The sequence below is a fragment of the Streptomyces sp. NBC_00669 genome (assembly GCF_036226785.1).
GTDB lineage: Bacteria > Actinomycetota > Actinomycetes > Streptomycetales > Streptomycetaceae > Actinacidiphila.
The window spans coordinates 114,291-344,976 of sequence record NZ_CP109018.1 but is presented as its reverse complement, the minus strand read 5'-3'; the positions used below and the strand labels follow the sequence as shown (position 1 = coordinate 344,976).

The window sequence follows — 230,686 nt, the reverse complement described above, 5'->3', positions numbered from 1 at the left end:
CGGGTCGGTGGCCGATCCCGACACCGGCGCCCTGTGGGGCGCCCTCCCGCGGTGGGCCGACGAGTTCGGACTCGACGGCTCGCCGCTGCCCGCGGCCGTCCACGACCGGGCCCGGCAGCGGTTGGCCGCCTTGGCACGGCGGCCGCCGCTGAACACCACGCTCGCCGTGGTCGCCACCGACGCCGTACTGACCCGCGCGCAGGCGCAGAAGCTCGCCGGCGCCGCCCACGACGGGCTGGCCCGCGCGGTCCGCCCGGTGCACCTGCTCTCCGACGGCGACACGGTCTTCGCGCTGGCCACCGGACGGCGGCCGCTGCTGACACCGGACGCCCTCGCGACCACGGACCCGGCCTTCGGCGTCCATCTGGCGGCGGGCGCCCTCGACGCGGTCCTCGCGGCGGGCGCCGACGTCCTCACCCGCGCCGTGCTGCACGCGGTGCTGTCCGCGGAGGGCGTGCGCGGGCCGGGCGGCGACTTCCCCGCCTACCGCGAGCTGTACGAGATCCCTCGGGCGGACGGCGGCTGACACCGGTCGCCGGCACCGGTCGGTGGCCCTGTCCGCCGGCACCGTTCGCGGCCCTGCCGCCCGATCGGCGCCCATCGGTTCCGCCGACCAGGGGGCACCGGGCGGCAGCGGGTGACGCGGCGGCGCCGGCGCCGTTGGTACGGGTGGACGCGCGGGCGGCGCCACCGCACCACCCGCGCGCACCGGTCCGTGCGGTCCACCGTCGCGAGGGAGCCCCCTGCCATGACCGACCTGCCCGCCGACACCGCGCTGCCGCCGGCGCCGGCCGCTCCCGCGATCGGCGCCTCCTCCACGTCGGACACTTCCTCCACGGCGTCGGCTTCCTCCGCCTCCTCCCGCCGGCCGCGTGTGGGCGCGGTCCTCCCGGCGGTCCGCCGCTCCTGGTTCGGCGTCGGCTTCGGCACCGGTCTCGGCGCGGTGCTCGCCTGGATGCTGGTGCGGACCGTGCTGCGGATGAGCGAGCTGCTGACGCTGCTGCTGCTCGCGGTCTTCATCGCGGTCAGCCTGGAACCGGTCGTGGCGTGGCTGTGCCGGCGCGGGATGCGCCGGGGGCTGTCGGTGGCGGCGGTGGCGGCCGGGCTCGCCGGGGTCCTGGCGGGCTTCGTGGCACTGGTGATCCCGCCGGTCAGCGCCGCGATCACCGCGCTCACCGACGACGTGCCGCGCTGGCGCAGCCAACTGCACGACCACCACACCACCTTGGGCCGCCTGGAGGAGCACTACCACGTCATCGAGAAGGTCCGGCAGCGACTCGGCTCCGGCGGGGGCGCGTCCGAGATCGCCGGGGGAGTGCTCGGCGCCGGGCAGCTCGTGGTCAGCGCGGTGGCCTCCACCGCGATCGTCATCACCGTCACCCTCTACGTGATGGTGGCCCTGCCGACGATCAAACGGTTCTGCTACCGCTTCGTGCCCGGCACCCGCCGGACCAGGGCCGAGTCGGTGAGCGAGGAGATCCTCAGCCGGGTCGGCCGCTTCATGCTGGGCAACGTCGCCACCTCGGCGATCGCCGGCGCTGCCACCTTCATCTGGTGCGAGACCACCGGCGTGCCCTACCCCGCCGCCCTCGGCTTCTTCGTCGCCCTCATGGACATGGTGCCGGTGATCGGCTCGACCGTCGGCGGGGTCGCGGTCAGCCTGGTCGCCCTGTCGGTGTCCCTGCCCGTGGCCCTGGCCACCGCCGCGTTCTCGATCGCCTTCCGCGTCGCCGAGGACTACCTGATCATGCCGCGGGCGATGAAGTTCGCGGTGGACGTCCACCCGGTCGTCACCGTCGTCGCGGTCCTGATCGGGGGGAGCCTGCTCGGCATCGTCGGCGGGCTGGTGGCGATCCCCGCGGCGGTGGCGCTGGGCATCGTCCTCGACGAGTACGTCTTCCCGCGCACCGACCGGGCGTGAGCGTACCGGGCGTGTGCGTACGGGGCGTGTGCGTACGGGGCGTGTGCGTACGGGGCGTGAGCGCACCGGGCGGCGCCCTCAAGGTGCCCTCCGCCCGGCACCGCCTCAGACCTCGTCCCGCCGGGCGAGGTCGTCGAGCATCCGCCGCTGGTGGCGGTGGCCGACCGTCTCGTACCCGACGACCGTCACGAACGGCGCGAGCATCACCACCAGCAGGCACACCGACAGCGCGGCACCGGCCGCGGCCAGGGCCGCCGCCACGACGAGGACGACCAGCGTGAGGGAGATCAGCAGCAGGTGGAAGCGGTCCCGGGCGGATAGCAGCAGCGCGTGCAGCAGGTAGATCGTCAGCACGTACACGCCGACCGGCAGCGCCAGCGCCAGCACCACCGCGGTCGAGCTCAGCTCCGAGTGGCGCTCCAGGTACAGCCCGGCGACGTGCAGCCCGGCGCCCGCCCCGGCGATCCCGAGGAAGACGGGGATGTGCCCGTACCCGAAGAGGTAGCCGCGGCTGCGGCGGTGCACCAGGATGTCGCCGAACGGGGTGGCGAAGTACACCCACCACATCCCGAAGGTCAGCCCGACGCCGGCGACCACGACGGCCACCGCGGTGCCGGTCCAGTGCGTGCCGTCCGCGCCGCCGAGCAGACCGCCGGACGACGCGACGGTGCCGACCACGCCCTCGCCCAGCGTGATGATCGCGAACAGGCTGTACCGCTCCGCGACATGGTGCGGGTGCCAGGGCGTGCTGCCGGCGCCGCCCTGGCCGAGCACCGGCAGCATCAGCTCCAGCGCCGCCAGCACGGCGAAGACCGCGAAGACGGCGGCGCGCGGCAGATGCGTGAACGCGATCACCGTCCAGGCGGCCTGGACGGTCACCGTCCAGCGGATCATGGCCATGCCGATGTCGTGGAAGGGCGGCGAGTCGCGGGCCGCACGCCACCACTGGAGCACCATCGCGACGCGCATCACCACGTATCCGGCGACCATCGCGCGCAGTTCGAGGCGGCCGCCGTCCTCGACGGAGTGGAACATCGCCGGCAGGCCGAGCGCGAACACCACGACACCGATCATCTGCACCATGGTCAGCGCCCGGTAGAGCCAGTCGTCGGTGCCGAACGCGGACGCGAACCAGCTGAAGCTGATCCACGCGATGCAGATCGCGACCATCGCCAGCACGAACGCGGCGACCGCCTGCGCGGCGTGCCCCCCGGCGAGCATCTCGGCGAACTGCTCGGCCGCGGTGCCGACGGCGACCACGAACGTCAGGTCGAGCAGGAGTTCCAGCGGGGTGGAGACCCGGCCGTGCTGCTCGGGGTCGCGGCCGGTCATCGGCACCCGCTGATGCGCCACCCTGCCGGTTCCTGGGGTGCTGCCGGGTTCGGAGTCGGTCATGCCCAGCATGATGCCGGACGCGACCGCCGTTCCCGCGTCAGCCCGCGGTCCCTCGCGGCGCCGGGGGAGCGGTCGCCCGAACGTCCGCGCGCCCGCGTGCCCGAAAGTCCGCGTGCCCGAACGTCCCCGTGCCCGAACGTCCGCGTGCCGGACCGGTGTTGCGGCACGGACCGGTGTCACGCCACGGGCGGGTGGAACGGGTAGTCGGTGTAGCCGGTCGCCCCGCCCACGTACATCAGGTACCGGTCCCGTACCGGATTGACGGGGGCGCCGGTGCGGAGGCGCGCGACCAGGTCGGGGTTGGCGAGGAAGGGGCGGCCGAGGGCGATGAGGTCGGCGCCGGCGGCGAGCAGGAGTTCGGCCGCGTGCCGGCCGCCGTCCGCGGGGAGCCGGTCGGCGGGCAGGAGCGGGTTGGCGATCAGCGCGCCCGGCCACTGCTCGCGGATGTCCCGGTAGACCGCGGAGCCGGGTTCGGCGAAGCCGACATGGAGGTAGGCCAGGCCGTGGCCGGCCAGGGCGGAGACGAGCGCCGGGTACAGCGCGCCGGTGTCGTCGCCCTCGTCGATGCCGTTGACGGCGCGCCCGGGGGAGATCCGCAGCCCGGTGCGCCGCGGGCCGATCGCGGCGGCGACGGCCTCGGTCACCGCGACGGTGAAGCGGATACGGTTCGCCACGCCGCCGCCCCACGCGTCGGTGCGGTGGTTGGTGTTGGGGGACAGGAACTGGTGCAGCAGGTAGCCGTTGGCGCTGTGCACCTCGACGCCGTCGAAGCCCGCGGCCACGGCGTTGCGGGCGGCGGCGGCGAAGTCGGCCACGGTGGCGCCGATGTCGTGCGGCGTCATCTCGCGGGGGACCGGCGCGGGTCGCTTCCCGGCGGGGGTGTGCAGGAGCTCGGGCAGCGCGATCGGCGACGGCGCGAGCGGGGTGTGGCCGCTGGTGTCGGGGTGGCCGACCCGGCCGCCGTGCTGGATCTGCAGGAACATCGGTCCGCCGCCGGCCGCGCGCACCGCCTGGGTGACCCGGCGCCACCCGGCCACCTGCGCACTGTCGTGGACGCCGGTGGTGTTCGGGTACGTCCGGCCGACGGCGTTCGGGGTGGTGGCCTCGGCGACGATCAGGCCCGCGGTCGCGCGCTGGGCGTAGTAGGTCGCCATGAGGGCGGTCGGGACGCCCTCGGCGGTGGCCCGGTTGCGGGTCATCGGCGCCATCACCAGGCGGTTGGCGAGCCGGAGGCCGCCGACGGTGGCGGGCGCGAGGAGGTTCGGCGTCGTTCGGGTGTCGGTCATGGCGGCCACGCTAGGAGTTAGCATCAATGTCAGATTCAACCGGGAAGAGTGTGAGGTACGTCATGCGGATCGGTGAGCTGGCCAGGTGCACGGGGGTCAGTGAGCGGTCCCTGCGGTACTACGAGCAGCAGGGGTTGCTCAGCGCGGACCGCACTCCCGGCGGGCACCGCGAGTACGCCGAGAGCGCGGTGGACCGGGTCGTCCGCATCCAGCAGCTCTACTCGGCCGGACTGTGCAGCGCCAAGATCGTGCAGCTGCTCCCGTGCATGCGGGACGCGGACGGCGGCCCCTGCGAGTCCGCCGGAACCCAACTGGTCGCCGACCTCACGGTGGAGCGCGACCGCATCGACCGGATGATCGACGACCTGCGCCGCTCCCGCGCCGTACTCGACGACGTGATCGCCGCGGCAGCCTCCCCCACGCCCCCCGCGAACCCGGAAACCCGGCGGGGGAGTTGACGTTTCGGCGGGGCGCGAACGGTACGCCGGGCCGGCTCGTGCCGCAGCGAGGTGGTGGGTCGTCCCGTGGCCCGGGTTCGGCCGGGTCACTTCTCGGGGGTGGCTTGCCCGCTCTGGGTCGCGTCGGCTGCGAGGAGGCGGGCGAGGAGTTCGGTGAGCTGCCGTAGGTCGTCGGCGGGGAGGGTGCCCACGGCTGCGGGTGGGCGCAGCAGGATGGCGTCGGCGGTGGCCAGCGCGTCGTGCCCGGCGGCCGTGAGCGTGACGAGTTTGCGGCGCCGGTCGCCGGGGTGCGGGCGGCGCTCGACGAGGCCGTGGGCCTCCAACTTGTCGACGATGAGCGTCGCGTAGGGGGCGTCGACGCCGTTGGCCGCGGCGAGCTGGCTGAGGGTGCGCGGTCCCTCGCGGAGCTGGAAGAGGATCTTGCCGCGACCGCCGCCGAGCCGGAAGCCGAGCGCTTCTGCGAGCTCGCCGTGGCGGTTGTGGGCCTCGACGAAGCGCTGCATCAGGGCCCAGGCCTGCCGGCCGGGGTCGGTGGATCGTATCGAGGAGCCTGCCATCGGTCGTGTCTCCCGCGTCCTTCAGTGCCGTGGCGGCCCGAGCCGCCGCGCGGTGTGCCCGGCCTGCTGTGGTGCCGGGTTCACCACGCCACCGTACGGCCGAGGTAGTCGACGTAGTGCAGGCCGGGCGTGCCCTGGAGGGAGTCGAGCGTCCTGACGACGTTCGGGATGCTCTCGTCGACGCTGAGCCGGCCGTCCGGGCCGCCGACCCCGATCCGCACCCAGCCGGGGGCCATCAGCACCAGGGTCCGCCGCTCGCCGGCGTGCCGTGCCGCGTAGCTGCGCATGAACGTGTTGAGCGCGGCCTTGCTGCCGCGGTACACCTCGTGGCCGCCGCGCTCGTTGTTGGCCACGCTGCCCTGGCCCGACGACATCACCCCGATCGTGCCGTCGGGCTCGACGTGGTCCTGGAGCGCCTCGATGACGCGCATCGGGCCCAGCGCGTTGGTGACCATGACCCGGTTGAACTCGTCGGTCTCGGTCTGCGCCACCGTCCCCTCCGGCTGGTTGGTGACCCCCGCGTTCACGAAGAGCAGGTCGAACCGCCGGTCCGCCAGCCGCTCGTGCAGCGCCGCGATCCGCGCCGGCTCGGTGACGTCGACCGTCTCGATCTCGATCCGCCCCCCGGAACCCTCGGCGAGGTCGTGCAACTCGGTCCGGTCCGGCCCCCGTACGGTCGCCACGACCTGCCGCCCGCCGCGAGCCCACTCCCGGGCCAGCTCGAGCCCCAGCCCCCGGGACGCGCCGATCAACAGCACCCGCCCGCCCGACTCGTCCGGCTCGCCGGAGTGCGGCTCCACATTAGTTGTAGTCATAGCAATAATTGTGTGCCTTATAAGCAATCCGGTCAACCACCTTCCGCGCAACCGCACCTCGCCCATGCGCTGCCCCGCCCCGAGTACGTCCTCGCTACCGATCACCCGGACGGCTCCTGGCCGGTGGGCCGGTCGGCACCGGCGCGTCCCGGCGTCGAACACCTGGGCGGGGCTGGCATGCTGGGCCGCTGACGTCAGACAGTCGACATGGGAGTGATCGTGGTACACCGTCACGACAGCAGCGAAGCGCTGATCGACCCGGCCTACACCACGCGCCTGGGGTGCATACAGGTGCCGAAGAACAGGCTGCCCGATCAGGAGACGGCGCCCCAGGCGGCGTACCGCATGATCCACGACGAGCTCCTGCTGGACGGAAGTTCACGGCTGAACATGGCCACGTTCGTGACGACGTGGATGGACCCCGAGGCCGAGAAGCTCATGGCCGAGACGTTCGACAAGAACATGATCGACAAGGACGAGTACCCGCAGACCGCGGAGATCGAGCGCCGCTGCGTCAACATCGTCGCGAACCTCTTCCACGCGCCCTCCTCGGGCGACGCGATCGGCGTGTCGACCATAGGCTCCTCCGAGGCGGTCATGCTCGGCGGTCTCGCCATGAAGTGGAAGTGGCGCCAGCGCCGCCAGGCGGCCGGGCTCCCCGCGGACCGCCCGAACCTGGTGATGGGCTCCAACGTCCAGGTGGTGTGGGAGAAGTTCTGCCGCTACTGGGACGTCGAGCCCCGCTACGTGCCCATGGCCGCCGACCGGTTCACCGTCGACGCCGACGAGACCATGACGTACGTGGACGAGAACACCATCGGCGTCGTGCCGATCCTGGGCACCACCCACACCGGCGAGTTCGAGCCGATCAAGGACATCCACGACCGGGTCGTGGCCTACAACGCCGAGCACGACACGGACATCGCGATCCACGTCGACGCCGCGTCGGGCGGCTTCGTCGCCCCCTTCCTCCACCCCGACCTGGAATGGGACTTCCGGCTCCCGCAGGTGAAGTCGATCAACGTCTCCGGCCACAAGTACGGCCTCACCTACCCGGGCATAGGGTTCGTCGTCTGGCGCTCCGCCGAGGACCTGCCCGAGGACCTCGTCTTCCACGTGAACTACCTGGGCGGCGACATGCCGACCTTCACCCTCAACTTCTCCCGCCCCGGCAACCAGGTCGTCGGCCAGTACTACAACTTTGTACGCCTCGGCCGGGAGGGCTACACCAAGGTCATGGAAGGGCTGCGGGACACCGCGCACTTCCTCGCCGACGGCATCGCGAAGCTCGACGCCTTCGACGTGATCAGCGACGGCACCGACATCCCCGTCGTCTCCTTCAAACTCGGCGACCCGAGCAAGTTCACCGTCTTCCACGTCTCCGACGAACTGCGCCGCGACGGCTGGCAGGTGCCCGCGTACACCATGCCGCCCAACGCCGAGGAGATCGCCGTCCTGCGCATCGTGGTCCGCGAGGGCTTCAGCCGCGACCTGGCCGAATCCCTCTTGGCCACCCTCGCCAAGGCCGTCGACCGCCTCACCACCACCCCGCCCGCCCACGAGGCCGGTTCCGGCTTCGCCCACATCTGACCGGCCACGGGTTCCCGCGGGGCACCCGGCCCGGTCCGCTCCCCACCGGCCTGCCCGGCAGCCTTGCGACCAAGGGCTGAGCGGCGTCGGTCGTCCGGCGGATGCGCCGACCGCCGTGGATTCGACAGTGTGGTGCGCCGGGTCGGCTCTCCGGCTCGCCGGCTCGGCGCTCGGCTCGGCTCGCCGGGCGCTCCGCCCTCCGGAAAGGCGTGATCGGTGTCCCCCATGGTGTTCGACGACGACGATGTCCGCGACCGGCTCGACGCGGCGACGACCGTCCGGGTCATGCGGTCGGCGCTGGTGGCCCACCATGACGGCGCCCTCCGCGCGCCGCCGCGGGTGCGCGCCGACCTCGGCGCGGGGGACCTGGTCTTCACCGCCGGGTGCCTGCCCGCCCAGGGGCTGTTCGGCTTCCGCGCGTACGACACGTTCGCCGGGGCCGAGCAGTTGGTCGCCGTGTGGGATGCCGCGGACGGCACGCTGCGCGCCCTCGTGCACGGCGCGGAACTCGGCGCGCGGCGGACCGGGGCGATCGGCGCCCTCGCGGTGGACGCGGCGGCCGGGCCCGGACCTGTTCGGGTCGGACTGGTCGGCACGGGCACGCAGGCGTGGGCGCAACTGTGGGCGGTCCGCGCGGTCCGCCCGCTCGAAGCCGTCACCGTGGCGGCCCGCGACCTGCGACGCGCCGAGGAGTTCGCCCGCCGCGCCACCGCTGAACTCGGCGTCGCCGTCCGCGCGGTGGCCCGGGTCGAGGACGCGGTACGCGAGCACGAGGTGGTGATCGTGGCGACCTCCAGCGCGGTGCCCGTGCTGGAGGCCGACTGGATCGCGCCGGGCACGCATGTGACCACGGTCGGCCCCAAGACCGTCTCCCGGCACGAACTGCCCGCGTCGCTGGTGGACCGCGCCGAGGTGGTCCTCACGGACTCCCTTGCCCAGGCGGGCGGTTACGCCGAGGCGCACCTGTTTCCCACCGACCGGATGGTGGAGCTCGGCGCGGTGCTGGCCCGCGCGGCGACCGGCCGTACCGGCCCGGACCAGATCACGGTCTTCTGCTCGGTCGGTCTGGCCGGCACGGAGGTCGCGCTCGCCGCGGCGCTGTGCGAGGCCCCCGTGCGGTAGGCGCCGCACAAGGGCAATGGAGCCGCACCCGGGCAATGGAAGCCGCGCGACCCCCGGCGATGGGCGCCGACGGCCCGCCCCGGGGGTATGGGGGCCCGGGGCGGGCCTGAGGTGGTGCAGGTGGTGCGGGCAGTGCAACCGGTGCGGGCGGTGCCGCAGTCAGCTGGTCTGGAGGGTCAGACCGTACGCGGACAGGATCGGGTTGACCGGCTGGAACCAGGTCTCACCCCCGGAGGTGCAGTCGCCGTAGCCGCCGGAGGTCACCCCCTGGGCCTGGTCGCCGCTGATGAACGAGCCGCCGGAGTCGCCCGGTTCGGCGCAGACGTTGGTCTCGGTGAGCCCGTAGACGCTGCCCTCGCTGTAGTTGACCGTCTCGTTCGTGCCGAGGATCGTCCCGCAGTGCCAGTGCGTGGTGGAGCCCGAACGGCACACCGAGGAGCCGACCGGGGCCACGTTGGAGCCGTGCACCAGCACGTCGGAGACCGTGCCCCAGCCGAGCACGACGTTCACCGTCCACCAGCCGCTGCCGACGTTGACCCAGGAGTAGTCGTTGCCCGGGAAGGTGCCGGCCTGGAAGTTGCCGACGTAGGAGCCGTCCCAGCCGTAGACCGCCGCGCCCTGCTGGGAGCAGTGGCCCGCGGTGACGAACCCGCCGATCACCGAGAAGCCGATCGAGCAGCGGATGCCGTGGCTGGTGAAGGGGTCGCCGCCGACCGTGCCCGCTGACAGCGTTGTCGGAGCCGCGGCGGCCGTGGTCCGTACCGTGACGGCCCGCGCGCTGTCGCCCCGCTCGGCCTTGGCGACGAACGCGCGCACCGCCGCGTCCTGCGCCTGGTCGGCGCGCACGTCGATCACGACCTGGTTGGACCGCAGGTCCACGCCCCAACTGCTCACCCCCGCCGGGGCCTTGTGCTGCCTGGCCAGCGTGTCGATCGCGGACTTCGCCGCGTCGAGCTGCTTGGCGGTGCGGGTGACGACCTTGGTGGTGGCGCCGGTCTTCGCGACGGCCGACGCCGCGTGCGCGTCGGTGACGGCGACCACGAGCTTCCCGTCGGCCTGGTCGAACCACGAACCGCCGTACGAACTCCCCGCGGCCTTCCGTGCCTTGGGGCTGAGGGTGGTCGCGGCGGCCTGCTGCCGCAGCCGCTGGTGGGCCTGGGCCGGGGTGAGGCCCAGGTCGTGGACCATCGCCGTCAGTACGGCGTCGGAGGCGTCCGCGCGGGCGCCGGCGGCCGGGGCGGCGTCGGCCGTCATGGCACCGGCGCCGGTGAGGGCGGTCGCGACGAGCAGGGCGGACAGGCCCACTATCGTGCCGATTCTGCGTCTCATGACACTTCTTCTTCCGTCCGGGGGGAGTGAGACCGAAGCGAGCGAGAGAGCGCTCTCGCGTGATGCGGGGTCATCGTAGGACCAAAAGAATGCCATGTACAGGTCAAGTCGATACCGGGCGGGAGCGGGCGCCCGGTTCGGGCCGAGGCTCCCGCGCCCGGTCGTCGGCGGTGCCTCTGACCTGTACGAACGGGGCGCCCCCGCCGGTGTGGTGGGGGCGCCCCGTGCCCGTTGCGACGCGACGTGCGACGCGACGTGAAGCGCGTGGTGTGGGGCGCGTGGTGCGAACGGGTCGTCGCTCAGAGGCTGTTGAGGTCGATGGCGTCCGCCATGGCCTGGTAGCCCGCTCCGTTGGGGTGCAGATGGTCGCCGGAGTCGTACTGCGGGAGCATCGTCTCCGGGTCGGCCGGGTTGCGGACGGCGGCGTCGAAGTCGACCCACGCGTCGAAGGCGCCGTCGTTGTGGCGGATGAAGTCGTTGATGCCGTCGCGCGCCGCCGCCCGGCTCGGGGTGGTGCAGCCGCAGCCCCCGGTCGGCGTGAGGGTGCCGACCACGACCCGCAGCCCGTACGCGTGCAGCGTCGCGGCGACCTGCTTCAGGCCGGCGATCACGTCGGCGGCCGAGGCGTCGGAGTCGACGTCGTTGATGCCCTCCAGGACGACGACGGTGCGCACACCGGCCTGGCTGAGGACGTCGCGGTCGAGCCGGGCGGTCGCCTTGACGCCCCCGGTGCCGGTGTTCGGCAGGCCGTTGAACAGGTCGGTGAGCACCTTGTTGCCGCTGATCCCCTCGTCGGCGACGGCCGGTGCCTTCGGGCCGTCCTTGGCGAGCAGGCGCCGCGCGAGGTAGTTCGGCCAGCGCTGGTTGCCGTTGACCGTGGACGTGTAGCCGTCGGTGATCGAGTCGCCGAGGGCGACGACGGTGCGGTGCGAGGGGCCGGTGACCTCGATGCCGGACAGCACCGTCCAGAAGTCGAAGAGGTTGTGCACGGGGAAGTCGGCGCCGTCGGCCGCGTCGTCGGTGCCGCCGTCGTCGGTCGAGTACATGTCCTGCAGGCCCAGGCTGTGCGTCGGGGCGAACTGGACGGTGCCCGGCAGGTAGAGGCTGACCAGCAGGTCGCTGTCGGCGGGCACGGCGAAGGGCAGCGGGTCGCTGTACGCCTGCCCGCCGGCCGGCATCGTGACCGTCTGCCTGCCGCCGAAGGTGAGCGTGACGGGGGTGGCGGCCGGCACCGCGCCGGACGCGCGCACCGCGATCGTGGCGTGGCCCACCGTCAGCGGTTTGGGCCCGAAGGCGTTGTCGAGCCTGATCCGCACCCGGTTGCCGCCCACGCTGGTGTGCTCCACCATCCGCAGGGTGCGGTCGGTCCACACGTACGGCGCCAGGCCGTCGTCGACGGCCGCGGACCAGGTGGCGGTCCACCCGGCCGGCACCGGCCGCAACCCGAGCGCGAACACGTGCAGTTCGGGCGCCGCGGCGCCGCCCGCCCCCGCGACCGTAGGCAGCGTCACCGCGGCCGGCCGCCTGCGGGCGTCGAGCGGCACCGACACCGCGTAGAGCTTCACGTCCAACGCGGTCGGGCCCGCCGGGGTGTTGCGGCGCGAGGTGCGCACCGCCATGGCGTCGCTCGGCCCGCTGTACCAGTCCGGCGCGTTCAACCGGTAGCTCTGCCTGCTGCCGTCGGCGTAGCTGATCGTGCCGGCGCCGGCCGCGTCCGCGGCCGTGCCGGTGACCAGGAACGTCAGCGCCGATCCGGCGCCGTGCAGGGCGATGCGCTGACCGTCGGCGATGACGTTGTCGGGCCGGCCGGGGGCGGTGTCCGGCATGGTGAGCCGGGTCCCGCCGACGGTGACGGCGGCGCCGGGACCCCAGCCGGCCGCCGCCAGGTCCTCGGCGACGAAGCTGTTGCCCAGGCCGTCGAGATCCGCCGAGGCGGGCGCGGCGGCCGCGCTGATACCGGTGTTGTCGAACGCGGCGGCGAGACTCGCGTAGTGCGGGGCGCCGGCCGGACCGGCCGCCGCTGCCGGTGGTGCCATGACGGCGACCAGCGCGGCGACCGGGAGGACGACCGCTGACATGATCCTTTTCAACTCACGCTCCTGACGGGTGATCCGGTGGGGGGCGAGGTGCGAGGAGGTGCGGGTGCGGATATCGGTACGGGTACGGGTACGGGTACGGGTACGGGTACGGGCGAGGTGGGGCTGCGGGTGCGGCGGTGGCGCGGGCTACTCGACGGCGATGTCGAAGACGTGCAGCCGGGTGCCGGCCTGGTCGCCGGTGACGGTGGCGGGCAAGGTGACGTAGGCGAGGGTCTTGCCGGCGGCCAGCGGGACCTTCGTCGCGTAGACGCTCACCGCCGTGGCGGCCGGGTAGCCGCTGCCGGCCGGGCGGTTCCAGGTCGGCGCGGTGGCGACCAGGTCGTCACCGGGCAGCGGGGTGCTCGGCGTCCAGTTGGTCAGGCCCAGGGTGAAGGGCGCGGTGCTGCCGTCGGTGTAGGTGAGCGTGCCGGTGCCCGAGCCGCTGCCGTTGTTCGCCGCGCCGAGGAACCACAGCTGCGTACCGCTCCCGCTCACCGCGATGTTCTGCCCGGCGGCGACCACGTTGTCGGGGTGGCCGGCCGCGGCGGACGGCCAGGTGAGGGCCGCCGTGCCGTGCGGGACCGGTTGCCCGGGGGTCAGGCCGGCACCGGCGAGCGACTGGGCGGAGTAGCTGTAGCCGGAGCCGTCGAAGTTCGCGGACTGCGGCGCGGCGTCGTCGCTGACCGCGGTGTTGTCGTAGGCGGCGGCGAGCGAGTCGAACAGCAGCGGCAGGTCGAGGGAGCCGCCCTGGAGCGGGTGGTCCTGCCCGGCCGCGGTGACCGTGCCGGTGAGGTCGATCGAGGCGGACGCCGCGTCGTTCCCCACGCTGACGGTCAGCTGCTTCGTCACCGACGCCCGGGGCGCGAGCACCACCGACGTCGTCGCCGGATCGACGCTCACCTCGGCCGGCGCATCGGTCCCCACGCTCACCGACACGCGCTGGTCGGCGGTGTTGCGCAGCGTCAGCGTGGCCGGGTAACTGCCGCCGGTCCGGGCGAGTTTCGTCGTCGAGGAGAGCGTCGCCGCCACCAGCGGGCCGACCGTGACCTGCAGCCCGCCGCGCGCGCGGTAGCCGCCGTCCGCGGACGCCTCGGCGGTCAGCCGCCACAGCCGGTCCTGCGCGCCCGCCGCGGGGGTCACCAGCCACGAGGTGGTGAGCCGGGTGCCGGGCTTCACGCTGCGGAACTCCGCGGTGGTGCGCGCCTTCGCGGTCCAGCCGGCCGGCACGTCGAGGCCGAGCCTGACGTGGCCGAGGGTCTGGGTGCCGCCGGCGGTGAGCGTGGTGGTCACCACGCCGCCGTGCGCCGGGTCGAGGGTCGCCGGAGCCTGCGCGGTCACCGCGCGGGCGCCGGTGGAGCGGCGCAGCGTGTAACTGCCGCTCAGCGGCAGGTCGCGGGAGGAGTCGCCCACGTACATCCGGTAGGTGCCGTCGTTCGTCTTCCACGCGTGCGTGGCGTCGTCCCAGGTGCGCAGGTCGGACGGGTCGATCGTGAAGGTGACCCGCTGGGACCGGCCGGGCCGCAGCGTCACCCGCTGGAAGCCCTTGAGCTGCTTGGGCGGTTCGCCGGCGCCGGCCGGGTCGCTGACGTAGAGCTGCGCCACCTCCGAGGCCGTACGGCTGCCGGTGTTCCGGACCGTCGCCGAGACCCTCACCGGCCCCGCCGCGTCGGCCGCGCCCGGCGAGACGCTGAGCCCGCCGAAGGAGAACGACGAGTACGTCAGGCCGTAGCCGAACGGGAAGAGCGGCGTCAGGTGGTGGGCGTCGTACCAGCGGTAGCCGACGTCCAGGCCCTCGCTGTAGTGGTAGTCGGTGGTGTTGGTCGCCACGTCGACGGTGCCCGGGTAGCGGGACGGGTCGGCGGTCGGCAGCTGGGACATGCTCGCCGGCCAGGTCTGCGGCAGCTTGCCTGACGGGTCGACGTCGCCGAACAGCACGGACGCCAGCGCCGCGCCGTTCTGCTGCCCGCCGTACCAGGACTCCAGCACGCCGTCGACCGAGCCGAGCCACGGCATCAGCACCGGGGCACCGGTGTTCAGCACCACGACGGTGTGCGGGTTGGCGGCGGCGACCGCCGCGACCAGGTCGTCCTGCGCGCCGGGCAGCGTCAGGTTCTGCCGGTCGCCGTCCTCGCTCTCGTCGTCGCTCACGACCACCACCGCGACGCTGTCCTGCTTGGCGGCGGCCGCCGCGGCCGCGATCGCGGAGGTGTCGGGCACCTGCCAGCCGAGCGTGACGGAGCCGTTGCCGGGCGGTGTGGTCGGGGTGCCGGCCACCGGCCCGCTCGGGCCGTTCACCGGCTGGTAGTTCTCCACCGTGATCGGCGTCCGCACCCCGCCCTTGAGGTGGATCGCGGAGACCCCGGGACCGTACTGCGCCCAGTCCTGGAAGACCGGCTGGCCGCCGACGGTCATCCTGACCCCGCCGGTGTCGGCCATCGAGAAGGTGTACGTGCCGGTGACCGGCGCGGTCAGGAAGCCGGTCCAACGCACCGAGAAACCGGCCGGGTTGACGCCCGGCCCCGGTGCGGCCGTGTAGTGGTCGTCGATGTCCGGCTCGACCCGGGTGAGCGCGGGGGCGCCGGACAGGTCGAGGTTGTTGTAGTAGCTGGCGGTCAGGCCCTGCTGGCCGCCGGCGGTGCTGAAGCGCGCCGAGGGGACGGTCGGCAGCTTGTCGGTCACCCCCGGCACGCGGACGCCCGAGCGCCCCACGGCGGTCTGCCCGCCGCTGCCGTCGGAGGTGTACGCGGTCAGCTCGGCGATCGACCACCAGCTGCTCGCCGACCCGGTCTGCACGATCCTGACGTACCGCGCCTGCCGGGCGGCGAACGTCGCGGTGACCCGCCGGCCGGTGCCGGTCCCCTCGGCGACCGGGGCGCCCCAGTCCTTGCCGTCGGCGGAGAGGTAGACCTGGTAACCGCGGGCGTAGTCCGTGCCGTTGCCGGCGTCCATGGTGATCCGGTCGATCGGGTGCGAGCCGCCCATGTCGGCGCTGACCCACTGGCCGCCGGCCATCGGTGTGCCGCTGGACCAGCGGGTGCCGAGGTCGCCGTCGAACATGTTGGCCGGCTGGTCGGAGCCGCTGGCGGAGGAGGAGGCCGCCCCCGTCCAGGAGCCGACCGTGTCCACCCGGACCGAGGAGCCCGCCCGCGCCGCGATGCCGTCCGCGACGGTGACCACCGACGACGGGTCGACCGGCACGTGCGAGCTGCCGCCGCCCCCGGTGATCGCGGAGTCCTTGGCGGCCGCTCCGATCACCGCGATCGACGGGGTGGCGGAGGTCTTCAGCGGCAGCAGCCCGCCCTTGTTCTTCATCAGTACGGTGCCCTCCGCCGCGATGTCCCGCGCGGTGGCGACGTGTGCGGGTGTCGTGGCGGTGGCACCGGGGGAGCCCGCGGTGGAGTCGAACAGGCCGTAGGCGAACTCCTCGGTGAGCAGCCGGGCCACCTTGTCGTTGAGCACGGCCATGCTGACCTGGCCGGAGCGGACGGCGTCCGACAGCGGCTGCCCGAAGTTGCCGGGGGCGGGCATGTTGAGGTCCAGCTCGGCGTTGGCGGCCTGCACGGTGCTGCGCGCGCCGTCCCAGTCGGTGACCACGAAACCGTCGAAGCCCCAGTCCTGCTTGGCGGTGTCCTTCAGCAAGGTGGCGTTCTCGTTGGCGTGCACGCCGTTGACCAGGCTGGTCGCGGCCATGATCGAGGCCGCGCCGCCCTCCTGCACGGCCTGCTCGAACGCCGGGTAGTAGATCTCGTGGAGCGTGCGCTCGTCGACGATCGCGTTGCCGTTGTTGCGGTTCTGCTCGGTGTCGTTGGCGACGAGGTGCTTGATGTCGGCCATCACGCCCTTGGACTGCACGCCCTTCACGTACTGCGTGGTCATCGCCCCGGACAGGTAGGGGTCCTCGCCCGCCATCTCGAAGACCCGCCCGCCGCGCGGATCGCGCTCCAGGTTGGTGTCGGGACCGAGGTCGACGCTGATGCCCTTGGTCTTCGCCTCGGCCCCGACCACCTGCCCGTACGACCGCTCCGCCGCCGGGTCCCAGCTGGCCGCGGCGGCCACCGGTGCCGGCAGCGCGGTGGTGCCGCCCATCACCACGCCGGCGCCGCCGTCGTTGAGGTTCAGGGCCGGCACGCACAGCCGCGGAACGGGGGCCACCACCCCCGCGTAGCCGGGCAGCCCGCTGCCGTGGGTCATCGACAGCTTCTCGTCGACCGTCATCCGCGCGAGCACCTGCGCGGCGCGCTGCGCGGGCGAGGCGCTCGAACCCACCCAGGGACAGCCGGCGCCGGCGCCGGCCGCCCCGCCCGCGGCGGCGGGGACCTGCCCCGCGGTCACGGTGAGCAGCAGCGCGGCCGCCACGCCCGCGACCCCGAGGGGCAGCCGTCGGCGGATCGGCGTCCGGCCCGGCCGGTGGTCGTGGGAACGGGGCATGCCTGGTCCTCCCGGGTGCTCCTCGCACGACGTCAGCCACTGCCGGACTGTAACGTTTCAATGCGAACGCGCCACAACCTAGGGCCGTATACAGCGGCAGTCAAGACACGTGCGAGGGCCGGTGAACCCCGGCTGGTTGAAACGTCTTTGAAATCCGGACGGTCCGGCTCAACCCCGGCGGCCGCGGGCGGTGACGTGATCGGGGCCCGCGGCCGGCGACTCGGCGGTGCGGACGGTCAGCCCTGCCCGCCCGCGCCCTGGGTGTCCTCCGCGTCGCTCGCGGGCGCGGGGCCGACCGGGGTCAGGGCGATCACGGGGATCGTGCGGGTGGTGCGGTTCTGGTACTCGGTGAAGACCGGGTTGCGATCGGCCTGGCGGCGGTACTGCTCGTCGCGCTCGGCCCCGGCCAGTTCCTTCACCTCCACGTCGAGCACCTGGTCGCCGACCTCGATCCGGGCGTGCGGCCGGGCGCGGAGATTCCAGTACCAGTCGGGATGGCGGTCCGCGCCGGCCTTGGAGGCGAAGACCAGGTAGCGCTCGCCGTCGGCCAGGTACGTCATCGGGTTGACCCTGGGCCGGCCGCTGCGCGCGCCGACGGTGTGCAGAAGCAGCAGGGGCACGCCGGCGAAGTTCCCGCCGACCTGGCCGTCGTTGGCGCGGAACTCGGCGATGGTGTGGGCGTTGAAGTCGTCGGTGCCGGACATGGTCTCCCTGTCGGTCGGAGCGGACGCGCTCGTACGGGACGAACGTAGTGGGCGGCATCCGCCCGGCGCATGTCGCGAGCGGCGCACGGGCCGGGGCCATGGCCGGGGGCCGGGCCGGGGCCGCTCCCGGTGGCGGCCGGGCGGGAGGGCTGTTTGGCTGGAGGTATCGGCTCTCGGCGCACGGAGCGAGGCGCGACATGAACGAGAACGGCCCGGCCAACGAGCGGCACGTCAGGGAAATGCGCGAGGAGGCGTTCGCGCTGGAGACGGACGCGGAGCGCAGCGGCGACCCGAAGGAGCGCAGGCGGCTCCAACAGCGGGTCAAGCAGATGGAGTTCGACTGCGAGCAGGAGAGCATGATGGCCGCGGGGGACATCTACCCGGCGCCGTGACGGGCCGTGGCCGACGGTGACCGCAGTGCCACCGCCGCCTACCCGCGTTCGCCAGACCCGCGCTCGCCGGACCCGGACCCGCGCTGGCCGGACCCGCGTTTGCCGGACCCGCGTTCGCCCGAGCCGGACCCGCCGGACCCGGACCCGCGTTCGCCGGCCCCGCGCTCGCCCGAGCCGGACCCGCCGGACCCGCGTTCGCCGGACCCGGGCCCGCCGGGCCCGTGGCCGCGCCTGACCCGAGGCCCGTCCGCGGCCGGACCCTTCGCCTGACCCGCCGGGAGGCCCTACGCCGGCTTCCTGGCCGCCTCGCGCCGCTGCCGCTTGCCCAGGGGCGCCTGGGAGAGGTCCTCGGCCTGGGCGCGCAGCTTCGCGTAGCCGTAGCCGCGCTCGTCGAGCCAGGCGCGCGCGGCGGCCTCCGCACGGGCGGTCGCCGCCACGATGTCCTCCTCGGCCTCCCCGGAATCCGTGAACCGGAAGGTGAACGCGGAGCGCGCCGCGAGGTCGTAGCTGAGGTGCCCTTCGGGGGTGAAGGCCGCGCGCAGGACGTCGTGCTCGGGTGCGTGCGCCAGCAACTCCGCGCGCTGCTCGGCGCTGAGCCCGTCGAAGACGCCGCGGACGGTGATACGGAACGTACGAGTGGTCACCGCGTGACCGTAGCCGCAGCCGTCCCCGGTCCGCCACGGGGTTTCCCGGCCGGGAGTACCGCACGTTTCCCGGCCGGGGGTACGGTGCTCATGGCCGCGCCGTACCGAGCGGTGCCGCCCGCAGGGAAGGCACAGGCACCGATGACGCTCACACTCGACCTGCATCCGCTCTTCCGGAGCGACCGCGACATCGACCGGGCGGTACGGGAGATCATCTTCCGGGCCGCGGCCACGAAGGCGGACCGGGTGGAGATCATCGCGGGCAAGGGCTCGGGAAAGCTCAGGTCCCGGGTGCTGGCGACACTGCGGCAGCCCCATCTGAAGCGGCTGTACCGGAGTTTCGAGACCGACCCGTCCAACCAGGGCCGGATCGTGGTCCACTTCGGGTGAGCGGGACGCCGTTGCCGGAACTTCCGGGCAGAAGCGCGGCCGGTCAGGCGGGCGGGCGGTCCAGTTCCTCGTAGGTCGGCGGGGCGGCCCCGGGCCGGGAGCAGGTGATACCGGCGGCCCGTACCGCGTACCGCAGCGCCCCGGCCACCTCGGGCGTCAGGGTGCCGGTGCCGGTGGCGTCGTGCAGCCGGGCGCGGGTCGCGGCGGTCGCGGACGGGCCGCCGGCGCCGAGCAGGTCCCGCCGCAGCAGGCCGCTGACCAGCGCGGACATGAACGAGTCACCCGCGCCGACGGTGTCCATCACGCGGATCGGCGGCGCCGGGACGTCGAGGTGCCCGTGCCGCCACCAGGCGCGGGCGCCGCGGGCGCCGCGGGTGAGCACCACCAGGGCGGGGCCGCGCCGGGCCCAGCCGGCGGCCGCGGTGTCGGGGTCCTGGTCCGGGTAGAGCCAGCCGAGGTCCTCGTCGCTGGCCTTCACCACGTCGCTCACCTCGACCAGGTGCTCCACCCGGGCGCGCTCGCGGGCGCGGTCGCCCAGCAGGGCCGGGCGGATGTTGGGGTCGTAGGAGACGGTGGCCCGCGCCCGGGACTGCTCGGCCGCGGCCAGCACCAGGTCGGCGCCCGGCGGCAGCGCGGCCGCGATCGAGCCGATGTGCAGGTGGGAGGGCGGACCGGCGCGCAAGGCCGCGACCGTCGCCGGCGCGAGGTCCCAGACCAGGTCGAACGCGTAGCCGACGCTGCCGTCCGCGCGCAGCCGGGCGGTGGCCGTCGACGTCGGGGCGTCGCCGACGGACCCGGGCAGCAGCTCGATGCCCCCGCGCTCCAGCCACTCCCGCAGCACCGTCCCGGTGCGGTCGCGCCCGATCCGGGTGGCGAGCCGCACCGGGTGGCCGAGCCGGCCCAGCCCGAGCGCGACGTTCGCCGGACTGCCGCCGGGATGTTCCCGCCGCTCCCCGCCCGCACCGGTCAGGACGTCGGTCAGCGCCTCACCGATCACCAGCGCCGGCACCGGGGGAGGCGGCAGCGGCGGTGGCGGCGGTACGGGCGGCGGCCCGGGCAGGGGCACGGTCATGGGCGTTCCTCTTCCGGCGGCGGCCTGGCGACGCGGGCGTACGGGGGTGCGGGCATACGGCGACACGGCGACACGGGGATGCGGGGACACGGACGGCGACGGCGCTGCGGACACGCCCTACGCGGACATGCCCTACGCCGGCACGCCCTACGGCAGGACCTGGATCTTGCGGCCCACGCCCGCCTGGAAGCGTTGCAGGGCCGCCGCGTAGTCCACCAGCGGCAGCCGGTCGCTGATGAACACCTCGGGGTCGAGCACCCCGCCGGCGAACAGTTCCGCGGCCCGCTCGTAGCTGTGCAGCACCGCCATGGAGCCGGTGATGGTGATCTCCTGGTTGTAGATCTTGTACGGCTCGATGGTGGCGCGGGCGGCGTAGTCGGCGACACCGAACTGGAGGAAGGTGCCGCCCTTGCCGACCCGGCCGAGGGCGTCCTGGATGGCGCCCGCGTTGCCGGTGGCGTCGATGACCACGTCCCAGCCGCGCGGCTGGTCGAGCTCGTCGGCGCTGGTCGCGGTCGCGGAGCAGCCGAGCCGCCGGGCGGTGCCCAGCCGCTCCTCGTTGACGTCGACCATGTCCACGCTCGCCGCGCCGGTGCGCTTGGCCAGCTCCATCATCATCAGGCCCATCGTGCCCGAGCCGTAGATCAGGACGTGGGTGGCGAGCTGGGAGCGCAGGATGTCGTAGCCGCGCACCGCGCAGGACAGTGGTTCGATCAGCGCGGCGTCGCGGGTGGCTATGTGCTCGGGGAGCTTGACGCAGTTCGCGGCCGGGGCGACCGCGAACTCCGCGGCGCCGCCGGGCTTGGTGACGCCGATCGCGTTCCACCGCTCGCACAGGTTGTTGCGGCCGATCCGGCAGTAGTGGCACTCGTGGCAGTACAGCGACGGGTCCACCGCGACCCGGTCGCCGGTGCGCAGGTCGCGCACCCCGGCGCCGACCGCGACGACCTCGCCGGCGAACTCGTGGCCCGGCACGATCGGCAGCGTCGGCGCGAACTCCCCCTGGAGGATGTGCAGATCGGTTCCGCACAGGCCGCAGGCCGCGACCTGGACGACGACCTCGGACGGCCCGGGCGCCGGGTCCTCCACGGTCTCGATGCCGACCTGGCCGGGAGAGCTGATGACGGCTGCTTTCACTTGACGGCTCCAAGAGAGAGGCCCTGGACGAGCTTGTCCTGGGCGGCGAACCCGGCGGCGAGTACCGGCAGGGAGATGCAGACGGCGGCGGCGCACACCTTCGCCAGGAACAGGCCCTGGCTGGTGACGAAGCTGGTCAGGAAGACGGGCGCGGTGCCCGCGGTGACGCCGGTGAGGACCCGCGCGAAGAGCAGCTCGTTCCAGCTGAAGATGAACGAGATCAGCGCGGTCGCCGCGATGCCGGGCGCCACGATCGGCGCGACGATCCTGGTCAGGATGGTGGGCAGCCCGGCGCCGTCGATGGACGCGGCCTCGATGATCGCGCCGGGCACGTCGGCGAGGAAGGACCGCATCATCCACACCGCGATCGGCAGGTTCATCGAGGTGTAGAGGATGACCAGCAGCCAGATGTTGTCGAGCATGCCGATGTTCTTCGCGATCAGGTAGACCGGCAGCAGGCCGGCGACCACGGGGAGCATCTTGGTGGACAGGAAGAAGAACATCGCGTCGGTCCACTTGCGTACCGGCTTGATGGACAGCGCGTACGCCGCCGGGGTGGCCAGCACCAGCACCAGCAGGGTCGAGACGACGCTGGCGGTGAGGGAGTTGATCAGCGGCGGCCACGGGCTGACCCCGGTGCCGGAGCCGAAGAACTCGCGGTAGCCGTGCAGGGTGAGCGGGGCGTCGATCTTCGGCGGGTTGGTGCCGGCGTCCTGCTCGCTGTGGAAGGAGGTCAGCACCATCCACGCGAACGGCAGGAAGAAGACGATCCCGCAGATCCAGGCGCCCAGTGCCAGCAGCCGGCGGGAGCGCCGTTCCTTCCGCTCGCGCGGCGCGATGCCGGCGACGGGCGCGGCGGCCCGGGCGTCGAGGGTGGTGGCGGCCATCAGTGGGTCTCCTCCCTGAGCAGCGACGAGACCGAGCGCAGCGCGAAGGTCGCCACGATGATCGACAGGATCACCACGATCACGCCCTCGGCCGACGCCTGCCCGTAGTCATGGGCCTCGTAGAAGGTGCTGTAGACGGCGTAGGGGAGGTTGGCGGTGCCCAGGCCGCCGGAGGTGAGGGTGAAGACGGCGTCGAAGTTCTGCACCACGTAGACGGTGCCGAGCAGCGCGGCCAGCTCCAGGTAGCGGCGCAGGTGCGGGAAGGTCAGGTAGCGGAAGATGTCCCAGCTGCCGGCGCCGTCCACCCGGGCCGCCTCGACCACGTCGGTGGGGCGGGACTGCAGGCCGGCCAGCAGGATCAGCATCATGAACGGGGTCCACTGCCAGATCAACGACGCCTCGACGGCGAGCTTCGGCGACGTCGACAGCCAGTCGGGCTGCGGCGCGGAGTCGCTGCCGAACAGGCTCCACAGCCAGGTGAGCGAACCGTTGATGAAGCCGTAGGTGGCGTTGTACAGCGCGTGCTTCCACAGCAGTGCGGAGGCGACCGGCACCACCAGGAACGGCGTGATCAGCAGGGTGCGCACCGCGCCCCGGCCGGGGAACTTCCGGTCCATCAGCAGCGCGAGGCCCAGCCCCAGCACCAGGCTGACCAGCACCACCGTGACGGTCAGCACGACCGTGGTGGTCAGCGCCGAGCGCAGTTGCGGGTCGGTGAACTCCTCCTTGTAGTTGTCGAGGCCGGTGAAGCCCTTGTCGCTCGGGTCCAGGGCGTTCCAGCGCATGAACGAGATCACCAGGGTGCCGACGAAGGGCAGTTGGGTGACCACGATCATGAAGACCAGCGCGGGCAGCAGCGGCGCCCGCCGGGCCCAGGCACCGCGCGGCCGGCGCGGTGCCCGGCCCGCGGCGGACCGGGAGACGACCGGCGGCGCGTGGCGGTGGCGGATGATCGACGGAGTACTCATCGTGTCGGATTCCCGCTCACTTGCCGGCGTACTTGCCGGCGACCTTCTCGGCGAGCTTCTGACTGGCCTTCAGCGCGCTGTCCACGCTGGTGCGGCCGGCGATGGCCGAGGAGAGCTGCTGGGAGACCTGGGTGCCCAGGTCGGTGAACTCCGGAATCCCGACGAACTGGATGCCGGGCGCGGGCCGCGGCTGCACCCCCGGGTTGGCCGGGTCGACGGCCTTCAGCGCGTTCAGCGTCGGCGTGGCGAAGGCGCTGGACGCCTTGACGTAGTCGGGGTTGGTGTACGTCGAGGCGCGCTTGCCGGCCGGCACCCGGGACCAGCCCAACTGCTTGCCGACCAGGTCCTCGTAGCCCTTGCCGGACGCCCAGGAGATGAACTTCCACGCGTCGGACTGGTGCTTGCTCGCCTTCTGCACGCCCCACGCCCAGGTGTACAGCCAGCCGGAGTTCTTGGTCTGCTCCACCGGCGCGGGCACGTAGCCGATCTTCCCGGCGACGGGCGAGCCGGAGCCCTCCAGCGAGCCGGCCGCGGAGGTGGCGTCGTACCACATGGCGACCTTGCTCTGCTCCAGGTCGTTGAGGCACTCGGTGAACCCGGACTGCGCGGCGCCGGCCTCGCCGTGCTTGCGCACCAGGTCCACGTAGAACTGCGTCGCCTTGGTGAAGGCCGGGCTGTCCACCTGCGCCTTCCAGTCCTTGTCGAACCAGGTGCCGCCCATGGTGTTCACCACGGTGGTCAGCGGCGCGATCATCTCGCCCCAACCGGGCTGGCCGCGCAGGCAGATGCCCTTCATGCCCTTCTGCGCGCCGTCGGCCTTCGCCGCGAGGTCGGCGACCTGGGTCCAGGTCGGGTTGGCCGGCATGGTCAGGTGCTTCGCGGCGAAGACGTCCTTGCGGTACATCAGGAACGACGACTCGCCGTAGAACGGCTCGGCGTACAACTGGCCCTGGTAGGTGAGGGACTGCTGCATCGCGGGCAGGATGTCGCTCTGGTCGAAGGCGGTGTCGGCCTTCGCCTCGGACGTCAGCGGGGAGAGCCAGTTGTTCTTGGCGAAGATCGGCGCTTCGTAGTTGCTGATGGTGCCGACGTCGTACTGCCCGGCCTGGCTGGAGAAGTCCTGGGTGATCTTGTCGCGGACGTCGTCCTCGGGCAGCACCGTGAAGTTCACCTTGATCCCGGTGGACTTGGTGAAGTTCGCGGCGGTCAGCTTCTGCAGGTCGACCATCTGCGGGTTGTTGACCATCAGGACGTTGATGGAGTGCGAGCCGGAGCCGCCGCCGGCCCCGCCCGCCCCCGAACAGGCGGCCGCGAGCAGCATGCCCGACACCGCCAGAGCCAGCGGGGGCAGGGTACGGCGGCGCAGTCTGCGGGAGGCGCCGGTCGAGCCGGTGGAGGATGTCATGATTCGTCCCTTTCATGACTGGAGTCGGGGTGTGCGGGAGTATCCGGCGGGCCGATGGCGGCATGCCGGAACGGGCTGGTGGAACAGGGGGGTTGGGCCGAAGTCGAATCGGTGGGGGCGGGGTGGGGGGAGCGGTGGGGAAGGCGGCGCGGGGAGGCGGCGCGGGGGAGGACGGGTGGTGGGGGACGGGGGAACGGCGAGCGGAACGGGGACGGGCGGTGGAACGGGGGCGGCCGGCGGAACGGCGGGGTCGGTGGCGGCTGTTCGGGTCAGGGGCAGCGGGCGGACGGCGCCGCGGGTCAGGCCCGGAAGACGCGCGGGCCGAGCAGGGTGTAGCGGTGCGCCTCGGTGCTGGACAGGCCGGTGTCGGTCACGATCGCCTCGAAGTCGGCGACTTCGGCGAAGCGGCAGAAGCTGCTCGCGCCGAACTTGCTGTGGTGGCCCACGAACACCCGCCGGCGCGAGACCTCCAGCGCCTTGGCCTTGACGTCGGCGACGACCGGATCGGGTGTGGTCAGGCCCAGTTCACGGGAGATGCCGTTGGAGCCGACGAACGCCAGGTCGATGACGAAACCGGAGAGCATGGCGCAGGCCCACGAGCCGACGGTCGCCAGGGTCCTGGCCCGGACCCGGCCGCCGAGCAGCAGCACCGTGGTGTCCGCGGACTCCGCGACCGCCGCCGCGGTGGACAGCGACGCGGTGACCACCGTCAACGGACGGTCGCGCGGCAGCAGCGAGGCGAGCAACTGCGGTGTGTAGCCCTCGTCCACGAACACCGTCTCCGCCTCGCCGAGCAGCTTGACCCCCTCGGCGGCGATCCTGCGCTTGTCGGCGACGTGCAGGTTGACCCGCTCGGCGAGCGCGGTCTCGAATCCCGCGCCCTCGACCGGATACGCGCCACCGTAGGTGCGGCGCACCAGGCCGCGGCGCTCCAGCACTCCCAGGTCACGCCGGATCGTCTCCGGGGCGACCGCGAGGTCGGAGGCGACCGCGGTGACCTCGACCTGGCCGTGGTGGCGGGCCAGGGTCAGGATGCGGTGCTGACGCTCCTCGGCTCTCATGCCCACCTCGCTTCTCGCTCCGGTCCGGGCACGGCCTGCCCGGTATCGCCCGTAGAAGATTTATACCGCTGGGCCTTTGCCCGTCCATGGCCCACAACGGACAACAAACGGTCCGGTTCGACCTGTTCGAATGAACAGTCGGCGCAGGTCGCGGAGGGGCAGTGCCCGAAGTCGCGGCGAAAAGCACCCAAAGTCGCGGCTCCGGCGCCCGGTTCGGGCGCTGCCCGGTACCGGGCGGATACATCTTCCCGGGTGTGCCCGGCGGCTCCTCCGGCCCGTTCGCGGCAGTGACGACGGCGGCAGTGACGGCGGCGGCAGTGACGGCGGCGGCGGGGGAGACCGCGGCCGTTTGCCGGTGGCGGTCGGGGCAAGGCGACCGGGAGAAGCGGTGGACGGCGGTTGGAGGACCGTATGCGGACCGGGTTCGGTGTGCTGCTCGCCCTGTGGGGCGTCTTCTTCGTGGTCTTCAGCCGGCGGTTCGCCCGCGGGCAGTACCCGCACAGCCGGGTCGCCGCCCGGGAGGCCGCCGCGGGCGGCGTCGGCCCGCGGCGCGGCACCACCGCGCTCAACGTGCTGGCCGGCGCCGCCCTGGCCGTCTGCGGAGTGCTGCTGGCGGTCGGGGCGTTCTGAGCCCCGGGGCCGCCCGCGGGCGCGAGGCCGACCCGGGGCCGCCACGGGCGGCGGTCACCCAGCGGTACGGGCGCGGAACCGTAAGCCGGTTCCGCGCCCGCAGCGCGTCATCGCGCCCGTACTCCGTCATCGTGCCGGTAGCGCGTCATCCGCGCCCGGACCGGACCGGATGAGACGCGCCCGGACCGGACCGGACCAGACCCGACCGGGCCGAGCCGGTCAGCCGGTCCCGTCCGGCACCCGCATCAGCACGACCGCCGCCCGCGCCTCGACCTTGAGGGTGTCCCCGGCCGCGAACCGCACCGCGGGGTCGGCGTCGCCCGCGGAGCGCTCCGCGGTGTCCACCACCACGCTCCAGCCGTGCCCGAACTCGCCCGGCGGCAGCCGGAACGCCACGTGCTCCCAGTGCGCGTTGAACAGCAGCAGGAACGAGTCGTCGGTGATCGCCTGCCCGTGCGCGTCCGGTTCGGAGATCGCGTCGCCGTTGAGGTGCACCGCGATCGCGTGCGCGTCCCGCCGCGCCCAGTCGCGCTCCGCCATCTCCCGGCCGTCCGGGCGCAGCCAGGTCAGGTCCCCGGGGCCGCCGTCGCTGCCGACGCCGCCACGGAAGAACCGGCGCCGGCGGAAGATCGGGTGACCGCGGCGCAGCGCGATCAACCGCCGGGTGAAGTCCAGCAGGTCGCGCTGCTCGGCATCCAACTCCCAGTCGGTCCAGGACAGTTCGTTGTCCTGGCAGTAGGCGTTGTTGTTGCCGCGCTGGGTGCGGCCCATCTCGTCGCCGTGCAGCAGCATCGGCACGCCCTGCGAGACCAGCAGCGTGGTCAGCAGGTTGCGCTGCTGCCGGGCCCGCAGCGTCAGCACGCCGCGGTCGTCGGTGTCGCCCTCGGCGCCGCAGTTCCAGGACCGGTTGTGGCTCTCGCCGTCCTGGTTGCCCTCGCCGTTGGCGTCGTTGTGCTTGTCGTTGTACGACACCAGGTCGCGCAGCGTGAAGCCGTCGTGCGCCGTCACGAAGTCCACCCCGGCGCGCGGCCTGCGGTGCTCGCCCGCGTACAGGTCGGAGGAGCCGGTCAGCCGGGAGGCGAACTCCGGCAGCACGCCGTCGCGGGCCCGCCAGAAGTCCCGCACCGTGTCCCGGTAGCGGCCGTTCCACTCGCTCCACAGCGGCGGGAAGTTGCCGACCTGGTAGCCGCCGTCGCCGACGTCCCACGGCTCGGCGATCAGCTTGACCCGCGACACCACCGGGTCCTGCTGCACCAGGTCGAAGAACGCGGAGAGCCGGTCCACCTCGTGGAACTGCCGGGCCAGCGTGGCCGCCAGGTCGAACCGGAACCCGTCGACGTGCATCTCGGTCACCCAGTAGCGCAGGCTGTCCATGATCAGCTGGAGCACGTGCGGGCTGCGCATCAGCAGGCTGTTGCCGGTGCCGGTGGTGTCGAAGTACGACGCCGGCTCGTCGTCCACCAGCCGGTAGTACGACGCGTTGTCGATCCCGCGGAAGGAGAGCGTCGGGCCCAGGTGGTTGCCCTCGGCGGTGTGGTTGTAGACCACGTCGAGGATCACCTCGATCCCGGCCGCGTGCAGCGCCTTGACCATCGACTTGAACTCGGTGACCTGCCCGCCGCAACCGCCCGCGGAGGAGTAGCCGTTGTGCGGGGCGAAGAAGCCGATGGTGTTGTAGCCCCAGTAGTTGGTCAGGCCGCGGCCGAGCAGATGGCCGTCCTGCACGTACTGGTGCACCGGCATCAGCTCCACCGCGGTGACGCCCAGCTTCGTCAGGTGCTCGATCACCGCCGGGTGGCCCAGGCCCGCGTAGGTGCCGCGGATCTCCGCGGGCAGGCCCGGGTGGGTCATGGTCAGCCCGCGCACGTGCGCCTCGTACATCACCGTCTCGTGGTACGGCCGCTTCGGCAGCCGGTCGTCGCCCCAGTCGAAGTACGGGTCGGCGACCACCGAGAGCATCGCGTGCGGCAGGCTGTCGGCGGTGTCGGGCGTGTCCGGGTCGCCGTCGCGGTATCCGAGCAGCGAGGGGTGGCCGTCGGCCTGGCCCTCGACCGCCTTGGCGTACGGGTCGAGCAGCAGCTTGGCGGGGTTGCAGCGGTGCCCGCGCGCCGGGTCGTACGGGCCGTGCACCCGGAAGCCGTAGCGCTGCCCGGGGCCGACGCCGGGCAGGTAGGCGTGCCGGATGACACCGTCGACCTCGGTCAGGGTCACCCGCGTCTCCTTGCGCGAGTCGTCGAGCAGACACAGCTCGACCTTCTCGGCGACCTCGGAGAAAAGCGCGAAATTGGTGCCGGTGCCGTCGAAGGTGGCGCCGAGCGGAAAGGGGTGGCCACTCCATTTGTGCATTTCCGAAACCTTACTGTCGGTACTGCCTCTCCCACTCGACATAGCGGCCCGACTCGCGGACGAGGCCCGTGACGAACCAAAGAACCACCGCCGAGTCATCCGTCCAGCCCAGCACCGGAATCACGTCCGGAATCGCGTCGATCGGTGAGAGCACGTACAGCGCGGCGAGCAGCGAGAACGCCGCCAGCCGGCGCCGGGACAGCCCCGGGTAGCGGCGGCCGAGCACCGCGGCGACCATCCGCGGCGTCGCGACCAGCCGCCGGGCCAGCCCCGGGGCCCCCGGGCGACGGGTCTCGCGGTACAGCCCCCAGGCCGAGCGGCCTGCGCTCAGGCGGGTGGGCGTCGTCGTGCGTGCGGACTTCGCCGTGCGGTCGGGCGTCGTCGTACCCGCCGGCGTGCGCACCGTCCTGGCCATGGCCGTCCTCCGTGTCCGTCATCCTTGGATTCCCCTCCGTCGTGGTGTGCCGTACCGGTCGTACGGGTCCTTCAGAGCGTTCCTGTCCGACTTCCGTGCATCCATCTACGCCGATCCGCGCAGATACCCGGGCGTCCCGGGTAGGAGAGCGTTGCAGCCGCTCATGCGGGGCAGTGGACGAGTGGTCATGGGGTGAAGGCCGTGGAGGACGTGCAAGCCCGCGGAACGGGTACCGACCGGGTGGACCTGGTGTGCCGGCCGGAAGCCGCCGCCGAGGCCAGAAGTGCGGCGAGAGCGTTCCTCGACGGACTGTCCCCCCGGGTGGGGGCCGCCGTCGCCGAGAACCTGCTGCTCATGGTCTCCGAACTCGTGACGAACGCGATCCGACACGCGGGAGGGGCACTCGAAGTCCGGTTCAGCAGCACCCCGGAGCGCCTGCACGTCGCCGTCGACGACGCCAGCCCGTCGATGCCCCGGCTGCGCCGTCCGGACTGGACCGGGCGCACCGGCGGCTTCGGCTGGTCCATGGTGCACAAGCTCGCCGACGGCCTGGCGATCCACCCGCGCGACGGCGGGGGGAAGACGGTGGCGGCGTTCCTGGCGCGGTAGCGGGGTGACCCGGTTCGGCGGCGCCGTTGCGGCGCCGCCGGCCGTACCGCTGCTCGCCGTACCGCCGCCCGCCGTACCGCTGCCCGTCGCCCGAACCCGTACCCGTACCGGACGGCCGCACGCCTCCGCACACGGCGACACGCCGCTCCGCGCGAGGGCGGGGCGGCGCGTGCTGCGCCGGCACCGGCCGTTACCGGTGGCTGTAGCCGCGCCGGTCCAGGGCGGAGATGCCCACGGCCGCCAGCCCGATCTGGATCAGCCACTCGATCCAGTCCACGCCGTGGGTATGGGCCACGCCCACCCAACTGGCGATCGCGGCGCCGACGAACGCGGCCACGATGCCGATCAGGATCGTCCACACCACCCCGATGTGCTGGCGGCCCGGCACGACCAGCCGCCCCAGCACGCCGATGATGATGCCGATCACGATGGCACTGATGATCCCCGAGATCTCCACGACAACCTCCGCATGTCACGTTCCGCCACGTTCTGTCATGTGCACTCTCAGGAGTCGCTTGCCCCCGCATCGGCCCCGCACACGGCCCGCCCCGCCGCGACGGCGAGTGCGCCGGCGCGTGCCCCGGGAGTATGCGGAAGGAGAGTGCCGCGGGATGTATTGACCCGTGCGGGACGGGGTATACGGCTCGCGTCGCGTACGACGAACGTACGGGGAACGGACAAGGGGCGCGGGGATGAACGACAGCACGACGGCCGAGCACGGCCGGGCCCCGGCGGCGACGCCCGACCTGTGGGTCGGCGCGGCGTACGACGGCGACACCGGCTCGATCGCGGTCGCCCGCGCCATGGCCGCGGCCTTCCTCGACCGCGCCCGCGACCGGCACGGCCTGCCCGTACCGGCCCAGGCGCACGCCGACGCCCAGCTCGTGGTGAGCGAGCTGGTCACCAACGCGGTGAAGTACGCCCCCGGGCCCTGCGTGCTCAACCTGGAGATCCGCGGCCCGGTGCTGGAGATCACCACCTGGGACACCGACGCCACGCTGCCGCTCGCCCGCGCCGCCGAGCCCGGCCGGATCGGCCAGCACGGCCTGGAGATCGTCTTCGCGCTCTGCGACGGCTTCGAGGTCCGCCGCGAACCGGTCGGCAAGCGGATCACGGTCCGCCTGGCGCTCGGCCCGATCGGCCCGTTCGACGTATAGGCCCGTTACGCCGCCGGACCGGCCCGTGACCGGCCCGGCCCGGACTGGCCTGGTCCGGGCCCGGGCGAGCCCCCTCGGCGTGCGGTGCGAACGGCGTTCAGCCGTCGCTCGTCCTGACCAGCGCTCCGTGCGCGTTGCGCTCGTACGTGCGCCGCTTGTTCTTCTCGATCTTCCGGGCGACCTCGGCGTCGAGGTCCAGCCCGTTCATCTGCGCCAGGGCGGTCAGATAGAGGAAGACGTCGGCCAACTCCTCCCCGAAGTCGGCATGCCCCTTGCGCCACGCGGTGAACGCCTCGCCCACCTCGGCGGTGAGCAGCCCGAACTCCAGGGCCACATCGTCGATGTTGAAGCCCTTGGCGAGCTTGTTCTCCCAGGCGAGCTGCTGGGCGGATGCGATGTCCACGGCTCCTCCGAAGCGGTGCGGCGCGTGCGGCCGCAGCCTAGCGGGCGCCCAGGTCCCGCCGTCTCGACCTACGGCTGTCGCCGCCCGGCCGACGGGAGTTCGGCGTATCGGCGTACGCCCCGCCGCTATGATGCGGGCCATGGAGTGTTTTGCCACGTGGCGTACGCGCCGCTGAGGGACCGGCCCGACGCCGATGTCGTGGCCGGGAGCGGGCCGATGCCGTTGTTCGCTCGGTCACCACGCCTCACCGCGTCTCAGCACGCCCTCAGTCCGAAAGGCACACTCCCATGCGTATCCGTGCGTTCACCCCGCACGACCTGGCACCACTCACCGAACTGACCATCGCGACGTTCCGGCCGTTCTACGAGGACTCCTTCCGCCCGCTGGTGGGCGAGGCCGTCTTCGCCGTCCAACACGGGAACTGGCGTGAGGACTACCGCGAACAGGTGGCCGAACTCCACGCGCCCGAACGGCACCGGTACGTCGCCCTCGCCGAAGACGAGGACGCCCTCGCGGGCTACGTGGCGTGGAGCGTCGACCCGACCCGCAAGAAGGGCGACGTCACGATCCTCGCCGTCTCGGCCCGGCACCGGCGGCACCGCGTGGGCACCGCCCTGTGCGAACACGCCTTTGCGCAGATGCGGGCCCTCGGCGCCGAGGTCGTCGAGATCGGCACCGGGGGAGACGGGTTCCACGCACCGGCCCGGGCGCTCTACGAGGCGCTCGGGTGCACACCGGTTCCGCTCACCGTCTATTTCCGCCGGCTCTGACGCCTCCCGGACGGGCGCCTCCCGCGCCCGTCCGGGTGCGGTACTGGCGGTGCCGGGTACGGCTCGCATCACGTCCCGGGACGCCCAGGCCGGTGTCCAGGCGGGGCGCGAGGAGGCGCGGGCCGCGTACCGGCCGTTCCGCCGCCGGATACCGGGACAGCGTCTCAGTCGGCGTGCAGGACGAAGAACAGGAAGCACAGGAAGCGGGAGCGGGCGGCGGCTTCGTCGGGGAACAGGTCGCGGGCGGCCGGATCGGGCGCCGGCTCGCTGATGGCCGTGATCCGGAAGCCGGCCGCCGTGAACGCGTCGGTCATCGCGTGCAGCGGCCGGTGCCAGCGGCTCACCGGGGCGCTCTGGTCGCCGAAGGTCCACTCCTCGACCCAGTTCGTGGTGTCGAAGTACCCGTACTCGTCCTGGCGGCCGGCCTCGCGGTGCATCAGGTTGATGGCGAAAGGGTGCTCCACGGCCGTGATCAGCCGGCCGCCGGGCTTGAGTACGCGCCGCAGCTCGGCCAGCGCCGGACCCCAGTCCTTCAGATAGTGCAGCACCAGGGCCGCTGTGACGTCGTCGAACGTGTCGTCGGCGTAGGGAAGGGGGCTGCCCAGGTCGGCCAACTGAAGGTCCGCGTCGTCGCCGAGACGCTTCCGGGCCAGCTCCAGCATCCGGGTGCTCGCGTCGAAACCGCTCACGACGGCGCCGCGGTCGCGCAGTTCGGCGATCAGGGGGCCGGAACCGCAGCCCGCGTCGAGAATCCGGCGCCCGGACACCTCTCCGGCGAGGGCCAGCATCGCGGGCCGCTGGTAGTAGGCATTGATGAGGCCGGCTTCGTTCGCGGCCGTGTACCCCTCGGCGAAGACGTCGTAGGGGTTCACTTCCGGCGTATCCACAGGCGCGGCGGAGGGCGAGGCAAGCCCGGCGGAGGGTGCGTTCACCTGTTGGTGGTCCGAAGTCATGGTGCGAGAGACGTGTGCCGGCGTCCCTTCGGTTCCTGGCCGCACACCGTCTCCTCCCTCGGGTAGGACCGACTCGCCCTACGCCACCGCGAAGTTCTCGGCGCGCTGGGCCCTCACACGCTGGGAGGCCAGACGGGCGGCCACTGGTCGCCGTCCTCCTGGCAGAACCGTCGCCCGGACACGTGCATGGCCAGTTCCGGCCGCCACTCCTCGCGATAGTCCGGGTCATCGTGGAACGCCAGCGCCAGGCGCCGGACACGCAGGCAGGGCCACTGCTCCACATCGATCTCGACGTAACTGGAGAACTCCGAGCCCGGCTCGATCCGCGAGCACGTGACGCAGCCCGTGAACATCACCATCCTCGACTCGAACCGCCCTCCGCCCCGCTCCACGTACCAGGCGGGCATGCGCTTCGGCTCGTGGTCGAGGAGCGACGCGAACCCGTCCTCGTCGATCCGCGACAGCAGGAAGCCGAGCAGCGCCTCCGCGTACGGCTCGAAGCTGGGCACAGCGGAGTCCTTCGGGGGAATGGTGGCCTCAAGCAGCCCTGACGGCGTGGTGCGAGGGTGGGGGCGGCTGGACCGCGAGGCGGGGAGAACGGTTCGGGTCGGTCCTGTTGGTGTGACGCCGTCCCTGGCTCGTGCGGTTCCCTCGCGTCGTATCCGCAGGGGGCATCTCGCGGCTGCCGACTCAGCGCGCCCAGAGCGGAGTCGGCGCCCGGGTGGACTGCCCACTGAGGTGTTCTCGGCAACCTGACGGTTGCGTTGCGTGACGATCGTCGGCCGTTGGCCACGCGGGTTCCGTACGGCCCCAGTTCGCGTGCCGAGGACGACGCGATGTCGAGCCGCGCCGCCTTGCTCGCCCCGTACTGCGCCTGCGGTCCGGGCTTCCACCCGGAGATCGTCGAGACGACCACGATCGACGCGCCGCCCGAAGCCTGCGGGTGAGGCGTGGCACAGGCGGCGAGCCAGCAAGGTGGCCGACGTTGTGGACCAGTCCCCGGGCGTAGTTCCGCCGAGATCCTGGCCCCGGGCGCCCCCGCGCTGGCGACGACGCCGTCAAGGCCGCCGGGCGAGGCAGCGACAGAGGGCACGGGTTGCTCCCATGCTCCGGCACAGCGACATCCAGAGGCGGGTGAAGAACTCGTCGTCGGCAGCCGGCGAACGGTCGTTCGTGGGGGGCCGGGCGTACCGTGGGATCAGCATCCTCTGGCGGGGGTTCACATGGCACATGACACGACCATCGGCGACCGCATCCGAGCGTTGCGGGACTTCCGCGATGTGACGCAGGAACAGCTCGCGGTGCGGGCGGGCTGCTCGGTGGACACGATTCGCAAACTGGAGCAGGGCGTACGGAGCACGGCGAGCCTGGCCACGCTGCGTGCGCTGGCCCGCGCACTGGACGTCGAGCTGGAGCGGCTGCTCGGCCAGCCCACCGTGACCAGCACCAGCCCGGACGACGGCGGTCTGCTCGACCTGCGCGACGCCATCCAGGACATCGGGTCCTTGCCCGGCCTCGCTGACGATCTCGCCGACGACGCACCGGACGCCGAGGCGTGGATGGCCGCGGTCGGCAGCGCGACCGCGCTCTACTGGCAGGGCGGCTACTCGGAGTTGTCCGGGGTGCTGCCGCTGCTGTTGCGGGACGGTCGGGCGGTCACCCGGGACGCCACCGGGCCCGGCGCCGAGCGAGTGTGGGCGCGGCTCGCGCTGGCCTACCAAATCGCCGCGTCGCTGGCCACGCAGTCAGGTCACCCGGACTGGGCGTTTCAGGCGGTTGAGCGGCAACTCGTCGCGGCCGAGCGCGCGTCCGACCCGCTGATGTCCGGCATGGGCGTGTCCACGCTGTCGTGGGTGCTGCTCCGGCAAGGGCGGTGGGAGCAGGCGCAGGCCGTGGCCGAGCGGAAGGCGGACGAGATCGAGCCGGGGTTTCGCCACGCGAGCCCGCGGCATCTCGCGGTGTACGGGAACCTGCTGATTGCGGCGGCGACTCCGGCGGCCCGCCGGGACCAGCATGACGACGCGGCCGAGATGCTGCGGGTGGCCGAGGCGGCGGCGGTGCGGTCCGGGCCGACACGGGCGTACGGCAGCGCGTTCAGTGTGACGGACGTGCAGACGCAGGCGGTGAACGTGGCGCTCGCCGGTGCGAGCCCGCGACCGGGCGACGCGTTGACGTTGGCCCAGCGCGTGGATCTCGGTGCGATCTCCCGGCCGGTGCACGCCGCGAGCCACCGCGTGGACGTGGCGCAGGCGCAGCACCAGGCCGGCGACTGCGACGGGTCGCTGGCGACGCTGTTGGAGGTCGAGCGGCAGCAACCGGAGTGGATCAGGTACCAGACCGCCGTGGCCGCCACGGTGCGGGACATGCTGGAGGCCGAGCGGCGCCGGAACTCCCCGTTGCGCGGGCTCGCGTCCCGGATCGGCGTCGACCCGACCTTATGAGGTAGGGCGTGCTGTCCTACCTTGCGGCTGAACCGGCCGTGGACTGGTGATGTCCGTCCCTGTGACGCGATGGGCACGCTGCGTAGCGTGGTTGTTACGAGCGCTGCCGTCACACTCCCATCAGGACGACGGCGCCCCGTACACCGCAGGGAGCCGTTATGCCGATGCCCAACACGTTGAAAGCAGGCCTGACCGACGTTCAGCACGTCGCCATGGACCTGCGGCGACTTCTGCGCGACCTCGGCACGGACGAGCAGGTGCTCCGGCGCGTGATGCCGCTCACCGACCTTGACGGTGCTGAGTTCGTGCACACGCCGCCACTGCCGGTGGAGGTCGTGCAGCACCTTGTGCGCCTGCTGCCGGCGCCCCCTGCGCCCAGACGGGTGGACCTTCGGTGAGCGCCCGCCCGGCCCGTATGGCGGCAACTCGCTTCCGCACCCGGCACGTTCCCACCTCCCCCATCACGACAAGGAAGCCCGCGCGATGAGTCCCGCTGTCCCGTCCCCGCACGCACACACCCTCCTGCCCGCCGGCTTATCGGCTCCCGGACCCGCCCGGCGCTGGGCGATCACCACAACCGACGGTCAGAGCCGCAGTGGCTACCTGCCCCCGTGGGCGACTGACGACCCGAGCGAACAGGGTGTGGCGCCGGGGGAGTTGGGTGAGCGGCTGGACGACGTCAACCACTACGTGGAGTTCGCGGGGCGGACCGTCTCGGTCTACGCGCCCGGCGGCGGGGAGCCGTTGGTGCGGGACGAGGAGATCCTGCACGGCAGCATCGACTGCAACCCCTACGCGCCCGGGGACGAGCCGCGCATTCCCGTGGTCAACATCCGTCTGTCCGACCAGAGCTGGCTCACCGACCTCGGACCCGAGGATCTGGCCGGGCTCGCCGCCCAACTGCGGGAGCAGGCCCGCCGCTTGGACTACAAGGTCCGCCCCGCGCTCATCGCCGCCCGCGACGACTGGGCGGCCCACCACCCGCCGGTACCCGACGCATAGAGCCGGCCGCGTGCCGAGGCACGTACACCCACCACCAATGCCGACACCTCAGCGAAGGAATCCGTGATGGCCAGCAGTGACAGCGAAGTCGGCGGGAGCAGGGGCACCCGGAAGGGCGTCATCGACTGGGAGTGGTTATCGGCGCGGGAGTTGTACGCCAGTGAACTCGCCTGTCGGCGGCAGCAGGCGGGGCTGACGCTGATGGAGCTGGCGGGGTTGTGCATGTACGAGCAGTCGTACCTGCACCGGCTGGAGCGGGGGCAGCGCCTCGGGACCATGGAGGCGGCTGCCGCGCTGGACAAGGTGTACGGCACCGGCGACCTCCTGGTGAAGCTGTGGCACCTGGCCAAACGCGAGGCGAAGGACCGCCCGTTCCTGGGACTTGCCCCGTTGGAGGCGGACGCGGTGAGCGTCCAGGAATACGCCGTCAGCGCCATCCCCTACCTCCTCCAGACCCGCGCCTACGCCGAGGAGCAACTGAGCACCGTCCGCCCGCACCGGGTCAAGGAGTTGGGCGCCCAGGTCGCCGTACGGCTGAAGCGGCAAGACCGTCTCACCGGACCGAACCCCGTCCATTACCGCGCGTTGATCGACGAAGCCGTACTACGGCGCAAAGCCCGCGACCCCCACACCTGGACCGCCCAACTGGAACACCTGATCACGACAGCCCAGCAACCGGATGTCTCCCTGCACGTCGTCCCGTTCGGTACCGGCCCGCACCACATCCGCAGCTGCCTGGAACTCATCTTCTTCCAGGACGGCCACACCGTCGCCTACACCCAAAGCAGTTGGAGCGGCCACCTCGTCGAAGAACCCGAAGACGTCGAACCCCTGCGCCTCGCCTACGACCTGCTCCGCGACACCGCCCTCACGCCGGCGGACTCCCTGACCTTCCTCCGCACCACGCTGGACGAGCACACCGCGCCCGGGGCAGGCGGCAGCGGGGACCAGGCGCCGTGAGCACGGCACGCCTCGTCCCCGCCGCCAAACGCAGGCGACCTACTCCGCGCCGGTCACCGAAAGGGACACCAGGCGGGCGGCGCCGTTCGGGGAACCGTGCGGAGCACCGTCCGGCACCGCGAGCGCGACGTAGCGCGCGGAACCCTTCAGCCGCAGGGACGAGGTCGCGCGGGCGGGCAGCGTACCGGCCTGCTGGTAGGTCAGCCCGTCCCCGCTGGTCTCGACCCGCGCCGCGGGCACGCGCCCACCGGTCCAGCGAGCCGTGACCGTGCCGAGCGGGACGACCGCGCCGAGGTCGACGACCATGCGCCCGCCCGCCCCCGGCGTCCACGAGGTGTGCGGGTCGCCGTCCACCGCGGCGGCCGGGGAGGACATGCCCGGCGGCAGCGGCGACGTCGGGAAGGTGACGCGGCCGAGCGCGAGGTCGTCCAGCGGATACGGTGCGGCCCCCGGCAGAGCGACGGTGCGGGCGCGCCCCGAGCGGAGCGTGACGCGGACCGTACGGCCACCGGGAGCGGCGACCTCCACCCGGCAGGACGGGCCGCGCAGGACCACGGTCGCGGCGTCGCGCACCTCGGCGGTCAGCCCCGCGGGAAGCCGCCCGGAGGCGGCCCGCAACACGGCCCTCGCGGGCGCCAACTCCGCACCCGCAGAGCCGAGTTCGGCCCGGAAGGAGGTGCCGTGCGCGGTCACCGTCTGGCTGCCCGCGTACAAGGTGACCGCGCGGGTGTCCTGCGCCAGCGCCACCTGCGCGGTCACCGCCGAGCCGGAGAGGTTGAACAGGCTCAGGTGGCCGCCGGCCGTGGAGGCGCGCACCGCGTCGTGGTCGGTGCTCGGGGCCGGTCGCGCGGCCGCGGCCCGTACCGCCGCCGGGCTGCCGTCCGGGACGCCCTCGACCAGCAGCGGCTCGGCCGGCCCGTCCGAGAGGATCAGCGTGTCGCCGTACACGGACAGCGGGTTGGCCGCGCCGCGGACCACGAACCCGGCCCGGCCGTCGACGCTGATCCAGCCGCCCCGGCCGGTGAGGTCGGCGGGCGGGTAGGCGACCAGGTCCGTCCAGGTCGAGCCGTCCGTCGAGCCCTGCACGGTGTACGCCTGCCCGGCCGCGGCCTCCCAGCTCAGCGTGGCGCGGTCCACCGTGGCCGCCGCGCCGAGGTCCACCTCCAGCCAGCTGTCGCCGCGCGCGCGGTCCGCGACCGACACCGCCCAGCGGGTCGCCGGGTCGCCGTCCACCGCCAGCGCAGCGCCCTTGCCGTTGTCCGAGGAGGACGCGGTGGCGGTGCCGCCCCGCGCCAGGTCGGGACCGGAGGCACCGTCGCGGACCTCGAACGCGTAGACGGAGTAGCCGTATTGGGGGTTGCCGCGCCGCCCCTGCATCCGCAGGTAGCGGTAACTGCCCGCGGTGAACGTCAGGTTGTCGGTACGCGGCCCGGACGTCGGGTGCCCGGACTTGCCGCTGTCGGCCGCCGGCACGGTGACCGAACCGTCGGCAGTGGTGTACGTGCGGCTGCCGTCCAGGCCCGCGACGCCGGGCATGGTCAGGTTGAAGACCTCGACGTGGCCCTCGCCCGCGCCGGTACCCGCGGTGGCGTAGACGACCTCGCCGCCGGGCAGCGTGGTGAAGCCCGCGTACCCGCTGTCCAGGGCGAGCAGCACCGCGGACGCGTCGAGGCCGTCCCGCAGTTCGGTGTACGTGGCGACGTTGCGGCCGGTGACCTTGCCCGCCGTGCTCGGCAGGAACATCGGCGTGCTGCCGCTGAGCGAGAACAGCCAGTCGTCGTGGGCGGGTTGCCAGCAGAACTTCACGAAGCCCGGCTTGGTGACGGATGCGGCCCACGCGTTCGGCGTCTGGTGGGCGACCAGCCCCGGCCCGGTGCCGAAGTCGGTGACGCCGGAGGCCAGTCGGAAGAGTTCCTCCGCGGTGAGCGCGGTGACCGTCTCGCGCTGCGCGGCCCGCCACTCGTGCAGCAGATAGCTGATCGCGACTTCGGCGCGCGCCTCGGGCTCGTACTTCGGTTCCCCGGAGAACTTGGTGATCCGGTCGGCCGGGGCGTACGCCTGATACGCCGTCAGCCGCTCGGCGAGCGCGGTCTCGGCGCGCGCGGCGGCCCGGTCGCCCAGCACCTGGGCGAGGAACGCGACGGGGATGACGTCCCGCCCGTACAGGTGCTCGCGGTCGTTGACCATCGGCATCAGCGGCTCGCCGGCGTCGCTCATCACCGTGAGCAGGGAGGCCCACAGCCGGTCGGCGTTCGGCTGGGCGGCGAGGACCTCGGGCATGGGGCGGCCGGCGGTCAGGAAGTGGGCGGTGTTGCGGCCGGAGGTGCGCCACAACTCGCACTGGTAGTGCGGGCCGAACGAGCCGTGGTTCTCGACGATGAAGGTGTCGTACAGGTTCTGCGCGGTGTTGGCGCTGATCGGGACGCCGTCCACGACCGTCGGGTTGGCGAGGTCCGCGGCCGGCAGGCCGGTCTCGTTGCGGCTCCACTTGCCGTACCACGACGCCCAGTCGGGGTAGCTCGCGTCGTCCGAAGCCCACGCCAGCGCGGGCGCCAGGGACTGCGCGTAGACGCCCATCTCCTCCAGCTTGGTGTCGCCGACGTGGTTGCCGAGCAGCCCGTCGGGCGTCCAGGACCCGGACAGCGGGTCGTTGCCGGTGCCCAACGACGTGGTGTAGGCGGCCTGTTCGCGCACGATCGTGTCGACGTGCCCTTGCGTCACCGCGTCCAGCTGGTCCCACAGCAGGCGCGCGGCGAGCACGAAGTACAGCTGGAAGGTGGTGTCGAAGAAGAGCGTCTTGCCCCATTCGGTGCCGCCGGTCAGGCGGTTGGAGCCGGCGAAGTGCGAGATGGTGGCGAGGGTGCGCGAGCGCAGGGTGTCCTCGTCGATGCCGGTGACGGCGGCGTCGTAGCCGCCGCGGGTCAGCAGCAGCGCGTGGCCCAGCACCACGGCGAAGCCGAAGTCGGTGACCGTGTAGTGGCCGGCCTTGTCGTCCCACTGCGTTTCGGTCCACCGCGTGTGGCGCAGCAGCACCTGGTGGTACGTCGCCGCGATCGCGTCCGGCGGGGTGCTCGACGGCTTGATCCCGCCGGTCGCCGGTTTCGCGTCCCCGGCCGCGGCCGACGAGGCCGACGCGGGCGCCGCCGCCACCGCCGTCGGTACGGCCGCCAACGCGGCGGTGATTCCTGCCAGTTGGGTGAACCTGCGCCGGCTCATGGGGGATGTGTGGTGCTGCACGGGTGGCTCCATCCTCGGTGCGGGACGCCGTCGCGCGACTCGACAACGTTGTCAGGCGTGGGCCATTCTTCGCATCGCCGCGCGACGGCGTCAACCCCTGTGCGGGGGTGGGTGCCTGTACGGAGGTGGGTGGATGGGGGTGCCCGGCGAGGCGGGCGGCGGGTGGGACGGGGGACGCGGTGGGGTGTGGTGAGGTGCGGCGCGGCCCGGTCCGGGAGACCGGCGAGAAGTTTTCCGGAAGGTGCGCATGAGGGCCGGAAGGCGGGGCAGGCGGAGGTCAGCCCTTGCAGGGGACTCGCAAGGGAGGGTCCGATCGGTGGTGCGTCAGCCGACCCGGCGGACCCACGACCGGCGGCGCAACCCCCCCGCGGCGCCGGTCCGCGCCCGGCCGCCGACTTGCCCCCCAGGATGGCGGCCGGGTGCCCCACCCGGCTACGGGCCGATGACCGTTCGGCTGCCGCACCGACGAGACGACACAGGGCAGAACGCCTCCTCGCCTTCACCGCGATCGCCATCGGATCACCGAGCGCACCAACTCACGGTTCGACCCCTTCCCGAGCGCCTTTCCTTCCCCCCCACCGTGCCCTCGCGGCCGGTGGTGAGCCGGTGGTGAGCCGGCGGCGAACCGGCGGCGAACCGGCGGCGGAAAGGGGGTCGGCGGGGGCTTGGGACTGGCTTGTTTCCGGGGGTGCGGGGAGCGGTCGGCGTCGTAGCGTGCGTGCCGGGCGCCCTGGAGCCGGGCTCGTGCCGCCGGTTCCGGGGTATCGCGTGCATCGGGCATGGAGGGGGAGAAGTGCGCGGATCATGGGGGATGACGGAGAGCGGCATGTGGCGGCTGGTGAGGGGAGCGCCGAGCCCTCGCCTGGGGGAGGGGGTGTCGGACTACCGGGGGTTCCATCTCGCCCTCGACCGCCCGCAGCGGCGGATCGAGTTTCCCAGCGGGATGATCACGATGGTGATCAACTTCGGTGACCGCATCCGTATCGGACCGGTGGCCACCGAGGAGACGTCAGGGAGCGGGCCCCGCCCCGAGCCGTACCGTTCGCTCGTCAACGGGCCGCGCAGTGACGCGACGATGGGGGAGCACGACGGCCGTCTCGAAGGCGTCGAAGTCCATCTCGCGCCGTGGATGGCGTACACGGTCCTGCGGGTCGACATGCACGAGTTGCGAGGTCGGATGGTGCCACTGGCCGACCTGCTCGGGCCGGAGGGCGACGAGTGGGAGGGCCGCCTCGCCCAGGCGGTGAGCTGGGCGGATCGTTTCGCCCTGCTGGACACGATGCTGCTGCGCAGGTGCGCACGCGGCCGGGCCGCCGCCCCGCAGGTGGTGTGGACCTGGAACCGGCTGGTCAGGTCGGAAGGAGCGGTTCCGGTCGGCCCGTTGGCGACCGCGGCCGGCTGGAGCGCGCGCCATCTCGAACTCCGGTTCCGCGAGCAGATCGGCATGTCGCCCAAGACGGTCGCCCGGGTGCTCCGGATGCAGCGCGCGCTGCGCATGCTGACCGCCGGCACCGCCCCGGCCCGGACGGCGGCGGCCTGCGGTTTCTACGACCAGGCGCACCTGCACCGCGACTTCAAGGTGATGACCGGCGTCACCCCCGGGACGTTCCTCCTGCACCGCGGCGGCGCCGGGCGCCCGGTGGACCGCATGCCGGGAAAGGTCACCAGCACCCTCCTGCGGTGAACCGGTCATCTCGCGGGGATTGCGGTTTTTTCCAATACCCCGCCACCGGCCGGCTGTGAGCATGGCGTCCCTCGATCGGAACTTCCCTTCGGAAACGGAGATTCCCATGCGGATCAGGAAGAACGCCGTGACCCTGCTGGCGGCGACCGCGCTGCTGACCGGTCTCGGGGCCGTGGTCGGCACCACGAGCGCCTCCGCCGCGTCACCGTGCGACTCCTACGGCTACACCAACAACTCCAGCGGCTACGGGCACATGCTCGGCACGTACCACCTCAAGTCCGAGCCCGCGGCGGCCTGTTCCAACACCGGCACGGCCACCAACGGCAGCGGCTTCTACATGTGGTGCTACGTGTACAACTACTACGGCAACGTGTGGGTCTACGGCCGGGTCCAGGGCACGGAGACCAAGGGCTGGATGTCGGGCGACAACGTCACCTGGGAGAGCGGCAGCCTCAACTACTGCTGAGGTCGAGGCCGAAGCCACGGGTCCGACCGCGCCGCGCGGGTCCGGCCGCTTGCGGGTCGAGTTCGGGATCGGGTTCGGGAACGGGGGCGGGCGCGGGTTCGGGGGCGGGCTGGTGGCCTGATCGGTCCGTGCGTCTTGATCACCGCCGAGGGCGCTGATTGGCTGCGGGTATGACCGAACTCGGACCAGTCCCCTGGCCACCCGCTCCGATCAGGACCGAGCGGCTCGTGCTCCGTGCGCCCGAGGCCCGGGACCGTACGGCCTTCATCGAGCTGCTCGCCTCGCCCGAGGTGCACACCTACCTGGGAGGCCCCCGGCCGCGTGACGAGCTGGAGCGGGAGATGCCCGAGGTGCCCGAGCGGTGGCGGGGGAGTTTCGTCGTCGAGCGCGACGGGGCGATGATCGGGCAGATCCTGCTCAGGAGAGCATCGGAGCAGCATCGTCCGGCTGCCGCGGGGAAGGCCGATCTCGGCTATCTGTTCCTGCCGCGCGCGTGGGGGTTCGGGTACGCCGCCGAGGCGTGCGCGGCGGCACTCGACTGGTTCGACGGCGTCCTTCCGGGCGAGCCGGTGGTGCTCGCCACCCAGACCGCCAACGCCGGGTCGCTGCGCCTCGCGGCGAAGCTGGGGTTCACCGAGGTGGAGCGGTTCCGGGCCTGGGACGCCGAGCAGTGGCTCGGCATGCGCTCCCCGGTCACGCCGCGCGATTGAGCTCGTACGCGTCACCGCGTCACCGCGCCACCGTGGACCATCGAATCGGGGGAGCCCACGGCGGCGGCGCCGACCGGCCCCGCTGAGGTGCGCGCCAACCCGCCTCGTCACCCACCGCGAAGGCCGGGGACCGGAAGCTCCTGGTCCCCGGCCTACGCCGGTCGCGGGTCAGCACATCACGCGGCGCACCCGACAGTGCGGCTCGCGCCGTCGCACCGGTCGCGCGGCTCCGGTCCCAGCCGACCGGGTCGGTCAGCTCGGCCCGCCGCGCGTCCCAGCCGACCGGGTCGGTCAGCTCGCGCCGTCGCGCCGCTCAGCCGACCGCGTCGGTCAGCTCCGCGAACTCCGCGTCGGTCAGCTCCAGTCCGGCCGCCGCGATGTTGTCGTCCAGGTGCGCCACCGAGGACGTGCCCGGGATCGGCAGCATCACGGGGGAGCGGCGCAGCAGCCAGGCGAGGGCGAGCTGGGAGGGGCTCGCGCCGTGCCGCTCGGCCAGTTCGGCGAGCGGCCCGCCGGGCTTGGCCAGCTCGCCGGTGGCCAGCGGGAACCACGGGATGAAGGCGATGCCCTGCGCCTCGGCGTGGTCGAGCAGCTTCTCCGCGGAGCGGTTGGCCAGGTTGTACAGGTTCTGCACCGACGCGATCTCGGCGACCGCCCGGGCCGCCTCCAGCTGGTCCACATCGACCTCGGAGAGCCCGATGTGCGCGATCTTGCCCTCCTCCTGGAGCAGCTTCAGCTCGCCCACCTGCTCCTCCAGCGGCACCTTCGGGTCGATCCGGTGCAACTGGAAGAGGGGTATACGGTCCAGGCCCAGGTGCCGCAGGCTCATCTCGGCCTGCTGCCGCAGGTATTCCGGCCGCCCCACCGGCCGCCAGTCGTTCGGCCCGGAACGGGTCAGCCCGGCCTTCGTGGCGATCACCAAGTCCGCCGGATACGGGTGCAGCGCCTTGCGGATCAGCGGCTCGGCCACCACCGGCCCGTACGAGTCGGCCGTGTCGATGAAGTCGACGCCGGACTCGACGGCCCGCCGCAGCACGCGCACCGCCTCGTCGGGGTCCTTCGGGTCACCCCACACCCCGGGTCCGGTCAACTGCATCGAACCGAACCCCAGGCGGGTGACCGGCAGCTCCCCGCAGAGGGAGAAGGTCCCGGACGCCTTGGCGGGCTGGGTCTGGGTGCTCACGATGACATGCTCCTTCCGCGGTTGCCCGGCCTGGCCCGGTGCGCACCGCTGGGATGGTCCGTGCGACCGGGTCCGCCCGGTCACGCCTGCCGAACAACCGCGTACCGGGTGCCCGCTATTCCAGACGCCGACATTCCGCAAGACGGGATTCCGCATGCCGGACCAGGCGGTTCCGCGACCCTGACCTCCGTCTGGTTGCATGGGCAGCGGTATCCACGAAACCGATGGCACACACACGTACGGACAGCACGTACGGATACACCGAGGAGGCGGCCTCATGCGCTTTACGCGACTGGGCGCGACCGGTCTTGAAGTGTCGGCGATCAGCCTGGGCTGCATGAGCTTCGGCGAGCCGGACCGCGGCAACCACGAGTGGACCCTCGGGGAGGACCCGAGCCGGGACCTCATCAAGCGGGCCCTCGACGCCGGGGTGAACTTCTTCGACACCGCGAACGTCTACTCCGCCGGCAGCAGCGAGGAGATCACCGGCCGCGCGCTGCGCGACCTCACCGACCGCGACGAGGTGGTGATCGCCACCAAGGTGCACGGCCGGACCCGGCCGGGACCCAACGGCGGCGGGCTCTCCCGCAAGGCGATCATGACCGAGATCGACCACAGCCTGCGCCGGCTCGGCACGGACTACGTGGACCTCTACCAGATCCACCGCTGGGACTACGACACGCCGATCGAGGAGACCATGGAGGCGCTGCACGACGTGGTGAAGGCCGGCAAGGCCCGCTACATCGGCGCCTCCTCGATGCACGCCTGGCAGTTCTCGAAGGCGCAGTACACCGCGGACCTGCACGGCTGGACCCGGTTCTGCTCGATGCAGAACCACTACAACCTGCTCTACCGCGAGGAGGAGCGCGAGATGCTGCCGCTCTGCGCGGACCAGGGCGTCGGCGTCATCCCGTGGAGCCCGCTGGCCCGCGGCCGGCTCACCCGCCCGTGGGACGAGACCACCGCCCGCGCCGAGACCGACGAGTTCGGCCGCACCCTCTACCACTCCGCCGACCGCGTCGTGGTGGAGCGGGTCGCCGAGGTCGCCGCGGCGCGCGGCATCCCCGCCGCGCAGGTCGCGCTCGCCTGGATGCACCGCAACCCGGTGGTCACCGCCCCCATCGTCGGCGTCACCAAGGCGCACCACCTGGACGACGCGGTGGCGTCGCTGGAGGTCGAGCTGACCGACGAGGAGGTGGCCCGGCTGGAGGAGCCGTACGCGCCGCACGCGGTGGCCGGCTTCCACTGACCGGTCGGCGGTTGTCGGTCTGACCGGTTCGCCCCGGCCGAGGTCGACCGGCCGCGCCCGGAAGCGGCGCGGCCGGTCAACTCCGGCCGGACCGGCGGCTGCCAGGGGTGAACGCGGCCGTCGCGGGCAGACGGCCACGGGAGACCGAGGAGGCCATCATGCCCGTGACGTTCCGCAAGTCCTTCCACATCTTCCCCGGAGTGCGGCTCAACGTGAACCGCAAGTCGCTCTCCCTGACGCTGGGCCGCAAGGGCGCGCACCGCACCTGGTCCACCACCGGCCGCCGCACCACCTCCGCCGACCTGCCCGGCCCCTTCGGCTACCGCCACACCGAACGCTGAGGCGCGACGCGGCCGGAACGGCGGGCGGCTACTCCTTGCCGCCGTGCCAGGACGACCAGAGCGCGGCGTAGGCGCCCCGGGCCGCGACCAGCTCCTCGTGGGTGCCGAGTTCGGTAAGCCGGCCGCCCTCCATCACGGCCACCCGGTCCGCGTCGTGGGCCGTGTGCAACCGGTGCGCGATGGCGATCACGGTACGGCCGCGCAGCACGCTCGCCAGCGCGCGCTCGGTGTGGCGTGCGGTGCTCGGGTCGAGCAGGGCGGTCGCCTCGTCGAGGATCAGCGTGTGCGGATCGGCCAGCACGACCCGAGCCAGGGCGAGTTGCTGGGCCTGCGAACCGTCGGTGCGGTGGCCGCCGTCACCCACGGCGGTGTCCAGGCCGTCCGGCAGGTCGCCGACCCAGTCCGCCCCCACGGCCGCCAGCGCCGCGAGCAGTTCGTCGTCCCGCGCGGCGGGCGCGGCGATCAGCAGGTTGTCCCGGATCGTGCCGAGGAACACGTGGTGCTCCTGGGTGACCAGCACGACATGGCGGCGCAACTGCTCGGGGTCCAGGTCGGCGACCGGGACCCGGCCCACGGTCACCGACCCCGCGTGCGGGGCGTCGATCCCCGCCAGCAGCCGGCTCAGCGTGGTCTTGCCGGCACCCGAGGGGCCGACGAGCGCCAGCCGCTCGCCGGGACGCACGGTCAGATCGACACCGCGCACCACCTCGGCCCCGCCGGCGTAGGAGTAGCGGGCGCCGACGACGTCGATCCGGTCGTCGACGGGGGAGGGGGCCGCCTGCGGCGCGACCTGCGCGGCCCCGCCCAGGCCCTCGACGCGGGCGAAGGACGCGCTGCTGCTCTGCAACTGCTCGACCCACATCATGATCGAGTCCAGCGGCTCGGACAGCTGCCGCAGATACAGCGCCGCGCTGACCACCGCGCCCAGGCTCATCACGCCGTGCGCGTGCAGCAGCCCGCCGACCATCAGCACCGCGACGACCGGGACGATGTACGAGATGTCCACCGCGGGGAAGAACACCGTGCGCAGGTTGAGCGTACGGGTCCGGGCCCGGCGGGAGACCTCGATCGCGTCCCGGCTCGCCGCGACGCGCCGCTCCTCCAGCCCGAACGCCTCGACCGTCCGCGCGCCGGTGACCGTGGCGGCGAGGATCTCGGTGACCGCCGAGTTGGCCGCGCCCTCCGCGAGGTAGGCGGCACGCGCCCGGCGCAGGTACCAGCGCAGCGCGAACCAGATCCCGCCCAGGCCGAGCAGGCCGCAGCAGCCGAGCAGCGGATCGAGCACGAAGACCGCGCCGAGGATGAACAGCGCCTGGACCAGGGCGATCAGCACCTCGGGCGCCGCGTCGCGAAGCGTGGTGCCGACCATGGCCACGTCCGTGGTGCCGCGCGCGGTCAGGTCGCCGCTGCCGGCGCGTTCCACCACCGAGGCCGGCAGGGTCAGCGCGCGGTCGACGAACTGCTCGCGGACCCGGGCGAGGGTGCGCTCGCCGAAGCGGTGGCCGAGGTAGCGGGCGTAGCGCGCGAGCAGGAACTGCGCCACCGCGAAGAGCAGGATGACCAGCGCCAGCCGGTCCACGGCACGCACCTCGCCGCCCTTCTGCACCTCGTCCACGATCCGGCCGACCAGCCACGGCCCGACGAGCCCGGCCGCGGCGGCCAGCGCGTTGAGGGCGAGTACGGCGGCGAAGGCCCGGCCGTCGGACCGGATCAGCCGCCCCGCCGCCCGCCCCACGGCCGACGGCTCGGCGACCGGCAGGTGCCCGCTCATCAGACCACCTCCCCGGACCCGGACCGGTGCGCGTCGCCCGCGTCGCCGGTGCCGTGCTCGTCCCGGCTATCCCGGCTATCCCGGCCGTCCCGGTTGCCGTCGTTCCCGCGCGCACCGGGCCGGCCGGCCGCCGCGGGTGGCCCGTCGCCTGGCGGTTGCCCGCCGGTCGCGGGGTCCGCGCCGGGCCGGTGGTCGCCGACCGCCTCGCGTGCTGGGGACCTGTTGTCCTTGCCCGGACCTCGTGCGCCGGTCCGGTCCATGCCCACGCGGGGCCCGTCGCCTGGCGGTTGCCCGCCGGTCGCGGGGCCTGCGTCGGGCCGGTGGTCGCCGGCCGCCTCGCGTGCCGGGGACCTGTTGTCCCCGCCCGGACCTCGTCCGCCGGTCCGGTCCGCGCCCACGCGCTCGCCCGTCCCGCCGCCGTCGGCAACCCCGGCTGCGGCCGGCACGGACGCGGTACCGCCCGGGTCCTGGTCCGTACGGCCCGGATCGTCCCCGTCCGTGGGTGAGAGCTGCGCCGGGACCTGCGGGGCGTCGGCCTCGGCCGCGCTGCGGTCGACCAGCGACCGGTAGCCGGGCTCGCGGCGCAGCAGGTCGCGGTGGCTGCCGGAGGCGACGACCTTGCCGTCGACGAGGTAGTGCACGGTGTCGGCCTGGTCGAGCAGGACCGGCGAGGTGCCGGTGACCACGGTGGTGCGGCCGGTGCGCGCCGTGCGCAGCCGGGCCGCGACGGCCGCTTCGGTGTGCGCGTCGAGCGCGGAGGTCGGCTCGACCGCCATCAGCACCTCGGGTTCGGCCAGCAGCGCCCGGACCAGGCGGATGCGCTGGCGCTGGCCGCCGGAGAGGTTGCGGGCCTGCGCGTCCATGGCGGTGCCGAGCCCGTCGGGCAGCCCCTCGATGATGTCCTGTGCGACGGCGGCATGCACCGCGCGGGCGACCGCCTCGTCGTCGTGGTGGCGGCGGCCGGAGACCATGTCGCGCAGCGGACCGGCGAACAGGTCCGCCTCGTTGTCGGCGACGAGGATACGGTCGCGGACCTGCGCCGCCGCGACCTCGTCGAGCCGGACCGGCCCCCAGGTCACGGCCCCGGGCGCGAACCCGCAGAGCCGGTCCACCACCTCGGCGGACTCGGCGGGCCGTCCGCTGACCAGCGCGGTGAGCGTGCCCGGCGCCACCTCGACGCCCGAGCCCGGGTCGCGCAGCGCGGACGGCGCGGCGGGCGGGTCCGTACGGGCCTGGCGCAGGGCGGAGTCGGGCACCAGGGACAGGAAGCCCACCACCCGTTTGGCGGCCACCAGCCCGCGCGTGACGTCGTACCCGCACTCGATGAAGAACGCGACCGGCACCACGAGCACCGCGACGTATCCGTAGACCCCGACGAACTCGCCCACCGAGATGGACCCTTCGACGGCGAGGCGGGCCGCGAGCCAGGTGACGAGTGCGAGGAAGACCATCGGCAGCCCGACGCCGAGCGCCTGCACCCAGCTCGTCACCGCCCCGACCCGGTAGCCCTGGCCGGTCAGCTCGCCGGAGTCCCGGCGGAAGGAGTCGGCGAACAGCTGCTTCCCGCCGAGGCCGTTGAGGACCCGCAGCCCACCGGACAGGTCGCCGATCCGGGCGGTCAGACCGCCCTGCTGCTCGCGGTAGACCGCCTCCGCCCCGCGCAGCCGCCCCAGCAGCGGGCCGACCAGCACCGCGATGACCGGCACCCCGAGCAGCACCACCAGTGCCAGCGACACGGAGACCGACAGCAGCAGGCCGGCCACCACGAGGTAGGCGATCACCGAACCGAAGCCCGGGCCGGTCATCGTGAGGGACTGGCTGATCTGCTGGACGTCGGTGACGCCGATCGTGACGACCTCGCCGGCCCTCGCCTGCCGCGGCAGCGCCGCACCCAGCCGGGTGGCCTGGCCCACCACCGACTTGACGGTGCGGAAGGTCGCGTCCATCCGCAGCCGGGTCATCGTGCGGTGCCGCATGATGCTCACCCAGGCGTTGACCACGCCCAGGCCGAGCAGGACCCCGCTCCACGCGGTGAGCGCGCCCATCCGGCCCGGTTCCAGGCCGTCGTCGATCGCGCGGGACAGGACGTAGGGCGTCAGGGTGATGAGGACCATCCAGACGGTGCCGAGCAGGGCGCCCCCGGCCGTACGGCCGCGCTGGCTCATGAGCAGCCACCACAGGTAGCGGCCCGCGCTGCGGTGGTCGGGGGTTCCGGGGTCCGCGTACGAGTCGATCACCGGCGGCATCCGCGGGTCTCGCGGTACGACCGGGGCGGGGGCGGCTGCTGGGGTGGGTGCATGGCCGCCACCTTCGCAGAGCACCCCGCCGGCGGGCCAACGTATATCTCGCCTTCTCGGGCGCGGCGGGGGCTCCGTCCGGGGGCTGGTCGGCGCTTCGGCCGGGGGTTGCCGCCGCTCCTTTCGGGTGCCGCCGCCCCGGCCGCGTGGCGCGTACGTCCCGGCCGCGTGGCGCGTAAGTCCCGGCAGGGTCGCGGGTACGCCTCGGCGGCGTCGCGCGTTCGTCCCGTCCGCGTCGCGGGTACGTCCCGGCGCCGTAACAACCCTCCATCCGGCGGGTCTTGCGGTGTGTCCGGCGAATCGCGGGGCATATGGCCAGCATGGGACTCATCGGTTGGATCATTCTGGGACTGCTCGCCGGGGCGATCGCCAAGCTCCTGCTGCCCGGGCGTGACCCGGGTGGGGTGCTGGGCACCATCGTCATCGGCATCGTCGGGGCCTTCCTCGGCGGCTGGCTGTCGGCCAAGCTGCTGGACAAGCCCGTGCCGCACCACTTCTTCGACGGCCATACCTGGCTCGCCGCGATCGGCGGCTCGCTGGTGTTGCTGATCGCCTACCGCCTGCTGTTCGGGGACTCCCGAGATCGCCGAAGCCGACGCTGAGCGGCCCGGCCGGGCCCGACCCGGCCGCCCCGCTCCTCACGGCCCGGCCAGGCCCGCCCAGCAGCCTCGGCCGGGCCGCGCCGTACCCCCGAACGGCCCCGGTGCGCGGGCCGGCCGGCCGCCGGACGAGCACAATGACCGGAGCGGCATCCACGGCCCCCGCAGCGGCACCAGGAGCGGAACATGAGCGCAACCGCCGACATCGGCGTGACCGGACTCGCCGTCATGGGCAGCAATCTCGCCCGGAACTTCGCCCGCCACGGGTTCACCGTGGCACTGCACAACCGCACCACCGCCAAGACCACCGCCCTCGTCGACGAGCACGGCGACGAGGGCGCCTTCGTGGCCACCCGCACCCCCGAGGAGTTCGTGGCCGCCCTCGAACGCCCCCGCCGGCTGATCATCATGGTCAAGGCGGGCGACCCCACCGACGCGGTGATCCGCGAGTTCGCCCCGCTGCTCGAAGAGGGCGACGTGATCATCGACGGCGGCAACGCGCACTTCGAGGACACCCGGCGCCGCGAGCGGGAACTGCGCGCGCAGGGCATCCACTTCGTCGGCACCGGCATCTCCGGCGGCGAGGAGGGCGCGCTGAACGGCCCGTCCATCATGCCCGGCGGCTCCGCGCAGTCCTACGAGTCGCTCGGCCCGCTGCTGGAGCGGATCGCCGCGAAGGCCAAGGACGGCACGCCCTGCACCACCCACATCGGCCCGGACGGCGCCGGCCACTTCGTGAAGATGGTGCACAACGGCATCGAGTACGCCGACATGCAACTCATCGCCGAGGCGTACGACCTGCTGCGCGCCATCGGCGGCTACACGCCGGCCCAGATCGCCGACATCTTCCGCACCTGGAACACCGGGCGGCTCGACTCGTACCTGATCGAGATCACCGCCGAGGTGCTGGCCCACACCGACGCCGCGACCGGCCGCCCCTTCGTGGACATCGTCGCCGACCAGGCCGAGCAGAAGGGCACCGGCCGCTGGACCGTGCAGACCGCGCTCGACCTCGGCGTGCCCGTCTCCGGGATCGCCGAGGCGGTCTTCGCCCGTTCGCTCTCCGGCCACGCCGACCTGCGCGCCGCCTCCCGCGGCCTGCCGGGCCCGCAGGCGAAGGCGCTGTCCGGCCAGGCCGCGGCCGACTTCGCCGACCAGGTCGAACAGGCCCTGTACGCGTCGAAGATCGTCTCCTACACCCAGGGCTTCCACCAGATCCAGGCCGGCAGCGACGCCTACGACTGGGACATCGACCTGGGCCGGATCGCGGCCATCTGGCGCGGCGGCTGCATCATCAGGGCCGCGTTCCTGGACCGGATCACCGCGGCCTACGACGGCCGCCCCGACCTGCCCAGCCTGCTGTCCGACCAGCGGTTCGCCGACGAGATCGGCGCCGCGCAGGACGACTGGCGGGCCGTGGTGGCCGCGGCCGCGGCGGGCGGTGTGCCCGCCCCCGGCTTCTCGGCCGCGCTCGCCTACTACGACGCGCTGCGCGCCGAGCGGCTGCCCGCCGCCCTCACCCAGGGCCAGCGTGACTTCTTCGGCGCCCACACCTACCGGCGGATCGACCGCGAGGGCGTGTTCCACACGCTGTGGGGCGGCGACCGCGACGAGGTCGACGCCGGCTGAGCGTAATGCCCCGGAACGGGGGAATGCGACCACGCACAGGGCACCGGGCGTGCCCCGGCGAAAGGTAGGTTGGGGAATGATCGAGTCCGCTGATCTGCGCGAGTGGCGCGACCACGACGTGGTCGACGAGGACAGCCACAAGATCGGCGCCCTGGAGGCGGTCTACGTGGACACCACCACGGACCTGCCCGCGGTGGCAACGGTCCGGGTCGGACTGCCCACCCGGCACCGGCTGGTGTTCGTGCCCGTCGCGGAGGCTGTGATCGGCCCGGGCTACGTACGGGTCCCCTACGCCAAGGCGCTGGTGAAGTCGGCCCCCTCGATCGGGACGGACGACGTCCTTCCGGTCGAGGACGAGGAGGCGATCTACCAGCACTACGGGCTCCCGTACGAGCCGGGGGCGAAGGGCACCCGGCTGCTCGCCCGTCGCTGACCGCGCCCCCGTACCGGCGACGGGAGCCACCGGTACGGCCGGCATCCGGCGGCGTTCCGGCCGCGACCGGAACGGGGACCGCCGGCCCGGTCGCCCTCCGCCCCGAAAGGACATCGGACCATGAGCCTGTTCCTCTTCCTGATCATCGTGGCGATCGTCCTCGGCCTGATCGGCGCGGCCGCCGGGGGCCTCGGCTTCCTGCTCGCGATCGGCATCGTGGTGTTCGTCGCCGACCTGGCGTGGGGCTTGTGGCGGCTGCTGCGCCGCAAGCGGCCGCGGCCGGTCCGCTGAGGCGGCCGGCGGCCGTATGAACTCCATCACCGACTGGCTCTCGCGTTCCTCGGGCACCGCCGTCTACGCGATCGTCGGCGCCCTCGTCTTCTGCGAGGACGCCCTCTTCTTCGGCTTCGTGCTGCCCGGCGAGACCGCGGCAGTGCTCGGCGGGGTCGTCGCCAGCCAGGGCCGGGTGTCGGTGTTCTGGCTGTGCGTGGTGGTGGTGCTCGCCGCGGTGGCCGGCGACAGCGTGGGCTACGAGGTCGGCAAGCGGTTGGGGCCGCGCATCCTGGAGACCCGCGCGCTGCGCGGGCACCGCGAACGCATCGGCCACGCCGAGGAGTTGATCCGCCGGCGCGGACCGGCCGCGGTCTTCCTCGGCCGCTTCATCGCCTTCTTCCGCGCCCTGATGCCCGCGCTCGCGGGCATCTCCCGCATGCCCTACCGGGTCTTCCTCGCCTTCAACGCCGCCGGCGGCCTCATCTGGGGGGTCGGCTTCACACTGCTCGGCTACTACGCCGGCGACGCCTACAAGCGGGTCGAGCACACCGCGGGCACGGCCGTCGCGATCGTCGTCGCGGTGGTCGTGGTCGCGGCCCTCGTCTACTGGCACTTCAGGCGCAGGCGGCAGGAGGCGGGGGAGGAGCAGGCGGGGCAGGAGCGGGCGGAGGAGGCCGAGCGGTCGGACCCGGACAGCGGAACCGACGGGACCGACCGGACCGATCGGGCGGACGGCGGGACCGAGCGGGCGGACGGCGGCGGGTCCACCCGGGCCGACGACCCCGATGACGCCGACGACCCCGACGACGCCGACCGCTGACCCGTCCACGGCGGAACGCCCGCCCCGCGCCGTACGAGAGCGCCGCCTGGTGACGACCGCGCCGACCCGGACGGCGGGCGCCGTGGAAGCGGCGCCCGCCGAACCGCGGGCCGTCATTCGCTGTGCAGCACCTGCGAGATCGTCAGCCGAGCCGCCTGGCGGGCCGGTACGAGCGCGCCGAGCGCGGCGATCACCACCCCGGCCAGGGCCAGCCCCGCCAGTTGAGGCGCGTGCCACACGTCCCGCATCGACGCGGGGAAGGCGATCATCGGGACGTGGTCGAGCACCGTCCGGTGCGCGAGGATGCCCAGCGGGATGCCGAGCAGCCCGCCGACCAGGCCGAGCCCCGCCACCGACGTCACCGTCATCACCACCACCTGGCGCGGTGTCATCCCGATCGACTTGAGCATCCCCAGGTCCCGGCGCCGCTCCCGCGTGGTCAGCAGCACCGTGTTGAACACGCCCAGCGCGGTGACGGCGGACAGCAGCACCGTGAAGATCGTCGAGAAGCCGACGACGGTGATGACCGGCGCCCCCGCGCTCTGCCGGCTGAGCGTGGGGCGCAGCTGCGGGTCGATGCGCTTGGCCGCGGAGACGTACGCGGCACCGTCGGCGTCCGGCGCGAGGCCGACCGTGTACTGCATCGCGCGGGTGCCGGGTGCGAGGACCGCCATGGTGGCCCAGTCGGAGTCCACCGAATTGGAGTTGCCCTCCAACAGCTCGCCGACGATCCGCACCGGCACCGTACGGCCGTCGGCGTCCAGGCTGGTGCGGTCGCCGACGGAGAGCCCGTGCCGGTCGAGGAAGACCGGGCCTGCGGCGATCTCGCCGGGACCGCTCGGCCGGCGGCCCTTGACGATCTCGTCGGTGGAGCCGCCCACCGCGCCCCGGTAGAAGTTCACGAAGGAGGCGCTGGTGTCGCCGGCCACCCGCGCCCGGCCGAGCGCCCGCACGGCGACCCACTTCGCGCCGGGCAGCGACCCCAGCCGCTGTTCGACCTGGAGGTCGGCGAGTTTCGTGCCCGCGCCGCTGAGGCTGTGCTGTCCCGGCCCGCCGACCTCGATGTCGACCCGCCGGCCCCCGTAGTTGTCCGAGGGGTGCCCGAGCCGGGTCATGGTGCTGGTCAGGCCGGTCGCCAGCGTCACCGTGGTGACCCCGAGCAGGATCGCCGCCATCGTCATCAGCGAGCGGCCCGGCCGGGCGAAGGGCAGGCCGAGGCCGAGGCTGACCGAGCGCGGCAGCCGGGTGCCGCCGAGCGCCCGCTGCACGCGCAGCCCGCGCCCGGTCCGCGGCGCGCTGCCCGCGCTGATCGCCCGGGCCGCGGACAGCCGGTGCGCCCGCAGCGCCGGGACCAGGGCGGCCACCACCGCGATCAGCGGCACGCCGAGCAGCCCGAGCAGCACCGGCCACAGGTCGACCCGAAGGTTCGCGGTCCCGGTCAGCACCCCGCTGAACGCGACCCGCAGGATCGGTCGGGCCAGCGCCCGCCCGGCCAGGGTGCCGACGGCCGCACCGATCACGGCGGGCAGCGACACCATCACCAGGTACACCGCGACGACCTGGTTGGGGGTGAACCCGAGCGCCTTGAGCACGCCGATGTGCCGGTTGCCCGAGACCACCGCGCCGCTCACCACGTTGCCGACGATCAGCACCGACACCAGCAGGCCCAGCACACCGAAGAGCGTCATGAAGAAGGAGTAGCTGTCGGCCTGCGCGGAGAACGTGCGCCGCAGCGAGGCCGCGGACTGCGAGCCGGTCAGCGCGCCGGCGGGCAGCCCCGCCGTGGCCTGCGCCAGGTGCGCGCGCGACCGGGACTGCGAGAACGGCGACGACGTGAACCGGTAGAGCATCTGACGGGCGACCGGGTGCAGCGCGGCGATCTGGCTCGGCGCGACCCAGGAGTCCGCCGACCTGCTCATGCTCACCGCGAGGCCGACCACCGTGAGGGTCGGCCGGCCTGGCACCGTCAGGCGGGTGCCGAGCCAGTGCGGGCCGGGTGCACCGTTGCCCGAGTAGTTCACCACGATCTGGCCCGGCCCGGTGGCCCAGTGGCCGGACAGCAGCTTGATGTCGTCCACGGGCCCGCCCGGGTCGGCCCGGCCCACCACGGTGATCGCGCCCGGCGGCATCCACAGCCAGTCCTTCGGAATCCTCAGCACCGCCTGCTCGAACGGCCCGGCCGCCGCCCGCACCCCGGACCGGCCGGCCGTGGCCGCGAGTTGCGGGTCCGACACCTTCGCCGGGTCGAAGCTCGCCACCTCGTGCGCGCCGCGCTGCCGTGCGAACGCCCTGTCGAACGGCCCCGACGCGGCGTCGAGCACCACCAGCGCGAGCACCGTGGTCAGCGTGGAGCACATGACGACGAGCCCGATGATCACCGTCTGGAGCCTGCGCCGCCGTACCGCGGCGCGCGCCGCCCGCCACACCGCGCTCACGAGCGCGGCTCCATCGTGCGGTCTCCGGCCACCCGGCCGTCGGCGACCTCGACCAGGCGGCTGGCGCAGCGGGTGGCCAGGCGCGCGTCATGGGTGACGATCAGCAGGGTCTGGCCGATCTGGTTGAGGTCGATCAGCAGGTCCATGACCTGCTCGCCGGAGCGGCTGTCGAGGGCACCGGTCGGCTCGTCGGCCAGCAGCAGCGCCGGACGGTTCATCAACGCCCTCGCGACGGCGACCCGTTGGCGCTCGCCACCGCTGAGCGCGGCCGGGTAGTTGTTCCGCCGGTCGGCGACACCGAGTTCGTCCAGCAGTTCCAGCGCGCGGCGGCGGGCCTGCCGGGCCGGGCTGCCGGTGAGCTGCGCGGCCAGTGCCACGTTGTCGAGCGCGGGCAGGTCGTCGATGAGGTTGAAGAACTGGAAGATCATCCCGACCTGGTGGCGCCGGAAGAGCGCGAGCGCGGTCTCGCCGAGCCCGCGCAGGTCCTGGCCGTTCACCTCGACCAGCCCGGAGGTGGGGCGGTCGAGCCCGGCCACCATGTTGAGCAGCGTCGACTTTCCGCAGCCGGACGGCCCCATGACGGCGACCGCGTCGCCCTGGCGGACTTCGAGGTCGAGGCCGTCCAGGGCCTTGGCGTCGCCGTATTCCTTGTGCACGCGGTCCAGTCGTACGACGATCCGCCGCGTGCCGTCTTGGTCTGTGGTCACGGCCTCACGGTAGGAGCGGGCCGGGACCGGCCGCGTCCGTCCCCGGAGGTAACCGCGGCCGGGCGTCAACCCGGTGATGTACGTGGCCCGTCCTGGGGGATGATGCCGGGCGCGGGACCTGGTGGGAGGGTGTGACGGTGGCGGTTTCAGGGGTGGACGTGCTGGTCGGCGCGCTGGTGGCGGTGTGCGTCGCCGCGGCGTGGCTGGCGGCGGCGCTGGTGCGGGCCCGGCGGGCGCACCGCCGGGCGGTGGGGGAGCGCGGCTGGCTGCTGGAGCGCGAGCGGGAGAGCGCGGCGCGGGCCGCGGTGTCCGCCGAGCGCGCGCGGATCGCGGCCGAGTTGCACGACGTCGTGAGCCACACCGTCAGCGTCATGGTGATCCAGGCCGGCGCCGCCCGCGAGGTGCTCGCCACGATGCCGGACGAGGCGGCGGCCGCGATGGCGGCGGTGGAGACGGCCGGGCGCGGCGCGATGACCGAACTGCGGCACCTGCTCGGCCTGCTGGCACCTGACCAGGACGGCGCCGACGGGCCGTACGGCGCCGGGGAGCCGTACGGCGGCGGTACGCGCGGCGGCGCGGGCGGCGGGCCGGAGCACGGGGAGCGGTCGGAGCCGGAGGGCGACGGGCTCGCGCCGGCCCCGGGTCTGGACCGGCTCGGCTCGCTGGTCGACCGGATCGCCTTCGCCGGACTGCCGGTCGAGGTGCGGATCTCGGGCACGCCGCGCCCGCTGCCGGCGGGGATCGACGTCACCGCGTACCGCATCATCCAGGAGGCGTTGACGAACGCGCTGCGGCACGGCGGCGGGGCGAAGACGGAGGTGACAGTGCGATACGCCGACCACTGGCTGCGGGTGGAGGTGCTCAACGGCGGGCCGAGCGTGCTCACCGGGGTGCCGGGGGTGCCGGGGATGTCGGGGGTGCCGGAGGACGCAGGGCCGGGGACGGGCGCGGTCGGTCAGGCCGGTGCGCTCGCGAAGCGGCGGCGGCCGGGCGGCACCGGACGGGGGCTGCTCGGTCTGCGCGAGCGCGTCGCGGTCTACGGCGGCGACTTCGACGCCCGGCGCAGGCTCGGCGGCGGTTTCCGGGTCCGGGCCCGCATCCCCTTGGACCGGCCGTGACCGGGACGGGGCTGCCCGGCGTACCGGACCCTGACGGGGCGGCCACGGACCGGGCGGGCGCGGACCGGGCGGACGCTGACGGCGCGGGCGCGGCCGGGGTCCCCGCGGGGGGCCCGGCGCCCCGGGTGGTGATCGCCGACGACCAGGAACTCGTGCGTACCGGCTTCCGGCTGATCCTGACCGCGCGCGGCATCGACGTGGTCGGCGAGGCCGGGGACGGCGCCGAGGCGGTCGACGCGGTGCGGCGGCTGCGGCCCGACGTGGCCCTGCTGGACGTCCGGATGCCCGTCATGGACGGCCTCGAAGCCGCCCGCCTGGTGCTCGCGCACGTCCCCGAGTGCCGGGTGATCATGCTGACCACCTTCGACCTCGACCGCTACGTCTACGCGGCCCTCGCCGCCGGCGCCGGCGGTTTCCTCCTCAAGGACGTCACCCCCGCGCACCTGGCCGCCGCCGTGCACCTGGTCCGTACCGGGGACGCCCTGCTCGCGCCCTCCATCACCCGCCGCCTGGTGGAGCGCTTCGCCGCGGGCGCCGCGCAACCCGCCGAGCCCGCGCCCGCCTCGGCCGCCGCCCGTGATCTCGCCGCCCTCACACCGCGCGAGCGGGAGGTCCTCGCCCTCGTCGGCCGCGGTCTGTCCAACGCGGAACTCGCCCGCCACCTCACGCTCAGCGAGGCCACCGTGAAGACCCACGTCACCCGTATCTTCACCAAGCTCGCCCTGCGCGACCGCGCCCAAGCCGTCGTCGTCGCCTACGAGACCGGGCTCGTCGCGCCGGGCGACCCGGCGCCGTGACGCGCTGACCCGTGACGCACTGACCCGCGCTCGGCGAAGGGACGCGGCGGGCGGGGGACTCACGCGGAGCCGGCGTCACCGGAGTGCGGCTTGGCCAGTTTGAGCCCCACGATGCAGCCGATGATGCCGGTGAGGAAGAGCAGCTTCAGGCCGCTGACGGTCTCGTGGCCGGTGGCCATGGACCAGAGGACGGTGCCGGCGGCGCCGGACCCGCTCCAGACCGCGTAGGTGACGCTGATCGGGATGTGCTTCACCACGTAGGACAGGGCGGTCAGGCTGATGGCCAGGGTGGCGAAGAAGACCAGGGTCGGCAGGGCCTCGGTGAGGCCGTCGCTGGCGCCCAGCGCCGTGGCCCAGACGGCCTCCAGCAGCGAGCTGCAGAACAGGACGAGCCAGGGCACTCAGCTCACCGCCTTCAGTCCGACGACGCAGCCGATCAGGCCGGCCAGCAGTGCCGCCCGCAGGGAGGTGAGCCGGTCCTGGCCGCGGGCGGCGGCCACCAGGGCGGTCAGCACGGCACCGATGCCGACCCAGACGGAATAGGCGGTGCCGACGGGCAGCGTCTTCATGGCGAAGGCCAGCCCGCCCATGCTGAGGGCCATCGCGGCCACGACCGCGACGGTCGGCCAAAGGCGCCGGAACCCTTGCGTCGCGCCGAGTGCGCTGGCCCAGACGGCCTCCATCACCCCCGACGCGATCAGGACGATCCACGTCACGTCGCTCCTCGCAATCGTTCGCGCAGTCGTTCTCGTACGACTGTACTGAAACCAGGTATAGCACGTTTCCCGTACGACTGTGCGACCATGGCGCCATGCCCCGCGTGCTCGACGCCGAAGAACGCAACCGCCTGGTCTCCGAGGCGGCCTGGCGCGTCCTGGTGCGCGACGGCATCCAGGCGCTGTCGGTGCGCAGGATCGCCGCGGAGGCGGGGCTGCCGCCCAGCTCGCTGCGCTACACCTTCCCGACCCAGGCGAGCGTGCGGATCGGCGCGTACGAGATGGTCGCGGAGCGCCTGATGGCCCGCGTCGCGGCGATCTCCCCCGACGACGACCGGTGGGCCAGGCTGGTGCTGCTGGAACTCCTGCCGCTGGACGCGCAGCGCCGGCTGGAGATGGAGGTCTGCCTCGCGTTCGGCACCGCGGCGATGACGGACCCGGAGTTGCGCCACACCTTCCGGAGCGTGCACCGGGACGAACGCGCGCTGTGCGAGCGGGTGGTGCGGTCCGTGCGGGTGGCCGCCGCCGACGTCCCCGTCGAGGCCGAGCGGCTGCACGCGCTGGTCGACGGTCTGGCGCTGCACCTCGTCCGGCAGGACCCGGAGGAGGACACCGGTTGGGCGGTGCGGGTCCTCGACGCTCACCTGGCGCGGCTCGGCTGACCGTCCGGCGTTCGGCGTCCGGGGGGCCGTTCACGCGGCCGCTCCCGTGACCGTTCTCCGGGGCGGGGCCGCGGGTCGGGCCGCGGGGCGGGCCGCGGGAGGGTCAGGACGTACTGCGGCTGATGCGCACCAGATCGGCGGTGCTGACGGGGGGCCTGTCGCTCGGCGGGCCGGCGGACCTCAGCCCGGCCAGGTGAATGTCCAGGTGGCGCTTCCAGGCGTGCGGAGCCACCGACCCGGTCGTCTCGATGATGCCCCGGAGCGCCCAGGCGGTCGCCAGGACGTCGCCGAGGCTGATGTCGGGGCCGATGTGCCCGTGATCCTGCGCCTGCCGGCGGAGTTCGTCGATCAGCCGGCGCAACCGGTCGGCGCCGCGCTCGATGCCGGCGCGGCCGACGAGTTCGCGGGCGTAGCCGCGGTGGTCGCTGTAGGACTGCCCGAGCACGCGCAGGAAGTGCTCCAGCCCGGTGCCGTCGCCGCGTGCCAGCGCCTTCGTGGCGGCCTCGTCGAGTTCGCCGAGGATGAGGTGCACCAACTCGTCGACGAGCGCTTCCTTGTTGGGGAAGCGGCGGTACACCGTGCCGACGCCGACTCCGGCACGCGACGCGATGAGTTCCATGGTCGCGTCCGTACCGAACTCGGAGAGGACCTCGCGGGCGGCCTCGACGATCAACTGGTGGTTGCGCGCGGCGTCCCGGCGCATCGGCCGGCCGGTGTCGTCCCGTACCGCCATGCTCACCACTTCCTTCACGGGTCCACGTGCCCGGGCCGAAGCCTACGGCGCCGGGCTGTGGGCCGGGCCCGGACGGGGACGACCGACGGCCGCCCCGATCCGGACCCGCCGGCGTCGCCGGGCCGCGCTCCATGAGGTCCGGTCACTCCGACTTGTCGCCGACGACCGTCCCGCCCGCCACCATGGCCAACTCGCCGTGCTCCGGCTCGTCGTTCGCGCCCGCGCGGCGCCGCGCGGAGGGGATGAGGGTCGCCGCGAGCGTCGCGATGACCAGGGCGCCGGCCAGCATGGCGAACCCGTGGGTGTAGCCGGCCTCCTTGGGCAGGCCGCCGGCACCGGTGTCGGCGGTGACGATGCTGGCCATCAAGGCGGCGCCGATCGAGCCGCCGATGGTGCGGATGTTGGCGTTCATGCCGCTGGCGACGCCGGTCTGCTCCGGCGGCACCGCGTTGACGATCAGGCTGGACATGGCCGCGAAGGCCAGGCCGAAGCCGATGCCCATGACGCCGGTGGCGACGAAGATCTCCCACCTGTCCTGGTGGGCGAAGGCGAGGATGGCCATCGAGGCGACGCCGACCAGGCAGCCGATCACGACGACGGCCTTGCCGCCGATCAGCCGGGCGAGCCGGCCGGACCACATGCCGACGAAGAACATCGTGACGGTCGAGGGGAGCAGCATCAGACCCGACGCGGTGATGCTCGCGCCGAAGCCGTAGCCGGCGCTCGACGGGGTCTGGACGAACTCCGGCAGGAACGCGAAGACCGCGTACATCCCGACGCCGATCAGCAGGGCGACCAGGTTGTTGGTCCACACCGCGGTACGCCGCATCATGCCCATGTCGATCAGCGGCGACGCCGAGCGCTGCTCCACCATGACCCAGGCGACCGCGAGCACGGCGGCGGCGACGATCAGCCCGATCACCTTGGCCGAGCCCCAGCCCCAGTCCGGTGCCTCGCTGAGCGCGACCAGCAGGGCCACCAGCCACGCCGACAGCAGGATGCCGGGCAGCCAGCTGATCCTGCCTTCCGTGCGCACCGGCGACTCCGGCACGAAGAAGTGGGCCGCCACCGCCGCGGCGACGGTGAGGATCATCGGCAGCCAGAACAGCCAGTGGTAGTCAAGGGCGTTGACGATCGGGCCGGCCAGCACGATGCCCAGGCCCGCGCCGACAGCGCTGAGCGAGGCGATCGCCCCGACCGCGCCGTTCAGCTTCTCCTTGGGGAACTCGTCGCGGATGATCCCGAACGCCAGCGGGAGCACGCCGCCGCCGATGCCCTGGATGACCCGGGCGATGATCATCACCGTCACGTTGGTGGCGAGCGCGGCCAGCAGCGATCCCACGGACAGGGCGACCAGGGTCGCCACGAACACGCGCTCCTTGCCGACCATGTCGCCGATGCGGCCCATGATCGGCGTGAATATCGACGCCGAGAGCAGATACGCCGTCAGCACCCAGGTGACGGTGTTCTGGCTCGTGTGCAGGTCCACCGCGATCACGCCCAGCACCGGTGTCACCAGCGACTGGAGCAGCGCGTACGCGGCGACGGCCGCCGCCAGCACCGCGAACGTGACCTGATGATGTGTACGCCGCTCCGTCGTGGCCATAAAGCTCCCTCGGTTCCCGTTCCGTAAGCGGAATACTCATTCCGATCCTAGGAGGGTAGCGGATGAGGAATGGAGATTCCGCTTCGGGGTGGGGGTGTGGAGGCGCAACGCGATGAGAGGTGCGTCACAACGGAGCGGACTCGGGCGCAGCAGACGAAGAGCGCCTGGAGGTTGCCCTCCAGACGCTGCGTCGGCACGACCGGGCGCGGAGCACGCGCCCGCGGCTTTCAGCCCTCGGTGGTCCACCCCGGGATGGTGGGCAGCACCTTCTGCGCGACGCTCAGCAGCGCCGCGTCGTCCGCCGCCCCGCCGTCCGTGCGCCACAGGGTGAACTCGAACGAGCCGCCGCTGTCCTTCGCGTCCAGGGCGACGGCGAGGGAACGCGCCGGGACGCCCGGGCGGCTGTCGGAGTCGCTCCCGTCGAGCCGGAAGCTGATGCTGAGGGTGCGGTCCGCGTACAGGACCGCGGTGCGGCCCAGCACCGTCTGCCGCCGCGCGTCGTCGCCGGCCCCGAGCAGGGACGCGTACTCGGTCACCGGCATACGGTCGTAACTGGCCGCCAGGTTCACGGTGTAGGTGCCGAACTCCACGCGGGCCGAGGGCGTGGCGGTCTTGTGGCCGCCGGGGGACGTGAAGGCGCCGTCGCTGCCGCTCGCGGACTTCGCCGTCTCGCCCGGAGTGCCCAGGATGTCGGCGAGGTCGGGACGGTTCAGCGCCTCGCACAGTTGCAGCCCGGATGCCTGCCGGGGCGCCTTCGCCGCCTTCTTCGCGCCACCGTTCGCGCTGCCCTTCGCGCCGTCCTTGGCGCGGTCCGTGGCACGGTCCGTGGCGCCCTCCTCCGCGGCCCCCGTCGACGTCGTCGCGGACCGCCCGCCCGAGCAGGTGGCCGGCGGCGAGGCGCTCTCGCCGTGCGACGACGACGTCCTCTGAACGGTCCACAGACCGACCGCGAGCACCCCCACCAGTACCACGGCCGTCACGGCCTGCCCCCACGCGCTCGCGCCCTTCGCGGGCGCGCCCTTCTCGTCCGTCATATCCCCCACCTGCGATGATCTCCCCATACGTGCTCGGGGACCCTACTTCGTGATCATCGGGCGCACAAGGCGCGGTACTCGCTGGGCGACATTCCCGTGGCGGCGCGGAAGGCGCGGGTGAAGTCGGAGGGCCGCGGGTATCCCCAGCGTGCCCCGATCGCGCCGATGGGGACCGCGCGTTGGGCGGGGTCGGCCAGATCCCGGCGGCAGCGGGCGAGGCGCTGCTGACGGATGACGTCGCCGACGGTGCTGCCGTGCAGCTGGAAGATGCGGTGCAGATAGCGCGTGGAGATGAAGTGCGCCGCGGCGAGGGCGCCCGGCGTGAGCCCCGGATCGTGCAGGTGGGCGGTGATGAAGTCGCTGATCCGCTCGAACAGTTCGCGCTGCCGCGACTCGGCCGGAAGCAGCGCCGGCCGGTCCGCGTGGTGGGCCAGCAGGGCCGCCGTGAGATCGAGCGAGGTGCCGCCGAGTCGCGCGCCGTCCGGATACGTGAGATCGGCGTGCGCGTCGGCGAGCCCGGTCAGCATCTGGCAGAGCAGCCGCCCGACGCCCGTTCGCCCCTGAAGCGCGTGTCCGCACAGCGGCGCGACGGCCCGCTCCGGCAGCGGCAGAAGGCGCCGGGGGAACTGCAGCAGCAGCACCCTGGCCCCCGCCGGGTCCGGACCCGCGGTGGCGCTGAACGGACGTGAACTGTCGTACAGCAGCAGGTCGTCGGGGCCGAGCGCGGCGTACGCCCGGGCCTGTTCGATGCTCTGCTGTCCGGCGAGGGTCAGCGCGAGCTGGTACTGCTCGGGGTCGCACTGCCGGATGAGCCGCGGGGTGCGCCGGGAGTTCAGCGGCGAGTACGACATCACCGACAGTTGCACCGGTCCGAGGGCCATGGTCCGGATGCGGGCGCTGATCCGGTCGGGCGAGAGGAAGTCGATACGGGTGGCCATGAGGGCCTGCTGCGTGGTCTCCACCCAGGCCGCCGCCCGGTCGGAGGGTGGGAGGTGGGTGGTGTCCAGCACGGTGGTGAGCATGGCGTTCCCTGGGTGGTGCCGTCTGATCGCGCCGATGTGACGGAGGGTCGCCCGTCCACCGGCCACGTATCCGATCATCGCCGGTGGGTGGCGGCCCCGAACAGTGCGGAGTGCGCCAAGTCGCGTGCGCCGCACGCTCACGCGCTTCCCGGTCCGGCGGACCGTTAACCACTTGCCGGGGGCCGGGGGAGCGGTTAGGTTCGCCCGGCCGTCCATGTCGTTCCGGGGTCCTTCCGGGGCCCTTCCGGACCGGCACCGTCGTGACCAGGAGGTGTGGAGCCCATGCGCAGGAGTGACCAGCAGGTGAGTCCGCGTACCGACCGTTCCCACCTCCTCACACTCACGACGGAGACACCTTGTCGTTTCACATCACCGCACTGACCGACCCCGCGCAGGGGTCGCACAGCCGACGTCTCGCCTGGCTGGCGTCCGACGCCGACTCCATCCCCCTCGGCACGGCCTTCCTGCGGCTGTTCACCGATCCCGGGCAGGAGCACCTGGCCGAACTGACCCTCGGCGTCCACCCCGTGGAGCGGCGCGCGGGCGTAGGTTCGCGGCTCCTGGAGACCGCCGTGGCCGCCGCCCGGGACGACGCCAGACGCTGCGTGATCGCGCAGGCCGAGGCCGGGTCACCCGGCGAGCGCTTCCTGCCGGCCCGCGGCTTCCGCAAGGTCCTGACCCTGCGCTTCGCCCGGCTGCCGCTGGCCGACGTGGACGACGCCGCCCTCGCCGCGGTCGTCGCGCACCCGCACCCCGGCTACCGGCTGGCGTCATGGCACGGCACCGTCCCCGACCACCTCGCCCCGACCTTCGCCGTCTCACGCCGGGCCATGGACGACATGCCCATGGACGACACCGACTACGGCACCATGACCTGGGACGTGGACCGGGTGCGGGCCGTGGCGAAGGCCGTCGCGGACCGCGGCGACCACCTGCACACCGTCGTCGCCCTCGACACCCGCGACGACTCGATCGCCGGCTTCACCGAACTCGTCGTCCCCGGCGGTGGATTGGGTGACGGGCAGCACTACGGCACCGCGGTGCTGCCCGAGCACCGCGGGCACGGCCTCGGCCGCTGGATGAAGGCCGAGTCGATCCGCCAGGCCCGCGCGGAACACCCCGGCCTCGGCGGCCTCCTGACCGACACCGCCGACAGCAACACCCCCATGAGACGCGTCAACGACAGCCTCGGCTACACGCCCACCCACACGACCCTCCAGTACCAGCTCGACCTGTAGGAAGCCCCCCAGCAACAACCGGCGGTCCGGACGAGCCCCCTCGTCCGGCCCGGCCGCCCGCCGCCGCGACGGCCCTCAACTCCGCTGCTCCGCAAGCGTGTCGGGCGTTCGCGCCGCCACCGGCTCCGCCGTACGACGGGCCCCGCGGGGCAAGGAAAACGGCTTGGCCCGGCGGCTGGGGCCGGGGAATGATCGGCCCCATGGGCGCAGATATCCACGGGTACGTCGAGTGCCGGCTGACCTACGGCACGCTCGACGAGGACGACGCGAGTTGGTACCCGGCGATCGACCTGAACATGCTGTACGGAGGGCGGGACTACGACACGTTCGGCTGCCTGTTCGGCGTGCGGAACCACGCCGGGTTTCGGCCGTTGGCTGCCGGGCGCGGACTGCCCCACGACGTGTCGGACCACGTCCGCCAGGACTTCGAGTCCTTCCCCGACCTCCACCACAGCCCGACATGGATCGGCTGGCCGGAGCTGGCCGCGGTCGACTGGGACGAAGCCGCGGACCGGGTGGACGGTCGGGTGCACGAGTACGTCCCCGGGCCTGGGGGCGGTTGGGAGCTCGCCGGCAAGTCGTTCCAGGACACGACGGGTCGGCCCGAGGGCGCACAGTGGGTCTCCGGCGGCCGCTGCTTCCGGGTCGCCCGGATGACCCGCCGCGAGGCCGTCCCGGCGGACGGCGAGTGGGCCCCGGTGTGGACGGTCATGCGCACCCTCGCGGCCGTCCACGGCGGCGGGAACGTACGGCTGGCCGTCTGGTTCGACAACTGACGTCGCACGGACGGGGGGCGGGGTTCGAACGGGGCGTACAGGATGTGCGGATACGGCAACAATTCGGGGCGGCGGTGATTCGAAGGGGCGCGGGGCGAGAACCGGGTAGGTATGCGTACCACGTCATCGCAGAGCCGAAGGAAGGCCGCCGGACGGCACCCCCTGGCGCGTACGGCCCCGTTCGCCGCGGCGGCCGTCGCGATGCTGGCGCTCGGCGCGGCCGGGTGCGGCAACAGCGGCAAGGTGTCGGACACGTCCGCGCGGTCGACGTCGCCGGCGGCGAGCCCGGCGGGCGGTTCCGGTGCCGCGGCCCCGAGCGGCAGCGCGGCGCCCGGATCGACCGCGACGGCGGGGACGGTCGCACCGCGGTCCGCCGTACCGGGGTCGTCCGCGCCGCAGTCCACGGCCGCGCGGCCCGAGGCGGCCGGCAGCCGATGCACCGTCACCGACCTGACGATGCGGCTCGGCCGCGGCGACCCGGGTGCGGGCCAGATGTACTATCCCCTGCGATTCACGAACACCTCCTCGCGCACCTGCGTCCTCGACGGCTTCCCGGGGGTGTCGCTGATCCGCGGCGACGGCAGCACGATAGGGAAGCCCGCCGGCCGGGAGGGGCCGCGGGGCGCCGCGGTCGGCCTCAAGCCGGGCGCGAGTGTCGAGGCGGACCTGCACACGCTCAACCAGGGGGTCAACGGTGACAGTTGCTGGCGCAGGCCGACCCTGCTCAAGGCGTACCCGCCCGGGTCGAAGGACGCCATGACCCTGGCCACGGGTGATCCCGTGGTCTGCGGCGGCACGTTCGACGTGGGGAGCGTCCACTGAGCCGGAGCACCGGGCGAACCGCCCGCACCCACCCGTACCCCCACCCACCCGTACCCGTGTCCCTACGAGAACCCACGGACGAACCACCGCACAGCACCACGTGAGTGAAAGGCCGCCCATGACCGTCAAGGGCATCGACGTCGCGTCCTACCAGTCCAGCACCTACAGCACCTCCGGCCTCGGCTTCGTCATGGTCAAGGCCACCGAGGGCACCAGCTACGTCAACCCCAAGCACGCCGCGCAGGTCGCCCACGCCCGGGCCGCGGGCGTGGCCGTCGGCCACTACCACTTCGCCCGGCCCGGCAGCATGGCCACGCAGGTCACCTACTTCCTCCAGCACGCCGGGGTGAAGGCCGGTGACATCCTCGCCATGGACTGGGAGGACACGGGCGTGTCGGGAGCGGACAAGGACGCCTTCATCAAGGCGCTGCAGAAGGCGTCGGCCGCCCACCGGGTGCTGCTCTACTGCAACCTCGACTTCTGGCTGCACCGCGACACCACCTCCTTCTGCGGCGACGGCCTGTGGATCGCCGACCCCGGCGCGGCAGCCGGCCACCCGCGGGTGGAGCACGCCTGGACCATCCACCAGTACAGCTCGACCGACGGCATGGACCGCAACGTCGCCCACTTCGCCGACGCCGCCGCGCTCACCACCTGGGCCGCGAAGAGCACGTCGGGCGGCGCCCCGAGCTACGAGGCGTTCCCGGGCGCGGCCTGGTTCACCGCCGGCCGCAAGTCCCCAATCGTGGCCGCGATGCACGCCCGCCTGGTCGCGGTCGGCTGCGACCACTACAAGAGCACCGCGAACAAGGACGTCATCGGCTCCGGCGACATCGCCTCCTACGAGGCATGGCAGCGCAAGTACAGCACCGACCACCACAAGGGCTGGACCGGAGCCGCCCTCAAGTGGCCTCCAGGCAAGGAGAGTTGGGACGCCCTGCACGTACCGAAGGCGTGACCCGCACCCCGGCGCTGCCCGCGCGCCCCCGGCAGAGGTACGGGCGCCCGGCAGAGGTACGGGCGCCGCGGCCGAGCGGGTGACGCCCACCCGCTCGGCCGTTAGCCGCGGCGCCGGACGGGAACAGCGCCACCATGGAGCCCATCGAGGCACTCGACCGGATCGCCTTCCTGCTGGAACGCGCCCTCGCACCCGCCTACCGGGTCCGGGCGTTCCGCAACGCCGCCGACGTCGTCGCCGCACTCCCGCCCGCCGAGGTCCACCAGCGCGCCCGCACCGGCCGGCTCACCGACCTCAAGGGCATCGGCAAGACCACCGCCACGGTCATCACCGAGGCATGCGCCGGCCGCACCCCCGCCTACCTCGCCGACCTCGAACGCGACCAGCCCGCGCCCCCCGCCGACGGCGCCGGCCGGTCACTGCGCGCCGCTCTGCGCGGCGACTGCCACGTGCACTCCGACTGGTCCGACGGCGGCAGCCCGATCGAGGCGATGGCCCGCACCGCCCGCGACCTCGGCCACTCCTGGATGGTGCTCACCGACCACAGCCCCCGCCTCAAGGTCGCCCGCGGCCTCACCGCCGACCGGCTGCTCCGGCAACTCGACGTCGTCGCCGAGATCAACGAACGCCTCGCGCCCTTCCGGCTGCTGACCGGCATCGAGTGCGACATCCTCTCCGACGGCGGCCTCGACCAGCGCGACGACCTCCTCGACCGCCTCGACCTGGTCGTCGCCTCCGCCCACTCCGAACTCCGCATGCCCGCACCCCTCTTCACCCGCCGCCTGATCGCCGCCGTGACCAACCCCCTCGTCGACGTCCTCGGCCACTGCACCAACCGGCTGATCGGCGAGGCCAAACAACGCCCCGAGTCCACCTTCGACGCCGAAGCCGTCTTCGCCGCCTGCGCCCAGTCCGGCACCGCCGTCGAGATCAACAGCAGCCCCCACCGCCTCGACCCACCCCCCCACCTCCTCACCCTCGCCCGCGACCTCGGCACCCTCTTCTCCATCGACAGCGACGCCCACGCCCCCGGCCAACTCGACTGGCAGATCAACGGCTGCGCCCGCGCCGAATCCGCCGCCATCCCCCCACCCCGCATCCTCACCACCTGGACCGCCCCCCAACTCCTCACCTGGACCACCACCCGCACACCCCCCACGGCCCCCTGACCCCAGGCCCCCCTCCGCACAAACCGCCCCCAGGCCACCCACCGCCCAGACCACCCCCCAAGCCGCCCACCGCCCAGACCACCCCGGCCCGGGGCCCCACCCTGCCGAACCCCCACCCCCCCACCCCCCCACCCCCACCCCCGGCCCCCTCACCTCGGTGCGCCACCCTGGAGCCGCGGGAGAGACGGAAGCCGGGGCGCAGGGGGCGGGGTTCGAGACGTTCGTATATTTGTGGCGCGAGGAAGAAGGATCAGGCAACGAAACCCCCCGCAGGCGCCGTAAATATGCAGTCTCGAACCCCGCCACCGGAGCCCCGGCGAACCTCACCGCCCACCGTCGCCGAACCTCACCGCGCCGCCCCCGCCACCTCCTCAAGCGCAGCCCGCACCAGCACCCCATTACCCTCCGCCACCCTCCCGTCCGGCAACACCAACGTGTCCTCCACCCCGATCCGCACATCCAGCCCCCTCCCCGCCGCCACCCTCAACACCGGCCACGCCCCACCCTCCTCCCCATGCAGCAGCAGCACCCCCCTCCCCACCCGATCCAGCCCACCCAACCCCGCCAACTCCCGCAGCAACTCCTCCGCCACCCCCACCGCCCGCTCCGGATCACGCTCGACCACCTCCCCCAGAACCCGCACCACCCGCCCCACCCCCGGCCACCCCCGCAACCTGACCGCCGCATCCGTCCCGGAGTACACCCCCGCCTCCACCCCGATCCCCACCGACAGCAACGCGTCAGCGACGACCTCCGCCCCCTCCTCGTGCCAGTTCACCGACGCGTGATCCGGCAGCACCGACCAGGACCGCACCAGCGCGGCCCGCCGCTCGGGGTCCGGCTCGGTCCACTCCCCGGTGGTGACGCCGATCGGAACGCCGGGCGCCGACGCCCGCACCGCCGCGACCGCGGCGTCCACACTCACCGCCGCCATCGTGTCCGCCCCCTTCTCGTCCTTGGGATGGATATGGATCGAGCGGGCGCCGAGGGAGACGGCCTCCGCGGCCGCGTCGCCGAGCTGCTGGGGCGTCACCGGCAGCCACTCGCACTCGGATCGGTCTCTGGCGCCGTTCAGGCATACCTGGAGCATGGCGTGATCATCCCAGACGCTCGGCCGCGCCGGCCGGATGCCGCACGGCACCACATGACGGCGGCTCAGGTGGTCGTGCAGACCGTGCCGTTCAAGGTGAAGACGGTCGGCGGCGGATACGCGCCGCTGTTCGCCCCGGTGAACCCGAAGTCCGCCGAGTTGCCGCCGTTCGCGGCGAGCGTGGCGTTCCAGTCCACCGGTGTGGCCACCACCGTACGCCCGGACTGGCTCAGCTCGGCGTTCCAGAACCCGGTGACCGACTCGTCCGCGCCACTCGGGAAGGTGAACGCCAGCGTCCACCCGGTGATCGGTACGGGTCCGGTGTTCGTGACGTTGACGTCCGCGTTGAAGCCGTTGCCCCAGCCGCCGGTGAGCCGGTACGACACCCGGCAGGTCGAGTCCGCCGGGGTCCCGGTGCGCACCGTCACCGGGTCCGAGGGCCGTGACAGCCGTCCGGCGGCGTCCCGGGCGAGCACGTTCCAGGTGGAGGTGGTGCCGGGCGTCAGGTTGGCCACGGTGGCGGAGGTGCCGGTGGAGGTGGCCAGGAGCTCGCTGGTGGTGCCGTCGGAGCGGTAGACCTCGTACCGGTCGGCGGTTCCGCCCGCCGAGGGGGTCCAGGAGACGGTGGCCGTGGTGGAGCCGGCCGCCGTCACCTTCGGGGCGCCCGGTGCGGACAGCGCCGACGCGCTGCCGGCGGCGGCGCGCAGCGTCAGCGTGGTGACCGAATACGGCGGCAGCGTCGCGGAGTTCGGGTCGCCGGTGGTCGAGGTGTCGATGGAGTCGGCCTCGTCGCGGTAGAGCGCGACGCTCGCGGACGCCGGGTCCGGGGTGAACCCGGCGTAGTGGAGGGCGACGTGCTGGGAGTTCGACGGGTCCTTGTTGATGAGCAGCACGCTCAGCGAGCCGTCCGCGCGGTGCACGGCGTGTGCGGACACCAGCGCGCTCGTGGTGCCCGCGCCCACCAACTGGTCGCCGGGCCGCCCGAGTTCGCTGAGCATCTTGATCGCGTAGTAGGTCGGGAACGGCGTGTTGAGCGCGGGCTCGCACACGTCCCCGACGCAGGTGCCGCTGGACAGGATGCCGTAGTCGTCGAAGTCCGTCGCGCCGTCGGGCGCGGTGCTGATCGCCTGCGGGCCGTTGTGGGTGTCCCACCAGTCCACCGTGAACACCCCGCTCTCCAGGGCGGTCAGATAGGTGTCGGCGCCGAACAGGGCGTCCGGCTGGGTGTCCTCGTCGACGTCGGAGTTCACCTCGGTCAGCGCGATCGGCAGTGCGCCCGCCCCGGCCTGGTCCAACTGGTCCTTCAGCTGGGCCAGTTCACCGGTCAGCTGGGTAGGTTCGCCGAGCATCGTGGCGGCGTCGGAACCGCCCGGGTACCAGTGCACGATCACGAAGTCGGCGTGGCCGGCGATGAGCGGGATCACCGTGTGGTTCCAGTCCGCGCTTTCCCCGGCGGCCATCACGCCGTCCGGCCAGTTGCCCGGCAGCGTCAGCACCGCGCCGACCTTCACCGACGGGTCCACCGCCTTCATCGCCGACGCGTACTGGGCCACGCTGTTCGCGTACGCCGTCGGGGAGGTGTCGGCGTGGTCGTCGATCTCCCAGCCGGAGCCGTAGTGCCCGTTGCCGTAGACCTCGTTGCCGACCTCCCAGTACTTGTCGCCGTACCCCTTGGTGACGTTGGCGTACTTCACCCAGTCCGCCGCCTCCTGCGGGGTGCCCGAGCCGTAGTTCGCGATCAGCATCGGCTGCGCGCCGATCTTCTTCACGGTGCCCATGAACGCGTCGAAGTCCGTGCCCGGCGCCACGTATCCGCCCGGCGCGGAGTTGTCCTGCCAGTGGTACATGTCGCCGTAGGAGCCGCCGGGATAGCGCAGCATCCCGACGTTCGCGGCCTGGAGCAGGTCCTGCACCTGGGGGACGTTCATCTGGTCGTCCCACACCGCGCTGTTGAGCCCGTACGCGGTGCCGGGGATGGTGCCGAACCCTTCGTCGGCGTTCACGGTCACGTCGACGGGGGAGGAGGCCGCGGGGTCGGGGGAGCCGGCCGTGCCTGTGGCGGCGGCGGTGGCGGCACCGGCCGTGGCGCCGCCGGCCAGGAGCGCGGCGCCGAGCGCGGTGGCCGACGCCATCGCGGCGAGCCGGCGCCGCCAGGGCGCGGTGGACAGGTGTCTGCGGACGAGGACGGGCACGGGGTTCTCACCTTCGGGAGGCGGGACGTGGGGGGCGTGCGGGTCTGCCGGTAGGGCGTGTGGGAGCGCTCCCATATTTGGCCCGGTGCGCCGCCCGTGTCAATGCTCACGACGTCCGCGCGGGTCGACTGCGTTGTGTGCAGGGTGGATTGGCGGAGGGCCGCGCGGGTGGTGGGGCGGCGCGGCTTCGCCTCAGGGGCAGTGGCTGCCGCTGTAGCAGGGCGGTACGCCGTTGCCGGTCGGCGGCCGGTACGGAGGGGTGGTGGGGACGGTCTCGGCGATGTAGGCGGAAGTGATCGAGAAGGCGACGACGTAGTGGTGGCTGACGTACGCGGACCGGGCCACCGCGTCGGTGGAGAGCGGATGCCAGGCCCGGTAGACGGTGCCTTCGCTCGCCAGCCGCGTCGGCGGTCCGTCCAGCGCCTGGTTGTCGCCGGTGCTGGCGAAGGGCGAGTACGGGCGTCCGGCGACGCCCACCTGGAGGCGCGGCTGGGCGCGTTGGGCGGCGGTGTCGAGCGTGCCGTTCGACCGGCGGTCGTACCGCACGAACAGAGCGATCTGCTTCGGCGCGGAGGCCGACGGGCTCGGCGTCGCGGTCCCCGACGGCGGGTCGCCGCCGACCTGTCCCATCCAGGTGGCCATCGCCGTCAGCGTGCCGGGCGGCCCTCCCGACGGGGTGCCGGCCCAGCCCTGCGTGTCGATCGCGGTGTCCAACTGGTGCAGGCGGGTGTGGAGTTCGCCGTCGAACGCGGCGTACAGCACGGTGGACCGGGTGCAGGAGATCGGCGACCAGCGGTCTCCGCCGAACGAACCCTGGTTGATCGACGTGCACGAGTCCGCCACCGACGTGCCGAGCGGGACCGCCCAGGGTACGGCCGAACTCAGCTTCTTCAGCAGCGCGTTGTCGGCCCGCGCCGCGCTCGCGCCCGCCGTCCGGGTGGCGTCGGCCCGGGCGAAGGCGGCGACGTCGGGCGGCGGCCGGTGGAAGCGGTGGTCGAAATCCCACCACATGTAGCCGAGCAGCGCGCACACCACTCCCAACGCGACCACGAAGGTGGTCGCACATCCGCGGCCCGGAGCACGTGCGCCCGGGACCGCCCCCGCCGGATGACCCATACGTGCATGGTCGTCCGCCCAGAGGGCGGCAGCGCAACGTTTCGGTCTCCATCGCGTCTCGCTCCCCGGGCGGTCCGCGGCACTCGCGGCCGATCTCCCGCCGACCTTCCGCCGAAGTCCGTTGCCCCGCCGCCCTGGTGCTACACCACGGGACCGTACGGGGTGAACCGCGCGTGGTCGTAGATCGCACGGAGTCCGGGCCGGCGGACCGCGGGCAGCCGGGCCAGCGTGTGGAGGAACACCCTCCGGTCCGGCTCGAAGCGGCGGTGCGGATGGAGCGGCGGCGGGTCGTCGCGGAGGACTCCGGCCGGCAGCCCACCGGTGACCGGGACGGCCAGCCGCTCGCGGGGGAAGGCCAGTTGGGCCCACACGTCGGCTTCCAGCGGCACGGCGGCCACCGGTTCCGGCGGCTGCCAGGTCCTGCCCGTGTGCGGGTGGCGCGGCACCAGCGCGAGGGAGTCGCCGCGCTCGGGTGGTGGCAGTTCCGGTCCTGCCACCACCACCCGCCGGGGCGCGGCCGGGCCCGGTGGCCGGGGCGGCGCCGCGGCGAGCAACCGGTCGAGGGTCGGGCCGAACAGGTCCGTGACCAGGCCGCGGGGGAGCACCAGCGGCGCGCCGGCCGACGCCGCGAGCAGGTGGGCGAGTGCCGCACCGGCCGCCAACTCCTTTTGCGTGCCGGGTGGTTCGTCCTCGTCGCGAGCTGTCCCGCACCCGGTTGCCGGGTCACCTGCCGGACAGGACGTCGTAGCCGACGAAGGTGAACATCCGCTCGCCCGTGGGGAGTTCGCGGGGCTCGCCGGTGAAGTGGTGCACGCCGACGCCCTGCCGGATCTCCGGCGCGGAGGTCCAGGTCCGTTCGAAGCCGCGCTGCTCCAGCCAGTCGCAGACGCGGGGGAAGAGGTCGGGCTCCCTGCGGTTGCGGGTCCAGATGACGGAGCCGCCGGGGGCGCAGAGGCCGTCGAGGAAGCCGGTGGTGCGCTCGATGTCGGCGGCGGTGATGTTGCCGAACACGCCGACGAGGAGGACGAGTCGGGCGGGCACGGCGCCGGCGTAGGAGTCGGTGAGGGAGGCGTCGCCGGTGACCACCTCGATGTCGTGCAGGCCGAGTGCGGCGGCGGCCTCCCGTGCGGCGGCGGTGTTGCGCGGGTCGAGTTCGACCAGCCGGGCCGAGACGTCGGCGCGGCGCGGGTGGTCCGCGAGGGCGCCGAGGAGGTCCAGGCCCTGCCCGGCGCACACGCTCACCACCCGGAACGGGCCCGGCGGAGCGGCGTCCAAGGCGGCCCTGATCCGCTCGGTGACGGTGCGCAGCCGCGCGGTCAGGGCGGAGTCGGGGGATGTGTAGGCGTCGTGCCAGGCGTGCCAGTCCATGCCCGCACCCTATGAAGCGGCCTGGCGCGGCCGCACCCGGTTATCCCGGGCGCAGCCGCCTTGCAAACGGCCGGCGGGCGGTGGGGCGGTCGGCGGCTCAGTCGCCCAGCCGGTCGATCTGCCGGATCTTGTTGGTGACGTCGAGCGCCGCGACCTTGTAACTCTCAGCAAGTGTCGGGTAGTTGAAGACAGCGTCCACCAGGTAGTCGACGGTGCCGCCGCAGCCCATCACCGCGCTGCCGATGTGGATGAGTTCGGTGGCGCCGGTGCCGAAGCAATGCACGCCCAGGAGCTTGCGGTCGGTGGGGGAGACCAGCAGCTTCAGCATGCCGTGCGCGTCGCCGATGATCTGGCCCCGGGCCAGCTCGCGGTAGCGGGACACCCCGACCTCGAACGGGACCGCCGCGTCGGTGAGTTGGTCCTCGGTACGGCCGATGAAGCTGATCTCGGGAATGGTGTAGATGCCGATCGGCTGGAGGTCGGGCATGCCGTGCACCGGCTCGTCGAAGGCGTGGTACGCGGCGGTGCGGCCCTGTTCCATCGAGGTCGCGGCGAGCGCCGGGAAGCCGATCACGTCGCCGACGGCGTAGATGTGCGGCACCGCGGTGCGGTAGTGCTCGTCCACCGAGATCCGGCCGCGCTTGTCCGCGCTCAACCCGGCCCGCTCCAGGCCGAGTCCGTCGGTCAGGCCCTGCCGGCCCGCGGAGTACATCACCGCGTCCGCGGCGATCTTCTTGCCGCTGGCGAGCACCGTGAGCGTGCCGTGCTCGTGCCGCTCCACGGCCGCGACGGTCTCGCCGAAACGGAAGGTCACCGCGAGGTCCCGCAGGTGGTACTTGAGCGCCTCGACCACCTCGGCGTCGCAGAAGTCCAGCATGCCGTCGCGCTGTTCGACCACCGTGACCTTGCTGCCGAGGGCGGCGAACATCGAGGCGTACTCCATGCCGATCACCCCGGCGCCCACGATCACCATCGAGCGCGGCACCCGCTCCATGCTCAGCACGCTGTCGGAGTCCAGCACGGTGCGGTCGTCGAACTCCACGCTCGCCGGGCGGGCCGGGCGGGTGCCGGTGGCGACCACCACGAAGTCCGCGGTCACCGCCCGCTCGCGGCCGGCGGCGTCGGTGACGGCGACGGTGTGCTCGTCGAGGAAGCGGCCGGTGCCGGGCAGCAGCGGCACCTGGTTGCGGCTGAGCTGGCTGCGGATCACGTCGACCTCGCGGCCGACCACGTGCTCGGTCCTGGAGGTCAGGTCGCCGATGGTGATGTCGTCCTTGAGCCGGTAGCTCTGCCCGTACATGTCCCGCTGGTTGAGGCCGGTGAGGTAGAGCACCGCCTCGCGGAGCGTCTTGGACGGGATGGTGCCGGTGTGCAGGGACACCCCGCCCAGCGTCTGCGGGCGGTCCACGATCGCCGCCCGTCTGCCGAGTTTGGCCGCGGCGATCGCCGCCTTCTGCCCGCCGGGACCGGAACCTATGACCAGTATGTCGTAGTCGCGCACCCGCAGAGTCTGTCATCGCCGCCACGGCACCGGAAGGCGTGGGAGACGGCGGTTCGGTGACGTTCCGACGCGCGCGGCCCGCGGGTGCGGCCCACCGGAGACGCGCACGGGCGCCCCTCACCGGCAAGGTCCGCCCGCGGGGCCCGCAGCCGCCCGCCGCCGCCCGCCATGAAAGCGCCGCCGCCGGGCACACGACCGGCACACGGAGCGTGGCGGAAGGAGCACTGTGGCGAGAAGCAGGGGCACGGCGGGCCGGGCCGGGCCGACCGAGCGGGCGGCCGAGCCGGAGACCGGGCGACCCGGGCGGGGCACGCGCGCCAAGCGGCCCAAGCCGTCCAAGCGGTCCAAGCGGTCCGCGCCGGCGGCACCCCGCGCCGGCCTGCGCCGCACCCGCGCCGTGTGGAGGTTCGGCCGCACCCTGGTCCGGGCGCTGGCCGCCTCATGGGACAAGGACGTCACCGAGCGCGCCGCGGCTCTGACCTACTACGCGGTACTCGCGCTCTTCCCCGCGCTGCTGATGACGGTGTCGCTGCTGGGCATGGCCGGCGGGCCCTCGGAGAGCAGCCTGGCCGCGGGCGTCACCACGCTGCTGCCCGCCGAGTCGCGGCCCGTGGTGGCGTCGGCGCTCCAGGACATGGCGCACGACCACCGCGCGACCCTGTCGCTGGCGATAGGAGGCGGCCTGGGCGCCATGTGGTCGGCGTCCAGCTACGCGGCGGTCTTCCGGCGCGCCCTGCACACCATGTACGGCTCCGACGAGCGGCGGCCGGCCTGGCGCACCGGCCCCCGGGTCGTGCTGACCTCCCTGACGCTGCTGGTGCTGCTGGTGGCGAGCGCGGTCTGCCTGGTGGTCACCGGCGCGATCGCGCACCGTACCGGCTCGGTGCTGCACATGAGCGGGCCCGCGCAGGCGGCGTGGCGCGGCATGCGCTGGCCGCTGCTGCTGGCGGTGGCCGCCGCGCTGGTCCTGGTGCTCTTCCGCACCGGCCCGCGCGGCACCCGGTCGCTGCGCGCGATGGCGCCCGGCGGCGCACTCGCGGTGGGACTGTGGCTGTCCGGCTCGGCCGGATTCGCCGCCTACACCGCGCACATGGGGACGTACAACCGCCTCTACGGGCCGCTGGCCGGCACGGTGATCTTCCTGGTCTGGCTGTGGTTCTCCAACCTGGCGCTGATGATCGGCGCCCACTTCAACGTCGAGCACGCGCGGGCCAGGGCGGCCCGGGCCGCCGCCGCGAAGACGTCCGCAGGCGGCGGTACGGACGGCACGGACGGTACGGGCACCGCGGACGGTACGGACGGCGAGGCCGCGGCGGACACCGGCCCAGGCTCGCGCGACGGGAGCGGCGCGGTCGCCCTTCCCGGGACGGTGGCCCGCCCGCACCCGCCCGGCGGCACCGCCGTCGCGGCCACCGACCGGTGAGCGTCCACGGCGACGGGCCCGGGCCGACCGCCCCCACGGCAGCGCGGCGCCCCACCCCCACGGCGGTCCGGCACTCGCCGACCGGCCCGTGGGTGATAGATCCGCGGGCCGCCGAGGAAGGAATGTGCACGTGATCGTCGACTGCGCCATCTACCAGGACGGCCGCCGCACCCACACCCCGGACGACCTGTCCGACGCGCTGGACCAGGCCCGCGCGCAGGGCGACTCCTTCGTGTGGGTCGGCGTGCACGACCCGACCGAGGCCGAGTTCGCCGGCATCGCCGCGGAGTTCGGGCTGCACCCGCTGGCGGTCGAGGACGTGCTCAAGGCCCATCAGCGGCCCAAGCTGGAGATCTATCCCGACGCGCTGTTCGCCGTGGTGCGGCCGCTGCGGTACCACGACGACAGCGGCACGGTCAGCGCCAGCGAGCTGATGGTCTTCATCGGCGACGCGTTCGTGGTGACCATCCGGCACGGCGAGGCCGCCACGGCCGCCGAGGTGCGCGCCGGGCTGGAGGACAGGCCGTCGGTGCTCAAGCACGGCCCGATCGCGGTGCTCTACGCGATCTGCGACAGCGTCGTGGACGACTACCTCGAGGTCGCCGTGGAGCTCCAGGTGGACCTGGAGGAGCTGGAGGAGAAGGTGTTCGCGCCGATCGGCGGCGACTCGGCGCGCATCGCCGCGACGATCTACGAGTTCAAGCGGCAGGTGATGGAGTTCCGGCGGGCCAGCGGCCCGCTCGCCGAGCCGATGGCGCGGATGGCCGCCGGCGGGATGCCGTACACCCCCCGGCGCACCCAGCCGTTCTTCCGCGACGTCGCCGACCACCTCACCCGGGTCGCCGACGCCGGGGAGTCCCTGGACCGGCTGCTGTCCGACATCCTCGCCGCGCACCTCACCCAGGTCGGCGTCCGGCAGAACGACGACATGCGCAAGATCTCCGCCTGGGCGGCCATGGCCGCGGTGCCCACGATGATCGCCGGGATCTACGGGATGAACTTCCACCACATGCCGGAACTGCGCCAGGTCTGGGGCTATCCGGCGGTGCTCGCGCTGATGGTCACGGTCGTCCTGGTGCTCTACCGGCTCTTCAAGCGGCGCGGCTGGCTGTGACAGCGGGGGGACCGGGTATGCCCGGCCCCCACCCTTGCCCGCCGAGGCCGCCACCTCAGCGGTCAGCGGCCCCGGTACCTGCTGGCGGCCCCTACTTCTGCGGCCCCGGCGCCTGCTTGCGGCGCCTCGGCGCGCGCCCCGGCGGCTGCCTCGGCGGCTCGCGGTGGGTGATCCCCGGCAGGTCCTGCACCACCGGCCGCTCGGTGGTGAGCGTGAACGGCTTCTCGTAGTGCAGGATCTCGATCGGCGCGCCGTCGGCGAGGCAGTACGTCGCCGAGGTCCGCTTCACCTCCACCCGCAGCCGCCGGCCGCGGAAGTCCAGCCGGAAGGCGATCCTGCTGAGCGCGTCCGGCAGCCGCGGCGCGAACCGGATCGAGTCCCCGTTGAAGAGCCGCATCCCGCCGAACCCGGCCACCAGCGCCGTCCAGGTGCCCGCCAGCGCCGCGATGTGCAGGCCGTCGCGGGCGTTGTTCTCCAGGTCCTCCAGGTCCATCATCGCCGACTCGCCCAGGTAGTCGTAGGCGAGCTGGAGGTGCCCGACCTCCGCCGCGATCACCGACTGGCAGTACGCCGACAGCGACGAGTCCCGCACCGTCAGCGGCTCGTAGTAGGCGAAGCCGCGCGCCTTCTCCTCGGCGGTGAAGGCGTCCCCGCGCAGGTACATCGCCAGCACCAGGTCGGCCTGCTTGACCACCTGCTTGCGGTACAGGTCGAAGTACGGGTAGTGCAGCAGCAGCGGGTAGCGATCGGGGTCGGCGCTCTCGAAGTCCCAGCGCTGGTGCCGGGTGAAGCCGGCGGACTGCTCGTGCACCCGCAGGTCCTCGTCGAAGGGCACCGTCATCGTCGAGGCCGCGTCCCGCCAGGCGGCGGTCTCCTCGTCGGTGATCTCCAGCGCGGCGGCGTGCCGCGGATGGCGCTCGGCGGCGTCGGCGGCGGCCACCAGGTTCGCCTGCGCCATCAGGTTGGTGTACACGTTGTCGTCGCAGACCGCGCTGTACTCGTCGGGCCCGGTCACGCCGTCGATGTGGAAGGCGCCCGAGTGGTCGTGGTGGCCGAGCGACCGCCACAGCCGGGCGGTCTCCGTGAGGATTTCCAGCCCGGTCTCGGCCTCGAACTCGTCGTCGCCGGTGGTGGCGACGTAGCGCACCACCGCGTCGGCGATGTCCGCGTTCACATGGAAGGCGGCGGTGCCGGCCGGCCAGTAGCTGGACGCCTCGTCGCCGTTGATGGTGCGCCAGGGGAACGTGGCGCCGGCCAGGCCGAGTTGGGCGGCCCGCTCGCGCGCGGCGGGCAGCGTGTTGTGCCGCCACCGCAGCACCTCGGAGGCGGCCTGCGGCGCGGTGAACGTCAGCAGCGGCAGCACGAACGTCTCCGCGTCCCAGAACGTGTGCCCGTCGTAGCCGGAGCCGGTCAGGCCCTTGGCGGGGATCGCCCGCTGCTCGGCGCGGGCGGCGGTCTGCAGCACGTGGAACAGCGCGAAGCGGACCGCCTGCTGGATCTCGGTGTCGCCGTCGACCTCGACGTCGGCCCGCTCCCAGAAGTCGTCCAGGTACTCGCGCTGCTGGTCCAGCAGGCCCTGCCAGCCGGTGTCGCGCGCGCCCACCAGCGCCGCGTCGGCCTGGTCGCGCAGCGCGGGCAGCGAACGCGTCGCCGACCAGCCGTAGGCGACGAACTTCTCCAGCCGCAGCCGCTCGCCCTTCTCCAGCACGGCGGTGACGGTCAGCCGGCTGATGTCGTCCCCGGACTCCGAGGAGATCTGGGTGGTGGCCCGCGGCCCGTCCACCCGGTGGTCGGCGGCCGCCGCGACCCGCAGCTCGCTGCGGGTGGTGGAGTGGATCAGCCCCAGCCGGGTGCCGCCGGCGAAGTGCTCCTCGGAGACCAGCGGCGACTCCAGCGCCGCCGCCACCCGCGGGTCGCCGGTGGCCCGCGGGATCTCCTCGTTGGCCGCCAGCTCCGACTGCACCACCACCCGCACCTGCTCGTCCAGCGGCTCCACCTCGTAGGAGATCGCCGCCACCGCGCGCTGCCGGAAGGAGATCATCCGCACCGAGCGCACCCGCACCGCGCGCCCGGCGGGCGACACCCACACGCACTCGCGGCGCAGCACCCCGGCCCGCATGTCCAGCTCGCGCACGTGCGCGCGGGTGGTGCCGTACCGCAGGTCGAACGGCTCGTCGTCCACCAGCAGCCGGATCAGCTTGCCGTTGGTGACGTTGATGACGGTCTGGCCGGACTCCGGGTAGCCGAAGCCGGCCTCCGCGTACGGCAGCGGGTGCAGCTCGTGCAGGCCGTTGAGGTACGACCCCGGCAGGCCGTTCGGCTCGCCCTCGTCGAGGTTGCCGCGCCAGCCGATGTGGCCGTTGGACAGGGCGAAGACCGACTCGCTCTGCGGCAGCAGTTCCAGGTTCAGTTCGCACTCGCGCAGCGACCACGGCGCGACCTCGTAGGCGGGATCGGTGATCACGCACTCCTCCCGATCAGGTCGGCCAGATCCTTCACCACGGTGTCGGCGCCGTGCTTGCGCAGCTCGTCGGCCTGTCCGACCCGGTCCACGCCGACCACGTACCCGAAGCGGCCCTCCCGCCCGGCGTCCATCCCGACCAGCGCGTCCTCGAAGACCGCCGCCTGACCCGGGTCGAAGCCGAGCTGCTTGGCCGCGGCCAGGTAGGTGTCGGGCTTCGGCTTGCCGCGCAGCCCCTGGTCCTTGGCGGTCACGCCGTCCACCCGCACGTCCATCAGGTGCTCGATGCCCGCGGAGACCAGCACGTCGCGGGTGTTCGCGCTGGAGGACACCACCGCGGTGCGCAGCCCCGCCGCGCGTACCGCCGTCACATAGCGCACCGAACCCTCGTACGCGGTCACGCCGTCGGTGCGGATCTTCTCCAGCACCAGGTCGTTCTTGCGGTTGCCGAGGCCGTGCACGGTGAGCGCCGACGGCGGGTCGTCGTCGTCGCCCTCGGGCAGCTCGATGTCGCGCGAGGCGAGGAAGGTCCGCACCCCGTCCGCGCGGGGCCGGCCGTCGACGTAGGTGTCGTAGTCCGTGGTGCTGTCGAACGGCCGGAAACCGTCGCCGTCCCGGTCGTGCAGGAAGGCGTCGAACATCTCCTTCCAGGCCGCGGCATGCACCAGCGCCGTCGGCGTCAGCACACCGTCGAGGTCGAAGAGGCAGGCACGTACTCTGCTCGGAAGGCCGATCTGCGTCATGCGCACCATGTGCCCCCATCCGGCGGTCGGCATGCCCGCTCCGGGCGAAGTCCCCCCGGCTCGCCGAACGGCCCGCGGCCCTGGGCCCGGGCGCGCCGAAACCGCCCGGAGCGGCAGGTCAGCCGCCGAGCCGGTTGATCTCCGGGCTGTGCAGTACGTGCGGCCCCTGCCCGTCGAGCCGCGCCACCGCCAGCATCGCCCGGCCGAGCGCCTGCGTGGTCGTCACGTGCTTCGGCGCCACCCGGCGCAGCACCGGGTACAGCCACGACGTCGCCTTGTACATCACCCGGTACCAGCCGGTGCGGGACCGCTCGCCGTGCAGCGGCTGAATCCAGCCGGGCCGGAACATGTACGCCCGCATGTCCATCGCCAGCAGCGCGTTCTCGGTGCGCCCCTTGACCAGCGCCCAGCCCGAGCGGCCTTGCTCGGTGCTGTCGGTGCCCTCGCCGGAGACGTAGGTGAAGGTCAGCTCCGGGCGGCCGGCCGCGACCGTACGGGCGGCGGCGAGCGTGCAGTCGTAGGTGATCCGGGTGTAGTCCTGCTGGCTGTGCCCGGCCGCCGACACGCCCAGGCAGTAGAAGCAGGCGTCCGCGCCCGACAGTTCCCCGGCGACCGCCGAGAAGTCGGTGAAGTCGTCGTGGAAGACCTGCCGCAGCTTCGGGTCGGCGCGCTTCAGCGGGCTGCGGGCCACCGCGACCACCTCCGTCACGTCCGGGTCGAGCAGGCACTCCCGCAGGACGCCCTGCCCGACCATCCCCGAGGCACCGAAGAGGATCACCTTCATCGCCGGCCGTCGCCGCCTTCCGTCCGTCCCGCACCCGCCGTCGGCGGCCGCGCGGATCGCGCGGCGCCACCGGACAGTGTGCCGCACTCCGCGACGCGCCGATCTTGCCGCTCCGTCAGGCGCCCTCCGTGGTCCGCCTTCGGGTTAACCCCCGGGCGAGGTACCGGCCTGCCGGATGGGGCGGCGGCGATCACCGCGCGAAGCTGGGGGAGGAGCCGCGCCGCGGGCAGGACCCGCGCCGACCCGTAGGACCCGAACCGATCTGTACGTGCCCGCACGCATCTGTACGACCCGCACCGATCTGTACGACCCGCACGCGCACAACAGCCGTACGACATCAGGGAGTCACCGTGCCCACTCGCCGCGCCACCGTTCTGTCGGCCGCCGCCGTCCTGCTCGCCGTCCCCGCGCGGGCGGTGGCGGCGCCGGGGCCCCGAACCGAGCCGCGCACCGCGGGTGCGGGCGGATCGGCCGACGAGAGCGCGACCGACGGCCGGCTGCGGCTGAAGCTGCCCGCGCCGAGCGGTCCCCACCCGGTCGGCACCCTGGCGCTGCGGCTGGTCGACACCTCGCGCCCGGACCCGTGGACCGGCGGCCCGCACCGCGAGCTGATGGTGAGCGTCCGTTACCCGGCGCGCGCGATCCGCGGGTTCGCCGCCGCCCCGCAGATGCTGCCCGGGGAGGCGGCCGGCTGGACCGAGCTGAACAGCCTCGCCGACATCCCCGCGGACCGGGTGGACTGGGCCGCCACCCGCACCCACGCGCACCAGGGCGCGCCGGCCGGGGCAGGGCCGTACCCGGTCGTGCTCTACTCGCCGGGCGCCGGCGACCCCCGCTCGCTGGGCAGCGTGCTGTGCGACGACCTCGCCTCGCGCGGCCACGTCGTCGTCATGGTCGACCACACCTACGACGCCTCCGCCGTCGAGTTCCCCGGCGGCCGGGTCGAACGCACGCTGCTGCCCGCGGAGTTTGCCAAGGCCGTACCCGACCCCGAACACCCCGACCCGGTGAAGATCGCGGCGCTGCTGGAGAAGGTCGTCATGGTGCGCGTCTCGGACGTCCGCTTCGTCCTCGACGCGCTGCCCGGCGCGCTGCCGGCGCCGCTGCGCGCGGTGGCGGACTTCGCCCGGGTCGGGGCCTTCGGCCAGTCCGCGGGCGGCTTCACCGCGCTCCAGGCCATGCACGACGACCGGCGTATCCACGCGGCCGCCGACTTCGACGGCGTCACCTCCTACGTCCAGGACGACGACCAGGACGGCTTCCCCTCCACCCTCACCACCGACGGGCTGGACCGGCCCTTCCTGCTGGTCGGCAAGGACGGCAACACCCCGGGCACGGTGCCCTGCTGGGGCGAGCTGGTCCGGCACAGCCACGGCTGGCACCGCGCGCTGACGCTGCACGGCGCCGCGCACGGCACGTACACCGACGCGGTCGTCCTGGTGCCGCAGATCACCCGCCGGCTCGACCTGCCACGCGCCACCCTCACCGAGAACGTCGGCACGATCGCCACCCGGCGCGCCGTCACCGCCGACCGGACGCTGCTCGCCGCGTTCTTCGGCCGCTTCCTGAGCGACCGTGCTGACCACGGCCTGCTCGACGGCCCCTCGCCGCGCCTGCCCGAGGTCCGCTTCGCCTCCTGACCGCGGGCCGAACGGACCGAACGGGCCTGAACGGGCCGGCCCGCCGCGCGGGTTGGTGTGCGCGGCGGGCCGGAACCCTGGCGTCCGCCGACCGGTTCCCGCCAGGATGGCGTCATGTTCTTCACGGTTCTCGCCACGGCGGGCCTCGTCGTCGGAATCGGCGCCGCCGTCAAGGCGGTCAAAGACGAGGCGGCCTTCCTCCGGGTCCGCCGCCGGGGCGTGGAAATCCAGGCCGACGTCGTGGACAACGACGCGAGCCCCGTCGGCAACCGGAACACGTACTTCCTCACCCCGGTCGTCCGCTACCGCCTCAACGGCCGCTCCTACACGGCCGCGTTGTGCAACCCCAACGGCACACCCGGCGGTGTCGGCGCGGGCATGACCATCCTGGTCCACCCCGACCATCCGTACGCGCCCTACGACCGCTACGGCGGGATGGGCACCCAGTCCCGCAACCTGCTGCTGCTCTTCGCCCTCACGGTCGCGGACTTCGCGATGATGCTCGCCCTCCGCTGAAGCCCGGGCGGGGCGGGTCCTTGGAGTGGAGGCAAGAGGCCGGGGCCTTCAGGGACGAGAGGGCGACTTGGACTCGATGCGGCCCAACGGGCTCGCGCCGTCGGCCAGTTCCTCGCGGACCGCGGTCCAGCCGGAGTCGTCGAGGCCGAGGGTGTGGCGGAGGTAGGCGGTGGTGGCGCGCTGGATCAGGGCGAGCCGACCGGGGTGCTCGTCCGTGGTCTCCCTGGCCTCGTAGCCGGGGATGCCGCCGAGCGAGTGCTCCGCGCCGAACAGGGTGAGCAGGCTCTTGTCGCCCGGGCTCAGGACGTACGGGTCGGCGAGCCAGTCCGGTCCGCGGACGGTCATCGGGGAGTCGTCCCGGTCCCCGGCGACGACGAGAGCCGGGGCCGCCATGTGCGTGAAGTCCGCGTTCATGAAGGGGTAGTTCTCGGCGGCGAACGCCGACAGGTCGGCGCCGCCCCGTCCGGCCGTGGCGAGCAGCACGCCCGCCCGCACCCGCGGGTCCGACAGGTCCTCGCCGGTGCCGCTGTCCGGATCGAGGACGCGCAGCCCCAGCAGGTTCCCCGCGGTCTGGCCGCCGAAGGAGTGCCCGGCTGCGGCGACACGGGTCCGGTCGACCCGCCCGCCGAGCCCGGGAACGGCGGCTTCCAGCAGGTCGAGCCGGTCGAGGACGCGCCTCACGTCGGCCACCCGGTGCCGCCATATCCGCGGGGTACGGGGATCGTCGGCGGGAAGGCCCACGGTCCGCGAGTCGAGGTGGGTGGGTTGCACCACCACGAAGCCGTGCGCGGCCCAGTAGTCGGTCAGCGGGCCGTAGCCGTCCGCCGACGAGCCGAAACCGTGCGAGAAGACGATGACCGGCAGGTCCCGCCCGGACACCGGCGCGGTCACCCGCACCCGCAGGTCCTCGCCGCGGTCCGGCGCGTCCAGCGCGATCGGCTTCACCGAGACGATCCGCGGGGTGCGCGCGCCGCCGACTGCCCCGATGGGCGTCGGGTGGGTGAGGTCGCTGCGTGTCGGGTCAGCGTGCGGCGGGTCAGCGTGCGTCGGGTCGGATTTCGTCCGGTCGGTCTTCGTCCGGTCGGGATGTGTCGGGTCGGGATCGGAGCGCGTCATGGCGGGGTTCCTCTCGGAATGCGGTGGACGCCGGCGGGGTCCGCTGGAGGCGGGGTGCCTCGGGCCGGCAGGTCGGCGGGGTCGGGTCGTACGGGCGAGCGGCGGCCGCGCGGTGTCGGGGCGCGCGGGTGCCGCCAGGTCCGGCGCGTACGCCGTACGTGGGGTCGGTGGCGCGCCCGGGTTGGTCGCCGGTGCCCGGATCTGCCATCATGAATAAACGGGACGCCGTCCCGATTGACGATACGGGACGCCGTCCCGGTTAGCAAACCCCGTAAGCGGAGAGAGGGTGAGCGCGATGGGCGAGGGCGACCAGGGCGAGGGCGCGGGGCGCGCGGCGGCCCGGCCCAAGCGGGCGGACGCGCGGCGCAACGAGGAGAACCTGCTCGACGCGGCCGCCGCGGTCTTCGTCACCTCGGGCGTCGAGGCGCCGCTGCGCGACATCGCGGCGAAGGCCGGCGTCGGCACGGCCACGATCTACCGCCACTTCCCGACCCGGGCGGACCTCATCGTCGCCGTGTACCGGCACCAGGTCGAGGCCCTCGCGGACGCGGGCCCGGCCCTGCTGGAGTCCGCCGCGACCCCGCACGCCGCGCTGGGCCGATGGATCGACCTCTTCGTCGACTTCCTGGTCACCAAGCTCGGACTCGCCGCCGTGCTCCAGTCCGACGACCCCTGCTTCGACCCGCTGCACGCCTACTTCCTCGACCGGCTCCTGCCGGTGTGCACCGAGATGCTCGACGCCGCGGCCGCCGCCGGCGAGATCCGCCCCGACGTGGACTCCTACGAGCTGCTGCGCGGCGTCGCGAGCCTGTGCGTGGGGGCCGGCGGTCCCCGCTACGACACCCGCCGGCTGGTCGAGTTCCTCATCGCGGGGCTGCGCCGGCCGAGCTGAACGCCGGGAGGGCGCGGCGCGGTTGGCGCGGTGCGGGGGCGTTCGCGGTTCCGGCGGTGCGCCGTCCGGCGGTTCGGCTTCCGGGGCTGCGCTCTACGCGGGCTGGGCCGTACGCGGGTCGGCCGTGTGCAAGCTGGCCCGTATGCTCTGCGCCGTACGCGAGCTGAGCCGTACCCGCTGCGCCTTACGCGGCGGGCGGCGCGACGGTCAGGGTCGGAACGCCGTCGGGCGGCGGATCTCCTCCACGGCGGTGACCAGCGGCGCGAGCTGCGGGTCGGCCGCGGCATGGTCGAGCGCTTCGCGCAGGGCCGCGTTGTTGGTGGGGCGGGCCGCCGCGAGCAGGTCGCGGCCGGCCGGGGTGACGTCGGTGTAGATGCCGCGCCGGTCGGTCGGGCACAGGTAGCGGGAGAGCAGCCCGCGCTCCTCCAGCCGCGTCACCAGGCGGGTGGTCGCGGACTGGCTGAGCACCACCGCGTCGGCGACCTGCTTCATCTGGAGGTGGCCGCCGTCGCCGTCGTGCTGCCGGCTGAGCACGTCGAGCAGCGAGAACTCGCGCACGCTCAGGCCGTGGCCGGACTGCAGGGCGCGCTCGATGTGCGCCTCGATACGGCCGTGCAGCAAGGACAGCGCGCACCAGCTGTCGGCCAGGGCGGTCAGTGCCGGGTCGGTGGCGGTCATGCCCACCATCATAGCGCGCTTGCAGATAACCAGCGTGTGCAAGTATTGTGGGCGCCTGATAACCGCGCATGCCTGCTAGTCGGCGGGGCGTGCCGCCCTGCCTCCCCTTCGAAAGGCCCTTCCATGCCCCTCGCGCTCCTGGCCCTCGCCATCGGGGCCTTCGGCATCGGCACCACCGAGTTCGTCGTCGTCGGCCTGCTCCCGCAGATCGCCGGCGACTACGGCGTCTCCGTGCCCACCGCGGGCCTGCTCGTCACCGGGTACGCGCTCGGTGTCGTCGCGGGCGCCCCGCTGATGACCGCGCTCGGCACGAAGGTCTCCCGCAAACGGATGCTGATCCTGCTGATGGGGCTGTTCGTGGTCGGCAACCTGGTCTCCGCGGTCGCGCCGGTGCTCGCGGTGATGCTCGTCGGCCGGGTGATCGCCTCCCTCGCGCACGGCGCGTTCTTCGGCATCGGCTCGGTGGTGGCCTCGGAACTGGTCGCCCCGCACAAGCGGGCCGGCGCGATCGCCATGATGTTCACCGGGCTGACGGTCGCCAACGTCGTCGGGGTGCCGCTCGGCACCTTCGTCGGGCAGAGCGCGGGCTGGCGGATCACGTTCGTGCTGGTCGCCGGGCTCGGCGTGCTCGGGCTGCTCGGGGTGGTGAGACTCGTCCCCGACCTGCCCAGGCCCGAGGGGGTGCGGCTGCGGCACGAGGTCGCGGTGCTGCGCAAGCCGCAGGTGCTGCTCGCCATGGCGATGACGGTGCTCGGCTTCGGCGGGGTGTTCGCCGCCATCACCTACCTCGCGCCGATGATGACCGACGTCACCGGGTACGCCGACGGCTCGGTGACCTGGCTGCTGGTGCTGTTCGGGCTCGGCATGGTCGCGGGCAACCTGGTCGGCGGCCGGTTCGCCGACCGGCACCTGATGCCGATGCTGTTCACGGCGCTCGGCGCGCTCGGCGTCGTACTGGCCGCGTTCACCGTCACCGCGCACGACAAGACCGCCGCCGCGGTGACCGTCTTCCTGATCGGCGCGCTCGGCTTCGCCACGGTGCCGCCGCTGCAGAAACGGGTGCTGGACCAGGCGTCCGGCGCGCCCACCCTCGCCTCGGCGCTCAACATCGGCGCCTTCAACCTCGGCAACGCGCTCGCCGCGTGGCTGGGCGGCCTGGTCATCTCGGCCGGCCACTCCTACACCGCCGCGAACTGGGTCGGCGCGGCGCTCACCGCCGGGGCGCTGGTCCTGGCGCTGATCTCCGCAGCACTGGAGCGCGGGCAGCGCACCACGGCCGGGCGGAGCCGTAGGGTGACCGGCCGCAGGGTGGCGGGGTCCGAGGCCGCGCCGGAGTCCGTGGCGGCGAAGGAATCCGTGGCGGTACGGCCGGGGGCGGACGCCGGTCAGGCCCCGGCACGGCCGGAGACGTCGAGCGACAGCGCCGTGGAGTGGGCCGCGAACCCCAACTCCCGGTAGAGGTGCTCGGCTTCGGGCGTGGCGTGCAGGTCCACCCGCGTCACGCCGTTCGCCGCGAACCAGTCGAGCAGCGCCTCGGTCACCGCCCGGGCGTAGCCGCGCCCGCGGTACTCCGGATCGGTGCACACGTTGAAGATGAAGCCGAACCGGCCGGCGGGCGACGACGGCGAGGGCAGCCGCTGCTCGACGGTGCCCACCGCGCACGCGGCCAGCCCGGCACCCTGGTCGGCGTCCACCACGAACACCCCGGTCGCCGGGTCCGGGACGGCCAGTTGCCCGGCCAGCAGCCGTCGCGCCTCGGCCTCCCACGGCCCGGGCGCGTCGGTCCCGGTCATCGCCGCGAACATCACCCGCCGCAGCCGCACCACCTCGGCCACGTCTCCGCGGCCCCCGTTCCGTACCGCCATAGGGACGGCCTCGCATGTCGTACGCGCCCCCGCGGCGGGGGCCGGCTCACCAGTCACACCGCGAATCTAGCGCCGTGGCCGGAAAGGTTCACCGGTTCGCGGCGCCCGGCACCGCACCGGACACCGCGAACCAGGCAGACCTTTCCGGCCACGGCACCAGCGATACAGCGATCCGGATGCGCTGGTGGGACGGCGCCCCTCGGGGGTGGAGGGGCGGCCCGCTCGCGGACGGGAGCCCCGGTCCGTGGAGGGGGCGCCGATGGTGCGGGCGCGAGCCCTCGTCCCCGGCAGGGGAACCCCGTTTCCGGAGGGGCGCCCTGATTCCGGGGGAGCGGCGGGGCGGGCGGGCCGCTCAGTCGCGGCGGTCCTCGGTCCCGTAGCCCAGGGCCTGCACGACGGCCTGGACGTTCGGGTAGATCTCGTCCGGGGGAAGGCCGGCCACCCGGTCGACGAGCGTGTCCGGTGCCTGGTGGCGGTGGAGCGCGCCGAGCAGGGCGCCGCGGCGGGCCGGGTAGACGCTGCGGTCGAGATGCCTGGCCAGGTCGCTGCGCACGTAGACGCCCTGCGGCGTCATCCCGGCCGGTGCGGCGCCAGCGCGGGCGGGCGCGGTGAGGGTCGGGTCCTGGTCGGAGGGCTGGGGCTCGGCGAGTTCCTCGCCGGCCTGCACTGCCCGGTTCGCCTTCAGCGCGACCTGCGTCTCCCTCTTCAGTTCGTCGTCACGGGCGAAGCCGGCCTTGTTGGTTCCCTGGTCCGTCATGCGGTGATGGCCTCCCTTGTCGATCGCCGGGCCGCGCGGCACGTCCACCGCGCCCCCGGCCGGGGCTTGGCTTCATCGGGTACCCGACCGTTACGTCCCGAAACCACCCCTGCCGCATCAGCCCCAGGGGCCACCCGCCCCCGCCGTCGCCCGCCCCTGCCCGTCGCCCGTCCCTGCCGTCGCCCGTCCCTGCCGCCACTCGGCTCGGGCGCCACTCGGCCCCGCCCGGGGCAGGTCCGGGCGGGGCCGAGGGGGTCAGCCGGCCGCCGTCCTCACGGATGCGGCCCTACGGCGTCGCGGTCAGCTGTGCTTCCAGGTCACCGTGAAGTTCTCGCTCGACGACAGCGCCGAGGTGGTCGCCTTCGTGGTGCTGCCCGAGGCCATGTTGATCTGGTCGGGCGAGAAGCTGCCTATCGGCTGGCCGTTGGCGGTGGCGTTGGTGAACGACGCCGTGCCGAAGTTCGCCAGCGGGAGCACGCCGGTGGAGCTGGACGGCGCCTCGGCGATGATCTCGGCGGACGCGTTGGACAGGCCGCTCTGCGACTTGGTGGTGGTCTTCGTCCACCCCTGGGTGGTGTCGGAGAGCGTGAGCGTGTACTTGGTCCCGCTGACGCTGACCGTCGAGGTGAAGTGGTCGCCCGCCTTCACGGTGTTGCTGTAGTTCACCGGGTACGCCGGGTACATCTCGTACCAGGCGTAGTACTGGGGGCTGCCGCCCGAGCAGTCGCCCTCGCTGCCGGTCTGCTCCACCGAGTTGCTGCCGTCGCCGTCCAGGCCGATCCAGAACGACGAGTAGGCCGTCGAGCCGGAGCAGCTGACCGCCGGCTGCACCCAGCTGGACGAGACACTGGTGAAGGTCCGTCCGGTGGCCGCGTAGCCGGCCCAGTTGGAGCTGGTGCTGTGCTCGATGCGGCCGTCGGGGCCGATGACACGGTGGCTGCCGACCGGCGCCTGGAATACCGTGGGGGCGGCGCTCGCCACGGCCGGGGCGGTGGCCAGGGCGGACAGGACCGCCGCGCTGACGGCTGTTGCGGCGGTGAAGCGCTTGGTTGCCGACATGCTGCTCCTTCTCGCGGATCTCGCGGTGCAGGCGTGTAACCGGCGGCGGTCAGTGGGGTTAGCGTGCCGCCAGTGATTGACAGTGTGCAGACAATCACTGACGCGGAGGCACCCGTTCGTGCCAACGATCGGCAAAGACCGCGCCAAGTGCGCCTCGGGAAAAGGGGCGTTCGGCTTCATGTCGGGGCAATTCGCCTCGTCCGGCGGGGAGATGGCGACCCGGAAACGGACGGCCTGCCTCCGCTCCGGCCGCCCCCTACGGGGACCCCGCCGCCGCAGCGCGCGAGTGTCCCTTGGAGGGGGTCTCGATCGGCTTGATCGGTAGGGTGGTTGCCGTGATGGCGAGGGTGGAACGGCCGGCCCTGGACGGGTGGCGGCCAGAGGAAGGGGCCTTCACGTTGTCCACCGAAGAGGACCCGGTCCTGGAGCAGGTGACGCCTCTGCTCGAACGCTTCAGGTCCGATGTCGAAGCAGTGGTGCCCCTGGTCGCCCTTTGGGCGCACGGATCGCTGGCCCTGGGGGACTACCAGGTGGGACGCAGCGATCTCGATCTGGTGGCGCTGGTCGGCGCGGCGCCCACCGACGCGCAGCAGGAGGAACTGCGGTCCGTCCATGGACGTTTGATCGCCGAGGTCCCCCTTGCCCGGACCCTGCACTGCACCTACGTGCCCAGGGGAGCGGAGTCCGATCCGGCGCGGGCGCATCCGACCTGGGCTCAGGGCGAGTGGTTCGAGCGTCCGGTCACCCCTGTGAGCCGACGCGAACTGGCCCTGGGAGCAGCGGTCTTGAGCGGACCGCCGCCGGGCGGCCTGCTGCCCGAGGTGAGCGACCAGGAGCTGGCCGGCTTCGTCCGTGCCGAGTTGGCGGACTACTGGCTGCGTGTGACGGGCGACGCCAAGGCCGCGCTGTGGCTCCAGGACATCTGGGTGGATCTGGGGATGCTGACCTTCGCGAGGGCATCGGTGACCCTGCGCGACGGCCGGTTGATCACCAAGCGCGAAGCCCTCGAAGAACTGCGCTCCCTGGGAGCGCCGGCGGAGGTCGTCGACGACATCCGTCGACGCCGGTACCGGACGGACCTCCTGGTGGACCCGTCCGGGTCCGCCGACTGGCCGGCCCGACGCGCGGAACTGGCCCGGGAGTTCGTCCGCACCGGGATCACCCGCCTCCTGGCGCACCAGGGAGGCTTGCCACCGGAAGCGTCCGCGGACACGGGTCCTGCGCGTTGATCCCGCCGGCCGGGCGAAGAGCGGGCGTGTCCGCTGGGAGCGTGAACGCGTCCGGCTGACGGAGGCGGGCCGGGCGCGTGCTGCCGGAGGATCGGGGCCATCCGACCCGCGGCCGTCGCCGCCTTGCCAAGGAGGTCCCCGTGTTCATCGCGATCCTCGACTTCAGGACCGCCGCCACCGACCGGCCCGCTGTCCTCGCCCGATTCGACGGGGAGGCTCATCGGGTACGCGCCATGCCGGGCAACATCGCCTTCCGGGTCTACGCCGCGCGTGAGGACGACGTCGCAGTCGCCGTGGTCCACGAGTGGGACGACGAGGCGTCGTTCGCCGACTACCTGAGGTCGGACTCCTTCGCTCGCCTGAGCGAGGCGATTCGGCCGATGATGACCGGAGCGCCGGTGAGCCGGCGCTTTCGTGCCGACTTGCTGGAGACGGTGGCGTGACCGGCGGCGCGACGGACTCCTGGGATCGGGCTGTGCGAGGCTGTCGATGACCCGGAGGGCGTACGCCTTCGTCCGCACGTTCGCGCCGGAGTTCGCTCGCGACCTGTGTGCGGACCGCCATTACCTGCTCTGCGCCTCCGCCGGAACCCTCCGGCTGGAGGCGCAGGGCCGGGCATGGCTGCTGCCGCCGGCGCGGGCCGCCCTGATCGAGGCGGGCCGGCGTATCCGGGTGAGCATCCCGCGGCCGGTCACGACCGCGTCGGTCCTGTTCGACACCCGATTCACTCCGGCCCCGCCGGCGCCCTTGACCGTGTTCGACCTCAACCCGCTGGCCCGCGCCCTGCTGACCGAGTGCCGCACGTGGGGCGAGTGCGACGAGCCCCTCACGGTGTACGCGGAGACGCTGTTCGCCGCGCTCGCCGCGGTGACCTGGCGGCTCGCCGAGCAGCCGAGCCCGGTCGCCGTTCCGGCGGGCCGATCACCGGAGCTTCGCCGGGCCCTCGAACTGACCGGGCGGCGGCTCGGCGGTGAGCTCCGTTTCGAGGACGTGGCAGACGAGGTCGGCCTCGCACCGCGGTCGCTGGCGCGGCGCTTCGAGGAGGAGACCGGCATGACCTGGCGGGCGGTCCTGCGCCGGATGCGGGTCCTGAGCGCGATCGAGGAACTCGCCGCGGGTGACACTCCGGTGACCGAGATCGCATTCATGGTCGGATACACCTCGCTGTCGGCGTTCAACGCCGCATTCAGGGAGCTGACCGGCCGCACGCCGACGGAGTACCGGGCCAGCTTTCGGCCCTGACCGGACGAGGGTCTGTCGATCGAGCGGGAGTGGGAGCGGGAGCCGGGGCACGCCGGGCTCCCGCTCTTCGCGTCCGGCGAGCCGATGCGGCCGGGCGCCGCTCGTACGGCGGCATCGACCTCGGTGGTATCGACCTCGGCGGTGTCGACCTCGGTGGTATCGACCTCGATGGGGGAGGCCCGGGTGGCCGCGCCGGGGGACGGGCGTCGCGGGGGTGGCTGCCGATGCGGCCGGGCGCCGCCCCTGCTCGGTCAACTCGCTTGTGTGCGGGCCGAGTCGTGGGTTGCCGGCGGGCCGGGTCGCTGACCTGGGGAAATCGCGTTACCCTAATCGAACGAACGTGCGAACAAGGGTTTCGGCCGGGTCGGCCGGAGCGCGCTGAGAGGGGTGGAGTGATGGAGGTGCGCGGTGGTGGGCTTCGCCCATCTGCACGTCGCGTCCGGTTACTCGCCCCGGTACGGCGCCTCGCACCCCGAGCAGCTGGTGGCGCGGGCGGCGGAGCGCGGGATGGACACCCTCGCGGTGACCGACCGGGACACCGTGACCGGCGTGGTGCGGTTCGCCCAGGCGTGCGCGGCGAGCGGGGTGCGCCCGGTGTTCGGCGTGGACGTGGCCGTGGAACCGCTGGTGCCGCCTGCCCCCGGGCGGCGCGGTCCGGCGCCGGCGCGTGGCGGCGCGCACGTGGTCGAGCCGGGGCTGCGGGTCGTGCTGCTGGCGCAGGACCGGGCCGGCTGGGCGCGGCTGTGCCGGCTGGTGTCGGCCGCGCACGCCGCCGTGCCGCGCGGCGGGAACCCGGTGGTGCCGTGGGAGGCGCTGCGTACGTACGGCGGGCCGGGGCTGGTCGTACTGCTGGGGCCGGTCTCGGAGCCGGTGCGGGCGCTGTCGGCGGGGCGGGAGGACGTGGCGGTGCGGTTGCTGGGGCCGTGGCGGGAGGTGTTCGGGCCGGGGGTGCGGATGGAGGCGGTCTGGCACGGGCGGGGCGGTACGGGCCCGGGGTCGTTGCGGCTGGCCGCCCGTACGGTGGCGCTCGCCGACCGCACCGGGACCACCGCCGTCCTGACCAATGCGGTCCGGTACGCCGACCCGGGACAGCACCGGCTGGCCGATGTCCTGGACGCGGCGCGGCTGCTGCGGCCGATCGACCGGCGGCGGCTGGATTCGGGGGAGCGGTGGCTGAAGGACCCGGCCGCGATGTCCCACGCCGCGCGCGAGATCGCCCGGTGCGCGGGCGGCGACGGGCGGCGTGCCGAGCTGCTGCTGGCGGACACGGCCGCGACCGCGGACTCCTGCCGGATCGACCCGGTGGCGGACCTGGGCCTGGGCGTGGCGCACTTCCCCGAGGCGCGGGTGGTGGGCGCCGGCGACGGGCCGGGGGGCGCGGCGGCCGCGCTGCGGGAGCGGTGCGAGGCCGGCCTGGCCGACCGCGGCCTGGACCGCGACCACACGGCCCGGGCGCGGCTGGAGCAGGAACTGGAGGTCATCGGCCGGCTCGGCTACGACGCGTACTTCCTCGCGGTCGGCCAGGCCGTCGCCGACATCCGGGCCCTGGGTATCCGGGTGGCGGCCCGCGGCTCGGGCGCCGGTTCGCTGGTCTGCCACGCGCTGCGGATCGCCACCGCCAACCCGCTCCAGCACCGGCTGCTGTTCGAGCGGTTCCTGTCGGTACGGCGGGCCGGGCTGCCGGACATCGACATCGACGTGGAGAGCGCGCGACGGCTGGAGGCGTACGACGCGATCATCGACCGGTTCGGGACCGAGCGGGTCGCGGTCACCGCGATGCCCGAGACGTACCGGGCCCGGCACGCGCTTCGGGACACCGGTCTCGCCCTGGGCATCGCACCCGGCGAGGTGGACCGGATCGCGAAGTCGTTCCCGCACCTGAGGGCGGGTGACGTCACCGGCGCGCTCGCCGAGCTGCCCGAGTTGCGGGCGCTGGCGGCGCAGGCGGCGACGGGACGGTTCGGGCCGCTGTTCGAGCTGGCCGAGGGGCTGGACGCGCTGGTGCGGGGCATGGCGATGCACCCGTGCGGGGTCATCATCAGCGACGGCACCCTGCTGGACCGGCTGCCGGTGCAGCCCACCCCGGCCGACCGGTACCCGATGGTGCAGGCCGCCAAGGAGGAGGTGGAGGCGCTCGGGCTGATCAAGCTGGACGTGCTGGGGGTGCGGATGCAGTCCGCGATGGCGCACGCCGTGCAGGAGGTGGCGCGCGTCACGGGCGAGCACATCGACCTCGACGACGGCGCGCAGGTCCCGCTGGACGACTTCTTCGCCTTCAAGCTCATCCAGAACAGCGACACCCTCGGCATGTTCCAGCTCGAATCACCGGGCCAGCAGGACCTGTTGTCGCGTCTGCAGCCGCGCGACCCGCAGGACGTCATCGCCGACATCTCGCTGTTCCGCCCCGGGCCGGTGGCCGGCGGGATGCCCGAGCGGTACATCGCCGCCCGCCACGGCGGCGATCCCGCCTACCCGCACCCGGACCTCGAACCGGTCCTGGCCGACACCTACGGCGTGACGATCTGGCACGAGCAGATCATCATGACGCTCGCGGTCATGACCGGCTGCGACTACGCGCTCGCCGAGATCGCCCGCCGCGCGCTGGCCGACCGGGCGCGGCTGCCGAAGCTCCGGACCTGGTTCCACCAGCGGGCCGCCGCCCGTGGCTACACCCAGCCCGTACGCGACACGGTCTGGCAGACCGTGGAGGCGTTCGGCGCGTACGGGTTCTGCCGCGCGCACGCCGTCGCCTTCGCCGTACCGGCCCTGCAGTCGGCGTGGCTGAAGGCCCACCATCCGGCCGCGCTGTACGCGGGGCTGCTGGAGCACGACCCGGGCATGTGGCCCAAACGCGTCATCGTGTCCGACGCCCGCCGGCATGACGTGCCGGTGCTGCCCGTCGACGTCAACCGCTCCCGGCTCCGGCACACCGTCGAGCCGGTCGAACCCGTCGAACCCGTCGAGCCGGTCGAACCCGTCGAGCAAGGTGTACGGACCGCGCCCGTCGCTCCGGCCGGGCCGGGCCGCTTCGGCGTGCGGCTCGCGCTGAGCGCGGTACGCGGCATCACCGAAGCGGAGACCGAGCGGATCACGGCGGGCCAGCCGTACACCTCCCTGTCCGACTTCTGGCAGCGCGCCCGCCCGTCCCGGCCGCTGGCCGAACACCTCGCCGAGATCGGCGCGTTGGACGCTCTGCACGACGGGCGGCTGACCCGCAGGGACCTGCTGCTGCAGATCACCGAACTGCACCGCCAGACCCGCAACCGCACCACCAGCGACGGCCAGGTCCCGCTCACCGCCGATCCGGTGGGCGGCGCCGAACCCAGCGGGCTGCGCGAGATGACCGGTCGGGAAGCCCTCGGCGCGGAGCTCCACGTCCTGGGCATCGACGTGTCCCAGCACCTCATGGAGTACCACCACCGGCTGCTGCGCGAGATCGGCGCCGTCGATGCCGCGCACCTCGCCCACGTACGGCCCGGCCGTCAGGTCCTGGTCGCCGGCGTCAAAGCCTCCACGCAGACCCCGCCCATCGCCTCGGGCAAGCGCATCATCTTCGCCACCCTCGAAGACGGCACCGGCCTGGTCGACCTCGCGTTCTTCGAGGACTCCCACGAAGCCTGCGCCCACACCGTCTTCCACTCCGCGCTGCTCCTGGTCCGCGGCACCGTCCAGGTCCGCGGCGGGCGCCGCACCATCGTCGGCACCATGGCCTGGGACCTGGACCACCTCGCCGCCACCCGTCGCGACCACGGCCCCAAGGCCGCCCTGGACCTCCTCGGCGCCGGTCCCCACCCCACACCGACCCCGCCCACCGGGCCCGCACCGGCCGGCGAACCCGCCGACGGCCGGACGCTGACCAACGGCACCGCGGGCGCGCGCCTGCACCCCTACGCCGACCTCCAACCCGCCGGCACCCGCTCCGCCGACCTGCGCCGCCTCGGCCACCGCAGCCCCGGCAGCGCCGGATGACCCCCGACAGCGCCCGACGGCGCCCGATGACGACACCGCCCCGCCCCACGTACATCGTCCACCTGCACCTGCACGCCACCCTCACCGACGACCAGTACGCCGAGATCCTCGACGCCCTGGCCGGCATCACCCCGCGCCTCCAGCCCTTCCCGCCCGACGCCGCCCAGCTCGACATCACCGGAGCCCTGCGCTACTTCGACAAGACCGCCGACGACATGGTCCACATGATCGCCATGCGGCTGGCGGGCCTCTTCGGCGTCCGGACCAGCGCCGGGCTCGCCCCCAACCGCATGCTCGCCGCCATGGCCGCGGCCGCCGGCCCACCCGGACACACCACCCGCGTCCCCCACGACCCCCAGGGCATCACCACCTGGCTGCACCCCCACCCGGTCACCGCCCTGCCCGGCATCGGCCGCGCCACCGCCGACACCCTGCACCGCTACGGCCTCACCACCATCGGTGACGTCGCCGACCTGCCCCCCGCCACCCTCCAACGCCTCCTCGGCGCCGCCCCCGCCCGCCTGCTCGCCGAACGCGCCCACGGCCATGACCCCCGCCCCGTCACCCCCCGACCCGCAGCCCTGCACCTGACCGCCCACCACCTCGCCGAACACGACACCCTCGACCCCGACCAGCACCGCCGCGCCGTCCTCCGCCTCACCGAAGAACTCGGCACCAGCCTGCGCGACGCCGCCCACACCACCGACCACCTCACCCTCACCCTCCGCTACGCCGACCGCTCCACCACCACCCGGACCCGCACCCTGCCCGAACCCACCGCCCACACCCCCGACCTCGCCACCGCCGCCCTGATCCTCCTGCACTCCCTCGGCCTGCAACGCGCCCGCGTCCGCGGCTACACCCTGCGCGCCGACCGGCTCCGCCCCGCCACCGACGCCCACCACCAGCTCTCCCTCGACGCCGCCGACCACCGCGCCCGAGCCGCCGAACAGGCCGCGGACCGCGCCCGCCACCGCTTCGGCCCGCACGCGGTCCGCCCCGCCGTCCTCGCCGACCCCGGACCCCGCCACCCCACGGGCGCCCCACCCCGGCCACGTCCCTGATGTCACAGGCGCGGGGGCTGTCTCGTCATGAGGGGTGAGAGTCGGCCGACGGAAGGAACGGGTGATCGTCATGCGGGTGTTCGTGGCGGGTGGGACCGGGGTGCTGGGGCGGCGGCTGGTGCCGCGACTGGTGGACCGCGGTCATGAGGTGACGGCCACGACCACGAGCGCGGCCAAGGTGGAGGCGCTGGAGCGGCTGGGCGCGACGGGTGTCGTCATGGACGGCCTGGACGCGGCCTCGGTCGGCCGGGCGGTGGCGGCCGCCCGGCCGGACGTGATCGTGCACCAGATGACCGGGATCTCCCTGGCGCACGCCGGCAAGGCCGACCTGAAGCACTTCGACCGGTGGGCGCTGCCCACCATCCGGCTGCGCACCGCGGGGACCGACCACCTGCTGGAGGCCGCCGAGGCGAACGGCGTCTCCCACGTGGTCGCCCAGGGCTACGCCAACTGGAACGGCCTTCGCGAGGGCGGCTGGGTCAAGACCGAGGCCGACCCGTTGGACCTGTACGAGGGGACCGCGGCGCACACGTCGATGGCGGCGCTGCGCCATGTCGAGACCGCGGTCGGCGCGGCCGGCGGCGCGGTCCTGCGGTACGGCGCGTTCTACGGGCCGGGGGCCACCGACGACCAGATCGAGCTGGTGCGCAAGCGGCAGTTCCCGCTGGTCGGCTCGGGCGGCGGCTACGCCTCGTGGGTGCACCTGGACGACGCGGCGAGCGCCACCGTGCTGGCCGTGGAGCAGAAGGCGGCGGGCGTGTTCAACATCGTCGACGACGAACCGGCCCCGGCCGCCGAGTGGTTGCCGCACCTGGCGGCGTGCGCGGGAGCGAAGAAGCCGCTGCGGATTCCCGTCTGGCTGGCCCGGTTGCTGGCCGGTGAGGTGGTGGTGGCGATGATGACCGAGGGGCGCGGCTTCTCCAACGCCAAGGCCAAGCGGGAGCTGGGCTGGCAGCCGGAGCATCCGTCGTGGCGGCAGGGCTTCGCGGAGTCGACGGCGTGACGCGGGCGGAGGACTTCGAGGAACTGCGGCCGCTGCTCTTCTCGATCGCCTACCGGATCACCGGCAGCGTGAGCGAGGCCGAGGACGCGGTGCAGGAGACCTGGCTGCGCTACGAACTCTCCCCGACCCGGCCCGCGTCGGTCCGGTCGTTCCTGTCGGCCGTGGTCACCCGGGTGGCGATCGACGTGCTGCGCTCGGCCCGCGTCCGGCGGGAGGAGTACGTCGGGCCGTGGTTCCCCGAGCCGCTGCTCGCCGACCCGTACCAGGACCCGGAGCGCTCGGCGGAGCTGGCCGACTCGGTGTCGATGGCGGCCCTGTTGCTGCTGGAGCGGCTCAGCCCGCTGGAGCGCGCGGTGTTCGTGCTGCGGGAGGTGTTCGCCTTCGACTTCCCGGAGATCGCCTCGGCCGTGGGCCGGTCGGAGGCGGCGTGCCGCCAGCTCGCGGTGCGGGCGCGCGGTCACATGGACGACGGTCGGCCCCGGTTCGAGGCCGACCGCAAGGAGCGCGAGGAACTCGCCGCCCGCTTCTTCGACGCGCTGCGCGAAGGCGACCTCGACGGCCTTCGGGAACTGCTGGCCGCCGACGTCCGGATGGTCGGCGACGGCGGCGGCAAGGCACCGCAGTGGGCGCCGGAGTTCTTCGGCGCGGAGAAGGTGGGCCGGCTGCTCGCCTCTCTCCTGCCGCCGTTCGCCCGGATCGGCGGTGCGATGCGGCGGCAGGAGGTGAACGGGCAGCCGGGCGCGGTCCTGCGCGACCGCGACGGCAAGGTGGTCAACATCCTCGTGCTGGAGATCGTCGAGCGGCGGGTCCGGACGATCCGTGCCGTGATCAACCCCGACAAGCTCGGGCACATGGGCCCGGTGGCCGACGCGTGGGAGGTGCTGCGCGAGACCCTGCGGGCGGGCCGGGACCCGGACTGACCGGCCTGCCGTCAGACGATGTCGTCCAGCGGGCGCAGCTCGTCCGCGTACGACACCGACGTGCGCCGCAGGATTCCGGTGCGGCTGACGGCGTACTGGCCCATCCGCCACAGCGGCGGCGAGTACGCGTGGATCGACACGCTTCCGGCGTCCCGGCCGGTGAGGCGGTGGATGTGGTCCGGGCCGAAGCAGTAGACCTGGCCGGCCGGGACGGGGGTGGCCAGGCTCGGCATGCCCACCGCGAGGTTGTGCTCGACCAGGGTGCCCTGGGTCACGGCGACCGCGCCGGAGGATATGTCGTGGTCGTGCCAGCCGGTGTCGTTGCTCGGCGTCCAGCACAGTACCCAGACGTCCACGTGGGCGTCGCGGTGCAGCGAGACGTAGTGGCGGCGGTCGTCGGCGAAGAGCACGTGGCGGCGCCAGAGCGAGGGGTCCGCGGCGACGGAGCAGGCGAGTTCGAGCAGTTCGCGCTTGTCGAGGTCGCGTCCGGGCAGCGCGTCGAGGCTGAGGGAGGACGGCACGCCGAGCCAGGGCTCGGCGCGCTGCACCGGAGCGGTGTCGTGGTCCTCGGGCGGCAGGGACGACGGCGGAGCGGTCACGGGCTGATCCCTTCGAGTAGGTGGAGCGGATTGCCGACGCGGACGGCGAACCGCGCCGCCGCGCCCAGATGGGGGTCGGTCGGGGTCGCGTACGGGCGGTCGCTGCCCAGCACGAGGGCGTCGACGCCCAGCACGCGCACCACGGCGTCCAGCGCCTGCCGGCCGTAGGAGGAGGTGTCCACGAACACGCCCGGGTCGAGCCGCAACGGGCCGCCGCCGCGCATGGCCGCCCGCTCGTGGTGGACCGGGGCGAGCCCGGCCGCCGCGGCGAAGCAGATCCGCAGCCGCGGCAGCAGGGCGCGCCCGGCGGTCTGCCAGGCCCACCACGCCGCCTGGAGCTGGCCGGTGTAGCCGACCACGGCCGGCCACCAGGCGGGCAACCGCTCGGCCGACGGCGGCTGCGGGCCCGGGTGGACCAGCACGGGTCTGCCCGCCGCCTCGGCCACCGCGAGCACCGGCGCCAGCCGTTCCAGCGCCTGCGGGGTGGCCATCGCGACCGCCGGGACCTGGAGGCCGACCAGACCGCGGGGCGCCGCACCGGAGTTCAGGAGCAGGGCCAGCGACTCCGGTTCCGGCGAGGTCAGTTGGGCCGACGCCCAGCCCTCGAACGGTGCCGGCAGCGCGAGCACGCCCGCGTGCCAGGCGTCCAGCAGCGGCGCCGCCTCGTCGGGCGGCAGCAGTTCGATGCCCAGCGGGCTGGACAGGGATACGGCGATGCGGCGCAGATCCGGGTCGAGGCGTGCGCGCAGCGCCGGGTCGTGGTCCTCGGGCCGCACCTCGTAGGGCGGCTCACCGGCCAGATGCAGGGTCCAGCCGTCGAGCCGCGGCGGCCGGGTGCGGGCGCGCAACCGCTCGATGAGAGCGGCGGGCCACAGGTGCTGGTGGACATCGGTGGGGACAGCGGGGGCGGTGGTGCCGTCGGCGATGTGACCGTAGTCGGACATACCCTCCTCACGTGTACTGATGCGCTTCAGTTAAGCGCTTCAGTGAAGCGCTTAAACCCGGCCGCCGTCAAGGGCGCCCCTACACTGTCCCCGTGCCGCAACGACCAGCGAGGGTCACCCAGCGCGATCTCGCCGAGGAGACCGGGCTCTCCACCGCCACGGTGTCCTACGCGCTGCGCGGGATGCAGGTGCCCCCGGAGACGCAGCAGCGGGTGCGCGAGGCGGCCGAACGGCTCGGCTACCAGGCCGACCCCATCGCCCGCGCCCTCGCCTCCGGCCGCACCGGCTATATCGGCGTGCTCTGCCGCTCCCTCACCGACGTGTGGCAGCAGGCCACGGCCGCCGCGCTCGGCCGGCGGCTGCTCGGCGACGGCCGGCACGCGCTGATCGTGGACGCCTCCAACGACCCGGTCCTGGAGGCCACCCTCGCCTCCCAACTCGCCGACCAGCGGGTGGACGCGCTCATCGTGCTGCCGGTGGACCCCGCCGCCGCGCACTGGGCCGCGGTCGCCGAGCGGACCGTGCTGATCTCCATCGGCGACGGGCTGCCGGGCGGCGCGGCCCACGCCGAGGTCGTCTTCGACAACGAGGCCGGGATCACCGACGCGCTGCACGGCCTGGCCGCCGCCGGCCACCGCAGGATCGCGGTCATGACGCCCGGCGGCATGACCACGCCGGACCGCCCCGCCGAGACGGTCGCCGAGCAGGTGGCCCGCCGGCTCGGCCTGCACGTCACGCTGCACCGCTCGCCGCACGACCTGGACGGCGCCGCCGCGATCGCCCGCGCGGTGCTCACCGGGCAGGACCCGCCGACCGCGTTCCTGTGCATGGCCGACTCGATGGCGTACGGCGTGTACGCGGGCGCCCGCGAGCTGGGCATGGAGGTGCCCGGCGACGTCTCCGTGGTCGGCTACGACGACCACCCGCTGTCCCGCCTGCTGACACCGCCGCTGTCCACCTACCGGTGGCCGGTGGAACTCCTGGTGGACCTCGTGGTGGAGCGCACGGTCAAGGCGATCACCTCGGGCCGGCGCAGCCGGCGCCGGGTGCTGCCGCCGGTCGCCCAGCCGCGCGGCTCGGTCGGCCCGCCCAACGCGCCCCGGCCCGAGCCGAAGTGACGGTGCCGCGGCGACCGCGCCGGTGTGGCGCTCCCGAATTCGCCGCGCCCTCGGACCCGCGCCGGCCCTGACGACGGCTCAGGGCCCGCCCCGCGCCCCCCGGGCGAGGGAGTGCGGGACGGGCCCTCGCGCTGCCTCGCGCTGCCCGCCCGGCTCGGCCGGACCGGCCGGCCGCCCGACCCGTCAGCTCACCCGGCCGGCACCGTGACCGTCGCCGTCCCGGTCACCCCGCCCGCCGTGACGCTGATCCGCGCCGTACCCGGAGCCCGTCCGGTCACCTCGCCGGTGGCCGCGTCGACGGTCGCGACGCGCGGGTCGGAGCTGGTCCAGCGGCGGGAGACCGGGTCCCGCACCGGTACCTGAAGTGCCGTCAGGTCGTCGCCCGCGATGGACGTGCCGGTCGCCGTCAACCGCTCCTTCCCGCCGCGCGCCAGCGACGGCGCGGGCGCGGTCACCGCGACCGAGGCGAGCAGCGGCTGCACCGCGAACTGCACGGTGCCGTCGGGCAGGATGTGGAACAGGCCGTAGTTGAAGAACCCGCCCTGGTCGGGGGTGGCGTACGGCGGCGTGCCCAGGTCGGCGACCACGAAGTTCGGGATGCCGCCGGGCGCGTCGGTGCCGTCCGGCTCGCGCAGGTCCTCGGCGAAGCCGCGCGCGTGCCCGAACATCATGAGCACGTGCACCCCGGGATGGGTGCGCTGGTACCGCTGCACCAGCGCCTCGTACATCCGCGCCTCCCACCGGTCGGTGAACTGGCTGTCCGCGCGCGGATGCGGGTCGTACGCGGGCGTGTGGGTGATCACGACCGCGACCTTCCTGGTGTTCGCGCTGAGCTGCCCGGCCAGCCACAGGTACTGCGACTCGCCCTCGTCCGGCACCTGGAAGGCGTCCGACGCGGTGATGCCGATGTGCCCGCTGTCGGTCACGATCATCCGCGCCGCGCCCGCGTCGTAGGCGTAGTGCGTCGGCCCGAAGACGCTGGTGAAGTCGCCGTTCTCCGGGGCGGCGCCCTGGGTGATCTCGTGGTTGCCGACCGCGTCCCGGTACGGCACGCCGAGGCCGTCCATCAGGGTGCGCAGGTTCGTCAGGTCACCGGTCGTCCCGTTGTCGGACATGTCGCCGAGCGCCTGCACCTGTTGCGGGCGGGCGGCGGGCGGCAGTGCGCCGAACACGCCGGGCAGCGACTTCAGGGCAACCGTGCCGGTCGCGCCCGGCGTGGCCGCCGTGGTGTGCGCGTCGTCGAACGCGGCGACGGTGGTGCCGCCGGGCCGGAAGGAGGACGCGTCGGTGAACCGGAGCCAGGACGGGTTCTTCGGGATCGCGGTGTACGTCGCGGGCTGGGGCGGGCGCGGCGAGTACAGCGCCTCCAGGTCCGCGAGGTGGATGTCGCCGGTGAGGTCGGGGCCCGGCTTGATGGTCACCAGGCCCAGGTAGTTGATCCGCAGCGGGTACTGCAGGCCCGCCGGCAGTTTCGCGACGACGTACTGCCAGCCGTCGAAGGTGATGCCGGTCGGGTAGAAGCTGGTCGGCTGGTTACCGGCCTGCCAGATGCCGACGTTGAGGGTCACGATGCCCGGCGCGAGCCCGTCGCCCGGCCGCGAGGCGAGGTCGGCGTTGCCCTTCACCCACACGCCGAGCCCGATCGGCGCCTGGTCGCCGCCCAGCAGCGGGATCTGCTCGCTGTCCGGGTCGTTGAGGTAGACGCTCAGGTCGTAGGTGCCGGTCTGGTTCGGGTAGGTGTAGTGCACGTCCATCGAGCCGGTGTCCCCGGATCTGGCCGTGGTCGACGGGTCCGGCGCGATGCTGCCGTTGGTGGTGGAGTGCGGGCCAGGACTGGGCACCTTGCGCGGGTAGACGTTCATGTAGTCGCTGGTCACCGACCACTTCGACAGGTCCGTCAGCGGGTCCACCGGGACCGTGGTGGAGCCGACGGCCAGCGACACGGTGGCCTTGGCGCCGCCCGCGGCGGCCGTCACCGTGACCATGCCGGTGCCGGTGGCCGCGGCGGTGAACGTGCCGTCGGCGGCGACCGTTCCCAACTCCGGCTTGTCCACGGACCACTTCACTGCGGACGGCGGCAGGCTGACCGTGGCGCCGCCGCTCGCGGTCGCGGTCACCGAAAGCGCCTGGGTCGCGCCGTTGCCGAGATCGGCCTGCGAGGGGGTGGCGGTGAGCGTGCGCACCCCGGTCACCACCCACAGCGGGACGGTGGCGGACGCGTGGCCGGACCGGACGTGCAGGGTGCCGTGGCCGGGCCGGCCGGCGAAGGTCAGCGTGGTGCCGTGCACCGCGGCGAGCCCCGGCGGGCTGACGCTCAGCGTGACCGGGTCCGCCGCCGGGTTGTCCGCCCGGTCCAGGGCGTAGGCCGGCACGTCGACCGAGGTGCCGGCCAGCGCGGTCAGCGGCTTGCCGTCGTTCGCCACCGCGCGGGTCGCGGCGCCGGGCGCCGCCTGCCGGCTGTAGAGGAACAGGCCGTTGGCGACCGGCCGTTCGTGCCCGTCCGACGGCGTGTTGAGCACCGACGCCTGGGTCTGCCCCGGCAGCCGGCCCACCATCTGGGTCGAGCCGCCGCCGTCGAACAGGATCGCGTCGTACGCGCCGTGCTCCAGCATCCAGCCCGCCAGCTGCGGCCGGGTCAGCCCCTGCGCGACGCCCTCGGCCTGGTGGCCGTCGAAGGCAGCGAAGACCGCGTGCCTGCCGTCCTTGGTCACGCCGACCGCGGTCACCGGGTTGTCGATGTTGTTGTCGCCGCCGCCCTGCAACGGCACCGCGCGCTGCCCGTCCTTGACCAGGATCGCGCCGCCGCTGAGCGCCTGGACGACGTCGCTGTCCGGCCCCAGGTGGTCGGTGGTGGAGACCTGGTCGCCGGCGTGCACGTGTGCGGCCAGCCAGTCGCCGTACCCGGCCGAGCCGACCAGGTCCTCCTGGCCGTCGGCCAGTTGCGGCAGGTCGGTGACGCCAGTGCGCACCGAGTCCACGGTCAGCGCGGCCCCGTCGGCGCCCACGTGCCCGGTGACCACCGTGGCCGCCGCGATGGAGGTCGGCCCCAGGTCGGCGGTGACCCGCAGCAGCGCGCCCGCGCCGAGGTCGTCCACCGCGTTGACGCCGGTCAGCGTGGTGCTCGCCGCGTTCGTCACGTCCGTCAGGGTGCCGGTGTACGTCTCGGTGCCGATGCCGATGGTCCCGTCGCGGTGCACCACGAAGTCCGCCGGCCGGCTCGGCTCGGGGCTCTTCAGCAGCCGCCCGTCGCGCACCACCATGCCCTCGGGCCGCCCGCTGGCGTTGATCTCGAAGAAGTCGCCGTTGATCCCCGCGACCGCGCCGGTGCGGTGCGCCATCGAGGAGGGCACCTCGTCGGCCGGGTCGGTGAGGCGGTCGTGCGACTCCACGACGCCGAGCTTCACGTTCCGGTCGGTCAGGGACACGTCGAGGACCTGCGCGCGCTGCGCCCCGCCCACGGTCTGCAGCGTGTCGGAGTAGTTGCTGACGCCGTGGGTCAGGGTGCGCGGCGTGGTCGTCTTCTCGTCGACCACCAGCGGCCACTGGTCGGGGGTGGTCGGCAACCAGGACGACCGGGAACCGGTCGCCGGGCGCTCGGGTGCGGCGCTCGCCGGTGTGCCGCCGGCCGCCAGCAGCGCGGCGCAGACGGCGGTCGCCACGAGTACGGCCGGCGCCCGGGCCGGGAGCCGCAGGCGGCTTGGGCGGCTTGGGCGGCTTGGGCGGCTTGGGTGACGTGGGTGAGGTGGGCGGGTGACGAACTGGGCCATGGGTCCTCCGGCCGGTCCTGCCGCCGGCGCGCCGGACCGGGGCGGCCCGGCCGTCCCGGCCGTCGCGGCCTGTCGTACGGGAACGGTGCGGTGGTGCGCCATGCGGGGTGTACGGCTCCGAACCGCCCTCGGCCGTCGCCGAGTTGACGAGCTGCCGCGCAGCAGGAGCCGGAGCCCGCCGCAGCCGGCGAACCCGGGCACATTATGGCCCGGCGAACGCAAAGATTGTCGGTCCACGGCCAATCGAGCGGAAGTCAGGGCGGCCGAACACCGGTAATGGGCGCAAATCTTCCTGTTTGACGAGCCGTCGGCGCCCGGCGCGTCGCCGCAGGGGTGTGCCGCCGGACCGGCGGGGGCGCGGGCTGCGGGCGGGGGCCTCCAGGGGGTTCGCCCGGAGAACCGGAGTGCGGCCGGGTGGCGCGGGCGGGCAACATGACGGGATGCCGGACCTGCTGTGGGACGACCCTGCTGTGGGACGACGTCAGGAACCTCTTCGACCCCGACCTGATGGGGGCTCTGCCGGATGTGAGCGTGGCGGGCGCCTCGGACGGGGACTGGCAGGCGGTGTTCGACCTGGTCCGGTCGAGCGGATGGGCGTGGGAGTACTCCGCGGGTGGCGTGGTCGGGCCGCTGCCGTCCGCCGCCGAAGTGCTGTCGCGGCCCGCCGACGCGGAGACCGTCGATCTGCGGGTCCGGCCGGTCCCCGAGGTGCTGGTGGTCTTCCGCCCGATGTCGGCCGAGGACGCCGACTTCGACGTCGACCTTCGCGAACTGCGGGGCCAGGAAGGCGTGGACGTCCTGTGCGCGTTCATCGCCGCCGTGGGCCGCAGGCTGGGCAAGCCGGTGGTCATGACGGCCGAGGGCGACCGCGCGAACCCGGTGCTCGGGTTCGATCCCGCGGCCGCGTGGTGCTGATGGCGGACCCGCGGCTCGGCTGACCGCCTCGGCCGGCCGGGACCCGTACCGATCCAGTGCCATTTGGCTGCCGGGCCCATCGCCGGCGCGGCTGCGCCGGCCGCGGTGGCGCGGTGAAGGTTTCGCCCCGGCCGCGGGCGTCGCCGCAGCTCCGGACCGGCGCCTGTGGCGTAGGCCATTGGCGGTGGACGGCGCCCCTTCCACCGCGTGGTGGGCGGGGCGTACGGTCCGAGGCATGTCATGGACGCGGCAATAACGTCCACGCGACAACGTCCACCCCTTCACGCACGGGAAGAGGCCCCCCATGGACGCACCACGCAGCCGGCCCGTCCGCCGCCGTACGGTCCTGACCGCCGCGGGCGCCGTCGCGGCCTCCGTCACCGCCGCGCGCGCCTCGGCCGCCGAGCGGCCCCGTACCGGACCCGCCGCGCTGACCGCCCGCCAGACCGCGGGCCAGCGGGTCATCTACTCCTACCCCGGGCTCACCGTGCCCTCCGCGCTGTTGACGACGATCAGCGCGGGCGAGGCGGCCGGTGTCATCTTCTTCGGCGAGAACATCTCCAGCGAGAGCCAGATCACCTCGGTGATCAAGCAGTTGGTGCAGGCCAACGCGTCCAGCCCGGTGCGAGCGCCGCTGCTGCTGATGACCGACCAGGAGGGCGGCGAGGTGCGCCGGCTGCCCGGCGCGCCCACGCTGTCGGAGAAGCAGGTCGGCGAGGCGTCGCAGCCGCAGACCGCTGCCGCCCAGGCCGGCACCGGCGCCGGCCAGAACCTCGGCGGCGTCGGGATGAACGTCAACCTCGCCCCCGTGCTCGACGTCTACTACACGGCGGGCAACTTCATCGACGAGTACCAGCGCTCCTTCAGCAACGCCCCGAGCACCGTCTCCAGCCTCGGCCAGGCGTTCATCACCGCCCAGCAGGGCACCGGGGTCGCCGCGACCGCCAAGCACTTCCCCGGCCTCGGTGCCGCCACCGCCTCGCAGGACACCGACGCGGGGCCGGTCACGCTCACCCAGAGCCTGTCGAAGCTGCGGAGCGTCGACGAAGCCCCGTACCAGGCGGCGATCGCCGCGGGCGTCCAACTGGTCATGGTCTCCTGGGCCGTCTACCCCGCGCTCGACGCGTCCGCGCCGGCCGGCCTGTCCGCCACCGTCGTGCAGCAGGAACTGCGCGGCCGGCTCGGCTACACCGGCGTGACGGTCACCGACGCCCTGGAGGCCGGCGCGATCAGCTCCTCCTACAGCACCGCGCAGCGCGCCGTCCTCGCGGCCGGCGCCGGCATGGACCTGCTGCTGTGCTCGGCCCGCGCCACCTCCCAGGGCGACGCCGCCGCGCAGGCCCTCGCCGCCGCCTACACCAGCGGCCAGCTCCCGGCCGCCGACTTCGACGCGGCGGTCCAGCGCGTCACCGCGCTGCGCACGTCCCTGTCCTGAACCCGGTCGCGTGGCGGCCCCTTCGGGGTCTGGCACGAGCGAGGCGGCGACCCGCCGTGGAACCGCTGCTGTCCCGGCTGCCGGCCGTCTTCTGGCGCGTCCCCTGCGTCGGCGCCCGCTTCCCGGGGCCGGCGGCCGCGGCCGACCGGCCCGGCTTCGCCGCGGGCGCCGACTGCCGGCTTTTCGCCTACGCGGTGCGCGGCCACGTCGGCCCCGCCCGCGCTGCGCTCCGCCGAGCTGTGGGACGGCGTACGGACCACCCGTGCGGGTCCCGGTCGCCCGCCCCCTCGACCTGCTCCTCTTCAACGCCGTGGCCGACGCGTACGGCGCCCGCCTCGGCGTCGGGACCGATGACGGCCGGGTCCTCCACCTCTGCGCCGAGGCCGGGCTGCCCGCCGTGTGGAGCCCGGCCGACTTCGCCGCGCGCGAGCGCTACCGATGCCCGGCCGGCGTCAAGCGGGTCCTCCCGGCCGGCGGGCGCGGAAGCGGACCCGGCTGCCGCGGGCGTCCTGCCGCACCTCCACGTCGGTGAACCCGGCGGCGGCGAGCCGGGCCGGCAGCCGGTCGGGGACCAGCGTGTTCATGGTGTCGCCGATGTGCAACAGCCGGAAGCGCAGGCCGAGTTGGCTGTCGCTGCCGGCGAACACCCCGCCGGGCCGCAGCACCCGGAGGGCCTCGGCGAAGATCCGGTCCTGGACCGCCGGGGTCGGCACGTGGTGCAGCATCGTGAAGCAGACCACCGCCGAGAACGCCCGGTCCGGCAGCGGCAACTCCGACGCGTCGGCGTGCACGATCCGCGCCCGCTCGCCGTAGTCCCGCTCCAGCAGCCGCGCGGTGGAGTCGTCGATCTCGACCGCCGTCAGGCGGGGCACGCGCTCCACCAGCACCCGCAGGTTGGCCCCGTAGCCGGGCCCCAGCTCCAGCACGTCGGTGCCCAACTCGACGTCCTCCAGGGCCCAGGGCAGGATGTGCTCCTCGGTGGTCCGGGCCCACTTCCGCGAACTGCACAGTCTCCGGTGCGCTGCGTTCATCGGCATACCCCGACGGTAGACCGGCCCCCCGCCGTCCTGCTGCCTGCGACCCGCCAATCCATGCCGCGAACAGGACAGTCCGACACCGCCCGCGATCCGCGGCCTCGGACATCCGGTACGCGGCGCGCGGCGCGCGGTACGCATGACGCGGCATCCGGCAGAGGGCATCCGGCGCGCCGTGTTCGCTGTTCGCGGACGAGTCCGGGTGCGCCGGCGGCGCGCGCCATCATGGTCCGATGAGCGACGACACGGCGGTCCGCCGCCTCGACCTCGGCTACATCGTCCGGCCCGCCGTCGAGACCGGCGGCACGCAGCCGCGGGTCGAACCCGTGCTCGCGTACCTGGTCCGGCACGAGGCGGGGCTGCTGCTGTTCGACACCGGTATCGGTGCCGCCGACCCCGAGACCGAGGCCCACTACCGGCCCCGGCGGCGGGAGTTGGCGGACGCGCTCGCGGACGCGGGGGTCCGCCTCGCGGACATCGCGCTGGTCGCCAACTGCCACCTGCACTTCGACCACTGCGGCGGCAACCGGCTGCTGGGCGGCACCCCGGTCCTCGTGCAGCGGACGGAGCTGGCCGCCGCCCGCCAGGAGGGCTACACCTTCGGCGAGCTGGTCGACTTCCCCGGCGCCCGCTACGAGGAGTTCACCGGCGAGGCCGAGATCTGGCCCGGGGTGCGGATCGTGCCGACCCCCGGCCACACCGAGGGGCACCAGTCCCTGGTGGTCCAGCGCCGCGACGGCACCGTGATCCTGGCCGGCCAGGCCCACGACTTCGCCACGGACTTCACCGCCGACCACCTGGCCCGGCAGGCCGGACTCGACGGTGTGGAAGCGCCGTTGCCCGGCTATCGCCCCTGGCTGGACCGGCTCGCCGACTTCGACCCGCGCCGGGTGCTGTTCGCGCACGACTGCGCGGTGTGGGAACCGGGGCGCACCCCGGGCGACATCACCCGCTGACCGCGGCAGGGCACCCGCCCGGCGGTTCCTCCGCTCACGGCGACCCCGGCCCGTCCTTCTCGGCACCCGGCTCGCGCGGCCCCCGCGCCGTACCGCCCGAGGAGCCGCCGCCCGAGGCGCTGCCGTCCGGGGCACCGCGGCCCGGTGTCGTACGGCCCGGAGCCGTATCGCCGTCCGAGCCCCCGCCGTCCGGGGGCGTGTCGGCGGCCTCGCCCTCGTCGACCTCCTGGACGCCGCGCTGGAGCCCCAGCCACGCCGCGAGCGCCGCCGCGGCCATGACCCCGGCCATCACGTAGAAGACCGTCCTGGTGGAGTACGCGAAGTCGAGGCGGACGAAGTGCGGGATGGTCGAGTTGCCCTGGGTGGAGCGGTGGGCCTGGGAGAGGTGGTGCGCCTCGGAGTTCGCCTGCGCGGCGGGCACCCCCTGGCCCACCAGCGAGGAACGCAGATGGGACTCGAAGCGGGCCACCGAGATCGTGCCGAGCACCGCCAGGCCCAGGCTCGCGGAGTAGTTCCGCACGGTCTGGGTGATGCCGGTGGCCTCGCCGTAGGACAGCCGGGAGGCCCGGTTCACCGCGTCGGTGCTCGCCGGGGTGAGCATGAGGCCCATCCCGGCGCCGGCGATCACGATATACCACTCCTGGTTGCCGAAATCGAGGTCGGTGACCTTGCCCGCGAGCAGGTAGAAGCCCACCGCGCACAGCGCGCAGCCCAGCACCACCGGGCGCTTGGCGCCGCCGCGGTCCAGCATCCGCCCGCCGAACTGCGAGGCGATCACGAAGCCGATGAAGAAGTAGAGCAGGTACAGCCCGGCGCCGGACGCGGACTTGCCGAGCGAGATCTGCGCGTACTCGCTGGCGAAGAAGAAGTACGGGATGAACACCAGCATCGCGATGCCGAGCACCAGGTTCTCCACCGCGAAGGCCCGGTTGGCGAAGATCCGTACCTGGATCAGCGGGGAGGAGGTGCGCAGCTCCAGCCGGTGGAAGACCACCAGCAGCGCCACTCCGACCACGATGCACACCCAGATGCCCGGGTTGGACCAGTGCCAGATCTGGGACTGCTGGAAACCGAAGACGCTCAGCCCGATACCGGTCACGATCAGCGCCAGCCCGCGGTAGTCCATCGGGGCGGGTCGGTGCTCGGTGACCGGCTTCGACAGCGAGATCAGCACCAGCGCGATCACCGCGACCGGGATGTTCACCCAGAAGATGGACCGCCAGGTCCACTCGGTCAGCCAGCCGCCGAGGATCGGGCCGACCGCCGTCAGCCCGCCCGCGATGCCGAAGAACAGCGCCAGCGCCTTCCCGCGCTCGCGCAGCGCGAACGTCTGCACCACGATGCCCAGCGCCGCCGGGAACATCAGCGCGCCGCCGAAGCCCTGCACCGCCCGGAACGCCACGATCCAGGTCTGCGCCACGGCGCCCTTCGGGGTGAGCCCGCACAGCAGCGACGAGGTGGCGAAGACCAGCACACCCATCACCACCACCCGCCGGTGCCCGAGGGTGTCGGCGAGCCGCCCGCCGTAGGCGAAGAACGCCGCCAGCGACAGCAGGTAGGCGTTGACCGCCCACTGCACACCGGTGCTGGACAGCTTCAGCTCGTTCTGGATCTCCGGGACGGCGATCGACACGATCGTCTGGTCGATGAAGGTCATCGCGACGGCGAAGATCATCGCGGCCAGCACGAGGTTCTTCGATCGCCCGCCGCTGTGGGCCGTGACCGCCATCAGCTCTCCTCACCCGCTCCTGGGAGGACCGTTCCGCTCCACCTTGTGGCACGGCGGCAGGTCCCGCCAGCGACGGGAGACCGGACGTGATCGTCCGAAAGGGGACGGAAAGCGGGCGCCCGGGCCGCCCCCTGTGCCGGGGCGCGCGGCGGAGATGTCAGGATGGAGCCCATGGACAACAAGGACAACGTCTACTTCGACATCTCCATCGACGGTGCGCCCGCCGGGCGGATCGTCTTCCGCCTGTTCGACGACGTCGTGCCGAAGACCGCCCGCAACTTCCGTGAGCTGGCCACCGGCGAGCAGGGCTTCGGATACGCGGGCTCCGCCTTCCACCGTGTCATCCCGGAGTTCATGCTCCAGGGCGGCGACTTCACCAGCGGTGACGGCCGCGGCGGCAAGAGCATCTACGGCAACAAGTTCGAGGACGAGAACTTCCAGCTCCGCCACGACCGCCCGTTTCTGCTGTCCATGGCCAACGCCGGCCCGAACAGCAACGGCTCGCAGTTCTTCGTCACCACCGTGGTGACGTCGTGGCTGGACGGCAAGCACGTCGTGTTCGGTGAGGTCGTCGAGGGCCAGGACCTGGTCAAGCAGATCGAGGGCAAGGGCTCGCGCAGCGGCACCCCCAGCGCGAAGGTCGTCATCACCGAGTCCGGCACCGTCAAGACCCTCCAGTGAGCCACCCGCGCTCATCTGTACGGCCTTCCGCCTGACCCATACAGGCGTACGGCGCCCCCGCAGCGGAACACCCGCGGCGGGGGCGCCTTACGTTCGGGGGCCGACCGCCGGTGACGTTCGGGGGCCGGCCGGCCGGCCGCCTGGCGCCCGCCCCGCCTACCGCCCGGGCTCGGCACGCAGGGACGTGACCAGGTCGCGGGGCAGCCCGTGCGTGTCGTGCAGGTAGGCGTAGTCGTCCTCGCCGAGCGGCCCGGCGAAGCGGCGCTGGGACAGCACCCGCCGGCCCCGCTCCAGCTGGGAGGCGAACCGCCGCTCCTCGGCGAGCAGCACCTCGCGCACCCTGGGGCCCTGCTGCGAGCCATGCTGCGGGCCCTGCGGGCGCAGGCCGAAGTGGCGCAGCGCGACCTCGACCGGCTCCGGCGGCAGGTCGCCGAGGGTACGCTCCGGGTCGTCGCGCCACAGCAGCGTCAGCACCCGGCGGACCAGCCGCCGCAGGACGTACCCGTGCCCGGTGGCGGCCGGCCGTACCCCGTCGGCCACCAGCACGGCGGCCGAGCGCAGGTGGTCGGCGACGACCCGGTGCGTGGCCAGGTCACCGGGCCACAGTCCGGGCAGCACCTCGCGCCAGGCGTCGAAGACGTCCGAGTGGTAGACCGACGGCTTGCCCTGAAGGATCGTCACCAGGCGTTCCAGGCCCATGCCGGTGTCCACGCTGCCGCGCGGCAGCGGACGCAGGGTGCCGTCGCCCTCGCGCTGCCAGCGCATCGAGACGTGGTTCCAGATCTCCACCCAGCGCGGATCGGTGCCGGGGGTGCCGGCCGGTTCGCCGTCGCCGGTCCAGACGAAGATCTCCGAGTCGGGACCGCACGGGCCGGTCGGGCCGTTGGTCCACCAGTTGTCCGGGCCGAGGCGCTCCACCGGCACCCCCAGCTCGCCCCAGGCGCGCTCAGCCCCGGTGTCCGGACCGAGCCCGTCGCCGAGGTGGCCGGTGTCGCCGCCGAAGACGGTGGCGTGCAGCCGGGCGGGCGGGATGCCGTAGCCGTCGACCAGCAGCTCGTGGGCCCAGGCGATGCTGCGGGCGCTGTCGTAGTCGCCCAGGGACCAGGAGCCGAGCATCTGGAAGGCGGTCAGGTGGGTGGCGTCGCCGACCTCGTCCAGGTCGGTGGTGCGCAGGCAGCGCTGCACGTCGGCGAGGCGCACCCCGGCCGGGTGCGGGCGGCCGGTGAGATACGGGGTGAGCGGGTGCATGCCCGAGGTGGTGAACAGCACCGGGTCGCCGGGCGGCCGCACCAGCGAGGCGCCGGGCAGCACATGGTGGCCGCGGTCACGGAAGAAGTCGAGGAAGGTACGGACGGTCTGCTCGCTGTCCATGGCGGGAGCCTTTCCGGGGCGGGCGAGCGGAAAGCGGCCGCCGGAGGGCTGCGAGCGGGAAAGAGCGCGAGCCACGCGCACCCGGCGGACCGTTTCCGGTCGCCGGGGGAGTGGGGTGAGGTCAGGCGGCGGCAACCGGCGAGCTGGTCGCTCGCGCGGTCGCGGAGGTGGTGCGTGGCGTGACCTTCATGCCTCGACCGTAACAGCACCGGCCCGGCCGGCGCCGCCGAATTTCACCGGCGTGCACAAACCTGGCATTTACCATCATTCGCCAACTATGGGACAGTGAAGTGCAGCGTGTGGTTTCGGCGTGTGCACCTCAGCGAGGGGAGCCGAGGACGATGACCGCTCACGGCGCCCTGGACGGCGGCGACCCCGAGCCGGACAGCCCGTTCGGCCGCTCCACCGCCGTGTTCGCACAGTTCGACGGCCCCGACCACACCCTGCGCGGCGCCAACCCCGCCTTCCACGACGTGCTCGGCACCGACGCCGCCGCCCTCGGCCGCCCGCTCGCCGACAGCGTGCCCGAGCTCGCCGACCAGGCCCTGACCGCACTCCTGGACGAGGTCTACCGCACCGGCCGCCCCTACTCCGGCCAGGACATCCTGCTCCGTCTCGACATCGGCGGCCACCGCCACGAGGCGTACTTCGACCTCACCGTCGAGCCCCGCCACGCGAGCTCCGGGCAGGTCCGCGGGGTGCGGCTGCTCGGCGTCGACATCACCCCGGTCAAGCACGCCCAGGCGCTCGCCGCCGAGCAGCGCGCGCTGCTGGAGCAGATCGCCCGGCACGCGCCGGTGAGCGAGGTCCTGGAGGGCATGACCCGGGTCATCGAGGAGCTGTCGCCCGGGGTGATCGCCTCCGTGCTGCTCGCCGACCCCGACGGCCTGCACCTGCGGCACGGCGCCGCGCCCAGCCTGCCGGACTTCTACAACGAGGCCATCGACGGCCTCGCCACCGGGGAGGGCATGGGCTCGTGCGGCACCGCCGCGCACCGGCGCCGGCCCGTCGTCGTCACCGAGATCGCCACCGACCCCTCGTGGGAGGGCTACCGCGACCTGGCCGCCCGCGCCGGGCTCGCCGCGTGCTGGTCCACCCCGATCTTCTCCGCCGGTGGCCGGCTGCTGGGCACCTTCGCGATGTACCACCGCGCCCCGCGCGCGCCGCGGGCATCCGACCGCGCGCTCAGCGCCGCCTTCGCCCGGATCGCCGCCCTCGCCGTCGAGCGACACCGCGCCGAGGAGGCCAGAGCCGTCGCCGAGGCCAAGGAGAAGGCCGCCCGGGAGGACCTGGCGTTCCTGCTGGAGGCCGGCACCGCGCTCGGCCACGACCTGGACTACGAACAGACCCTCCAGCACCTCGCCCGGCTGTGCGTGCCCGACCTCGCCCCGGTGTGCGTGATCGACGCGGTCTCCGACGGGCGGATGCGCAGGGTCGCCGCGCACGCCGAGGAGCCGCGCCAGCAGCAACTGCTCGCCGCGCACGTCGACGGCGCCGACCTGCCCGGCGCCCCCGACACCACCCGGATCGCCCGCGGCGCCCCCGACACCCCCGGCCCCTGGGACGCGCTCGACGTCACCGGCCACGTACGCATCCCGCTGCGCGAGCGCGGCAGCGGCTACGGCACCCTGACCCTGCTCACCACCGGCGACCACCCGCTCGACTGGCGCCGGGTCGCCCTCGCCGAGGAACTGGCCCACCGCGCCTCCACCGTCGCCCGCAACGCCCGCCAGTACCACGACCGGGCCCGGCTCGCGCACGACCTCCAGGCCGGCCTGCTGCTGGCCGACATGCCCGAACTGCCCGGCGGCGAACTGGCGGCGTACTACCGTCCGGCCGGCGAGGGCCTCGACATCGGCGGCGACTTCTACGACGTGTTCCCGCTGCCCGGCGACCGCTGGGCCTTCATGATCGGCGACGTGTGCGGGCGCGGCGCGCCGGCCGCCACCATCACCGCGCTCGTCCGGCACACCGCGCGCGCCGTCGCCCCGCTGCTCGCCGACCCCGTCGCCGTGGCCGGCGCGATCAACACCGCGCTGCTCGAACGGGTCCCCGGCACCGGCGGCGACTTCGTCACCCTCGTCTACGGCCATCTGCTGCCGCGCGGCGACCGGCTCGACATCGACCTGGTCAGGGCCGGGCACCTCATGCCGGTGCACCACCGGCCCGGGCGCCTGCCCGCGACCGTCAGCAGCGAGGGGATGCTGCTCGGCGCGTTCGCCGAGGCCGTGCCCGAGGCGGCCACGCTGCGGCTGCACACCGGCGAGTCCCTGGTGCTGAGCACCGACGGCATCACCGAGTCCCGCGACTCGACCGGGCGGCAGTTCGGCGAGGCCGGCATCACCCGCGCGCTGGCCCGCGGCCGGCCGGTCGCCGCGCACGAGGTCCTCGGCAGCGTGATCAGCGCCGTCACCCAGCACACCGCGGGCGTCCCCACGGACGACGACCAGGCCCTCCTGGTCCTCACCGCCCGGTGACATCGGGTGCCCCTGAACGGTCAGGGCGGCGCCCGGCAGGGGGCCGGGGCGGGCCCGAGCGGGGGCCGGAGGACGGCTCGAACCGTTTCCCGGAGGGAAGGGCCAGGCCGTATCGACGCTGTTCGGACGAGAAGTGCGCGGGCCCCGGAGTTAGGTTGGTGACATGGAATCGAGCGGCGCCGACGGGCAGCCGGTCGGTTGGCGGTCGCTCAAGTCGCCACCGATCCTGTTCGCCCTGGCGGTGGCAGCGCTGGTGCTCCTGCTCGCTGTCGACCTCGCGGGGGGTCGCGCCATCCGGCTGGCCGGCTTGATGGTCGCCGTGCCGGCGCTCTCCGCGGTGTTCCTCGGCCCGGTGGCGGTCCTGGTGATCGCCGTCCTGACGATCGGCGGGATCACCTGGGCCTCCGACGACAACGCGGCCATCACCACCGCCAACTTCCCCGTGGTGATGGCGACCGTCCTCCTCGTCGGCGTCGCCTCCGTGCTCGCCGCCCGGACCCGCCAGCGCCGCGAGCGCCAGCTGGCCCAGGCCAGAAAGGTCGCGGAGGTCAGCCAGCGGGCCGTGCTGCGCCCGTTGCCGGACCGGCTCGGCCCGGTGACGATCTCCTCGATGTACCTCGCCGCCGACGAGGAGGCGGCGATCGGCGGCGACCTGTACGCGGCGGGGGTGAGCGACCGCGGCGGCACCCGGGTGCTCGTCGGCGACGTGCAGGGCAAGGGCCTGGCCGCCGTCGAGGTCGCGGGCCTGCTGCTGAGCGCGTTCCGCCGGTCGGTACGCGCCCGCGTCTCGCTGCCGGCGCTGCCCGGTTTCCTCGACCGGGGGCTGCGCGCCGACCTGATCGACCTGGAGGACGACACCGACCTGTGCGCACCGGACACCCGGCCGCACCTGCCCGGCGAGTCCGACTACCTGGAGCGGTTCGTCACCGCGGTCGTCGTCGACATCGCCGCGGACGGCTCCGGCCTGCGGATCGCGAACTGCGGGCACCCGCCGCCGCTGCTCATCCGCGGCGGCACCGTGCACCAGCTCTTCCCCGAGTTGCCCGACCTGCCGCTCGGGCTGGGCGACCTGGCCCGGCCCGACCAGCACATCGACGCCCACGACCTGGCGCTCGGCGACATCCTGCTGCTCTACACCGACGGCGTCATCGAGGCCCGCGACGCCGACGGCGCCTTCTACCCCCTCGCGGACCGCCTGGCCGACTGGACCCGCGACACCCCCGAGGCGCTGCTGGAGGACATCCGCGCCGACCTGCTGCGGTACTCCGCGTCCGGGCTCGGCGACGACATCGCGATGGTCGCGCTCCAGCGGGTGACGTAGCGCCGCCGAGAGCCCGGCCGCTGTGCCCGGCGGCAGGGCTCGCGGCGGGAACGCCCTGCCAGGCGTCGACACCCCTGCCGGGCGGGCCCCTGTCGACGGTCCGGCCGACACCGGACCGCGTGCGGCGCGAGCCTTTTGGGCGGGTTACGCCCCCGCGCCTCCGCCGGCACTTCCGCCGGCACTTCCGCCCGCGCCGCCGGACCGTTCGGTCGGGTACGGCCAGGGCTCGTGCGGGGGCGCGGTGCCGAGCCGGCCGGGTTCGGGCTCCAGGTGCGGTTCGGGCTCGGGGCGCGGGGGCGGCGGGAGGAGTTCGCGGACCAGGAGCGTCGCCCCCGCCACCGCGCCGGGCATCAGGACCACCGCGACGAACGGCACCAGGAAGACCACCGCCAGCGGCACCCCGAAGCCGAGCACCAGCGGCAGACGGCGCCGCAGCAGGCGCGTGCGCGCGGTGAGATCGACATCGCGCCGCTCGCACGCCACCGTGCACAGCTCCAGGGCGAGGAAGAAGCCGGAGACGCAGAAGCCGACCGCCGGCACCGCCGTCTGCCCGGCCACCGGGATGAACCCGGCCGCGAACAGCACGACCCCGAAGCCCACCGCCCACAGCAGCACTCGGACACCGTCGCGCACGGCGACCCACACCTCGCGCCACAGCGGCCGCTCGGGAGCCTCGGGGCAGTCGCCCTCGCTGCGCTCCACGCGCGCCGACAGCGCCTCGTAGAAGGGGTCGCCGACCAGCAGCGTCACCGCGGTGAAGGAGATCACCGACAGCAGCAGGCCGCCCCCGAAGAGCATCGCGGTCAGCACCCCGCGGAACGCGCCGGACCACGGCGACGCCCAGTGGTCGGCGAACGGCGTCGCCCAGTCCACCAGGTCCCCGGCCCACAGCACGAGTGCGACCAGCGCGACGACGTACCCGACCAGCGTGATCAGCGCCGGGATCATGCCGAACCGCCAGTCACGGCGGTGCCGCAGCACCCACCGCTGGCCGTCGACGAGCAGCCGTACGCCCTTGATCACGTCACCCATGCGGGGGATCGTACGGTACCGGCACGCCGTGCGGGGCAAGGGAATCGGGCCCGCGGCGCCGGTCCCGGTTCAGCCGGTGGCGCCGTCGCCGGTTCCCCCGGGGAGGATCACCGTCATGCCCGTGGGCGAACCGTCGCTCATCGCCGCCAGCGCCCCGGGCGCCTCCGGCAGCCCGATCTCCGAGCGGACCAGCAGGTCGGGCCGCAGCACCCCCGCCGACACCTGCCGCAGCATCTCCGGGTAGGCGTGCGCGGCCATCCCGTGGCTGCCCAGCAACTCCAGCTCCAAGGCGAGCACCCGGCCCATCGGCACCTCCACGGCGCCCGCCGCCAGCAGCCCCACCTGCACATGGCGGCCGCGGGCCCGCAGCCCGGCCACCGAGGCGGCACACGTCACCGCGGAACCGAGCGCGTCCAGCGACACGTGCGCGCCGCCGCCGGTCACCTCCCGGACCGCGGCCGCGGTGGCGTCCGCGGTCGGCTCGGGCGCCAGGCACACCGCCGCACCGATCGACCCGGCCAGCCACAGCGCCTCCGGCGACGGGTCGACCGCCACCACCCGCGCCCCGCCCGCCACCGCCACCATCACCGCCGACAGCCCCAACCCGCCGCAGCCGTGCACGGCCACCCACTCGCCCGGCCGCACCCGGCCCTGCGCCACCACCGCCCGGTACGCGGTCGCGAACCGGCAGCCGAGCGCCGCCGCGGTGGTGTACGGCAACCCCTCCGGCAACTCCACGAGGTTCACCTCCGCGCGCCGCACCACCACCAGGTCCGCGTACGAGCCCCAGTAGGTGAAGCCGGGCTGCTCCTGCCGCTCGCACACCTGCTGGTCGCCGCGCGCGCAGGCCGCGCACCGGCCGCACGCGTGGACGAACGGCGCCGTCACCCGCGCCCCGGCGCGCACGCCCCGCACCCCGGCGCCGACCGCGACCACCTCGCCGGCGAACTCGTGGCCCGGCACGTGCGGCAGCGTCACCGAGTCGTCGTGGCCCTGCCACGCGTGCCAGTCGCTGCGGCACAGCCCGGTCGCCGCCACGCGCACCACCGCACCGCCCGGCGGCGGTTCGGGGTCGGCCACCTCCCGGACCTCGGCGAGCCGCCCGAACTCCTCGAACACCACAGCCCGCACGGGCCGCACCGCCTTCCTCTCCCGCCGCCCCGTCGCGGGCGGTCCGGCCGCCAGCATCCCAGCCGGCCGCGCCGGGACCGCGCCGACCCGGCGGTACGGCGCGGCAGGGCGCTGTGTGCCACGGGGCCGGGCGGCACCGACGACCGTCCGGCGCCGTACTACCGTAGGAAAGGACGAACATGGCGATACGCTCGCATACGTGACGATCCCTCACCGAAGCCGCCGCTCCCGGGCGCCCGGGAGCCGGCGGCGCGGCCTCGCCCAGTGGTCGCCGCTGCTGCTGACCGTCGTCATCGGGGTGCTCGCAGTGGCCACGCCGAAGGCTTTCGCGGTCAGCCGGCTGCTGCCCGCCGCGCCCGCGCTGGCCGCGTCGATGTGGACGGTCACCGCCACCGTGCTGCTCGGCGTGCTGACACTGGCCGCGATGCTCGCCATCCAACTCGCCTTCGACGAGCCCGCGACCACCTTCACCGCGGTCGCGATCGCCGGCGTCACCGCCGCTGCCGCGTACGCCGCCCATGTGCGGTTGCAGCGCGAGCGCACGCTGACCCAGGTCCGCTCGGTCGCCGACGCGGCCCAGGCCGTGGTGCTGCGGCCGGTGCCGCGCCTGCTCGGCGGCGTCGGCATCGAGACGCTGTACCTGGCCGCCGCCGAGGAGGCCCGGATCGGCGGGGACTTCTTCGCGGCCGTCGACAGCCCGCACGGCGTACGGGTCCTGCTCGGGGACGTGCGCGGCAAGGGCCTGTCGGCGGTCGGGGTGGCCAGCGCCATCGCCAACGGCTTCCGCGAGGCCGCCTACGACGAACCCGACCTGGCCCGGCTCGCCCGCCGGCTGGAGAGGAGCGTCAACCGCTACAGCGACACCATCACCGCACCCGACGCGGGCGAGGGGTTCGCCACCGCGATCTTCGCCGAGGTCCGGCCGGCCCGGCGCGAGGTCACGCTGCTCAACTGCGGCCATCCGGCACCGTTGTTGCTGAGCGGCGGCAGCGGCGCCGGCGGCTCCGGGGGCCCGGACGGCGGCTCCATCCGCGTGCTCGACCCGTCGGCGCCGTCCCCGCCGCTGAACATGGCCGCGCTGATCGGCGGGGAGTACACCCTCGACACCGTCCCGCTCGCTCCCGGCGACCGGCTGCTGTTCTACACCGACGGCGTCACCGAGACCCGTGACCGGGACGGCCGGTTCTTCCCGTTGACCGAGTGGATCGCCCAGCAGACCGCGGTGTCCCCGCCGCACCTGCTCGCCCTGCTGCACCGGCAGCTCCTGAGCTTCAGCGAGGGAGCGCTGGACGACGACATCGCCGCCCTGGTGGTGCGGTGCGACGGCGCCACCGACCACCGGGCCGCGGCGCCGTCCGGTGCGTCGCCGGCCTCCGACCGCTGAAATCCGGCGGCGGCGCCGCCCAACCCTGTGCGAGGATCGCCCCTTTGACGTGGCGACGGCGCAACGCACGGGCGGAGGGCGGACGATGACGGTGACGGGATCGGCGGCGCGGGCGGACGACGGGCGCGGAAGCGGGGACGAGCCGGAGCGGCAGGTGCAGCGCAGGCTGCGGGTGGCCGCGTACGGGGTGTGCGTGCGCGACGAGCAGCTTCTGCTGTCGCACGCGGTCGCGTTCGGACGGTACCCGGCGGGCTGGACGATGCCGGGCGGCGGCCTCGAACACGGCGAGGACCCGCTCGACGCGGTCGTCCGCGAGATCGAGGAGGAGACCGGCTACCAGGTCGCCGTCGACCGGCTGCTCGGCATCGACTCCTTCCGCGGCAGCCGCGTCCTCGACTCGGGCGTCGTCGACGACTTCCAGGGGATGCGGATCATCTACCGCGTCCATGTCATCGGCGGAGAGCTGCGGGACGAGGTGGGCGGGTCCACCGACCACGCGGCCTGGGTGCCGCTCGCGGATGTGCCCGCCCTCGACACGGTCGAGCTGGTCGGCGTGGCCCTGCGGCTGCACCGCGAGCAGCCCCCCGCCGGCCGGATCACCCCGCAGGACCTCTGACCGGCGCCGATGGGCTGCCGCGGGCGAGCGGCGCCCGTATGGGGTGGTGACGCGGGCCGCGCACCGGGCGATTCCGCGCTCGGGCCGGCAGGGGTGGGCCTGTTGGTGATGCCGGAGGGCGGCGGGTCTCGGAGCTGGGGCTGGAGCGGTTGCGGTCCTGCGGTTGGGCTGGGCGCCGCGAACTGCTTCCCGGCCAAGGAAGCGCCGGCCTTCGACGGGGACGACGAGTCGGAGCGCTCGCTGGTCGGGGCCGTGACCGGACGCGCGCCGGACCTGGCTGTTCCGGAGTCGTAGCGGCGTTGCACGCGGGCGCGGGTCGAGCTGGCGGTTGTGGGTCGGCACGCCCGACCGGTTCATCAACCTCTCGCCGGACACGCCCGCGCTGAGGGACCGCCGGCGCACGATCCGGCCGCGACACGTGCAGGCGCTCGCGGAGGCCGTCGCCGCGGAGCGCGGCCGGCCCGCCGACGACTTGGCCCGCACTGCCCCGGTCCACCTCGTCCCGGACGGCTTCTCCCTTGCGGTCCAGTCCGCCGACCCCGCACGGATGATCGGCGCGGCGTTCGCCGTCGTCGAGCCCGGTCGGCCCCCGGCCTCCCGCTCCCCGCCCGCCTCCCGGCCGCCTGCCCCCCGGCCGGGCGGCCACGGACCGAGCCCCGGCCGCGCGGCGGGGAAGGTGACCCGGTCCGGTGCCGCCGCTCAGGGCGCGTTCAGGCTGCCGTCCGGGTGGCGGACGCCGGTCGCCCAGCGCTCGTGCAGGAACTTCGTCGGCGGGAAGCGGACCGCGGCCTTCTCGTCGAGGTCGACGCCCCAGCCCGGCGCGTCGGAGGGCGCGAGGTGGCCCTCGCGCACCACCGGGGTGCCCGGGAAGACCTCGTGGGTGGCGTCGTTGTAGGTGTGCGACTCCTGGTAGCCGAAGGCCGGGGTGGAGATGTCGACCGCGAGGTTCGCCGCCACGCCGACCGGGGAGATGTCGCCGGGGGAGTGGAACGCGGTGCGCACGCCGAGCAGTTCGGCCAGTGCGACGAGTTTGCGGGTCGGGGTCAGGCCGCCGACCGCGGAGGTGTGCAGCCGCAGCAGGTCGATCCCGCCGTCCTTGATCAGCCGTGCCGCGTCCGTGACGTTGCCGATCTGCTCGCCGACCGCGATCGGCACCGGCGACGCGGCGCGCACCTCCGGCAGCCGGTCGTAGTACTCCGGCGCGATCACGTCCTCCAGGAACGACAGCCGGTACGGCTCCAGTTCGCGGGCGAGGACCACCGCCTGCTTCGGGGTCAGCCGGCTGTGCACGTCGTGCATCAGGCTCACCTCCGCGCCCAGCCGCTCCCGCGCCGCCGCGAAGAGCTCCGGCGTGGCCCGCAGGTACTGCGCGACGTCCCAGCCGTCCGGGTGCGGCGAGCGCGGATAGCCGCCGCGGGTGCCGGGCGCGCCGTACGTCCCCAGCCCCGGGCCGCCGACCTGGAGCCGCACATGGCGGTAGCCCCGCGCCAGCAGCTCCTCGGCCTCGGCGAGCGTCTCCTCGACGGTGCCGCCCGCCGCGTGCGAGTACACCTCGACGGCGGATCGGCTGCGCCCGCCGAGCAGTTCGTACACCGGCATCCCGGCGCGCTTGCCCGCGATGTCCCACAGCGCCTGGTCCACGCCGGACAGCGCGTTGCCCAGCACCGGGCCGCCGCGCCAGTACGACGAGTAGTGGATCATGCGGGTGATGTCCTCGATGTCGGCCGGGTGCCGCCCGACCACGAGCGGGCCGACGTGCTCCTCGACGGCGGCGACGACCGCGGCGTACCGCTGGGTGAAGGTCGCGCAGCCCAGCCCGTACAGGCCCGGCTCCGAGGTGTCGACGCGGACGACGACCAGCGGCATGCCCTCCGGCGCCGTGACGATCGCGCGGACCGCGGTGACCCGCAGCCGGTCCCGGCCCGGCCAGGGCGGCGCGGCCTGCGGGAGCGCGCCGGAGTCGTCGAGCAGGCGGTCGGGGCCTGAACCGGTCATGGGGATTCCCCTGTTCGCGGATAGAGCGAGCGGACGGGGTCATGTTACGTTTCCCGCACGGCAACGTCATATTGCTTTTGTCATCGCGCAAGAACGCAACATTCGTCCGGTCCACGGGCGATGTGACCGTCGGCGCCACCGAGAGGAAGAAGCCACCGTGAAGGTTCTGGTCACCGGCGCGGGCGGCCTGCTCGGCCGCGAAGTCGTCACGCACCTGCGGGAGTCGGGGCACACCGTACGGGCCCACGACCGCACCGCCCCGGACCCCGCGACCGCCGACGAGGTCGCCGGCGGGGACCTGCTCGACCCCACCCGGCTGACCGGACTCCTCGACGGCGTCGACGCCGTCGTGCACGCCGCCGCGCTGCCCTCACCGGAAGCCGCGCCCCACGACGAGGTCTTCGGCAACAACGTCCGGGCCGCCTACCTGGTCCTGGACGCCGCCGGCCGCGCGGGTGTCCGCCGCGCCGTCAACATCTCCAGCCTGTCCGCGCTGGGGCTGGCGTTCTCCGCGCACGACGCGTCACCCCGCTTCGTGCCCGTCACCGAGGACCACCCCTACGTCGGCGACGACGTGTACGGCCTGTCGAAGTACGTCAGCGAGACCATCGCCGCCACCACCGCCCGCCGCTACGGCGGCACCGTCGTCTCGCTGCGCTTCCCCTTCCTCGGCACCGGCGAGCGGCTGCGCGCCCACCTGGCCGCGGTGCACCGCGACCCCGGCTTCGACCGCGGCTCGCTGTGGGGGTGGCTGGACACCCGCGACGCCGCCCGCGCGATCGGTGCCGCGCTCACCGCACCGGTCGAGGGGCACCCGGTGATCAACGTCGCCGCGCCCGACACCACCGCCCTGGAACCGACCGCGGAACTGCTGCGCCGCTACCACCCCACCGCCCGCGTCGACACGCCCCTCGACGGTTTCGCCGTCCCCTTCGCCCTGGCCCGCAGCCGCGAACTGCTCGGGTTCACCCCGCGGTACACCTGGCGCCCGTAGCCGCCTCGGCTCTGCCCGTGGCTGCCCGGAGCCCGGTGCGCGGCCCGGTCGGGACGGCGGGCGGTCAGACGGGCGCGGGCACCGGCTCCTCGGGGACCGGCTGCTGGAGCGGGAAGTGGCAGGCCGCGGTGTGGCCGGGGCCGAAGGAGCGCAGCGCGGGCTCCTCGGCCGCGCACAGATCGGTGGCCAGCGGGCACCGGGTGCGGAAGCGGCAGCCGGACGGCGGGGCGGCGGGGCTGGGCAGTTCGCCGGTGATCGCGGCGCCGCGCTTGGCGCGCTCGGCCGCCGGGTCCGGTACCGGGACGGCCTCCAGCAGGCCCGCGGTGTAGGGGTGGGCGGCGCGCAGGTGGATGTCGTCGGCGCTGCCGACCTCCACCAGCCGGCCGAGGTACATCACGCCGATCCGGTCCGCGAGGTAGCGGACCACGGCGAGGTCGTGCGAGATGACCACGTACGACAGGCCGTGCGACGCCTGGAGCCGCTTCATCAGGTTGAGCACCTGGGCCCGCACCGAGACGTCCAGCGCGGAGACCGGCTCGTCGGCGACGATCAGTCGCGGGTTGAGCGCCAACGCCCGTGCCAGGCCGACCCGTTGGCGCTGGCCGCCGGAGAACTCGTGCGGGAAGAGGTCCAGGCCGCGCTCGGGCAGGCCCACTTCGGCGAGCAGTTCGGCGACCCGGGCCTTCTGCTCGCGCGCGGTGCCGATGCCCTGGATGCGGAGCGGCTCGCGCAGGATGCCGCCGACCCGCATGCGCGGGTCCAGCGAGGAGAACGGGTCCTGGAAGACCATCTGCAGGTCCCGGCGGCGCCGGCGCAGTTCACGGCCGCGCACCTTCGCGAAGTCGGTGCCGTCCAGGGTGACCGTGCCGGCGTCGGGCCGGTCCAGGCCGACCAGCAGGCGGCCGAGCGTGGTCTTGCCGCAGCCGGACTCGCCGACCAGGCCGAAGGTCTCGCCGTGTCCGAGCGTGAAGGAGACACCGGACACGGCGTGCACCACCCGCCGGCCGTGCCCGGGCAGCCGGGCCCCGCGCACCGGGAACTCCCTCACCAGGCCGTGCGCTTCGAGCAGCGGCCGGTCCGGGTCGGCCGGCTTCGTCTCGGGGGCGGCGGTCCTGGCCTCGGGCGCGGCGGGGCGCGGCACCACGGCGGTGGCGCCGGCCGGCCGGGGCCCGTCGGTGGGGTGCCAGCAGGCGTACCGGTGCTCGGCGGTGCCGATGAGCACCGGCTCGTCGGTGCGGCACTGATCGGTGGCATACGCGCAGCGGTCGGCGAAGCGGCAGCCGGCCGGCGGGTCGGTGAGGTCCGGCGGCAGGCCGGGAATGGTGGGCAGTTGCCGGGCCGGGTCCTGGTCCAGCCGCGGCACCGAGGCCAGCAGGCTCTGGGTGTAGGGGTGGCGCATGCCGCGGAAGAGCCGTTCGGTGCGGGTGCTCTCGGCGATCCGGCCGGCGTACATCACGTTGACCCGGTCGGCGTGCCCGGCCGTGACCCCCATGTCGTGGGTGATGAGGATCATCGCCATGCCGAGCCGGGAGCGCAGGTCGGCGAGCAGGGTGAGGATCTGCGCCTGGATGGTGACGTCGAGCGCGGTGGTGGGCTCGTCGGCGATGAGCACCCGGGGCTCGTTGGCCAGCGCCATGGCGATCAGCACGCGCTGGCGCAGGCCGCCGGAGAGCTGGTGCGGGTAGTCGTCGAGGCGTTCGCGCGGGTGCGGCAGCCCGACCAGGCCGAGGACCTCGGCGGCGCGGTCGGCGGCCTCGGCCCGGGTGCAGCCGCGGTGCAGCAGGACGGGTTCGGCGACCTGGTGGCCGATGGTCTTGGTGGGGTCCAGGGAGGTCATCGGGTCCTGGAAGACCATCGCGATGTCGTTGCCGCGCACCCGGCGCAGCTCGTGGTCGGGCAGCCCGACCAGCTCGCGGCCGTCCAGCCGTACCGACGAGCCGTCCAGCAGCCGGCCACCGGGTGGCAGCAGGCCCATCAGGGACAGGCCGGTCATGGACTTGCCGCAGCCGGACTCGCCGACCAGGCCCAGCGTCTCGCCGGCCTCCAGGTGGAAGGAGACGTCCTCCACCGCCCGTACGACACCGCGACTGGTGCGGATGTGGGTGGTGAGGTTCTGGACGTCGAGCAGGGGAGGCATGCCGTTCCTCGATTCGTCGCCGGCCCCGGCCGCCGGCCCGGGAGCGGGCGCGGCGGCGGAGCGGTCACGTGCGTTGCAGGCGGACGTCCAGCGCGTCGTGGAAGGCGTCGCCGATCAGGTTGAAGGCCACGACGGTGATGATGAGGACCACCGCGGGCGGGTACACCAGCCACCAGTACCCGTCGTACAGGTAGTCGAGGCCGCCGGTGAGCATCGTGCCCCAGTCGGCGTGCGGCGGCGGCAGTCCGAGCCCGAGGAAGCTCAGGGTCGACAGGGTGAGGATGGAGTCGGCGATGGTGAAGGTGGCGCTGACGATGATGACGCCGGCCGCGTTCGGCACCAGGTGGCGCAGCACGATCCGCCGGCCGGTGCCGCCCATCATCCGCGCCGCCTGGACGAACTCCCGGGTGCGCAGGGTCAGTACCTCGCCCCTGACCAGCCGGGCCGCGGCGAGCCAGGACAGCAGCGACATCACCACGATGATCAGCCACAGCGACGGCGTGAACATGCTGACCACGATCAGCAGCAGCACCAGGCCGGGGATGGCGAGGAAGGTGTCGACGGCCCGCATCATCACCGCGTCCACCACCCCGCCGAAGTACCCGGCGAAGGCGCCGTACAGGGTGCCGATGACGGTGGTGGCCAGCGCGACCGCGAAGCCGAGTTCCAGCGAGGAGCGGCCGCCGGCCATCAGCCGGCCGAGCACGTCGTAACCGGAGGCGTCGGTGCCGAGCGGGTGGCCGCCCCCGGGCGGCAGCTCGGCGAGGTCGAGGTGGACGGTGACCTGGTCGGTCCGGTACAGCAGGGGTCCGATGAAGCAGAAGGCGGCGACCACCGCGACGATGCACAGCCCGGTCAGGGCCCGGGGGTTGCGCAGGAACGCGGCGGCCGACAGCCGCCCGGAGCCGCGCCGGACGGTCAGGGCGCCGGCCTCGGGCGCGCCGGTCTCCTTCGCACCGGCTCGGGGCGCGCCTGCCCCCTTCGCACCGCCTCCCGGTGGGTCCGCCTCCGGTGAGCCGGCCGCGGCCGGCCCGGTGTCATGAGTGGTCATAGCGAATCCGAGGGTCGAGGAGGCTGTAGGCGATGTCCGCGAGCAGGCTGCCGACGACGGTGGCCACGCCGACCACCAGCGTCGAGCCGAGCAGCACCGGATAGTCCTTGCCGGTGGCGGCCTGGTAGAACAGCAGCCCCATGCCCGGGTAGTTGAAGACGGACTCGGCGATCACCGCGCCGGTGACGATGGCCGGCGCCGACAGGCCCAGCACGGTGATCACCGGCAGCAGGGAGTTGCGCAGCACGTGCCGGCTCAGCACCAGCCGGCCCGGCAGCCCCTTGGCGCGCGCCACCAGGATGTAGTCCTGGGCGAGCGTGCTGATGGCTGACGAGCGCATGTACCGGCTGAACCCGGCCACGGTGACCAGCGAGAGCGTCACCACCGGCAGCACCAGGCCGCGCGGGTCGGACAGGATGCCGGCGACCGACTCGGCCTGCGGCGCCTGGGAGGGCAGCACGTGCAGCTGCACCGAGAAGAGCGCGACCAGCAGCAGCGCGAAGAAGAAGTCCGGCATCGAGTACAGCACGAACGACACCACGGTGAGCACGTGGTCCACCGCGCGGTCCCGCCGTACGGCCTGGTAGATGCCCATCGGCAGCGCGACGGCCAGGGCGACCACGGTGGACAGCCCGAGCAGCACCGCGTCGCGCGGCAGCCGCTGCGCGATCAGCGTGGACACCGGCTGGTGCAGCGAGTACGACGTGCCGAAGTTCCCCTGGGCCGCCTGCTTGACGAAGTCCACGAACTGCACCGCCAACGGCCGGTCCAGGCCGTTGGCGGCGTTGAAGACCGCGATCCGCTCGGAGTTGGCCCGCATGCCGAGCGTGGCCCGCGCGGCGCTGCCCGGTTCGAGGTGGATCAGCGCGAAGGTCACCACCATCACGCCGATCACCACCACGACCGCCTGACCGGTCCGGCGCAGGAGGTAGGCCGTCACCGGGCGCCCGTCACGAGGTCCGCGCCCGTCACGAGGTCCCCGCCCGTTACGAGGTCCGCGCCCGTCACGAGGTGTACGCCCAGTCCTCGTAGGCGACCGTGCCGGAGAACGGGTTGAGCGGCACCACGCCCTGGAGCTTGCTCCGGTACACCAGCAGGCTGCTGCGCAACGGCACCCACAGCCACGGCAGTTGCTTGGCGGCGTAGTCCTCGTAGGTGGAGAACGCCTGCGAGGAAGCGCCGTACTCGGTGGCCTTGATCAGCTTGTCCATGGTCGGGTCGGAGTAGCCGCCGAGGTTGCCGGAGCCGCCGGTGTCGAAGAAGCCGGTGCCGTTGGGGTAGAGCGGGTACGGCTCGTAGCCGAAGTCCGACAGCTGCCAGCTGCAGCCGGACGCCGGGTGGGACTGCGCGGTGCAGGCGCCCATGGTGCCGAGCAGCGTGTTGAACGGCTCCGCCTTGAGGTTGAGGGTGATGCCCGCCTGCGCCTCGGAGGACTTGATGGCGGCTTCCTGCTCGTCGGTGGTGGCGCGGCCGGAGGAGTAGACCATCTGGAAGGTCAGCGGCTGGCCGGCCTTGATCCCCGCGCCGCACTGGGAGGCGCCGGTGCCGGGGCTCTGGCAGGTCGTGGTGCCGCCCGGCACCACCTTCCAACCGTGCGCCTGGAGCAGGGACTTCGCCTTGTCCGGCGAGTACGGGTACGGTCCGCCGGACTTCTCCAGCGGGGTCGCCCAGGTCTCGGTGGCCTTGACCGGCACCGGCCCGTTGCCCGGGTCCGCGTAGCCGTTGTAGACCTTGGAGACGATCTGCGGGCCGTTGATCAGGTACTGCATGGCCTGGCGGACGTAGAGCTGCCGCAGCACCGCGCCGACCTTGGCGTTGTACAGGTTCGGCAGGATGCCGGCGACGCCGGGGATGGGCACGCTGGCGATCGAGTAGCCGCTGGAGCGCAGCGCCTGCGCCTGCTTGACGTCGTTGAGCGGCAGCCCGGCCACGTCGAGGGAGCTGCCGGAGCGCAGCGCGTTGAGCTCCGGGGTGTCGGTGGTGAACGGCTGCATGACGAGCTTGTCGACCGACGGCTTCGCGGAACCGGAGTACGCCGGGTTGGGCACGTAGCTGTAGTAGCCGTTGCTGCGGAACTCCTTGAGCTTCCAGGGCCCGTCGACCACCTGCCACAGCGGGTTGGTGGCGAAGCTGCCGATCTTCGCCCCCTCCTTCTGCAGGTAGGAGTAGACCGCCTTCGCGCCCGCGGTGGTCGTGTCGTGGTCGCCGACCGCGCCGTCGGCGGAGGTCTTGTCCCAGGCGTGCTGGGGGAGCAGCGGGATCGTGCTGAGCACGTCGTCGGTGTAGAAGTCCGGGTTGTACGACCGGGTGAGGTCGAGCACCACCGTGTGGGCGTCGGGGGTGGCCACCTTCGCCACGTCGTCCGGGAAGAGCCCGGGCAGGTGCGCGGCCCAGTTCTTGGAGTTCGCCTTGAGGAGGTTGTAGACGAAGGTGAAGTCCCGGCTGGTGAGGGGCTTTCCGTCCGACCAGTTCCAGTCCTTGAGGTGGATGGTCAGCCGCTTGTCGCCGTTCGAGTAGTCGAGCGAGGTGAACAGGCTCTTCTCCTTGTTCACCTCCGCCTTGGCGCCGTCGCCGGGGTAGACGAGGTACGGCCACAGCGCCTCGGTGAGGTTGGCGTTCCAGCCGTTCTGGTTGGTCGCCGGGACCAGCGGGAAGATGAAGTCGGGTACCGCCGCCACCTCCGCGACCGTGAGGGTGCCGCCCTTCTTCACCGGGCGCTTCGTCGCGGTGGCGTGCTGGCCGTCGGAGATCGAGCCGTGGTCGCCCCCGCCCCCGCCGCCGGTGCACGCCACGGCGGCCATCGCCAAGGCCGCCGCCACCGCGACACCTCTGGTACGTCGGATCACGCGCATGCGTGTCATCGCCCTCCCCACTCGTGCGGCACCACATCGGGACCGATGACGACGTGGCATACGGCAGGTGCACGACAAGCATCGGCTTGAAAGATCTACCCGGGCCCGCGTGGGCTGAAGCGCCACGAACGTCGATGTCCCGAACTCCCGCCGCTGCGGGAGGGCGCTCGTTGATCAACGACCAGCATGGTGGGCGAATGTTGCGGGAGTACTGCGACAGTGTGTCACTGTCCCGTCCACCTCGACCTGCTCGTGCGGCACGCGGGTCCCGGCGCTCTCGGCATTCCCGGGGGTTCCCGACATTCCCGGGGTTCCCGGCGCCCCCGGGGCTCCCGTCGGGCACGGCACGGTGGGGAATCCGGTGCGGTGCCGAGCCGTTGGCCTGCTGACGACGTGTGACCTCCCGCCCGCTCGGCGGAAGTTGCGGGCGCGGGCGCGGGCGGAGGCGCCGACGGCGGGGTCGTAGGGCGGCTGCCGCCTCCAGCCGACGGAACGAGGGCGCGCGGAGAGGCCGTACGGCGCGCGGGCGGTGAGGAGTCAGGCGATCGGCGGCGCGAGGTATTCGAGCGCGTAGCCGGCGGCGCCGTCGCGGGTCACGCGTCCCACGCCGGGCGAGTCCAGGTGGGCGCCGGCCACGAACTGTGCCGGTGCGGCCAGTTGGTCGAGGAGAGCGTGTCGCGACGCGCGTGCCTGCGCCTGGTCCTTGTCGAACTCCCATGACACGTCCGGCCGGGCGAACTGCAAGGAGGGCACGTGAACGGTGTCGCCCCACACGAGCAGCCGACCGGTGTCGCTCCTTGCCTCGTAGACGGTGTGACCGGGTGTGTGCCCGGGAGCCGGAACGGCCGTGACGTGGTCGGTGACGGCGACCGGGTGGGTGACGGGGACGGCGCGGTCGCGGAACGGTTCGAGCCGTCCGGTGAAGACGGAGGTGTCGCCCGCGCCGATCCACACGCGCCGGAGCTCGGGGAACGCTTCCGCGCCGTCGGGGGCGACGAGGCCGCCCACGTGGTCTTCGTGGCGGTGGGTGATCGCCACGTCCGTGATGCCGTCCCGGTCGACTCCGGCTTCGTCCAGGGCGTCGAAGAGCGATCCCATGGTGGAGTGCCAGGTGTCGGACGCGCCGGTGTCGATGAGGACGGAGGTGGTGCCGTCACAGACGAGGAAGGCGTTGACCGACAGCCGCAGGTTGCCGTCGACCAGCGGGACCGTGTCCGGCAGCGTGTCGAACGGGCCCCCGCTCTCGTCGCGAAGCAGGGTCGGCGGCATGTCGAGGTGGCCGTCCCGCAGGGAGATGACCCGGAGGTCGCCGAACTCGAAGGTGGCGTGGAGGGGACCGCTCGAAGTGAGGCGCATGAGATCTCCGTCAGGTAGTCGTGGCCGCTCGGTACGCGGGGGGCAGCTCGCCCGGGCAGCAGGGTTGCGGCGAGGGGCGCGACAGCGGTCGTTCCCGCGCCGGTGAGGAGGGGAAGCCGCCGTGTGAGGTGCCGTTCGACGATCTTCCTCTCTCCCGGCCGCGTCGCGCGGCCGTACGGGTGAACCGAGGGCGGCGCGGGCCGCCGGTCGCCGCCGAAGGCGGTCGGGGCGCGGAGAGTTGGGGGAGTGCGACCGGGCAGCGCCGTAGCGGCGCGCGGCAGGCGCACGCACACCGCATCACTGTCGAGCGGGCGGAGAAACGCACGTGGCTGTCCGAGTTGCCGTCATCTACTACAGCGCCACCGGGAACGTCCATCAGCTGGCCCAGGCCGTCGCCAAGGGGGCCGAGAGCCGGGACGCCGAGGTGCGTCTGCGCAGGGTCCCCGAACTCGCGCCCGACTCGGCCATCGACGCCAACCCGGCCTGGCGCGCGCACGTGGACGCCACGAAGGACGCGGTGCCCGAGGCGACCCTCACCGATCTGGAGTGGGCCACCGCGTACGCCTTCGGCACGCCGACCCGCTTCGGCAACGTCACCGCCCAGCTCAAGCAGTTCATCGACCAGACCGGCGTGCAGTGGCAGGCGGGCGTCTTCCACAACAAGCCCGCCACGAGCTTCACTTCGGCGATGAACGCGCACGGCGGTCTGGAGTCCACGCTGCTGTCCCTGAACAACGTGTTCTACCACTGGGGTTGCATCATCGTGCCGCCCGGCTACACCGACCCGGTGCTCTTCGCGGCCGGCGGCAACCCGTACGGCACGAGCTGGGCGAGCGGGGGCGGCCAGGGGCCGGACCAGGCGACGTTGGACGCGGCGCACTACCAGGGCAGGCATCTGGCGGACATCGCGGGGCGGTTGGAGGGCTGAGGGTCCGTGCTTGCGAACTCCGGGCCGGGCGGTCCGGGAGTTCGGGCGGTTCGGCCGGTTCGCGCGGGGGATTGGCCGAGAGTTGATGTGGACATGGCGAATCACCGACGCTAGCGTGCGAGTTGGTCTAGACCTGACCTGGACCGTACCCCCACCTCTGGAGTCCACCATGCGCAAGAAGATCGCCACCGCGGTGGTCGGCGTCGGCGTCGCCTCCGCGTTCGCGCTGAGCACCGGCAGCGCCAGCAGCCACGGCTACATCAGCACCCCGCCCAGCCGCGCCGCGCTCTGCGCCGCCGGCACCGTGACGAACTGCGGCGACATCCAGTACGAACCGCAGAGCGTCGAAGGCCCCAAGGGCTTCCCGGCCGCCGGCCCCGCCGACGGCAGCATCTGCAGCGGCGGCAACGCGCGCTTCTCCCAGCTCGACGACCCCCGCGGCGGCGCGTGGCCCGCCACCCACGTGACCGGCGGCCAGAGCTACACCTTCACGTGGACGCTCACCGCCGAGCACTCCACCACGGACTTCTCCTACTACCTGACCAACAGCAGCTACGACCCCACCAAGCCGCTGACCCGCTCCGAGATCAACACCACCCCGTTCCTGACCGTGCCCTACAACGGCGCCCAGCCGCCCGCCACCGTGGTCCACCAGGGCACGATCCCCACCGGCCACACCGGCAAGCAGCTCATCATCGGCGTGTGGACCATCGCCGACACCGGCAACGCCTTCTACTCCTGCGCGGACGTCCAGTTCTGACCCGCCGGGCCGCCCGCGCGACGGCCTCGCCCGGGTCGCGGGCCTTCGCGGGGTCGGCCGGCCTGCCTGCGGGTGGGCCGCCCGACCCCGCTCGCCCACGGCTGCCTGCCCACCGCCCTCGGCAACCGGCCGCGCGCCACCGGGTACTACCCGCTGGAGCGCTACGGCATCGACGCCGTCGTGGTCTTCCCCCGGCCGCGCCCCTTCCTGCCGGCCGCCGCCGTCGCCGCGTCACCTCCGCCCGCACCGCCTTCGACGGGACGGTCGGCGGGCTCGGCCCGTCCGCCGCCTTCGGCACCGCCTGGCCGATCGCGCTGCTCGCCTTCGGCCGCCCCTGGCTCGCGGTCCGGGCGCTCGCGGCATGGCCGGTGGCCTGGGTCGCCCACCGCGCCGCCCGCCAGGCCGCGGTCGCCTACGGCCAGGAGGCGCGCGTCGTCGTCGACCTGCACCGGGGCGCCCTGCTGCACCACCTCGGGCTCGACGTGCCGGACGGGGCCGGCGCCGAACGCCGCGTGTGGGACGACCTGTCGCAGTTCCACCTGCGCAACCTGCCGCTCACCGCGTACGTTCCCGCGCCGGCCGCGCCGGTTGTTCCGGCGCCGCCGGCCGCGCACCCGCCGTCGTAGCCGAGGGGCGCGGCCGGCGTGCCCTCACCCCGCCGCGGCGTCCGCCTCCGCCCCCTCGTCCCACAGCCGCGCGCCGTGACCGCCGACCACCGCGGCGACCCGCGCCGCCAGCTCAGGACCGGGCAGCGGCGCGGGCCGCCGACCGTCCCGCAACCGCACCGCGACCAGCCCGGCCGCGGCCTCCCGGGCGCCGATCACCGCCTGGTACGGCACCAGGCGCGCCTGCCGCACCCGGGCGCCGAGGCTGCCCTGCTGCGGGTGGGACACCTCGGCCCGCAGCCCGAGTGCCGCACAGCGCGCGGCGAACGCCTCCGCGTCCGCCACCTGCTCCGCCCCGACCGGCAGCACCGCCACCTGCACCGGCGCCAGCCACGCCGGGAACGCGCCGCCGTGCACCTCGACCAGGTGCGCCACCGCGCGCTCCACGCTGCCGACGACGCTGCGGTGCACCATCACCGGCCGGTGCTTCGCCCCGTCCGCGCCGACGTAGCGCAGCCCGAACCGCTCCGGCTGGTGGAAGTCGACCTGCACGGTGGACAGGGTCGACTCCCGCCCGGCGTGGTCGGCGACCTGCACGTCGATCTTCGGGCCGTAGAACGCCGCCTCGCCCTGCTCCGCCTCGTACGGCAGGCCCAGCCGCTCCAGCACGCCGACCAGCGCCTCGGTGGCCCGCTGCCACGCCTCGGGCGCGGCCGCGTACTTGCCGCCGGGGCCCGGCAGCGACAGCCGGTAGCGGGCCGCGCGGATGCCCATCGCGGCGTAGGCGCGCCCGATCAGCTCCAGCGCGCCCGCGGCTTCCTGCTCGACCTGCCCGGGGGTGCAGAAGATGTGCGCGTCGTTGAGCTGGATGGCCCGCACCCGGGTCAACCCGCCCAGCACCCCCGACAGTTCGGCGCGGAACATGCCGCCCAACTCCGCCATGCGCAACGGTAGTTCGCGGTAGCTGCGGGACTGCGAGCGGTAGAGCACCGCGTGGTGCGGGCACAGGCTCGGGCGCAGCACCATCTGCTCGCCGCCGACCTCCATGGGCGGGAACATGTCCTCGCGGTAGTGCGCCCAGTGCCCGGAGATCTCGTACAGCTCGCGCTTGCCGAGCACCGGGGAGTACACGTGCCGGTAGCCGGCCGCGCGTTCCTCGCCGCGGATGTACTCCTCCAGCGCGTGCCGCACCGCCGCGCCGTCGGGCAGCCAGTACGGCAGGCCCGCGCCGATCAGCGGATCGGTGCCGAACAGGCCCAGCTCGCGGCCGAGTTCGCGGTGGTCGTGCACGGCGGCGGGTGCGGCCGCGTCGTGGTGGTCGTTCCTGGGGATGTCGTTCATGGTGTCGCCTCTCCGCGGTGGTGGGGCGGCCCGCGGCAGCACGAAGCCCCGGGGCGATCGCCCCGGGGCTTCGGACTCAAGACATCGGTCAGCGCGCCGGGACACTCTCCGGCGTCGTCGTCATCGCGATCATCGCGGCGCGCTTCATGCGGAGGACCGTAACAGGGGCCCGGTGCGGTACGCCAACGGTTTCCGCCACCGTTCCCACCACGGTCTCCGCGCCGATTCCGCGCCGGGGCCGTCCCGACACGGGCGGGGACGCCGTACCGTGGGAGCAGCACGGGAGCGGCGTACGGGGGTCGGGTGGGGACAGTGGCGGGTGAGGCGGAGCCGGGCCAACTGGTCGGCGGGCGTTACCGGTTGGTGCGGAGGCTGGGGGCCGGGGGGTTCGGGCGGGTCTGGCAGGCGCACGACGAGTCGCTGCGCGTCGAGGTCGCGGTCAAGGAGGTCTGGCTGCCGCCGGCGATGAACGGCGCGGAGCGGGCCGAGCGGGTCGTACGCGCCGAGCGGGAGTCCCGCAACGCCGCCAGGCTGCGCAACCATCCGAACATCGTCACGGTGCACGACGTGGTCGTCGAGAACGGGGTGCCCTGGACGGTCATGCAACTGGTCGACGGGACCTCGCTGGCCGATCACGGTACGGCGCGGGGGCCGCTGCCGGTGGCGGAGGCCGTGAACGTCGCGGCGGCGCTCCTGTCGGCGCTCGGCGCCGCCCACGACGCCGGGATCGTGCATCGGGACGTCAAACCGGACAACGTGATGCTGGCCGACGACGGCCAGGTGCTGCTCACCGACTTCGGTATCTCGGTCCACCAGGCCGACACCGCGCTGACCGCGGCCGGCGGGTTCATCGGCTCGATCGAGTACATCGCGCCCGAACGGGCCCGAGGCGCGGACGAGCAGGCGGCGAGCGACCTCTTCTCGCTGGGGGTGACGCTCTACCAGGCGCTGGAGGGCGTCTCGCCGTTCCGCCGGGGCACCCCGGCCGCGACGCTCGCCGCGGTGCTGCTGGACGAGCCGCCGGCGCCAGGCCGAGCCGGTGAACTGGCGCCGCTGATAACGCAGTTGATGGCGAAGGACCCGGAGCTGCGGCCCACCGTCGCGGCGGCGCAGGCCATGCTGGAGGGCATGCCGCGCGGTGTGCCGCGCGGCAGCGGCCCGACCGCCGTGGGCACGGTGCCTGATCTCGCGGTGCCTGCGCCTGCGGTGCCTGATCTCGCGGCGACGGATCTCGCGGTGGCGGCGCCGGACACCGGGTCGGCCACGGTCCGGGACCCTGCCGTGGCGGCTGATCCCGCGGGGGACCCTGCGGTCGCCACCGTGGTGGAGACCGCGTCTGAGACCACACCCGCACCCGCGTCTGGGACCACACCCGCGCCCGAGCCCGGAACCTCACCCGAGAGCGGGGACGCACCACGTCAGGAGTCCCGCCGGCCGAAACCGGGCCAGATCGCGGCCATCGCCGTGGGAGGCGTCGTGGTGGTCGCCGCCGTCGTGGTCCCACTCGTGCTGTGGGCACCGGGGCACCATGCCGCCGATCCGCTGAGCGGCCTGCGTGACCCTTGCGCGGCCGTGCCGCACTATTACTTCGAACAACTCGGGTTGCCGGAGCCTCCGACCCGCCACACGGACGACGTTCGTGGGCGCTCCCGGTGGTGCGAGTGGGGGGCGGGCCAGGACCGGGACCTCACGGTCGGCTACGACACCGAGAGCATGGCGGACACGCGGGCCGGCGACCCCGCGGCGAAACCGTACGCGGGCATCAAGGGCGCCTATGAGGTCTATCGCACCGACCAGGGCATGTGCGTGGTCACATGGCCGACGTCATTCGGGACAGCGGACCTGACCTACGTGCCCGATCAACAGCAATCCGACTGCTCGATCGCCGAGGGGTTGGCCCGCGTGGCCTATCCGAACCTCTCCCGCTGACCGTGCCGGCGTCGGCGTCAGCACGTTCGTCGCGGCGCGCTTCATACGGGGGACCCCGGTGGGGGCACATCGCGGAGGTGGCGCGCGACGAAGTCCCGCCAGTACGCGACGGCTTCGGGCTCGGTCTCCGCGTGGGCGCCCGCGTAGCCGAGCAGTTGCTTGTCGGGCGATCCGAGTTCCTCGAAGAGCGCCAACTGGCCCTCCCTGGGGAAGATCTCGTCGTACCACTGGAGGTGGAAGAGGGCCGGCGCGGTGATCCGCCGCGCGTCCGCCACGACGCGCCGGGGGACGTTCAGGCCGGCGGGCATGCCGGGAGCCTGCCGGAGGCCGAACTTGCCGAGGACGACGCAGCGCATGCGGTCGTCCAGCGCGGCCGCCAACGGAAGGCCGAAGCGTGTCCCCATCGACAGGCCCAGGTAGCCGAGGCGTGCGGTGTCCACGAGGCCCAGGGCCCCGAGGGCATCCACCACCGCCAGCCAGTCGCCCGTCATCCGGTCGAGAACGGCGTCGAGCCCCTCTTCGACGATGCGGGGCTGGTACTCCTCGGCCGGCAGCGGGCGGGGGACCCGGTCGCCGTGATAGGGCCCGTCGACGGCGAGCGCGGCGATTCCCACCTGCGACGCGAACCAGCAGGCCAGGCCGGTGACCCGCGCGCTCCTCTTGTGCCCGCTGCCGCCGTGTCCCAGCAGGACCAGAGCGGGAGGTGCGGAGGACGGGGTGGGCGGCAGCCAGAGCACACCCGGCACGGTGCTCCCGTTGCGGGGCAGACGGAACACCGCCTCCCGGACACCGCCCTCCAGCACGCGACGACCGGCCCACGCCACTGTGCCATCCACCTCGTCCACGCAGCCATTGAACCAGCGGCCCCGTAGCCGTCGCGTGGAAGTGACGCTCCGTCAGTTCGCTTCGCGTACCGGCACGTCGGCGCCGTGCGCGTCGAGTACGGCCAGGGGGTCGAGACGGTCGCGCCAGTGCGTGATCCCGCGGTCCCGGATGGTGATCACCGACACGAAGTGGTTGCTGTACCGCTTTCCGGTGCTGCCCTGAGCGGCGCCACCCTGAGGGGGCCGTACGGTTCGGGACGGGCGCTCGCACTGGGCGACCATCCGACCACGCACGGCGGTACCGTTGGGGCGGGGGCAGGAGTTAAGAGCGTTAAGCGGTCAGAGCTGGGCGAGGCGGTCGACCAGGAGGGCCACTCGCGGTTCGGCGTCCTGCGGGAGGAGGCGGCCTGACCGGGTCAGGGTCGCCAGGCCGTGCAGGGAGGCCCAGAAGACCTCGGTGAACAGCCCCGGGTGGACGCCGTCCCCGGCGACCTCGCCCAGGCTCTCCAGCAGTGCGGCGAAGGCGTCCTTGAGTGGCTCGGGGGTCTCCTCCTGGGCGAACGCCAGCCCGCCGTCGAGCTGGAAGATGGCGTCGTAGACCGCCGGGTTCTGCTCGGCGAAGTCGAGGTAGGCGCGGGCGAGGGCGGTGACCCGCTGGCGCGGGCCGTTCGCCCTGGCGGCCGCGGCCCGCACCGCCGCCGCCAGCTCGGCGGCGCCCTCCAGGGCGACGGCGCCGATGATCTCCCGTTTGCCGCGGAAGTGGCTGTAGAGGACGGGCTGGCTGTACTCGATGCGCTCGGCGAGCCGGCGGGTGGTGACGGCGTCCCAGCCCTGCTGCTCGGCGAGTTCGCGGGCCGTCGCCAAGATCAGGCGCTCGCGGGCCGCCCGTTCGCGCTCCTTGCGTTCCTTTACCGACATGATCCGATCCTAGCAGTGCTAGACAAGCAAGCTCTAGTAGTACTAGCGTTGACTCATCACCTAGCAACACTAGATTCTCAGGGGGTCGTCATGGTCAATGCGCTCGAGGTGCTCACCACCGTGGTCGTCGGCGTGATGGTGGGGGTGGAGTTCTCCGTCGCCTTCGTCATGAATCCGATCCTCAACGCGCTCCCCGAGGACAGCAGGCAGCAAGGCCACGCGCACGGGGGCCGGATGCTCGGCGCCGTGATGCCGGTCTGGTACATCACCTCGCTCGTCCTCACCGCCGTCTGGGCCGTCGCCAGGTGGCACCACCACCACACCGGGCTCGTCGTCACGGCCGGCGCGCTGCTGATCGTCAGCGTGGTCATGTCGATCCTGCTGCTCGTCCCGATCAACAACCGGAACAAGAACTGGACCCCCGACAACCGGCCCGCCGACTGGAAGGAGCAGATGGACCGCTGGCTCCTTCTCCACTACGTCCGCGTCGCCGTCATCATCGCCGCCTTCACCCTGCTGGTCGCGGCCCTCGTCTGAACCGCCGCCGCGACCTCGTGGGGGACGGACCGTGCTCACCGAGCGGCGGACGCCGCTCGGTACGCGCGCTCTGGAGGCTGGTTCGCGCGCACGTGGGCGTCGACCGCGGCGAGGTGGGCGGCGATGCGGTGGGGGTCGTCGAAGGAGGCGCGGAAGCTGTTGCGGGCCAGGTCCGCCAGCGCGGGCCGGTCCAGGCCGAGGTCGGTGTGCACGGCCTGGTAGTTGTCGTTGACGTAGCCGCCGAGGTAGGGCGGATCATCGGAGTTGACCGTGACCAGCAGGCCGGCCGCCATCATCGCGGGCAGCGGATGCGCCGCCATGGACGGCACGACGCGCAAGGCGACGTTCGACAGCGGGCAGACGGTCAGCGGGACCGCCTCGTCGCCGAGGCGGGCCATCAGGTCCGGGTCGGCCGAGGCGGCGACGCCGTGGTCGATCCGGTCGGCGCGGCAGATGTCCAGCGCCTCGCGGACGTACTCGGGCGGGCCGTCCTCGCCCGCGTGGATCGTGGTGCGGTAGCCGCGGGCGCGGGCGGTCGCGTAGTAGTCGGCGAACTTGGCGGGCGGGTTGCCGCGCTCGGCCGCGCCGAGCCCGATGCCGAGGAGCCGGTCGCGCCACGGCTCGATCAGCTCCAGCACCTCCAGCGCGGCGGCCTGGGTGCGGTGGCGCTGGCTGGTGACGATCAGCGCGCCGTCGATGCCGAGGTCGGTGCGCGCGTCGGAGATCGCGGCCAGGACCGCGTCGAGCTGGTCGCCGATCGGGGTGCCGGCGTCGAGGAACGTCTGCACCCCGAGGAACATCTCGGCCCGCCGGACCCCGTCGGCCGCCGCGCGGGTCAGGTAGGACCGGGCGAGGTCGTAGAAGTCCTGGCGGGTGCGCAGCACCGAGGCGGCCCGGAACAGCAACGGCAGGAAGTGTTCCAGCCCGGTGAACGTGTAGGCGGCGCGCGCCTGTTCGACGTCCGGCCAGGGCAGTTCCACGTGGTTGCGCGCGGCGAGCGCGAAGAGCATCTCCGGTTCGAGCGTGCCTTCCAGGTGGACGTGCAGCTCGGCCTTGGGCAGTGCCGCGACGAACGCGTCGGTCATGGTGGGACTCCGTACAGTTCCGTGCGAGGACCAGCTCCCGCGGCAGCGCAGGCAGGCGGGCCCGCTCGCCAGGGCCACCGGCCACCGGCCGAGCATAGTCGGGGGCGGCTGAAAGGCACCGTCGGGGACGGCACCGCGCTCAGCCGCGCTGCCGGGCCTCCATCGTCACCGCCAGGGCGAAGAGCAACTGCCGGTCGACGGAGTCCTCGTGCACGGTCAGGCGGTACCAGTCGTCGAACACCTTGGGCTTGTCGATGCTGAACACCGGCTCGCCGTCCCGCGTGAAGTCGAAGTGGTACTTCACCAGGGCGCCGGCGATCTCCCCGGCCGTGTCGAGCAGCGTCAGCAGCCGCCGGGCCCGCGCGGTGGTGGCGCTGCGCTCGGTGCCGGTGAGCCTGCCGAGGCCGGGCTGCTCGAACTCCCAGGTGGTGCGATCGACCGACTTCCTCGGCAGCACCCCGAACGAGCCGAGCAGCCGGTCCTCGGGGTCGAACGCCTCGTATCCGGTCAGGGCGGCGAGCCAGCCCTTCGAGCTCTCCCGGACGGCCACCAGCTTCTCGCCGCGCCGCTCGTCCGTGTAGATGTCCAGCGCGTCGGACATCTTCAGCTGCTTCTCGGCGTAACCGAGCTGCTTCCCCGGTTTCCCGCTCCCGTCGTCCGCGGAGATCCGGTACTTGCGCTTCAGCCCGAGGGAGGTCTTGCGTACGTGGTAGGTCGAGGTCGGCACGCTCCCCAGGGTAGGCAGGTCGGGGCGGAGATCGGGCCGAACCGCCCGGGGGCGGCGGCGCCGTGGCGGCGCCGCCCCCGAACCGGTCAGCCGCCTGCCCGCGGGCGCAGGCGGACCGCCGTGCTGCCCAGGCGCGGGATCTCCACGAGCACGTCGGCGCCGTCGCGGGTGGCCTCGCCCGCGTGGTCGCCGAGGTAGGTGGCGCGTTCGGCGTGCGCGACGGGGAAGCCGCAGCGCAGCCGGACGGTACGGGGCTCGTCGGCGTAGGACTGGAGGCGGACCAGGAGGTCGGCCGGCTCGGAGCCGCCCTCGTCCGCCTCGCGCCCCTGGCCCTGACCCTGGCCCTGGCCCTCGCCCCGCGCCGGGACCGGCGCCGCGTCGACGACCCGCACGTACGGATCGTCGAGGGCGAGCAGCGCGCGCTCGCCCGGGTCGTCCGAGGCGGGCTCGCCGTGCGCGGCGACGCCCACCAGAGGGTGGTCGATCTCCTGGGCGGTGCGCAGGCCCAGCGCCTCGGCGGCGATGGTCTCGCCGCGCCGGCGGACGCCGACCGCGTAGCGGAAGGTGGTGTCGAACGCCTGCTGGGCCGGGAAGTTGGTGTCCCAGAGGTTGTTGTGGACCCACGAGTAGAGGGTGCCCGGCTGCCGGGGCGCCGTGGAGTCGGGGAACGGCGCGTACGGCAGCGGGATGGTCTCCGGCTCGACCAGGGGCGCGTCGCGCGTCACCCACGCGACCGGCCCGCCGGCGTCCCCGAGCGCGACGAACGACCGTACGGCGCGCATGTGCTGGGGAGCGCCGGGGACGTGGGCGAGGCCGGTGCCGGTCAGGGCGCCGGTGATCTCGTAGCGGACGGCGGGGTCGGTGAGGGCGAACGGGAAGGCCAGGTAGGCGCTCTCCTTCGCCATGGTCGCGGGCTTGTCGAAGCGGTTGTCGAGGACCACGTGGGCGTCGTCGCGGCCCAGGCTGACCGTGGTGCGGGCGAGGTGGACCCCGTCGGCCGCGTACTCGTAGGTCAGACGCGCGCCGAGGGCGTCGTCGACACGTTCGAGCAGGACGGCGGGCCGGGCCAGCGAGCGCGAACCGAGGAGTTCCAGCTCGTCGGAGGTGGTCGTCTTGTTGGCCTGGTGGTTGTAGCCGGGCGCCGAGGTGTAGGTGTCGTAGACGTAGCCGTTGAAGCCCACGACGGCGTCCTGGTCGACGAGTTCGCGGCCGGTGGCCTTCTCGGTGATCGAGGCGACGCAGGCGCGGGCCAGGTCGACCCGCACCGTGAGGTGGTCGTTCTCCAGCACCAGGTCCTCCGCGGTCGGCAGCGGGACCCGGCGGTCGCCGTCCTCGGCGTGGCCGTCGGTGCGCGGGGCGACCGCGGTGCCCGGCTCGCCCGCCGTGAGGTCCAGCCGGACCAGCCCGAGCGGCGGGACATCGGGCACCTCGACGTGCACCCACCGGCCCGCGTCCCGGTGCACCGGGTTGACCTGCGGCGTCACGACGGTGGGCAGCGGCTTGCCGGTACGGCCGTCGGTCACCGCCAGCGCCCGGTCCAGTGGGACGCGGCTCTCGCGTACGAACAGCGCGACGACCGAAGTGCGCCGCGCCGACGTGGTGTTGACCGCCCAGAAGGTGGCGTCGGCGCCGGCCGCGGTCGGCAGCGCCGCGCCCAGCGCGGCCGAGGCGTGGTCGCGGAAGGTGTCGGCGTCGTTGTCGCCGTGCAGGGCGTAGCCGTACTTCCAGTGCCACTGCTGGTCGCCGGAGGACATCCCCTCGTCGCCGTGGGTCCAGGGGTCGGCCGCGCCCCACGTGTGCTCGTTGAACAGGGAGATCGACCGGTAGACGCCGGCGGCGCCGACCCGGGCGTCGGCGGCGTGCGCGGGGGCGGGGCCGGCGGGGTCGGCAGAGTCGACGGGTTCGGCAGAGTCGACGGGTTCGGCGGAGGGGGCGGTTCCGGCCCGTCCGGCGAGGTCGGTGAGCGCGGCCATGCCGTACAGCGTGGTCGCGTCGGCCACCTTCGCCTGCGCGCGGCGGACCATCGCCTGCGGCCGGGCGCCGGAGCCGACGCCCTCGACCCACCAGTCGCCCCAGTCGCCCTCGAAGACGGGAACGGCGTCGCCCAGCCGCTGTTCGGCGTCGGTGAAGAAGTCCGTGTTGGTGGACAGCCGCAGGGTCGGCGCGGCCCAGGTCTCGTTCCAGCGGCGCACCGTCTCCGCGAGGATCAGCCGCGGCGGCGCGTTGTCCCCGAAGTGGCCCTGGACCCGCAGGTGCAGCAGGTCCCACGGGTACGGGTCGCGGTGGCCCGCGGTCGGCCCCGGCGAGCCGAACAGCTCGGGCGGGATGGGGTAGGGGTTGGTGGCGAGCGCGGTCAGGTACGCGGGCAGCAGGTCGTCGACCATCTCGTAGGAGGTGTCGAAGCCGAGCACCGGGCCCTCCATGTAGGCCAGGCCGTGCGGGCTGTCGGTCATCCAGGTCAGCAGCTCGTTCCCGGACGGGGCGCGCCAGCGGAACAGCCGGGGGAGTTGCGCGCCGCCGTTCATGTTGGGCACCGAGCGGCCGGCCCAGTTGTGCGCCACCGACAGGTAGCGCACGCCGAGCGGGGTCAGGGCGTCGGGCAGCCCGGCGACGGTGCCGGGCACGTCGGTCTGCATGGCGCTGCGGAAGTCGATGCCGTGGGTCTGCTTGACGCCGCGGGCCAGCCGCAGCAGTTCGTGCAGCTCGTCCGTGGAGCAGGTGTCGGTGTGCAGGTTGTACGGCATGGCGGTCAGCTCGATCTGGCCGGCCTTCACCCGCTGGATGAACTCCGCGACCCGTGCCGCCGGCCGGGCGGCCGCCCACTGCTCGAACGACCACAGCGACTCCACCGCCCAGCGGAACTTGGCGTTGTCCGGCCAGTCGTCGGTGGCCCGGGTCAGGTCGAGGCAGGAGTCCAGGAACGCGACGTGCTCGCCGAGCACCGTGCCCTGCGGGTCGGTGTACCCGATGTCGAGGTGCGAGTGGTGCACCAGGTGGATCGTCCACTCGCGCGGCGGCTGGAGGACGAAGGCGAGCACCGCGGAGGCGCCGTGGCCGGTGGCGGTGATCCGCAGGTCGCGCGGGGCGCTCTCCAGGGGCAGCAGCAGCCGCTGCCCGCCCGGTGCGGGCACGGCCTGCACGGGTATCGACCCGCCGCCGGCGGCCTCGGCGGTGAAGGTCCACCCGCCGTGGTCGGACCGGTCGCCGTCGATCAGTATCCGTACGCAGCGCAGCGCGCCGGACGGGGTACGCCGGACCAGGTGTTCCGGCATGGCGCGGAGCCGGGTGCCGCCGGCCTGGGCGGTGGCGGCGACCGCGAGGCCGACCATGCTCGTCCGGGCCTTGTCGGTCGACCATCGGCGGTCGCGTACGAGGGCACGCGTCGTCATGAGCTGTCTCTCCCAAGGTGGTTCGGTCAGGACGTCGGTGGTGCGGTCCGCGGGTGCCGGCGTCGGGACGCCGGTGGTGCGGTCCGGAGGTGCTGACGTCAGGACGTCAGGCGCAGGCTGTTGACGAAGAAGCGCTGGAAGACGAAGAAGAGCACCACGGTGGGCACCGACGCGACCAGCGCGCCGGCCAGCACGACGGGCGGGCCCACCGTGGAGTAGTTGCCGCTCAGGTCCGCCAGGGTGGCCATCACCGGCCGCACGTTGGGGCTGAGCGAGAGCGTGATGCCGAACAGCAGGTCGTTCCAGATCCAGGTGAACTGGAAGATGAACGCGGCCAGCAGGGCGTTCCTGGCCAGCGGCAGGTGGATGGAGAGGAACATCCGCAGCCAGTTGACGCCGTCGAGCTGGGCGGCCTCGGAGATCTCCCGCGGCACGGTCATCATGAAGTTGCGGTTGACGAAGAACGCGAAGGGCACGGTGAGCGCCACGTAGATCAGCACCATCCCGTACTGGGTGTCGTACAGGCCGGTGCGGGCGTACCCGGTGAACAGCGGGGACAGGAAGGTCTGCAACGGCAGCACGGTGCCGATGAAGATGGCCCAGAACCAGATCGCCGGGCGGCGGACCGGCATGACCGTGACCGCGAAGGAGGCCAGCGCCGCGATCACCACCGCGATCGCCGCGCCCACGACGGCGTACAGGAAGGTGTTCAGCAGGCCCCGCCCGACGTCGGCGCTGGAGAACGCGGCGCGGATGTTCCGGGTCAGGCCCCAGGAGCCGAACCACCACCGCGGCGAGCCGGTGTACTGCTTCGACGGGGTGAACGCGTTGACGACCACCAGCCAGGTCGGCAGCAGCCACAGCACCGAGACCAGGGCGACCAGCACATGGCGTACGGCCCGGCCGGTCATGCCACGCCTCCCCGCTGCGGCTGGACCTGCCGGCGCAGGTAGAGCCAGGACGCCGCGACGACCACCGCGGTCAGCACGACGGACACGGCCGCGCCGTAGCCGTACCGGTTGAGGGTGAAGGTCTGCCGGTACATCGTCAGGGCCAGCGTCTCGGACGCGGTGCCGGGGCCGCCCTGCGTCAGCAGCCACACGATGTCGAAGGTCTTGAGGCTGTTGACGATGGACATCCCCACCACGACCACGGTCATGGGCCGCAGTTGGGGCACGATCACCTTCAGGAACAGCTGCAGGCCCTGCGCGCCGTCGATCTTCGCGGCCTCGATGGTCTCGGTCGGGATGGTCTGCAACCCGATCAGGAACAGCAGCAGGGCGGCGCCGGTGGACTGCCAGGTCGTCGCCACGATCATCACGATCGTGTTCAGCGGCCAGTGCAGCAGCCAGTCGTGCTGCCAGCCGCCGAGCCCGATGGCGTGCAGCGTCTGGTTGACGGCGCCGTCGGACTTCAGCAGGTACGTCCACAGCAGGGCCGTCGCGGAGCCGGACAGGGCGTAGGGGATGACCACGGCGGTGCGGGCCACCACGCCCCAGCGCACCGAGTGGGTCAGCACCGCGAGCACCAGGCCGAGCAGCACCGGCAGGACCAGCGTGCCGACCACCCACATGACCGTGTTGAGCAGCGACCGGCCGAAGTCGGGGTCGGTGAGCAGCGCACGGTAGTTGGCCAGGCCCACGAAGTGGGCGGTGATGCCGTTGTCGTCGAACAGGCTGCGGTAGGAGGTGACCGCGAACGGCACCACCAGCAGCGCCGCGACGAGCGCCACGGCGGGCGCGAGGAACGCACCCACCCATGCGGCGCGCCGGACGCCGCCGTGCCGGGGCACGCGGGCCGGGTTCCCGGATCGGCGGGCCGTCGTGCGGGGGACCGTCTTGGCTCCAGAGGTCAGGACTTCCACGCCTTCCACTCCTTTTCGGCTCGGCGCTGCATGCTCGCCAGGGTCCGCGCGGCCCGGGCGGCCGTGGGGTCGATCATGAAGGCGCTGAGATCCTGCACGTTTCCCTCGATCAGCACCGGTGGGGACGCCTCCCAGTAGCGGATGGCCTGCGCCGGCCGCTGCGTACGGACCTGCGCGGCGACCTCGCGCACCGCCCCCACGTCCGGCACCACCGACGGGTCCGCGGAGGTGTCGCGCAGGAAACCGGTCCACGCCCGCTGCACGGCCGGGTCGAACCAGGTGCGGGCGGTGTCGAGGGCGCCCTGGCGCTTGTGGGCCTTGGCCGACACCGCCAGCACGCCGCTCTCCACCACCACCGAACTCGTCCCGCCGGGCGGCGGGGGCAGCAGGAACGCGCCGAGGTCCGCGTTCTTGATGCCGGCGGTGAGGAACGCGCCGGTGTTCCAGGTGCCGTGCAGGCACATCGCGGTGGTGCCCTGCGCGAAGCGTCCCGGCAGGTCGGAGACGGACGCGTCGGGCGAGGAGAACGCGCCGCGCCGGTACAGGTCGCTCCACACCCCCATCGCCTGGCGGCACTCGGCGTCGGTGTACGACCGCTTGCCGGCGGCGAGGTCGAGGTAGAACTGGTGGTCCAGCCCGTTGACGAGCTGCTGGAACCAGATCGACGACTCCCAACTGGTCGCGCCGCCCGACGAGATGGGGGTGATGTGCCGCGCGTGCGCGGTGTCCACCACGTGCAGGAACTCCTGCCAGGTGGTGGGCACCCCGACGCCGAGCCGGGCGAAGACCGGTTTGCTGTAGAAGACGGCGTAGTACGACTTGTACAGGGGCACGCCGTACTGCCGGCCGTCGGCGGTGAACGTCTCGCGCAGCGCCGGGTCGTCGCACCAGCCGCGGCTCTTCGCCTCGTCCCACGCGCCGGTGACGTCGGCGAGGATGCCGGCGCGGGCGACGTCCCGCAGCCGGTAGCCGTTCCACCACTTGACGAGGTCGGCGGTGGAGTCCGTCTGCGCGGACATCCGCACGATCTGCTGGTAGTTGCTGACGTTGGGCACGGCCTGCGGTGCCAGCCGGTAGCCGCCGAGCCGGCGCAACTCGGTTCCGGCGGCGTGGTATCCGGGCGTCCAGCTCGGGTTGTCGTTGAAGAGCGAGAGCGTGTCGGCCGGTGCGGGCTTGGTGAGTGTGCCGCGCTCACAGGCACTGAGCGCGAGGGCGGCGGCCCCGGCGAACGACGCGGCCAGCGCCGTGCGCCGGCTTACCGTCCGGGTCGTGTCGATCATCCCCATGGGACCCCCTCGTCACGGGTTCAGCGGCCTGCTAAGTTATCGGTAACGTACAGGTGTGCTCAGGGTTTGAGAAGACTTAACGTTGACGTTATCTCGATAAGGTTGGTGACATGGTCGACCGTCCACAGGCCACAGTGCAGGCGTCGCAGTACGACCCCCGGCCGCGCTACCCCGTGAGCGACGGCACCGTCATGGTGGGATGGGCCGACGCGGCGGACGCCCTGGGCACAACCGTCCGGCTGCTCGCGGTCGATGGGCCCGCGGCCGTCGAATGGGAGTCCGTCGCACGCGAGTTGACGGCGGCCCTCGCCGCCACCCGCCCCCGCGTCACCGTCGCGGACGTCCGCGACGCGGCGCGCGACTGGGCCGACATCCGCCGCCTCACCGAGTCCGAAACGCTGCGCGACGACCCGGACTTCGCGAGACTCGCAGGTGGCAGCCTGTCCGACCTGTTGGACCCGGGCGCGCTGGCGGCGCTGGCGTCGCCGGCGTCCGGGTCGGAGGACGGCGGGCCGGCTGGCGGCACGGGCGGCGGGAGCGGCGGCGCGCTCCGCGTCGTGGTCGGTCCCGGCGCCGCGTCGGCGCCCGGCGTGGACGCGGTGTGGTGGGCCGACGTCCCCAAGCGGTACGCCGAAGCGGCCGTCGGGCGCGGCGCCGGCCGCAACCTCGGCGCACCGGCCGGCCAACTCCCGAGCCTGCGGCGGCTGTTCTACATCGACTGGCCGCTCCAGGACCGGCACCGCGACGCGACGGCCGACCGGATCGACCGCTGGTTCGACGTTACCGATACCTCAACGCCGGCCTCGATCAGCGGGCACGCGCTGCGGGCCTCCTGCCGCCGTCTCGCCCGGCAGCCCTTCCGCACCCTGCCGACCTTCAACTCCACGCCGTGGGGCGGGCATTGGGGTCAGGAGGAGCTGGGCCACAACCGCGGCGCCGCCAACACCGCACTCGGCTACGAACTCATCGCGCCGGAGAGTGGTGTGCTGCTCGGCGACGACGGTTCCGGCACTGACTCCGGCACCGGCCCCGGCACCAGCTCCGGCCCCGGCACTGACTCCGGGACCAGCTCCGGCACCGGCCGCAGCGTGGAGGTGCCCTTCCAACTCGTCGTCGCCCTCGCCCCCGTGGACATGCTCGGCGCCGACGTGCACGAGACCTTCGGCACCTCCTTCCCCATCCGCTTCGACTACCTGGACACCGTCGGCGGCGGCAACCTCTCGGTGCACTGCCACCCGCGCGGCGACGAGATGCGGACCGTCTTCGGCTGGCCCTACACCCAGCACGAGAGCTACTACCTGATGCGGACCAGCGCGCACAGCAAGGTCTTCCTCGGGCTGCGCCAGGACGCCGACGTCGACGCCTTCCACGCCCGCGCGCACGCCGCCGACGCGCACGGCGAGGAGTTCGACATCGAGAGCTACGTCCAGACCTTCCCCGCCGAGGACGGCCAGCTCTACCTCGTGCCGGCCGGCACCCCGCACGGCAGCGGCGAGGGCAACGTCGTCCTCGAAGTCAGCGCCACGCCGTACCTGTACTCCCTGCGCTTCTACGACTGGCTGCGCAGGGACGCCGCCGACCGGCAGCGCGCCGTCCACGTCGAGCACGCCTTCCGCAACCTGGACCCGCGCCGTTCCGGCGAGGCCGTGCCCCGCGACCTGGTCCAGCGGCCCCGCACCCTGCACCGGGGCGACGGCTGGCGCGAGGAACTCCTCGGCGCGCTGCCCGACATGTTCTTCGAGGTGCGCCGGCTCGTGATCGACCCGGAAGGCACCGCGGAGCAGGACACCGCCGGGCGCTTCCACGTGCTGACCGTCGTCGACGGGCAGGGCGTGCTCGTGACGACCGCCGCGGGGGACCGGCACTTCGTACACTATGCGGAGACTCTCGCGGTTCCGGCCTCCGTCACCGCATACCGTGTGCAGAACCAGGGGCCGGACCTGGCTCGCCTGGTCAAGGCGCAGGTGGCATGAGTACCGAACCCGATCCCGTGACGTCCCTGACCATGCGGGACGTCGCCGAACGGCTCGGCGTCAGCACGATGACGGTCTCCCGCGCCCTGCGCGGGCAGCGCGGCATCGGCGAGGCCACCCGCCAGCGGGTGCTCGCCGAGGTGGCCGCGCTCGGCTACCGCCCGAACAAGCTCGCCAGGGGGCTGCGCTCCGGCGGCCCGAACGAGCTGATCGGCCTGGTGGTCACCAACCTCGCCAACCCCTTCTACTCCCAACTCGCCGTCGGCGTCGAGGAGGTGTGCGTCCGCTACGGGGCGCGCGTCATGCTCGGCAGCACCAGCGAGGACCCCGACGTCGAATGCGACGTCGTCACCGACCTGCTGGACCGCGGGGTGGACGGCCTGGTGGTCGTGCCCGCCAGCCACGACCACAGCCACCTCGGCGGCGAACGGCTCCGCGACACCCCCGTGGTGCTCGCGGCCAGCCCGCCGATGGACGTCGACGTGGACTGCGTGCTCGTCGACGACTTCGGCGGCACCCGCGCCGCGTGCCGCCGGCTGATCGAGCGCGGCCACCGGCGGATCGGCTTCCTCGGCCTGCCCCCCTCGCTGTGGACCGGCTCGGAGCGCTTCCGCGGCTACGCCCTGGCGCTGGAGGAGGCCGGCATCGCGGTGGACGAGCGCTACGTCAGCCGGCACCGCGGCGACAGCGCGCTCGCCCAGGAGGCGGCCCGCGCCATGCTCGCCCTGCCCGACCGGCCGACCGCGCTGCTCACGGCGAACAACCGGAACACCGTCGGCGCGCTGCTGGCCCTGCGCGACCGGCCCGCCGACCAGGAGCCGGTGGCCCTCGCCGGCTTCGACGACATCGAACTCGCCGACCTGCTGCACCTGCCGCTGACCGTGGTGTCCTACGACCCGGCCGAGGTCGGCAGGGCGGCCGCGACGCTGCTCTTCGAACGCCAGCGCAGCACCGTGCCCCTGCACCCGCGGCGGGTGACCATCTCGACCACGCTCATCGACCACCCGGTACCCCGGTAGGCCGCCGTGACCTCCACCCAGGCGCCCGGCGCCATACCCGTGCTCGAAGTCGGCGGATCGCACGTCACGGCCGCCGCCGTCGACCCCGACCGGGCCGGTGTCCTCGACGGCACCCGGCAGCGCCTGGCGCTGCGGCCCAACACCGGCGCGGAGGACTTCCTCGCCGCGCTCGCCGACGCGGCCAACCGCGTACTGGCCGCGCCCGCCCTGCGCGGCCGGACGGTCGGCGGCACGTGGGGTGTCGCCGTGCCCGGCCCGTTCGACTACGCCACCGGGACCGCCCGCTACCGGGACGTCGGGAAGTTCGCCGCCCTGGACGGCCTGCCCGTCGCGGACCGCCTCGCCCCACGGCTGGGGTGCGGGCCGGCGCGGCTGCGCTTCCTCAACGACGCCCACGCGTTCGGCCTCGGCGCGTGGCGCGGCACCGGCGGCCGGGGGCGGCGGCTGGTCGCCATCACCCTCGGCACCGGTGTCGGCTCGGCGTTCCTCGACCGCGGCACCCCGGTGGTGGCGGGGCCCAGCGTCCCGCCCGAAGGCCGCGCCGACCTGCTGGCCATCGGCGGCCGGCCGCTGGAGGACGCCGTCTCGACCCGGGCGCTCGCCGCCCGCTACACCGCGCTCACCGGCGCGCCGGTGGACGGCCTGCGCGGGCTGTCCGCCCGGGCCGCGGACGGCGAGGCGGTCGCCCAGGTCGTCATCGACGACGCCCTGCACGCCCTGGGCGGCGCCCTGGCACCCTGGCTGGCGGCCTTCGAGGCGGACACGCTGGTGGTCGGCGGCTCCGCCACCGCGGCGTGGGACCGGCTCGGACCGCCCTTCACCGCCGGCCTGACGGCCCGCCACCCCACCCTGGCCGCACTGCGGTTGGCGGTGCGCCGGGACGGGGAGGACCTGGCGCTGCTCGGCGCGGCGGAACACGCGGTGCGGGCGTGAGCGGGCAGGCGCGTCGGCGGGCCGGTCGGACGTGCGAGGGTGGCGGCATGTTGATCGCGATGGCGGGGCTGCCCGGTGCGGGGAAGAGCACGGTCGCGCGGGCGTTGGGACGGGAACTGGCCGCTCCGGTCGTGTCGGTCGACCCGATCGAAGCGGCGATGTGGCGTGCGGGGGTCTCCCGCGGCCAGCCCACCGGCCTGGCGGCGTACGTCGTGGCCGAAACCGTGGCCGGCGATGCGCTGGCCCTGGGCCAGACGGTGATCGTGGACGCGGTCAACGCGGTGGACGCGGCGCGGGGGCAGTGGCGGTCCCTGGCCGAGCGGCACGGCGTGCGGGCGGCGTTCATCGAGGTGGTCTGCTCGGACCGGGCGGTGCATCGCCGGCGCCTGGAAGCCCGATCCCGCGGGATCGAGGGTTTCGCCGAGCCGACATGGGAGGCGGTGGAGCGGCTGCGGGAGGAGTACGCCCCGTGGACCGACCACCGCTTGGTGCTGGACGCGATGACGGCCCTGCCGTCCAATCTCGCGACGGCCCTGGCGTTCCTGGCCGCGGCCACCTGATCCGCCGGCTACGGCGCCGCGCACCTGACGTACGGGGGCTGGTGGTCGGACTGGGGCAAGGAGCGCTTCCGGGGCGACGATCGGCGCGGTGAGCGTGACGTCGAGCGGCTGTAGGGCCGCCAGCCGACGGCGCGCGGCCGTCAGGATGGCGTCCACGGCGCTCTCGGGGACCTCGCCGACGAAGCAGATGTCCTGCATGGTGAGGTGCAGCCAGCGGTCGGGGACGAGGTCGAGTCCGTCCAACCGGGCGAGGACCGACCGGTATTCGGCGGCCAACCGCTTGACGTCGGCCATGCCGCTGAAGGTGGGGTGCGAGGTGTGGAAAACCCGGCCGTGGCGCCAACCGGGCCGTCACCAGCAGGGGTTGGTCAGTGCTCGGTGTCCGTGGTCATGGGGACGAATCCTGTCAGGCGCCTTCCGTGCCGGACGACAGCGCGAGTCTGCGCGGGGGCTGATCCAGACACCGGTCCGCCACGCTGTACTCCGACGGATTCAACCGGCTGTGCGATCAACTCACACGCGCCGCGGCTCGGTTCGCGACTCGTCACGAACCAGGCGGCCGGTGAAGCCGCGGTCGCACAACCGTCCGTAGGCAGCGTGGATTTCGGCCGGGACATGTTGGTCGATGATGAGTCCTCGCTCGGGGTAGATGATGATCCGCTGTGTAGCGCCGACCATCATGGCGACGACCAGGTCTTCGTCGCCGATGGCGGAGACGTAGTCGTCGTAGGTCATGGGCGCCGATGCGCAGACGGCGTCCACGGACGGCCAGAGCTTCCGCAGCGTCGCGTAGGCCCGTCGTTCCTCGTACGGCTTGCTGACCAGGAGGAGTGACGTCACCTCGACGCCGGTGGATTCCAGGAGCGCCCGGGATTTCGTGATGTTCTCCCCGGTGTTCCTCGCCTCCGACTCCAGCAGGACCGCTGACTCCGGTACGCCCAGTTCGAGTGCCCGCCTGCGGTAGTGCACAGCCTCGCCAAGTGGCATGCGAGCAGCGGACGTTGGACTGGTGGCTCCAGTCATCACCACGAGAGGTGCCATGCCGCGCGAGTAGAGATCCGCCGTGGTGTCCGCCACGGTGAGGTCGTGACTGCCCAGTGCGATGGCGACCGAGCACGGGCGCGGCGCATGGTGCATCCGCAGGTAGTCCCACAGCAGCAGGGCATCCGCGTGCGCGGTCGGCGAGAGGGTCACGCACGCTCCCCGTCCTGCGCCGAGTCCGGCACATCGAATTCGTACTCCCACGCGAACCGAGATGCGGCGTGGAGCCCGAGCGCGAACTCCACAACCGTGCCGTCGGCGGTGTAGGTAGTCCTGTGCAGTTCCACGACGGGCTCACTCGCGGGAAGTTTCAGCAGCTCTGCTTCCTCGGCCGTCGGCATGCGAGCGAAGAGTTGCTCCCGCATGTGGTCGATCTCGTACCCCGCGTCGTAGAGGACACGGAACCCACCGCCACGGCCGGCCGGCCCGGGACTGGGATCGACAATGCGCGTGCCCTCGACATGCTCGGGACGGTAATAGCTGGTCAGAGTGTGCGTCGGCTGGTGGCCCTCCTTGACGAGCCGGGCGCGGGCGTACACGTCCGCTCCGTCCGAGAGCCCCAGCGCGCTGGTGACCAGGTGGCTTCCCTTCACCAGGCCCACGGTCTGCGTTTGCTCGCCGCGGTTGTACGGACGGCCCGATGCGACTCGGTCGGCAATGAACGCAACCTCGTCCCCGTCCCGCCACTTCGCCTTGTCATATCGCGCGATGCCGAGCCGCTTGAGCGGTGTCCGGTGCCGCACCACCGTGCCATGGCCGCGCGACGACGTGACCAGTCCCTCCGCTTCCAGCGCCTTGTACGCCATGTGGACGGTGGACTTGGAGCCCTCACCTGCCTCCACCAGCGCGCGGATATGCGGCAACGGCTGGCCCGGTCCGTACTTGCCGTTCCGGATCTGCTCCGCGAGACGATCCGCGAGTTCCCGCCACTTCGACGCCATCGTGCCTCCTCTCAAAGGGTCCAGTGAAACACAGTCCCAGGACTGTTGACAGTCCTGGGACTGTAGCGCCATTCTCTTCTCAAGCGTTTGCAGTCCCAGGACTGATGACGGGCTCACGGAGGTCGCCCTCACCCCCGCCCACTCCACGCCCCCCGCGTCATTCCACCGCCCCCTGAACAACCCGGGGACGGTGCCGCCCTCCACAACACACCCCACGGACAAGGACCGAAACATCAGCCATTCCGTTGCCCGCCCGCCCACAAGAGGAGAGCACCCTGTGAAGACCATCGCCGAACAGCCCACCGCGCCCTGGGGCTCCCGCCGACTCGCGCCGTACCCCACCACCATCCGCCGCCCGCACTCCACGGTCGCTCTCGACCCCGCCACGCAACTCGGCGTGTTCCGCGACCGGACCGGCCAGGTCGTCGAGATGGGCGCGCACGGCACCAGCAAGGGCACCGAGACCTCGACAATCACGAACTCGGACTCGAAGAACGATCAGGGCCACGACCAGGACTCGCAGCAGGACTGACGACGTGACCGAGGACCGGCCGGTGTTGGTGGTCACCGAGGCGGACGACCTGACCGCCGACATGGTGATCACCGAACTCAATCGGCGGAACGTACCCGTGGTCAGGTTCAACCCCGCCGACATCGGCGCCGACCTGACGGTCTCGGCTCGGTTCAGCACCCGCCCGGCCGCCATGACCGGGCGGGTGCGCACCCCGTCGAGGAGCGCTGATCTGACCCGTGTCCGTGCGGTGTACTGGCGCCGCCCCCAGTGGCCCGCCTTCGCCCACCTGCAACCGGACGACGCCCGCTTCGCGGCCACCCAGGTCCGCTTCGGACTCGGCGGCATCCTCTACGCCATGGACCGCCCGCTGTGGGTGAACCACCCCCTTCAGGTCGCCGCCGCCGACTACAAGCCCGCCCAGCTCGCCCTCGCACAAAGCCTCGCACTATCCGTCCCGCCCACACTCATCACCAACGATCCGGACGAGGCACGCGAGTTCATCACCAGCACCCCAGGCGACGTGCTGTTCAAAACGCTGCGCTGGACCCCGTACACGCGGGACGGCGTACCGGTCACCGGTTGGGCCGAACCCGTGTCCGCCGGCGAGATCGACGAGAGCATTCGCGTCGCCCCGCACCTGTTCCAGGCCCGCGTGGACAAGATGGCCGACATCCGCGTCCTGGTCGTCGGCCGGCGGACCTTCGCCGTGCGGATCAACTCCACCCTCCTGGACTGGCGCAGGGACTACAGCGCCCTCACCTACACCGTCGAGCACATCCCCGACCGGGTGACCACAGCCCTGCACACCTATCTAGAAGTCCAGGGTCTGGTGTCGGGGAGCTTCGACCTCGCAGTGGACCGGGCGGGCAACTACTGGTGGCTGGAGCTGAACCCGAACGGCCAGTGGGGGTGGTTGGAGACAGAGACCGGCTTGCCGATGTCCGCGGCCTTCGCCGACCTGCTCACCGAAGCCCGAGGAGAACGCCGATGACCGACTCGACACGCCAACGCCGCCGCCTGGCCGAGCGGCTCGCGGCCGACGGGGTACTCGTATCACCCTTACTGCGGGCGGCCGTTGAGGCCGTACCGCGCGAACTGTTCCTCCACCCCGGCGTGTTCCTCGACGAAGGCCCCGTGTGGAGGCCCGTCACGGCCTCCGGTGCCGCCCCGGCCGCATGGCTGGAGTGCGCGTACCGCTACGACACCCTCACCACCCAACTCGACGGCCACCTCACCGCCGACCAGATCATCGAACCCGTGGCGGGGGTGCCCACCTCCTCCTCCACCGCCCCGGCCACCGTGATCCGCATGATGGAAAGCCTGGACCTGCAACCGGGCCACCGGGTACTGGAGATCGGCACCGGCACCGGCTATTCAGCCGCCCTGATGTGCCACTACCTCGGTGCGGGCAACGTCACCACCGTCGAAGTCGACCCGCGGGTAGCGCAGCGCGCGGACACCGCCCTGGAAACGCTCGGCTACTCCGCCTGGACCGTCACCGGCGACGGCCTCCTCGGCCACCCCCGCAACGCCCCCTACGACCGTGTGATCGCCACCTGCGCCGTCCGCCGCATCCCGCACACCTGGGTCCGCCAGACCAAGCCCGGCGGCACCATCCTCGCCACCATCGGTTCCTGGCCGTACGGAACCGGCCTGGCCAAGGTCACCGTCGATGACGACGGCAACGCCGAAGGCCGCATCATCGCCCGTTCCTCCTTCATGCAGGCCCGCGCCCAAACCGTGGTGCCGATCGCCGGCGACCTGTCCGCCCGGACGGCCTACGTCGACAGCGAGCGGAAGACGACGGTGCCGCCGACCCTGCTCGACGACTGGATGCCCGCGTATGTCGCCCAACTCGCCGCCCCCGGTGCCCAACTCGTCCGCGCTGCTCGCAGTGACGGGACCAAGCTGCTGTACCTCTTCGACCCGGAGCGCGAGTGCTTCGCCGAGTTCACCGCCGACGGCAACAACTGGACGGCCCGGCAGGGCGGCCCTTTGCCCCTCTGGGACACGATCGAACAGGCGCTCCTCGCCTGGCAGGCCGCAGGCCACCCCGAGATCGACTCGGTTCGGCTCCGCGTCACGCAGGCGGCGCACCGCTACTGGATCGACGGAGCCCCGGACCTGCGCTGGGAGCACCGCCTCGACTGAGACGAGAAGGGCCTTCACGGAGGCACTGCCCTCGTGCGTGAGTAGCCGTCGCATCATGGAGAAGCGGAATGGACGACGAACCGCTGACCGAGTGGGCGGAACGCCGTGACGCCAAGATCGGACGGCTCCGCGCGCTCCCGCTGCTCCCCGGCGACGGCCCACGAGCAGGGCACGTGAACCCCGAGGCCCCTCGCCTGATCCAGCGGTGGAACGGCCACGCCTGGGAGCCCCACGCCTTCGCGGCCAACCTCGCGGAAGCGAGGCGCATCCTTCATCCCGCGGCCCACGAAGCACCCGCCCAAGCCCCGGTGCCGACACCGAACCCCCTCCGCGCCGGCACCGGAAAGCACCGCAAGCCCCAGACGCCGGGGCCCAACGAGCGCTGACTCCCGCCCGCCGGAGCCGCGTGTCGAGCAGCGGTGGCGGAGGTCTTGTCCCAGGCGTGCCGGGGGAGCAGCGGGGTCGTGCCGAGCACGTCGTACAGCGTGGTGAAGGTGCTCGGCATCCCGCGACTGGTCCTGGCCCGGGGGCGGATCGTGGCCGTGGTGGGGGAGAACGGGGTGGGGAAGTCCGCCCGCCCGCCCGCGGCGCCCGGCCGACGCGGTCGAGGCGGGGATCGGCCTCGTGCCGGAGGACCGCAAGGTGCAGTCGCTGCTGCCGGCCCACTCGGTGTGGTGGAGCGCCAGGTTGACCACCCCGCGCCGGGTCGGCACCCGGGGCGTGCTGGGGCCCCGGGCGGACAAGGAGCACGGCCCACCGCGTCCAGCCCTGCTCGCTCGGGGGCTTTGGCTATGTGGGATAGCTATGTAGAATAGGGGTATGGAGGATCGCGAGGTGTTGCGGCTGCGCGCGCAGTTCAAGCAGCTTCAGCGGCGGTTGCGCCGCGAGGCGGGGCCGACGCATGGGGTGTCGAGGACGGCCCGGCAGGTGCTCGCGGCGGCTGAGCGGCTGGGGGGTGCGCAGCCGCGCGGGCTCGCGGAGGAGTTGCAGATGACCAGTTCGAACGTGGCGGCGGCGCTGCGCGAGTTGGAGGGCGCCGGGTTCGTGCGGCGCAGCCGGGACGAGGAGGACGCGCGGCGCGTGCTGGTGTCGGTCACCCCCGCCGGGAGCGCGGCCGTCGCGGACGCGCGCAGCCAGCGCGACACGTGGCTGGGGCGGGCGGTCGAGGCGCTGCTGGACCCGGAGGAGCAGCGCGTGCTGGTTGCCGCGGGCGAACTGCTGGAGCGGCTCGCCGAGTTCGAGTTGCCCGAAGGTGCGACGCCGGGCCGGGCGGCGGGCCCGACGTGACGGGCGCGACCGGCCCGCCGCCGGCCCAGCCCCAGCCCCAGCCCCCGTCGCCGGGACCCGAGCCGAGTGGCCCCCGTACAGCCGCCGCACGCGTCACCGGCGACGGGCCCGACCACGGCGACCACGGCGGCCTCGGCGGCCTCGGCGACGACGGCAAGGGCGCGGCGCGGGCACACCGGCTGCCGCGCGCCTTCAGCTCGCTGTCGATCCGCAACTACCGCCTCTACTTCTGGGGCTACGCGGTGTCGATCGCGGGCACCTGGATGCAGACGCTGGCGCTCGCGTTCCTGGTACTGCGGCTGACCGGCAGCGGCGCCGACCTCGGGATCGCCACCGCCGCCCGCTACCTGCCGCTGGCGCTGCTCGGTCCGTTCGGCGGCCTGATCGCCGACCGCTACGACCGGCGCCGCCTGCTGTACGTCACGCAGTCCGCGTCCGCCGCGGTCGCGCTGGCCTTCGCGCTCATGACGGCACTGGGCGCCGCGAGCTTCACCGGGGTCGTCGCGCTGTCGCTGGCGCTCGGCGTGCTCACCGTGGTCGACAACCCGGCCCGGCAGAGCCTGATCGGCGACCTGGTGCCGCGCGAGCGGCTCGCGAACGCGGTCACCCTCAACTCCGTGTCGGTCAACCTCGCCCGCGTGCTGGGCGCGGCGGCCGGCGGCGCCCTCGTCGCCGGGGTCGGCCTGACCACCTGCTTCGTGCTCAACGCCGCGTCGTTCGCGGGCGTGCTGGTCAGCCTCGTCCTCATGCGGCCCGCCGAGATGAACCCCGTCGACCGCCCGCCCCGCGAGAAGGGCCAGGTCAGGGCCGGCCTGCGCTACGCCTTCCGCACCCCGGCGCTGCTGCTGCCGCTGGTGATGATCACGGTCACCGGCGCGCTCGCCTACGAGTTCCCGGTCACGCTCCCGCTGGTGGCGCGCGGCGCCCTGCACGGCGGCGCGGGCACCTACGGCGCGATGGCAGCCGTCATGGGGGTGGGCGCGGTGATCGGCGGCCTCGTGACCGCCAGCCGCGGCAACCCCCGGCGCAGCAGCACCCTCGCGTTCGCCGCCGCCGGCTGGGGCGTCGCCATCACCGCGGCCGCGTTCGCCCCGACACTGCCCTGGGAACTGCTCGCGCTGCTCTTCGTCGGCTACGGCAGCATCAGCTTCAACTCGCTGTCCAAGACCGCGCTCCAGCTCGCCGCGGCACCCGCGATGCGCGGCCGCGTGATGGCGCTGTGGGCGCTGGCCTGGGGCGGCACCACCGTGATCGGCGGGCCGCTGGTCGGCTGGGTCGCCCAGGACTTCGGCAGCCGCTGGTCGCTCGTGATCGGCGGCGTGCCCACCATCGTGCTGGGCATCCTGATGCTCCCGGCGCTGCGCCGCATGGACCACTCGGCCGGGCAGGGGGCCTCCGCGTAACCGATGACGTCGGGACGGCGGTCACGCGGAGCGCGGGCGGTGACGCGGAAGTGCCGAGCGCGTGCGGTGACGCGGAAGTGCCGAGCGCGTGCGGTGACCCGGAAGCCCAAGCTCCCCGCGCGCGGTGACCCGGTGACCCCGCGCGCTCAGGCCGCCCCGCCCTCCGCCGCCAGCAACTCCCACAGCGCGTCGTACACCCCCGGCGCCGCCACGACGACGCCCGTGCCCGACAGGTCGGGTGGCAGCGGGAACGGCTCGGGCAGCAGGTTCCCGCGCCGCGCCCCCGCCTCCGTGGCGACCAGCCCGGCCGCGGCCACGTCCCAGGGCGCCAGGCTCTCGGTGTGCGCGTCGAGCATGCCCGTCGCGACCAGCGAGATGTCCAGCGCGGGCGAACCCGCGCGCCGCACGTCACGGCAGTTCAGCAGCAGCCGCCGCACCCGCTCCAGCACCGCGTCCAACTCCTCGCGCCGGTGCGGGAATCCCGTGCCCACAAGGGCGTCGCCCAGCACCGTCGTGTCCGCGACCGCCAGCCGCGACCCGTTGCAGCGCGCCCCGCCGCCCTTCACCGCGGTGAACGTCTGCCCCAGGAACGGCGCGTGCACCGCGCCCGCCCGCACCACACCGTCGACCGCGAAGGCCACCGACACCGAGACGTACGGGTAGTCGTGCGCGAAGTTCGCCGAGCCGTCCATCGGGTCCACCACCCACACCGGACCGTCGAACATGCCTTCCCGCCACCCGTCCCAGGTCTCCTCGCTGACCATCCGGTGTGCGGGGAAGCGCGCCGCGAGCACGTCCCTGATCAGCGCGTCCGCCCGCAAGTCCGCGTCGGTGACGACTCCGTGGCCGTCCTTCGGGCGTCCCCGCGCCGCCTGCGTCCCGCGCAGCCGCCGCAGCAGCCCGCCCGCCGCCCGCGCGGCCCGCTCGGCCACCACGGCGGCCGTCGCGTCGTCCGCCCCGGCCGCCGGGTCCGCGGAGCCTGCCGCGTCCGCCGATCCCGCTCCACCCGCGCTGCCCGCTCCACCCGTTCTGCCCGCGCTGCCCGTCCCGGCCATCCCGACCTTCCCCCTCGTCCCGTCCCGCCCGGCCGGCCCCGTGCGGAGCCGCGGACCGGACCGTGCCACCACGTCCTCATTGTCAACGACTCGACCGCATCGTGAGATGCCGCCTGCTGTGTATGCTGCGGGCGCGGCGGGCCCGGACGCGGGAAAGTACAACCGGGAGCCGTACGGCCCGCACCCGCGTACGAATCCGGCGGGGGTGGCCCGCGACCACCGCGTCCGGCTCCGCAGACACCCCGAGGGCGGACGCCGCCCGACCGGACACCGCAGAAGGAGCAACTACGTGGCGATCGACCGGGCCCGCGCCGGGCGCCTGGCTCCGCTGCCGTTCGCGACCGGCCGCCTCGACCTGCTGCCGTTGGAGCCCGGCCACGCCGGGGAGATGGCGGGGGTGCTCGCCGACCCCGCCCTGCACCACTACATCGGCGGCGAGCCGGCCACCCCCGAGGCGCTGCGGTCGCGATACGAGCGGCTGGCCGCGGGTTCGCCCGACCCCGCCGTGGACTGGCTGAACTGGGTGATCCGGCTGCGCGCGGACGGCTGCCTGGTGGGCACCGTCCAGGCGACGGTCGGCATCGAGGACGGCGGGCAGGTCGCCGAGATCGCGTGGGTGGTCGGCACGCCGTGGCAGGGCCGCGGCATCGCCACGGAGGCCGCGCGCGGGCTGGTGGACTGGCTCGCCGGGCAGCGCGTGCCGACCGTGATCGCCCACATCCACCCGGACCACGCCGCCTCGGCCGCCGTCGCCACCGCAGCCGGGCTCGCACCCACCCGCCAGTGGCACGACGGCGAGGTGCGCTGGCACGGGACGACGGCCGCCGACAGCTAGGACAGGCGTACGCCGGAGGACGCGCGTGCCGTGCAGGGCGCGCGCACCACCCGGCGTCGCTCCGGGGCGGGCGCCGCGCTCAGCGTGCGACGGCCAGCGCGAGCGAGGCGACGGCCAGCGCCAAGTAGGCGGCGGGGAAGGCGATGTTGGCGAAGACGCGGGTCTTGATGTGCACTGCCATCGCGCCGACGAAGTACAGCACGAGTCCGATCGCGGCGGCGATGCCGATGGGCAGCACGCCCAGCAGTCCGAGCAGCAGCCCGACCGCGCCGGCGCCCTTGAGCGTGCCGAGCGGGCGGGCCCAGGACGCGGGCACGCCCACCCGCGCGGAGTTGGCGAGGACGAAGTCCGCCTTCGCGAGGTCGGCGACGGCCATGCCGCCGTTGATCGCGATCGTGACGGCGGTGATGGTCGCGTAGGCGAGGTACACGTACGTCTCCTGTTCGGTGGGTCCGGTACGGGGGTCCCGTCCGGTGCGGCGATAGGGCGCGAGGCAGTGGGGTGCACGGCGGCGGACGGCCACCGGGCGCGACCGACCACACGGGCACGCGGGGGTCGCGGGGAGCGCCGTCGGCGGCGGGCTCCGCTCCTGCGCCGGAGCCCCGTCCACCCGCACGACCCACCCTGGTCGAACCCCCGGTTGCCGTCCAATACCTGCATCCATAACCTGGCGGAATGGATGTGGACACGCGGTTGCTGCGCTATTTCGCAGCCGTGGCGGCCGAGGGGACGCTGACCCGGGCCGCGGAGCGGCTGTACGTGTCGCAGCCGGCGCTGACGAAGCAGATCAAGCAGTTGGAGAACCAGCTCGGGATGCGGCTGTTCACCCGCTCCCGGTCCGGTATGGCGCTGACCGAGGCGGGCCGCGCGCTCGCCGAGCGGGTGCCCGCGCTGCTGGCCGACTGGGACCGCGTGCTGCGCCAGACGCAGGCCGCGGAGGGACGTGCGGCGCGCGTGCTGCGGGTCGGCTTCCTGGCCAGCGCGGCCAACGAGGCGACGCCGTCCATCGTCGCGGAGTTCGCCCGCCGCCGGCCCGGCTGGCGCGCCGACCTGCGGCAGGCGTCCTGGTCGAACCCGACCGCCGGGCTGGCCGCGGGCGAGGTGGACGTCGGGCTGCTGCGGATGCCCTTCCCGGACCAGGACTCCTACCGGTGGGAGGTGCTGTTCACCGAACCGCGGTGTGTCGCGCTGCCGTCCGCCCACCCGCTGGCCTCGCGCGCCTCCATCGCCTTCCGCGAGTTGTGGGACGAGCCGTACGTGGCGGCGAAGGCCGAGACCGGCCAGTGGCAGGAGTACTGGACGGCGGCCGGTGAACGCGACGGCCGCCCGGTCCGGATCGGCGCCGTCACCGACCAGCCCGACGAGTGGCTCAGCGCGATCGCCAACGGCGACGGCATCGCGCTCGCCCCCGAGTCCGCGGCCCGCTTCTACGCCCGGCCCGGCGTCACCTACCGCCCGGTCACCGGCGTGAGTCCCAGCCGGGTCTGCGTGGCCTGGGCGCCCGCCGACGACGGCGATCCCGTCATCCAGGACTTCGTCCGCTGCTGCCTCGACGCGATACCCGACGCCCCCGAAGAGCCGGACCCCGGTCCCTCCCCGGACCCCGGTCCCGACCGTCACTGAACGCCGGAACGCCGGAATGCCGGAACCCCGCACGCCGTCCCCGTACCGGCCGCCCCGCTCCCCGATCCCCGGCGAGCCTTCCTGGTGATCCGCCCCACCAGGGCGCACCCTGGAAAAAGGGCGCGCGTGTGCCCGGCCCGGCGCGCGCCAGGCTCCGCAGCACCGGGAGGACCGCGACATGACCCCCACCGAGCAGCCGAGAGCCGCGGACACCCTGGTCGTGTTCGGCATCACCGGCGACCTCGCCCGCAAGATGACGCTGCGCGCCCTGTACCGGCTCGAAATGCGCGGCCTGCTCAGCTGCCGCGTCATCGGCGTGGCCAGCAGCGAGATGACCACGGCCGACTTCGTCGCGCAGGCCCGGGACCGTATCGCCGCCACCGGGCAGCAGATCGACGACGGCGTCTTCCGGCGGTTCGCCGAGCGCGTCACCTACCTGCACGGCGACGTCACCGACGCCGCGCTCTATACCCGGCTCGGCGCGGAGATCGGCACCGGCCACTCCACGCTGTACTACCTCGAAATGCCGCCCCAGCTCTTCGGCCCCATCGTCGAACAGCTCAGCGTCGCCGACCTGTTGTCCGACGCACGGGTCGCCGTCGAGAAGCCGTTCGGCCACGACCTCGCCTCCGCGCGCGCCCTCAACACCCGCCTGCGCGCCGTCCTGCGCGAGGACCAGCTCCTGCGCGTGGACCACTTCCTCGGCAAGGAACCGGTCATCGAGCTGGAGTACCTGCGCTTCGCCAACCCCGCGCTGGCCGGCCTGTGGGACCGCGACAGCGTCTGCGCCGTGCAGATCACCATGGCCGAGGACTTCGGCATCGAGGACCGCGGCGCGTTCTACGACCCCATCGGAGCGCTGCGCGACGTGGTCCAGAACCACCTGCTCCAGGTGCTCGCCGCCGTCGCCATGGACCCGCCCGCCGACGCGGGCGCCGACAGCCTCAGGGACCGCAAGGCCGAGGTGCTCAAGGCCGTACGCGCCGCCGACCCCCGCCACAGCGTCCGCGGCCAGTACGCCGGTTACCGCGACACTCCCGGCGTGGCCGCCGACTCCGACACCGAGACGTACATCGCGCTGCGGCTGGAGGTCGACAACTGGAAGTGGATCGACGTCCCGTTCTTCCTGCGTGCCGGGAAGAACCTGCCGGTGCGCAACACCGAGGTGCGGCTCGTCCTGCGCCGCGCCCCGCGGCTGGCGTTCCTGCCCACCCCCCACCAGGCCGAGCAGAACCAGATCGTGCTGCGGATCGACCCGGACCCGGGCGTGCGCCTGCAACTCGTCGCCCAGGGCGAGCAGACCTGGCGCCCGCTGACCTTGGACGCGTCCTTCATGCGCGAACTCGGCGAGCCCTTCGAACCCTACGAGCGCCTGCTGCACGGCGCCCTCATCGGCGACCACAGCCTGTTCACCCGGGAGGACGGCGTCGAGGAGGCGTGGCGGATCGTCCAGCCCCTCCTCGACGACCCCGCCCCGCTGCACCCCTACGAACCCGGCACCTGGGGACCCACCGAGGCCGACGCGCTCGTCCACGGCCGCCCGCCGTGGCACGAGCCCTGGACCGCCGGCTTCGACTCCTGACCCCACCCCGCGGGCCCCCACGGTCGCCGGCGACGCGGTCTACTTCGGCGCCGACGACCAGCGCCTGTACGCGCTCGACGCGAGGACGGGCGCCAAGCGCTGGGCCTTCCGCACCGGCGACCTCGTCGACTCCCAACCGGCCGTGGCGGACGGTGTGGTGTACACCGGCAGCGCCGACAGCCACCTCTACGCGGTGGACGCCGCGACGGGCAAGCAGCGCTGGGCCTTCCCCACGAACGGCCCCGCCTGGTCCCCGACCGTGGCGGACGGCGTCGTCTACGTCGGCAGCAAGAGCGGTCTCCTCTACGCCGTGCAGACCTGAGCGCGGCCCCTGCGGGGTCGTTCCCCCCGCCCGCCGCCTGCCGCCTGCCGCCTGCCGCCTGCCGCCTGCCGCCTGCCGCCCGCCGCCCGCCACCCGGGGTCAGCGGGCGGCTGCCACGGCCAGGAGGAACCAGCCCGTGTGCGGAATCCACTGCTCGGCCCACCGCCACGACTCCTCCTCCGGGGCGTTCGCGGGGAGGAAGGCGATGTCGTCCTCGTCGCTCCAGCCGGAGGTGATGCCGTTGACGATGCCGCCGGGCAGGTTGGGGAAGTCCGAGGCGTAGTCCACGTTGCCGCGGCCACGGCCCTGAAGCATGCACGCCTGGAAGGGATTTCGGCCGGTGATCCACGCCAACTGGTCGTCGGCGAAGTCCAGCAGCCGCTCCCGGTCGGCCGCGGACACGCCCTCGGCGCCGGCGCAGAAGGACGCCGCCGCGGCGAGCGAGGCGATGGTGGCGTTCTCGCCCTGCCACCAGTAGCCGGTCTCGTTGGCGTGCGGGAAGAAGAACGCGTCACGGTCGGTGCCGCCCGCCGGGCGCACCCGCTGCCGCGGATAGCCGAACGGGTTCGGCACCGCGGAGGTCCGGGCGAGCGTGTCGAGCATTGCCCGCACCGCCAGCGAACGGGCCTCGCCGGCCTCGGGGGAGTCGGGGAGGACGGCCGCGAAACGGAGCAGGGCGAGGACGGGCAGGCCGGCCTCCACCGCGTGGAAGAAGGGCCGCCCCTCCGCGTCGGCGGTGAACCAGCCGGGCCCGCCGCCGTCCGGCCGTACGTACCGGCGCACCAGCAGCCGCGCCCGGCGCCGGGCCGCCGCGACCACCGGGGCGCCGGCCGCGACCAGTTCGCAGGCCGCCAGCAGCGCCGCGTAGTCGTCGACCACCGTCTCGGTGCCGTCGTCGAGGTACTCCAGGTTGTGCGCTTCGAGGTGCGCGAAGCCGCCCAGCGCCGCGTCCAGGTACTGCGCGCCGGTGAAGTCGCCGTGGTCGTCGAGGGTGGAGGCGCGGGCCAGCGCGGCGATCGCGAGGCCGCCGCCCTGCCGGTACGCGGCCTGGTAGCCGTCGGTACGGACGCACTCCGCCAGCGGCGCCGTCACGAACCGCTCGTCCAGCCGCTTGGTGAGCGCGTCGAAGACGCCGGTGTAGAAGTAGCCCTCGGGGGCGCGGAAGCGGACCAGGAAGTCGGCGCCCCACAGGGCCTCGTCGCGCAGCCGGGCGCCGAGCGAGCGGACCAGCTCGGGATGCCGCTCGGCGAGCACGTCCCCGGCCGCCGCCAACGCCCAGGCGCACAGCGGGATCTGCTGCGGGCTCATGGTGCGGGTGTAGGTGAGGTGGCTGAGGAACTTGCTCGGGTCGCCGCTCGCGTCCAGCCAGCCGCCGCTCGCGTCCACCTCGCGCCCGCTGTCGTCGGCCCACAGCCGCGCGTGCCGGTCCTTGCGGTCGATCTCGCCGCTGGAGCGCATCGCCCGGAAGTACGCGAGCACGTCGGACATCGTCTGCCGCTGGAGCCGGTCCGGGGCGATCTCGAACGGCTCCGAGACCGTCTCGCGCCCGCCGCCGTCCACGATCCGCACGATGTACGTGCCGACTGGCAGGTCCCGGGGGAGCGGGACGCGGGCGAAGGGCCCCGCCCGCCAGCCCGGGACGGCACCGACCGGGCCCGCGGTGAGCGGGCGGGGGCCGCCGGGGCCCAGGAGTTCGGCCACGCGCGGCGCGCGGCCGTCGGGCAGCACGGCGACCACGGCCTTGGCGGCGGCAAGGCCGTGGCCCAGGTGCGCGGTCAGGATCGTCGCGGAGTCATCGGTCGAACGCACCCTCGGGTACCGCCCCTTCCCTCGTGCCGCCCGGACGTTCCGGGCGGCGGTGGTTGTCACTCGTACGCAGTTGCGCCGTCAGGCGACCATCGCCGCCATCGCGACGATCATCGCGGCGCTGCCCGCCTCGTGCAGCAGCGCCGCGACCGGCCCGCGCCCGGCCCGCCCGGGATCGGCTGGCCTACGCGCGGGGGCCGGGCCCGCGCCGGAGCCCGCCAGCGCGGCGACGTGGACTCCCGTCCGCGCCACCAGCCAGCAGGCGACGACGAACACGAAGAACCGCACGTCGTACGCCCCCTCGCCGCCGGGCATCCGCATTCCGGGGCGGTGGCCCGCCGCCCCGTTGAGCCCGGTCAGCCCGGCGTGCCCGGCGGACCCGGGCCGGGCGACCGCCGCGGTCAGCAGCGCCATCGTGGCCAGGTCCACGACGGCCGCGGTCCGGCCGCGGCACGGGCCGGCCAGCGCCGTCCACACCCCGGCCCCCGCGACGGCGCAGGCCCCCGCCACCAGCGGCGTGCCGCACACCCCGCAGGCCATCAGCGCCATCACCACCGCGACGACCGCGGCCGGCCCCCAGGCCCGGGCCCGGGCGGCGAGCCGCTCGGCCAGGCACATCCCGGCTCCCACGAGCCCGACGGCCATCGCCACTTCACTCATCGTGCCTTCCGCTGGGTGGGAGGGACCGGCGACGCGGACGGCGGACCGCCCGCGCACGCGGAACGTCGGAACCGTCGACGTCGTGACTGTTGACGTCGCGGCGGACCGGAACTCACCGGTGCCCGACCGACGGCGGGCCCACGCCTGACCTACGGCGGGCCTCCGGGTGCGCCCGTGCCCGTGGTGGTGCGAAGGGCCGGGCCCGGACGACGCGTCGGCCGGGCCCGGCACTAGGCCGTGGTGTGGAAAGCCCTCCCCCCTGCCTGCGGCGGGTGAGGTGCCCCCATCCCGTGCTGCCTGGCACGCACGCTCGCTTCGTGGTCGGGCTGGTCCGAGGAGGCCCATTACGAGGACGGCCCTCCGCCGTGCGATCCGGGGGCACCTCCCGCGCCGAAGGCTGTGGGGGAGCACCAGACGTCACGGGCCCCGCCCTTCGGGCGGACGGCGCTCCTTCCACAACACGGCCTAGTACGGGTAGTGGACCGGTTCGCTCGCGACCGTGCGCCAGCGGCGCTCGGTGAACTCCTCCAGGTTCGCGTCGCCGCCGGCCCGGCCGCCCAGTCCGGAGTGGCCGATCCCGCCGAAGGGGGCGAGCGGTTCGTCCTGGGGCGTCGCGTCGTTGACGTGGACCATCGCGGAGTTCAGGCGGCGGGCGACCTCGGTGGCCCGGTGGATGTCGGAGCCGACGACCGAGGAGACCAGGCCGTAGCGGGTGTCGTTGGCGAGCTCGACCGCCTGCTCGGCGCCGTCGACGACCGCGACCGGCGCGATGGGCGCGAAGATCTCCTCGGTCCACAGCGCGGAGGCCGGATCGACGTCCACCACGACGGTCGGGCGGAAGAACCGGCCCTTGTTCGTGCCGCCGGTCAGCACCCGGGCACCGCCGGCCACCGCCTCGTCGAGCAGCCGCCTGGCGCGCGCCAGTTGGACGTCGTTGATGATCGGACCCAGACCGGTCCGGTCCCGGAAGGTGTCGCCCACGGTGATGGCCGCGGCGCGCTCCGACAGGTTGCGCAGGTAGGCGTCGGCGACCGCGCGATCGACGATGTGCCGCCCCGCGCTGATGCAGGTCTGCCCCTGGTAGTGGAAGCTCGACCACGCCCCGATCATCGCGGCCTGATCGACGTCGGCGTCGGCCAGGACGACGAGGGCGTTGTTGCCGCCGAGTTCCAGCGAGGTCTTCTTGAGCAGGGACCCGGCGGTGCTCGCGATCTGCCGGCCGACCGTCGTGGAACCGGTGAAGTGCACCATCGCCACGTCCGGGTGCTCGACCAGCCTCCGCCCGACCTCCTCGCCGCCGGGCAGCACCTGGAAGACGCCGGCCGGCGCCCCCGCCTGCTCGAACAGCTCCGCTATCGCCAGGCCGCCGGACAGCGGCGTCTCCGGCGAGGGCTTGAGCAGCACGGTGTTGCCGAGCGCGAGCGCGGGTGCGATCACCCGCATCCCCAGCACCAGCGGGAAGTTCCACGGCGTGATCGCGGCGACCAGGCCGACCGGCACGCGCTCGCCCACCGAGAAGCGGCCCGGGTGCCCGGTCTGCAGTACCTCGCCGACCGGCCGGGAGGCCAGCGCCGCCGCCTCGGTCAGCTCGCCGACCGCGGAGGCGATCTCGTAGTCGGCCTTGCCGGCGATGCTGCCGGTCTCCCGCACGATCAACTCGCGGAAGCCGTCGGCGTGTTCGAGAGCCGTTGCGACGCCGCGGAGGATCGCCGCACGCTCGGTGTACGGGAGCGCCGCCCAGGCGCGTTGCGCGGTCACCGATGACGCCACGGCGGCGTCGACGTCGGAGGTGGCGGCGTCGCCGGCGACCCCGAGCAGCTCACCGGAGGACTTGTCACGGACCTGGAGGGTGCCTCCGGCGGCGGGCGGGTGGAATCGTCCGTCCGTGTAAATGGCTTTCGACCATGGGGGGTTGTGCGTTGCCATGTTCAGCTCCATTCAGGATTCCTAGGTGCTCCGGGGGGCGGGTGCCGTGACTCCCTGGGGTGCCCCTGACCCTCCGGGGCGCCCCCTTCTGTCGGTTCCGGGACCTTGCGCCCGGCGGGTGGCTTGTCGCGCGGCTCTCGCCCTGCCTTCGCCGGGAGGTGCCCCAGCGCCCTGGTGAGTGCGGCTTCCTCCGCGAGCGGTCCTGGAACCGACAGCACGGGCACGCACCTGGGGTCAGGGGGCCGTCAGACGGGACTTGGCCAGCGCCACCGCACCGGCGACCGGGGGGACTTCCAGCAGGCGTAGCGTCAGATCGGTTTGGGCCGCGGCGAGGTGGGAGCGCAGGCCGTCGGCGAGGAGGGGCTGCGCGAGGACCACACCGCCGGCGGCCACGACGGTGCGGCCGGTGGCGCCGCGCGCACGCAAGCGGTAGACGAGCGCGGCCAGTTCGGCCGCGGCCGCGTCCACCACCTCGGCGGCGAGCGAGGAACCCGCGGCGGCCGCGGCGAAGACCGCGGGCGCCGCCGGGCCCCAAGTGGCAGGCGTGGGGGAGTCGTTGACCGCGCGGGCGAGCCCGGGGGCGTCGGCCACACCGTAGTGGGCGAGGAGCGCGGAGAGCAGCCCGTCGTCGGGCAGGCCCATGTCGTGTGCGGCCAGCGCCGCCTTCGCCGCCTCCCGTACGATCGCCGGCGCGCTGCCCTCGTCGCCGAGCACCCAGCCCCAGCCGCCGGCGAACAGCACGGTGCCGTCGGCGCCGGTGCCCACCGCGATGGAGCCGGTGCCGGCGATGACGCCGATCCCCTGCGCCAGGCCGGCGGCCGGCACCAGCAGCGCGGCGTCGTTGACGACGCTCGCGGGCACCGCGAGCGCTTCGAGGGCCGCGCCGAGGTGCGCGCAGTGCTCCTGCGTGTCGCAGCCCTGCGCGCCGACGCCGAGGGCGGCGACCTCGTCGCCCGCGGGCAGTACGGTGCGCACCCGGTCCAGCAGCCAGCGCGCGGCGTGCCGGACCGGGGCGGCCTCCCACCCCGTGGAGGGCAGTTCGACGTCGGCGCGGACCGTGCCGTCCGGAGCCGCGACCCGGATCGCGACCTTGGTGCCGCCGATGTCGGCGCCGACCAGGACCCTCATACCGTCGGCCCCCCGGTCACCTTGATGTCGGCGTTGTGGAACACGAACTCCTCGATGTCCACGGCGCGGACCTCGGCGACGGCCTCGACGAGGATCTGCGCGACCAGGATCTCCAGCACCGCGCGCTGCGCCGCCGGCAGCCGCGGTACCCGCACCGGGTGCAGCATCGGCCGCTTCTCGGGCGGCGCCGAGGTGACCAGCACCACCGGGTGCCCCGCGGCCGCGAGGGTGTCGGCCACGGTGTGCTCGCGCTCGTCGCCGAAGACCACGTGCACCCCGCCGCCGGCCGACTCCATCGCGCCGTGCAGGTACTGGCGGGTGCTCATCCCGGTCGACGGGATGCGGACGACCTCGCGGAAGAGCAGCGCGGACGCCTCGGCGGAGCCCACCGCGGGGCCGGCGCCGACGAAGTCCGCGGAGGTGGCGGTCGCGAAGAGCGGGGCCAGCGCCCGCACCTGCTCGCGCAGTTCCTTCTCCGTCGCGGCGAACAGCGCGCCGAGCCGGGCCCAGCCCTCGTCCGGCGCGCCGCCGTCCCACGCGTCGGCGAGCATGCCGAGCGCGGCGACGGTCGCGGTGTAGCCGATGGTGGAGGCGTAGCTGTCGGGCACGCTGCCGATGTCGAGCACGCCGGTGGCGATGTCCGCGATCGGCGAGGGGGTCATGTTGACCACGGCGTGCCGCAGCGACGGGTCGACGGATTCGAGGACGGCGAGCGTCTCGGAACTGCGGCCGCTCTGCGAGACGCCGAACACCGGGTGCCGGCTGGCGGGGAACGGCAGCGGGTGGTCGCCGGCGCCCAGCCGCCAGGAGTGCACGCCCCGGCTGCGCAGCGACCACACCGGGGCGCAGGCGGCCGCCAGGCTGGCGCCGATCCCGACGAACACCGGTCCCGGGCCGGTGAGCAGCCCGGCCGCGGCGAGCGAGGCCACCGACGGGGCCAGCCGGGCGATCGCGGCTTCCAGCTCCTCGGCCTGGGTCGCGCGGGCCGTGGCGTAGGGGAGGTATCCCTCGCTCATGTCTGCTCCGTTCCGTCGTAGGTCCGTGTGGTGGGGTCCCACTGCGGTGGGATCGGGGGCACCTCGGGTGCGCTGCTCGCCACCCGGACGGGTGCGCCGAGGTCGACGGACTCCTCGACCGCGAGCATCACGTCGAGCACGTGGTACGCCAACTCGCCGCTGGCGCGCGGGCGGGTGCCGGACCGCAGGGCGCGGGCCAGTTCGAGGACGCCGACGCCCCGGCCGCTCGGGACGCCGACGGCGGGCACCGTGGTCCACGGCGCGCCGGGCGTGGTGTCGGTCAGCAGCCGGGTGTCGCCGTCGAAGCCGCTCACCGGCACCTCCATGACACCGTCGGAGCCGGTGATCTCGAAGAGCTGGCGGCGCAGCGGCGAGTCGAAGCTGTAGACGGAGGTGCCGACCGCCCCGGAGGCGAAGGTGGTCACCACGCTGACGTGGGTGGGCACCTCCACCGGGAACGCGGTGCCGGCGTCCGGCCCCGCGCCGATGATCCGCTGCGGGCGCGGGCTCTGGCCGCTCGCGCTCACCGACACGACCGGGCCCAGCAGTTGGACCAGGGCGGTCACGTAGTAGGGGCCGATGTCGAAGAGCGGGCCCGCGCCCTTGGCGAAGAGGAACTGCGGCCGCGGGTGCCACAGATCGGGCCCGGGGCCCTGCATCAGGGTGAGCACCGTCCTGGGCGTGCCGATCGCGCCCTCGGCCAGCAGCCGGTGGGAGGTCTGCACGCCGGGGCCGAGCACGGTGTCGGGGGCGTTGCCGACCACGACGCCCGCGGCTGCCGCGGCGTCCAGGACGGCGCGGGCGCTCGCCCGGTCCAGGGCCAGCGGCTTCTCGCCCCACACGTGCTTCCCGGCCGCGATCGCGGCCAGCGCGACCTCGGCGTGGGTGGCGGGGACGGTCAGGTTGACCACCAGGTCCACGTCGTCGCGGCGCAGGACCTCGTCGGTGGTGCCCCAGGCCGGCACGCCGTACGCCTCGGCCTGCGCGCGGGCGCGGGCGGGCACCAGGTCGGCCACGGCGGTGACGGCGAGGTCGGGGTAGCCGGTGAAGGCGTCGAGGTACTGGGCGGAGATGTCGCCGGCGCCGACCACCGCGACCCGCACGGGCGCGCTCATGCGGCACCCCCGGCCAGGAAGTACGCGGCGTTGCGTTCGACGAGCGGCCAGACGTCGCTGTGGTGGGCGACCACCTCGACGACGGGCAGCTCCACGTGCGCCGCGGTCAGCGCCAGCACCTCGTCCATCCGGCCGGCCGTGTCGACGCCCAGCACCGGGCGGTCGTTGCCGGGCTCCCGCTCGTGCACCACGTGCAGATGGCGCACCCGGTCGCCCAGACGCGGCAGCAGCTCGAACACGTCGGCGCCGCCCACCCCTGCCCAGTAGACGTCGACCTCCAGCACCACCGCGGGATCGAGCAGCCCGGTGAGCACGTCGTAGGCGGGCACCCCGTCGATACGCTGGGCGAACTCGAAGTCGTGGTTGTGGTAGCCGATCCGGATGCCGCGCGCGGCGGCGCTCTCGGCCGCGGCGTTGAGCGCGTCGGCGAGGCGTTCCACCCCCGCCCGGTCGGCGATGCTGCCCGGGTCGACGTACGGCGTGATGACGCAGCCGATGCCGAGCGCCTGCGCGGCGTCCAGGATGTCCGCCACGTCGTGCCGGAGCACCGACGCGTGGGCGGTCGCGGCGCTCAGCCCGGCGTCCCGCAGCGCGGCGCCGAGCCGCTCGGTGTCGCCGAGGATGTCGTACGGCTCCGCGTGGGTGAAACCGAAGCCCGCCAGTCGCGCGAGGGTACGGTCGAGGTCCGCGGGTCCGATGTCGTCACGCACGCTGTAGAGCTGGATTCCCAGCGGCTGCGCGGTCGTCATGCGCCGGCCTTTCCGTGGTCATGGTCGTGCTCGTGGTCGTCGTGGTGGGTTCCGGGGTCGTGGTGCGGGTCGTGCCGCTCGCCCGGACCGTCTTCCCCGGGCGGGTGGTGGCCGCCGGCGTGGCAGTGCGCGGCGGTGGGGGCGGGGATGTCCAGCGTCGGGTTGCGGTCGAAGAAGCCGTACGGCTTGAGCGCGAACCCGGCGGAGTCGACGGGCATCACCGGCCAGTCCTCGGGCCGCGGGAAGTGGGTCAGGCCGAAGGTGTGCCACAGCACGATGTCGGTGTCGTCCACCGACCGGTCGGCGGCGGTCCACGCGGGCAGCCCGCCACCGCCCCGGTGCATGTTGACCAGGTCGCCCGCCGGGTACCGCTCGTCCGGCGCGTACGGCGTCACCCACAGGTGCCGGGTGGCGTACGTGGCCCGCCGGTGGATGTCGGAGTCGGCGTCGGCGAGCAGCACCGGCCGTCCCTCCGGGTGGAGTTGGTAGCCCACCGGGTTGCCCAGCCGGTTGGTGACCGAGGGGTTGGTGACCACCCAGGACCGGTTGCGGGTGTTGTCGGCCAGGCGCTGCGCGCCGGACTCGGTGCGCAGCCGGGTGACGGTCTGGGTGAAGCCGGTGCCGGTCGGGTTGTCCGGCCCGCGCGGCACCGCGGCGGACTCCACCTCGTCCACGGCGTTGCCGGTGCCGTCGACCGCCATGTCCAGCCGGGCGCTGAACAGGTGCTGGTGGTACGGCGCGCCGAGGCCGGGGGCGAGTTCGGAGGCGTAGGCGTAGCCGGGGCCGGGATAGCCGGAGGTGAAGACGACACCGGTCGCCTTGACCTCCAGCTCGATGGCGCCGTCGAGCGAGAAGTACCAGTAGAAGCCGTAGTCGTAGTTGCCGACGGTGACGAAGAAGGAGATCACCAGGCGCCTGCCGCGCCGGGACTGGGTGGAGCCGTTCCAATTGTCGGAGTGCTTCCACAGGATGCCGGTGTCCTCCTCGTGGATGCAGATCGCCTGCGGGACGACGTGGACGCCGCCCTCGCTGTCGGCGAGCACCGCGTCGAGGTAGGTGATGTCGCCGACGCAGTCGCAGCCCAGTTCCAGGGAGTTGGCGAACCCGCCGAGCAGGTACTCGCCGCAGTCGAAGAAGTTCTGGAACCAGCGCTGCGGGCTCGGGTCGCCGTAGGGGACGACCATCTCGGCCAGGGAGGCGCGGTAGAGCACGGGACGGCGGCGGCCGGCGTCGTCGATGCCGATGTTGTGCAGCACCAGGCCCTCGCGCTGGTCGAAGCCGACCTGGAGGGACCAGCCGAGCCAGTCGATGACGCCGTTCTCGTCGATGGTGAAGCTCGGGCCCTCGGGCTGGGTGATCTCGATCGGCTTCAGCCCGGCGCGCGGCGGCTGCCCGACCCACCGCGGGTCGTGGTAGTTGCCGTCCTCCTGCGGTACCGGCAGGTGCGCGACGTCCAGCACGTCGAGGACCTCGCGGGTGACCACGTCCACGACGACGGTGACGCCGTCGACCGGGTGCGCCCAGCCGAGGTCGTCCGGCGTCTTCTGCACGAAGGTGAAGCAGCGCTGGAGGCGGCGGCCGTCCTCACCCGCGCCGGGCACGCCCGCGGACAGCGGGTTGACCCGCAGTCGCGTCACGTCGGTCAGGCCGCGCCTGCGCATCGCCGCGAGCCAGCGCTCGTCGCGGTGCACGATCTCCTCCACGAGCGGGAACTCGGCGAGCACCACCGGGACATGGCCGTCGGTGGCGGTGTCCAGCACGCGGGCCGACACGATCCGGTCCTCGCCGGGGCAGGCGACGACGTCGTGCGACAGGCCGGTGCGCAGGTCGATCAGCATGGCGCGGAAGCGGCGCGGGGCGATCGCGCCGGCGAGCAGCTCGCGCTTGTCCTGCTCGGCGAGGCCGAAGTAGGACACGTGGGTGTCGGGGCCGATCAGGCCCTCGCGCCGGAGCAGCGCGGTGCAGGCGGTGATCTCGTCGGGGCGCGGCGAGGCGAGGGCGACGGCCAGGGCGGGCGCGTCGTAGGCGTCGGCGCGGCCGGTGGCGCCGGCGGCGGCACTGCCGTCGTCGCCGCCGTGCGCGGGCGGTGGTGTTGCTGTGGTCACGGGGGCTCCGCTTCTGCGAAGGGGGTTCGGGGGGCGCCGGGTCATTGGCCGGCGTTCCGCATGAAGGAGGTGCGCAGGCGGTAGCGGTCGCCGGCGTAGCGGATCGACGAGGACAGCAGCGGCCGCTGGGCGCGGTCGCGGACGATCTGCCGCATGTCGAGGACGGGGGTGCCCGCCGCGATGGCGAGGTGGCCGGCGAGCGCGGCGTCGGCGGGCCGGGCCTCGATGGTGGTGTCGGCCTGGGCGAGCTCGAAGCCCGCGTCGGCGATCGTGTCGTAGAGGGACCGGACGGTGAAGTCGACCGTGTCGAAGCCCGCGGCGACGTCGGTGGGGACCAGCGAGTGGTCGACCGCGATGGGTACGCCGTCGAGCATGCGGACCCGCTCCAGCCGGTACAGCGGGGTGCCGGGGGCGATCTGGAACGCCTCCGCCTCGTCGAAGCTGGCCGGACCGGTCTCTCGGCGCAGCACCTGCGAGGTGGCCAGCAGGCCCATCCGGCGGGCGGTCTCGGAGAACGACTCCAGGGTGTTGGGCCACTCCTTGCGCTCCGCCGCGGAGACGTACCAGCCGCGGCCCTGCGCGGCGCGCAGCACTCCCTCCTCCACCAGCGCGGTGAGCGCCTTGCGCAGCGTGACCCGCGAGATGCCGAGCATCCGGCACAACTCGCGCTCCGGGGGCAGCCGGGAGCCGGGCTTGACCTCGCCGACGGCGATCCGGTTCTCCAGCGCCTCCTTCGCCTGCATCCACAGCGGCTCCGGGTAGCCGCCGGTCAGCGCGGCCGGCACCACGGGCAGCTCCGGTACCGCCGGCGCCGGTGTTCGCGGTGCCGGTGCCTGGCCCGCCGGTGTTCGCGGTGCCGCCGCGGGGTCCGCCCGGCGCGCGCTCATGTGATCCGTGCTCATGCCGGCGCCTGGACCTTCGGCTCCTGGACCTTCTCCCACGTGCCCGAGCGCATCGAGGCGTAGCAGGCGTCCAGCACGTGGTTGACGACGACGCCGTCCTCGAAGGTCTCGCGGGGCACCTCGCCGCGGGCGAAGCAGTCCACGAAGTGCCGCATCTGCTGGCTGAACCCGTAGGCGCGGGCCTCCTCCGGCACCGGGTAGACCCAGCCGGTGTCGGCGTCGGCCTTCTCCACAAGGTAGCCGGCCGGGCGCTCGATGAAGCCCCACACCGGTGTCGCGGAGGTGTCGGTGACCAGGCGGCCGGCGCTGCCGACGAGTTCGTGCCGCAGTTGCATGCCGCCCTTCTCGATCCACGACGACTCCACGGTGGCCAGCTGGCCGCCCGCGAACTTCAGCAGCGCGATCGCGGTGTCCTCGCCGGTGGTCCGGTCCGCGTGGGCGAGGGTGGCGCCCCACGCGAAGACCTCGGTGATCGGGTTGTCCTTGCCGAAGAAGTGCCGGGCGGACTCCACCGTGTGGCACCCCATGTCGAGCAGGGCGCCGCCGCCGGCGGTCTGCGCGTCCCAGAAGTGCGGGGCGTGCGGCCCGGAGTGGGCCTCGCGGGCCCGCATGGTGAGCAGATCGCCGATCGCGCCGGCCGCGACCATGTCGTGCGCCTTGGCGATGTTGGGCGAGAAGACCGAGCTCTCGGCGTAGCCGTGCCAGACGCCCGCCTCGCGGACCACGTCCAGGATCTGTGCCGCCTCCGCGCCGGTGCGGGCCAGCGGCTTGGTGCACACCACGCCCTTGCCGGCGGCGGCGACGGTCCGTACCGCGTCCAGATGCGCCTCGTTGGGCACCGCGACGACCACCAGGTCGACGGCCGGATCGGCGCACAGGGCGGCCATGTCGTCGTAAGCGCGGGCCTGCGGGGCCCACTTGGCGGCCAGCGCGGTGGCGCGCGCGAGGTCGCGCGAACAGGCTGCCACCAGCGTCGCGTTCCTCACGTCCTGGAGCGCGTCCGCGTATGTGTCGCCGATGAATCCCGAACCTATGAGACCGACGCCGATCACGCGTTCCTCTTCCCTCGTCCTGCGGTGGCCGGCCGCGGGCGGTGCCCGCAGCCGGACTCTCACGTTAGTTCTTTGGTCTGCTTATGGTATGTCAGGGGTCCACTAAATATAGACCACGCAATACCACTGGGGGAAAGCGGGCGGTCCTCATCAGCCCTCCAGCAGTACGTCGAAGGCTTGGGACAGCTCCTCGTCGACCGACTTCAGCTCCGGGTGGGCGTCGTAGTGCGCCAGCACCTCCCGGGCGCCCTGCGAGAACGACACCTCGGGTGCGAACCCCGGTACCAGCGCGCGCAGTTTGGAGGTGTCGAAGAGCATCGAGTGCCGGAAGTCGTGCTCCAGCACCTCGCCCCAGCCCGGCACCCGCTCGGCGATCGACTCGCTGGCCCGGTGCCGCAGCAGGGGGTCGCGCACCCCGGCCGCCGTGGCCAGGGCGAGATGGATCTGGTCCCAGGTGAGGATGTCGCCGCTGACCACGTTGACGCTCTCGCCGACCGCGTGGTCCAGGCCGAGCAGCGCCACGAAGGCCCGCGCGAAGTCCCGGGCGTGGGTGAGGGACCACAGCGACGTGCCGTCGCCGTGCACCACCACCGGCCGCCCCGCGCGCATCCGCTCGATCGCCGTCCACCCGGCGAGCACCGGGACCACCGTGCGGTCGTAGGTGTGGAAGGGCCGCACGATCGTCAGCGGGAAGCCGGTGTCGCGGTAGGCGTCCTCCAGCAGCAGCTCGCAGGCGATCTTGTCCCGCGCGTAGCCGAAGACCGGCTGGCGGCGCGGGCTGGACTCGGTGATCGGCAGGTGCGGCACCGGCCGGCCGAAGACCGAGCAGGTGCTGATGAAGACGTACTGCCCGGTCCGGCCGGTGAACAGCTCCGGATGCGCCCGCACGTCGTCGGGCGTGAAGCCGACCCAGTTGACGACCGCGTCGAACTCCTCGTCGCGCAGCACCGCCTTCAGCGCCGCCGGGTCGCGGACGTCCGCCCGCAACTGCCGTACGCCGTCGGCGACCGCCCGCACCGGCTCCGAGCGCGTCACGATCGTCACGTCCGCGCCCTGGGCCGCGGCCCGCGCGGCCGCCGCCGAACCGATCATCCCGGCACCGCCGAGGAACAGCACCCTCATGCCTGCTCCTCGGTCGGCGCCGGGACGACCGCGCCACGGGACAGCCCGTGGCCGACCAGATGGGCGTAGGAACGGCGCAGCGCCTCGAACGTGTCGATGTGCAGCCGCTCCAGCTCGACGATGTGCCAGCGCGGACCCGACGGCCTCGTCAGGGTGCGGGTCCAGTCGATCCGGCCCTCCCCGATCGGCACCATCACGTCGTCCTCGTAGGAGAGCGCCGGGCCGTCCTTGACGTGCACGAAGCGCGCCCGCTCGCCGAGCCCGGCCAGCACCTGCGCCGGGTCGGCGCCGCCCATCACCGTCCAGTAGGCGTCGAGTTCGACCAGCACCCGGTCGTCGAGCAGCTCCAGCAGCAGGTCGTACGCCGACCGGCCGCCGAACTCCTGGCTGAACTCGGCGAAGTGGTTGTGGTAGGCGATCCGCATGCCGCGGCCGGCCGCCCGCTCGGCGGCCTCGTTGACCCGCGCCACGCCGCGCCGGATCGCGTCGGGGGAGTCGAACTCCTCGCGCTCCATGCTCCACACCAGGACCTCGGCGCCGAGCTCCTGGTTCTGGTCCAGCAGCCGCTCGGCGTCCGCCCCGGCCGGGAACGGGGTGTGCGCGCTGGTGAGGGTGAGCCCGGCCGCCGCGACGGCGTCCCTGACCCGGGCCGGCCCGAAGTGCTCCACCAGCCCGTAGGTCTCGATGCCCAGGTAGCCCAGCTCCGCCAGCCGGGCCAGGGTGCCCTCCAGGTCGGCGCGTGCCTGGTCCAGCACCGTGTACATCATGACGCCGATACCGGCTGCCATGTCTCCTCCTCCGGCCGGCCGCGCGGGGCCGGCGCTCGTCGTCTCAGTCACGGCCGGCCGCCCACAGCAGCGCCTGCCGGACCAGGGCGCGCACCGGCGGCTCGCCCCAGGAACGCATGTCGTGGCCGAGCGCCAGGTAGACCACCCGGCCGGCCCCGACCTCGCGGGCGTACAGCACCGGGATGACGGCGCCGTCCGCCCGGTGCCGCTGCGCGAGCACCGTCACGTCCTCGTCGGCGAGCTCGAACTCGTAGTACTCGTCGAAGAGTTCGAAGTCGGTGACGCCCTCGGTGATCGGGTGCTCCGCGACGATCTCGATGGTGTGCCGGCCCTCGTGGTGGCCCGGCCCGTGCGAGAGGTAGCGGTTGCCGAGCAGCTCGAACATCGGGCGGTCGGCCGGGTCCAGGCCGTCGCCCTGCCAGCCGAGGATGTTGGCGCCGTGCACCCCGACCAGCCCCTTGCCGGCCCGCACCGCGTCGGCCAGCGCCTGCTGCTGGCCGGTCGCGAAGTGCCCGCCCGCGGTGTAGAAGAGGTAGACGTCCGCCTCGGCCGTCTCTGGCCGCGGATCGGTGAACCGGCTGGTGCCCATGGCCTTGCGGGTGGCGAACCCGGCCTCGACACCGAGCTGCTGGAAGACTCCGGCGGCACTGAGCAGGTCGTGGTGGGTGTCGTCGCCGTTCACGACGACCATGGCTCTCGGCGTCGTCAGGTGGGACATGGCTCTCCTCGCGGGGGTGCGGCAGAAAACGGGATCGGGGTGCCCGGCGCCAGCGCACGGGGCGGGTGGATCGGACCGGGCGCGGGGTGCGGGCCGGGTGGGCGGTGCGGACCGGGCGCGCGGTGCGGGTGGGCGGCCCGCGGTGCGGTGCGCGGGCCGCGGCGGATCAGACCGGCTTCAGCCGCAGCGCGACCACCGGGTTGGGCACCGGGCTGAAGTAGGGGTCCTGCGGCGTGGGGAAGCCGGTCGCCTTCGCGGTGCTCCAGTTGCCGTAGCTGCCCCAGTAGAACATCGGTATCCACGGCAGGTTCTCCACGAAGATCTTCTCGATCCCGTCCAGGATCTGCTGCCGCTGGGCGTCCGTGGTCGCCTTCGGGTACTCCTTGAACAGCTCGGCCGCCTCCGCGTTCCGGAACCGCTCGATGTTCTGGTACGTCGGCGTCGCCTTGCCGAGCGGGAAGTACAGATTCGGGTTGATGGTGTCGTAGTAGTAGGAGAACGCCCGCGGCGCGGAGTTCACCGGGTAGCCCATCGTGGAGTCGAAGTCACCCTTGGCGGTGCGGGTGTTGATGTCGTTCACCGTGGTGGTGTCGATGGTGAGCTTGATGCCGATGTCCTTGAGCTGGGAGATCAGCACCTGCACCCGGGAGGCGATGTCGGTGTACGCCGACGGGAAGGTGATCGAGAACTCCAGCCGCTTCCCGCCCTTGCGGTAGTAGCCGTCGCCGCCCTTGGTGTAGCCGGCGTCGGTCAGCGTCTGGTGCGCCTTGCCCACGTCCTGGGTGAAGTCGAGGCCCTTGTACTGCGGCGCGATCGACGAGGTGTACGCGGGCATCGGCAGCCCGGTGACGCTGGTGGCCGGCGGGGAGGCGGTGGCCGCGCCGACCTGCTTGCGGTTCACCCCGAGGCTGATCGCCTTGCGCACCGCGATGTCGCTCAGCGGCCAGCGCTCCAGGTTGGGGATCAGGCCGTCGGTCCCGGCCAGCGGCGCCCAGTAGTTGTTGTGCTTGCTGCGGCTGAGGTACGTCCGGTCGGCGTTGGCGATGTACGTGCCGCCCCAGTCCGCCAGACCCTGGACGAGCGCGTTCGTCATGCTCTCGTTGTCCTTGTACGCGACGAACCGCAGCGACTTGATCTGCGCCTTCGGCTGCCAGTACTCCTCGTTGCGCACCAGCGTGAAGCTCTGCGGGGAGAACTGGTCGAGCTTGTACGGGCCGGTGCCGACCGGGTTCTTGTCGGTGTACGTGACCGGGTTCTTCACTGTCGACCAGATGTGCTTGCTGACGATCGGGACCGACACCACTTCGGTGAAGAACTGCTCGGAAGGCACGTCGAAGGTGAAGACGATCTGCGCGGGGCTCGGCGAGGTGACCGTGCTGAACTTGACGCCGCCCAGGTTGAGCGCCCCGTTCTGCTTCAGCAGGGTGTAGGTGAAGATCACGTCGTCGGCGGAGAACGCCGTGCCGTCCGTCCACTTCACACCGGTCTGCAACTCCAGCGTCAGCGTCTTGTTGCTGTTCGACCAGCGCCAGGACTTCGCCAGCCAGGGCAGGTCATGGCCGATGTTGACGGTGTTGATCTGGACGAGCGGCTCGTAGATGAAGCCGCCGGACCCGGGGCTGGTGTAGGTCAGTCCCTGGGCGGTGTTCTCCAGGAACGGGTTGAAGACCTGCGTGAGGTTGTCGGCCTGGGCGGCCACGGTGAGCGTGTCGCTGCCGCCCGAGCTGCCGCCGCCGGACGGCTGGCAGGCGGACAGCGCGAGGGTGCCGGCGCCTGCCAGCGCACCTGCGAGGACGCCGCGTCTGGTCATGCCGGACGCGAGGGGCGACTGTGAAGTGGTCACGTGCGTCTGCTCCTTGGAAGTAGGGACAGCGGATGAGCTACGTGCGGGCCGGCGGGGTGCGGCCCTGGGGAGATCAGGAGGCGGGTGCGTCCGGAGTGTCGGATGCGTCCGGCGAATCGGGCGTGGCGGCGGTCGCCGGCGCCGGTGCGGTGGCGGGGGTGGGCGCGGTGGCGGTGGCGCTGCCGGTCGCGGTGGCGACCTCGGCCACGGGTGCGGTGAGGTTCGCGACGGCCTCCGCGTTGTCCGCGCGCCTGGCGCGGGCCTCGGGGTCGTCGGCGTACAGCCAGCACCGGGCGGTGTGGCCGGGGGAGAGCTCGAACGGCTCCGGCACCTGGCCGGCGCACCGCTCCATCGCGTACGGGCAGCGCGGGTGGAACCGGCAGCCGGACGGCGGGTTGATGAGGCTGGGCGGCTGCCCGATGTCCCGGACCCGCTCCGCCCCGACCCGCGACGGGTCAGGCGCGGACGCGATCAGCAACTGCGTGTACGGGTGCGCCGCCTGCTGCGTCACCGCCTCCGACGGGCCGGACTCGACCACCTGGCCGGCGTACATCACCGCGGTGTCGGTGGCGAAGTAGCGGGCGGAGGCGATGTCGTGGGTGACGTAGAGCATCGCCGCGTTGCGTTCCTCGGTGAGGCGGCGCAGCAGGTTGAGGATTCCCAGCCGGATGGAGACGTCGAGGCTGGAGACCGGCTCGTCGGCGAGGAACACCTCGGGGTCGGCCGCCAGCGCGCGGGCGATGGACAGCCGCTGCAACTGCCCGCCGGACAGCTCGTGCGGGTACTTCGCGGTGAACTGCCGCGGCGGCACCAGGTTGATCTGGGTCAGCAGGTCGTCGATGACCGCGGTCCGGTCCTTGCCGTGCTTGCCCGGGTGGTGCAGCGCGACCGCCCGCTTCAGGGTGCCGGCGATCGTCGCGACCGGATTGAACGAGCCGAACGGGTCCTGGAGGATCAGCTGGACCTTGCGCACGTGGTCGCGGAAGGCCCGGCCGCGCAGCGCCCGGACCGGCTCGCCGTGCAGCCGCACCTCCCCGCTGGTGAGCGGGTAGAGCTGGGCGAGCAGCCGGGCGAGGGTGGACTTGCCCGAGCCGGACTCGCCGACCAGCGCGGTGATCCGGCCCGCGTACAGCCGCAAGGACACGTCCTCGACGGCGTGCACCACCTTGCGCTCGGCGCCGCGCACCGGCAGTCCGCCGCGCACCGGGAAGTGCTTCGTCACGTGGACGGCTTCCAGCACGGGCCGCTCGGCGGCGGTGCCGCTGGTGCCGCCGGCGCCGGTGGCCGCCGTGGCCGTGGTCTCAGCGCTCATCGGGTCTCACCTGTCGCCAGTTCGTTCGGGGTCGTCTCGGGGTGCGCGGGCCGCGCCGTGCCGGGGCCGGCGGCACCGGGTTCCGCGCCGGCCTTCGCCCCGGGTGCGGCGTCGGCGTGCAGCAGGCAGGCCGCCAGCCCGGTGCCGCCGCCGGGTCCGCCCACCTGGTACAGCGGCGGCACCTGCGTGGCGCAGGCGTCGAACGCATGCGGACAGCGCGGCCGGAAGGCGCACCCGGTCGGCAGCCGGCGCAGGTCGGGCGGGGAGCCGGGGATGCCGGTCAGCTCCCGCTTGGGCCCGCCGAGGGTGGGGAAGGACGCCAGCAGCCCGCGGCTGTAGGGGTGTTGCGGACGGCGGTAGAAGTCGTCGGCCGGCGCCATCTCGACGACCTTGCCGCCGTACATCACCGCGATGGTGTCGGAGAGTTCGATCAGCAGCGACAGGTCGTGGGTGATGAAGACGACCGAGAAGCCGAGCCGGTCCTTGAGCTCCATGATCTTCTCGATGATCTGGCGCTGGATCACCACGTCGAGCGCGGTGGTCGGCTCGTCCATCACGATGATCTCGGGGTCCAGTGCCAGCCCGACGGCGATCATCGCGCGCTGCCGCATCCCGCCGGACAGTTCGTGCGGGTAGGAGTTGGCGCGGTCGGCCGGGATGCCGACGATGCCGAGCAGCTCGATCACCCGGGCGGCGCGCTCGGGCGCGTTCATCTTCGGCCGGTGGGCGACGATGACGTCCTCGATCTGCGCGCCGATCCGCAGCACCGGGTTGAGCGCGTGCATCGCGGACTGGAAGACGATGGACAGCTCCTCCCAGCGGAATCCGCGCAGTTCGGCGTCGTCCATGGCCAGCACGTCGACGGTGTCGCCGTCCGGGCCGGTGTAGTGGACCTCGCCCTGGCTGATCTCGGCCGGCGGCTTGTGCAGCCGGGTGATGGCGTAGGCGAGGGTGGACTTGCCGGAGCCGGACTCGCCCGCGATGCCGAGCACCTCGCCGCGGCGCAGCCGGAACGACACGTCGCTGACCGCCGGGGTGCGGCTGCCGCCCTCGCCGACGTACTCCACCCGCAGGTTGCGCACGTCCAGCACGACGTCGGTGCTGTCCTGGGTGAACGGGGTGGGGGCCGGCCGGCGCACCCGCGGGCCCTGGTGCTTGACGCGGCGGGTCCGCTTCGCCGACACCTGGCCGCGCTGGGCCTTCTTGGTGCCGATGCCGGCCTGCCGCAGCCGGGGGTTGATGAACTCGTCGATGCCGAAGTTGACCAGGGACAGCGCGGTGCCGAGCACCGCGATCGCCAGCCCGGCGGGCACGAACCACCACCAGGCACCGGTCAGCAGCGCGCTGCCGGTCTGCGCCCAGTACAGGATCGTCCCCCACGACCACTGGGTGACGTCGGCCAGGCCCAGGAACGCCAGGCTGGCCTGGGTGAGGATGGCCATCGTCACCGTGCCCAGGAAGGACGCGGCGATCACCGCCACCTGGTTGGGCAGGATGTCCTTGACGATGATCCGCCAGGTGGGCTCGCCGGTGGCGCGCGCGGCCTCCACGAAGTCCCGTTTGCGCAGCGACAGGGTCTGCGCGCGCAGCACCCTGGCGCCCCAGGCCCAGCCGGTCACGGTGATGACCAGGATGATGCCGAGCGAGCCGCTGTGCGGCAGGTACGCGGCCAGGATGATGGTCAGCGGCAGGCTCGGCAGCACCAGGAACACGTTGGCCAGCAGCGACAGCACCTCGTCGCCGAGGCCGCCGACGTAGCCGGCGGTCACGCCGACCGCCACCGACAGCACGGTGGTGAGCACGGCGGCGCCGATGCCGACCAGCATCGAGGCGCGGGCGCCGTAGAGCATCTGCGACAGGACGTCCTGGCCGTTCTGCGTGGTGCCCAGCCAGTGCGAGCCGGACGGCCCGGCGAGGGTGGTGTCGCTCACCGACGAGGGGTCGTACGGTGAGATCCACGGCGCGACGACGGCCAGCACCACGAAGATCAGCACGATCACCAGACCGGTCAGGGTCAGCGGTGAGCGCAGCAGGCGCAGCCAGAGACGGTCGGGACCGGCGGAGGACTCGGCCGCGGGGCCGGCGCCGGCGGTGTCGGGGACAGCGGCGTCGGACTCGGCCAGGGCAGCGGGTTGCAGGGCCATGATCAGCTCTCCCTTGTCCTCGGGTCGAGGAAGACGTACGCGATGTCCGCGACGAGGTTGGCGACGAGTACCAGCACGGTGATCAGCAGGAAGATCGCCGACATCAGCGGGTAGTCGGCCGCCTGGGCGGCCTTGAAGAGCACCGATCCGATGCCGGGGTAGTTGAAGACGACCTCGGTGACGATGGAGCCGCCGATGACGAAGCCGAGGGACATCGCGAAGCCCGACAGCGACGGCAGCATCGCGTTGCGCGCCGCGTAGGTGTACATCACCCGCCGCTTCGACAGGCCCTTGGCCTCGGCGAGCCGGACGTAGTCCTCGCTGAGCGTGGTGACCATCATGTTGCGCATGCCGATCAGCCAGCCGCCGATCGACGCCACGGTGATGGTCACGGCCGGCAGCACCGCGTAGTTGATCGCGCTGCCGATGAAGCCGCTGTTCAGCCCGATGTGCTGGTCGAGCGCGTAACCGCCGGACAGCGGGAACCACTTGAAGGTGATCGCGAAGAGATAGACCATGATGATCGCGAACCAGAAGTACGGGATCGACGACAGGAACGTCGTGATCGGCACCAGCGAGTCCAGCCAGCTGCCCCGCTTCCAGCCGGCCAGCATGCCCAGCGCGGTGCCGATGACGAAGCCGAGCACCGTGCAGATCGTCACCAGGATCAGCGTCCAGTACATGCTCTGCCCGAGCACCGTGCTGACCTTCGACGGGTAGTAGGCGTAGGAGGTGCCGAAGTCACCGGTGAAGACGCTGTGCCAGTAACTGACGTACTGCTGCCAGAGGTTCTGGTCGGACTGGCCGAACAGCACCCGCAGCGCGTGCACCGCGGAGGGGCTGAGCTTGCCGTGGAACTGCTGGATCAGGTTGTCGGCCGGGTTGCCCGGCATGATCCGCGGGATGAGGAAGTTGAGGCTGATCGCCGCCCAGGCGGTGAGCAGGTAGAAGGCGATCTTCCGTAGCAGCGTGCGCACCGGTCACTCGCCTTCACGATCGGGTCGACAGGCCCAGCGGGCGGCGCGCCGCACCAGCTCGCGCATAGCGGGCTCGCCCCAGATCCGCATGTCGTGGCCGAGTTGGAGGTAGCAGACCCGGCCCTGGCCGTACTGTCGGGTGTGCAGCAGGGGTTCGGTGCCGGTGGCGGTCTCCCGCCAGGCGACCACCTGAGCGTCGTCCGCCGTCGCCAGTTCGTAGTGCTCGTGGGTCACCTCGAACGGCGCTATGCCCGCGGTCAGTTCGTGGTCCGGGTCGAGCCGCACCTCGAACCGGCTCTCGTGCGGCAGCGGCCCGTGCGAGAGGTAGCGGCCGCCGATCAGCTCGGCGAGCAGCCGGTCGCCCGCGTCCAGCCGGTCCGGCGGCGAGGCGAGGACCGTGGTGGAGTGCAGCGCGACCAGGCCGCAGCCGCCGTGCACCGCCCGCGCCAGCGCCTGGCGCTGCCCGGTGGTGAAACGGCCCAGCGCGGTGTACAGGACGATCACGTCCGCGTCGGCCGCGCCGTCCAGCGGGGCGGTGCCGAGCCCGGTGCGGGTCGCGAAGCCCTCTTCGGTCAGCGTGCTCTGCAGCACGGAGGCCGCGGTGAACAGGTCCTCGTACACGTCGTCGCCGCTGATCACGGCGAGGGCGGTCGGCCCTGCGGGGCGGCCGGCCGGGGCCGCGGCACGGGCGCGGTGCCCGGCGGCCCGGGCGGCGGGCCTCGCGGGGTGGCCGGCCCGGACATGGCGGGGCTGGGATATCTGCATGCGCAGGCTCGATTCAGTAGGTGGAGCGCAATTCACCGGTAGGGCTCCAGAAGCCCTCTGCGCGCCCGCTGGTCAGGGCGTTGTCCATCCGGTCCAGCGGCAGCACCACGCGCCGCCTGGACCTGCTGCTCTCATAGGTGGCGAAGATCAACTCGGCGCCGCGCAGCGCGTGTTCGGCGTGCAGCGCCGGCCGGCTGCCGGTCCGCAGCGAGGCGACCAGGTCGCGGATCGCGTCGGCGGTGCCGGCCACGATCGCGGGGTCCACACCGCGGTCCCAGGTACGGGAGTCGGTGTCGAACGGCGACTCGCGCAGCAGGTCGTCCTTGCCGAAGCGCCGCAGCAGGGTGCGGGCGCCGCGGATGTCGGCCCGCCCCCGGGTGCCCTGGACGATCAGTCCGAGGCCGTTCTCCAGGTTGAGCGCGGAGGTGTGCGGTTCGCGGCCGGTGGAGACCACCGCCCGTACCCCGTCCGCCCAGCCCACCTGGGTCAGTGAGGCGGTCTCGGTGAAGACGCCGTACACGTAGCGGTTCACCGAGACGTCGATCTGGCCCAGCACCCACTCCGGGGCGGCGTCCTGCCGGTGGAAGAGGATGAGGTCGAGGATGTGGGTGCCCCAGTCGAAGAGGTTGGGGCAGTACCCCTCGACGGTCACCACGTCGCCGATCTCGCCCTGCGCGATCCACTCCCGGGCCTGCCGCTGCACCGCCTCGAAGCGCCGCTGGAGGTTGAAGGTGAGCTGCACCCCGGCGTCGGCGGCGGCGGTCACCATGGCGACGGCGTCGCCGTAGCTGAGCGCCATGGGCTTCTCGCAGTGGATCGCCCGGGCGCCCGCCGCGATCGCCGCCCGCACCACGTCGAGGTGGAGCGCCGGCGGCGTGCAGACGCTGACCAGGTCCGGCCGGGTGGCCGCGAGCAGCTCGCGGAAGTCGCGGTGGACGGCGGGCACTTGGAGTTCTGCGGCCAGCGCCTCGGCGGACGCGGTGTCCACGTCGGCGAGACCGGTCAGCGCCACCCCGGGGGTGGCGAGATAGCCGAGGGCGTGCACCCTGCCCTGCGAGCCGGCCCCGACGACAACCGCCGACAGGTCCGCACTGGAGACCCGCATGGAGTCGTCCATGCATACCTCACCTTCTCCGGACGCTAGTGATGGTGTGCCAAACGCATACCACTTGGCGACATCTTATTCCGAAGAGCGGCTCTGTCTAGGGGTCGAACAGCAGGTAACGCGGCGGAAACTCGACCCATAATCATGATGTTTGGTCGAAAAACCGGACAAGTGGGATGGTGGATTCGGCCATGATCGCCTTGCATGGGGGCTTACCACTTAGAACCAGATGGCTACACTGACCCGCACCACTCAGACAGGAGACTCGTATGAAGTTCAGTCAACTGATCGGCCCCCGCACCTCCGAGGTCGTCACCGCCGACGACCCGGCCCCCGGCGACGGTCAGGTGCTGGTGGACGTACTGGCCTGCGGAGTGTGCACCTCGGACATCGGGCCGTGGCTCACCCACGACCCGGCCGCGCCGCCCGTGCGGCTCGGCCACGAGATGGTCGGCAGGGTCGTCGCCACGGGACGCGACGCCGCCCGCTGGCAGCCCGGCGACCTGGTGACCGGGCTGGGCGGCGACGGATTCGCGACCCGCGCGGTGCTGGACGCGAACGCGGTCCTGCCGGTGCCGGCGGGCATCGAACCGGCGCACGCCATCGGCGAACCCGTCGCGACCCTCGAAGAGGCCCTGTCCCGCACCCCGATCGCCCCCGGCGCCCGCGTCGCCGTGGTCGGCCTCGGCTTCATGGGGCTCGGCCTCGTCCAGCTCGCCAAACGGCACGCCCCCGGCCTGCTCGTCGGCGTGGACCCCGACCCGGCCCGCCGCCGGCGCGCGCTCGCCCTCGGCGCCGACCTGGTCTTCGCCCCCGACGAACTGCCGGCGGAATACCGCACCGATACCAGCCGTGCCACCGACGCGCGGCCGGAGATCGTCCTGGAGGCGACCGGGGCCACCGGCGGGCTGAAGACCGCGGGCAGCCTGGTCCGCCCGTTCGGCACCCTGTGCGTCGTCGGCTACCACCACACCGGCGACGCGAAGATGGACATGGACCTCTGGTACAAGGCCGTCACCGTCGTCAACGGCTTCTGCCCCGACCGCACCCGCCTGCTCGCCGCGATGCGCCAGGCCCTCGACCTGGTCGCCGAGCGCCGCTTCAGCTACGAACCGCTGATCACCCACCGGTTCGGGCTCGACGACGTGGACGAGGCGTTCCGCATGATGGAGGAGGCCGGGCCCGACTTCGTCAAGGGCGTCGTGCTGTTCTGACCAGGGCAGCCGTGGCCGGGCCGCGCCGGCGGCCGCGCGGACGACGTACGTGTGACGACCGCGCGCACGACGTACGCGGCCACGTCCTCGTGGCCGAGGCGCGCGCGGCGGGCGCCGTTACGACCGGGCGAACGACGTGCGCAGCCGGTAGCGGTCGCCCGCGTACTGGATCGTGGAGACGAACAGCGGCTCCTGCTGCGCGCTCAGCGCCAGTTGCCGCATCACGAGCACCGGGTCGCCGGGCGCCAGATCGAGGTGCTCGGCCGCCCGCTCGTCGGCCTTCGTCGCCTCGATCGTGCTGTCCGCCCGCACCGGCTCCACCCCGGCCGCCGACAGCGTCGAGTACAGCGACCGGTCCTGGAAGTCGACCTCCTCGATGTCCGGCACCAGCGCCCGCCGCAGCCGGGTCAGGTCCAGCGCTATCGGCACGCCCTCCAGGAACCGCACCCGCTCCAGCCGGAACAGCGGAGTGCCCGGGGCGATGCCCAACTGCTCCGCCTCGTCGATGCTGGCCGGACTGGTCTCGGCGCGCAGCACCTTCGAGTGCGGGGTGAGGCCCATCCGGGTCGCCGTCTCGCTGAACGACTCCAGGCTGTTGGGCCACTCCTTCTTCTGCGCGTTCCGGGCGACGTACCAGCCGCGCCCGTGCGACGGGTTCAGCACACCGGCCTCGACCAGGCTGCCCAGCGCCTTGCGCAACGTCACCCGGCTGATACCCAACTGGCGGCACAGCTCGCGCTCGGGCGGCAGCCGGCCGCCGGGTTGCAGCACCCCGCGGTCGATCTCGCCGCGGATCACGTTGACCGCCTGAATCCACAACGGCTCGGGATAGCCGGGCAGTACGGCGCCGGAGACCTCAGGCGAGTCAGTCATACGGTGAAGCCCCCATGGTGATCTGCTCCGGTGAACAAGCGCGGATCACCTTAGCTTCACCGGCCACTCTCTGGCCAGAAGCCACCACGCGGGGTGGCGAAGCCGGTCCGGCACCCTTCGGCGGTCGGCGCCGCCCGGATCGCCGCCCCGCGCCGCGGCTACGACAAGGTCGCGGACGTCCCGGTGAGGTGCCCGCGCAGCAGGCCGAGGATCGGCGCGATGTGCCGGGTCAGGAAGAAGTGCCCGCCCGGGTACACCTCGAACTCGAACCCGCCGGTGGTGTGCCGCGCCCACTGGCGCGCCTCGTCGAGCGTGACCTTGGGGTCCTGGTCACCGGTGAGCACCGTGATGGGGCAGTTGACGCTCGCCGCCGTATCGCAGGTGTAGCACTCGACGGCCTGGTAGTCGGCGCGCAGCGCCGGCAGCGCGGCCCGCATCAGCTCCTCGTCGTCGAGCAGGACGGACAGGGTGCCGCTGGTCGCGCGCAGCTCGGCGATCAGCCCGGCGTCGTCGAGCAGGTGCAGCGCCTCGTCCCGGTGCGTGCACGGCCCGCGGCGCCCGGACAGGACGATCCGCGCCACCGGCCGGCCCTCGGCCTCCAGCCGGCGGGCGGTCTCGAAGGCGAGGACGGCGCCGAGGCTGTGCCCGAACAAGGTCAGCGGGAGCCCGTCGTCCGCACGCAGGATCTCGGCCATCCGGTCGGCGAGCACGGACATGTCGGTGATCGGCGGCTCGGTACGGCGGTCCTGGCGGCCCGGGTACTGCACCGCCACCACGTCCACCTCGCGGCCGAGCGCCGTCGCCACCGGGTGGAAGAAGGGCGCCGATCCGCCGGCGTGCGGGAGGCAGACGAGGCGCGCGGTCGGGTTCTGTGCGGGGACATAGCGGCGGCACCATTGACTTTCCACGGAAGACATGCTGCTCCAACGTCGAGTTCGGCTTCCGCCGAACATAACAAGACGGTCCTCGGTCGCACACTGGGCAGTTGACTGGACATTGCCGCGGCGCTCCGGCGTGGTCTCACCGTGGTCTACCCCCTCACCACCGGACCCTGGGGCATCCGGCGCTTCTTCGTCCGAGCAGCGGACGGAACCGTCATCAACGTCCACGGCCACGCGTGAGCCGGAGCCGGAGCCGTGGCTGAAGCCGGAGCCCCAGCTGGACCCGGCGGCCGCATGCGCGGGTGCGGACGTACGTACGCTCGGTGGCATGTTGCGATGCGGCGTGTGCGGGGCGGGGGAACTGGGGCCGCTCGGTGAGTTGATGACGGACAACAGGGTCGGCGACCAGCGCCACCCCACCTTGCGGTTCCGGCGGCCCGGGGTGCTCAGGCGGCGCCCGGAGTACACGGCGCGCCGGGGCCGGGCCTGCCTGTCCTGCGGTGCCCTGACCGCCTTCCTCGATCCGGAGGACCTCAGGAGCTACCGGGCGGAGGCGGATCGGCTCATCGAGCCGGAGTGACCGGAGGGATCGGAGCGAGCGAGGTGACCGGAGTGACCAGGATGACCGGAGGGGCCGGGGTGGCCACGGCCCGCTCGTCGGATTTCCGCTGCCCGCCGCCGTGTTGAGCCGCGTCGGTGAAGTGGCGGACGTGCGGTCGGGAACTCGCCTAGTGTGTCGGGCGGGACACCGGTGGAATCTCGGTCATGGGGGGCAGAGGATGGCTGTCGGTCGGGTGATCCGGTTCGACGGGACGCGCGGGTACGGCTTCATCGCCCCGGACCGCGGTGGCGACGACGTCTTCCTGCATGTGAACGACCTGCTGATTCCGGAGTCGTCCGTGCACTCGGGGCTCGCCGTGGAGTTCGAGATCGAGGACGGCGAGCGCGGGCCGAAGGCTTCCGAGGTGCGGCTCGCGCGGGAGGCGGGGAGCCCGCCGGTGCGGGCACTCGTGCCGGGGCAGCGGACGTCGCCCGCGCAGGCGAGCGCGGCGACCGCCTCGCCGGCCGAGAACGGCGAGGACGGCGAGGAGAAGACCTGCGACGTGCTGGGCGCGACCGAGTACGGCGCTGAGCTGACCGAGCTTCTGCTGGGCTGCGTACCGAAGTTGACAGGACGTCAGATCGTCGCGGTGCGGGAGAGCCTGGTGCGGTTCGGCAAGCGGCAGGGCTGGGTCGAGGGCTGACCGTACGACCGCCCGACCTTCCGCGGACCGGCCGCTCGACCGGCTGACCTTCCGTCGACCGCTCGACCCGGTGGCCGGCATGTTCGTCCCGCTCTGGCGGTCGACCCACCGAGTGCCGGCGCAGCTCCAGCGCGTGCTGGAACCCGAAACCGGTGACGGGGGCCGACCCGGCGACGGGGACGGACCCGGCGCGAGCGGCGTGGCCAGGGTCGTGCGCGCGGTGCTCGCGCCCCGGCTCCGCCGGTGGACCAGGTGGCCGGCCGGACCCGGCGGCGGATCTCGACCGAGGCGGAAAACGGGATGCGGTCGGTCCTGGCGGGCGCGGACACTGGACCATGTTGATGGATCACTGGCCCCTGCTGGGCCTGCGTCTGACCACTCCCCGGCTGGAATTGCGGCTGCCCTCCGAGGAAGAGCTCGGTGAACTGGCCGACCTGGCGGCCGGGGGCATCCACGAGCCTGACAGGATGCCGTTCATCGTGCCTTGGACGGATCTGCCGCCTGCCGAGAGGGCGCGTTCGGTAGTGCAGCACCACTGGCTGCGGCGGGGGAACTGGTCCGGGGACAACTGGGATCTGAACCTCTCCGTCTTCAAAGACGGCCGCGTCGTCGGCCTTCAGGCCATCGCCGCCCGTGACTTCGCCGCGCTGAGGCAGGTCAGCACCGCCTCCTGGCTGGGCATCCGCCATCAGCGGCAGGGAATCGGCACCGAGATGCGTGCCGCCGCGCTGCATCTGGCATTCGTCGGGCTGGGTGCTGCCGACGCGCTGTCGGGGGCTTTCGAGGACAACGCCTCCTCGTTCGCCGTGTCCGGGAAGCTGGGATACGAACCCGACGGCGTTGACCAGCTGGCGGTTCGAGGTCGCCGCGTGACGATGCGCCGCCTGCGGCTGAGCCGGGCCAGGTGGGAGACACACCAGCATGTCTCTGTCACCGTCGCCGGTCTCCGGCCCTGCTTGCCGCTCTTCGGCCTGCCGGACAAGGCAACGGCCTGAGCGCTGGACCTGGGGTTCGTGGCAGGCGGAGTGGGCCGGCGAGTCGAGATGCCGAGCGCCCCACCCACGGCACGCCCCTTTACGCCGCCGCACGGACCCATGGGGGCGCCCTGGCTCGGTCGGGGGCGGATCTTCGGCGGCCGCTGAGCGATTCGGACGCGATCCGGTGTGCGGTACGGCTAGGGTGGGCGCGGAGGTGAGTCCTGTGCCCACGGAGAACGAGCTGTTCAGCGCGGTCGACGCGCTGCTGGAGCGTGTCCCCTCGGACGATCTGCCGCCGCCCGCCGAGCGGAAGCGGCTGCGGGAGGCGGCCGGGCTGAGCCAGGCACAGATCGCCGGGGCGGTGGACACCCGGCGTGAGGCGGTGGGCCGTTGGGAGGCCGGGCTGAGCGAGCCCCGGCCGCCGCAACGTGCCGCGTACGCCCGGCTGCTGGAGGGCCTCGCGGCTCGTTTCCCCGCACCCGCGCCGTCGGGCGACGCGGCGGCGTCCGCAGGCGCGGAGGCTGCGGCCCCGCCGCCCACCCAGCCGCCCGCGCCCGCGCCGGCACCTGCCCCCGCCCCCGTCCCCGCCCCCGCGCCGCGTACTCCCATGGCGCGGTCGGCGCCCGCGCGGCGCACCGCGCCGAAGCGGCCACCCGCCACCCCCGCGGCGGCCCCGGCCCGGGCCGCCGCCGACCCCCGCTTCGCGCACGGCCCGCTCGGCGTCCTGGACGGCGACGGCCAGTTGTACTGCGCCGGCGGCCTGGTGCTGCAGTGCCCTGCGGGCACGCTGCCCGAACTGGTCGAGTGGACCCTCGCGGAGGCCAGGCTCGGCGCGGCCCGACTGCACCACTCGGGCAAGGACTCCGACCCGCTGGTCGTGCTCACCACCGAGGCAGCCGGTCGACTGGGCCTGCCCGAGCGGCTGGAGGACCGGCGCTCGATGCGGCTGCCGGAGGACCACCAGGTCGTACGGCAGATCGGCAAGGCGAAGTGGCGGCTCACCCAGCGCGGCTTCGGGCCGTGGGCACGCGTCTACCGGCCGGCCGTGGGCGGACAACGGCAGTGCGTGCAGTTCGCGGTGCTGCCGTGGGGCGCGCTCGACGCGCGTGCCTGGGGCGAGGCCGACCAGTTGCCGCCGGCGGAACTCGCCCGGGCGCTCTCGGCGTACGCGGCCCGCGTGCTGACCCCGCGCGGGTCCACCGCGGTCGCCGGCCTCGAACTGATGGCGGCGCTGCGGCCGCCGACGCGGGCGGTCCGCGACGACGCGACCGGCACATGGGTGTCGGGTCCGGTACCGGGCTCGCTGACCGTGGCGGTGGACCCGGCGCCGCCGGAGGCCCCGGACGAACACCCGGTCGTCGCGGCGCTCCACCCCCGTACCCACGAGCGCACCCCGGCCGAGGTCCTCGACGAGGAGGCGTACGACTGGGTCCGCGCCACCGAACTGCTCACCGACGCCGAGTGCGCGCGGCAGTTCGCGGTCGGCATCGACGTGAACACCGCGTTCCTCGCGGCCGCCAACCGCCTGGTCGTGGGCCTGTCCGGACCCGAGTACGTACGCTCGCCGCGGTTCGACAAGACGGTGCCCGGCTGCTGGCTGGTGGACCTGTCCGGGATCGAGCTGGACCCGCGGCTGCCGTCACCGTTCACCCCGCACGGCCGGCGCCCCGAGGGCCCTGCCTGGTACGCCACCCCGACGGTGGCGTACGCGCAGGAGCTGATCGACACGTACCGGCTGCCGGTGCGGCTCGACCCCGTCGAGGCGTGGCTACGGCGCGCGGCGGGCCCGTACCTCGACCCCTGGTACAAGCACCTGGCGGAGGCGTACAAGGCGACGATGGCCGACCTCGGGGTGACCGCCGACCTGGCGCCCGGCGACTTCCTCGCCGCGATGGCGACCCACAAGGCGGGCGACCCGGGGATGGCGGCGGTGCTGTCCGCGATCAAGTCGACGGTCAAGGGCGGCATCGGCAAGCTCCGCGAACGCCCCCAGGGCGCGAAGTACCGGCCCGGCGAGCGCTGGCCGGCGCTGGAACGCCCGAGCTGGCGGCCCGACATCCGGGCCGCGGTCATCTCCGCCGCCCGCGTCAACATGCACCGCAAGCTCGTCAGGACCGCGCTGGCCACGAGCGGCGGCCCGCCGCCGTCGGGGGCGGTGGTGTTCGGCGCGGACGCGGTGCTGCCGATCGCGGTGCTGTCGGACTGCGCCGTCTACCCGTCGGCCGGGCCGTCGCCCCTGGACGTGCTGCCCTACGATCCTGCGGGCAAGCCCGCGCCGGGCACCTTCCGGCTCGGGGTGTCCCCGGGGATGGTCAAGCACGAGGGCACCCAACCGCTGTACTGGGCAGTGGAGTTGCTGGAGCAGCAGCACAACCCCGCCCGGCACGTCAAGGGCGGGGACGCGGTCCTGGACGAGGGGGAGTAGCCGGTGGGCGTCATCCAGGACAGCCTGGACCGGGCGAGCGCGGCCACCGCGACCCGCCCGCTGCCGAAGAGCGCGGGCGCGCGGATGCGGTTCCTGCTCAGGACGGAGAAGGGCTCCACCCGCGCGGTCGCCGCCCGGCTCGGGATCTCCCAGCGCACGGTGGAGCGCTACATCAAGGGCACGCTGCGCCGGCCGCGCAAGGATCTCGCCGCGCGCCTGGAGCAGGAGGTCCGCAAGGACTGGCAGCCCCGCGTGCGGCAGCGGGCGCGGAAACGGGCCGCCACGTCGGGCGGCATCGTGATCGAGACCCGTGCCCGGTTCGGGTTCACCGCGGCCCCCGGCTCGACCGACGACGGCCGGATGCGCCGCCTCACCCAGCACCTGCCCCCCGCCTACGCGGCCCGCCTGTTCGACGCGCAGTCCGCCGGCGCCACCGAGCAGCAGCTCCAGGCGATCGCCGCCGAGGGTCTCCAGGAGGTCTACTTCAAGGACCGCGGCCGCCGCGCCCACGACCTGGAGGTCGAGTTCACCGACATCGACTACGTCGAACTGGACTTCTGAGCCCCCGTCCGGTCAGGGCGCGGGCGTGGGAGCGTGATGAGCCGAGGCGCGATGGTTGTCATATAGGCGGGATTGCTGTCACCGGCGGGCTGTGAGTGCATGGAGGGTTGATCCGCCGTTTGCGGCTTCACTTTCCGGCCTGGCGGGCGCAGTGGCGGGCGACGGTGTCGGCGAAGGCGCGGGCCAGGGGGGAGAGGGCGTCCCAGCGGCGGACGGCCCAGCCCGCGGTGAGCGCGGGGAGGGCGGGGATCGGGATCAGCCGCAGGTCGGGGTGGCCGGGGCCGGTCCACTCGGGCAGGGTCGGGACGAGCGCGTGGCCGAGCCCGAGTTCGGCCAGCAGGATCGCGGTGTCCCAGTCGGTGACGCTGGTGTCGAAGATCGGCCGGATGCCCGATTCGGCGAGCCATGAGCCGAGTTGGATACGCGCGGTCGAGTTTTCCGGCAGGCCGATGAGCCGGGCGTCTTGCAGGTCAGCGGGTTCGATGAGGGATTTGGCGGCGAGGGGGTCGCCGGCCGCGACGGCGAGTGACCAGGGCAGGTGGACGACGGGGCGCTGCTCCACGGCGCTGCCTGCCGGCCGCAGGGTGATCCAGGCGAGGTCCACCGCGCCGACGGTGAGCGCGTCGAAGCAGCCGCGGCTGGAGGTCTCGGTCTGGAACTCGAGACTGGCTCGGGGGAAGCGCCGGCGGAAGTCGACCACGGCGGCGGCCATGAAGTGCCGGACGGTCGTGGCGCCGGTGGTGACCCGTACTGATCCGCCCTCTGCGCGGGCGAGTTCCTCGATCCGGCGCACTGCCTGGTCGATGCGCCCCAGGCCCTCGGTCACCGCCGTGTGCAGCAGCCGCCCTGCCGAGGTCGGCGCAATCCCGCGCGGGTGGCGTTCGAGCAGGCTGAGTCCCAGTTCCCGCTCGAGTCGCTTCACGTGCTGGCTGACGGCCGACTGCGTACAGCCCAGGTCACGGGCGGCACCGCTGAGCGAACCGGTTCGGCAGGCGGCGGCAAAGGCACGGAGATCGTCAATTGTCACGGGACCCAAGTTATTGCTTGGGTATGCCCTAGCAAACCCGTGGATTGACTTGGGTCCCGGCAGGTTTGATCATCGTTCCGGGCCCAGGGCGGCAACCCGCCCGCTGTCTCTTCCGCGATCCGGACGCGGTCCTGCATGCGGGCGGGTGCCGACCCACCACGGGCCCGACCGGCTTCCCGGCCCCCGCCGCCCCACCTCTCGACTCATTGACTTCCCGGATAGGAGCACACATGAGCACCAGCAGGACGACCGTGGCGGTTCTCGGCCCAGGCGGCGTCGGTGGGCTGGTCGGCGCGCTGCTCGCCCGTGCCGGACACCGCGTCGTGTGCCTGGCGGGGGAACAGACCGTTGCCGTGCTGCGCCAGGACGGGCTGCGCGTCGACAGCAACCGGTACGGGGAGTTCACCGCGGCGGTGGAGTCCGACACCGAGTTGCGCGAGCCGGTAGACGCCGTCTTCGTGACGGTCAAGCAGACCGCGCTCGCCGAGGCGCTCGACCGCATCCCGGCCGAGGTGCTCGGCACGGCGGCCGTGGTACCGCTGCTCAACGGCCTCGACCATCTCGCCGTACTGCGCGAGCGCTTCCCCTCTGCCCAGGTCGTCGCGGGCACCATCCGGGTCGAGGCCACCCGCACGGCGCCTGGCCGCATCGCCCACACCAGCCCTTTCGCCGACCTTGAACTCGCCGCCCCCCTGGAGGACTTGGTGGAGCTGCTGCGACAGGCCGGTCTGGGCGTGACCGTACGCGAGGACGAGAGCGCGATGCTCTGGGACAAGCTGGCCTTCCTCGCTCCGTTCGCCCTGCTGACCACCCGCCACCAGTCCGACGTCGGTGCCGTCCGTGATCGGCACCGACCCGAGCTGCTCACCGTCCTCGACGAGATCGCGGCCGTAGCCCTCGCCGCCGGCACGCCGGTGCGCGCCGAGGGGCTGCTCTCCTTCTTCGACCGCGTCCCCGCGACGATGAGGTCCTCGATGCAGCGCGACGCCGAGGCCGGCCGTCCGCTCGAACTCGACGCCATCGGCGGAGCCGTCCTGCGCGCCGGAGCCGCCCACGGCATCGCCGTCCCGGCCACCGCCCGACTGGTCGCCGAGGTGGCGCAGTCCGCACAGCGGGTGGCCTGATGAGGCGGCCCGCTCCGGCACGACGGCCCCGGGCCGAGGAGTTCCTGGCCGCCCGCGGCGCCGCCCGGACAGCCCATCCGGGCGGAACGCTCCTGGACCACCTGCACCGCGTCGCCCGCTTGCTCTCCGCCTGGGACGCCGACCCCGACGTCCAGCTCGCGGGGCTGTGCCACGCCACCTACGGAACGGACGGATTCGACGGGTCGCTCCTGGGCATCACCGAGCGCGGGGTGCTCGCCGAACTGATCGGCGATCGCGCGGAGGCCCTGGTGTACCTGTACGCAAGCTGCGACCGGTCGGCGGTCTATCCGCTCCTGGGCACCGGACTTCCGGTGGTCTTCCATGACCGCTTCACGGGCCGGGAACACACTCCGGCCGAGGCGGACCTGCGCGCCATCGTGGAGATCACGGCCGCCAACGAGCTCGACGTGCTGGCCCACCACGTCGGGCTGGCCGAACGCCACGGCCCGGCCCTCTACCGCCTGTTCGCCCGCTCACGCGATCTGCTGTCCGCGCCCGCGTGGAACGCCTGCGCCGAACATCTGGCCCGGTACGCCCCCGAGCCGGGGTCGTGATCAGCGGCCTGGACCACCTGGTGCCGACCGTCACCGACGTCGAGCGGACCACCGCCTTCTACCTTCTACCAGCAGGTCCTCGGCATACGGCCCGTCACCTTCGGGGAGGGCGCCGCGCGCCGAGCTTCGGCGGCAGCAGGATCAACCTCCACCGGGCAGGCCGCGAACACCTTTCCCACTCCGCCCGACCCACCCCCGGCAGCGCCGCCCTCTGCCTGGTCACCGAGACCCCGCAGGAACAAGTGCTGGCCCATCTGGCCGCCTGCGGGGTACCCGTGGAATTCGGCACAGCGCGGCGTCGGTGCGCCGAAAGCTCAGGAGTCGTCACCGGAGACGCCGGATGAGCCGGCGTTCCCGGGCACTTTGGCCGTGCCCTGCTCAGGGCTGAGCCCTTCCACGGCGAGGCGGAAGAGGCGGCCGGCCTGGGCATCGGGGTCCTGGTGGTGCTCGGTGGCCAGGGCGATGCCGACGGACAGGGTCAGCAGGTCGTGGAAGGTGACGTGCGGCGCGACCGCCTTGTCGCGAATGGCCCGCTGGAGCAGGGGAGTTCCGGCCGCCTCGATCCTGCTGCCACAGCTGCTCGGGGCGGGATTCTCGGTGGGGGGCTCGTAGCTCAGGATATGGGCGAAGCCGCGGGCCGAGACGGCGTAGAGGACGAAGGAGTGGAGCCACTCCAGGAGTGCGGTCCGGCCGTCCTCGGTCGCACTCAGCCGCTGGGCGCGCTCGCACAGCCCCTCGATGCGCTCCTGGAAGACCGCTTCGAGAAGGGCACGGCGGGTGGGGAAGTGACGGCGCACGGTCGCCGAACCGACGCCTGCGGTGCGGGCGATCTGCTCCTGGGATGCCTCGGCGCCGTGCGCGGCGACCTCGGCCTCGGCGACGGCGAGGATGCGCTGGTAGTTGCGTCGGGCGTCCGAGCGCTGTCCGGTCATGATCCCTCATTGCTAAACGGCGGGCCACGCCATATCTTAGCGGTACGCGAAACGGCGGGCCCCGCCGTTTTCTCTCTCCGGTCCGCGAGGAGCACCTCCATGCCCAGCAGCAGCGAAATCGTCCTGGTCACCGGCGCCACCGGCCAGCAAGGCGGGGCCACGGCCCGCGCACTTCTGGCCGCCGACGTGCCGGTACGTGCGCTCGTACGCGATCCGGGGTCGCGGCCCGCCCAGGCGATCGAGGCGCTGGGTGCCGAACTGGTGCGGGCGGATCTTTCCGACCGGGCCTCCCTCGGCCCGGCGGTCGAGGGGGTCCGCGCGGTGTTCTCGGTGCAGATGCCGCCCATGACCGAGACCAGCGTGGACTTCGCGGGCGAACTCGCCCAGGCCACCAACCTGGTGGACGCGGCGAAGGCCGGAGGAGTACGGCAGTTCGTACAGTCCTCGACCAGTGGGGTCGGTGAGCACACCCGGGTCGCCGGCTGGGCCGAGGGCCGCTGGGCGGCGATGGCGGACTACTTCGACACCAAGCAGGCGATCATGGAGGCGGTACGGGGTGCGGGTTTCGCCCGCTGGACGGTGATCAAGCCCGCCTTCTTCATGGAGAACCTGCCCATGCTGGCGCCCAAGGGGCCCCGCGGCGGACTGCTGACGGTACTGAAGCCGGACACCGAACTGGCCCTGGTGGCCGTGCGGGACATCGGCACGGCCGCGGCGCACGCCCTCCGGTACCCCGACCGGTTCCACCAGGTGGAGCTGGAACTGGCCGGTGACCTGCGCACGATGGAGCAGATCGCGCAGACCTTGTCCGCGGCCTGGGGCGTGCCCGTGACCGCGCCTTCCATGACCGTGGAAGAGGCCCTCGACGCGGGCATGCCGAAGTGGGGAGCCGGACACGAGTGGAACAACGCGGTCCTGCAGCCCGCCCGGCCCGCATTCGCCCAGGAGTTGGGCATCCCGCTCACCACCTTCGCCGAGTGGGCGGATGAGCAGTTGACACCCGTGGCCGGCTAGGGACCTGCCGGTCGTCACCCCGGAGACGGTGACGACCGACCACGGATGCGTCCACCGCAACCGCCACCAGGTCGAAGCCCGCGGTGACGGCAAGCCTGCCTCTGTGGCAGACAACGTGCTTCGGCTCAGTCCGTGAGGGACGTCCACTGCCGTACGGTCCCCTGGTGGGAACCGGTCGCCGTGCTCGCGGCCACGGCCTCGGCGTCCGCGTGGGAACACGGCGCCCGGTCGCGGGTCAACAGGATGAGCGGCCACTCGGGGCCCGCTGCGGTCGGCGCGCCGTCGAAGGCGAGCCGGTTCCAGGGTCCCTCGAAGCGCCAGGCTCGCCCTGCCGTGTCGGCGACCTCGTCGCCGAGCGAGAGGGCCGCGGGTGGCCTCCACGGCATGGAGTGGCCGGCGCCCTTCAGCCGGAGTCGCGCCCAGCTCGTGGCCGGCAACGAAGGGGCACCGCGGGCTCGGTGCGGGGTTCGGTGCGGGGCTCGGGCTCCGTGCCGCTGGAATACGCGCACCCGGTGGCCGGTTGGGGCAGGACGTGAAGGGACCTCTCCAGCCGAGCGGGGGCATACACCCGCTGCTTGCCGGGCGCTTCAGCCCCTACGGGTTCGACCCCTCGGCTGCCGTCGACGACCACGCTCTCGGGCTGCTGCTGGAAGCCGCGCGGTGGGCGCCGTCGGCGGGGAACTCCCAGCCGTGGGGGTTCTTCACCGGCAGGCCGGGTGAAGCGGAGCACGACCGGATCGTTCCGCACCTCGCGCCGAGTTCCGCACGGTGGGCGACGGACGCGGGCCTGCTCGTCGTCACCTTGACGCGCCGCCACGTGGACGCCACGCAGCAGCTGCTCTACTCCGAGTTCGCGGACTACGACCTGGGCCAGGCGGTGGCGCACATGACCATCCAGGCCCAGGCTCTGGGGCTGGACTCGCACCAGTTCCGGGCCTTCGACCTGGAGGGGCTCAGCAAGGAGCTGGACCCGCAACCGGGCTGGGCGATCGTCTCGATGGTCGCGGTGGGCAAGGCCGCCGGCGGGGCGCCGGAGGGCCGCGAGCGGCGAAGCGTCGCGGAGCTGCGTTCGGGTCCGTGGTCGGCGGCGCGGTAGCCGAGCGCAGGAGCGGGGTGGCCGGCGGGGCAGGCGCACCGGGCCGGGGTGGCAGACGGAGCAGGCGCACCGGGCCGGGGGCGGTGGGCGCCGGTCCGGCGGGGCCGTGCCCGCGGCCGTCCGCGCGTGGACCGTGGATAGGATCGCCGGATGGCGCTGCGACCTGTGCAGGTGAACTTCAAGGCCCTTGACGCCTCGGCGGTCGGCCGGTTCTGGGCGGAGGCGCTCGGCTGGAGCGCCCACAGCGGCGGCGTGACCACGTACGCCGGACCGCCCGGCGACCTGGTCTGGCCGGACCCGGTCGTGCTCGGTGTCGAGGTCGTGCCCGTGCCGGAACCCAAGACGGCGACGAAGAACCGCGTGCACCTCGATCTCGCCAGCACCTCCCCGGCCCATCAGGCGGAGCTGGTCGCGCGGCTGCGGGCGCTCGGGGCGACGCCCGCCGACGTGGGCCAGGGCGAGGTGCCGTGGACGGTCCTCGCCGACCCGGAGGGCAACGAGTTCTGCGTGCTGGAGCCCCGGGAGGTCTACCGGGACACCGGCCCGATCGCCGCGGTGGTGGTCGACTGTGTCGATGCGCGGGCCATGGCCGGGTTCTGGTGCGCGGCGACGGACTGGACCGTGCACGAGGTGGACGACGACCACGCGGTGCTGCGTTCGGCCCGGGGCGGCGGACCGTATCTGGAGTTCCTGCGCGGGCCCGACACCAAGACCGTGCCGGACCGCGTCCACCTCGACCTGCTGCCGTACCCCGGTGACGACAAGGCCGCGGAGGTGGCCCGGCTGCGGGCGCTCGGCGCCACCGACCTCGACCTCGGGCAGGGCGACGTCCCGTGGACGTGCCTGGCCGACCCGGAGGGGCACGAGTTCTGCGTCCTCGCCCTGCCGGACGCGGACGCGGAGTCGTGACGGTTCCCGGTACGCGGGAGCCCCGGCAGCCGGGCGTCCCGGCACGTCGGCGGGTGCTCGCGTGGCGGGGTCCGTTCGGCCCGGACGGTTTGACCTTGACACGGTGACAAGGTCTTCACTCCTTGCCGAGGAGGTGGTCGCGATGACGATCACGGCAGGGGACGCGGATGTCGTACGAGCCATCGAGGCGCTGGCGGACGGGCGTTCGTCGGTGCGGCTGCGCGCCGCTCTCGCGGCCGGCACGGCGCCGGACCCGCGCTTCGTCGGCCCGCTCGTCGAGCGGTGCGCGGTCGAGCCCGAGTTCTTCGTCCGCGACACGCTGACCTGGGCGCTCACCCGGCACCCGGTGTCCCTGACGCTTCCCGGGCTGCTCCGCGAGCTCCGCTCGAAGCGTGCGCAGGCGCGGAGCCAGGCGCTGCACACGCTGTCCAAGATCGGCGACCGGCGGGCGTGGCCGGCCATCACCCGCGAGCTGCTGTCCGACGCCGACGACGAGGTGGCGCGGTGCGCCTGGCGGACCGCGGTCGTGCTGGTGCCGGAAGGCGAGGAGGCCGCGCTGGCCGCGGTGTTGGTGACGCAGTTGGGGCGAGGCGGGCGGGAGACCCGGCTGAGCCTGAGCCGGGCGCTGGTCGCGCTGGTCGCGCTGGACGAAGCGGTGCTGCCGGCGCTGCGCGTCGCAAGCGCGGACCCCGACCCGCGCACGCGTACGCACGCCCTCGCCACGGAGGGGCTGCTGCGTGACCCGGAATCGGGGTTCGAGTTCGCGGTCGAGGAGGCGAAGCGCGCGGTGGCGCTCGGCGAGGCGGACCAGACCGGTCAGGTGGGCGAGGCGGGTCTGTCGGGTCCGTCCGGCGGTTCCGGCGACCCCGGCGCCTCGGGTCGGGCCGGCCAGGAGGGACCGTAGGACGTGCTGATCGGTGAGGTGGCGCGGCGCTCCGGGGTGAGCGCCCGCATGCTGCGGCACTACGAGTCGCTCGGGCTGCTGCGCCCGACGGGCCGCACCGGCGCCGGTTACCGGGAGTACTCCCGGGAGGACGTCCGGCGGGTCCTCGACATCGAGAGCCTGCGCTCGCTGGGCCTGCCGCTGCGCGAGGTCGGCCGCGCGCTCGACGACCCCGGCCTGACCCCCTCCGCGCTCGTCGGCGACCTCATCCGCCAGACCCGCGAACGCATCGCGGCGGAGACCGAACTGCTCACGCGGCTGCGCCGGATCGATGCCGCGGAGCCCGCCGGCTGGGACGACGTCCTGCGGGTCATCGCGCTCCTGCGGTCCCTGGGCTCGACGAGCGCCGACGCACGCCAACGCGCGGCGCTCTCCTCGGCCGGCGAGGTCCAGGTGCCGGTGGAGGCCCTGGTCCAGGCGGTACTGAGCGAGACGGACCCGAACGTCGCGGGGGCCCTTCGATGGGCGCTGGCGCGATCGGACGACGGCGCTCCCGCGCTGCTGGCGGAAGGGCTCGATTCGCCGCTGGCCGCGGTGCGGGAACGTGCGGTCCGGGCGCTCGCCGAGCTGACCGGCGCGGAGGCCACCGACCGGCTGCGGGAGGCGCTGGCGAGTCCCGACCCGGCGGTCCGCGGGCACGCGGCGCTGGAACTCGGCACACGTGGTGAGGTCGACGCCGTCCCGACGCTCGTCGACATGATCGTGGCGGGTCGCAACGACACCGACGCGGCCGACGCGCTGAGCAGGTTGAGCACATCGGGCACGGGCACGGGCGCGGGCGCGGGCGACACCGCGACGGCCGACCGGATCGCGACCGGCCTCGTCGACCGCCTCGCCCCGGGCGCGGAGCAGGCACCCGCACGCGGACGGCTGACCCAGGCGCTCGCGGGCATCCCCGGGACGACGGTGACCGCGGCCTTGAGGGAGCTGTCGCATGACGCGGACCGCGCCGTCGCGCTGACCGCGGTGTACCTCCTCCAACGGCGCGACGCACCATGACGGTTCGCGCCGAGCTGCCGGGTCTGCGCTGAGCTGCAGGGTCCCGGCCGAACTGCCGGGTCCCCGTCGGGCTGATGGTTCTTGCCGAACCGGCCTGGGGCGACGGGCTGTTGCGCGCGCTTGAGCCGTGGCGCGGTGACCGCCGACCGGGCTCGACCCTCGGGACCGCCGCGGGCGTCGAGGACTCCGGTTCCGCCCGGGAACGGGTCGGCCTCGCCTCGGACACCTGATCGACGGCCACCCGGTTCGGCGACCTCACCGCCACCGCGATACGCCGGGCGCCGCAGCCGCCACGCGCGAGCGCCAACCGGCGCTCCGCGATTCCGCTTTGGGCCCTGTCTTCCGCGGACGACTCCGGTTCGACCGCCGGTTCCGCCTCCGGTTATCGGTCGGGCGGCTTGCTCCGCTCTTCGGCGTCCGCCCACAATTCCGGTGACCATCCGCGATCGCGCGGTCGCCGTGCGGTCGGCGAATTGCCGCCGCCCGACCAAACGTCCGGTCGTCAGGAAAGTCGGTTGACGGTACACGCTCCTCACCGCCCGCCCGGCGCAGAACAATTGGTACGGACCCCGCGCCGGACGGCGGCCTTACGGGCGGGCGTGGCCGCGGTGGAGCGAGGCGGCGCCCGGGCGCGCGGTCCGATACCGGCCGGTACGCCGCTGCCTGCGAGGACGCCCGAGCTCTGCCGTTCCGCCGCGCGGTGACGGTTCCCGAGAAGCGGCATCCCGGCGGGCGGTGGCCGGCGCCGTGAAATCCCGGCATTGACGGCGGCCGAATCCCGTACGCAACGCGGAATGTACGGGGGAGGCGGGCGGAATCCATCGCAGACCCTGACGGCCTTTCGGAAAGGAAAAGCGCGTTGTTCCGGAAATGGTGACCTCCCGGCCGTCGTGGCGTTTCCCCGATGGTGTCCTGTTGGGGCGTTCCGGAATTCGGCGAAGGGGAATTCGAGGTGCGCGGGGGCGACGGCGCCGTTCGCCGCGCGGGGCGGCCGGGGCGCGGACGACGGGGCGCTGCCATGTAACGGCGCTCGGCTCCGATCGCGTAGCGCCGCCCGCCCCCGGTGCGAGCGGCACTCCCGGGGGCCCCGCCGCCGTGCGGCCCTACGCGGGCCCGCCCCGACGGCTCGGGGCGGCTCGGGCTGCTCCGACCGCTTCGACACCGATCGCGCGGACCGCCCCTCTTTGTCCTGGCTGCGGCCTTGGTCGCGGAACATGCCGTTCGGCGGATCTTCCCGCGTACGCGAGAGGCGGGGGAGCGCGGGGGAGCGGTGACGGGGGGCTCGGCCGATCCCACCCGATTCGGACCCGGGGTTGCCCGTTCCGCTCCTCCCGGCTGACCGGTTGCAGGATGAAACGGTCGATGAAACGGCGGGCGCCGACGGGCCGCGTGGCGGCGGGCATTGGCCGTCGCGGTGTCCTCGCCGGCCCTCGCGGCGCCGTGCGGGCGCGGGGCCCGCGCCGCCGCGCTCGCCGTGCCATGCCCGTCACCTGCGGCAATGCGTCGGGCGGGAACGCGGACGATGCCGGGCGCGGCGGATCGTGTCCGCTTCGTTACCGGGAGGCTCCGAGAAAACCGACGCGTGAAGGACTAAAGATGAATTGCCGGGGAATAATGGACCGCCGCAAACGGCGGGTCTTCACCTACGGGACCGTAGGAAATGGCGTTCCTTCGGCCCGATGTCCCTGTGCCGGTGCGGCTCGCACGATCGGGGAAGCGGTGCCGCGACCGGTTACCGTGGCCGGGCGCTGCGAACGGAAAGGAAAATGGGGGCTGTTGCAAGGCGGGGAGGATTCCCTATAGTCGCTGCGGTAACGAGTGACATGCACACTGCATCGGGAGTCACCGCTTTGAGCATTAAGCCGGTGAAGCGCTCACCTCGCCGCGACGGGCCGCCGATGCCCGACGGGCAGGTGGAGTTGGCCGAGCCGCCGGTACTGGGTGAACCCGCCGGCGTGGACTTCGGTTCCGCGCTGCTGTACCTGCCGATGGGGCTGGGTGCCGGTGCGATGGTGCTCATGTTCAGCGTCCGCAGCATGGGCCCGACCACCTACATGATGTCCGGGATGATGGGCGTCGCCATGATCAGCATGACGCTGACCCAGGTGGGCCGCAGCAGCTCGGAGCGCCGCCGCCGGATGAAGGCCGAACGCCGCGACTACCTGCGGTACCTGGCGCAGCGTCGGCGCCAGGCCCGGACCGCCGCGGCCGAGCAGCGCGCCGCCCTGCTGTGGGACAACCCCGACCCGCGCGCGCTGTGGGCGTTCGCGATGGGGCCGCGGCTGTGGGAACGCCGCCCCAGCCACGAGGACTTCGGCCGGGTCCGGATCGGCATGGGCATCCGCCGCGCCGAACTGGTCTTCCTGCCGCCGCAGACCAAGCCCGTCGAGGACCTCGAACCGCTCACCGCGATCTCGCTGCGCCGCTTCACCAAGGCCCACCAGACCGTTCCCGACCTGCCCATCCCGGTGGCGCTGCGCCGCTTCACCCGGGTGGAGTTCGCCGGCGACGGCCAGGAGGCGCTGGCCCTGATGCGGGCGATGGTCGCCCAACTCGCCGTGCTGCACGCCCCCGACGAGCTGCGCGTCGCGGTGCTCGGCAACCCGGCCGCCCGCGCCGAGTGGGACTGGGTCAAGTGGCTGCCGCACAACGCCCACCCCGACGAGCAGGACGACGCCGGCGCGCTCCGGCTGGCCGCCGGCGACCACGACGAGCTGATGGCGCTGCTCGGCCCCGAGGTGCGCGACCGCCCCGACCACGACCCGGACGCGTCCCCGAACGTCACCGAGCCCTACCTGGTGGTCATCGCCCAGGGTGCCCATCTGCCGGACGGCTCACGGCTGTTGGGGGAGGGGATGCGCAACACCCTGCTGCTCGACGCCACCGGCGCCCTGCGCGGCGGCGACGACGTCCTGCGGCTGACCGTCCGCGACGGCACCGTCAGCTTCCCGGCCGGCGACGACGCCTCCGCGTCCGCGACCGCCGACGCGCTCAGCGCCACCGCCGCCGAGACCCTCGCCCGGGGCCTGGCGCCGCTGCGCACCGGCGGCAGCGTGGACCTGACCGAACGCCCGCTGGAGTCCGACTTCGACCTGACATCGCTGCTGAGCATCCGCGACCCCCGCACCTTCGACGTGGCCGCCAAGTGGCGCCCCCGGCAGACCCAGTCGGCCCGGCTGCGCGTTCCGCTCGGCGTCACCGACGAGGGCGAGGTCGTCGAACTGGACCTCAAGGAGTCCGCGCAGGGCGGCATGGGCCCGCACGGCCTGCTGATCGGCGCCACCGGCTCCGGCAAGAGCGAACTGCTGCGCACCCTGGTGATGGGACTGGCCGCCACCCACTCCTCCGAGGTCCTCAACCTCGTGCTGGTGGACTTCAAGGGCGGCGCGACCTTCCTCAACATGGACCGGCTGCCGCACACCTCGGCCGTCATCACCAACCTCGCCGACGAGATCCACCTGGTGGACCGGATGCGGGACTCCATCAACGGCGAGATGATCCGCCGCCAGGAACTCCTGCGCGAGTCCGGCCACTCCTCGCTCTTCGACTACGAGAAGGCGCGTGTCGCGGGCGCCACCCTCGCCCCGCTTCCCTCGCTGCTCATCATCGTCGACGAGTTCTCCGAACTGCTCGCCAGCAAGCCGGAGTTCGTCGACCTGTTCGTCTCCGTCGGCCGGCTCGGCCGAAGCCTGGGCGTCCACCTGCTGCTCGCCTCGCAGCGGCTGGACGAGAGCCGTATCCACAAGGTCGAGGGCCACCTGTCCTACCGGCTGGCCCTGCGCACCTTCTCCTCGATGGAGTCCCGCAGCGTCATCGGCGTCTCGCACGCCTACGAGCTGCCGTCGGCACCCGGCAACGGCTACCTGAAGGTCGACACCACCAACCTGGTCCGCTTCAAGGCCGCCTACGTCTCCGGCCCGGCCCCCGAACCCGCCGCCGAGAACGACCCGGCCCAGCAGCAGCGCGCCGCCCAGGAGGTCACCGTCTTCGGGCTCGACCGCAGCGGCGAACTGCTCTCCGCGCGCGCCGAGGAGACCGCGGCGCTCGCCGAGGCGGCCCGGGCCGCGCAGGCGGCCCGCGGCGCGGCCGCCACCACCGGCCCCGACGGCGAACCCCTCAGCGAGGAGAGCCTGTTGGAGGTACTCGTCGGCCGGCTGGAGGACGCCGGCCCGCCGGCCCGCCAGGTGTGGCTGCCGCCGCTGGACTCCTCCGTCAGCCTCGACCAGGTGCTGCCCGCCATCGTGCCGGACCCCGACCGGGGCATGAGCGCGGCCGACTACCCCCGGCTCGCCTCGCTGCGCTTCCCGCTCGGCATGGTGGACAAGCCCTACGAGCAGTCCCGCGACCTGCTCACCGCGGACCTGTCCGGCGCCGACGGGCACATCGGCCTGGTCGGCGCGCCGCGCACCGGCAAGTCCACGATGCTGCGCACCTTGATGCTGTCCCTCGCGCTGACCCACACCCCGCAGGAGATCCAGTTCTACTGCCTGGACTTCGGCGGCGGCGGCCTGGTGTCCACCGCCGGGCTCCCGCACGTCGGCTCGGTCGCCACCCGGCTCGACCGGGACCGGGTACAGCGCACCGTCGCCGAGCTGACCCAGCTCCTGGAGCGCCGCGAGGCCGAGTTCGGCGCGCGCGGACTGGAGTCCATGGCCGGCTACCGCGCGCAGCGCGCCACCGGCGAACTGGACGACCCGTACGGCGACGTGTTCCTCGTCGTGGACGGCTGGGGCACGCTGCGGCAGGACTACGAGGACATCGAACCGCGCGTCATCGACCTGGCCGCCCGCGGACTGTCCTTCGGCATCCACGTCATCGGCTCCGCGGTGCGCTGGTCGGAGTTCCGGCCGCGGCTGCGGGACCTGCTGGGCACCAAGTTCGAACTGCGGCTCGGCGACACGCTGGAGTCCGAGGTCGGCGCGCGGGCCGCGGCGGCCGTGCCGCACCAGCCCGGCCGCGGCCTGACCTCCGCCGGCCACCACTTCCTGGCGGCACTGCCCCGGCTGGACAGCTCCCCGCACACCGAGGACCTCACCGCGGCGACCAAGGAGGCCGTCGCGGAGATCGACACCTTCTGGACCGGCCGCCCCGCGCCCGGCGTGCGGCTGCTGCCCGGCCGGCTGTCGACCGCCCAACTCCCGCCGGCCGAGGGCGACCTGCGGGTCTGCCTGGGCTGGGACGAGCAGCGCCTGGAACCCGCCTGGCACGACTTCTCCGTCAACCCGCACCTGATGGTGTTCGGCGACAACGAGACCGGCAAGACCAACATGCTGCGGCTGATGGTCGCCGCCATCACCTCCCGCTACACCCCCGAGGAAGCCCGCATCATGGTCGCCGACCCCGGCCGCGGCCTGCTCACCGCGGTCCCCGAGGCGTACCGGGTCGGCTACGTCGTGGACAGCGACGCGCTCGGCCAACTGGCCGCCAGCGCCGCGGTGTCGGTCGGCAAGCGGGTGCCCGGCGCCGACATCTCGCCGGAGAACCTGGCTCGCCGCGACTGGTGGAGCGGCCCGCTGCTGTTCGTGCTCATCGACGACTTCGACCTGTTCTCCGGCGCACCCGGCTCGCCGTCCCCGATGACGCCCCTGGTGCCGCTGCTGGCCCAGGCCCCGCACATCGGACTCCACCTGGTCCTGTCCCGCAGCACCTCAGGCGCGATGCGGGCGATGATGGACCCGGTGCTGCGGCGCCTGTGGGAGCTGGGCAACCCGGCCCTGCTCTTCTCCTACCCCAAGGAGGAGGGCAAGTTCATCGGCGAGGCGAAGCCGCGCACCCTGCCGCCCGGCCGCGCCCAGCTCGTCACCCGGCGCTCGGTCAAGCTCATGCAGACCGGACTGGTGGCCGCGGAATGAGCCGATCCCGTCCCGCCGCCGCCGAGTTCCACGCCGCCACCGGACGTACGACCGGTCAACGTACGACGGCCGAACGTACGGCCGCTGCTCGCGCGATCACCGTCCGTACGACCGGCGCCCGAACCACCGCTGCCCGTACCACCGTTGGGCACGCCGGCGGCGGCCGTACCGCCGCCGCGCGCGACCGAGCCCCCCACCGCACAGGAGCGACCCGATGACCACTGCCTCCGTGGTTCCCGGAGCCGGGACCGGCACCGAGGTGTGCCGGGTGACCGTCGTCGGCCCCGGCGGACAGGCCGACCTCGCGATCCCGGTCACGCTGCCGGTGTCGGCGCTGCTGCCCGTCCTCGTCGAGCACGTGGTCTCCGACGTGCGCGACCGCGGCGCGCCATGGGCGCTGCAACGCCTCGGCGAGGCACCGCTCGACCCGGACGGCACCCCCGCCGGACTCGGCCTGCGGCACGGCGACGTGCTCCACCTGCGCCCGGCCGACGACCCGCTGCCCACCCTGCACTTCGACGACGTCGCCGACGGCGTCGCGCACGTCGTCGGCTCGCTGCCCGGCCGCTGGCGGCCCGAGCTGACCCGCGCGCTGTCCCTGACCATGGCCGCCCTGGCCGTCGTCATGCTCGCGCTGGCCCTGCTGAGCGCCGGCGCCGGCGACTTCGCCGGGGCCGGCGCGGGCATCGCCGCGGTGCTGTTCGCCGCGGCCTGCGCCACCGGCGCCCGGCTGGCCGCCGACCGGGCCGCGGTGGTGACCGCGGGAATCGCGGCGATGGCCATGGGCGGACTGGCCGGACTCGCCTTCCGCGCCGGCCCGCACGGCGGCTTCGACCCCGGCGTGCCGGGCCTGCTGGTCGCCGCCGGCTGCGTCACCGCCGTCGCCGTCGCGCTGGTCGCCCTGCGCGCCATGCCGTTCCTGCTGCCCGGCACCGCGGTCGTCGTCGCCGCGGCCGCGGCCGCCGCCATCGGGCTGCGCGCCGCCTTCGACTGGCGGGCCGGCCAGGCCGTCGCCGTGGTCGGGGTCGGACTGTTCGTCCTCGGCCACTTCGCCCCCCGGCTCTCGCTGCGCGCCGCCCGGCTGCGGGTACCCCAACTCCCGCACAACGCGGAAGAGTTGCAGGAGGACGTCGACCCCGAGCCGCAGGAGCGGGTGGAGCGCCGGGTACGGGCCGCCACCTCCTACCTGGACGCGCTCAGCCTCGGGTTCTCGCTCGCCTTCGCCGTCGTCTTCTGGTTCATGATCCGCGAACACGGCTGGATCGGCTGGGCGTTGCCGCTCGTCCTCGGCGCCGCGGTGCTGCTGCGCGCCCGCGGCCTGGCCGGCACCCTCCAGCGGGTGCCCACCGTCATCGCCGGCGGCCTCGGCCTGGCCCTGCTGCTCCTGCAGCAGTGGACCACCGGCGGCCCCGGCGAGCGCGGCATCGCCGCCGCGCTCCTGGTGCTCACCGCCGTCGCCCTGCTGGCCGGCGCCTGGCGGCTGCCCTCCAGCCGCCTGCTGCCGGTCTGGGGCCACAGCGGCGACATCACCGAGATGCTCGTCGCGATGTCGCTGCTGCCCCTGCTCCTCCAACTCCTGCACGTCTACTCGCATGTGCGCGGACTGACGAGCTGACGGACCGGAACCGAGAGGAGGACCCCCATGCAGACCCGACGGGACCACGTCCAGGCGTACCAGTTCGCCGTCGGCCGGCTGGCCACCGCACTCGTCAGCGGCGACCCCGGCCGCGGCGACAGCCCCACCCGCCGCGCCTCGCTCGGCACCTTCTTCGGCGTGGGCATCGTCATCCTGCTGTGCGTGGGCTTCGGCGTCTACGGCCTGATCGCGCCGGCCCCCGACCACTCCTGGCGCGCCTCGGGCGCGTACATCGTGGAGAAGGAGACCGGCAACCGCTACCTGTACGTCGACGGCGAGCTGCGCCCGGTCCGCAACTACTCCTCGGTGCTGCTGCTCGCCCGCAACCCCACCGCGCACACCGTCTCCCGCCAGGACCTCGAAGGCATCCCGCACGGCACCGCGGTCGGCATCCCCGGCGCGCCCGACGAGGTCCCCGCCCCCTCCCAGGTGATCGGCGACGCCTGGACCCGCTGCCTGCGGCCGCAGTTCGCCGGCGGGCAGAGCATCGACTTCAGCCCCGCGGGCCGGACCACCGCCTTCCCCGCCGACCGGCAGACGCTGCTCGTCGCCGCCGACGGCACCCGCTACCTGCTGTGGAAGGGCACCAAGTACCGCGTCCCGGACCAGGCGACGCTGGTCGCGCTCGGCCTGGACACCGACCAGCCGACCGCCGCCCCCGGCGACTGGCTCGCCGCGGTGCCCACCGGCCGCGCGCTGACCGCGGTCCGCCCCGCCGGACAGGGCAAGCCCGCCGGCACGGTCGCCGGACACGCCGTCACCGTCGGCCAGTTGTTCACCACCACCACCACGACGGCCGGTGAGCGGCACTACTACGTGATGACCCGCGGCGGGGTGGCCCGTACCAACGCCACCGAGTCCGCGCTGCTGGCCGCCGAGCCGCACGTTCCCCCACCCCTCCAGGTGCCCTCCTCCGAGCTGGCCGCCGTCCGCCTCACCGACGACCCCGAGATGGCCGGCGCGCTGCCGGACGTGGCCGGCGCCCCCGCGGTGTCCGCCGACGGCCAGACGGTGTGCCTGGCCCAGCACGTCGACGGCAGCGCCCTGGGCACGCAGGTCGTCCTCGAACGCGGGGACGCCGCCACCGGCAGCCGCGCCGTCCTCGTCCCGCCCGGCCACGGCCTGGTGGTCAGCAGCCGCGAGGAGACGCTCAGGAAGGCCACCCACCCCAGGACCTACCTCGTCACCGACGACGGCACCGCCTACCGGCTGGCGAGCGACGACGTCACCGCCGCCCTCGGACTGTCGGGACTGGTCTCCCTGCTCCCCGACGACATGATCGCCCTGCTGCCGACCGGCCCCCTCCTGACCATGCCCGGCTCGACGAGCGCGGGAGGCGGCCGTGTTTAAGGGCATCCGCGCGCTGCTGCCGCCCGGCCCCTCGCTCCAGTGCCGCGCCGTCGGCGACGCCCTGCTGATCCAGCCCAAGGGCAGGACCGACCAGTCCGCCTGGCGGTTCGCCAACGCCCTGGCCCGCGACGACCAGCACACCGTCGTGGTCGTGGACGTCCCCGGCGTCGCCCCCGACACCGCGGCCGACGCGATGGCCCGGGCCCTGGCCGACAGCACCGGCAGCCTGCGCCTGGTCTTCGGCAGCGGCACATCCGCGGAGATCCGCAGGGCCGGGCAGCGGATCGCCGAGGAACTCGGCACGGTCGTGGTGGTCCCTGACGGCGAGGTGCTGCCCACCGCGGGCGGCGGCCTCTACATCCCCGGCGGCCACGGCTCCGGCTGGCTGCGGCTGCGGCCCGGCCGCCCCTTCGAACACGACTCCATGGGATTCCCCAAGCCCCGCTGGCAGTTCTCGATGATGGACCGGCCCTGGGTGACCAGCCCGTACGCCGTCGTCGAGCCGCTGCCCTGCGGAGTGTGGGTGCGCGGCGCGCTGCCGGACGCGGCGGAGGACAACCGCCGCCGGCTCTTCGGCCGCCTCGCCATCGACCCCGACGTCATGACCGTCGTCCTGGGCTGCCCCGGCGGCCCGGCGGTACCGCTGGCGGACGTCGTACGGTTCTGGGACACCGTGATGCCGACGACCCGCTCGCGCATCCGCTTCGTGCACTTCGGCCCCGTCGCCCTGCCCCAGGAGGGCGAGGCGCTCGGCCAGCAGCTCGCCGACGCGCTGGAGCACCAGGTCGTCCTCTACACCGGCATGACCGACGACGACCGCGCGCCGTCCGACCCGGCCGGCCCCTCCGACCCGTCCGGCGCCTCGCCGAACGGTGCCGCGCCGGACGGCGCCGAACGCACCGGCGGGCGCTCCGCCTTCGTCCGCGAACTCCTCTACAGCCCGCGCGGCACCGAAGGCGCGCCGCCGCCCGCACTGGTCGGAGTGCGCGAACCACTGCCCGGCTTCCCACCGGTCGCCCCCGGTGTCTACGAGTACGCCTTCGACGCCGTGCTGGAGGTCGTCCAGAGCGGGCTGTGGATGCGCCCGCACACCGAACCCGACGACGGAGACGACGTCCGCAGGATCGCCGCCGCCCCCGGCGACCGGCTCTTCCTCTACCACCGCGGCACCCCGGACATGGCCGCGCGCATGCGGGCGCTGGCCGAGGACGCGCTGTGGCGGCTCGGCGCCGACGCCCGCGGCGACTTCGTCCTGCGGCCCGCCGACGACCCGGCCGTCGACACCGGCGCCTGGTACGCCGAGCCGATCGCCGTGTCCGACCCGCACGAAGCGGTGACGGCGGCGATCCCGCCGACCACCCGGCCCGCCGGCACCGCGCCCTGGGCGGCGCCTGGCACGGCGGCAACCGGTGCGGTGGGCAGTGCGGTTGATAACGTTGTCGGGGGTGGCGGCGGGCTCGGGGGCGGGGTTGGGGCCGGGGTCGGCGAGAGCGTTCCTGCGGCTGTGGCGAACGAGTCCGCCGCGGGTCCGGCCGCCGAGCCGCGGCACGCTCCGGTCGCTCCGGCCACTCCCTTCCAGGCGGAGGTGTGGGCATCCGCTGCCGAGGATCTGTCCGCACCCGCACCCGCACCCGCACCCGCACCCGCACCCGCACCCGCACCCGCACCCGCACCCGCGTCCGCCTCCGTGTCCCGGGCCGTCGCCGAGGAGCCGTCGAGTCCGCGGCCGTTGAGCGGCCTGACCGCCGAACTCGCCCTGCCCGACGGCTGGGTCACCTCGACCGCCACCGGGTCCGCCACGGCCGAGGCGGCGATCCCGGCGATGCCCTCCGCGCCTCCCGTCGCGGCGGGCCCCGAGGCGACGGTGACGGCCGGGGCCGCCGCGACCTCTTCGGGTGCCGCAACCGCCGACGGGGCTCTTCAGACGGCCACGTCCGTGTCGGCTGATCCAACGGGCAATGGGCTCACGGGAGTTGGGACTCCGCAGCAGGATGCCGCTGCTCCCGTTCCTACGGTCACGCGGCCGGAAGCTTCGGTGACGCCTCTGCTTGCGGGGCGCGCGGGTTCGGGTGAACCGGATGCGGCGGGTGCGGCGGGCGCCTCGGTGGGTGGAGTTGGTGGTGGCGGTTGGGGTGTGCCTGGGGGTGTGGGGATTTCGCGTTCCGGTGCGACGGAGTCGGGGTCGGGTGCGCACGCGGGGGTTGGTGCGGATTCGGAGCGTGGATCGCTTGCGGGTGGGGGTGCTGGGCCCGAGGGGTTTGCGGGCGGGGCTGCTGGTGCTGTCGCGGTTCCGCGGTCGTCGGGCTCGGAACCGGGGCCGCGTATGGAGGGGAGCGCTGGGCCCGAGGGGCCGGCCCACCCGGCCACCGGCCCGGCCGCTGTACCGCCGGCGCCGGCGCCGTTGCCGGACCCGTTGCCCGCTGCATCCGGGGCGGACGGTCACCCGTCGGTGCGCCGGCTCGCTCTTCCGCTGGCCCACCCGACCACGATCTTCCCGCCGTCGAGCGACAGCCCGGCGCCCGCCGCCGCTGGACCCATGCCTCCGGCGATGCCCTCGGCGACGCAGCCGGCGCGGGCCCCGCGGCCCGCACCCGTCCCCCCTGTAGCGCCCTCGACTTCCGGTGCGCTGCCCGCGCCTGGCGCCGCACCCGTGCCCCCGGCCTCGGGCCCGTCCGTGAGTACGTCCCGGGGCGCAGTGCCCGCGCCGGGAGCCGCGCCCGGGTTCGTACCGCCGGCGGAGCCCACCCCGCCGGGTACACCAACTGCCGTGCTGCCAGGTGCTGCTGGGTCCCCTCCGGTGGCGCCGGAGGCCGCGGCACCTGTGCCGGCTGCTTCGAATGTCGGCGGGTCGGGGTCGTCAGCGGCTGCACCGTCACGTGCGTCAACTGCGTTGCCGCCGACCGCTGCCGGCCCGGAGTCCCGGGTGGCGTCGTCGGTGCCGCCTGCCGCGGCACCCGTGCCGTCTGCTCCCTACGCCGGTGAGCCCACGCCGGGGGCCGCCGTACCGCCTGGGACGTCAACTGCTCTGCCACCAGCCGCTGCTGGGCTGCCCCCGCAGCGCGTGGCGACTGGACCGGGCGCCGTGCCTCCGTCCGTGGCGGCGCCTTTGCCGCCGGGGTTGCCGCAGTCCGTGTCCGGTGCGCCGTCGCGGGTCCCGGCGGCGCCGGGAGCATCGCAGCCCGCGGGGACCGCGCCGTCCACCTCGGGCGCGCCGACTCCGCAGCCGTCGGGCGCCGTTGGGCCCGCGCTCGTACCGCCGCCTGCCGCGCCGCCGCCTGCCGCGCCGCGGCCGGTCGGGCTGCGGTTGGAGTCCGCTGGGGTGTACCCGGCGGCTCCGGTGGTGGCCGAACTCCCGCCCGCCGTCAGCGAGTTGGCGCCGCGGGTGACCGTCGCGGCCACCCCCGTACAACCGCCCGCCGCGCAGGCGCCCGTGGGGGTTCGCGTGCAGCCCGTGCCGAAGGGGGCCGCGTGTGCGGTGCCGCCGGAGCGGGGGATCGAGCGAGAGCGGGACTGGGTGCGCAAGACGTTCCGGGCGCAGTACGACGTGGCCGCGGGAACGGTGGCGCGGGTGATGTCGGAGGTGCCCGGGCTGCGCAGCGCGAGCCGGGAGAAGGCGTCGGACGCGCTGATCGACCTGGTCGCGGTGCGCCTGTACCTGACCGGGAACAGCGCGGGTGTGGACGAGTCCGTGCGGTCCGCGCGGGTCGGGCCGCATGTGCCGCTGGCGCGCTGCGTGGCCTCGGGGCTGCGCAGGCTGCCGTCGTACCGGGGTTCGGCCGTGCTGGGCGCGGAGCTGACCGACGCGGAACGGAGCTGGTACCGGGACGGGCGGCTGGTGACGGAGTGGTCGTTCTGCCCGGCGTTCGCGCTGCCGACGGCGGACCTCCCGGCGGACCTTCCGGCGGAGCCGCGGTTCGTGATCTGGTCGATGACCGCGCGGCGCACCGGCCTGCTGGACGCCGCGGTGCCCGACCGGGTGGTGTTCCTGCCCGGCACGACGTTCAAGGTGCTGCGCCCGGCCGGCACCGCGGGCGACCCGGTCCTGATCCGGGAGATGGCGGCGACCGAGATCGGCGCGGACGGACGGGTGAAGCCCGGGCGCTCCGCGCTGGACGACCTCGCCCTGGAGAGCCTGGAGCGAGCCGCCGCCGCGCTGGCGAAGGCAACGGCGAGTACGCCGGCGGGAGCATCGGCGAAGTCTCCGGCCGAGGCGGGCCGGGCCCCGGGGCCGCGGACCCCGCAGCCGCGGACCCCGCCCGGCCTGATGGCCACCGCGCCCCGGCCGCGCGCCGGGGCCGGCCCGCACGCACCCGCGCAGGGCGCGACTCACGAGGGAGCGACGCTGTGAACCGGCAAGTGCTAGTGGTCTCCCCGGACCGGCCGGGTGCGTACCGGTCGCTGACCGAGGCGCTCGCGGACGCCGCGGAGGGCGCGCTGATCACGGTGGGCCCCGGCCGCTACGAGGAGGCCCTGCACCTGGTGCGCACGGTCACCCTGGCCGCCGACGGCGCCGGCGGCACGGCCCAGGTGCACGCCCCCGCCGGCAGCACCGTCGTCGTGGACGCGGAGGCCGTGCAGATCTCCGGGCTGCTGCTCAGCGGCGCCGACCCGGAGGCACCGGTGCTCGACGTGCGCCGCGGGCAGGCCGCGCTGGACGGCTGCCGGGTGGCGGGTCAGGCGTGGACGGCGGTGCTGGCGTGGGACGCGGGCACGGTGGCGCTGCGCGACTGCCAGGTCACCAACTCCCGTGGCGCGGGCGTGGTGTTGACGTCCGGAGGCGGCAACGTCGTGGAGCGCACCACCATCTCCGAGGCCGGCTCGTCGGCCGTGGTCGTCGCCGAGCAGGGCCGGCTCACGCTGCGCTCGTCCACCCTGGACCGCGCCGCGGGCAACGGCCTGTGCGTCAACGGCCGCGGCGCCGTCGTCGTCGAGGCCACCCGGATCACCGGCAGCGGCAAGCCCGCGCTCGCCGTCGAGCAGGACGGCCGGGCCGAGTTGAGCCGTGTGGAGGTGACGGGCAGCGCCGGCCTGGACGCGTACCTCGCCAGCACCGCCGACGTCACCTTGGCCGACTGCGTGTTCACCGGGTCCCGGGGCGAGTCGGTGTACGTCAAGGAGTGCGCGCCGATCCTGCGCGACTGCGTGATCACCGGAGCGGCCCAGGTCGCCCTGCACGCGGCGGACGGCGCCCGGCCGGTGCTGGAGCGCTGCCGGATCGACGACACCCCGGTGGGCGTGCTCACGGAGGACGGCGCCGAGGTCACCGCGACCGAACTGGCCGTGCGGAACGCCGCGACGGCCGCGGTGCGGCTGGGCGGCGGCGCGGCCCGGCTGACCCGGCTGTCGGTCGCCGACGGAGGCCCCGCGGTGCAGGCGCTCGGCGGCGCGCGGCTGGACGTCGACGAGGCCGACGCCACCGCGAGCGGGACCGTGGGCATCGAGTTGGGGCAGGGAGTACGGGCCCGGCTGTCCGAGGTGCGGCTGCGCGTGGGCGGCGGCTGCGCGCTCGCCCTGGCGGACTCCGCCCACGCCGAACTGGACGGCTCGACCGTCGAGGGCGGCGGCGTCGTCATCGGCGCGGACAGCGAACTGACGGCCCGGGACAGCGAGTTCAGCGGCTCCGACGGCGACGGCCTGCGGGTCGCAGGCGGCACGCTCACCGCCGTCGGCTGCCGGGTGCACGGCGCCCGCGGTCACGGCGTGCACCTCGCCGCCGCCTCCCGCGCGGAGCTGAGCAACTGCACCGTCTTCGACAACGCCGGCGAGGGCATCCGCTCGGAGACCGCCGAGCCGGTCGGCGTCCACGACTGCGAGGTGCGCGACAACTCCGGTGCGGGCGAACGCCGTTCGGCCGCCGGGCGCGGTGGCGGCAGCGGACCGGACGCGGGCGGCAAGGAGCTGACGGCCACGTCGGCCGCCGGCGGCGGCGCCGCGGGCCCGGGTCCGGCCGTGACGGCCACCGGCGGCACGGGCGCAGGCCCGCTCGCCGAACTCCAGTCGCTGGTCGGCCTGGAGAGCGTCAAGCGCGAGGTCACCGGCCTGATCGACCTCAACAAGATGACCAAGCGGCGGATGGAGATGGGCCTGCCCATGCCGCCGATGAGCCGGCACCTGGTCTTCGCCGGCCCGCCCGGCACCGGCAAGACCACGGTGGCCCGCCTCTACGGCGCGGTGCTGGCCGAGTTGGGCATCCTGCGGCAGGGCCACATCGTGGAGGTGGCCCGCGCCGACCTGGTCGCGCAGATCATCGGCGGCACCGCCATCAAGACCACCGAGGTCTTCACCAAGGCACTCGGCGGCGTGCTCTTCATCGACGAGGCGTACACCCTGACCAACCAGTCCCGCGGCTCGGGACCGGACTTCGGCCAGGAAGCCGTCGAGACGCTGATGAAGCTGATGGAGGACCACCGCGACGAGATCGTGGTCATCGTCGCCGGCTACTCGGCGCAGATGGACCAGTTCCTCGCCTCCAACCCCGGCATGGCGTCCCGCTTCGCGCGGACCATCGAGTTCCCCAACTACGAACCGGACGAACTCGTCACCATCGTGCGGGGGTTGTGCGGCAAGCACTACTACGAACTCGACGACGGCGCCCTGGAGGCGCTGAACCGCTACTTCGTGGACGTGCCCAAGGGCGACACCTTCGGCAACGGCCGGGTGGCCCGCAAGATCTTCGAGGAGATGATCGGCCGCCAGGCCACCCGGCTGTCCGCCCAACCCCACCAGGACGACAGCGCGTTGAGCGTCCTGACCGGCGAGGACGTGACCGAGCTGCCCGGCACCCCGACCGCCGGCGACAGCGACCCCGAACTGCCCGAGCTGCCCGGACTGCGCCGGCTGGCCGCCATCACCGGCCTGGACACCGCCCGTTCGGCGCTGCGCACCCGGCTGCGCGCCCTGTCGGCCGCCCAGCAGCGGCCCGGCACGCGCCCCGAACCGCTGTCCGCCCGGGCCAACGTCGTGCTCGAAGGCCCGCCCGGCAGCGGCCGCCGCGCCCTCGCCGCGCTCTACGGGCGCTGCCTGGCCGAGCTGGGGCTGCTGCCCACCGGCGCCACCCGGCACATCCGGCTCTCCTCGCTGCCCGCCCGCTGGGCCGAACAGCCCCTGCTGCGGCTGGCGTCGGCGCTGGAGGAGAACGCCGGCGGGGTGCTCGTACTGGAGTGGACCGAGGCGTTCGAGCAGCGCAGCCCGCAGTCCCGCGAGGCCGTGCTCAACGCGCTCGCCCGGATCGTCACCGTGCCCGGCGACACCGTGCTGGCGCTCATCGGCACCCCCGAGCACCTGATCGGCCTGATGCGCGAACGCACCGACGTCGCCCAGGGGTTCGCCGAATACGCCCGCCTGGAGCCGTACACCCCGGAGCAGACCGTGGAACTGGTGCGGCGCCGGCTGCGCGGCTACGGCTTCCAGATGGACGAGGACGTCGCCCAGGCACTGGCCGAGACCTTCGCCCGCTCGCCCGAACAAGCCGGCGCCTACCGCGCGCACCGGCTCGCCGAGAGCCTCGCCGCGAGCGCGCGGGCGCGCACCGTCACCCCGGCCGACCTGCCCCGCCAGGCCCCCGAGCAGGCGGCGGTGCTCGCCCCGGACGAGAGCGCCCGGGACGAGAGCGCCCCGCCCCCGGCCGCGCCCCCCGAATCCCCCGAACCCCCGTACCAGCGGCCGGAACCGCTGGCCCGGCTGTGAGCTTCCGGCCCGCCGTGACCACGAGCGGCACCCGCGGCGGACCGGGACGGAAGAGCAGACGCACACCGACGAGAGGACAGCCCGACCATGGCACTGACATCAGTCGAACTGCAGGGAATGACCGCCGCCCAGGGCACCTTCCAGACCGCCCTCGACGACGGCGCCACCTCCTACGCCCAGATGGCCGGCCAGATCGACGGCCTGCGCGGGAGCTGGACCGGTGACGCCTCGACGATCTACGGCAACGCCATGCAGGCGTGGCTGGACGACTTCAACAAGGTGAACCAGGCGCTGCGGACGATGCTGGAGAAGCTCCAGCAGAACACGCAGGTCTACGCCAACACCCACGAGGAGACCCAGCAGACCGCCCACACGGTCGCCCAGAACATCGCCTCCGGCGTCACCAGCCTCCCGGGCTTCTGACCCGCACCGGCCGCACCGCACCACCGCCCGTTCCCCCTCTTTCCTCCAAGGAGCCCCCCGTGGCGACGTACACCGTCCAGATGGAGCAGGTCGACGTCATCGTCGGCGAGATGAACGCCATCACGCAGCGGATCAACCAGGCCCTGGCCGACCTCGACAACCAGGCCAGGATCAACCTGAGCGAGTGGACCAGCGACGCGCAGGCCACCTACGCCGAGGTCAAGGCGCAGTGGGACGCCGCTGCCGCGGACATGACCCAGAAGGCCGCCCTGGCCACCCAGCAGCTCGGCAACATCAACGAGTACTACTCCCTGGGCGAGCGCGCAGGCGTCCAACTCTGGGGCTGACCCGCCATGACCTACGGAACCCTCGACGGCACCCTGCCCCCGTCGCCCCCGGCGCCGAAGCACACCGCCCAGGCGTACGACGGCGGTACCACGCTGCCGGCCGGGCAGGGCACGTACAGCAACGACACGCCGTTCACCCCGCCGTCGGTGCCGGGCGGCACCGACGGCGGCAAGGGGACGAGCGTGGACACCCCGTCGATGGACGTGTTCGCCGACAACATCGACAAGCTCATCGCGCCCACGCAGGCCGCCGCCAAGAAGCTGGACCCGGTCAGCACGGCTCCGGGCGCCTTCTACCACGCCGACCAGATCCGCTCGAAGGTCAACGGGCTCAACGCCGACTCCGGGCTGAAGGCCCAGTACGGCAAGGTCCTGGCGGATCTGGTGCAGGGGCTCGGCGACCTGCGGGACGGAGTCAGGCAACTGGCGTCGCGCTACTCCACGTTGGAGGACGCCAACAAGATGACGTCCCAGGATCTGCAGACCGCCATGCAGTCGGCGGACGGCGACTTCTCCGTCCTGCTGACCGACTCGGGCGGGGCGTCGTCCGGCGGGGGCGCGTAACCGCGCGCGGCAGCAGCCGCGTTCACCGTACGCGGCGGCTCACGCGGCAGCACACGCGTCACCCTGCGGATGGCACGGCGGGTCGAGGACGACAGGTCGTGCGTAAGTGTCCTGTCCGGCGGGGCGGTTCGGATCACCCGACGCCCCGCCGGCCAGGACCGGCGACCAGCGACGGCGCAATGACGGAGGACTTGCTCACATGGGCACCGACTACGACAGCAACGGATTCTCGCAGGGCGACGACGGCGCCATCTACGGCGACCCGTCCGACACCGGCCAGATCTCCGACTACGACAGTTGGGACTGGAAGCAGATCGAGGCCGCGATCCGTGGCATGTCCGCCGGCACGGACGACCCCGACAACGTCGACCGTGCCGCGGCCGTCGCGTCGCCGCAGAGCCTCCAGGACGCGGCGAACGTCTTCTACCACGTCCAGGTGGTGCTGTCGGGCGTCGCCCAGGCCCTCCAGGACCAGGCCAAGGCGCTCGCCGGTGACGACGGCCCGTGGAAGGGCGACGCCGCCGACGCCTTCTACGACATGATGAGCACCTTCTCCAAACAGGTCGCCGCGACCGCCGACGTGCTGTCCGGCGGCCAGACCGCCGACGGCGGCAGCGGTTCGGGCAACTCCGTCCCGCAGCAGCTCGCGGACAACTCCGTCAACCTCCTCAACGCGCAGAACAAGATCGGCGAGATCGACGCCTGGTACGCCAACCAGGCCACGCTGATGGGCGTCACGCCGATGAGCAACGGCCTGATCCCGGTGAGCAAGAAGCCCGAACTGGTCAAGATGCTCAACCACGACATGCGCGCGGTGCTGAAGAACCTGGCCGCCGACTACCAGGTCACCATCGACTCGGTCCGCCCGCCCGGCACCATCACCGGGCCCGCCGCGACCGACCCGCCGCCGGTCGACGAGCCGCCCGCGGACGCCCCGCCGGACGACTACCAGCCCGCCGACTACACCCCGTCCGATCCCGCGGACCTGTCGAACTCCGATGGCGGCGGCCTCGACACGCTCGCGCCCGACGCCGCGCTGACCAGTGCCGCCGGATACGACCCCGCCCAGGACGCGATGCCCAGCCCGTACTCCGGCAGCCTGGACACCAACGGGCCCGGCTCCGGCCTCGGCGGGGACAGCGACCTGGGCGGGCAGGGCGGCCTGGGCGGCCTGGGACCGGACGGCGGCCTCGGCACGGACAACAGCACGCTGGACCCGAACACCTTCGACCGGATGCTCAACCCCACGGCGTTCAGCGGCGGAACGGGCGTCGACGGGAGCGGCGGCCTGGGCGGTGACAGTGGCCTGGGGAGCGACACCGGCCTCGGCGGCGACAGCGGCGGCCTCGGCGGCCTGCCCCTGGCGAACCCGTCCGCGTTCGGCGGCGGCACCGGACTGGGCGGCACCGGCACCCTGCCCGAGTCCGACCTCGCCGAGGACCCCAGCACCTGGAAGGACGGCGCGACCGCGGCCGACTTCCCCGGCGACACCGGCATCGGCGGGACCTCGGGCCTCGGCGACGGTTCCGGCCTCGGCGACGGTTCCGGGCTCGGCGGCCTCGGCGACACCAAGGGCCTCTCGCCGTCCGCCTTCCCGGGCAGCACCACCACGGGCGGCTCGGCGCCCAACGCCGCCGACCTCGGCCTGGAGACGGACACCCCCGGCTTCTCCCCCTCCGCCTTCCCCGGCTCCACCGGCCTGTCCGCGAACGGCGGCGGCCTCACCGGCGGCACGAGAAGCGGGACGCCGTTCACTCCGGGGATGGGCGGGGGTGCGCAGTCGGCTGCGGGTGGGTTGGATCGTAGTGACGCGTCCGGGTTGTTGGAGGGGGATGCTGAGCCGTGGTCGGGGGATGCGGGGACGGCGGGGGAGGGGTTTTTGCCGTCGGGTGGTGTTCCGGTGGGTGCGGGTGGTGGGTTGGATCTGCCGGGGTTTGAGCCGTCGGAGTTTCCGGGTTCGTCGGGGTTGGGTGGGGAGGGTGCTGGTGTGGGTGGTGCTGGTGGGGGGACGCCGTTCATGCCGGGGATGGGTGGGGGTGCGCAGTCGGCTGCGGGTGGGTTGGATCGTAGTGATGCGTCGGGGTTGTTGGAGGGGGATGCTGAGCCGTGGTCGGGGGATGCGGGGACGGCGGGGGAGGGGTTTTTGCCGTCGGGTGGTGTTCCGGTGGGTGCGGGTGGTGGGTTGGATCTGCCGGGGTTTGAGCCGTCGGAGTTTCCGGGTTCGTCGGGGTTGGGTGGTGCTGGTGGGGGGACGCCGTTCACGCCGGGGATGGGTGGGGGTGCGCAGTCGGCTGCGGGTGGGTTGGATCGTAGTGATGCGTCGGGGTTGTTGGAGGGGGATGCTGAGCCGTGGTCGGGGGATGCGGGGACGGCGGGGGAGGGGTTTTTGCCGTCGGGTGGTGTTCCGGTGGGTGCGGGTGGTGGGTTGGATCTGCCGGGGTTTGAGCCGTCGGAGTTTCCGGGTTCTTCGGGGTTGGGTGGTGCTGGTGGCGGGACGCCGTTCATGCCGGGGATGGGTGGGGGTGCGCAGGCGGCTGCCGGTGGGGCGGACCGCAGCGACGCGTCGGGGTTGCTCGATCCGACAGCCGAGCCGTGGACCGGGGCGGACGACCCTGCGTCCGGTGAGGTCGCGGCGGCCGGGACCGTACCCGGCGGGCAGGAAGGGCTCGACCTGCCCGGCGCCCTGCCCGAGGAGCAGGAGACGGCCGCGCAGGGCGGGATGCCCGGGATGATGATGCCGGGGATGGGGGGAGCGCCGGGTGGGGCGGCGGGTCGGGAGGAGGGTGCGTCCTCCGACGCGTCGGGGCTGCTCGCGCCGAGCGCCGAGCCGTGGACGGAACCGGGAGTGCCGGTGGCCGAGGTGTCCGGAGAGGCCACGCTGTCCGGGCTGCCGAACGGCACGGAGGCGGGCGCCGGAGCCGCGCCCGTACCGGCCGCCGCCGAGGAAAGCGGGGCCGACGGGACCACGGAAGGGTTCGCGGTGCCCGCCGCGGCCGAGGCGTCCGCCGTACCCGCGGCGACCCCGTTCCTGCCGATGGGCGGCATGAGCGCGGCCGGTGCTCCCGGCCGCCGGGACGAGGACGACCACGGCACCCTCGTGGAGCCGACCGGCGAGGCGTTCGCGGAACCGGCGGCCCCCGAGGCCCTGGCCGCCGACGCGCTGGCGGCCGGCGTCACCGCGCCGGCTGCCCCGGCCGTACCGGAGGGCCCGGCGCACGGCGGCGACCCGCAGTACGCGGCGTACGACGGGTACGACCCCTCGGGCGGCGGCGAACTCGGCGACCCGCTGGTGGTGTTGCGGCCGGCCGACGACGACCTGTCGGAGGAGGACACCGCGGCCTGGGGCGTGGCGGGAGCGTCGTTCGCACCGCTGCTGTGGGCGGCGCGGCCCGAGGAGGAGGCGGAGATCTCCGCGCCCGGGTACGCGACCGCCGACGAGGGGACCTGGGGCACGAGCCCCGGGGGCGCTCCGCGCGGGGCGGACGGTGCCGCGCAGGCGGAGGGCGAGGATCGGCCGCTGGCCACCTGGCGGCCCAACCGGCCCGCGGCGAACGGTGAGTCGGCCGTTCTCGCACCGGCCGAACAGCCGCTGTCCTGCGCACCCGCGTCCGCGGACGACGAGTGGGACGAGGAGGAACCGGAGGGGGCCCGGGACGAGTCCGCCGACGAGGAGCCCGCCGCGCGCGGCATCGCCGACCTGCTGGTGCAGGAGGGCGACACGTGGGGCTCGCCGCCGGTCGCCGACGGCCCGAACGGGGTGTTCTGAGTGGCCCCCGCGGGGAGGAGCGCGCACGCGGACCGATGGGGTACGGAGCCGTACGACGGTGGTCGCCACCGCCACCGCCACCGCCACCACCACCACCACTGCCATCGAAACCGCCACCGCGACCGCGCGGCACGGGGCGACGCGAGGAGAGGAAGCCGTGAGCACGCCGTACGACCGGGACATCGAAGGACTGCTGGAGCTCTACCGCAAGCAGCGGGAGGAGGCCGTCGAGACGCGGCGGCGGATCAACGAGGTGACGGGCACGGCGACCGCGCCGCGCCAGACGGTGAAGGTGACCGTGGGCGCGCAGGGCGACGTGACGGCCATAGACTTCCCGACCGGCGCCTATCACCGCATGGCGCCCAAGGAGCTGTCGGACGTCCTGCTGGCCACGATCCGCGAGGCGCGGGCCGAAGCCATGGAGAAGGTCGCGGAACTGACGTCGCTGGCGCTGCCGCCTGGCGTGACCGTGGGCGATCTGCTGCGCGGCGAGGTGGACCCGGCGGCGATCCTGCCCGACGACCCGCCGATGCCGGACGCGGTGCGGGACTACATCGACAACGGCCGGCCTGAGGGAGCCGCGCGTCGCCCGTAGCCGCCACCCGTTCCGCCGCGCTCTTCCCCAACAGCCTTTTCACGTAGGTCCGTTCACGTCCGCTCGGGTCCATCCGCCCAGGTCCATCCGCTCACGCGTCAGCGCCGTGCCCACCCCAGGGGGTTCCCATGTCAGGCGAGTCGTTCTCGGTCGACACCGACGGTCTCCAGGCCCAGATGCCGTACATGCAGGAACTGGCCCAGCGGTTCCGGAACGTTCACGAGGCGCTGGAGGCGCGGCTGGGCGCGCTCGGCGAGTGCTGGGGCGACGACGCGTCCGGCGAGGCGTTCCTGCGGCAGTACACCAAGCCCAAGGGGCAGATCCTCGAGGCGACCCAGGACGCCGGCGACGTGCTGCGCAGCACCGGCGACGGCCTGCGGACCATGGCCCGGGGCTACCAGAACATCGAGTCCCAGAACTCGGAGTCCGCCCGGAAGCTCGGGACGTCGCTGGAGCCGGGCTCGGTCCCCGGCGGCGAGAGCGGCGGACAGGGCGGAGGAGAGGGCAGCGACGGCAGCCACAAGGGGTCCGGCCGCCCGTGAGCATCAACCTGCCCCCCGA

The 230,686-nt window shown here is 73.5% G+C and carries 198 protein-coding genes and 4 pseudogenes (2 of these 202 only partly in view); 102 read left to right on the top strand and 100 right to left on the bottom strand.

The genetic code is table 11. The features are described 5' to 3' along the window. Positions 1–526 carry the final stretch of a P1 family peptidase gene (locus OG896_RS01455; protein WP_329361590.1) on the top strand. It extends 593 nt beyond the left edge of the window, so the window shows 526 of its 1,119 coding nt (coding positions 594–1,119); its start codon lies beyond the left edge, outside the window; the stop codon is at positions 524–526. A 222-nt stretch (positions 527–748) separates the two neighbouring features. Beyond that, the gene (locus OG896_RS01450) at positions 749–1,921 is read left to right on the top strand and encodes an AI-2E family transporter (protein WP_329361588.1); all 1,173 of its coding nucleotides are present in this window, start codon (positions 749–751) and stop codon (positions 1,919–1,921) included. 105 nt (positions 1,922–2,026) lie between these two features. On the opposite strand, the gene OG896_RS01445 is transcribed toward OG896_RS01450, so the two are convergent. Together OG896_RS01445 and OG896_RS01440 are read right to left on the bottom strand one after the other, a co-directional pair. After that, a complete protein-coding gene (locus OG896_RS01445; protein WP_329361586.1) occupies positions 2,027–3,316 on the bottom strand; it encodes a low temperature requirement protein A in 1,290 nt (429 codons plus the stop codon). Between the two features lie 176 nt (positions 3,317–3,492). Beyond that, positions 3,493–4,602 (bottom strand): oxidoreductase, encoded by a 1,110-nt coding sequence (locus tag OG896_RS01440; RefSeq protein ID WP_329361584.1) that lies wholly within the window; start codon positions 4,600–4,602, stop codon positions 3,493–3,495. Between the two features lie 62 nt (positions 4,603–4,664). Here OG896_RS01440 and OG896_RS01435 point away from each other — a divergent pair, with 62 nt between their 5' ends. Further along, a complete protein-coding gene (locus OG896_RS01435) occupies positions 4,665–5,060 on the top strand; it encodes a MerR family transcriptional regulator (protein ID WP_329361583.1) in 396 nt (131 codons plus the stop codon). Positions 5,061–5,146: 86 nt separating this feature from the next. Here OG896_RS01435 and OG896_RS01430 read toward each other — a convergent pair whose 3' ends face one another. Then, complete coding sequence (locus OG896_RS01430; RefSeq protein ID WP_329361582.1) at positions 5,147–5,617, bottom strand: MarR family winged helix-turn-helix transcriptional regulator; 471 nt, start codon at positions 5,615–5,617, stop codon at positions 5,147–5,149. Between the two features lie 80 nt (positions 5,618–5,697). Beyond that, positions 5,698–6,432 carry an SDR family oxidoreductase gene (locus OG896_RS01425; protein ID WP_329361580.1) on the bottom strand — a complete coding sequence of 245 codons (735 nt, stop codon included), beginning with the start codon at positions 6,430–6,432 and terminating at the stop codon, positions 5,698–5,700. Positions 6,433–6,651: 219 nt separating this feature from the next. On the opposite strand from OG896_RS01425, the gene OG896_RS01420 reads away from it, so the two are divergent. Both OG896_RS01420 and OG896_RS01415 read left to right on the top strand, forming a co-directional pair. Further along, on the top strand, positions 6,652–8,022 hold the full coding sequence (locus OG896_RS01420; protein WP_329361579.1) for a glutamate decarboxylase: 1,371 nt from the start codon (positions 6,652–6,654) through the stop codon (positions 8,020–8,022). Positions 8,023–8,247: 225 nt separating this feature from the next. Next, the gene (locus OG896_RS01415; protein WP_329373610.1) at positions 8,248–9,144 is read left to right on the top strand and encodes an ornithine cyclodeaminase family protein; all 897 of its coding nucleotides are present in this window, start codon (positions 8,248–8,250) and stop codon (positions 9,142–9,144) included. A 159-nt stretch (positions 9,145–9,303) separates the two neighbouring features. Here OG896_RS01415 and OG896_RS01410 read toward each other — a convergent pair whose 3' ends face one another. From OG896_RS01410 to OG896_RS01395, 4 genes are all read right to left on the bottom strand, one after another. Further along, the gene (locus OG896_RS01410; RefSeq protein ID WP_329361577.1) at positions 9,304–10,473 is read right to left on the bottom strand and encodes a S1 family peptidase; all 1,170 of its coding nucleotides are present in this window, start codon (positions 10,471–10,473) and stop codon (positions 9,304–9,306) included. A gap of 299 nt (positions 10,474–10,772) precedes the next feature. After that, positions 10,773–12,551, bottom strand: coding sequence for an SGNH/GDSL hydrolase family protein (locus tag OG896_RS01405; protein ID WP_329361575.1), 1,779 nt, complete (start codon positions 12,549–12,551; stop codon positions 10,773–10,775). Between the two features lie 147 nt (positions 12,552–12,698). Beyond that, positions 12,699–16,979, bottom strand: a complete 4,281-nt coding sequence (locus OG896_RS01400; protein WP_329361573.1) for a glycoside hydrolase family 3 C-terminal domain-containing protein — start codon at positions 16,977–16,979, stop codon at positions 12,699–12,701. 236 nt (positions 16,980–17,215) lie between these two features. Further along, positions 17,216–17,683, bottom strand: coding sequence for a nitroreductase family deazaflavin-dependent oxidoreductase (locus OG896_RS01395; protein WP_329361571.1), 468 nt, complete (start codon positions 17,681–17,683; stop codon positions 17,216–17,218). Between the two features lie 197 nt (positions 17,684–17,880). Here OG896_RS01395 and OG896_RS01390 point away from each other — a divergent pair, with 197 nt between their 5' ends. Continuing rightward, complete coding sequence (locus OG896_RS01390; protein WP_328473187.1) at positions 17,881–18,075, top strand: DUF6381 family protein; 195 nt, start codon at positions 17,881–17,883, stop codon at positions 18,073–18,075. Between the two features lie 284 nt (positions 18,076–18,359). Here OG896_RS01390 and OG896_RS01385 read toward each other — a convergent pair whose 3' ends face one another. Next, the gene (locus OG896_RS01385; protein ID WP_329361569.1) at positions 18,360–18,719 is read right to left on the bottom strand and encodes a DUF6204 family protein; all 360 of its coding nucleotides are present in this window, start codon (positions 18,717–18,719) and stop codon (positions 18,360–18,362) included. A 141-nt stretch (positions 18,720–18,860) separates the two neighbouring features. On the opposite strand from OG896_RS01385, the gene OG896_RS01380 reads away from it, so the two are divergent. Further along, complete coding sequence (locus tag OG896_RS01380) at positions 18,861–19,109, top strand: Smr/MutS family protein (protein ID WP_329361567.1); 249 nt, start codon at positions 18,861–18,863, stop codon at positions 19,107–19,109. Positions 19,110–19,152: 43 nt separating this feature from the next. On the opposite strand, the gene OG896_RS01375 is transcribed toward OG896_RS01380, so the two are convergent. The 6 genes from OG896_RS01375 to OG896_RS01350 form a co-directional block, all read right to left on the bottom strand. Continuing rightward, positions 19,153–20,181, bottom strand: a complete 1,029-nt coding sequence (locus OG896_RS01375; protein WP_329361565.1) for a carbohydrate kinase family protein — start codon at positions 20,179–20,181, stop codon at positions 19,153–19,155. Positions 20,182–20,328: 147 nt separating this feature from the next. Continuing rightward, positions 20,329–21,318, bottom strand: coding sequence for a zinc-dependent alcohol dehydrogenase family protein (locus OG896_RS01370; RefSeq protein ID WP_328473195.1), 990 nt, complete (start codon positions 21,316–21,318; stop codon positions 20,329–20,331). Further along, a complete protein-coding gene (locus OG896_RS01365) occupies positions 21,315–22,205 on the bottom strand; it encodes a carbohydrate ABC transporter permease (protein ID WP_329361563.1) in 891 nt (296 codons plus the stop codon). The genes OG896_RS01370 and OG896_RS01365 overlap by 4 nt, the downstream gene beginning before the upstream one ends. Beyond that, on the bottom strand, positions 22,205–23,173 hold the full coding sequence (locus OG896_RS01360; protein WP_329361561.1) for a carbohydrate ABC transporter permease: 969 nt from the start codon (positions 23,171–23,173) through the stop codon (positions 22,205–22,207). The genes OG896_RS01365 and OG896_RS01360 overlap by 1 nt, the downstream gene beginning before the upstream one ends. 16 nt (positions 23,174–23,189) lie before the next feature. Continuing rightward, entirely contained in the window at positions 23,190–24,578 is a 1,389-nt protein-coding gene (locus OG896_RS01355) for an ABC transporter substrate-binding protein (protein ID WP_443056899.1), read from the bottom strand. A gap of 299 nt (positions 24,579–24,877) precedes the next feature. Next, positions 24,878–25,639: a DeoR/GlpR family DNA-binding transcription regulator gene (locus OG896_RS01350; protein WP_328473201.1), complete on the bottom strand. Its 762-nt coding sequence runs from the start codon at positions 25,637–25,639 to the stop codon at positions 24,878–24,880. Positions 25,640–26,050: 411 nt separating this feature from the next. Here OG896_RS01350 and OG896_RS01345 point away from each other — a divergent pair, with 411 nt between their 5' ends. Then, positions 26,051–26,269 (top strand): hypothetical protein, encoded by a 219-nt coding sequence (locus tag OG896_RS01345; RefSeq protein WP_329361559.1) that lies wholly within the window; start codon positions 26,051–26,053, stop codon positions 26,267–26,269. 219 nt (positions 26,270–26,488) lie between these two features. Here the strand turns inward: OG896_RS01345 and glgX are convergent, their stop codons facing one another. Continuing rightward, entirely contained in the window at positions 26,489–28,615 is a 2,127-nt protein-coding gene (gene glgX, locus OG896_RS01340; RefSeq protein ID WP_329361557.1) for a glycogen debranching protein GlgX, read from the bottom strand. A gap of 10 nt (positions 28,616–28,625) precedes the next feature. Then, on the bottom strand, positions 28,626–29,030 hold the full coding sequence (locus OG896_RS01335; RefSeq protein ID WP_329361556.1) for a YkvA family protein: 405 nt from the start codon (positions 29,028–29,030) through the stop codon (positions 28,626–28,628). A gap of 201 nt (positions 29,031–29,231) precedes the next feature. On the opposite strand from OG896_RS01335, the gene OG896_RS01330 reads away from it, so the two are divergent. Continuing rightward, a complete protein-coding gene (locus OG896_RS01330) occupies positions 29,232–29,639 on the top strand; it encodes an ATP-binding protein (protein WP_329361554.1) in 408 nt (135 codons plus the stop codon). A 190-nt stretch (positions 29,640–29,829) separates the two neighbouring features. On the opposite strand, the gene OG896_RS01325 is transcribed toward OG896_RS01330, so the two are convergent. Beyond that, positions 29,830–30,096, bottom strand: coding sequence for a GlsB/YeaQ/YmgE family stress response membrane protein (locus OG896_RS01325; RefSeq protein ID WP_328473210.1), 267 nt, complete (start codon positions 30,094–30,096; stop codon positions 29,830–29,832). Between the two features lie 235 nt (positions 30,097–30,331). Here OG896_RS01325 and OG896_RS01320 point away from each other — a divergent pair, with 235 nt between their 5' ends. Further along, the gene (locus OG896_RS01320; protein WP_402446044.1) at positions 30,332–30,796 is read left to right on the top strand and encodes an ATP-binding protein; all 465 of its coding nucleotides are present in this window, start codon (positions 30,332–30,334) and stop codon (positions 30,794–30,796) included. Between the two features lie 97 nt (positions 30,797–30,893). Here OG896_RS01320 and OG896_RS01315 read toward each other — a convergent pair whose 3' ends face one another. After that, on the bottom strand, positions 30,894–31,199 hold the full coding sequence (locus tag OG896_RS01315) for a MazG-like family protein (protein ID WP_329361551.1): 306 nt from the start codon (positions 31,197–31,199) through the stop codon (positions 30,894–30,896). Between the two features lie 287 nt (positions 31,200–31,486). Between OG896_RS01315 and OG896_RS01310 the strand changes: the two genes are divergently transcribed. Continuing rightward, positions 31,487–31,969, top strand: a complete 483-nt coding sequence (locus tag OG896_RS01310) for a GNAT family N-acetyltransferase (protein WP_329361549.1) — start codon at positions 31,487–31,489, stop codon at positions 31,967–31,969. Positions 31,970–32,133: 164 nt separating this feature from the next. Here the strand turns inward: OG896_RS01310 and OG896_RS01305 are convergent, their stop codons facing one another. Both OG896_RS01305 and OG896_RS01300 read right to left on the bottom strand, forming a co-directional pair. Further along, positions 32,134–32,922: a class I SAM-dependent methyltransferase gene (locus OG896_RS01305; protein WP_329361547.1), complete on the bottom strand. Its 789-nt coding sequence runs from the start codon at positions 32,920–32,922 to the stop codon at positions 32,134–32,136. A gap of 113 nt (positions 32,923–33,035) precedes the next feature. After that, entirely contained in the window at positions 33,036–33,431 is a 396-nt protein-coding gene (locus OG896_RS01300) for a hypothetical protein (RefSeq protein WP_329361545.1), read from the bottom strand. A 276-nt stretch (positions 33,432–33,707) separates the two neighbouring features. Here OG896_RS01300 and OG896_RS01295 point away from each other — a divergent pair, with 276 nt between their 5' ends. From OG896_RS01295 to OG896_RS01275, 5 genes are all read left to right on the top strand, one after another. Next, on the top strand, positions 33,708–33,869 hold the full coding sequence (locus OG896_RS01295; RefSeq protein WP_329361544.1) for a hypothetical protein: 162 nt from the start codon (positions 33,708–33,710) through the stop codon (positions 33,867–33,869). Positions 33,870–34,145: 276 nt separating this feature from the next. After that, complete coding sequence (locus OG896_RS01290) at positions 34,146–35,363, top strand: helix-turn-helix domain-containing protein (protein WP_329361542.1); 1,218 nt, start codon at positions 34,146–34,148, stop codon at positions 35,361–35,363. Between the two features lie 164 nt (positions 35,364–35,527). After that, positions 35,528–35,761 (top strand): hypothetical protein, encoded by a 234-nt coding sequence (locus OG896_RS01285; protein WP_329361540.1) that lies wholly within the window; start codon positions 35,528–35,530, stop codon positions 35,759–35,761. A gap of 85 nt (positions 35,762–35,846) precedes the next feature. Further along, positions 35,847–36,365 (top strand): DUF6907 domain-containing protein, encoded by a 519-nt coding sequence (locus OG896_RS01280; protein ID WP_329361538.1) that lies wholly within the window; start codon positions 35,847–35,849, stop codon positions 36,363–36,365. Between the two features lie 66 nt (positions 36,366–36,431). Next, on the top strand, positions 36,432–37,325 hold the full coding sequence (locus OG896_RS01275; RefSeq protein ID WP_329361536.1) for a helix-turn-helix domain-containing protein: 894 nt from the start codon (positions 36,432–36,434) through the stop codon (positions 37,323–37,325). A gap of 39 nt (positions 37,326–37,364) precedes the next feature. Here the strand turns inward: OG896_RS01275 and OG896_RS01270 are convergent, their stop codons facing one another. Next, complete coding sequence (locus OG896_RS01270; protein ID WP_329361534.1) at positions 37,365–40,541, bottom strand: discoidin domain-containing protein; 3,177 nt, start codon at positions 40,539–40,541, stop codon at positions 37,365–37,367. An 814-nt stretch (positions 40,542–41,355) separates the two neighbouring features. Between OG896_RS01270 and OG896_RS01265 the strand changes: the two genes are divergently transcribed. From OG896_RS01265 to OG896_RS01255, 3 genes are all read left to right on the top strand, one after another. Then, positions 41,356–42,246: an AraC family transcriptional regulator gene (locus OG896_RS01265; protein WP_329361532.1), complete on the top strand. Its 891-nt coding sequence runs from the start codon at positions 41,356–41,358 to the stop codon at positions 42,244–42,246. A 106-nt stretch (positions 42,247–42,352) separates the two neighbouring features. Next, positions 42,353–42,712, top strand: coding sequence for a hypothetical protein (locus tag OG896_RS01260; RefSeq protein ID WP_329361530.1), 360 nt, complete (start codon positions 42,353–42,355; stop codon positions 42,710–42,712). Between the two features lie 170 nt (positions 42,713–42,882). After that, the gene (locus OG896_RS01255) at positions 42,883–43,422 is read left to right on the top strand and encodes a GNAT family N-acetyltransferase (protein WP_329361528.1); all 540 of its coding nucleotides are present in this window, start codon (positions 42,883–42,885) and stop codon (positions 43,420–43,422) included. Between the two features lie 313 nt (positions 43,423–43,735). On the opposite strand, the gene OG896_RS01250 is transcribed toward OG896_RS01255, so the two are convergent. Beyond that, complete coding sequence (locus OG896_RS01250) at positions 43,736–44,605, bottom strand: aldo/keto reductase (RefSeq protein WP_329361526.1); 870 nt, start codon at positions 44,603–44,605, stop codon at positions 43,736–43,738. A 277-nt stretch (positions 44,606–44,882) separates the two neighbouring features. On the opposite strand from OG896_RS01250, the gene OG896_RS01245 reads away from it, so the two are divergent. Together OG896_RS01245 and OG896_RS01240 are read left to right on the top strand one after the other, a co-directional pair. Continuing rightward, positions 44,883–45,854: an aldo/keto reductase gene (locus OG896_RS01245; protein ID WP_329361524.1), complete on the top strand. Its 972-nt coding sequence runs from the start codon at positions 44,883–44,885 to the stop codon at positions 45,852–45,854. A 158-nt stretch (positions 45,855–46,012) separates the two neighbouring features. Beyond that, the gene (locus tag OG896_RS01240; RefSeq protein ID WP_329361522.1) at positions 46,013–46,195 is read left to right on the top strand and encodes a DUF4236 domain-containing protein; all 183 of its coding nucleotides are present in this window, start codon (positions 46,013–46,015) and stop codon (positions 46,193–46,195) included. Between the two features lie 28 nt (positions 46,196–46,223). Here the strand turns inward: OG896_RS01240 and OG896_RS01235 are convergent, their stop codons facing one another. Next, positions 46,224–47,966: an ABC transporter ATP-binding protein gene (locus OG896_RS01235; protein ID WP_329361520.1), complete on the bottom strand. Its 1,743-nt coding sequence runs from the start codon at positions 47,964–47,966 to the stop codon at positions 46,224–46,226. Between the two features lie 532 nt (positions 47,967–48,498). Next, positions 48,499–50,203 (bottom strand): annotated as a pseudogene (locus OG896_RS01230) (ABC transporter transmembrane domain-containing protein); the annotation flags it as partial. Positions 50,204–50,583: 380 nt separating this feature from the next. Between OG896_RS01230 and OG896_RS01225 the strand changes: the two are divergent. From OG896_RS01225 to OG896_RS01205, 5 genes are all read left to right on the top strand, one after another. Next, the gene (locus OG896_RS01225; protein WP_328473247.1) at positions 50,584–50,865 is read left to right on the top strand and encodes a GlsB/YeaQ/YmgE family stress response membrane protein; all 282 of its coding nucleotides are present in this window, start codon (positions 50,584–50,586) and stop codon (positions 50,863–50,865) included. 183 nt (positions 50,866–51,048) lie between these two features. Next, complete coding sequence (gene gndA / locus OG896_RS01220; protein ID WP_329361517.1) at positions 51,049–52,491, top strand: NADP-dependent phosphogluconate dehydrogenase; 1,443 nt, start codon at positions 51,049–51,051, stop codon at positions 52,489–52,491. A 76-nt stretch (positions 52,492–52,567) separates the two neighbouring features. Then, positions 52,568–52,924, top strand: a complete 357-nt coding sequence (locus OG896_RS01215; protein ID WP_329361515.1) for a PRC-barrel domain-containing protein — start codon at positions 52,568–52,570, stop codon at positions 52,922–52,924. A 120-nt stretch (positions 52,925–53,044) separates the two neighbouring features. Beyond that, positions 53,045–53,215 (top strand): hypothetical protein, encoded by a 171-nt coding sequence (locus OG896_RS01210; protein WP_328473253.1) that lies wholly within the window; start codon positions 53,045–53,047, stop codon positions 53,213–53,215. A gap of 16 nt (positions 53,216–53,231) precedes the next feature. Beyond that, entirely contained in the window at positions 53,232–54,017 is a 786-nt protein-coding gene (locus OG896_RS01205) for a DedA family protein (RefSeq protein ID WP_329361512.1), read from the top strand. Positions 54,018–54,130: 113 nt separating this feature from the next. Here the strand turns inward: OG896_RS01205 and OG896_RS01200 are convergent, their stop codons facing one another. Beyond that, positions 54,131–56,452: an FtsX-like permease family protein gene (locus OG896_RS01200; RefSeq protein WP_329361510.1), complete on the bottom strand. Its 2,322-nt coding sequence runs from the start codon at positions 56,450–56,452 to the stop codon at positions 54,131–54,133. After that, positions 56,449–57,159, bottom strand: a complete 711-nt coding sequence (locus OG896_RS01195) for an ABC transporter ATP-binding protein (RefSeq protein ID WP_443056898.1) — start codon at positions 57,157–57,159, stop codon at positions 56,449–56,451. Before OG896_RS01195 ends, OG896_RS01200 begins: the two co-directional genes overlap by 4 nt. Before the next feature lie 137 nt (positions 57,160–57,296). Between OG896_RS01195 and OG896_RS01190 the strand changes: the two genes are divergently transcribed. Together OG896_RS01190 and OG896_RS01185 are read left to right on the top strand one after the other, a co-directional pair. Next, positions 57,297–58,277, top strand: coding sequence for a sensor histidine kinase (locus tag OG896_RS01190; RefSeq protein WP_329361508.1), 981 nt, complete (start codon positions 57,297–57,299; stop codon positions 58,275–58,277). 125 nt (positions 58,278–58,402) lie between these two features. Next, positions 58,403–59,074: a response regulator transcription factor gene (locus tag OG896_RS01185; RefSeq protein WP_329373603.1), complete on the top strand. Its 672-nt coding sequence runs from the start codon at positions 58,403–58,405 to the stop codon at positions 59,072–59,074. A 59-nt stretch (positions 59,075–59,133) separates the two neighbouring features. Here the strand turns inward: OG896_RS01185 and OG896_RS01180 are convergent, their stop codons facing one another. Beyond that, positions 59,134–59,475 carry a DMT family transporter gene (locus OG896_RS01180; protein ID WP_329361506.1) on the bottom strand — a complete coding sequence of 114 codons (342 nt, stop codon included), beginning with the start codon at positions 59,473–59,475 and terminating at the stop codon, positions 59,134–59,136. Further along, positions 59,476–59,790 carry a DMT family transporter gene (locus OG896_RS01175; RefSeq protein WP_329361504.1) on the bottom strand — a complete coding sequence of 105 codons (315 nt, stop codon included), beginning with the start codon at positions 59,788–59,790 and terminating at the stop codon, positions 59,476–59,478. It lies immediately after the preceding gene. 95 nt (positions 59,791–59,885) lie between these two features. Here OG896_RS01175 and OG896_RS01170 point away from each other — a divergent pair, with 95 nt between their 5' ends. Then, entirely contained in the window at positions 59,886–60,452 is a 567-nt protein-coding gene (locus tag OG896_RS01170) for a TetR/AcrR family transcriptional regulator (RefSeq protein ID WP_329361502.1), read from the top strand. Positions 60,453–60,555: 103 nt separating this feature from the next. Here OG896_RS01170 and OG896_RS01165 read toward each other — a convergent pair whose 3' ends face one another. From OG896_RS01165 to OG896_RS01150, 4 genes are all read right to left on the bottom strand, one after another. After that, entirely contained in the window at positions 60,556–61,185 is a 630-nt protein-coding gene (locus OG896_RS01165) for a TetR/AcrR family transcriptional regulator (RefSeq protein WP_329361500.1), read from the bottom strand. Positions 61,186–61,327: 142 nt separating this feature from the next. Beyond that, a complete protein-coding gene (locus OG896_RS01160) occupies positions 61,328–62,791 on the bottom strand; it encodes an MFS transporter (protein WP_329361499.1) in 1,464 nt (487 codons plus the stop codon). 227 nt (positions 62,792–63,018) lie between these two features. Next, positions 63,019–63,825, bottom strand: coding sequence for a DUF6215 domain-containing protein (locus tag OG896_RS01155; protein ID WP_329361497.1), 807 nt, complete (start codon positions 63,823–63,825; stop codon positions 63,019–63,021). 53 nt (positions 63,826–63,878) lie between these two features. Beyond that, positions 63,879–64,847 carry a helix-turn-helix domain-containing protein gene (locus OG896_RS01150; RefSeq protein ID WP_329361496.1) on the bottom strand — a complete coding sequence of 323 codons (969 nt, stop codon included), beginning with the start codon at positions 64,845–64,847 and terminating at the stop codon, positions 63,879–63,881. 356 nt (positions 64,848–65,203) lie between these two features. On the opposite strand from OG896_RS01150, the gene OG896_RS01145 reads away from it, so the two are divergent. From OG896_RS01145 to OG896_RS01125, 5 genes are all read left to right on the top strand, one after another. Continuing rightward, positions 65,204–66,085: a GNAT family N-acetyltransferase gene (locus tag OG896_RS01145; RefSeq protein ID WP_329361494.1), complete on the top strand. Its 882-nt coding sequence runs from the start codon at positions 65,204–65,206 to the stop codon at positions 66,083–66,085. A gap of 200 nt (positions 66,086–66,285) precedes the next feature. Beyond that, positions 66,286–66,861 (top strand): hypothetical protein, encoded by a 576-nt coding sequence (locus OG896_RS01140; RefSeq protein WP_329361493.1) that lies wholly within the window; start codon positions 66,286–66,288, stop codon positions 66,859–66,861. 111 nt (positions 66,862–66,972) lie between these two features. Next, positions 66,973–67,683, top strand: coding sequence for a DUF4232 domain-containing protein (locus OG896_RS01135; protein ID WP_329361491.1), 711 nt, complete (start codon positions 66,973–66,975; stop codon positions 67,681–67,683). A 118-nt stretch (positions 67,684–67,801) separates the two neighbouring features. Continuing rightward, positions 67,802–68,641 carry a GH25 family lysozyme gene (locus tag OG896_RS01130; protein ID WP_329361490.1) on the top strand — a complete coding sequence of 280 codons (840 nt, stop codon included), beginning with the start codon at positions 67,802–67,804 and terminating at the stop codon, positions 68,639–68,641. A 134-nt stretch (positions 68,642–68,775) separates the two neighbouring features. After that, positions 68,776–69,810, top strand: a complete 1,035-nt coding sequence (locus tag OG896_RS01125) for a PHP domain-containing protein (protein WP_329361488.1) — start codon at positions 68,776–68,778, stop codon at positions 69,808–69,810. 346 nt (positions 69,811–70,156) lie between these two features. Here the strand turns inward: OG896_RS01125 and OG896_RS01120 are convergent, their stop codons facing one another. The 6 genes from OG896_RS01120 to sthA all read right to left on the bottom strand — a co-directional run bounded on the left by OG896_RS01120 (position 70,157) and on the right by sthA (position 77,077). Further along, positions 70,157–70,900, bottom strand: a complete 744-nt coding sequence (locus tag OG896_RS01120) for a 3-keto-5-aminohexanoate cleavage protein (protein WP_329361486.1) — start codon at positions 70,898–70,900, stop codon at positions 70,157–70,159. Between the two features lie 65 nt (positions 70,901–70,965). Beyond that, entirely contained in the window at positions 70,966–73,092 is a 2,127-nt protein-coding gene (locus OG896_RS01115; protein ID WP_329361483.1) for a cellulose binding domain-containing protein, read from the bottom strand. 192 nt (positions 73,093–73,284) lie between these two features. After that, entirely contained in the window at positions 73,285–74,142 is an 858-nt protein-coding gene (locus OG896_RS01110) for a hypothetical protein (RefSeq protein WP_329361481.1), read from the bottom strand. A gap of 206 nt (positions 74,143–74,348) precedes the next feature. Beyond that, on the bottom strand, positions 74,349–74,870 hold the full coding sequence (locus OG896_RS01105; RefSeq protein WP_329361479.1) for a hypothetical protein: 522 nt from the start codon (positions 74,868–74,870) through the stop codon (positions 74,349–74,351). A gap of 61 nt (positions 74,871–74,931) precedes the next feature. Then, positions 74,932–75,576 (bottom strand): SAM-dependent methyltransferase, encoded by a 645-nt coding sequence (locus OG896_RS01100; RefSeq protein ID WP_329361477.1) that lies wholly within the window; start codon positions 75,574–75,576, stop codon positions 74,932–74,934. A 97-nt stretch (positions 75,577–75,673) separates the two neighbouring features. Then, entirely contained in the window at positions 75,674–77,077 is a 1,404-nt protein-coding gene (gene sthA, locus OG896_RS01095; RefSeq protein WP_328473296.1) for a Si-specific NAD(P)(+) transhydrogenase, read from the bottom strand. 226 nt (positions 77,078–77,303) lie between these two features. On the opposite strand from sthA, the gene OG896_RS01090 reads away from it, so the two are divergent. After that, on the top strand, positions 77,304–78,500 hold the full coding sequence (locus OG896_RS01090) for a YihY/virulence factor BrkB family protein (RefSeq protein WP_329361475.1): 1,197 nt from the start codon (positions 77,304–77,306) through the stop codon (positions 78,498–78,500). 130 nt (positions 78,501–78,630) lie between these two features. Continuing rightward, a complete protein-coding gene (locus tag OG896_RS01085) occupies positions 78,631–79,614 on the top strand; it encodes a magnesium and cobalt transport protein CorA (protein WP_329361473.1) in 984 nt (327 codons plus the stop codon). 91 nt (positions 79,615–79,705) lie between these two features. On the opposite strand, the gene OG896_RS01080 is transcribed toward OG896_RS01085, so the two are convergent. The 3 genes from OG896_RS01080 to OG896_RS01070 all read right to left on the bottom strand — a co-directional run bounded on the left by OG896_RS01080 (position 79,706) and on the right by OG896_RS01070 (position 83,602). After that, complete coding sequence (locus tag OG896_RS01080) at positions 79,706–82,078, bottom strand: glycoside hydrolase family 65 protein (protein ID WP_329361471.1); 2,373 nt, start codon at positions 82,076–82,078, stop codon at positions 79,706–79,708. Further along, a complete protein-coding gene (locus OG896_RS01075) occupies positions 82,075–82,818 on the bottom strand; it encodes an HAD family hydrolase (protein WP_329373601.1) in 744 nt (247 codons plus the stop codon). Before OG896_RS01075 ends, OG896_RS01080 begins: the two co-directional genes overlap by 4 nt. 118 nt (positions 82,819–82,936) lie before the next feature. Continuing rightward, complete coding sequence (locus tag OG896_RS01070; RefSeq protein ID WP_329361469.1) at positions 82,937–83,602, bottom strand: NAD(P)H-binding protein; 666 nt, start codon at positions 83,600–83,602, stop codon at positions 82,937–82,939. Positions 83,603–83,952: 350 nt separating this feature from the next. Between OG896_RS01070 and OG896_RS01065 the strand changes: the two genes are divergently transcribed. Together OG896_RS01065 and OG896_RS01060 are read left to right on the top strand one after the other, a co-directional pair. Further along, a complete protein-coding gene (locus OG896_RS01065) occupies positions 83,953–85,242 on the top strand; it encodes an alpha/beta hydrolase (protein WP_329361467.1) in 1,290 nt (429 codons plus the stop codon). A gap of 114 nt (positions 85,243–85,356) precedes the next feature. Next, positions 85,357–85,758, top strand: coding sequence for a DUF3592 domain-containing protein (locus OG896_RS01060; protein WP_329361465.1), 402 nt, complete (start codon positions 85,357–85,359; stop codon positions 85,756–85,758). Positions 85,759–85,806: 48 nt separating this feature from the next. Here the strand turns inward: OG896_RS01060 and OG896_RS01055 are convergent, their stop codons facing one another. Beyond that, positions 85,807–86,874 (bottom strand): alpha/beta hydrolase family protein, encoded by a 1,068-nt coding sequence (locus OG896_RS01055; protein WP_329361463.1) that lies wholly within the window; start codon positions 86,872–86,874, stop codon positions 85,807–85,809. Between the two features lie 295 nt (positions 86,875–87,169). On the opposite strand from OG896_RS01055, the gene OG896_RS01050 reads away from it, so the two are divergent. Further along, positions 87,170–87,766: a TetR/AcrR family transcriptional regulator gene (locus tag OG896_RS01050; RefSeq protein WP_328474862.1), complete on the top strand. Its 597-nt coding sequence runs from the start codon at positions 87,170–87,172 to the stop codon at positions 87,764–87,766. Between the two features lie 207 nt (positions 87,767–87,973). Here OG896_RS01050 and OG896_RS01045 read toward each other — a convergent pair whose 3' ends face one another. Then, complete coding sequence (locus OG896_RS01045; RefSeq protein WP_329361461.1) at positions 87,974–88,444, bottom strand: MarR family winged helix-turn-helix transcriptional regulator; 471 nt, start codon at positions 88,442–88,444, stop codon at positions 87,974–87,976. Positions 88,445–88,567: 123 nt separating this feature from the next. Here OG896_RS01045 and OG896_RS01040 point away from each other — a divergent pair. After that, positions 88,568–89,797: pseudogene (locus tag OG896_RS01040) on the top strand (MFS transporter); the annotation flags it as partial. Between the two features lie 32 nt (positions 89,798–89,829). On the opposite strand, the gene OG896_RS01035 reads toward OG896_RS01040, so the two are convergent. From OG896_RS01035 to OG896_RS01025, 3 genes are all read right to left on the bottom strand, one after another. After that, complete coding sequence (locus tag OG896_RS01035; RefSeq protein WP_329361459.1) at positions 89,830–90,309, bottom strand: GNAT family N-acetyltransferase; 480 nt, start codon at positions 90,307–90,309, stop codon at positions 89,830–89,832. Between the two features lie 352 nt (positions 90,310–90,661). Beyond that, positions 90,662–91,066, bottom strand: a complete 405-nt coding sequence (locus tag OG896_RS01030) for a DUF2795 domain-containing protein (RefSeq protein ID WP_329361457.1) — start codon at positions 91,064–91,066, stop codon at positions 90,662–90,664. A gap of 300 nt (positions 91,067–91,366) precedes the next feature. After that, the gene (locus OG896_RS01025) at positions 91,367–92,125 is read right to left on the bottom strand and encodes a G1 family glutamic endopeptidase (RefSeq protein ID WP_329361456.1); all 759 of its coding nucleotides are present in this window, start codon (positions 92,123–92,125) and stop codon (positions 91,367–91,369) included. Positions 92,126–92,523: 398 nt separating this feature from the next. Between OG896_RS01025 and OG896_RS01020 the strand changes: the two genes are divergently transcribed. The 7 genes from OG896_RS01020 to OG896_RS00990 all read left to right on the top strand — a co-directional run bounded on the left by OG896_RS01020 (position 92,524) and on the right by OG896_RS00990 (position 101,552). After that, positions 92,524–93,354, top strand: a complete 831-nt coding sequence (locus OG896_RS01020) for a hypothetical protein (protein WP_329361454.1) — start codon at positions 92,524–92,526, stop codon at positions 93,352–93,354. A gap of 140 nt (positions 93,355–93,494) precedes the next feature. Continuing rightward, positions 93,495–93,797: an antibiotic biosynthesis monooxygenase family protein gene (locus OG896_RS01015; protein ID WP_329361452.1), complete on the top strand. Its 303-nt coding sequence runs from the start codon at positions 93,495–93,497 to the stop codon at positions 93,795–93,797. 46 nt (positions 93,798–93,843) lie between these two features. After that, on the top strand, positions 93,844–94,596 hold the full coding sequence (locus tag OG896_RS01010) for a helix-turn-helix transcriptional regulator (RefSeq protein WP_329361450.1): 753 nt from the start codon (positions 93,844–93,846) through the stop codon (positions 94,594–94,596). A gap of 408 nt (positions 94,597–95,004) precedes the next feature. After that, the gene (locus tag OG896_RS01005) at positions 95,005–98,565 is read left to right on the top strand and encodes a DNA polymerase III subunit alpha (RefSeq protein WP_329361448.1); all 3,561 of its coding nucleotides are present in this window, start codon (positions 95,005–95,007) and stop codon (positions 98,563–98,565) included. A gap of 26 nt (positions 98,566–98,591) precedes the next feature. Beyond that, on the top strand, positions 98,592–99,629 hold the full coding sequence (locus tag OG896_RS01000; RefSeq protein WP_329361447.1) for a DNA polymerase Y family protein: 1,038 nt from the start codon (positions 98,592–98,594) through the stop codon (positions 99,627–99,629). A 70-nt stretch (positions 99,630–99,699) separates the two neighbouring features. Next, the gene (locus tag OG896_RS00995; RefSeq protein WP_329361446.1) at positions 99,700–100,632 is read left to right on the top strand and encodes an NAD-dependent epimerase/dehydratase family protein; all 933 of its coding nucleotides are present in this window, start codon (positions 99,700–99,702) and stop codon (positions 100,630–100,632) included. Beyond that, entirely contained in the window at positions 100,629–101,552 is a 924-nt protein-coding gene (locus OG896_RS00990) for an RNA polymerase sigma-70 factor (RefSeq protein ID WP_329361444.1), read from the top strand. Before OG896_RS00995 ends, OG896_RS00990 begins: the two co-directional genes overlap by 4 nt. A gap of 11 nt (positions 101,553–101,563) precedes the next feature. Here OG896_RS00990 and OG896_RS00985 read toward each other — a convergent pair whose 3' ends face one another. Together OG896_RS00985 and OG896_RS00980 are read right to left on the bottom strand one after the other, a co-directional pair. Beyond that, the gene (locus OG896_RS00985) at positions 101,564–102,151 is read right to left on the bottom strand and encodes a cysteine dioxygenase (protein WP_329361442.1); all 588 of its coding nucleotides are present in this window, start codon (positions 102,149–102,151) and stop codon (positions 101,564–101,566) included. Continuing rightward, on the bottom strand, positions 102,148–103,095 hold the full coding sequence (locus OG896_RS00980) for an amidohydrolase family protein (RefSeq protein ID WP_329361440.1): 948 nt from the start codon (positions 103,093–103,095) through the stop codon (positions 102,148–102,150). The genes OG896_RS00985 and OG896_RS00980 overlap by 4 nt, the downstream gene beginning before the upstream one ends. 92 nt (positions 103,096–103,187) lie before the next feature. Between OG896_RS00980 and OG896_RS00975 the strand changes: the two genes are divergently transcribed. Continuing rightward, on the top strand, positions 103,188–104,213 hold the full coding sequence (locus OG896_RS00975; RefSeq protein WP_329361438.1) for a LacI family DNA-binding transcriptional regulator: 1,026 nt from the start codon (positions 103,188–103,190) through the stop codon (positions 104,211–104,213). Positions 104,214–104,401: 188 nt separating this feature from the next. Here the strand turns inward: OG896_RS00975 and OG896_RS00970 are convergent, their stop codons facing one another. After that, positions 104,402–107,872: a phosphodiester glycosidase family protein gene (locus tag OG896_RS00970; RefSeq protein WP_329361435.1), complete on the bottom strand. Its 3,471-nt coding sequence runs from the start codon at positions 107,870–107,872 to the stop codon at positions 104,402–104,404. Between the two features lie 540 nt (positions 107,873–108,412). On the opposite strand from OG896_RS00970, the gene OG896_RS00965 reads away from it, so the two are divergent. Both OG896_RS00965 and OG896_RS00960 read left to right on the top strand, forming a co-directional pair. After that, positions 108,413–108,895: a hypothetical protein gene (locus OG896_RS00965; protein WP_329361433.1), complete on the top strand. Its 483-nt coding sequence runs from the start codon at positions 108,413–108,415 to the stop codon at positions 108,893–108,895. Between the two features lie 304 nt (positions 108,896–109,199). Continuing rightward, positions 109,200–110,330 carry a glycoside hydrolase family 3 N-terminal domain-containing protein gene (locus tag OG896_RS00960; RefSeq protein WP_329361431.1) on the top strand — a complete coding sequence of 377 codons (1,131 nt, stop codon included), beginning with the start codon at positions 109,200–109,202 and terminating at the stop codon, positions 110,328–110,330. Between the two features lie 452 nt (positions 110,331–110,782). On the opposite strand, the gene OG896_RS00955 is transcribed toward OG896_RS00960, so the two are convergent. After that, positions 110,783–111,367 (bottom strand): class I SAM-dependent methyltransferase, encoded by a 585-nt coding sequence (locus OG896_RS00955; RefSeq protein ID WP_329361429.1) that lies wholly within the window; start codon positions 111,365–111,367, stop codon positions 110,783–110,785. A gap of 230 nt (positions 111,368–111,597) precedes the next feature. Here OG896_RS00955 and OG896_RS00950 point away from each other — a divergent pair, with 230 nt between their 5' ends. Beyond that, on the top strand, positions 111,598–112,320 hold the full coding sequence (locus tag OG896_RS00950) for an N-acyl homoserine lactonase family protein (protein ID WP_329361427.1): 723 nt from the start codon (positions 111,598–111,600) through the stop codon (positions 112,318–112,320). 34 nt (positions 112,321–112,354) lie between these two features. Here the strand turns inward: OG896_RS00950 and OG896_RS00945 are convergent, their stop codons facing one another. After that, positions 112,355–114,049: an MFS transporter gene (locus OG896_RS00945; RefSeq protein ID WP_329361425.1), complete on the bottom strand. Its 1,695-nt coding sequence runs from the start codon at positions 114,047–114,049 to the stop codon at positions 112,355–112,357. A 171-nt stretch (positions 114,050–114,220) separates the two neighbouring features. On the opposite strand from OG896_RS00945, the gene OG896_RS00940 reads away from it, so the two are divergent. Then, the gene (locus OG896_RS00940; protein ID WP_328473349.1) at positions 114,221–114,730 is read left to right on the top strand and encodes a peptidylprolyl isomerase; all 510 of its coding nucleotides are present in this window, start codon (positions 114,221–114,223) and stop codon (positions 114,728–114,730) included. Positions 114,731–114,886: 156 nt separating this feature from the next. On the opposite strand, the gene OG896_RS00935 is transcribed toward OG896_RS00940, so the two are convergent. After that, positions 114,887–116,101: an alanine--tRNA ligase-related protein gene (locus OG896_RS00935; protein ID WP_329361421.1), complete on the bottom strand. Its 1,215-nt coding sequence runs from the start codon at positions 116,099–116,101 to the stop codon at positions 114,887–114,889. 341 nt (positions 116,102–116,442) lie between these two features. Between OG896_RS00935 and OG896_RS00930 the strand changes: the two genes are divergently transcribed. Both OG896_RS00930 and OG896_RS00925 read left to right on the top strand, forming a co-directional pair. Next, positions 116,443–118,578, top strand: coding sequence for a SpoIIE family protein phosphatase (locus tag OG896_RS00930; RefSeq protein ID WP_329361418.1), 2,136 nt, complete (start codon positions 116,443–116,445; stop codon positions 118,576–118,578). A 163-nt stretch (positions 118,579–118,741) separates the two neighbouring features. Further along, positions 118,742–119,899 (top strand): PP2C family protein-serine/threonine phosphatase, encoded by a 1,158-nt coding sequence (locus tag OG896_RS00925; protein WP_329361416.1) that lies wholly within the window; start codon positions 118,742–118,744, stop codon positions 119,897–119,899. Between the two features lie 144 nt (positions 119,900–120,043). On the opposite strand, the gene OG896_RS00920 is transcribed toward OG896_RS00925, so the two are convergent. Continuing rightward, the gene (locus tag OG896_RS00920; protein WP_329361414.1) at positions 120,044–120,931 is read right to left on the bottom strand and encodes an EI24 domain-containing protein; all 888 of its coding nucleotides are present in this window, start codon (positions 120,929–120,931) and stop codon (positions 120,044–120,046) included. Between the two features lie 69 nt (positions 120,932–121,000). Then, positions 121,001–122,062: a zinc-dependent alcohol dehydrogenase family protein gene (locus tag OG896_RS00915; RefSeq protein WP_329361412.1), complete on the bottom strand. Its 1,062-nt coding sequence runs from the start codon at positions 122,060–122,062 to the stop codon at positions 121,001–121,003. Between the two features lie 199 nt (positions 122,063–122,261). Here OG896_RS00915 and OG896_RS00910 point away from each other — a divergent pair, with 199 nt between their 5' ends. Continuing rightward, entirely contained in the window at positions 122,262–123,446 is a 1,185-nt protein-coding gene (locus OG896_RS00910) for a PP2C family protein-serine/threonine phosphatase (RefSeq protein ID WP_329361410.1), read from the top strand. 85 nt (positions 123,447–123,531) lie between these two features. Beyond that, positions 123,532–124,062 (top strand): NUDIX hydrolase, encoded by a 531-nt coding sequence (locus OG896_RS00905; protein WP_329361408.1) that lies wholly within the window; start codon positions 123,532–123,534, stop codon positions 124,060–124,062. A gap of 699 nt (positions 124,063–124,761) precedes the next feature. On the opposite strand, the gene OG896_RS00900 is transcribed toward OG896_RS00905, so the two are convergent. Then, positions 124,762–126,057 carry an enolase C-terminal domain-like protein gene (locus OG896_RS00900; RefSeq protein ID WP_328473365.1) on the bottom strand — a complete coding sequence of 432 codons (1,296 nt, stop codon included), beginning with the start codon at positions 126,055–126,057 and terminating at the stop codon, positions 124,762–124,764. Positions 126,058–126,214: 157 nt separating this feature from the next. On the opposite strand from OG896_RS00900, the gene OG896_RS00895 reads away from it, so the two are divergent. Beyond that, positions 126,215–127,051 (top strand): NAD-dependent epimerase/dehydratase family protein, encoded by an 837-nt coding sequence (locus tag OG896_RS00895; RefSeq protein ID WP_329361407.1) that lies wholly within the window; start codon positions 126,215–126,217, stop codon positions 127,049–127,051. A gap of 64 nt (positions 127,052–127,115) precedes the next feature. Here the strand turns inward: OG896_RS00895 and OG896_RS00890 are convergent, their stop codons facing one another. From OG896_RS00890 to OG896_RS00870, 5 genes are all read right to left on the bottom strand, one after another. Continuing rightward, a complete protein-coding gene (locus OG896_RS00890; protein WP_329361406.1) occupies positions 127,116–129,188 on the bottom strand; it encodes an ABC transporter ATP-binding protein in 2,073 nt (690 codons plus the stop codon). A gap of 64 nt (positions 129,189–129,252) precedes the next feature. Next, on the bottom strand, positions 129,253–130,239 hold the full coding sequence (locus tag OG896_RS00885) for an ABC transporter permease (protein ID WP_329361404.1): 987 nt from the start codon (positions 130,237–130,239) through the stop codon (positions 129,253–129,255). Further along, positions 130,226–131,179 (bottom strand): ABC transporter permease, encoded by a 954-nt coding sequence (locus OG896_RS00880; protein WP_328473373.1) that lies wholly within the window; start codon positions 131,177–131,179, stop codon positions 130,226–130,228. The genes OG896_RS00885 and OG896_RS00880 overlap by 14 nt, the downstream gene beginning before the upstream one ends. 64 nt (positions 131,180–131,243) lie before the next feature. Next, the gene (locus OG896_RS00875; protein ID WP_329361401.1) at positions 131,244–133,091 is read right to left on the bottom strand and encodes a peptide ABC transporter substrate-binding protein; all 1,848 of its coding nucleotides are present in this window, start codon (positions 133,089–133,091) and stop codon (positions 131,244–131,246) included. A 537-nt stretch (positions 133,092–133,628) separates the two neighbouring features. Then, the gene (locus OG896_RS00870; protein WP_329361399.1) at positions 133,629–134,447 is read right to left on the bottom strand and encodes an MBL fold metallo-hydrolase; all 819 of its coding nucleotides are present in this window, start codon (positions 134,445–134,447) and stop codon (positions 133,629–133,631) included. A gap of 325 nt (positions 134,448–134,772) precedes the next feature. Here OG896_RS00870 and wrbA point away from each other — a divergent pair, with 325 nt between their 5' ends. The 3 genes from wrbA (at position 134,773) to OG896_RS00855 (ending at position 136,761) form a co-directional block, all read left to right on the top strand. Further along, positions 134,773–135,375, top strand: a complete 603-nt coding sequence (gene wrbA, locus OG896_RS00865; RefSeq protein WP_328473383.1) for an NAD(P)H:quinone oxidoreductase — start codon at positions 134,773–134,775, stop codon at positions 135,373–135,375. Positions 135,376–135,544: 169 nt separating this feature from the next. Next, positions 135,545–136,135 (top strand): lytic polysaccharide monooxygenase auxiliary activity family 9 protein, encoded by a 591-nt coding sequence (locus OG896_RS00860; protein WP_329361396.1) that lies wholly within the window; start codon positions 135,545–135,547, stop codon positions 136,133–136,135. A gap of 368 nt (positions 136,136–136,503) precedes the next feature. Then, entirely contained in the window at positions 136,504–136,761 is a 258-nt protein-coding gene (locus tag OG896_RS00855) for a hypothetical protein (protein ID WP_329361394.1), read from the top strand. 24 nt (positions 136,762–136,785) lie between these two features. On the opposite strand, the gene thrS is transcribed toward OG896_RS00855, so the two are convergent. After that, entirely contained in the window at positions 136,786–138,030 is a 1,245-nt protein-coding gene (thrS, locus tag OG896_RS00850) for a threonine--tRNA ligase (RefSeq protein ID WP_443057220.1), read from the bottom strand. Positions 138,031–138,384: 354 nt separating this feature from the next. Between thrS and OG896_RS00845 the strand changes: the two genes are divergently transcribed. Then, complete coding sequence (locus tag OG896_RS00845; RefSeq protein WP_329361390.1) at positions 138,385–140,010, top strand: serine/threonine-protein kinase; 1,626 nt, start codon at positions 138,385–138,387, stop codon at positions 140,008–140,010. Between the two features lie 41 nt (positions 140,011–140,051). Here the strand turns inward: OG896_RS00845 and OG896_RS00840 are convergent, their stop codons facing one another. From OG896_RS00840 to OG896_RS00830, 3 genes are read right to left on the bottom strand one after another with little or no spacing between them, the layout of a single operon-like run. Next, positions 140,052–140,855, bottom strand: a complete 804-nt coding sequence (locus tag OG896_RS00840) for a hypothetical protein (RefSeq protein ID WP_329361388.1) — start codon at positions 140,853–140,855, stop codon at positions 140,052–140,054. Between the two features lie 51 nt (positions 140,856–140,906). After that, positions 140,907–141,128 carry a nuclear transport factor 2 family protein gene (locus OG896_RS00835; RefSeq protein WP_329361386.1) on the bottom strand — a complete coding sequence of 74 codons (222 nt, stop codon included), beginning with the start codon at positions 141,126–141,128 and terminating at the stop codon, positions 140,907–140,909. A gap of 45 nt (positions 141,129–141,173) precedes the next feature. Next, complete coding sequence (locus OG896_RS00830) at positions 141,174–141,752, bottom strand: TetR/AcrR family transcriptional regulator (RefSeq protein ID WP_329361384.1); 579 nt, start codon at positions 141,750–141,752, stop codon at positions 141,174–141,176. Between the two features lie 90 nt (positions 141,753–141,842). Here OG896_RS00830 and OG896_RS00825 point away from each other — a divergent pair, with 90 nt between their 5' ends. Next, entirely contained in the window at positions 141,843–142,289 is a 447-nt protein-coding gene (locus OG896_RS00825) for a DUF1772 domain-containing protein (protein ID WP_329361382.1), read from the top strand. Positions 142,290–142,324: 35 nt separating this feature from the next. Here OG896_RS00825 and OG896_RS00820 read toward each other — a convergent pair whose 3' ends face one another. The 6 genes from OG896_RS00820 to OG896_RS00795 form a co-directional block, all read right to left on the bottom strand. After that, a complete protein-coding gene (locus OG896_RS00820; protein WP_329361380.1) occupies positions 142,325–143,374 on the bottom strand; it encodes an adenosine deaminase in 1,050 nt (349 codons plus the stop codon). 139 nt (positions 143,375–143,513) lie between these two features. Then, complete coding sequence (locus OG896_RS00815) at positions 143,514–144,101, bottom strand: hypothetical protein (protein ID WP_329361379.1); 588 nt, start codon at positions 144,099–144,101, stop codon at positions 143,514–143,516. A gap of 86 nt (positions 144,102–144,187) precedes the next feature. Then, complete coding sequence (locus OG896_RS00810) at positions 144,188–147,490, bottom strand: alpha-mannosidase (RefSeq protein WP_329361378.1); 3,303 nt, start codon at positions 147,488–147,490, stop codon at positions 144,188–144,190. A gap of 98 nt (positions 147,491–147,588) precedes the next feature. Beyond that, positions 147,589–148,401 (bottom strand): carbohydrate ABC transporter permease, encoded by an 813-nt coding sequence (locus OG896_RS00805; RefSeq protein ID WP_328473405.1) that lies wholly within the window; start codon positions 148,399–148,401, stop codon positions 147,589–147,591. Next, on the bottom strand, positions 148,398–149,354 hold the full coding sequence (locus OG896_RS00800) for a carbohydrate ABC transporter permease (protein ID WP_329361377.1): 957 nt from the start codon (positions 149,352–149,354) through the stop codon (positions 148,398–148,400). The genes OG896_RS00805 and OG896_RS00800 overlap by 4 nt, the downstream gene beginning before the upstream one ends. Beyond that, on the bottom strand, positions 149,342–150,634 hold the full coding sequence (locus OG896_RS00795; RefSeq protein ID WP_329361376.1) for an ABC transporter substrate-binding protein: 1,293 nt from the start codon (positions 150,632–150,634) through the stop codon (positions 149,342–149,344). The genes OG896_RS00800 and OG896_RS00795 overlap by 13 nt, the downstream gene beginning before the upstream one ends. A 116-nt stretch (positions 150,635–150,750) precedes the next feature. On the opposite strand from OG896_RS00795, the gene OG896_RS00790 reads away from it, so the two are divergent. The 4 genes from OG896_RS00790 to OG896_RS00775 are packed head-to-tail and all read left to right on the top strand — an operon-like array spanning position 150,751 to position 155,125. Continuing rightward, on the top strand, positions 150,751–152,613 hold the full coding sequence (locus OG896_RS00790) for a class I mannose-6-phosphate isomerase (RefSeq protein WP_329361374.1): 1,863 nt from the start codon (positions 150,751–150,753) through the stop codon (positions 152,611–152,613). Then, a complete protein-coding gene (locus OG896_RS00785; RefSeq protein WP_329361372.1) occupies positions 152,610–153,632 on the top strand; it encodes a LacI family DNA-binding transcriptional regulator in 1,023 nt (340 codons plus the stop codon). The genes OG896_RS00790 and OG896_RS00785 overlap by 4 nt, the downstream gene beginning before the upstream one ends. A 6-nt stretch (positions 153,633–153,638) precedes the next feature. Continuing rightward, complete coding sequence (locus OG896_RS00780) at positions 153,639–154,565, top strand: ROK family protein (protein WP_329361370.1); 927 nt, start codon at positions 153,639–153,641, stop codon at positions 154,563–154,565. Positions 154,566–154,612: 47 nt separating this feature from the next. Next, positions 154,613–155,125 (top strand): AAA family ATPase, encoded by a 513-nt coding sequence (locus tag OG896_RS00775; protein WP_329361369.1) that lies wholly within the window; start codon positions 154,613–154,615, stop codon positions 155,123–155,125. Positions 155,126–155,638: 513 nt separating this feature from the next. On the opposite strand, the gene OG896_RS00770 is transcribed toward OG896_RS00775, so the two are convergent. Continuing rightward, positions 155,639–156,262: a YdcF family protein gene (locus tag OG896_RS00770; RefSeq protein WP_329373597.1), complete on the bottom strand. Its 624-nt coding sequence runs from the start codon at positions 156,260–156,262 to the stop codon at positions 155,639–155,641. A 53-nt stretch (positions 156,263–156,315) separates the two neighbouring features. Next, entirely contained in the window at positions 156,316–157,107 is a 792-nt protein-coding gene (locus OG896_RS00765) for a GntR family transcriptional regulator (RefSeq protein ID WP_329361367.1), read from the bottom strand. Positions 157,108–157,384: 277 nt separating this feature from the next. Between OG896_RS00765 and tgmA the strand changes: the two genes are divergently transcribed. The 6 genes from tgmA (at position 157,385) to OG896_RS00735 (ending at position 162,462) form a co-directional block, all read left to right on the top strand. Next, positions 157,385–157,639, top strand: coding sequence for a putative ATP-grasp-modified RiPP (tgmA, locus tag OG896_RS00760; protein WP_328473419.1), 255 nt, complete (start codon positions 157,385–157,387; stop codon positions 157,637–157,639). Positions 157,640–157,643: 4 nt separating this feature from the next. Continuing rightward, a complete protein-coding gene (gene tgmB, locus OG896_RS00755; protein WP_329361364.1) occupies positions 157,644–158,612 on the top strand; it encodes an ATP-grasp ribosomal peptide maturase in 969 nt (322 codons plus the stop codon). Next, positions 158,609–159,772 carry an ATP-grasp peptide maturase system methyltransferase gene (gene tgmC / locus OG896_RS00750; protein ID WP_329361363.1) on the top strand — a complete coding sequence of 388 codons (1,164 nt, stop codon included), beginning with the start codon at positions 158,609–158,611 and terminating at the stop codon, positions 159,770–159,772. The genes tgmB and tgmC overlap by 4 nt, the downstream gene beginning before the upstream one ends. 68 nt (positions 159,773–159,840) lie before the next feature. Continuing rightward, positions 159,841–160,158 (top strand): DUF6087 family protein, encoded by a 318-nt coding sequence (locus tag OG896_RS00745; RefSeq protein ID WP_329361361.1) that lies wholly within the window; start codon positions 159,841–159,843, stop codon positions 160,156–160,158. Between the two features lie 433 nt (positions 160,159–160,591). Beyond that, positions 160,592–161,059 carry a MarR family winged helix-turn-helix transcriptional regulator gene (locus OG896_RS00740; RefSeq protein ID WP_329361359.1) on the top strand — a complete coding sequence of 156 codons (468 nt, stop codon included), beginning with the start codon at positions 160,592–160,594 and terminating at the stop codon, positions 161,057–161,059. Next, positions 161,056–162,462: an MFS transporter gene (locus OG896_RS00735; RefSeq protein WP_329361357.1), complete on the top strand. Its 1,407-nt coding sequence runs from the start codon at positions 161,056–161,058 to the stop codon at positions 162,460–162,462. Before OG896_RS00740 ends, OG896_RS00735 begins: the two co-directional genes overlap by 4 nt. A 146-nt stretch (positions 162,463–162,608) precedes the next feature. Here OG896_RS00735 and OG896_RS00730 read toward each other — a convergent pair whose 3' ends face one another. After that, entirely contained in the window at positions 162,609–163,517 is a 909-nt protein-coding gene (locus tag OG896_RS00730; RefSeq protein ID WP_329361356.1) for an inositol monophosphatase family protein, read from the bottom strand. Between the two features lie 289 nt (positions 163,518–163,806). Between OG896_RS00730 and OG896_RS00725 the strand changes: the two genes are divergently transcribed. After that, positions 163,807–164,352 (top strand): GNAT family N-acetyltransferase, encoded by a 546-nt coding sequence (locus tag OG896_RS00725; protein WP_329361355.1) that lies wholly within the window; start codon positions 163,807–163,809, stop codon positions 164,350–164,352. A 79-nt stretch (positions 164,353–164,431) separates the two neighbouring features. On the opposite strand, the gene OG896_RS00720 is transcribed toward OG896_RS00725, so the two are convergent. Next, positions 164,432–164,782 (bottom strand): DoxX family protein, encoded by a 351-nt coding sequence (locus OG896_RS00720; RefSeq protein WP_328473434.1) that lies wholly within the window; start codon positions 164,780–164,782, stop codon positions 164,432–164,434. A 245-nt stretch (positions 164,783–165,027) separates the two neighbouring features. Between OG896_RS00720 and OG896_RS00715 the strand changes: the two genes are divergently transcribed. The 3 genes and pseudogenes from OG896_RS00715 to OG896_RS00705 all read left to right on the top strand — a co-directional run. Further along, complete coding sequence (locus tag OG896_RS00715) at positions 165,028–165,975, top strand: LysR family transcriptional regulator (RefSeq protein WP_329361352.1); 948 nt, start codon at positions 165,028–165,030, stop codon at positions 165,973–165,975. Positions 165,976–166,153: 178 nt separating this feature from the next. After that, the gene (locus OG896_RS00710) at positions 166,154–167,557 is read left to right on the top strand and encodes a glucose-6-phosphate dehydrogenase (protein WP_329361351.1); all 1,404 of its coding nucleotides are present in this window, start codon (positions 166,154–166,156) and stop codon (positions 167,555–167,557) included. Between the two features lie 28 nt (positions 167,558–167,585). Continuing rightward, positions 167,586–167,879, top strand: a pseudogene (locus tag OG896_RS00705) (outer membrane protein assembly factor BamB family protein); the annotation flags it as partial. 99 nt (positions 167,880–167,978) lie between these two features. Here OG896_RS00705 and OG896_RS00700 read toward each other — a convergent pair. From OG896_RS00700 to OG896_RS00605, 20 genes and pseudogenes are all read right to left on the bottom strand, one after another. Then, positions 167,979–169,688, bottom strand: a complete 1,710-nt coding sequence (locus tag OG896_RS00700; protein ID WP_329361350.1) for a glycoside hydrolase family 9 protein — start codon at positions 169,686–169,688, stop codon at positions 167,979–167,981. A gap of 78 nt (positions 169,689–169,766) precedes the next feature. Then, positions 169,767–170,345 (bottom strand): hypothetical protein, encoded by a 579-nt coding sequence (locus OG896_RS00695; protein ID WP_329361349.1) that lies wholly within the window; start codon positions 170,343–170,345, stop codon positions 169,767–169,769. A gap of 465 nt (positions 170,346–170,810) precedes the next feature. Continuing rightward, complete coding sequence (locus tag OG896_RS00690) at positions 170,811–172,271, bottom strand: aldehyde dehydrogenase family protein (RefSeq protein ID WP_329361347.1); 1,461 nt, start codon at positions 172,269–172,271, stop codon at positions 170,811–170,813. A gap of 234 nt (positions 172,272–172,505) precedes the next feature. After that, positions 172,506–173,399 carry a BadF/BadG/BcrA/BcrD ATPase family protein gene (locus OG896_RS00685; RefSeq protein ID WP_329361345.1) on the bottom strand — a complete coding sequence of 298 codons (894 nt, stop codon included), beginning with the start codon at positions 173,397–173,399 and terminating at the stop codon, positions 172,506–172,508. Then, positions 173,396–174,415, bottom strand: coding sequence for an SIS domain-containing protein (locus OG896_RS00680; protein WP_329361343.1), 1,020 nt, complete (start codon positions 174,413–174,415; stop codon positions 173,396–173,398). Before OG896_RS00680 ends, OG896_RS00685 begins: the two co-directional genes overlap by 4 nt. Next, positions 174,412–175,530: a Gfo/Idh/MocA family protein gene (locus tag OG896_RS00675; RefSeq protein WP_329361341.1), complete on the bottom strand. Its 1,119-nt coding sequence runs from the start codon at positions 175,528–175,530 to the stop codon at positions 174,412–174,414. The genes OG896_RS00680 and OG896_RS00675 overlap by 4 nt, the downstream gene beginning before the upstream one ends. Then, positions 175,527–176,279 (bottom strand): sugar phosphate isomerase/epimerase family protein, encoded by a 753-nt coding sequence (locus OG896_RS00670; protein ID WP_329361339.1) that lies wholly within the window; start codon positions 176,277–176,279, stop codon positions 175,527–175,529. Before OG896_RS00670 ends, OG896_RS00675 begins: the two co-directional genes overlap by 4 nt. Then, positions 176,276–178,384 carry a primary-amine oxidase gene (locus OG896_RS00665; protein WP_329361337.1) on the bottom strand — a complete coding sequence of 703 codons (2,109 nt, stop codon included), beginning with the start codon at positions 178,382–178,384 and terminating at the stop codon, positions 176,276–176,278. The genes OG896_RS00670 and OG896_RS00665 overlap by 4 nt, the downstream gene beginning before the upstream one ends. Before the next feature lie 41 nt (positions 178,385–178,425). Then, a complete protein-coding gene (locus OG896_RS00660; RefSeq protein ID WP_329361335.1) occupies positions 178,426–179,286 on the bottom strand; it encodes a GntR family transcriptional regulator in 861 nt (286 codons plus the stop codon). Next, positions 179,283–180,338 carry a Gfo/Idh/MocA family protein gene (locus OG896_RS00655; protein WP_329361333.1) on the bottom strand — a complete coding sequence of 352 codons (1,056 nt, stop codon included), beginning with the start codon at positions 180,336–180,338 and terminating at the stop codon, positions 179,283–179,285. Before OG896_RS00655 ends, OG896_RS00660 begins: the two co-directional genes overlap by 4 nt. A gap of 150 nt (positions 180,339–180,488) precedes the next feature. Beyond that, positions 180,489–181,460: an NAD-dependent epimerase/dehydratase family protein gene (locus OG896_RS00650; protein WP_329361331.1), complete on the bottom strand. Its 972-nt coding sequence runs from the start codon at positions 181,458–181,460 to the stop codon at positions 180,489–180,491. Beyond that, positions 181,457–182,248 carry a sugar phosphate isomerase/epimerase family protein gene (locus tag OG896_RS00645; protein ID WP_329361329.1) on the bottom strand — a complete coding sequence of 264 codons (792 nt, stop codon included), beginning with the start codon at positions 182,246–182,248 and terminating at the stop codon, positions 181,457–181,459. The genes OG896_RS00650 and OG896_RS00645 overlap by 4 nt, the downstream gene beginning before the upstream one ends. Positions 182,249–182,291: 43 nt before the next feature. After that, a complete protein-coding gene (locus tag OG896_RS00640; RefSeq protein WP_329361327.1) occupies positions 182,292–182,966 on the bottom strand; it encodes a ThuA domain-containing protein in 675 nt (224 codons plus the stop codon). A gap of 166 nt (positions 182,967–183,132) precedes the next feature. Continuing rightward, the gene (locus OG896_RS00635) at positions 183,133–184,809 is read right to left on the bottom strand and encodes an ABC transporter substrate-binding protein (protein ID WP_329361325.1); all 1,677 of its coding nucleotides are present in this window, start codon (positions 184,807–184,809) and stop codon (positions 183,133–183,135) included. 73 nt (positions 184,810–184,882) lie between these two features. After that, positions 184,883–186,121, bottom strand: coding sequence for an ABC transporter ATP-binding protein (locus tag OG896_RS00630; RefSeq protein WP_329361324.1), 1,239 nt, complete (start codon positions 186,119–186,121; stop codon positions 184,883–184,885). Beyond that, a complete protein-coding gene (locus OG896_RS00625) occupies positions 186,118–187,260 on the bottom strand; it encodes an ABC transporter ATP-binding protein (RefSeq protein ID WP_329373595.1) in 1,143 nt (380 codons plus the stop codon). The genes OG896_RS00630 and OG896_RS00625 overlap by 4 nt, the downstream gene beginning before the upstream one ends. A gap of 144 nt (positions 187,261–187,404) precedes the next feature. Then, positions 187,405–188,265: pseudogene (locus OG896_RS00620) on the bottom strand (ABC transporter permease); the annotation flags it as partial. Positions 188,266–188,267: 2 nt separating this feature from the next. After that, complete coding sequence (locus OG896_RS00615) at positions 188,268–189,242, bottom strand: ABC transporter permease (protein ID WP_329361323.1); 975 nt, start codon at positions 189,240–189,242, stop codon at positions 188,268–188,270. A gap of 3 nt (positions 189,243–189,245) precedes the next feature. Further along, on the bottom strand, positions 189,246–190,007 hold the full coding sequence (locus tag OG896_RS00610) for a ThuA domain-containing protein (protein WP_329361322.1): 762 nt from the start codon (positions 190,005–190,007) through the stop codon (positions 189,246–189,248). Between the two features lie 13 nt (positions 190,008–190,020). After that, entirely contained in the window at positions 190,021–191,124 is a 1,104-nt protein-coding gene (locus OG896_RS00605) for a Gfo/Idh/MocA family protein (RefSeq protein ID WP_329361319.1), read from the bottom strand. Between the two features lie 257 nt (positions 191,125–191,381). On the opposite strand from OG896_RS00605, the gene OG896_RS00600 reads away from it, so the two are divergent. Further along, complete coding sequence (locus OG896_RS00600; RefSeq protein ID WP_329361317.1) at positions 191,382–192,326, top strand: zinc-dependent alcohol dehydrogenase; 945 nt, start codon at positions 191,382–191,384, stop codon at positions 192,324–192,326. A 117-nt stretch (positions 192,327–192,443) separates the two neighbouring features. On the opposite strand, the gene OG896_RS00595 is transcribed toward OG896_RS00600, so the two are convergent. After that, positions 192,444–193,199 (bottom strand): GntR family transcriptional regulator, encoded by a 756-nt coding sequence (locus OG896_RS00595; protein ID WP_328473481.1) that lies wholly within the window; start codon positions 193,197–193,199, stop codon positions 192,444–192,446. Between the two features lie 158 nt (positions 193,200–193,357). After that, positions 193,358–194,116: a thioesterase II family protein gene (locus tag OG896_RS00590; RefSeq protein WP_329361314.1), complete on the bottom strand. Its 759-nt coding sequence runs from the start codon at positions 194,114–194,116 to the stop codon at positions 193,358–193,360. A gap of 292 nt (positions 194,117–194,408) precedes the next feature. Here OG896_RS00590 and OG896_RS00585 point away from each other — a divergent pair, with 292 nt between their 5' ends. From OG896_RS00585 to tpg, 5 genes are all read left to right on the top strand, one after another. Beyond that, positions 194,409–194,660, top strand: coding sequence for a hypothetical protein (locus OG896_RS00585; RefSeq protein ID WP_329361313.1), 252 nt, complete (start codon positions 194,409–194,411; stop codon positions 194,658–194,660). Positions 194,661–194,859: 199 nt separating this feature from the next. Continuing rightward, positions 194,860–195,324 carry a cold-shock protein gene (locus OG896_RS00580; RefSeq protein WP_329361311.1) on the top strand — a complete coding sequence of 155 codons (465 nt, stop codon included), beginning with the start codon at positions 194,860–194,862 and terminating at the stop codon, positions 195,322–195,324. Positions 195,325–195,659: 335 nt separating this feature from the next. Continuing rightward, entirely contained in the window at positions 195,660–196,319 is a 660-nt protein-coding gene (locus OG896_RS00575) for a GNAT family N-acetyltransferase (RefSeq protein WP_329361309.1), read from the top strand. Between the two features lie 205 nt (positions 196,320–196,524). Further along, positions 196,525–198,726: a telomere-associated protein Tap gene (tap, locus tag OG896_RS00570; RefSeq protein ID WP_329361307.1), complete on the top strand. Its 2,202-nt coding sequence runs from the start codon at positions 196,525–196,527 to the stop codon at positions 198,724–198,726. Between the two features lie 3 nt (positions 198,727–198,729). Then, a complete protein-coding gene (gene tpg / locus OG896_RS00565) occupies positions 198,730–199,287 on the top strand; it encodes a telomere-protecting terminal protein Tpg (protein WP_329361305.1) in 558 nt (185 codons plus the stop codon). Positions 199,288–199,414: 127 nt separating this feature from the next. Here the strand turns inward: tpg and OG896_RS00560 are convergent, their stop codons facing one another. Beyond that, the gene (locus OG896_RS00560; RefSeq protein WP_329361303.1) at positions 199,415–200,314 is read right to left on the bottom strand and encodes a LysR family transcriptional regulator; all 900 of its coding nucleotides are present in this window, start codon (positions 200,312–200,314) and stop codon (positions 199,415–199,417) included. Between the two features lie 230 nt (positions 200,315–200,544). Here OG896_RS00560 and OG896_RS00555 point away from each other — a divergent pair, with 230 nt between their 5' ends. Together OG896_RS00555 and OG896_RS00550 are read left to right on the top strand one after the other, a co-directional pair. Continuing rightward, the gene (locus tag OG896_RS00555) at positions 200,545–201,438 is read left to right on the top strand and encodes a ketopantoate reductase family protein (RefSeq protein ID WP_329361301.1); all 894 of its coding nucleotides are present in this window, start codon (positions 200,545–200,547) and stop codon (positions 201,436–201,438) included. Beyond that, positions 201,438–202,013 carry a DUF6817 domain-containing protein gene (locus tag OG896_RS00550; RefSeq protein WP_329361299.1) on the top strand — a complete coding sequence of 192 codons (576 nt, stop codon included), beginning with the start codon at positions 201,438–201,440 and terminating at the stop codon, positions 202,011–202,013. The genes OG896_RS00555 and OG896_RS00550 overlap by 1 nt, the downstream gene beginning before the upstream one ends. Before the next feature lie 314 nt (positions 202,014–202,327). On the opposite strand, the gene OG896_RS00545 is transcribed toward OG896_RS00550, so the two are convergent. Beyond that, positions 202,328–202,945, bottom strand: a complete 618-nt coding sequence (locus OG896_RS00545; RefSeq protein ID WP_329361297.1) for a TetR/AcrR family transcriptional regulator — start codon at positions 202,943–202,945, stop codon at positions 202,328–202,330. 99 nt (positions 202,946–203,044) lie between these two features. On the opposite strand from OG896_RS00545, the gene OG896_RS00540 reads away from it, so the two are divergent. Continuing rightward, positions 203,045–203,959 carry an NmrA/HSCARG family protein gene (locus OG896_RS00540; protein ID WP_329361295.1) on the top strand — a complete coding sequence of 305 codons (915 nt, stop codon included), beginning with the start codon at positions 203,045–203,047 and terminating at the stop codon, positions 203,957–203,959. 125 nt (positions 203,960–204,084) lie between these two features. Here the strand turns inward: OG896_RS00540 and OG896_RS00535 are convergent, their stop codons facing one another. Next, complete coding sequence (locus tag OG896_RS00535; RefSeq protein WP_329361293.1) at positions 204,085–204,345, bottom strand: hypothetical protein; 261 nt, start codon at positions 204,343–204,345, stop codon at positions 204,085–204,087. Positions 204,346–204,491: 146 nt separating this feature from the next. On the opposite strand from OG896_RS00535, the gene OG896_RS00530 reads away from it, so the two are divergent. From OG896_RS00530 to OG896_RS00450, 17 genes are all read left to right on the top strand, one after another. Beyond that, positions 204,492–205,055: a nitroreductase family protein gene (locus tag OG896_RS00530; protein ID WP_329361291.1), complete on the top strand. Its 564-nt coding sequence runs from the start codon at positions 204,492–204,494 to the stop codon at positions 205,053–205,055. A 150-nt stretch (positions 205,056–205,205) separates the two neighbouring features. Next, positions 205,206–205,964, top strand: a complete 759-nt coding sequence (locus OG896_RS00525; RefSeq protein WP_329361289.1) for a VOC family protein — start codon at positions 205,206–205,208, stop codon at positions 205,962–205,964. 142 nt (positions 205,965–206,106) lie between these two features. After that, positions 206,107–206,868, top strand: coding sequence for a HEAT repeat domain-containing protein (locus OG896_RS00520; protein WP_329361287.1), 762 nt, complete (start codon positions 206,107–206,109; stop codon positions 206,866–206,868). Between the two features lie 3 nt (positions 206,869–206,871). Beyond that, a complete protein-coding gene (locus OG896_RS00515) occupies positions 206,872–207,906 on the top strand; it encodes a MerR family transcriptional regulator (RefSeq protein ID WP_329361285.1) in 1,035 nt (344 codons plus the stop codon). 74 nt (positions 207,907–207,980) lie between these two features. Beyond that, on the top strand, positions 207,981–208,136 hold the full coding sequence (locus OG896_RS00510; protein WP_329361283.1) for a hypothetical protein: 156 nt from the start codon (positions 207,981–207,983) through the stop codon (positions 208,134–208,136). Positions 208,137–209,771: 1,635 nt separating this feature from the next. After that, a complete protein-coding gene (gene eccCa, locus OG896_RS00505; RefSeq protein WP_443056893.1) occupies positions 209,772–213,758 on the top strand; it encodes a type VII secretion protein EccCa in 3,987 nt (1,328 codons plus the stop codon). A 214-nt stretch (positions 213,759–213,972) separates the two neighbouring features. Further along, positions 213,973–215,373 (top strand): type VII secretion integral membrane protein EccD, encoded by a 1,401-nt coding sequence (gene eccD / locus OG896_RS00500; RefSeq protein ID WP_329361280.1) that lies wholly within the window; start codon positions 213,973–213,975, stop codon positions 215,371–215,373. A 27-nt stretch (positions 215,374–215,400) separates the two neighbouring features. Beyond that, a complete protein-coding gene (eccB, locus tag OG896_RS00495) occupies positions 215,401–216,744 on the top strand; it encodes a type VII secretion protein EccB (protein WP_329361278.1) in 1,344 nt (447 codons plus the stop codon). Next, positions 216,737–221,092 (top strand): hypothetical protein, encoded by a 4,356-nt coding sequence (locus OG896_RS00490; RefSeq protein ID WP_329361276.1) that lies wholly within the window; start codon positions 216,737–216,739, stop codon positions 221,090–221,092. Before eccB ends, OG896_RS00490 begins: the two co-directional genes overlap by 8 nt. Beyond that, entirely contained in the window at positions 221,089–224,430 is a 3,342-nt protein-coding gene (locus OG896_RS00485; protein WP_329361274.1) for a right-handed parallel beta-helix repeat-containing protein, read from the top strand. The genes OG896_RS00490 and OG896_RS00485 overlap by 4 nt, the downstream gene beginning before the upstream one ends. 87 nt (positions 224,431–224,517) lie before the next feature. After that, positions 224,518–224,853 (top strand): WXG100 family type VII secretion target, encoded by a 336-nt coding sequence (locus tag OG896_RS00480; protein WP_329361273.1) that lies wholly within the window; start codon positions 224,518–224,520, stop codon positions 224,851–224,853. Between the two features lie 59 nt (positions 224,854–224,912). Further along, positions 224,913–225,200: a WXG100 family type VII secretion target gene (locus OG896_RS00475; RefSeq protein WP_329361270.1), complete on the top strand. Its 288-nt coding sequence runs from the start codon at positions 224,913–224,915 to the stop codon at positions 225,198–225,200. Positions 225,201–225,206: 6 nt separating this feature from the next. Continuing rightward, on the top strand, positions 225,207–225,764 hold the full coding sequence (locus OG896_RS00470) for a hypothetical protein (protein ID WP_328473519.1): 558 nt from the start codon (positions 225,207–225,209) through the stop codon (positions 225,762–225,764). Between the two features lie 199 nt (positions 225,765–225,963). After that, on the top strand, positions 225,964–229,530 hold the full coding sequence (locus OG896_RS00465; RefSeq protein WP_329361265.1) for a WXG100 family type VII secretion target: 3,567 nt from the start codon (positions 225,964–225,966) through the stop codon (positions 229,528–229,530). Between the two features lie 58 nt (positions 229,531–229,588). After that, a complete protein-coding gene (locus OG896_RS00460; RefSeq protein WP_329361263.1) occupies positions 229,589–230,125 on the top strand; it encodes a YbaB/EbfC family nucleoid-associated protein in 537 nt (178 codons plus the stop codon). A gap of 128 nt (positions 230,126–230,253) precedes the next feature. After that, the gene (locus tag OG896_RS00455) at positions 230,254–230,667 is read left to right on the top strand and encodes a WXG100 family type VII secretion target (protein WP_329361261.1); all 414 of its coding nucleotides are present in this window, start codon (positions 230,254–230,256) and stop codon (positions 230,665–230,667) included. Beyond that, positions 230,664–230,686, top strand: partial view of a WXG100-like domain-containing protein gene (locus OG896_RS00450; RefSeq protein ID WP_329361259.1) — the beginning only. It continues 10,912 nt past the right edge of the window; only the first 23 of its 10,935 coding nucleotides appear in the window; its start codon is at positions 230,664–230,666; its stop codon lies beyond the right edge, outside the window. Before OG896_RS00455 ends, OG896_RS00450 begins: the two co-directional genes overlap by 4 nt.

Excerpts from the sequence above, each read along its gene's own strand:
- OG896_RS01450 (WP_329361588.1), top strand. The coding sequence starts at position 749 with ATGACCGACCTGCCCGCCGACACCGCGCTGCCGCCGGCGCCGGCCGCT.
- OG896_RS01445 (WP_329361586.1), bottom strand. The coding sequence starts at position 3,316 with ATGACCGACTCCGAACCCGGCAGCACCCCAGGAACCGGCAGGGTGGCG.
- OG896_RS01440 (WP_329361584.1), bottom strand. The coding sequence starts at position 4,602 with ATGACCGACACCCGAACGACGCCGAACCTCCTCGCGCCCGCCACCGTC.
- OG896_RS01435 (WP_329361583.1), top strand. The coding sequence starts at position 4,665 with ATGCGGATCGGTGAGCTGGCCAGGTGCACGGGGGTCAGTGAGCGGTCC.
- OG896_RS01430 (WP_329361582.1), bottom strand. The coding sequence starts at position 5,617 with ATGGCAGGCTCCTCGATACGATCCACCGACCCCGGCCGGCAGGCCTGG.
- OG896_RS01425 (WP_329361580.1), bottom strand. The coding sequence starts at position 6,432 with ATGACTACAACTAATGTGGAGCCGCACTCCGGCGAGCCGGACGAGTCG.
- OG896_RS01415 (WP_329373610.1), top strand. The coding sequence starts at position 8,248 with ATGGTGTTCGACGACGACGATGTCCGCGACCGGCTCGACGCGGCGACG.
- OG896_RS01410 (WP_329361577.1), bottom strand. The coding sequence starts at position 10,473 with ATGAGACGCAGAATCGGCACGATAGTGGGCCTGTCCGCCCTGCTCGTC.
- OG896_RS01405 (WP_329361575.1), bottom strand. The coding sequence starts at position 12,551 with ATGTCAGCGGTCGTCCTCCCGGTCGCCGCGCTGGTCGCCGTCATGGCA.
- OG896_RS01400 (WP_329361573.1), bottom strand. The coding sequence starts at position 16,979 with ATGCCCCGTTCCCACGACCACCGGCCGGGCCGGACGCCGATCCGCCGA.
- OG896_RS01395 (WP_329361571.1), bottom strand. The coding sequence starts at position 17,683 with ATGTCCGGCACCGACGACTTCAACGCCCACACCATCGCCGAGTTCCGC.
- OG896_RS01390 (WP_328473187.1), top strand. The coding sequence starts at position 17,881 with ATGAACGAGAACGGCCCGGCCAACGAGCGGCACGTCAGGGAAATGCGC.
- OG896_RS01380 (WP_329361567.1), top strand. The coding sequence starts at position 18,861 with ATGACGCTCACACTCGACCTGCATCCGCTCTTCCGGAGCGACCGCGAC.
- OG896_RS01375 (WP_329361565.1), bottom strand. The coding sequence starts at position 20,181 with ATGACCGTGCCCCTGCCCGGGCCGCCGCCCGTACCGCCGCCACCGCCG.
- OG896_RS01365 (WP_329361563.1), bottom strand. The coding sequence starts at position 22,205 with ATGGCCGCCACCACCCTCGACGCCCGGGCCGCCGCGCCCGTCGCCGGC.
- OG896_RS01360 (WP_329361561.1), bottom strand. The coding sequence starts at position 23,173 with ATGAGTACTCCGTCGATCATCCGCCACCGCCACGCGCCGCCGGTCGTC.
- OG896_RS01355 (WP_443056899.1), bottom strand. The coding sequence starts at position 24,578 with ATGACATCCTCCACCGGCTCGACCGGCGCCTCCCGCAGACTGCGCCGC.
- OG896_RS01350 (WP_328473201.1), bottom strand. The coding sequence starts at position 25,639 with ATGAGAGCCGAGGAGCGTCAGCACCGCATCCTGACCCTGGCCCGCCAC.
- OG896_RS01345 (WP_329361559.1), top strand. The coding sequence starts at position 26,051 with ATGCGGACCGGGTTCGGTGTGCTGCTCGCCCTGTGGGGCGTCTTCTTC.
- glgX (WP_329361557.1), bottom strand. The coding sequence starts at position 28,615 with ATGCACAAATGGAGTGGCCACCCCTTTCCGCTCGGCGCCACCTTCGAC.
- OG896_RS01335 (WP_329361556.1), bottom strand. The coding sequence starts at position 29,030 with ATGGCCAGGACGGTGCGCACGCCGGCGGGTACGACGACGCCCGACCGC.
- OG896_RS01320 (WP_402446044.1), top strand. The coding sequence starts at position 30,332 with ATGAACGACAGCACGACGGCCGAGCACGGCCGGGCCCCGGCGGCGACG.
- OG896_RS01310 (WP_329361549.1), top strand. The coding sequence starts at position 31,487 with ATGCGTATCCGTGCGTTCACCCCGCACGACCTGGCACCACTCACCGAA.
- OG896_RS01305 (WP_329361547.1), bottom strand. The coding sequence starts at position 32,922 with ATGACTTCGGACCACCAACAGGTGAACGCACCCTCCGCCGGGCTTGCC.
- OG896_RS01290 (WP_329361542.1), top strand. The coding sequence starts at position 34,146 with ATGGCACATGACACGACCATCGGCGACCGCATCCGAGCGTTGCGGGAC.
- OG896_RS01285 (WP_329361540.1), top strand. The coding sequence starts at position 35,528 with ATGCCCAACACGTTGAAAGCAGGCCTGACCGACGTTCAGCACGTCGCC.
- OG896_RS01280 (WP_329361538.1), top strand. The coding sequence starts at position 35,847 with ATGAGTCCCGCTGTCCCGTCCCCGCACGCACACACCCTCCTGCCCGCC.
- OG896_RS01275 (WP_329361536.1), top strand. The coding sequence starts at position 36,432 with ATGGCCAGCAGTGACAGCGAAGTCGGCGGGAGCAGGGGCACCCGGAAG.
- OG896_RS01270 (WP_329361534.1), bottom strand. The coding sequence starts at position 40,541 with ATGAGCCGGCGCAGGTTCACCCAACTGGCAGGAATCACCGCCGCGTTG.
- OG896_RS01260 (WP_329361530.1), top strand. The coding sequence starts at position 42,353 with ATGCGGATCAGGAAGAACGCCGTGACCCTGCTGGCGGCGACCGCGCTG.
- OG896_RS01255 (WP_329361528.1), top strand. The coding sequence starts at position 42,883 with ATGACCGAACTCGGACCAGTCCCCTGGCCACCCGCTCCGATCAGGACC.
- OG896_RS01245 (WP_329361524.1), top strand. The coding sequence starts at position 44,883 with ATGCGCTTTACGCGACTGGGCGCGACCGGTCTTGAAGTGTCGGCGATC.
- OG896_RS01240 (WP_329361522.1), top strand. The coding sequence starts at position 46,013 with ATGCCCGTGACGTTCCGCAAGTCCTTCCACATCTTCCCCGGAGTGCGG.
- OG896_RS01235 (WP_329361520.1), bottom strand. The coding sequence starts at position 47,966 with ATGAGCGGGCACCTGCCGGTCGCCGAGCCGTCGGCCGTGGGGCGGGCG.
- OG896_RS01225 (WP_328473247.1), top strand. The coding sequence starts at position 50,584 with ATGGGACTCATCGGTTGGATCATTCTGGGACTGCTCGCCGGGGCGATC.
- gndA (WP_329361517.1), top strand. The coding sequence starts at position 51,049 with ATGAGCGCAACCGCCGACATCGGCGTGACCGGACTCGCCGTCATGGGC.
- OG896_RS01215 (WP_329361515.1), top strand. The coding sequence starts at position 52,568 with ATGATCGAGTCCGCTGATCTGCGCGAGTGGCGCGACCACGACGTGGTC.
- OG896_RS01210 (WP_328473253.1), top strand. The coding sequence starts at position 53,045 with ATGAGCCTGTTCCTCTTCCTGATCATCGTGGCGATCGTCCTCGGCCTG.
- OG896_RS01205 (WP_329361512.1), top strand. The coding sequence starts at position 53,232 with ATGAACTCCATCACCGACTGGCTCTCGCGTTCCTCGGGCACCGCCGTC.
- OG896_RS01170 (WP_329361502.1), top strand. The coding sequence starts at position 59,886 with ATGCCCCGCGTGCTCGACGCCGAAGAACGCAACCGCCTGGTCTCCGAG.
- OG896_RS01165 (WP_329361500.1), bottom strand. The coding sequence starts at position 61,185 with ATGGCGGTACGGGACGACACCGGCCGGCCGATGCGCCGGGACGCCGCG.
- OG896_RS01160 (WP_329361499.1), bottom strand. The coding sequence starts at position 62,791 with ATGGCCACGACGGAGCGGCGTACACATCATCAGGTCACGTTCGCGGTG.
- OG896_RS01155 (WP_329361497.1), bottom strand. The coding sequence starts at position 63,825 with ATGACGGACGAGAAGGGCGCGCCCGCGAAGGGCGCGAGCGCGTGGGGG.
- OG896_RS01150 (WP_329361496.1), bottom strand. The coding sequence starts at position 64,847 with ATGCTCACCACCGTGCTGGACACCACCCACCTCCCACCCTCCGACCGG.
- OG896_RS01140 (WP_329361493.1), top strand. The coding sequence starts at position 66,286 with ATGGGCGCAGATATCCACGGGTACGTCGAGTGCCGGCTGACCTACGGC.
- OG896_RS01135 (WP_329361491.1), top strand. The coding sequence starts at position 66,973 with ATGCGTACCACGTCATCGCAGAGCCGAAGGAAGGCCGCCGGACGGCAC.
- OG896_RS01130 (WP_329361490.1), top strand. The coding sequence starts at position 67,802 with ATGACCGTCAAGGGCATCGACGTCGCGTCCTACCAGTCCAGCACCTAC.
- OG896_RS01125 (WP_329361488.1), top strand. The coding sequence starts at position 68,776 with ATGGAGCCCATCGAGGCACTCGACCGGATCGCCTTCCTGCTGGAACGC.
- OG896_RS01120 (WP_329361486.1), bottom strand. The coding sequence starts at position 70,900 with ATGCTCCAGGTATGCCTGAACGGCGCCAGAGACCGATCCGAGTGCGAG.
- OG896_RS01100 (WP_329361477.1), bottom strand. The coding sequence starts at position 75,576 with ATGGACTGGCACGCCTGGCACGACGCCTACACATCCCCCGACTCCGCC.
- OG896_RS01075 (WP_329373601.1), bottom strand. The coding sequence starts at position 82,818 with ATGACGCAGATCGGCCTTCCGAGCAGAGTACGTGCCTGCCTCTTCGAC.
- OG896_RS01070 (WP_329361469.1), bottom strand. The coding sequence starts at position 83,602 with ATGAAGGTGATCCTCTTCGGTGCCTCGGGGATGGTCGGGCAGGGCGTC.
- OG896_RS01060 (WP_329361465.1), top strand. The coding sequence starts at position 85,357 with ATGTTCTTCACGGTTCTCGCCACGGCGGGCCTCGTCGTCGGAATCGGC.
- OG896_RS01055 (WP_329361463.1), bottom strand. The coding sequence starts at position 86,874 with ATGACGCGCTCCGATCCCGACCCGACACATCCCGACCGGACGAAGACC.
- OG896_RS01050 (WP_328474862.1), top strand. The coding sequence starts at position 87,170 with ATGGGCGAGGGCGACCAGGGCGAGGGCGCGGGGCGCGCGGCGGCCCGG.
- OG896_RS01045 (WP_329361461.1), bottom strand. The coding sequence starts at position 88,444 with ATGACCGCCACCGACCCGGCACTGACCGCCCTGGCCGACAGCTGGTGC.
- OG896_RS01035 (WP_329361459.1), bottom strand. The coding sequence starts at position 90,309 with ATGGCGGTACGGAACGGGGGCCGCGGAGACGTGGCCGAGGTGGTGCGG.
- OG896_RS01030 (WP_329361457.1), bottom strand. The coding sequence starts at position 91,066 with ATGACGGACCAGGGAACCAACAAGGCCGGCTTCGCCCGTGACGACGAA.
- OG896_RS01025 (WP_329361456.1), bottom strand. The coding sequence starts at position 92,125 with ATGTCGGCAACCAAGCGCTTCACCGCCGCAACAGCCGTCAGCGCGGCG.
- OG896_RS01010 (WP_329361450.1), top strand. The coding sequence starts at position 93,844 with ATGACCCGGAGGGCGTACGCCTTCGTCCGCACGTTCGCGCCGGAGTTC.
- OG896_RS01000 (WP_329361447.1), top strand. The coding sequence starts at position 98,592 with ATGACGACACCGCCCCGCCCCACGTACATCGTCCACCTGCACCTGCAC.
- OG896_RS00995 (WP_329361446.1), top strand. The coding sequence starts at position 99,700 with ATGCGGGTGTTCGTGGCGGGTGGGACCGGGGTGCTGGGGCGGCGGCTG.
- OG896_RS00980 (WP_329361440.1), bottom strand. The coding sequence starts at position 103,095 with ATGTCCGACTACGGTCACATCGCCGACGGCACCACCGCCCCCGCTGTC.
- OG896_RS00965 (WP_329361433.1), top strand. The coding sequence starts at position 108,413 with ATGACGGGATGCCGGACCTGCTGTGGGACGACCCTGCTGTGGGACGAC.
- OG896_RS00960 (WP_329361431.1), top strand. The coding sequence starts at position 109,200 with ATGGACGCACCACGCAGCCGGCCCGTCCGCCGCCGTACGGTCCTGACC.
- OG896_RS00955 (WP_329361429.1), bottom strand. The coding sequence starts at position 111,367 with ATGCCGATGAACGCAGCGCACCGGAGACTGTGCAGTTCGCGGAAGTGG.
- OG896_RS00950 (WP_329361427.1), top strand. The coding sequence starts at position 111,598 with ATGAGCGACGACACGGCGGTCCGCCGCCTCGACCTCGGCTACATCGTC.
- OG896_RS00945 (WP_329361425.1), bottom strand. The coding sequence starts at position 114,049 with ATGGCGGTCACGGCCCACAGCGGCGGGCGATCGAAGAACCTCGTGCTG.
- OG896_RS00940 (WP_328473349.1), top strand. The coding sequence starts at position 114,221 with ATGGACAACAAGGACAACGTCTACTTCGACATCTCCATCGACGGTGCG.
- OG896_RS00935 (WP_329361421.1), bottom strand. The coding sequence starts at position 116,101 with ATGGACAGCGAGCAGACCGTCCGTACCTTCCTCGACTTCTTCCGTGAC.
- OG896_RS00930 (WP_329361418.1), top strand. The coding sequence starts at position 116,443 with ATGACCGCTCACGGCGCCCTGGACGGCGGCGACCCCGAGCCGGACAGC.
- OG896_RS00925 (WP_329361416.1), top strand. The coding sequence starts at position 118,742 with ATGGAATCGAGCGGCGCCGACGGGCAGCCGGTCGGTTGGCGGTCGCTC.
- OG896_RS00920 (WP_329361414.1), bottom strand. The coding sequence starts at position 120,931 with ATGGGTGACGTGATCAAGGGCGTACGGCTGCTCGTCGACGGCCAGCGG.
- OG896_RS00905 (WP_329361408.1), top strand. The coding sequence starts at position 123,532 with ATGACGGTGACGGGATCGGCGGCGCGGGCGGACGACGGGCGCGGAAGC.
- OG896_RS00900 (WP_328473365.1), bottom strand. The coding sequence starts at position 126,057 with ATGACCGGTTCAGGCCCCGACCGCCTGCTCGACGACTCCGGCGCGCTC.
- OG896_RS00890 (WP_329361406.1), bottom strand. The coding sequence starts at position 129,188 with ATGCCTCCCCTGCTCGACGTCCAGAACCTCACCACCCACATCCGCACC.
- OG896_RS00885 (WP_329361404.1), bottom strand. The coding sequence starts at position 130,239 with ATGACCACTCATGACACCGGGCCGGCCGCGGCCGGCTCACCGGAGGCG.
- OG896_RS00875 (WP_329361401.1), bottom strand. The coding sequence starts at position 133,091 with ATGCGCGTGATCCGACGTACCAGAGGTGTCGCGGTGGCGGCGGCCTTG.
- OG896_RS00870 (WP_329361399.1), bottom strand. The coding sequence starts at position 134,447 with ATGCGCCTCACTTCGAGCGGTCCCCTCCACGCCACCTTCGAGTTCGGC.
- OG896_RS00860 (WP_329361396.1), top strand. The coding sequence starts at position 135,545 with ATGCGCAAGAAGATCGCCACCGCGGTGGTCGGCGTCGGCGTCGCCTCC.
- OG896_RS00830 (WP_329361384.1), bottom strand. The coding sequence starts at position 141,752 with ATGTCGGTAAAGGAACGCAAGGAGCGCGAACGGGCGGCCCGCGAGCGC.
- OG896_RS00825 (WP_329361382.1), top strand. The coding sequence starts at position 141,843 with ATGGTCAATGCGCTCGAGGTGCTCACCACCGTGGTCGTCGGCGTGATG.
- OG896_RS00820 (WP_329361380.1), bottom strand. The coding sequence starts at position 143,374 with ATGACCGACGCGTTCGTCGCGGCACTGCCCAAGGCCGAGCTGCACGTC.
- OG896_RS00810 (WP_329361378.1), bottom strand. The coding sequence starts at position 147,490 with ATGACGACGCGTGCCCTCGTACGCGACCGCCGATGGTCGACCGACAAG.
- OG896_RS00805 (WP_328473405.1), bottom strand. The coding sequence starts at position 148,401 with ATGACCGGCCGGGCCGTACGCCATGTGCTGGTCGCCCTGGTCTCGGTG.
- OG896_RS00795 (WP_329361376.1), bottom strand. The coding sequence starts at position 150,634 with ATGATCGACACGACCCGGACGGTAAGCCGGCGCACGGCGCTGGCCGCG.
- OG896_RS00790 (WP_329361374.1), top strand. The coding sequence starts at position 150,751 with ATGGTCGACCGTCCACAGGCCACAGTGCAGGCGTCGCAGTACGACCCC.
- OG896_RS00785 (WP_329361372.1), top strand. The coding sequence starts at position 152,610 with ATGAGTACCGAACCCGATCCCGTGACGTCCCTGACCATGCGGGACGTC.
- OG896_RS00775 (WP_329361369.1), top strand. The coding sequence starts at position 154,613 with ATGTTGATCGCGATGGCGGGGCTGCCCGGTGCGGGGAAGAGCACGGTC.
- OG896_RS00770 (WP_329373597.1), bottom strand. The coding sequence starts at position 156,262 with ATGCACCATGCGCCGCGCCCGTGCTCGGTCGCCATCGCACTGGGCAGT.
- OG896_RS00765 (WP_329361367.1), bottom strand. The coding sequence starts at position 157,107 with ATGGCGTCGAAGTGGCGGGAACTCGCGGATCGTCTCGCGGAGCAGATC.
- tgmC (WP_329361363.1), top strand. The coding sequence starts at position 158,609 with ATGACCGACTCGACACGCCAACGCCGCCGCCTGGCCGAGCGGCTCGCG.
- OG896_RS00745 (WP_329361361.1), top strand. The coding sequence starts at position 159,841 with ATGGACGACGAACCGCTGACCGAGTGGGCGGAACGCCGTGACGCCAAG.
- OG896_RS00740 (WP_329361359.1), top strand. The coding sequence starts at position 160,592 with ATGGAGGATCGCGAGGTGTTGCGGCTGCGCGCGCAGTTCAAGCAGCTT.
- OG896_RS00730 (WP_329361356.1), bottom strand. The coding sequence starts at position 163,517 with ATGGCCGGGACGGGCAGCGCGGGCAGAACGGGTGGAGCGGGCAGCGCG.
- OG896_RS00715 (WP_329361352.1), top strand. The coding sequence starts at position 165,028 with ATGGATGTGGACACGCGGTTGCTGCGCTATTTCGCAGCCGTGGCGGCC.
- OG896_RS00710 (WP_329361351.1), top strand. The coding sequence starts at position 166,154 with ATGACCCCCACCGAGCAGCCGAGAGCCGCGGACACCCTGGTCGTGTTC.
- OG896_RS00695 (WP_329361349.1), bottom strand. The coding sequence starts at position 170,345 with ATGAGTGAAGTGGCGATGGCCGTCGGGCTCGTGGGAGCCGGGATGTGC.
- OG896_RS00690 (WP_329361347.1), bottom strand. The coding sequence starts at position 172,271 with ATGGCAACGCACAACCCCCCATGGTCGAAAGCCATTTACACGGACGGA.
- OG896_RS00685 (WP_329361345.1), bottom strand. The coding sequence starts at position 173,399 with ATGAGGGTCCTGGTCGGCGCCGACATCGGCGGCACCAAGGTCGCGATC.
- OG896_RS00680 (WP_329361343.1), bottom strand. The coding sequence starts at position 174,415 with ATGAGCGAGGGATACCTCCCCTACGCCACGGCCCGCGCGACCCAGGCC.
- OG896_RS00675 (WP_329361341.1), bottom strand. The coding sequence starts at position 175,530 with ATGAGCGCGCCCGTGCGGGTCGCGGTGGTCGGCGCCGGCGACATCTCC.
- OG896_RS00670 (WP_329361339.1), bottom strand. The coding sequence starts at position 176,279 with ATGACGACCGCGCAGCCGCTGGGAATCCAGCTCTACAGCGTGCGTGAC.
- OG896_RS00660 (WP_329361335.1), bottom strand. The coding sequence starts at position 179,286 with ATGAGCACGGATCACATGAGCGCGCGCCGGGCGGACCCCGCGGCGGCA.
- OG896_RS00650 (WP_329361331.1), bottom strand. The coding sequence starts at position 181,460 with ATGAGGGTGCTGTTCCTCGGCGGTGCCGGGATGATCGGTTCGGCGGCG.
- OG896_RS00645 (WP_329361329.1), bottom strand. The coding sequence starts at position 182,248 with ATGGCAGCCGGTATCGGCGTCATGATGTACACGGTGCTGGACCAGGCA.
- OG896_RS00640 (WP_329361327.1), bottom strand. The coding sequence starts at position 182,966 with ATGTCCCACCTGACGACGCCGAGAGCCATGGTCGTCGTGAACGGCGAC.
- OG896_RS00630 (WP_329361324.1), bottom strand. The coding sequence starts at position 186,121 with ATGAGCGCTGAGACCACGGCCACGGCGGCCACCGGCGCCGGCGGCACC.
- OG896_RS00610 (WP_329361322.1), bottom strand. The coding sequence starts at position 190,007 with ATGCAGATATCCCAGCCCCGCCATGTCCGGGCCGGCCACCCCGCGAGG.
- OG896_RS00605 (WP_329361319.1), bottom strand. The coding sequence starts at position 191,124 with ATGGACGACTCCATGCGGGTCTCCAGTGCGGACCTGTCGGCGGTTGTC.
- OG896_RS00600 (WP_329361317.1), top strand. The coding sequence starts at position 191,382 with ATGAAGTTCAGTCAACTGATCGGCCCCCGCACCTCCGAGGTCGTCACC.
- OG896_RS00595 (WP_328473481.1), bottom strand. The coding sequence starts at position 193,199 with ATGACTGACTCGCCTGAGGTCTCCGGCGCCGTACTGCCCGGCTATCCC.
- OG896_RS00590 (WP_329361314.1), bottom strand. The coding sequence starts at position 194,116 with ATGTCTTCCGTGGAAAGTCAATGGTGCCGCCGCTATGTCCCCGCACAG.
- OG896_RS00585 (WP_329361313.1), top strand. The coding sequence starts at position 194,409 with ATGTTGCGATGCGGCGTGTGCGGGGCGGGGGAACTGGGGCCGCTCGGT.
- OG896_RS00580 (WP_329361311.1), top strand. The coding sequence starts at position 194,860 with ATGGCTGTCGGTCGGGTGATCCGGTTCGACGGGACGCGCGGGTACGGC.
- OG896_RS00575 (WP_329361309.1), top strand. The coding sequence starts at position 195,660 with ATGTTGATGGATCACTGGCCCCTGCTGGGCCTGCGTCTGACCACTCCC.
- OG896_RS00555 (WP_329361301.1), top strand. The coding sequence starts at position 200,545 with ATGAGCACCAGCAGGACGACCGTGGCGGTTCTCGGCCCAGGCGGCGTC.
- OG896_RS00550 (WP_329361299.1), top strand. The coding sequence starts at position 201,438 with ATGAGGCGGCCCGCTCCGGCACGACGGCCCCGGGCCGAGGAGTTCCTG.
- OG896_RS00545 (WP_329361297.1), bottom strand. The coding sequence starts at position 202,945 with ATGACCGGACAGCGCTCGGACGCCCGACGCAACTACCAGCGCATCCTC.
- OG896_RS00540 (WP_329361295.1), top strand. The coding sequence starts at position 203,045 with ATGCCCAGCAGCAGCGAAATCGTCCTGGTCACCGGCGCCACCGGCCAG.
- OG896_RS00535 (WP_329361293.1), bottom strand. The coding sequence starts at position 204,345 with ATGCCGTGGAGGCCACCCGCGGCCCTCTCGCTCGGCGACGAGGTCGCC.
- OG896_RS00525 (WP_329361289.1), top strand. The coding sequence starts at position 205,206 with ATGGCGCTGCGACCTGTGCAGGTGAACTTCAAGGCCCTTGACGCCTCG.
- OG896_RS00520 (WP_329361287.1), top strand. The coding sequence starts at position 206,107 with ATGACGATCACGGCAGGGGACGCGGATGTCGTACGAGCCATCGAGGCG.
- OG896_RS00510 (WP_329361283.1), top strand. The coding sequence starts at position 207,981 with ATGGTTCTTGCCGAACCGGCCTGGGGCGACGGGCTGTTGCGCGCGCTT.
- eccD (WP_329361280.1), top strand. The coding sequence starts at position 213,973 with ATGACCACTGCCTCCGTGGTTCCCGGAGCCGGGACCGGCACCGAGGTG.
- eccB (WP_329361278.1), top strand. The coding sequence starts at position 215,401 with ATGCAGACCCGACGGGACCACGTCCAGGCGTACCAGTTCGCCGTCGGC.
- OG896_RS00480 (WP_329361273.1), top strand. The coding sequence starts at position 224,518 with ATGGCACTGACATCAGTCGAACTGCAGGGAATGACCGCCGCCCAGGGC.
- OG896_RS00470 (WP_328473519.1), top strand. The coding sequence starts at position 225,207 with ATGACCTACGGAACCCTCGACGGCACCCTGCCCCCGTCGCCCCCGGCG.
- OG896_RS00465 (WP_329361265.1), top strand. The coding sequence starts at position 225,964 with ATGGGCACCGACTACGACAGCAACGGATTCTCGCAGGGCGACGACGGC.
- OG896_RS00455 (WP_329361261.1), top strand. The coding sequence starts at position 230,254 with ATGTCAGGCGAGTCGTTCTCGGTCGACACCGACGGTCTCCAGGCCCAG.